The organism is Nocardioides litoris, assembly GCF_006346315.1.
GTDB classification, from domain to species: Bacteria; Actinomycetota; Actinomycetes; order Propionibacteriales; family Nocardioidaceae; genus Nocardioides; species Nocardioides litoris.
Genome location: NZ_VDMR01000001.1, coordinates 790,210 through 1,016,915 on the forward strand (window position 1 = coordinate 790,210; position 226,706 = coordinate 1,016,915).

Consider the following 226,706-nt stretch of genomic DNA (forward strand, 5'->3'; position numbering starts at 1 on the left):
CCCTGCTCAAGCTCGGCGGCCTGGCCCGCATCTTCCCGCTGCTCGGCCTGCTGTTCTTCGTCGGCGCGATGAACCTGGCCGGCATCCCGCCGCTCTCGGGCTTCCTCGGCAAGGTCGGGCTGTTCCGCGCCGGCCTCGACGAGGGCGGTCCGCTGGCCCTGACCCTGGTCGGGCTCGGCACCCTGGTCAGCCTCCTCACCCTGTACGCCGTGGCCAAGACCTGGTCGCTGGCCTTCTGGCGCTCCCCGCAGGAGGCGCACGCGATGGCCCAGGAGCTGGCCGACGCCGACGCCGAGGGGGCCGAGGCCGGCACCCGCCCGGGCCGCCGTCGGCAGGTGCGCATGCACGCCGCGTCGTACCACGCGGGCGACCTGGCCCAGGCAGGCTCGATCCTCGACGACGACTCGCCCGACCGCGACCTCCACCAGCGCATCGAGGCCGACGGCCTGCCGCCGCGGCTGCCCTGGCTGATGACCGTGCCGGCGACCGCGCTGGTGGCGGTGAGCGTGGCCCTGACCGTGGTGGCCGGCCCGTTGTACGGCTTCACCGGCCGCGCCGCCGACGACCTGGTCGCCCGCACGCCCTACCTCGAGGCCGTCGCGGAGGCCGCCGGATGAGCGCCACCGGACGGAGCCCGCGCCGGCCCACCACCGTCACGATGTCCGCCAAGCGGCGGGTGCAGTGGCCGATGGTCGTCTGGATGACGCTGGTGTGGTGGGTGCTGTGGGGCACCTGGTCGGCGATGTCGCTGGTCGGCGGGGTCGTGGTCGCGGTGCTGGCGCTGCTGGCCTTCCCGCTGCCGCCGCTCGACCTCGAGGTGCGGGTGCGGCCGCTGGGGGCGCTGCGGCTGGTCGTTCGCTTCCTGTGGGACGTCGTCGTGGCCAGCCTGCAGGTCGCCTGGACCGTGCTCCGCCCGCCGCCCGAGCTGCGCAACGCCGTCGTCCGGGTGCCGCTGCGCAGTGACTCCGAGCTCGTCCTCGTGCTCGTGGCCGAGCTGACCTCGCTCGTGCCCGGCAGCGTCGTGGTCGAGGTGCGCCGGAGCGCGGCCATCCTGTTCCTGCACGTGCTCGACGTCGGCATGGGTGACGCCGACGAGATCGCCGAGCGGGTGCGCCAGCAGGTCTGGGCGCAGGAGCAGCGGGTGCTCGACGCGCTGGCCACCCGGCCCGCCGCCGCCACCCGGTCGTCGGAGGCGGCGTGAACGCCCTCGTCGTGGTGTCGGGGGCCGTGCTGGGCCTGGCCGCCCTGCTCGTCACGGTCCGCATCGTCCTCGGTCCGACCATGCTCGACCGCGCCATCTCCTTCGACGTGGTCGTGGCGATCTCGATCGCGGCCATCGCCCTCGACGCGGTCGCCCGGCGGACGGCGGAGAACCTGCCGCTGATGCTCGTCGCCACCCTGCTCGGCTTCGTCGGGTCGGTCAGCGTCGCGCGGTTCAGCCCTGGCAGCGACGTCGTCGACGGCGAGGGCGACGACGGCGACGACCCGGGGGAGGGGCAGCCATGAGCGTGGGCGAGGTCTGCGACCTGGCCGGGGGCGTCCTGCTGCTGCTCGGCGCGCTGCTCGGCCTGGTGGCCGCGATCGGCGTCGTACGCCTGCCCGACGTGCTGACCCGGATGCACGCGGCGACCAAGCCGCAGGTGCTCGGGCTCATGCTGGTGGTGGCGGGCATGTCGCTGGTGCTGCGCGACGTATCAGTCGTGGCGCTGGGGGTGTTGGTCGTGCTGGCCCAGATGGTCACCGCGCCGGTCGCGGCCCACATGGTCGGGCGCGCGTCCTACCGGGCCGGCCAGATCGACGACGAGCTGCTCGTCGTCGACGAGCTCACCGGCGAGGTCGAGCCCGCCGCGCAGGACGGCACCCCTGAGGTCGACCCGCCGCGCTGAGCCCGGTCCTACGCTGTTGCCGATGGCAACCACCGACGACGCCCGCGCGGCCGGCCCCGGCGCCGAGACCGGCGAGTACTCCCACCGCCAGATCCTGACGATCATCTCCGGGCTGATGCTCGGGATGTTCCTCGGCGCGCTCGACCAGACGATCGTGAGCACGTCGATCCGCACCATCGCCGACGACCTGCAGGGCCTCTCCCTGCAGGCGTGGGCGACCACGGCGTACCTCATCACCGCGACGATCACGACGCCGATCTACGGCAAGCTCGGCGACCTGTACGGCCGCAAGCGGCTGTTCATGACCGCGATCACGATCTTCGTGGCCGGCTCGGCGCTGTGCTCGTTCGCCACCTCGATGACCACCCTCGCGATCTACCGGGCCGTGCAGGGCCTCGGCGCGGGCGGCCTGTTCACGCTGATCCTGGCCATCATCGGCGACATCGTCAGCCCGCGGGAGCGGGCGAAGTACACCGGCTACTTCATGGCCGTCTTCGGCACCTCCAGCGTGCTCGGGCCGCTGGTGGGCGGCTTCCTGGCCGGGCGCGAGGAGCTGCTCGGGCTGACCGGGTGGCGCTGGGTGTTCCTGGTCAACGTGCCGATCGGCGCGCTGGCCCTCGTCGTGGTGCTGCGCACCCTGCACGTGCACGCCCCGGCGCCGCAGGGCCGGATCCGCATCGACTGGTGGGGCGCCGCCTCGCTCGTCGTCGCGCTGGTGCCGCTGCTGACGGTGGCCGAGCAGGGGCGGGAGTGGGGATGGACCTCGGGCCGCTCGCTGGCCTGCTTCGCCGTCGGCGCGGTCGGCCTCGTCGCCTTCGTGATGGCCGAGCGGGCGATGGGCGACGCCGCCCTCATCCCGCCGCGGCTCTTCCGCATCCGGGCCGCCGTGGTGACGCTCGGCGCCAGCATCCTGGTCGGCGTCGCAATGTTCGGCGGCATCATGCTGCTCCCGCTCTACATGCAGATCGTGCACGGCGCCTCGCCGACCGAGTCGGGCTTCCTGATGCTGCCGATGGTCGTCGGCATGATGACCGCCTCGATCGGCTCGGGGCGCATCATCGCGCGTACCGGCAAGGTGCGGACCTTCCCCATCGTCGGCTCCGCCATGGTCACCGCGGCGCTGCTGCTGCTCAGCCTCAGCTCGGCCTCGACCGACCTGGTGTGGGTGATGGCGCCGATGTTCCTGCTCGGGTTGGGCCTGGGCCAGTGCATGCAGCCGCTGCTGCTGACCATGCAGAGCGCCGTGCCGCCCCGCGAGATCGGCGTGGCCACCAGCTCGGCGACGTTCTTCCGGCAGATCGGCGGCACCGTCGGCGTCGCGGTGTTCCTCTCGGTGCTCTTCGGCAGCGTGGGCGGCAACATCACCCAGGCCTTCTCCGACCGCGCCGACGACCCGCAGGTGCAGGCCGCCATGGCCGACCCCGGCTTCACCGACCAGATCGACCGGATCCAGGACGACTCCTCCGGCATCGAGCGGCTGCCCGAGGCGGTGGCGTTCCCGATCAAGCAGGGCTTTGCCGAGTCGATGGACACCGTCTTCCTGCTGGCCGCCGGCGCCGGCTTCCTGGCCTTCCTCATCCTGCTGCTCATGCCGACCGTCGAGCTGCGCTCCACCTCGGCCTCCGCGGCCGCGCGGGCCGACGTACCGGCGGCGCCGGAGCCGTAGGAATCGTCTCGTCAGGGGAGCGCTCGTAGGATCGGGCTCATGTGCCCGCAGCCCGGAGAGAGCGTCTTCCCTCGTCTCGAGCCCCACCTGCCGTCGGTCTCCAAGCCGATCCAGTACGTCGGTGGCGAGCTCAACTCGACGGTCAAGGAGTGGGACTCGGCCCTCGAGGGGCCGACGGTGCGCTGGGCGCTGATGTACCCCGACGCCTACGAGGTCGGCCTGCCCAACCAGGGCGTGCAGATCCTCTACGAGGTGCTCAACGAGCGCGACTGGATCGTCGCCGAGCGCACGTACGCCGTGTGGCCCGACATGGAGGCCGTGCTGCGCGCCGGTGACGAGCAGGGCCCGATCCCGCAGTTCACCGTCGACGCCCACCGCCCGGTCGGCGACTTCGACGTCTTCGGCCTGAGCTTTTCCACCGAGCTCGGCTACACCAACATGCTGACCGCCCTCGACCTGGCCGGCATCCCGCTGCACGCGGTCGACCGCGGCGACGACGACCCGGTGGTGCTGGCCGGCGGCCACGCGGCGTTCAACCCCGAGCCGATCGCCGACTTCCTCGACGCGGCCGTGCTCGGCGACGGCGAGGAGGTCGTGCTCGCGATCTCCGAGGTGGTGCGCGAGTGGAAGACCCAGGGCCGCCCCGGCGGGCGCGAGGAGCTCCTGCGCCGCCTCGCGGTCACCGGCAACATCTACGTCCCGCGCTTCTACGACGTCACCTACGACGACGCGCCGGGCGGCACGGGCGGCATCGTCGCCGTCACGCCCAACCGGCCCGGCGTGCCCCACCGCGTCACCAAGCACACGCTGATGGACCTCGACGCCTGGCCCTACCCGGCCAAGCCGCTGGTGCCGCTCGCCGAGACCGTGCACGAGCGGTTCAGCGTGGAGATCTTCCGGGGCTGCACCCGCGGCTGCCGCTTCTGCCAGGCCGGCATGATCACCCGCCCGGTGCGCGAGCGGTCGATCGAGACCATCGGCGCGATGGTGGAGAACGGCATCCGCAAGTCCGGCTTCGAGGAGGTCGGCTTGCTCTCGCTCTCCAGCGCCGACCACACCGAGATCGCCGAGGTCGCCGAGGACCTCGCCGACCGCTACGAGGGCTCCAACGTCTCCCTCTCGCTGCCATCGACCCGCGTCGACGCCTTCAACATCACCCTGGCCAACGAGTTCTCCCGCAACGGCCGCCGCTCGGGCCTCACCTTCGCCCCCGAGGGCGGCAGCGAGCGGATGCGCAAGGTGATCAACAAGATGGTCACCGAGGAGGACCTGATCCGCACCGTCGCGGCGGCGTACTCCCACGGCTGGCGGCAGGTGAAGCTCTACTTCATGGTCGGCCTGCCCACCGAGACCGACGACGACGTGCTGCAGGTCGCCGAGCTGGCCAAGGCCGTGATCGCCAAGGGCCGCGAGGTCACCGGCAGCAACGACATCCGCTGCACCGTCTCCATTGGTGGCTTCGTGCCCAAGCCGCACACGCCCTTCCAGTGGGCCTCCCAGCTCGACGTGGAGACCACCGACGAGCGCCTGAAGAAGCTGCGCGACGTCGTACGCGCAGACAAGCGGTACGGCCGCGCCATCGGCTTCCGCTACCACGACGGCAAGCCCGGCATCGTCGAGGGCCTCCTCTCCCGCGGCGACCGCCGCGTCGGCCGCGTCATCGAGGCCGTCTGGCGCGACGGCGGCCGCTTCGACGGCTGGAGCGAGCACTTCTCCTACGAGCGGTGGATGACCGCCTGCGAGACCGCGCTCGCCGGCACCGGCGTCGACCTCGACTGGTACACCCTGCGCGAGCGCGGGTACGACGAGGTCTTGCCCTGGGACCACCTCGACTCCGGCCTCGACAAGGACTGGCTGTGGGCCGACTGGGAGGACGCGCTCGCCGTCGCCGACGGCTCCGCCGACGTCGAGGTCGAGGACTGCCGGTGGACCCCCTGCTACGACTGTGGGGTGTGCCCTGAGATGGGGACTGAGATCCAGATCGGGCCGACCGGGCAGCGGTTGTTGCCACTCAGCGTACGCTGACTGCCCGCGCGGGCTTGCGGCATTCGCTGACGTCGTGAAGTGCGAGAATTGACCCGTGTCAAACCGCTACCCCTGGGACAGGTCGAGCGGACTCTGACGCCGGTTTGCGGGCCCTGAGCCCCCATGCCGCGAATCGTGGGCGTCGGCGTCGGGCGTCCCGCGTCCGGCGCCCCAAACCATCTAAGGACCCCACCCACGCGCCAGCACTGCCGCGAACTCGACTCGCCGGTCGAAATGGCTAACCACTTCCGCCGTGCCCGCCGCGGCCGTGCTAATTGGTGTCGACCAATGCCCATGTGCCCATCCGAGGACGCTTCACGACGGGGCGACGCCGACCTCCTTTGCGACTTGAGCCATGAGGCATTGAAGTTCGTCTGGACCCTAGTTACGTCCTCGGGCAGCTCCTTTGAGAACGCCCTCGGCATCGCGCAGCGTTTCAGCACGCCGACACATCGGCTGAGATTCAATTATTTCCTCTGCCTGCCGCGGTCCTATCAGCAGGGTCCACCTGAGCTTGGCTTCGGCCCGGAAAAGAGACACGGTGTGCTGCGTTTTTACTGCCCCTAGCTCCGGTTGTGAGCACGAGAGTCTACGTTGTGGATTATGGCCGCCTCCAGAGTGAGTGCTGCGCTTACGAGCCGCCGCACATGCTCTCGCGTTGGCTCCTGCTCGTGCGCGCCCGCGTCAATGGCCGCGGGGACCCAGCCCGAACCCTTCCTCACACCAAGGCTCGGCGCGAGGCCCTCCAGTTCACCCTGCTTGACGAGTACCACGCCCATATGGTCCATTGCTTCGATTAGTTGATCCGCCCGGGCACGCTCCGCCCGAAACGCGCTCATGCCGTGATCCTTCACTGCCCGCCACGGACTTTCCAGCGCGAGTTCCTCTGTGACCCTGGACCTAATCCCTCCGTCATATGCACGGTCCGGGGCCTCGGCGAGAATGGCTGCTACGGACGCCGCCACATCGCGGTTCAGGCGTCTCCTCTTCGGGCCCCGAAACTGCTGGGTCGCAAGGCGGTAGTCGTCGGCGAGGGAACTCCAGTCGCCACCAACCGACTCAACCACTGACCTCAAGGTGCCCTCGTCGTTTAAAAGGTCGAGATCGGCGCAGGCGACTGTCGGCACGCCACAGGCCCTGGTTGTCAGGGCTAGCGAACGGATATTGGTCTTCCCTGCCGTAGGTACGAACAACACGTCATGGGGCGCCATTGCGCTCGTGTGAACACGATGGTCCGCGTCCAAAGCTGCCGCGAAAAATCGACAATCACGCTCGTTCTCGGCCAAGACTACAGCTCGGTAAAACAGTCCATCGAGGATGTTCGAGTAGCGGAGCGACGGCTCGGACCACACTGCGCTCAATCGACCTGCCGGTAGTTGCGCTGCAGTCGTTCGGTCCTCCTGCCGTGTCAGCCGGACGACCGAGACGGCCGCGCCGGGGGAATCGAGGAGGCCCATAAGAATGTTTTTGTCGTGCGTGGCCAAAATGACCTGAATTCCGCGGTCGTTCGCCAAACGCGCAAGTTCGCGTCCAAGAACCCGTGCTTGAGGAGGATGTAGAAATGCCTCGGGCTCGTCCACAACAACTACTGGGTAAGTACTCGCAATAATAGGGAGAAGCAGTCCAATCATGCTTCTCATTCCGTCCCCCTGCTCATGAAGCGGACCAAGCCGCCCAAGCGCCTCGCGATACTGCGCGGTAATCGCATCAACCGACGGAGCGTCGACGCCAGGATCCCCGACGCGAAGAATCAACTGCCCACTCAGCGGATCCAGTACGAGTCCCTGCTGGAACGCGTCGAAGGAGATGCGAGACAACTCGCCCAGGAGTGCTGGATCGTCTTCAAGTCTCTGCAGCGGCGTTATCGCAGGATCCGTGAAGTCTGCGCGACGCGGCGACGGTTGCGACATTTCGAGACGGCTCTGGGTATCCGCGTAGTGCACTAAAGCAGGCCCAAGACCAGCAAGGCGGTCACTATAACCGTCAAAGGACCAGTAGTGAGCAGCGTTTCCGACAGCGAGAAACCCGGCGGAAGGGTTCAGAATTCCGACAAACTGGCCCTGGTTCGCTGCTGCGCGGTGGTGGTAAAGCCAAGACGCTAGATCGGCTTGCGAACCACCCCTTTCGAGTTCAACCCCCCGGATTAAATCAGGTGAGGGAGTTGGGGAGTTTCTTTCCGAACCTATCCAATCAACCATCTGGCGCAGCAAAGTTGACTTGCCGACGTTGTTCCCCCCGACGAACGCGGTGACGCCAGGGGACGGTAGTTCCACCGGAGTGTTCTGGACCTCTAGCGTCCGGATCGAGAGCCTGACTCGCTCGGGGTTCCCGCCTTGCAGGGCCCCATCTTGAGCAGTGAAGGCATCAATCGAGATGGCCATCGCGTCACTCTATAGACCACGTCTCTCTCGTACGGGTGACGGGGCCAAAGATCATGCTTTCATCGCAGCGAATGATGACCCGGCGGGTGCTCTTCGGCGCGTCTCAAGCGGCGCGCGGAAAGGCCGCCTGGCGCCCAGCGCTCGGCGAGCAGCGCCTGGTGAGCAGCGACGCCCCGGCCGCACCAGCGACCGGGGCGTCGTCGTGCGGCGGGGCTCAGCCCTTCTTGACGTCGTACCGGTCGGCCATCATCACCTTGGTCCACACCGCGACGAAGTCGCGCACGAACCGCTCGTGGCCGTCGTCGTCGGCGGCGTACACCTCGGCGACGGAGCGCAGCTGGCTGTTGGCGCCAAAGAGGAGGTCGCTGCGCGAGGCCTGGTACGCCGTGGCGCCGGTCTCCCGGTCGTCGAGGGTGTACGACGTCTCGGAGCCGTCCACCTTGGACCAGACGTAGTCCATGCTGGTGATGGCGGTGAAGAAGTCGGTGGTCAGGGCGCCGACGCGGTCGGTGAAGACCCCGGTGGCCGAGCCGTCGTGGTTGCAGCCCAGGACGCGCAGGCCGCCGGTGAGGGCGACCCACTCGGGCACCGAGAGGCTGAGCTGGGCGGCCTTGTCGAGGAAGAACTGCTCGGGCGGCAGGTCGCCGGCGACGCGGTCGAAGCCGTCCATCGTGTAGTTGCGGAACCCGTCGACGACCGGCGCGAGCCACTCGAAGGTGGGCACGTCGGTCTGGTCCTGGGTCGCGTCGACGCGGCCGGGGGTGAAGGGCACCTCGACGTCGGCGCCGGCCTCACGGGCGGCCTGCTCGACGGCGACGGTGCCGGCGAGCACGATGAGGTCGGCGAGCGTGATCCGGCCCGAGCCCTCGGCGTTGAAGGTGTCCATCACGCCGCGCAGGGCCTCGATGACCGGCACGGTGCGCTGGTTGACCGACCAGTCCTTCTGCGGGGCCAGGGCGAGGCGGGCGCCGTTGGCGCCGCCGCGCTTGTCGGTGTCGCGGAAGGTCACCGCGGAGGAGAAGGCGGTGTAGGCCAGGTCGGAGGTCGACAGGCCGGTGTCGAGGACCGCCTGCTTGAGCCGGGCGATGCCGTCGGTGTCGACGACCTCGTGGTCGGCCTGGGGGAGCGGGTCCTGCCAGGGGAAGTCCTCCGCCGCGACCTCGGGGCCGAGGTAGCGCGACTTCGGGCCCATGTCGCGGTGGGTGAGCTTGTACCAAGCCTTGGAGAACTCCTGCGTGAAGTAGTCGAAGTCCTCCAGGAACTTCTCGCAGATCTCGCGGTAGACCGGGTCGACCTTCAGCGCGATGTCGCTGGTCATCATCATCAGCGGGTGCTCGACGCCCTCGAGGTGCGCGTCGGGGGTCTTCGGCGCGCCCGGGTCGGTCGGCGTCCACTGCAGCGCGCCGGCGGGGCTCTGGGTCTGCTCCCACTCGAAGCCGAAGAGGTTCTCCAGGTAGGAGTTGTCCCACTGGGTGGGGTTCTGGGTCCACGAGCCCTCGATGCCGTTGGTCATCGTGTGCTCGGCGTTGCCCGACCCGACCGGGTTGTGCCAGCCCAGGCCCATCGCCTCGACCGGCGCGATCTCCGGCGGCGCGCCGATCTGGTCGGCCGGCACCGCGCCGTGGCTCTTGCCGAACGCGTGGCCGCCCGCGATCAGGGCCACCGTCTCGGTGTCGTTCATGGCCATCCGCCCGAACGTGATCCGGATGTCGACCGCCGAGGCCGCCGGGTCGCCGTTGGCCTCCGGGCCCTCGGGGTTGACGTAGATCAGCGACTGGTGCGACGCCGCGAGCGGCTGCTGCAGCTCGTAGTCGTCGTCGCCCGGCTTGCCGGTCCACCTCTTGTCGCGCACCACCATGTCGTCGTACGACGCGGGGTGGGTCATGTCGATGTACTCCGGACCCCAGTACGTCGCGTCGTCGGCTTCCCACGCGTCGCGGCGCCCGCCGCCGAACCCGACGGTGGGGAAGTCCATGATCTCCAGCGCGCAGTTGCCGGCCAGGACGATCAGGTCGGCCCACGACAGCGCGTTGCCGTACTTCTTCTTGATCGGCCACAGCAGGCGGCGCGACTTGTCGGTGTTGCCGTTGTCCCACCAGCTGCTGATCGGGGCGAAGCGCTGCATGGCCTCGCCGGCGCCGCCGCGGCCGTCGGCGATGCGGTAGGTGCCGGCGGAGTGCCAGGCCATCCGGATCATCTGCGGGGCGTAGTTGCCGTAGTCCGAGGGCCACCACGACACCGACGTGGTCAGGAACGTCTTGATGTCGGCCTTGAGCTCGTCGAGGTCGATCGCGCCGAACGCCGCCTCGTAGTCCTGGTCGGCCAGCGGGTTGGCCGCCGGGCCGTTGCGGTGCAGCTGCTCGACGCGCAGCCGGTCGGGGTACCAGTCCGACAGCGTCGGCTTGGTCGTCGCCGCCCCGCCGATGCTGTTGCCGCCGAAGGGGCAGGTGCCCTGGAGGACGTCGTCGTACTCGCGGTACTGGGTCAAGGCGGGGCCTTCCGCTCGTCAGCGATGCCGTGACGGCCGCCACGACGTGGTCGCCATTCAACCGCCCGCGGTGTCCCCCGAGGGGTGAGGAGGAGCGGCCGTCAGCGCCCGGTTGGGACCACGACCAGCAGGTTCGGGTACGCCGTCGGGCGGGGCTACGGTAGCGCCGTGGGCCTGGGCGTGGAGACCGACGAGGCGCGGGAGGCGTGCGCGGCCTCGGTCGAGGGGTTCGTGCGGGCGGCCGCGGGGCTCGACGAGCTCGAGCTCCTCGGGGCGTCGCGGTGCCACGGCTGGACCCGCCTTGACGTCGTCGTCCACGTCATCGCCGGCTGGCAGGAGATGCTCGGCGGGCTGGTCTCGCCCGTCGACGGCGAGCCGACCGTCGACGCGGCGAGCTACTGGCGGGCCTTCGCCGAGCAGTACGGCGACGACGACCCCGTCGCCGACCTCATGGCCCAGCGCCGCCGGACGGCGTCGTACGCGCGGCCGGCGTCGGCGACCGCCCAGCTGCGCGACGTCGGCGAGGCGCTGCTGCGGGGCGTGCGCAGCTGCGGCGAGAGGCACCTGACCTGGCAGGGCCACGTGTTCACGCCCGGCGACTTCCTCGCCGCCTGGGCCGTCGAGGACGCCGTCCACCACCTCGACCTGCTCGCCGACGAGCCCGTGCCGGCCAGCGCCCTCCGGCTGGCCCGGGCCACCGTCGAGGCGCTGGCCCCCGAGCCGCTCCCGGCGACGTGGGACGACGTCGACGTCGTCCTGGCCGGGGCCGGGCGCGTCCGCACCGACGTGGCCGGGCTGCCGGTGCTCGGCTGAGGGGTCGCGAGCCGCTCCGGCGGGTTCAGAGGAGCGACGCGGTCAGCGGTGCCTCGGGGTCCTCGACGTAGCAGACGAGCCGGTCGGTGCTGTCGACGTTGCTGGGCTCGTCGATGAGCAGGGCCCAGCTGAGGTCGCCCTCGTAGGCCTCGAGCCGGTCGAGGTCGGCCGGCTCCAGCAGCCCGGTGCAGACCTTCTCGGCGTCGGCGAGGTCGGTGGTCTCGGCGTAGGCGTCGGCGTAGACGGTGGTCAGCACCACCTCGGCGTCGTGGGGGCGGTCGCAGTCGGCCTCGGTGAGGTCGAGCCGGCCGCCCTGCTCGGCGACGTCGACGCACTGCCCGGCCTCGACGGTCTCGGGGGTCAGCGACCGGCCGCGGTCGTCCTCGCCGACCCCGAGGGCGACGACCAGCCCGAAGGCGAGACCCGCCACCACGACGGCGGCGCCCACGACGAGGAGCCCGGTGACGACGGGGGAGCGGCGCCCGCTCAGGGCGCGATCTCCTCGTCGAGGCGGCCGGACGGCGGCGTGGCGTAGCAGACCAGGCGGTCCCCGGGGTCGATCGCGCTGGGGTCCTCGATGAGGGCGTTGACGGTGAACCCGCCCTCGGCGAGCGCCGAGGCCAGCGCGGGGTCGTCGGCGGTGACCCGGTCGATGCAGACCTGGCCGGCGTTGGCGCCCTCCAGGGTCGCGGCGTCGTCGCCGGCGTCACCGGCGTAGACGACCTCGGCGTCGTGGGTCTCGGTGCACTCCTTCTTGCGGAGCGTGACCGCGTCGGAGTCGTCGTCGTCGACGTCGACGCACTGGCCCGGTCGGGCGTCGTCGACGGAGACGAAGGAGTCGGCGAGCTGGACCAGCCCGAAGACCGCGAGGCCGGCCAGGACCGTGCCGAGCAGGCCCACCACGATCGCGGTGACCGCGGCCCACCGGCCCTTGCGCTTGCCGTCTCCGGTGCGGCCGAGCCCGACGAACCCGAGGATCGCGCCGACCAGCGACAGGCAGCAGGTGAGGCTGAGCACCAGCGCGACGATCGACAGCGTGTCGGTGCCCCGGTCGGGCTGGCCGCCGCCGTAGCCGCCCGGCTGGCCGCCGTAGCCGCCGCCGTAGCCGCCGCCGTAGCCCCCGCCGTAGCCGCCGGGCGCCCCCGGCTGGCCGTAGCCGCCCGGCTGGCCGTAGCCACCGCCGTACCCGCCGCCACCGCTGCCGGGAGGCGGGCCGTAGGGGTCGCTGCCGGCCGGGCGCTGGGGGTCGTAGGGGTTGCTCATCGCCAGGGTCCTCCGGGTGCGTGCCCGGGCCGCTCCCGGTGGTAGGCCGCACAGTCTGGCAGGCCGGGTCGTCAGCCTGCGGCAGGATGTCGCCGTGCGCCACGTGACCGACGACGAGCGCCGCCTGCGGCTCGCGCGGCGGCACGCGCTGGCCCCCTCCACCCGCGTCGCGACGCCCGAGGAGGCGACGCGCGCGGTCGCGGTGCTGCACGCCACCGAGCCGGCCACGATCTTCCTGTCCTGCTGGGCGCGGGTCGAGGGGTTCGAGCGCGGCGACCTCGAGCGCGCCCTGTACGACGACCGCACGCTGGTCAAGCAGCTGGCGATGCGCCGCACCCTGTTCGTCTTCCCCCGCGACCTGCTGCCCGCGGCCTGGGGGAGCGCCTCGGCGCGCGTCGCCGAGGCGGAGCTCAAGCGGATGGCCAAGGACGTCGAGAAGGCCGGGGTCGCCGCTGACGGCACGGCCTGGGTCCACGGCGCCCGCGCCGCGGTGCTCGACGCGCTCGCCGAGCGACCCGACGGGCTGACCGCGGTCGAGGTGCGTGACCTGCTGCCCGAGGTCGCGGTGAAGTTCGAGGTCACCGCGGGCGCGGTCTGGAACCACTCCCGCGTCCTGACCCACCTCGGCCTCACCGCCGACCTCCTGCGCGGCCACAACACCCAGCACTGGCGCCTGTCGCGCCCGCGCTGGACCCGCACCGCCGACTGGCTCGGCGCCGGCGCCGTCGCGCCCCCCACGACGGTGGCCGAGGGGTACGCCGCCCTCGTCGCGGCCTGGCTGCGCCGGTTCGGGCCCGGCACCGAGGCCGACCTGGTGTGGTGGTTCGGCGCGACCAAGGCCGCGGTCCGGGGTGCACTGGCCGACCTCGGCGCCGTCGAGGTCGGCCTCGACGGCGGGGCCACCGGCTGGCTCCTGCCCGACGACCTCGACCCGCCCGCGCCCCTCGACGCGCCCGAGCCGTGGGTCGCCCTGCTCCCCGTGCTCGACCCCACCGTCATGGGGTGGCGCGACCGCGACTGGTACCTCGGCCCCCACGGCCCCGAGCTCTTCGACCGCAACGGCAACGCCGGCACCACCGCGTGGGCCGACGGGCGCGTCGTCGGCAGCTGGGTGCAGGACGACGCCGGCACCGTGCACCTGCACCTGCTTGAGGAGGTCGACGCCGACGTACGCCGGGCGCTCGAGGCCGAGGCGGCGCGGCTGACCGACTGGCTGGCGGGGGAGCGGGTCGGCACGGTCTACCCCAGCCCGGCGATGAAGGCCGCCCGCGCCGCGCACTAACGTTCGGCCGGTGAGCCGACAGCCCCCGGAGCAGCAGGCGCCGCCGGTGCAGCGGCTGCGGGTGCGCTACGCCAAGCGCGGCCGGCTGCGCTTCACCAGCCACCGCGACTTCAGCCGCGCGTTCGAGCGGGCCGTGTTCCGGGCCCGGGTGCCCATGGCCTACTCCTCCGGCTTCAACCCGCACCCCCGCATCTCCTACGCCGGCGCCGCGCCGACCGGGTCGGCCAGCGAGGCGGAGTTCCTCGAGATCGCCCTGGCCGAGGTCGTCGACCCGGCCGACGTGCACGCCCAGCTCGAGGAGGCGCTGCCCGACGGGCTCGACGTCGTGGCCGTCGTCGACGCCGCGACGCTCGGCGGCGGCAGCCTCGCCGACGGCCTCCAGGCCAGCCGGTGGCGCATCGACACGACCGCGCCGCCCGACGAGGCCCGCGCCGCCGTCGGCACGTTCCTCGCCGAGGAGTCGGTGCTGGTCGAGCGGATGACCAAGAAGGGCCTGCGCGAGTTCGACTGCCGGGCCGCCGTGGTCTCGCTCGAGATGCTCGACGGCCCGACCGGCGCCGCCTCGCTCGACCTGGTGCTCCGCCACACCGTGCCCGCGGTGCGTCCCGACGACGTGCTCACCGGCGTACGCCGGCTCACCGACCTCGACACCGGCCGCGCCCCGCTGCTGACCCGCACCGAGCAGGGTCCGCTCGACGAGGAGCGCGGCACCGTCGGCGACCCGTTCGCCACCGCCACCGACGGCTGAACCGCGCCGACGGGCCCCGCCGGGTCGCGTGTGCCACAATGCCGGGGACGACTCCACCGCCGCCCCGCACGTCGGGACGGCACGGTGGGACGGGTCGATGCCGGACCGCGACGCGGTCCCGGAGCCGGTGACAGCGGCACGGGACGAGCGACCGCGGCGGGTGCGCCCCCGACCAGCGCCGCACCACGGGGCGGGGTCGCCGCCCACCAGACTTTCGTGGCCCGGTCCGCGCCTCCCGCGCAGCCAGGTCACCAGACAGCCCGGCCCCGCCGGGCGAGGAGCAGCACATGGCTGACGACGAGATCCAGGACGTCCCCACCACTGTCGAAGCGGCCGACACGCCGACCGACACGCCGACCGAGGCTCCGGCCGAGGCCGCTGCGGAGGCGAAGCCGGCCAAGAAGGCCGCCGCCAAGAAGGCCGCGAAGAAGGCCCCCGCCAAGCGGGCGACCAAGAAGGCCGCCGCGGCTCCCGAGGTCGCGCCGGACGCGGCCCCGGACCCTGCCCCGGACGCGGCGGCCGAGGCCGCCTCCGAGGCGCCGGCCGAGGCGCCGGCCGAGGCGAAGCCGGCCAAGAAGGCCGCCGCCAAGAAGACCACCAAGAAGGCTGCGACGAAGAAGACCGCCGTCAAGAAGACGGCCTCCGCCAAGAACACCCCGGCCGAGCCCGCCGAGGTCGCCGCGGCCGCTGTCGAGGCCGACCCGGTCGCCGCTCCGGTCGAGCAGGCCGACACCCCCGCCGAGACGGGCCCCGGCACGATGCCGCTGTTCCAGGTGCCCGAGACCCCCGCCAAGGCCCCCGCCAAGCGCACCCGCAGCCGCAAGAAGGTCGAGCCCGCACCCGTCGAGGAGACGGCCGACGTCGAGGCCGTCGAGGCCGACGCCCCGACCATCGAGGCCGCGGCCCCGCCCGAGGTCGACCCGGTGACCGACGACGCGACCGACCCGGGCGACCCGGGCGACCCGGCCGACCCGGCTGAGGACGAGCAGGCCGAGGCCGACACCGACGCCCCGGCCGACGCCGAGGACCAGGACGGGGCCGACGACGAGGACGAGTCCGACGACGACAACGACGACGACACCGACGACGCCGAGGGCGACTCCGGTCCGCGCCGCCGTCGTCGCCGGGGTGGCCGTCGTCGCCGTCGGGGAGGCGGCTCGGGCGACGCTGAGGGCTCCGAGAAGGCCGAGAAGAGCGACGACGGCGACGACGCGTCGCGCGAGAAGTCCGGCGACAAGTCCGGCGAGAGGTCCGGCGAGAGGTCCGGGCGGTCCGAGAAGCCCGCGAAGGGCGAGTCGTCCGAGAAGGGCGACGCCGAGGGCTCCGACGACACGCAGAAGTCCGACGACGGCGAGTCCGGCGAGGGCGGGTCGTCCTCCCGGCGCCGGCGCCGGCGCCGCCGCGAGGGCGACGGGGGCGACGGCGGGGGCGACGACCCGGCCAACACCACCACCCGGGTCCGCAAGGCCCGCTCGCCCGAGGACGAGATCACCTCGGTGCAGGGCTCGACCCGCCTCGAGGCCAAGAAGCAGCGCCGCCGCGAGGGCCGCGAGGCCGGCCGCCGCCGCGCCCCGATCGTGAGCGAGGCCGAGTTCCTGGCCCGCCGCGAGGCGGTCGACCGCGTCATGGTGGTCCGCCAGCGCGACGAGCTCACCCAGATCGGCGTGATCGAGGACAAGGTCCTCGTCGAGCACTACGTCGCCCGCGAGTCCCAGACCTCCCTCATCGGCAACATCTACCTCGGCCGCGTCCAGAACGTCCTGCCCTCCATGGAGGCGGCGTTCATCGACATCGGCAAGGGCCGCAACGCGGTCCTGTACGCCGGCGAGGTCAACTGGTCGTCGCTGGGCCACAAGGACGGCAGCCCCCGCAAGATCGAGTCGGTGCTGTCCTCGGGCCAGACGGTCCTGGTGCAGGTCACCAAGGACCCGATCGGCCACAAGGGTGCCCGCCTGACCAGCCAGATCAGCCTGGCCGGCCGGTTCCTCGTCTACGTGCCCGACGGCACCACCTCGGGCATCTCGCGCAAGCTCCCCGACACCGAGCGCCACCGCCTCAAGACGCTGCTCAAGGAGATCGTCCCCGACACCGCGGGCGTCATCGTGCGCACCGCCGCCGAGGGCGCCAGCGAGGACGAGCTGACCCGCGACGTCGAGCGTCTCAAGGCCCGCTGGGAGGACATCGAGGCCAAGACCAAGGGCCGCGGCGGCAACCCGCAGCTGCTCTACGGCGAGCCCGACCTGACCCTCAAGGTCGTGCGCGACCTCTTCACCGAGGACTTCGGTCGCCTGGTCATCCAGGGCGACGACGCCTGGGACCTCGTCCACGGCTACGTCGAGCACATGGCCCCCGACCTGCTCGACCGGGTCGAGAAGTACGACGTCGCGGAGCACGACGGCGTCGACGTCTTCGCCGCCCACCGCATCGACGAGCAGATCGCCAAGGCGCTCGACCGCAAGGTCTTCCTGCCCTCCGGCGGCTCGCTCATCATCGACCGCACCGAGGCGATGACGGTCGTCGACGTCAACACCGGCAAGTTCACCGGGTCCGGCGGCAACCTCGAGGAGACCGTCACCAAAAACAACCTGGAGGCGGCCGAGGAGGTCGTGCGCCAGCTCCGGCTGCGCGACATCGGCGGCATCATCGTCGTCGACTTCATCGACATGGTGCTCGAGTCCAACCGCGACCTGGTGCTGCGCCGCCTCGTCGAGTGCCTGGGCCGCGACCGCACCCGCCACCAGGTCGCCGAGGTCACCTCGCTCGGCCTGGTGCAGATGACCCGCAAGCGCATCGGCACCGGCCTGCTCGAGGCCTTCAGCGAGAACTGCGAGCACTGCCAGGGCCGCGGCCTCGTGCTGCACGACATGCCCATCGAGCCCAAGCGCGGTGGCGGTGGCGGCGGCAGCAACGGCAACGGCGGCGGCAGCAACGGCGGCGGCAGCAACGGCGGTGGCAGCAACGGCGGCGGGGCCGCGTCGGACGACCAGGGCGGCGAGCGCCGCAGCGGGCGCCGTCGCGGCGGCCGCGGCGGTCGCGGCGGCGACGACCAGGGCCAGCAGGGCGGCGGCGGCCGCGACGCCAAGGACGCCGGCGCCGGCGGCCGGGACGCCAGGGACCCTGCCAAGGACGTCCCGGCGCAGAAGCCGTCCCCGGCCGAGTTCGCCGCGATGGCCAAGGCCGAGGTCCACAAGGACGACGAGGCGCCCGAGGCTCCGGTGACCGAGCTGGTCGACGGTGCTGCTCCGGTGCCCGAGCCGGTCTCCGAGCCCGTCCCGCAGCTGGCCACCGAGCCGGAGCCGGCCGCCGAGCCGGAGCCCGCGCCCGTGGCGGTCGAGCCGGAGCAGCCGGTGGCCCCGGAGCCGCCGGCCGAGCCGAAGGTCGTGACCCGCGCCCGCCGGGGCGTGAGCCGCACCGTGACGACGACCGCGCCGGTCGCCCCGGTCGAGGTGACCACCGCGCCGGCCCCCGTGGCCGCCCCGGCCGCCCCAGTCGAGCCGCCCAAGGTCGTCACGCGCACCCGGCGCGGCGCGTCGCGTCGTACGACGACCGCGGCGCCGGACGGCGCGACCGAGGCCACCGAGGCCACCGAGGACTGACCCCGAGATCGGGCCACCGGCCGCGTTTTGCGGCCGGTGGGCCCGGTCCGTACGATGATCCCTTGTGCGCCCGCTGGGGCGTGCACCGTCCGCCCGGCACCGGCTCGTCCGCCGTGCCGTCCGTGCCGCGGACCTGAGCTCAGACGCAGACTACGAAGGAGACCGCGGTGTACGCGATCGTGCGCGCAGGCGCCAAGCAGCAGAAGGTCGCTGTCGGCGACGTCATCGAGATCGACCTGGTCTCGACGCCCGTCGGCGACACGCTGACCCTGCCGGTCGTGATGACCGTCGACGGCGAGACCGTCAAGGCCACCGACCTCGGCTCGGCCGCGGTCACCGTCGAGGTCCTCGGCGGCACCAAGGGCCCCAAGATCGTCATCCAGAAGTACAAGAACAAGACCGGGTACAAGAAGCGCCAGGGTCACCGCCAGAAGTACACCCAGGTCCGCGTCACCGACATCTCGGCTTGATCCGGCTCTCACCCCAACCGCTGAAGGACTACTGACATGGCACACAAGAAGGGCGCGGCGTCCACCAAGAACGGCCGCGACTCCAACTCCCAGCGCCTCGGCGTCAAGCGCTTCGGCGGCCAGGTCGTCGGCGCGGGCGAGATCATCGTCCGCCAGCGCGGCACCCACTTCCACCCGGGCAGCGGCGTCGGCCGCGGCGGCGACGACACCCTGTTCGCGCTGCAGCCCGGTGCGGTCGAGTTCGGCGTCAAGCGCGGTCGCCGCGTCGTCAACATCGTGCCGCAGGGCTGACCCAGGCACCCACCGCAGCATCCACGAAGGGCGTCCCGGATCCCCGGGGCGCCCTTCGTCGTCCTTCCACCGCCCCCGCAGTCACCCTCGCAGTCACCCTCGCAGTCACCAGGAGCACCCATGGCCGTCCCGACCTTCGTCGACCGGGTCACGCTGCACGTCAGCGCCGGACGCGGCGGCAACGGCGTGGCGTCGGTGCACCGCGAGAAGTTCAAGCCGCTCGGCGGCCCCGACGGCGGCAACGGCGGCCCCGGCGGGTCGGTCATCCTGCGCGTCGACCCCGACGTGACCACGCTCGTCGACTACCACCACAGCCCGCACCGCAAGGCCCAGGTCGGCGGCCACGGCGCCGGCGGCCACCGCAACGGCAGCCACGGAGCCGACCTGGTGCTCCCGGTGCCCGACGGCACCGTGGTCAGCCGCAAGGACGGCGAGGTGCTCGCCGACCTCGTCGGCCCCGGCACCGAGATGGTGCTGGCCGAGGGCGGCCGCGGCGGCCTCGGCAACGCCGCGCTGGCCAGCGCCAAGCGGAAGGCGCCCGGGTTCGCCCTGCTCGGCGAGCCGGGCGACGAGCTCGAGGTCGTGCTCGAGCTGAAGGTCGTCGCCGACATCGGCCTCGTGGGCTTCCCCAGCGCCGGCAAGTCGAGCCTGATCGCCTCGATCTCCCGGGCCCGCCCCAAGATCGCCGACTACCCGTTCACCACGCTCGTGCCCAACCTCGGCGTCGTCACGGCCGGCGAGACGACGTTCACCGTGGCCGACGTGCCGGGCCTGATCGAGGGCGCCAGCGACGGCCGCGGCCTCGGGCACGACTTCCTGCGCCACGTCGAGCGCTGCGCCGCCCTGGTGCACGTGCTCGACACCGCCACCCTGGAGCCCGGCCGCAACCCGGTCGACGACCTCGACGTCATCGAGAACGAGCTGAGCCGCTACGGCGGGCTCGAGGGGCGGCCGCGCCTGGTCGCGCTCAACAAGGTCGACGTGCCCGACGGCCGCGACATCTCCGACATGGTGCTCGACGACCTGGCCGAGCGCGGCCTCAAGGTCTTCCCGGTCTCCGCCGCCTCCGGCGAGGGCACCCGGGCGCTGACCTTCGCCATGGCCGAGATCGTGCGCGCCGCCCGCGAGGAGCGCGCCGTCGAGGTCGCCACCCGCATCGTGCTGCGCCCGGCGAGCGTCGACGGCGGCGACTTCGAGGTCACCCGCGACGGCGAGGGCTGGCGGGTGCGCGGCACCAAGCCCGAGCGCTGGGTGCGCCAGACCGACTTCAGCAACGACGAGGCCGTCGGCTTCCTCGCCGACCGCCTCAACCGGCTCGGCGTCGAGAAGCGGCTGCTCGAGCTCGGCGCCGAGGAGGGCGACACCGTCCTCATCGGCCACCCCGACGACGCGGTCGTCTTCGACTTCCGCCCGACCCTCGACGCCGGGGCCGAGAACCTCACCCGCCGCGGCGAGGACGAGCGCTTCCGCGAGGAGCGCCCGGCCGTCGCCCGCCGCCGTGCCATCGAGGAGGGCATGGCCGAGCGCGGCGACAACGAGGAGCGCGCCGACGTCGCCCGGCGCATCGACCGTCCCGAGACCTACGGGCCCACGTCGTACGAGATCGGCTCGGCCGAGGACCCCGACTGGGCGGAAGACGACCCGGGCCGGTGACCGCGCGCTCCGACGTCACCGGTGCCCGTCGGGTCGTGGTCAAGGTCGGCTCGTCGTCGTTGACCACGGCCGAGGGCGGGCTCGACCCCGACCGGCTGCGCCGCCTGGTGGACGCGCTCGCCGCCACCCGCGCCCGCGGGGCCGAGGTGGTCCTGGTGTCCTCGGGCGCCATCGCGGCCGGGCTCGCGCCCCTCGGGCTGCGCCGGCGCCCCTCGGCCCTGGCCGCCCAGCAGGCCGCGGCCGCCGTCGGGCAGGGCCTGCTCGTCCAGGCCTACACCGCTGAGCTGGCCCGCCACGGTGTCGTCGCCGGCCAGGTGCTGCTGACCCTCGACGACGTCACCCGCCGGGCCCACTACCGCAACGCCCACCAGACCTTCGCCAAGCTGCTCGAGCTCGGCGTCCTCCCCGTCGTCAACGAGAACGACACCGTCGCCACCACCGAGATCCGCTTCGGCGACAACGACCGGCTCGCCGCGCTCGTCTCCCACCTCGTGCACGCCGACCTGCTGGTGCTGCTCTCCGACGTCGACGGCCTGTACGACGGCCACCCGGCCGAGCCCGGCAGCCGGCTGCTCCCGGAGGTGACCGACGCCGCCGACCTCGACGGCGTCCGCATCGGCGGCACCGGCGCGGCCGGCGTCGGCACCGGCGGCATGGCGACCAAGGTCGAGGCCGCCCGCATCGCCACCGGCGCCGGCATCCCGGTCGTGCTCACCTCGGCCCCGCTGGCCGGACCCGCGCTGGCCGGGGAGGAGGTCGGCACCCTGTTCCGGGCCACCGGCCGCAAGCGGCCCACCCGGCTGCTGTGGCTGGCCCACGCCACCAACGCGCGCGGCACGGTCACCCTCGACGCCGGCGCGGTGCGGGCCGTGGTCGAGCGTCGCGCCTCGCTGCTGGCCGCCGGCGTCACGGGCGTCAGTGGCGACTTCGCCGCCGGCGACCCGGTCGACGTGGCCGACGCCGACGGCCACGTCGTGGCCCGCGGGCTGGTCGGCTTCGACTCCGACGAACTGCCCGCCCTGCTCGGCCGCTCGGGCGAGCGCGAGGTCGTCCACCGCGACGACCTCGTCGTGCTGTGACCCGGGCGCGGCTGCTCCTGCTCGGCCTGGCCGGCCTGCTCGTGCTCGGCTCCCTGCCGGTCACGCTGTCGCGCCTGACCGGCTGGACCAGCGCGCCCGGCATCGTGCTCACCGCCTTCGCCCCCCTCGCCCTCGTCTCGTACGCCGCCGCGCTGGTGCTCGTGCTCGCGGCTGTCGTGGCCGGCCGGCGTGGGGGCCGGCTCGCGCTCGCCGTGGCGGCCCTCGCCGTCGTACCGCTGCTGCTGCACGTGGCCTGGGCGGCGCCGCTGATGACCGACGAGGCGGAGGAGCCGACCGGGCCGGATCGCGTCACGCTGATGAGCGTCAACGCGCTCCTCGGCCGCGCGGACGCCGAGGTGGTGGCCGACCTCGTGCGCGAGCGCGACGTCGACGTGCTCGTGGTCAGCGAGGTGACCCCGGCCTTCCTGCGCCGGGCCGAGGCGGCCGGGTTGCGCGACGTGCTGCCCGTGCAGGCCGGGCGACCCGGGACCGCGGCCGAGGGCACGATGGTGTTCTCCCGCGCGCCGCTCGAGGTCGTCGCGACCGTGCCGACGCGGTTCGACTCGCTCGTCGTGCGCACGTCGGGCCTCACCGTGCTCGGCACCCACCCGGCGCCTCCCACGGCTCCCGACGAGTGGCGCCGCGACCTGCCGCTGGTCCTCGACGCCGCGGTCGAGCACGACGTCGACGCGATCGTCGGCGACCTCAACGCGACCCTCGACCACGCGCCCGTCCGCGACCTCGTCGACGGTGGCTGGCGCGACGCCGTCGAGCTGACCGGCGGTGGGTTCCAGCCCACCTGGCCCGCCGGTGGCGGGATGGGCCTGCCGTTCGCGGCGGTGCAGATCGACCACGTGCTGGTGGGGGAGCGGTGGACCGTCACCGCGGTCGACGACCAAGCCGTGCCCGACACCGACCACCACGCCGTCACGGCGACCCTGGCGCCCGCGGGCTGACCGCCGTACGGTCCCGGGGTGGACACCACCACCGTGGCCCTCACCCCGGAGACCTGGCCGCTCTTCGCCGGCCTGGTCGAGCGGCAGGGCGGGCTGTTCGGCGGCTGCTGGTGCACCTGGTTCCACCCGCCCTGCGAGGGCCGCGGCGAGACCGCCGAGGGCAACCGCGCGATCAAGGAGATGTGGGTGCGCGAGGGCGTCGCCCACGCCGCGCTCGTCGTGCACGAGGGCGAGGCGGTGGCCTGGGCGGAGTACGGCACCCCGGCGGAGCTGCCGACCATCCACCACCGCAAGCAGTACGACGCCACCAAGGCCGCCGACCCCGACTGGCGGGTGACCTGCATCCAGGTCGACAAGAGGTTCCGCAAGCGCGGGCTGGCCGAGGTGGCCCTGCGCGGCGCGGTCGACCTGATCGCGGCCGCGGGGGGCGGCGTCGTCGAGGGCTACCCGCACGACATGGCGCTCAAGGAGGGCAAGAAGACCTCCGCCTCGTGGCTCTACAACGGCACCCGGCGGATGTACGAGCGGGTGGGCTTCACCTACGACCGGCCCAAGGGCCAGTTCAACTGCGTGGTGCGGCACGAGGTCGCCCCCGCGCGACCTGACCGCGGCTGGCGGCTGGTCGCTGGTGGCACGTGACCCCCCGGCACCACTCCTGGCGGGGATCTCCCACTCCTGGTCGGTAGCTCCCCACCAGGAGTGAGATCGGCACCAGGAGTCAGGGGCGGCCGCCCCCACCAGCCACCTCAGGAGAAGCGCGAGGAGACCACGACCCGGCCGCGGCCGTCGCGGACCTCGAAGCCGTCGGCGTCGGGGCGCAGGACGGCGGAGTTGAGGTGGCAGAGCATCTCGCGGTCACCGGTGCCGACGAACGCGCCGGCCGGGTAGCGCCGGCCGTCGGTGCCGACGACCGCGACCTCGTAGGCGCCGCCCTCGACGAACCCGCGGCCCGTCAGCAGCACCTCGACGCCCCAGGTGTGGTTGACCAGCTCGGCGTCGGCCGCGACCGTGCGGTCGGTGACGCGCACCGACACCGGCTCGACCGGCACGGGGTCGGCGGCCGGGGCGGGGTCGTCGCGGGTCACCGCGAGGCCGACGACGAGCGCCGTCGCCGCCGCGGCCCCGGCGACGGCGGCCAGCCCGGTGCGCCGGGCCCACGCCGTACGCCGCTCGCGGTTGCGCTCCTGGGTGAACCGGGCGAGCACGAGGTCGTCGAGGCCGTCCGGCGTGGGCTCGAACCGGGTCGGGCCGCCGTCGGCGCGGCGCAGGTCGCCCAGCGCGTCCGCCAGCGGCAGCAGGTCGTCGCGCTCGGCCCGGCAGCCGGCACAGCCGGCCAGGTGGGCCTCGACGGCGGCGGCCTCGTCGGGCGGGAGCGCACCGAGGACGTAGACGCCGAGGTCGGTCCGCAGCTTCTCGTGCTCCGGGTCTCGGGCGGTCACAGGGTCACCTCCATCTCCTCCATCACGACCCGCAGGGCCTTGAGCCCGTAGAAGACCCGGCTGCGCAGCGTCGACTCGGGCACGCCGAGCTCGGCGGCCACCTCCGGGTAGGGCCGGTCGGCCAGGTAGGTCTCCTCGAGCGCGCGCCGGTGGTCGTCGCCGAGCCGGCGCAGCGCCTCCTCGAGCAGGATCCGCCGGGTCAGGGCCTCCCAGCCGTCGGCGGTCGCCCCCGCCCCGGGCGCGTCGGCCTCGAGGTCGCGGTGGTCGACCAGGCCCCGCAGCCAGGGCCGGGCGCCACGTGCCCGCTGGGCGTCGACCACGACGTTGCGGGCGATCTCGAACAGCCAGGTCCGCAACGAGGCCCGCGAGGCGTCGTACCTGTCGCGAGCCCGCCACGCGCGCAGGAAGACCTCCTGCACCGCGTCCTGGGCCGCGCCCGCGTCCCCCAGCCCCCGCACGGCCAGCCGGTAGATCTCGGCGCCGTGCGCGGCGTACGCCTCCCGGACCCCCTCCTCGCCCGACAGGTCGGTGAGGAGGGGACCCGTGGGACGACGGGGGAGGGCGGGCACCAGGTCAGTGCACCACGGCGATGTCGCGGACCAGCAGGTTGCGGAAGCCGTTGACGCGGGTCGCCTTGCCCGAGCCGAGGTCGATCTTGTAGAGCGCGTAGCGGCCGCCGGTGCTCAGGGTCGCGAACCCGGTGTTGGCGACCGTGACGCCGTCGACCTTGGTGGAGCGGATGTCGAACCCGGCCTTGGCGGTGGCGTCGATGCCCAGCGGGCCCTGGTTGGTGATGGTGCCCGCGTTGGCCGGGACCTGCAGGGCGATGGTGTCGGTGGCGGCGTTGAGGTCGTACAGCGCGGTGCCGGTGGTCTCGGCGTTGTCGTTGTTGGTGTACGCCGCGCCGACGATGCCCTGCACCTGCGGGGTCGTGTCGGGGACGTTGAGGTCGCCGTCCTCGGTCGTGGTGCCGGCGGCGAAGGAGTGGCGCAGGTTCTGGCCGGTGTCGCTGACGATGCGCAGCGCGTCGGCCGCCGGGTTGACGTCGACGCCGAAGCTGGTGCCCTCCAGCCCGACGGTCAGGGAGCCGACCTGGGTGGCGCGGGCGGTCTTCTTGAGGATGACGAAGAGGCCGCCGCCGCTGCCGACGGCGTACAGCTTGCCGTCGGAGGGCCGGATGTCCATGCCGATGATGCGCTGGCCGCCGAGGCCCGTCACGGCCCCGATCTGCCGCACCTGGCCGGGACGGTCGGTGTTGAAGTAGACGAGCTTGCCGGCGGCGGTCAGGCCGAACGCGGCCTTCGGGTTGGCTGCCTCGGCGCCCGGGGCCAGGGCGATGGCGGTGGTCCCGGCCGCGAGGACGCCGGCCAGGGCGGCGGCGACGGTGCGGCGGGCGCGGAGGGTGGGACGGGTGTGGTGCTGCATGGGATCGCTCCTCGAGATGGCGTGCCGTGTCCTTCGTCTGTCACGGGGACCTACGGACGCCGCGCGGGTCCTGTTGAACGCGCCGGCGACTTTCTTCCCCGTCCCGGCCGCCACCCGACGGTGGGTGCTCGTCGTCGCGGGGCGCGCCGTAGGCTGGACGGTGCGATGAGCGGGACCCAGCGCCAGGCGGTGCACTACCTCGACCACGCCGCCACGACCCCCATGGTCGGCGCGGCGCTGGAGGCCTTCACCCGCCACCTCGGCGACGTCGGCAACGCCAGCTCGCTGCACGCGTCGGGCCGCCAGGCCCGCCGCGTCGTGGAGGAATCGCGCGAGACCATCGCCCAGGCGCTGGACTGCCGTCCCGGGGAGGTCGTCTTCACCTCCGGCGGCACCGAGGCCGACAACCTGGCCGTCAAGGGCGTCTACTGGTCGCGCCGCGCCGAGGACCCCCGCCGCACCCGCGTGCTGACGACCGCGATCGAGCACCACGCCGTGCTCGACCCCGTGCACTGGCTGGGCGAGGAGTCCGGCGCCACCGTCGAGCTGCTGCCCGTCGACGCCGAGGGCCGCCTCGACCTCGACGCCCTGCGGGCCAGCATCGAGCGCGACCCCGGCTCGGTCGCGCTCGTCTCGGTCATGTGGGCCAACAACGAGGTCGGCACCCTCCAGCCCGTGGGCGGGCCCGACGGGGTCGTCGAGGTCGCCCACGCCCACGGCATCCCGGTGCACACCGACGCCGTGCAGGCGCTCGGCCAGGTGCCGCTCGGCTTCGCCGCCTCCGGCGTCGACGCCATGACCGTCACGGGCCACAAGGTCGGCGGCCCGTACGGCGTCGGCGCCCTCGTCGCGCGCCGCGAGCTGTCCCTGGTCGCGCTGCAGCACGGCGGCGGGCAGGAGCGCGACGTGCGCAGCGGCACGGTCGACGTCCCGGCGGTGGCCGCGTTCGCCGCCGCCGTCGAGCTGGCGGTCAAGCACCAGGCCGAGCACGCCGCCCACGTCGCCACGCTGCGCGACGACCTCGTCCGCCGGGTGCTCGAGGTCGTGCCCGACGCCCACCTGCACGGCGCGCCCCTCGGCCCGGGGCGGCTGCCCGGCAACGCCCACCTCGGCTTCCCCGGCTGCGAGGGCGACTCCCTGCTCATGCTGCTCGACGCCCGCGGCATCGAGTGCTCCACCGGCTCGGCCTGCTCGGCCGGCGTCGCCCAGCCCTCCCACGTGCTGCTCGCCATGGGGTGCGACGCCGAGGCCGCCCGCCACTCGCTGCGGTTCTCCTTCGGCCACACCTCGACCCCCGCCGACGTCGACGCGGTCGTCGAGGCCATCGTCCCGGTCGTCGAGCGCGCCCGGGCCGCCTGGCGGTGAGGCGGCGGTGAGGATCATCGCGGCCATGTCCGGTGGCGTCGACTCCGCCGTCGCCGCCGCGCGCGCCGCCGAGGCCGGCCACGACGTCACGGGTATCCACCTGGCCCTGTCGCGCAACCCGGCGTCGTACCGGTCGGGGGCGCGGGGCTGCTGCACCATCGAGGACGCCAACGACGCCCGCCGCGCGGCCGACGTCATCGGCATCCCGTTCTACGTGTGGGACCTCTCCGAGCGCTTCCACGACGACGTGGTCGTCGACTTCATGGACGAGTACGCCGCGGGCCGCACGCCCAACCCGTGCCTGCGCTGCAACGAGAAGATCAAGTTCGCCGCGGTCCTCGAGCGCGCCCTCGCCCTGGGGTACGACGCCGTGGCCACCGGCCACTACGCCCAGCTGCGCACCGGGCCCGACGGCACGGTCGAGATGCACCGGGCCGTCGACGACGGCAAGGACCAGTCCTACGTGCTCGGTGTGCTCGACCAGCACCAGCTCGCGCACTCGGTGTTCCCGCTGGGCGGGTCGACCAAGACCGAGGTGCGCGCCGAGGCCGCCGCCCGCGGGCTGCTCGTGGCCGACAAGCCCGACAGCCACGACATCTGCTTCGTCGCCGACGGCGACAACGCCGGCTGGCTGCGCGAGAAGCTCGGCGACCGCGCCCCCAACCGGGGCGGGGCCATCGTCGACGTCGACTCCGGCGAGGAGCTCGGGCGCCACGAGGGCACCTACGGCTTCACCATCGGCCAGCGCAAGGGCCTGCGCATCGGCCGGCCCGCACCCGACGGCAAGCCCCGGTTCGTCCTCGACATCGAGCCCGTCACCGGCACCGTGACCGTCGGCGGCCGCGAGCGGTTGGCTGTCCACCGCCTCTCGGCCACGTCGCCGCGCTGGTGCGGCACCCCGCCCGCCCGCCTCGACGGCACCGTCCAGCTGCGGGCCCACGGCTCCGAGCTGCCCGCGAGCGTCGCCGTCGTGGGCGACCGGGTCGAGGTCGAGCTGCACGAGCCGGCGTACGGCGTGGCGCCCGGCCAGGCCGCCGTGCTGTACGACGGCACGCGGGTCGTCGGGTCCGCGACGATCGCGGCGACCGCCTGATGGCGCGGGCGAGCGGCGTCGGGTCGCTGCCGGGGGAGTCCTTCCTCGAGGCCCAGCGGGTCGTGCTCGGCGAGCTGGGCGGGGACCACGGCCTGCCCCACCTGGCCGAGGTGCCCGGGCGCGGCGTGACCGCCGGCATGGTCGGCCGCGCGATGGCGCTGGTCACCGACCTCGGCGTCGACCTGCAGCCCGCCGGCTGGCGGGTCTCCGGCTCGCCGGAGTCCAGCGGCGTCGACCACCGGCGGGCCCGCAGCCTGCTGGCCCAGGACCTGGACGGGCTCGAGGAGCTGACCCAGGGGTGGGTGGGGCCGCTCAAGGTGCAGGTCGCCGGGCCCTGGTCCCTCGCCGCCACCGTCGAGCGCCCGCGCGGCGACCGGGTGCTGGCCGACCACGGCCTGCGCCGCGACCTCGCCCAGGCCCTCGCCGAGGGCGTGCGGGACCACGTGCGCGACCTGCGGCGCCGGGTTGGCGGTGCCGACCGGCTCGTCGTGCAGGTCGACGAGCCCGCCCTGGCCGCCGTCGCGACGGGCTCGGTGCCCACCGCGTCGGGCTTCGGTCGCCACCGCACCATCGACCGGCCCGAGCTCAGCGACACGCTGGGCTGGGTGCTGGCGGCGGTCGCCGAGGAGGGCGCCGAGCCCTGGGTGCACTCCTGCGCCCCCGGGACGCCCCTCGACCTCGTGCGGGGCGCCGGTGCCCGTGGGCTGGCCGTCGACCTGGCGGTCGTCGACGCGGCGGGTCACGACGTGCTCGCGACTGCGCTCGAGGCGGGGGAGACCGTCGCGCTCGGGGTCGTGCCGACCTCGGGGGCAGCCTCGGACCAGGGTCTCGACGACGGCCAGGTCACCGAGCGGGTGCTGCGCTGGCTCGACATGGTCGGCCTCGACCCCGACGAGGTCGGGTCCCGGTTGGTGCTCACGCCCGCCTGCGGGCTCGCGGGAGCCACCTGGGAGACCGCACGCCACGCGCTGGCCGCCTGCACGACGACGGCCCGCCGCCTCACCTCCGGGGAGCCGGAGGAGGGCTGACGGGCCGTCGTGCGGGTGGTGCGTCGGGCGGGGGTCAGACGTGGACCGCGGCACCCTCGGGGCCGTCGGTGGCCAGCTCGGTGTGCTTGACGCGCAGCAGCGTCCAGACCACGAGCGAGGCGGCCAGCATCATCAGCGCCCCCACGAGGAAGGCGTTGGTCGCGCCCTCGGTGAAGACCTGCGACATCGCGACGCCCGTGGCGGCCTTGGCGGCCTCCTCGCCGCCGGACTGCGCGGCCGCGCCGGCGATGGCCGTCACGTCGCCCGCCCGGTCGGTGGCGATCTGGTTGGCCACCGTGCCGAGGATGGCCAGGCCGAGCGCGCCGCCGACCTGCTGCATGGTGTTGAGCACGCCCGAGCCGATGCCGGAGTCGTCGGCCCGCAGGTGGTGCACCGCGGTGAGGGTCAGCGGGACGAACGTGAAGCCCATGCCGACCGACATCAGCATGATGAAGGGCAGCACGTCGGACCAGTAGGAGGCCTCGACGAAGGTGCGCAGCGTCTCGTCGTAGGGCAGCCGGGAGAACCCGAACAGGCCGGCGGCGGCGAGCAGGGTGCCGGTGCCGGACAGGTAGCGCGGGTCGATGCGGTTGACCAGGCTGGAGCCGATGCCGGCCGCGGCCACCAGGCCCACGCAGAACGGCAGGAACGCGACGCCGGCGTGCAGCGGGCTGTAGCCCATGACCTGCTGGATGTAGAGCCCGAGGAAGTAGAACATCGCGAACATCGCGGCGGGCGCGAGGAACATGGCGGCGAAGCTGGCCGCGCGGGTCGGGTTGGTGAAGACCCGGAACGGCAGCAGCGGGTGCTCGACGCGGCTCTCGACGAACCCGAAGACGACGAGGAGCGCGATGCCGGCGCCGAGGCTGGCCAGGGTGGTGGCGTCGCCCCAGCCGTCCTCGCCGGCCCGGGTGATGCCGTAGACCAGGCCGACGAGGCCGAGGGTGCCGGTGACGGCGCCGGGCACGTCGAGCTGGCCCGTGCGGGCCTCGGACTCCTTGAGCAGGCGCGGCGCGAGGAACGCGGTGGCCAGGCCGATCGGGGTGTTGATGAGCAGGGTCAGGCGCCAGCCGAGGTCGTCGTCGATGCCGGTCAGCCAGCCGCCGAGCAGCAGGCCGACGGCGGCACCGACGCCCGACATGGCGGCGTACACGGCGAAGGCGCGGTTGCGCTGGGGCCCGGCCGGGAACGTCGTGGTGATCAGCGCCAGGGCCGCGGGGGCGGCCAGGGCCGCGCCGGCGCCCTGGAGCGCCCGGGCGGCGATCAGCAGCGGCTCGTTGGTCGCCAGGCCGCCGAGGGCGGAGGCGATGCCGAAGATGACGAGGCCGATCATGAAGATCTTGCGGCGACCGTAGAGGTCGCCGAGGCGACCGCCGAGCAGCAGGAGGCTGCCGAAGGCCAGGGCGTAGCCGGTGACGACCCAGGTCAGGTTGGCCTGGTCGATCTGCAGGTCGGTCTGGATGAACGGCAGGGCGATGTTCACGATGGTGCCGTCGAGCACCACCATGAGCTGGGCGACCGAGATGAGCACGAGCGCCCACCCCAGGTGGGTGCCCTTCCCCTCGTCGGCCGGGCGCTCGGGCACCTGCTCCTCGGCCTTGGTCAGGTCGGTCATGACGTTTCCTTGTCTGTGGTCTGGATGCCTGCGGCGGGCAGGATGATCTGGTCGATGACGCGCTCGATGAACGCGGGGGTCGGCGCCTCGCCCAGCAGGAAGAGGCGGTGCAGGACGACGCCGGGCAGGGCCGGGACGAGCAGGTCGAGGTCGACGTCGTCGGCGATCTCGCCGCGCTCGCGGGCCCGCTCGTAGACGCCCACGGCCATCGCGGCCTTGGGTCCGATGAACTGCGCGCGGAAGTCGGCGGCGAAGTCCTCGTCGCGGCCGATGGCGGTGATGACGCTGCCGAGGACGGCCATCTGGAACTCGTCCGTCAGCCCGCCCATGCCGCAGAACATCGCCATCAGGTCACCGCGCAGGCTCCCGGTGTCGGGGAGGTCGTGCGGCTCCTTCATCGAGCACAGGGCGTCGATGACCAGGGCCGACTTGGTGCTCCACCGGCGGTAGAGCGTGGCCTTGGAGGCGCGGGCGGCCGAGGCCACCGCGTCCATGGTCAGCCGGTCGTAGCCGACGTCGGCCATCGTGGCGATGGTCGCGTCGAGGATCTCCTGCTCCCGGTCGCCCTCGACGCGCGGCCGGCTGCCGGCCTCGGTCGGCGGCGACGTGCTGGTGCTCGGAGTCATGCAGGTGTGTCCCTCGTCACTCGATGGAACGGAACGGTTTCGTACCAGGCGACGGTACGACCGCGTTCCATCGACCGTCAACTCGACGGAGGGGTGAGGTGTTCCGCAGGCCGGTCGTGGACCACGACCGGTCTGGTCCGGTCCGGTCCGGGCGCGGGCTCAGGCGAGGAGGGAGAGGCAGGCCTCGGTGGCGACGCGGTTCCACTCGGGCACCCGGCGGAACATGTAGTGCCCGACCCGGCCCATGTCGTGGAACGCCGTCTCGGAGGCCACGTCCTCGGCCCGGCGCAGGAAGGCGCGGGTCTGGCGGGCGGAGGTGATCTTGTCGGACCGACCGTGGGCGGCCAGGACGGGCTTGCCCCGCAGGGCCTCGACCGGGTCCTCGGGCATCCACCACGGGGCGAGGGCGACCACCCCGGCCACCGCGCGGTCGTCGGCGACGTGCGCCGCCGTGCGGCCGCCCATCGAGTGGCCGAGCAGCACGACGGGCAGGTCGCCGAGCTGGCGTCGTACCTCGTCGAGGGCCCAGCGGGCGTTGGCCACGGGGGCGCCGTGGTTCCAGCCGCGGACGCGGTAGCGCAGCAGCCAGGAGCCGATGCCGGCCTCGTGCAGGGCGGGGGTGACGGTGCGCTGCATCGCGGCCATCCGCTTCCACGACGCGCTGCGGGCGTCGACGGGCTGCCGGCTGGACGCCTTGCCGCCGTGCAGCACCAGCACGAGCGCCCGCTGGCCGGGCGCGTCGAGCCGGGTCAGGGACTCAGGACCCAGGCCCGCGTGGGGGGAGGCGTCGGCGGTCACGGGCGTGGTTCGGAGGCGGGGCCGGTGGTGGATGGCCCACCCCCGGTGAGGCTGCTCACTGTCGGTGGCGACCGGCAAGATGGCCTCCGTGCCACCCGAGACCGACCCCAGCACCCCGACGCCCGTCACCGAGGAGGCGCGCGAGGAGCACCGCGCGCTGAGCGAGCAGGTCGAGGACGCGCGCTGGCGCTACTACGTGCTCGACGACCCCACGCTCGACGACGCCGACTTCGACCGGCGGCTGCGGCGGCTCGAGGCGCTGGAGGAGGAGTTCCCCGAGCTGCGCACGCCCGACTCGCCGACCCAGAAGGTCGGGGGAGCGGTCTCGACCGAGTTCACCGCGGTCGACCACCTCCAGCGCATGGAGAGCCTCGACAACGCCTTCTCCTCCGAGGAGCTCGCGTCGTGGTACGCGCGGCTCGGCCGCGACGGCGTCGAGTCGCCGGCGCTGCTGTGCGAGCTCAAGGTCGACGGGCTGGCGATCAACCTGCTCTACGAGCAGGGCCGGCTGGTCCGGGCGCTGACCCGCGGCGACGGGCGCACCGGCGAGGACGTCACGCCCAACGTCAAGACGATCGACTCCATCCCGCACCGGCTGGCCGTCTCCGAGGAGCACCCGGTGCCGGCGCTGCTCGAGGTCCGGGGCGAGGTGTTCCTGCCCACCGCGGCCTTCGAGCGGCTCAACGAGTCGATGACCGAGGCCGGCAAGCCGGTCTTCGCCAACCCGCGCAACGCCGCCGCCGGCTCGTTGCGGCAGAAGGACCCGCGGGTCACCGCGACCCGCGCCCTGGGCATGGTGTGCCACGGCATCGGCGCGCGCGAGGGGTTCGAGCCCACCGCCCAGTCCGCGGCGTACGACGCGCTGCGGGCCTGGGGCCTGCCGACCTCCGACCGGGTGCGGGTGCTGGAGTCGCTCGGCGAGGTCGACGCCTTCATCGCCCACTACGGCGAGCACCGCCACGACGTCGAGCACGAGATCGACGGCGTGGTGGTCAAGGTCGACGACGTGGCGCTGCAGCGGCGGCTCGGCTCCACGAGCCGCGCGCCGCGCTGGGCCATCGCGTTCAAGTACCCGCCCGAGGAGGTCAACGCCAAGCTGCTGGCCATCGAGGTCCAGGTCGGGCGCACCGGCCGGGTCTCCCCGTTCGGGCGCATGGAGCCCACCCGCGTCGCGGGCTCGACGGTGGAGAAGGCCACGCTGCACAACGCCCACGAGGTCAAGCGCAAGGACGTCCGGCCCGGCGACACCGTGGTCCTGCGCAAGGCCGGCGACGTGATTCCCGAGATCGTCGGGCCGGTGCTCGCGCTGCGGCCCGAGGGCCTGGCGGAGTGGGTGATGCCGGAGGCCTGCCCCGCCTGCGGCACCGAGCTCTACCAGCAGAAGGAGGGCGACCGCGACCTCCGGTGCCCCAACCACGAGCACTGCCCCGCCCAGGCCCGTGAGCGCGTCTTCCACGTCGCCGGCCGCGGGGCGTTCGACATCGAGGGGCTCGGCTACGAGGCCGCCTCGGCGCTGCTCGACGCCGGCGCGATCGCCAACGAGGGCGACGTCTTCGACCTCGACGAGGCCCGGGTGGCCATGGCGCCGCTGTTCACGCGGGCCCCCAAGAAGGGCGAGGAGGGCCCGCAGCTCTCGGCCAACGCCGAGCGGCTGCTGGCCAACCTCCGGAGCCGGCTCGACGTGCCGCTGTGGCGGGTGCTGGTCGCGCTGTCGATCCGCCACGTCGGCCCGACCGCGGCCCGGGCCCTGGCGCAGGAGTTCGGCTCCATGGAGCGCATCCGGGCGGCCTCGGAGGAGGAGCTCGCGGCGGCCGAGGGCGTCGGCCCCACGATCGCGGCGGCGGTGATCGAGTGGTTCGAGGTGCCGTGGCACGCGCGCATCGTCGAGAGCTGGGCGGCGGCCGGCGTGTCGATGGAGGACGCCCGCGACGAGTCCGTGCCGCGCACGCTCGAGGGCGTGACGGTCGTCGTCACCGGGTCCCTGGTCGACTTCAGCCGCGACTCGGCCAAGGAGGCGATCCTGTCCCGCGGCGGCAAGGCCGCGGGGTCGGTGTCGAAGAAGACCGACTACGTCGTCGTCGGCGACAACGCCGGGTCCAAGGCCGAGAAGGCCGAGCAGCTCGGCGTCCCGGTCCTCGACGAGGACGGCTTCAAGGCGCTGCTCGCCGACGGGCCGCCGCCACAGGAGCCGCCACAGGAGCCGGCCGAGGAACCGGACAGCACGTCCGACCCCGAGCCGGGCGATCCGGTGGCACAGTGAGCTCATGACCCGCCTCGGCCCCGTGCCCGCCGTCCTGGCCCTCGTCGTGACCGCAGGGCTCACGGTCTCGACCGTGGCCCCGGCCCTCGCCGCGGAGCCGTCGTCGGCTCGCGGCGCCCGCAGCTTCGAGGTCGTCGGCAGCGGCGACGGAGCCAGGTACGGCATCTGCAAGGAGCCGGAGGGCGCCGGCTGGCGCGTCTTCGCACGGGTCGACAACCGCGGCAGCAAGATCGCCCACCGCGGCGTCCTGCGCAACGCCGCGGGCACGTCGCGCACCTTCAGGGCCGCGCCCGGGAGGCTCTCGCCGGTGAGGTCGGTCCACGCCGCGCGCGGCAGCCGGGTCGACTACGTCCTCGCCGCGGCGCAGTCGGGCGGCGGCGGCCAGGTCCGCCTCACCGAGATGCGCCGCTGCTGACGCCCGGGGTCAGCCCGCGGAGTAGGTCAGGCAGTCGGCGACGTCGGCACCGGGCCCGATCTCGACGCTCTGGGCCGAGCACTCCAGTGCGGAGTTGTGCACGCACTCCGAGCGGTGGCAGGCGCCGACCTGGCCGGTGGTGTCGATGCCGGCCTTGGCCGCCTCCTCGACGTACGTGCCGCAGGAGCTCGTCGCGCCGGTGATGGTGATGGCGGCGGCGTGGCAGTCGTGGTCGTGGTTGTAGGAGCAACCGGAGACCGAGCAGGTGCTGATGAGGGGCAGGTTCATCGTCGTCATGCGATCACGGTGGACCCGATCCCCGGTGCCGTCCAGCCTGGTGAGCCTTGCCTCACCGGGTGCACGGACCTCATTACGATGCCCCGGGTGAGCAGCTCAGCGGCGCCCCCGGGCCGCGACCCGATCGCCGAGGCGCGCCGGCAGTGGCGCTCCCACGGCTGGGACGACGCCGCGGACGGCATGGCCGCGGTGACGTCGGTGATGCGGGCCCAGCAGCTGCTGCTGACCCAGATCGACGCGGTGCTGCGGCCCTTCGGGCTGACCTTCGCCCGGTTCGAGCTGCTGCGGCTGCTCAGCTTCGCCTCCGAGCAGCGGATGACCATGCTCCGCGCCGGCCACCGGTTGCAGGTGCACCCGACGTCCTTGACCAGCCTGGCCTCCCGGCTGCGCGAGGACGGCCTCATCGACCGCACGGCCAACCCCGACGACGGCCGCTCGGCCATCCTCGAGCTGCTGCCCGCGGGCCAGGAGCTGGTGGAGGAGGCGACCGGGGTGCTCAACGCCGAGGTCTTCGAGCAGGTCGGCCTCGACGCCGACGACGTCGCCGCGCTCGTCGACATCCTGGGCCGGTTCCGCGCCCGGCGCGGCGACTACCAGCCCTGACGCGTCGACCCGTCGTCGATCGACGACGGTCAGCGCGAGGGGTCTGGGGAAGCCGTCAGCGGCCGATGAGCTGGCGCGCCATGACGAGGCGCTGGACCTGGTTGGTGCCCTCGTAGATCTGGGTGATCTTGGCGTCGCGCATCATCCGCTCGGCCGCGAAGTCCTGGGTGTAGCCGGCGCCGCCGAGCAGCTGGACGGCGTCGACGGTGATCTCCATGGCCACGTCGGAGGCGTAGCACTTCGCAGCGGCGCCGAAGAAGGACAGGTCGGCGTCGTCGCGCTCGGACTTGGCGGCGGCGACGTAGGTCATCTGGCGCGCGGTCTCGAGCTTCATGGCCATGTCGGCGAGCATGAACTGGATGCCCTGGAAGTCGGCGATCCGCTTGCCGAACTGCTGGCGCTCCTTGACGTAGTCCAGGGCGAGGTCGAGCGCACCCTGGGCGATGCCGACGGCCTGGGCGCCGATGGTGACGCGGGTGTGGTCGAGGGTGCGCAGGGCCAGCTTGAGGCCGCTGCCGGGCTCGCCGATGATGCGGTCGCCGGGGATGCGCACGTTGTCCATGAGCAGCTCGCGGGTGGGGGAGCCCTTGATGCCGAGCTTGCGCTCCTTGGTGCCGAAGCCGAAGCCCTCGTCGGACTTCTCGACCACGAACGCGCTCACGCCCTTGCCGCGGCCCGCGTCGGGGTCGGAGACGGCCAGCACGGTGTAGAACTCCGACTCACCGGCGTTGGTGATCCACGCCTTGGTGCCGTTGAGCACCCAGTCGTCGCCGTCGCGGGTGGCCCGGGCGCGCATGGAGGCGGTGTCGGAGCCGGCCTCGCGCTCGGAGAGGCCGTAGGAGAAGCCCTCGCCGGCGGCCAGGCGGGGCAGGTAGCGGCGCTTGAGGTCGTCGTCGCCGCCGAGCATGACCGGCATCGAGCCGAGCTTGTTGACCGCCGGGATGAGGGAGGACGACGCGCAGCCGCGGGCGACCTCCTCGATGACGATGCAGGTGGCCAGCGCGTCGGCGCCGACGCCGTCGTACTCCTCGGGCACGTGCGGGGCGTGGAAGTCGGACGCGACGAGGGCGTCGTGCGCCTCGCGCGGGTAGCGGGCCTGCTCGTCGACCTCGGCGGCGTACGGCGTCACCTTGTCGGCGACGAGGTCGCGCACCGCGGCGCGGAGCTCCTCGTGGTCGTCGGTGGTGCGGAACAGGTCGAACGTGCTGCCGGAGCCGGTCATGTCTCCACCCCTGAGACTCGGTATCGTCTGGACGCGACCCAGTCTCACACGACCGCCGGGAGATCCCAAGATGACGACGCGCGAGCGCATGGTCGAGGCGGCGTTCGCCCTCTTCGACGAGCAGGGGTACGACGCCACGACGGTCGAGCAGGTCGTCGAGCGCGCCGGGGTCAGCCGGTCGACGTTCTTCCGGGCCTTCGGGTCGAAGGAGGACGTGATCTTCCCGCGGCACGACGAGCTGCAGGGCCGCATCGAGGCCCGGCTGGCCACCGGCACGGCCGCCACGGTGCGGCTGGCGGTCACCGAGGCGGCCCGGCTGGTGCTCGAGCACTACGTGGCGGAGGGCGCGCTGGCGCACCGGCGCTACGCCCTGACCCGGACCGTGCCGGCCCTGCGCGACCGGGAGGTCGCCGGGCTGCTGGGCTACCAGCGGCTCTTCCGCGACCGGCTGCGCGAGTGGCTGCCCGGCCCGGCGGCCGACCTGCACGCCGAGCTGCTCGCCGCGGCGGTGGTGACCGCGCACAACGTGGTGCTGCGCCGGTGGCTGCGCGGCGACGCCGCGGACCCGTTCCCGGAGTTCGAGGACGCGATGGAGGCCGTCTTCGCCATGACCACGACCTGGACGCACGACGACGGCGGCGCGCCTGCGCGCACCGCCGTCGTCGTGGTGGCCACCGACCGCCCGGCCGGCGAGGTGGCCGCGCTCGTGGAGCGCGCCCTGGGAGCGGGGGACTAGCCGGCGAGCCGGCCCGCGATCGTGACCACGCGGGTGGCCAGGTGGTCCAGGGCCGCGTTGTCGTCGTCGGACAGGCCGCCACCGCCGCCGGTCACGACGCCGACGCCGTAGGGGTTGCCGTCGTTGAACTTCACCGCGTCGGTGTAGCCCGGCGGGACGATGATGCCGCCGAAGTGGGCGAACGTGGTGTTGAGCGCCTCCAGGGTCGTCTCCTGGCCGCCGTGCTTGGTCTGGCTGGAGGTGAACGCGGCGTACACCTTGTCGGCGAGCTTGCCCTCCTGCCACAGCGGGCCGAGGGTGTCGATGAACGACTGCAGCTGGCTGGTGATGTGGCCGTAGCGCGTGCCCGACCCCATGATCACGGCGTCGGCCCAGTCCATGTCGTCGGTGGTGGCCTCGGGCTCGTCGGCCACGCTGGCGAGGTGGGCGGCCCAGGCGTCGACGCTCTGGACGACCTCCTGGGGCGCGGTCTCCCGCACGCGGCGACGGCGCACCTCGGCGCCCGCGGCCTGCGCGGCCTGCTCGAGGCGGGTCGCCATGGCGTGACCCGTGCCGAAACCGGAGTAGTAGATGATCGCGAGCTTGGTCATGGACCCGACCGTAGACGAGGTCGGTGAAATCTCAACCACCCGTCAGGAGGTGGGGCCGAACTGCTCGACCCGGACCCGGTCCAACCGCACTCCCGACTCGCCCAGCAGCCGGGTCGCGAAGGTCGCGAACCCCGCCGAGCCGCACACGTACGCCGCCTCGACCGGTCCCGAGCGCGCCACCAGGTCCTCGACGAGCTCGCCGACCTCCTCGGGGTACGGCGGCGCGGCGACCCGGCTCCCGAGGTTCTCGCGCGTGGTGAACACCGACGCCCCGGCGGCCAGCAGCTCCTCGGCGTAGGGCAGGGCGTCGAGCGTCTTGCCGACCGCGACGACCCGCAGCCGGTCGGCGGTGCCGGTGCGGGCGGCGTACCGCAGCATCGCGACGAGGGGCACCACGCCCGAGCCGCCGCCGACCGCGACCGCGGTGGTGGAGCCGTCCCAGGTGAACCAGCCGCCGAGCGGGCCGCGCACCTCGAGCACGTCGCCCGGCTCGAGGACGTCGTGCACGTGGCCCGACACCTCGCCGTCGGGCATCCGCTCGACCATGAGCTCCACGAGCGGGTCGGCCGGGTCGGAGGCGACGGAGTAGGAGCGCTGCGCGGTGTAGTCGTCGGGGGCCCGCAGGCGCACGACGTAGTGCTGACCGGGGAGTCCCTCCTCGCGGCCGTCGACGTCCAGCCGCACCCGGGCCAGGCGGCCGTCGGGGCGGTCGACCTCGACGACGGTGGCGGTGGTCCAGGGGGTCGAGGGGCCGGTCACGGGTCGCCCTGGTAGCGCTGCTCCAGCCAGGGGTCGCCGCGGTCGTGGTAGCCGTGGGTCTCCCAGAACCCCGGCCGGTCGACGTCGGTGAGCTCGATGCGCTCGACCCACTTGGCCGACTTCCAGAAGTACAGGTGCGGCACGAGCAGCCGCAGCGGGCCGCCGTGCTCGTCGGAGAGCGGCTTGCCGTCGGCCTCCCACACGACCCAGGCGCGACCGTCGGTGACGTCGGCGAGCGGCAGGTTGGTGGCGTAGCCGGTGGTCGAGTGCGCGACCACGTACGCCGCCTCGGGCCCCGGCCCGGCCGCCTCCAGGAGCACGTCGAGCGAGACGCCGCGGAAGGAGGTGTCGAAGCGGCTCCACGTGGTCACGCAGTGGATGTCGCCCTCGTACGCCGAGCCGGGCAGCTCGTGCAGCTGCTGCCACGACCACGTCGTCGGGGTCTCGACGAGACCGTCGACGGTGATCGAGCACTGCTCGGGGACGAGGTGGGGCGTGGCCTCGGCGGTCAGGGTCGGCCACTCGCGGCCGACGTCGTACTGGCCGGGGGGCAGGCGGTCGGCGCGGCCGGCCTGCTCGGCGCGGCGCTTGCCGGTGAAGCCTCGGGTGACGGGCACCCGGCCATCATGCCGGGCGCCCCGTCGTGGGGTCGGCGGGACGTCATCCGAGCCGGCGGCCGGAGCAGCCGCCCCGCATGTCGCACACCCGCCGCACCCACGGCGAGGCCCGAGGATCAGCGCACGATGCGCAGCGCGCAGCCGCCGGACGTGCCGACCTTGTTGACGCGCAGGACGAAGCGGTCGGTACCGCGGGTGTCGCGGCGCTCGCGGTCGACCCCGTCGACGTCACCGTCGGAGTCGGCACGGCGGACGACGTTGGCCAGGGTGCGGCCGTCCTGCTTGAGGACGATGCGCCACTGGCTGCCGGGGCGGGCGTCGTCGATGTCGGTGTCGATCTCGTAGCGGCCGTCGTCCTTCTCGACCTCGAGCTTGAACGTGGCGCCGTCGCAGCGGCCCGACTTCTCCGCGGCCTGGGCGGGGGCGGCGGTGAGGACGGCGAGCGGGGTCGCGACGAGGGCGGTGGCGGCGAGGGTGGCGGCGGTGGTGCGCAGCGGGTTCATGCCGAGGACACTCGCGGTCGTCGGTGAGGTGGGCATGAGCCGGTGGTGAAGGAGTTCTCACCGAGGTGGGGCCCTAGGCTGGCGCCCATGCCTGAGATCACCCGAGACGAGGTCGCCCACCTGGCGACGCTCGCCCGGATCGACCTGGACGACGCCGAGCTCGACCACCTCGCGCCCCAGCTGTCGGTCATCCTCGAGTCCGTGGCCTCGATCAGCGGCGTGGCCGGCGACGACGTCCCGCCGACGTCGCACGCGCTGCCGCTGACCAACGTCTTCCGCGACGACGTCGTCGTGCCGGGCCTGACGCCCGAGCAGGCGCTGTCGGGCGCGCCGCGCGCGGAGCAGCAGCGCTTCGCGGTGCCGCGGATCCTGGGGGACGAGCAGTGAGCGCCGACCTGACCCGTCGTACGGCGGCCGAGCTGGCCGACGACCTCGCCTCCGGCGCCACGACCTCGGTCGCGCTGACCCAGGCCCACCTCGATCGCATCGCCGCGGTCGACGGCGCCGTGCACGCGTTCCTGCACGTCGACGCCGAGGGCGCGCTGGCCCAGGCCGCCGCCTCCGACGAGCGCCGCGCCGAGGGCGCGACCCGCTCCGCGCTCGACGGCGTGCCGATCGCGGTCAAGGACGTCCTGGCCACCGAGGGCCTGCCGACCACGTGCGGCTCGAAGATCCTCGAGGGCTGGCTGCCGCCGTACGACGCCACCGTGGTCGCCAAGGTCAAGGCCGCCGGCCTGCCGATCCTGGGCAAGACCAACATGGACGAGTTCGCCATGGGCTCCTCCACCGAGCACTCGGCGTACGGCGCCACGCACAACCCCTGGGACCTCGACCGCATCCCGGGCGGCTCGGGGGGCGGCTCGGCCGCCGCGGTGGCCGCCTTCGAGGCGCCGCTGGCCCTGGGCACCGACACCGGCGGCTCGATCCGCCAGCCCGGCGCGGTCACCGGCACGGTGGGCGTGAAGCCGACCTACGGCGGCGTCTCGCGCTACGGCCTCGTGGCGCTGGCCAACTCCCTCGACCAGGTCGGCCCGGTCACCCGCACCGTGCTCGACTCCGCGCTGCTGCACGAGCTCATCGGCGGCCACGACCCGCGCGACTCGACCTCGGTCGACCAGCCGCTGCCGAGCCTCGTCGAGGCGGCCCGCCGGGGCGCGACCGGCGACCTGTCCGGCGTGCGCATCGGCGTCGTCAAGGAGCTCGCCGGCGAGGGCTGGCAGCCGGGCGTGATGGCGCGGTTCACCGAGGCCGTCGACCTCATGGTCGGCGCGGGCGCCGAGGTCGTCGAGGTCTCGTGCCCGACGTTCGTGCACGCGCTCGCCACCTACTACCTCATCCTCCCGGCCGAGGCCTCCAGCAACCTGGCCAAGTTCGACGCCATGCGCTACGGCCTGCGCGTGCTGCCCGAGGGCGTCGCCTCCCCGTCGGCCGAGGAGGTCATGCGGGCCACCCGCGACGCCGGGTTCGGCGACGAGGTCAAGCGCCGCATCATCCTCGGCACCTACGCCCTGTCCAGCGGCTACTACGACGCCTACTACGGGCAGGCCCAGAAGGTCCGCACCCTCATCACCCGCGACTTCGACGCCGCGTTCGCCCAGGCCGACGTGCTGGTCTCGCCGACCGCGCCGACCACGGCGTTCAAGCTGGGGGAGAAGCTCGACGACCCGCTGGCGATGTACCTCAACGACCTCGCCACCATCCCGGCCAACCTGGCCGGCGTCCCCGGCATCTCGGTGCCCAGCGGCCTGGCCGACGAGGACGGCCTGCCCGCCGGCCTGCAGGTGCTGGCCCCCGCGCTCGCCGACGACCGCGTCTACCGGGTGGGCGCCGCCGCCGAGACCCTGCTGACCTCGACGTGGGGCGGGTCGCTGCTCGACCGCGCCCCCGACCTCTCCACCGGCTCGGAAGGACCCCGCTGATGGCCACCGCCCTGGTCGACTTCGACACCGTCCTGGCGACGTACGACCCCGCGCTCGGGCTCGAGGTGCACGTCGAGCTCAACACCGCCACCAAGATGTTCTGCGGCTGCCCCGCGGTCTTCGGCGGCGAGCCCAACAGCCAGGTCTGCCCGACCTGCCTCGGCCTGCCCGGCGCGATGCCGGTCGTCAACGGCAAGGCCGTGGAGTCGGCGATCCGCATCGGCCTGGCCCTCAACTGCTCGATCGCCGAGTGGTGCCGCTTCGCCCGGAAGAACTACTTCTACCCGGACATGCCGAAGAACTTCCAGACCTCCCAGTACGACGAGCCGATCGCCTTCGACGGGTGGATGGACGTCGACGTCGACGGCGAGACGTTCCGCGTCGAGATCGAGCGCGCCCACATGGAGGAGGACACCGGCAAGTCGCTGCACGTCGGCGGCGCCACCGGCCGCATCCACGGCGCCGACTACTCGCTGGTCGACTACAACCGCGCCGGCATCCCGCTCATCGAGATCGTCACCCGGCCGATCGTCGGCGCGGGGGAGAAGGCGCCGCTGGTCGCCCGCGCGTACGTCCAGCAGCTGCGCGACCTGATCCTCGCCCTCGGCGTCTCCGAGGCCCGGATGGACCAGGGCAACCTGCGCGCCGACGTCAACCTCTCGCTCTCGCCCAAGGGCTCCGGCGTGCTCGGCACCCGCACCGAGACCAAGAACGTCAACTCGTTCCGCTCCGTCGAGCGGGCCGTGCGCTTCGAGATGCAGCGGCACGCCGCGGTGCTCGACCAGGGCGGCTCGATCCTGCAGGAGACCCGCCACTGGCACGAGGACACCGGCCGCACCACCTCGGGCCGCGAGAAGTCCGACGCCGAGGACTACCGCTACTTCCCTGAGCCCGACCTGGTGCCCGTCGCGCCGTCGCGGGAGTGGGTCGAGGAGCTGCGCGGCACCCTGCCGGAGAACCCCACCACCAAGCGCGCCCGCCTCCAGGGCGACTGGGGCTTCACCGACCTCGAGATGCGCGACGTGGTCGCGGCCGGCGCCCTGCTCCCCATCGAGCAGACCGTCGCCGCCGGCGCGCCGCCCCAGGCCGCCCGCAAGTGGTGGGTCGCCGAGCTGGCCCGGCGCGCCAACGACGCCGGTGTCGAGCTGGCCGAGGTCGGCGTCACCCCCGAGCAGGTCGCGGCCGTCCAGGCGCTCGTCGACGCCGGCACCATCAACGACAAGCTGGCCCGCCAGGTCTTCGACGGCCTGCAGGCCGGCGAGGGCACACCCGGGGAGATCGTGGCCGCCCGCGGCCTGGCCGTCGTCAGCGACGACGGCGCCCTCGGCGCGGCCGTCGACAAGGCGATCGAGGCCAACCCCGACGTCGCCCAGAAGATCCGCGACGGCAAGCACGCCGCCGCCGGTGCCCTCATCGGTGCGGTGATGAAGGAAATGCGCGGCCAGGCCGACGCGGGTCGGGTGCGCGAGCTGGTGCTTGAGAAGCTGGCCTGAGCCGAGCGGCAAAATCTCCGGTTAACTGGAGATTCTCCCACTTCTGGTGGGGAACTCCCCACCAGAAGTGGCAGTTTCTCCGCTTAACCGGAGGTTTTGCCACCAGCGCCCCAGTCACCCTCACCCCAGCTCGGACTTGACCACCTTCCCCATCGCGTTGCGGGGGAGCGCGTCGACGACGACGACCCGGCGGGGCCGCTTGTGGGCCGAGAGCCGGTCGGCGACGAGGGCGACGAGCTCGTCGTCGACTCCGGCGCGGCCCGCGAGGCCGGGCCCGACGACGTACGCCACGATCCGCTGGCCCAGGTCGTCGTCGGGCACGCCGACGACGGCGGCCTCCTCGACGTCGGGGTGGTCCAGCAGCACGGTCTCGACCTCGCCGGCCCCGACCCGGTAGCCGCCGGTCTTGATGAGGTCGACCGACTCGCGACCGACGATGCGGTGGCTGCCGTCGGGACCGACCTCGGCGACGTCGCCGGTGGTGAACCAGCCGTCCTCGGACAGGTCGGGGGTCGCGCGGCCGAGATAGCCGGTGAAGACCGACGGGCCGCGCACCGCGAGCCGGCCCTCGTCGTCGACGCGCGTCTCGGTCGGGCCGACCGGCGTGCCCACCCAGCCCGCCTGCGCGACGGCGTCGGCCCGGGTGGCCAGGGTGATGCCGGTCTCCGTCATGCCGTAGCGCTCGAGCGGCGCGTGCCCGGTCAGCGCCTCGACGGCCTCGAACGTCGAGACCGGCAGTGGGGCGCTGCCGGAGACCAGCAGCCGGGCCGAGCGCAGGGCCGCGGCGTCGGCGGGGGAGCGGGCCACCCGGTGCCAGACGGTCGGGACGCCGAAGTAGACCGACCCGCGGGCCGAGGCGTACGCCGCCGGGTCGGGCCGGACGGTGTGGACCAGTGGCGAGCCGACCCGCAGCGGGCCGAGCAGCCCGAGCACCAGCCCGTGCAGGTGGAACACCGGCAGGCCGTGCACCAGCACGTCGTCGGGCGTCCAGGCCCAGGCGTCGGCGAGCCCGTCGAGGCAGGCGGCCAGCCCGCGGCCGGTGTGGGGCACGCCCTTGGGCAGGCCCGTCGTGCCGGAGGTGTAGAGGACCAGCGCCACCGCGTCCGGGTCGTACGCCGCCGGGCCGGCCGCGGCCCGCGCCGGGGCGACCACCGGCAGCCCGGGGGCCAGCTCGGCCGGGCCGACCCAGGCCCCGGCGCCGGAGTCGCGCAGCACGTGCTCCCGCTCGACGGGGCCGCTGTCGGGCGGCACCGGCACGACCGGCACCCCGGCCAGCAGGCCGCCGACGACCGCGGCGACGGTCTCGACCGTCGCGGTGGCGTGCACCGCGACGGGCGCCGGACCGGTCGCGGCCAGCGCGGCGGCGTACCGGCCCGCGGCCTCGAGCAGGCCGTCGCGCGTCAGCGCGTCGGCGCCGACGCGCACGGCGGGGCGGTCGGGGCCGGTGGGGTCGAGGAGCGCGTCGAGCACGACGACCACCCTCGCACGGTGCAACCATCGGGTGCCCGGCTGCGTCTCCTGCGTGTCAGCACCCCACTCGGAGGTCCCCGATGAACCGTCCCAGCCTGCGCGGCCGCCCCCGCGCCGCCCTCGCGCTGCTGCTCCCTGCTGCCCTGCTGGCGCTCGTCCCGTCGCCGGCGCCCGCTGCGCCCGCCGAGCCCGCGCCGTCGCCGGTCCCCACGACGCGGGTCGAGGTGGCCGACCTGCCCCGAGGCGCCGCTCCGCGCGTCGACGTCCTCGTCGGCCGCCGGCTCGTCCACGACGGTCGCACGACGACGGTCCGGGTGCCGGCCCGCACCACGCCGCGGGTCGCCCTCGGTACGTGGCGGGGGGTCCCCCTCGTGGTGGCGACCCGTCCCGACGGCGACCAGCTGTACGCCGTGGCTCGCGACGGCCGGGTCACCGCCCGCGGGCCGGTGTTCCAGACCTACAACTACCCGCCGGTGCTCGTGCGGACCAGTGGCCACGTGCTGACCGCGCTGGCCGACCGGTCCGGGCCGACGACCTACACCGTGCTGGACGCCTCGACGGGTCGCGTCGTGGTCGAGACGACCGACCCCGACGACCTCGACCCGGCCGACCGGGCCGTCCTCCAGCGGTGGCAGTCGCCGCCGCGGTGGGTGACGGCCCGCTCCGCCAGCGGCCGGCACGACGTGGTCGCGCGCGACCCCGACGGCGCCCGCCCCGCCCAGCTCACCGTGCGCCGTACCGAGGGCACGATCGCGCTGCGCCGGTTCGCGTTCGCGCCGTACGCCTCGACGCGGACCAGCGAGTGGCCCGACAGCGTCGACGCGGCCCAGGTCAGGATGGAGCGCGGCTCGACCCTGCTCGCCGTCGGGCTCGACCGCAGTGGCGAGCGGATGACCGTGGTCCGCTGCCGGGTCGGGGGCCGCTGCGAGCGCGCGATGCCCTGGGCCACCCTGGTCTCGGTCGCCGGGGCCGGCGCGCTCGGCTGGACCGGGGCGTCCTGACCCACGTCGCCTCCACGGCGAATCGGTCGGTCGGCCGGGGCGGGCGTACGCTTCGGCCGACTCACCCATCACGCCCGAGGCGGGGGAAGCCGGTCCGACTCCGGCGCTGACCCGCAACCGTGGGCGGACCCCGCCGTGAGCGCGAGAGCAGCACGACGGGGCCCGCGAGCCGGAGCACCTGCCCCGCGGCGTCCTCACCACATCGCTGTCGTGGACCGCAGCGGGTGCCCCCACGGGGCCGCCCGCCTGCCGCAGCGGGAAGGAACCCCGATGTCCTCCACCCTCCTCCGCCGGGCCGTCGCCCTCGCGGCCTCCGCCGCCGTGGCCTCCGGCCTCGCGCTGACCGCCGCGCCCGCGCAGGCCGCGCCGGCGCCGGCCCAGCGCAGCGCCGGCTGGCTCGCCGGCCAGCTCGACGACGGTCTGGTGCGCAACAAGCAGTTCGGCTTCGACGACTACGGCCTCACCGCCGACGTCGCCCTCGCCCTCGACGCCGTCGGCGGCCGCGCCGCCGACCAGCGGGCGATCCGCCGGGCCCTGGCCCGCAACCTCGACAGCTGGACCACCGGCCGCGACTTCGGCAGCTCCGACGTGTACGCCGGCTCGGTGGCCAAGGCCGTCGTCGCCGCGCAGGCCCTCGACCGCAACCCCCGCGACTTCGGCGGCGTCAACCTCGTCTCCCGCCTCGGCGGCCTCGTGGTCAAGACCGGACCCTCGGCCGGCCGGATCGCCGACCGCACCACCGGTGACGACTTCGCCAACACCATCGGCCAGGCCTTCGCCGTGCAGGGGCTGGCCCAGGCGCGCTCGGGCAAGGCCGACGCCGCCCTGCGCTTCCTGCTCAAGCAGCAGTGCTCGGAGGGCTTCTTCCGCCTCTCCTTCGCCGCCGACCAGGCCAAGCGCAAGCAGGGCTGCGACGCCGGCACCGCCGAGCAGAGCGCTCCCGACACCGACGTGACCGCGCTGGCCGTCCTCAGCCTCTCCACGCTGAGGACCACGCCGCGCACCAAGGCCGCGATCGCCGACGCCACCCGGTGGCTGCGCAAGACCCAGGCCCGCAACGGCGCGTTCGGCGGTGGCCCGGCCACCGGCGCCCGCAACAGCAACAGCACCGGGCTCGCGGCCTGGGCCCTCGGCGAGACCGGCAGCTGCCGGGCCGCGGCCAAGGCCGCCCGCTGGGTGAGCAAGGTCCGGCTGGGCAACGGCGCCATCGCCTACGACAAGGCCGCCTTCGCCGCCGGCGCCGACGGCATCGACACGACCGAGCGCGACCAGTGGCGCCGGGCGACCGCCCAGGCCGCCCCGGGCCTGCGCTACCTGTCGGTCCGTGCCTGCCAGGGCTGAGAACCCCTCCCGTCCCCGGCGGGCGCTCCTCGCGGCGCTCGCCGGGACGGTCCTGCTCGCCACCGCGCTGGTGGCGGGCGGCCCGGCCGCCCCGGCGCAGGCCGCCGCCTGCACCGGCTCGACCGGCGTCACCGTCGTCGTCGACCCCAAGGCGCTCGGCGGCGGCGTGCAGGGCGGCTGCGTGCCCGGTGGGGGCGGCCGCACCGCCTCGTCGCTCTTCCCGGCCGCCGGGTTCGCCCTGACCTACGTGCAGCGCCAGCCCGGGTTCGTGTGCCGGGTCGCCGGCAAGCCGGCCTCCGACCGCTGCGTCTCCACCCCGCCCGCCTCGGCCTACTGGGGCCTGTGGTGGTCCGACGGACGCTCCGGGCGCTGGACCTACTCCAGCCTCGGCGCCGGCTCGCTCGAGGTCCCCGACGGCGGGTACGTCGCCTTCGCCTGGGACGCCACCAGCGGCGAGGCGCCGCCGTCGTACGCCGCCACGAAGCGGGTCTCGGGCGGGTCCGCGCCTGCCACCCCGGCGCCCACCCGCACGCCCGAGCCGACCCGCGAGCCCACCCGCGAGCCCGAGCCCACCGCGACCCCGCGGCCGACGCCGACCACGAGCCCGACCGACGAGCCCTCGCCGGTCGAGCCGTCGACCGCGCCCTCGGCTCCCGTCTCGCCGGCGCCCACCACGGCACCCCGGCGCCCCCGCCGCACCGAGGTCCCGACGACCTCGGCGTCCCCGGCGGCTCCGACCCCCTCGGCCGGGACCTCGCCCGCGACACCGGCCCCGCTCGCCGAGCCGACCGCCCCGACCTCCAGCGAGGCCGCCGAGCAGGACGGCGGCGGCCTGCCGGGCTGGCTCGCGCCGCTCGTGGTCGTGCTGCTCCTGGCCGTCGCCGGCGCCGTGGCGCTGCTGCGCCGCCGTGCCACGTGACCTCCACCCCGTCGCCTGGTGGCTCTGGGCGATCGGGCTCGCGGCCGCCGCGTCGCTGACGACCAACCCGCTGGTGCTGCTGACGATCGTCGCCGTGGTGGCGGTGGTCGTCGCGGCGCGGCGTACGCACCACGCGTGGGCGCGCTCGTTCCGGTTCTACCTGTGGCTGGCGGCCGTCGTGGTCGTGCTGCGGGTGCTGTGGCGGGTGCTGCTCGGTGGCGGCTACCCCGGCGACGTCGTGCTCGACCTGCCCCAGGTGCCGCTGCCCGACGCCGTCCGCGGCGTCACCCTGCTCGGACCCGTCACCAGCCAGACCCTCCTCGCCGGCCTGTACGACGGCCTGCGGCTCGCCACGCTCGTCATCTGTGTCGGCGCCGCCAACTCCCTGGCCAACCCCAAGCGGCTGCTGCGCAGCCTGCCGCCGGCCCTCTACGAGCTCGGCACGGTCCTGGTCGTGGCCGTGACCGTGCTCCCGCAGCTGACGCAGAGCATCCAGCGGGTCCGGGCCGCCCAGTCGCTGCGCGCCGGCGACACCGGCCGGGTGCGCCGGTTGCGACGGTTCCTGGTGCCCGTGCTCGAGGACACCTTCGACCGCTCGCTGGCCCTGGCCGCGGGCATGGACACCCGCGGCTACGGGCGGTCCGGCGCGGCCACGCCCCGCGAGCGGCGCACGACGGGGGCGCTGGTGCTCGGCGGGCTGTGCGGCACCCTGGTCGGCGTGTACGCGCTGCTCGACCAGACCGCGCCCCGCCTGCTGGCCGGGCCGATGCTGGCGCTCGGCGTGGCCGTCGCGGTCGCCGGGCTGGTCAACGCCGGTCGCCGCGTGCAGCGCACCCGCTACCGCGCCGACCGGTGGCGCCCGGCCGAGGTCGCCGTGGTCGCGACCGGCCTGGCGGTCGCGGTGCTCGGCTGGTGGGTCAGCGAGCACCAGGCGACCGTGGCCTACCCCGGGCTCGACGCCGTGCCGCAGGTGAGCCTGGCCGCCCTGGTCGCCGGGGTGCTGGGCGTCCTGGCGGCGGTCGTCTCCCCACCGCCGCGCACCCCGGGAGCCCCCCGGTGACGCCGGCGGTGCTGTCGCTGCGCGGCCTCACGCTGGCCTACGACGACCGGCCGGTCCTCGACGCGGTCGACCTCGACGTCGAGGAGGGCGAGCTCGCCCTGGTCTCCGGGCCGACGGGCGTCGGCAAGTCGACGCTGCTCGGGGTGGTGACCGGGCTGGTGCCGCGGTTCAGCGGGGGAGTGCTCACCGGCTCGGTGCTGCTCGACGGCGTCGACGTCACCCAGGCGCCACCGCGCGAGCGGGCCCACGTCGTCGGGTACGTCGGGCAGGACCCGGCCGCCGCGTTCGTCACCGACACGGTGGAGGAGGAGCTCGCCTACGGCATGGAGCAGCTCGGCCTGCCGCCGGCGACCATGCGCCGCCGGGTCGAGGAGACCCTCGACCTGCTGGGCGTCGCGCACCTGCGCGACCGCGACCTGACCACGCTCTCGGGCGGCGAGCAGCAGCGGGTGGCCATCGGCTCGGTGCTGACCATGCACCCGCGGCTGCTGGTGCTCGACGAGCCCACCTCGGCCCTCGACCCCACCGCCGCGGAGGACGTGCTGGCCACCCTGACCCGGCTCGTGCACGACCTCGGCGTCTCCGTGCTGCTCGCCGAGCACCGGCTCGAGCGCGTCGTGCCCTTCGCCGACCGCATGGTCCTGCTCACCGGGGCCGGGCAGGTCGAGGTCGGGGCGCCGGCCGACCTGCTGCGGACCTCGCCCGTCGTACCCCCGATCGTGGAGCTCGGGCGGGCCGCCGGCTGGTCGCCGCTCCCGCTGACCGTGCGCGAGGCGCGCCGGGCCGCCCGCGGGCTCGACCTGCCCGAGCCGCCCACCGACCCGGCCCTGCGCGACGACCCGGCCCTCCGCGCGAGCGGGATCGGCGTCGCCCACGGCTCGACCGTCGCGCTGCGCGAGGTCGACGCCACCCTGCACGCGGGGCGGGTCACCGCGCTCATGGGGCGCAACGGCGCCGGCAAGTCGACGCTGCTGTGGACCCTGCAGGGCGGCCGCCGGCGGCGCACGGGCCGGGTGGAGGTCGCGGGAGCCGACCCCGCCGCCCTCGACGCCGCCGGGCGCCGCGAGCGGGTGGCGCTGCTGCCGCAGACCGCGGCCGACCTGCTCTACCTCGAGACCGTGGCCGAGGAGTGCACCGCCGGCGGCCCCGGCACGCGTGCCCTGCTCGACCGGCTCGTGTCGGGCATCGACGACGAGACCCACCCGCGCGACCTCTCCGAGGGGCAGCGGCTCGCCCTCGCGCTCGCCCTCGTGCTGGCCCCGGCGCCGCCGGTGGTGCTGCTCGACGAGCCGACCCGCGGCCTCGACTACGCCGCCAAGACGGCGCTCGCGACGATCCTGCGCGACCTGGCCGTCGAGGGCCGGGCGGTCCTGGTGGCCACCCACGACGTCGAGTTCGTGGCCGCCGTGGCCGACGAGGTGCTGGTCCTGGCCGACGGCGAGGTCGTCTCGGCCGGCCCGACCCGGCGCGTGGTCGCCGAGTCGCCGGCGTTCGCGCCACAGGTGATGAAGGTGCTCGGCCCGCCGTGGCTGCGGGTCGACGAGGTCGTCACGGGGGTCGTGGCGTGACGGCCCCCGCGCAGGTGCGCGCCGTCCCGCTCAGCCCACGCTCACGGGCGACCATCGCCGTCGCGTCGCTGCTGGGCCTGGCCATGCTGTGCTGGCCGCTGCTGGTGCGCGTGGGCGACGGGGTGTCGCGGGTCGACCCGCCCTTCCTGTTCCTGCTCCTCGCGCCGGTCGTCATCGCCGTCGTCGTGGCCGAGATGAGCGAGGGCGGCATGGACGCCCGGGTGCTCGCGCTGCTCGGCGTCCTCTCGGCCGTCAACGCCCTGCTGCGCGTCCTCTCCGCCGGCACCGCCGGGGTGGAGCTGGTCTTCTTCCTGCTCATCCTTGCCGGACGGGTCTTCGGCGCCGGGTTCGGCTTCGTGCTCGGCGTGACCTCGCTGTTCGCCTCTGCCCTGCTCACCGCCGGCGTCGGGCCGTGGCTGCCGTTCCAGATGCTGTGCGCGGCCTGGGTCGGGCTCGGCGCCGGTCTCCTGCCCCGTCGGCTGACCGGCCGCGCCGAGCTGCTCGTGCTGGCGGCGTACGGCGTCGTGGCGGCCTACCTCTACGGCGCGCTCATGAACCTCTCGGGCTGGCCGTTCCTGCTCGGCGTCGCCGTGCCGGGCGTCGACGGCGACCTGACGTTCGACCCGACCGCAGGCCCGCTCGACAACCTCCGCACGTTCGCGGTCTACACGCTGATCACCTCCACGGCGAGCTTCGACACCGGGCGGGCCATCACCACCGCGGTCGCGGTGCTCGTGCTCGGGCCGGCAGTGCTGGCCACCCTGCGGCGGGCCTCGCGGCGCGCGGTCGTGGTCGCCGCGACGACGGGAACCGGTCCGGCCCCCGCCCCGTCCACTCCGCATGCGCCGTCGTGACTTCCTCCGCCTGACCTCCCTCGCCGCCCTCGCCGTCGGGGCCGCTCCCGTGCTCGCCGCGTGCGGCCCCGCCGCCGAGCCCGGACCGGCCCCCGCGGCCGGTGACCTCGACCTCGTCGCCGCCGACCTGCCCCGCGCGGCCGGCGACCCTGCCGCGGTGCCCGCCGTCGTGGCCGGGCTCGCCCGCAGCGGGGGCGCCCTGCTGGGTCGCCTGGCCGCAGCCGCGCCCGGGGACAACCTCGTCCTGTCGCCGTGCTCGATCGCGACGGCGCTGGCCATGACCGCCACCGGAGCCGCCGGCGTGACCCGCACCCAGCTCGAGCAGGCCATCGGCGGGGTCCCGGTCGCGCAGGCGGGGCCCGGGCTCAACGCCCTGGCCGCCGACCTCGAGGCGCTCGCCGGCGACGTCCGGGACGCCCGCGGCGACACCCGGTCGATCGAGCTCGCCACGGCCGACGCGCTCTTCGGGCAGCGGGGCGTGAACTGGAGGCGGGGGTTCCTGGAGGCCCTGGCCACCGACTTCGGCGCGGGGGTGCGCGCCGTCGACTTCACCGACGACGCCGAGGGCGCACGGGCCGCCGTCAACGGCTGGGCGGCCGAGCAGACCCGCGACCGCATCCCCGAGATCCTCCCGCCCGGGTCGGTCGGCCCGACGACCCGCCTGGTGCTGGCTGACGCGCTCCATCTCGAGGCGCCCTGGCACCTGCCGTTCGACGAGGACCTGACCGAGGACGGCGACTTCACCCTCCCCGACGGCGCGACCGCCTCCGTCCCCCTGATGCGCGCCGGCAAGCCGCTCGCCCTGGCCACCGCCGCCGGCGAGGGGTGGCAGGCCGTCCGCCTGCCGTACGCCGGCGAGGCGCTCGCCATGACCGTCGTCGTCCCCGACGCCGGGTCGTACGACGCCGTCGAGGCCGACGTGGTCGCGGGCGGGCTGGCGTCGTACCTGGCCGTGCCGGAGACCGACGTCCAGCCGTTGGTCGACCTCGCCCTGCCGCGCTGGACCTTCCGCACGTCGACCTCGCTCAAGCGGCCGCTGCAGGACCTCGGCGTCGAGGCGCCCTTCACCGACGCCGACTTCTCGCCCATGACCGGCGACCTCGACCTGGTCGTCGACGACGTGCGGCACGAGGTGTTCATCGCCGTCGACGAGGCCGGCACCGAGGCCGCCGCGGTCACGGCGGTCGTCATGGCCGAGTCGGCCGCCCCCGTCGTCGACCTCGAGCTCACCGTCGACCGCCCGTTCCTGTTCTGCGTCCACGACGTCGAGCACGGCGCCCCGCTCTTCCTGGGCCGCGTCCTGGACCCGCGCGGCTGAAGGGCCGGCCGGCCGACCGAGGGGGGCCGGGGGCCACGAGCCGCGGTGCTCCTGGGCCTCGACGACCACAGGAGTCCCACCGCCTCGGCGCGCCCGGAGGTCCACCGCTGACGTGGTGGATCCCAGACCGGTCCGACGAGACCCACGCCCCCTCCACCCACTCGACCCACGCGACCCCAGGCCTGTCGGTGGCGGCTCCTACACTCGAGAGGCACCCCCGGCCAGCACTGCGACGGGGGCCGTTCGTGCTGCCCCTCCCGACCACGGAGTCCTCGTTGTCCCTCGCCGCCCTGGCCCGCCTCGTCCTCGGCACCCCGCCGTACGCCGCCCTCGCGGAGCGTGCCCGCGGCACCGGTGACCGCGCCCTCGACCTCACCGGCCCGGGGTCGCTGCGCCCGTTCGTGGCCGCGACCCTCGTCGGGGCCGGGCGCACGACGCTGGTCGTCACCGCCACGACCCGGGAGGCCGAGGAGCTCACCGACGAGCTGGGCGACCTCGTGGGCCCCGACGTCGTGGCGCACTACCCCAGCTGGGAGACGCTGCCCCACGAGCGGCTGAGCCCGCGCAGCGACACCGTCGGCAAGCGCCTGGCCGTGCTGCGGCGACTGGCCCACCCCGGCACCGACGCCACCAACGGCCCCCTGCGGGTCGTCGTCGCCCCGGTGCGCAGCCTGCTCCAGCCCCAGGTCAAGGGCCTGGCCGACCTCGAGCCCGTCGAGCTGTCCCACGGCGACACCGTGCCCCTCGACGACCTCGTCCGCCGGCTGGCCGACGCGGCCTACAGCCGGGTCGACCTGGTCGAGAAGCGCGGCGAGTTCGCGGTGCGCGGGGGCATCGTCGACGTCTTCCCGCCCACCGAGGAGCACCCGCTGCGCGTCGAGCTGTGGGGCGACGACGTGGAGGACATCCGGTCATTCTCGGTCTCCGACCAGCGCACCCTCGACAAGGTCGAGCGCCTCTGGGCCCCGCCGTGCCGCGAGCTGCTGCTCACCGACGACGTCCGCGCCCGGGCCGCCGAGCTCGGCCGCAGCCACCCCCAGCTGCTCGAGCTGACCGACAAGATCGCCGCCGGCATCGCCACCGAGGGCATGGAGTCCCTGTCCCCGGTGCTCGTCGACGAGATGGAGCTGCTGGTCGACCTGCTCCCGGACGACGCCCACCTGCTCGTCCTCGACCCCGAGCGGGTCCGCAGCCGCGCCCACGACCTGGTGGCCACGAGCGAGGAGTTCCTGGGGGCGAGCTGGGCCGCCGCGGCCGGTGGCGGCACCGCACCCATCGACCTCGGGGCCGCGTCCTACCGCTCGCTCGGCGACGTCCGCGAGCACGTCCTCGGCCGTGGCCAGTCGTGGTGGACCCTCAGCCCGTTCGGCCTCGACGGCGCCCCCGCCGACGCCCCGGCCGCGCCGCCCGCCGCCCCCGACACCGCCGACCGTCCCTCGGTCGCCCTGCCGGCCACCCCGGCCCCGGCCTACCACGGCGACGTCGAGAAGGCGCTGGCCGACCTCGACCGCTGGCGCTCCGACGGCTACCACGTCGTCGCCGTCCACCCCGGCCAGGGCCCGGCCCAGCGCCTCGTCGAGCAGCTCGGCGAGCGCGACGTCCCGGCCCGCCTGCAGGAGCGCCACGCCACCGAGGTCGACCCCGAGCTCGCCCCCGGTGTCGTCACCGTCACCTGCGGCACCCTCACCCACGGCTTCGTCGACGACGACGCCCGCATCGCCGTCCTCACCAGCCAGGACGTCAGCGGCCAGAAGGCCTCCACGCGCGACATGCGCAAGATGCCCGCGCGCCGCAAGAAGCAGATCGACCCGCTCGAGCTCAAGGCCGGTGACTACGTCGTCCACGAGCAGCACGGCGTGGGCCGCTTCGTGGAGATGAAGCAGCGCCAGGTGCAGGGCGCCACCCGTGAGTACCTCGTCCTCGAGTACGGCGCCACCAAGCGCGGCGCGCCGCCCGACCGCCTCTACGTCCCGGCCGACGCGCTCGACCAGGTCACCCGCTACGTCGGCGGCGAGCAGCCCAGCCTCGACCGCCTCGGCGGCGCCGACTGGACCAAGCGCAAGAACCGCGCCCGCAAGGCCGTGCGCGAGATCGCCGCCGAGCTCATCAAGCTGTACGCCGCCCGCCAGGCCACCAAGGGCTACGCGTTCGGCCCCGACACGCCGTGGCAGCGCGAGCTCGAGGACGCGTTCCCGTTCACCGAGACCCCCGACCAGCTCAGCACGGTCGAGGAGGTCAAGTCCGACATGCGGCAGGTCGTGCCGATGGACCGGCTCGTCTGTGGCGACGTCGGCTACGGCAAGACGGAGATCGCGGTGCGCGCGGCGTTCAAGGCCGTCCAGGACGGCAAGCAGGTCGCGGTGCTGGTCCCCACGACCCTGCTGGTCAACCAGCACCTCTCGACGTTCACCGAGCGGATGAGCGGCTTCCCGGTGGTCATCAAGGGCCTGAGCCGGTTCCAGACCGACAAGGAGGCCAAGGAGGTCTCCGCCCAGCTCGCCGAGGGCAGCGTCGACATCGTGGTCGGCACCCACCGGCTGCTCAACCCCGACATCCGGATCAAGGACCTCGGCCTGATCATCGTCGACGAGGAGCAGCGCTTCGGCGTCGAGCACAAGGAGCAGATGAAGCGGCTCCGCACCTCCGTCGACGTGCTCAGCATGAGCGCGACGCCGATCCCGCGCACCCTGGAGATGTCGATCACCGGCATCCGCGAGATGTCGACCATCACCACGCCGCCCGAGGAGCGCCACCCGGTGCTCACCTACGTCGGCGCCTACGAGGACCGCCAGGTCACCGCCGCCGTGCGCCGCGAGCTGCTGCGCGACGGCCAGGTCTTCTACATCCACAACCGGGTCAACTCGATCGAGAAGGCCGCGGCCAAGATCCGCGAGCTCGTCCCCGAGGCCCGGGTCGCCACCGCGCACGGCCAGATGAACGAGAAGGCCCTCGAGCAGGTGATGCTCGACTTCTGGGAGAAGCGCTTCGACGTGCTGGTGTGCACGACGCTGGTCGAGTCGGGCCTCGACGTCTCCAACGCCAACACCATGATCATCGAGCGGGCCGACACCCTCGGGCTGTCGCAGCTGCACCAGCTGCGCGGCCGGGTCGGCCGCTCGCGCGAGCGCGCCTACGCCTACTTCCTCTACCCGTCGGAGAAGCCGCTGACCGAGACCGCCCACGAGCGGCTCGCGACCCTGGCCCAGCACTCCGACCTCGGCGGCGGCATGGCCATCGCCATGAAGGACCTCGAGATCCGCGGCGCCGGCAACCTCCTCGGCGGCGAGCAGTCCGGCCACATCGCCGACGTCGGGTTCGACCTCTACGTCCGCCTGGTCGGCGAGGCCGTGCAGGAGTTCAAGGGCGAGGGCGAGCCCGAGCTCAACGAGGTCCGCATCGAGCTGCCCATCGACGCCCACCTCCCGCACGACTACATCGAGAGCGAGCGCCTGCGCCTGGAGATGTACCGCCGCCTGGCCGAGGTGCGCTCCGACGACGACGTCGACCTGCTCGCCGAGGAGATGGTCGACCGCTACGGCGAGCCGCCCGCCGAGGTCGTCGCGCTCCAGCTGGTCGCCCGGTTCCGGGCGCGGGCCCGCCAGGCCGGCATCGGCGAGGTGACGATCGCGGGCCGCAACGTCCGGTTCGCGCCGGTCAGCCTGCCCGAGTCGCGCCAGCTCCGGCTGCAGCGGGTCTACCCCAAGTCGATCGTCAAGAACGCCGTCGACACCGTGCTCGTGCCGCGCCCCGGCACCCCGGGCCACACCGGCAAGCCCCTGGAGGGGATCGCCCTGCTTGAATGGGCGCGCGTGGTGATCGACACGGTCCTCGACCCGCCCGCCACCCCGCCCGCCACCTCGTGAACCCGTCGCACCCTGCAGGAGTCCTCGCCGTGAGCCGCAGCCGCACCGCCCGTCGCGCCACCCTGGTGGCCCCGATCCTGGCGTCGGCGCTCCTGCTCGCCGGCTGCGGAGGCCCCGACTCCGGCACCCCGCGCCCCGGCCTGGCCGTCGAGGTCGACGGCACCCGGGTCTCGCTCACCGAGGTCGACGAGGCCACGACGCAGTACTGCGACGACGCCGCCGCCAGTGCCGAGGACGCCGGTGAGGGGGCCAGTGCCGTCGTGCTTCCCCGCAGCCTGCAGCGGCGCGAGGTCGCGGCCACCTACCTGCTGCGCATCGCCTTCGAGCGCCTCGTCGACGAGCGCGGCCTGTCGCTGGGTGACGGCTACGGCGCGGCGGTCGACCAGATCGACGAGGAGCTCGCCGGCCGGTCCGACGTCGACGGCCTCGCCGACCTCCGCAAGGCCCAGGCCTACATCGACGCCGCCGCGGGCGCCGTCGGCCTCGACGTGAGCGGCGCGCAGCTGCCGGCCGGGCAGCCCGTGCCCCAGGAGGTCACCGCCGTCGGCCTCACCACCGGCTACCAGTGGCTGGCCGAGCACGACGTCACCATCAACCCGCTGCTCGAGTTCGAGGTCAGCAACCAGGGCCTCGCGCTGACCGACGACTCCGACCTGTCGGTGCCCGTCAGCGACCGGGCGAGGTCGTTCACCTTCGACCCGGCCGACCCGGCCTCGGTCCAGGCCGCGGCCCAGGCCGCCGCCGGCCTGCCGGCCGACCAGGTCTGCACCGCCGCCGGCGGGGCGTGAGCGGCCCGCACCCCGAGCCGCCGCCGGAGCCGCTGCTGGAGTTCCGGCAGGTGATGGCCCGGCTCCGGGCGGAGTGCCCCTGGAAGGCCGCCCAGACCCACCGCTCCCTCGTGCGCTACCTGCTCGAGGAGGCCCACGAGACCGTCGAGGCCATCGAGTCCGGCACCTCCGACGACCTGCGTGAGGAGCTCGGCGACCTGCTGCTCCAGGTCTACTTCCACGCCGCGGTCGCCGCCGAGCGTGGCGAGTTCGACATCGACGACGTCGCAGCCGGCATCGTGGCCAAGATGCGACGTCGCAACCCGCACGTCTTCGGGCCCGACGGCGGCGAGCGGCCGTCGTCGGCGGCCGAGGTCAACGAGCTGTGGGAGTCGGTCAAGGCCGGGGAGAAGCGGCGCGACCGGATCGACGACGGCATCGCCCCCTCCCTGCCCGCCCTGCTGTACGCCGACAAGGTGCTCGACCGGCTCGAGCGGGCCGGGCGCGCCGTCGACCCTCCGCTCGATCCCGTGCTCGACCCGGTCGCCACCCCGGCCCCGCCCGGGGCGGGGCTGGGCGACCGCCTGCTGGCGCTGGTGGCCGAGGCCCGCGAGGCCGGCGTCGACCCCGAGCAGCAGCTGCGCGACGCCGTTCGCCGGCGGCTCGACGGGCCCTAGCCGTCCCGGTCGGCGGCGAGCGCCGCCAGCAGGCGCCGCGCCGGGCGGGGGCTGAGCATGCCGCACATGAGGGCGGAGGTGGACCCGTCGTCGAAGGCCAGGACGAGCCGTCCCGCCATCAACGGCCGCGGCCGGTTGCGGGCCGAGAGCACTGCCGAACGGGGCAGCTCGAGCCGGACCCTGGTGGCGGCGTCCCAGGTGCCGCGGCCGGTGGCGGGGTCCGTGCCGAGCGTCTGCGCACCCTCGGCGACGAGCAGCACCCGGTGGGTCGTGACGGCGAGGCGCGACGAGGTGAGGTCCGTGGACCAGAGGTCGTCGTCGATCGCCCGGCGCAGCCGGTCGGCCCACGATCCGGGCGAGCCGCTGGACGTGATCCCGCCGAGCCAGCGGTCGAGGAACCCGGTCTCCAGCTCGATCGGCCCACCGGTGAGCGCCCGCACCGGGTTGAGCTCGACGCTCTCCACCACCCGCGGGCGACCGGTCATGCCGATCCGGTCCTGGCCGTGCGCCGCGGCGACCGGTTCCCACGCCAGCGGCTCCTCCCCGGGCGGGAGCGAGGCACGCAGCGACGGCGGCAGCTGCGCCAGCCCGGACAGACCCATGGCAGCAGTGTGTCGCGTCGCCGCCGGTCCGGGCCGGGGGGCCCGGTGAGCGAGGGCTCGCGGTCCCGGCACGCCGCCCTCGAGCACGACCTCGTCACCCTGGCGCTGCGGGCGGCGCCGCGGGTCGCGTCGGTCGACCCCGGTGACGGCCCGCGACGGCCCGGTTCGGCCGACCCGGGACTCGCCGGGGCCAGCGCGACCACCTGCAGGCCGGCACGTCCTCGCCGGGGGCGAGCTACTCCTGCGCCTGCTCGGGGGCCTGCCGGCGGCGCCGCAGCACGACGGCGCGGCCCGCCACCCCGGCCGCGAGGACCGCGGCCCCGGCGACGACCGAGGCCCACGGCAGGAGGACGGCCAACCCCACGCAGCCGAGCAGCCCCACCAGGTTGACCACGCGGGGCCAGCGCCGCTGCTCGGCGGGCTGGCGGGCCGCCGCGGTGTTGGCGACGGCGTAGTAGACGAGGACCCCGAAGGAGGAGAAGCCGATCGCGCCCCGGAGGTCGGCGAGGAGGACCAGGAGGACGACGGCGGCCCCGACGGTCACCTGGGCGTGGTCGGGCACCCGGTGCACGGGGTGCACGGAGTCGAGCCACCCCGGCAGGTCGCGCTCGCGGGCCATGGCGAGCGTCGTGCGCCCGACCCCGGCGAGCAGGGCGAGCAGCGCCCCGAGGGACGCGGCGACCGCGCCGACCCGCACCACCGGCTCGGCCCAGGCTGCGCCCGCGGCCTCGACCGCGGCGGCCACGGGGGTCGCGCTGTCGGCCAGGCCCTCGCCGAGCGCCCGCAGCAGGACCAGCCCCACGGCGGCGTACAGGACGACGACCAGGCCGAGCGAGACGAGCACCGCGCGGTTCAGCGTCCCCGGTGAGCGGACCTCCTCGGCCAGGGTGGCGATCCGGGCGTAGCCCGCGAACGCGAAGAACAGCAGCCCGGCCGCCTGCAGCACGCCGAGCACTCCACCGGTCGTGGTCCACCGCTCGCTCGCCGGGGCGGCGTCGCCGGTGGCGGTGACCGCGAGCGCGACGGCCAGCGCGAGGAGGGTGGCGGTCAGGAGCACCTTGGCCACCGTGGCCGTGCGGGTGACGCCGCGGAGGTTGGCCGCCGTCAGCAGCAGCACCACCAGGACGGCCACCGCCCGGCGGGTCCACCCGCCGTCGGGCACGACGTACGCCGCCGCGGTCATCGCCATGGCCGCGCAGGAGGCGGTCTTGCCGACCACGAAGCCCCACCCGGCCACGAACCCCCACCACGGGCCGAGCACGACCCGGCCGAAGAGGTAGGTGCCGCCGGAGGCGGGGTGGTGGGTGGCGAGCTGGGCCGAGGCGACCGCGTTGCACAGCGCCACCGCGGCGGCGATGACGAGCGCGGCCAGCAGCCCGGCCCCGGCGGCCCGGGCAGCGGGCGCGAAGACCACGAAGACCCCGGCGCCCACCATCGCGCTGAGGCCGACGACCACCGCGTCGCCCGTCGTGAGGCGGCGGGCCAGGGCGGGGGAGCTCACGGCCCGGATGCTCCCAGGTGGAGGTGGCCGGGAGGTGGACGCACGACGCCCCGCCGTACCCGAGATGGACGGCGGGGCGTCGGTGGTGCAGGTGGTGCAGGTGGTGCGGGTCGAGCGGGTCGAGCGGGTCGAGCGGGTGGTTCAGCTGCCGTAGAGCGAGCGGACGCCCTGGGCGTCGGTGTAGCTGAACGACAGGTCGTCGGAGGAGCCGTTGCACTGGGGGTAGTGCATGATCGACGCCGAGTCGTAGCCGGTCAGCGGCCGCCAGTTGTTGTCCTCGAAGCACACGCCGCCGGCCTCGGGCCGGGTGTGCTCGTGGCGGAAGCCGAGGGTGTGGCCGAGCTCGTGGCCCAGGATGTTGGCCGGCGACCAGCCCGAGGTGGTCAGCGAGTCGTCGACGAGCACGTTGCGGCCCGACTTCGGGCTGCTGGGGAAGAACGCGCGGGCGATGTACTGCGAGGTCTGCACGGGCTCGACCGAGAACACGACGTTGTAGTTGCTGGTGGTGCAGCTGGCGTCGTTGGCGGAGCTGTAGACGAAGTTGATGCCGGAGGAGGCGTTCTCCCACAGCGCGGCGCCGGCGGCCATCGCGTTGACGACGGTCGACTTCCGGGTGCCGAAGTTGTTGCTCACGCAGTAGGTGAGGTTGCGGGCCTGGGTGGCGCTCCACTTGTCGTCGCGGCCGCCGGTGGTGTTGACGATGAGGCTCTGGCTGCTGGTGTCGCCGGAGCTGACCATGCGGTCGTAGAACGCGCGCAGCTCCTCGGTCGTGCGCAGCGCCTCGTCGCCGTTGACGATGTACTGGCCCAGCGGGTCGCGGTGGGTCGCGGCCTCGAACTCCTCGAACGACGGCGGCTGCGAGTTGGGCTTGGCGATCGAGCCGGTGCCGGAGTCGACGGCGCCCTGCGCGGCGGGGGAGGCCAGGAGGGCCGCGCAGGCCGTGGCTCCGGCGAGCAGGGCCGTGAGGGTGCGAGATCGGGACATGGGTGGTGCTCCTTCCGAGACGGTCCCGCCAACCTCTCCCGCGGGCAGGGGGAGCCGGTAGGGAGGTAACCCTCGACCTGACCCCACCTCGACCGCGTCCGGGGCGTCGGGGGCGATAGCGTGAGCCCTCCCGGGTCCGCTCCCACGCGGCCCTCCTCGACCCCCAGGAGCATCAGACGTGGCATCGATCGAAGCCGTCGGAGCCCGCGAGATCCTCGACTCGCGCGGCAACCCCACCGTCGAGGTCGAGGTGGCCCTCGACGACGGGGCGTTCGCCCGGGCCGCGGTGCCCAGCGGCGCGTCGACCGGCGCGTTCGAGGCCGTCGAGCTGCGCGACGGCGGCGAGCGCTACCTCGGCAAGGGCGTCGGCAACGCCGTCGACGCCGTGATCTCCCGGATCGCCCCGGCGATCGAGGGCATGACGGTCGACGACCAGCGGCTCGTCGACCAGGCGATGCTCGACCTCGACGGCACCCCCAACAAGGCCGAGCTCGGCGCCAACGCCATCCTCGGCGTCTCGCTGGCGGTCGCCCGCGCCGCGGCCGACTCCAGCGGCCTGCCGCTCTACCGCTACGTCGGCGGCCCCAACGCCCACGTGCTGCCGGTGCCGATGCTCAACATCCTCAACGGCGGCGCCCACGCCGACACCAACGTCGACGTGCAGGAGTTCATGATCGCGCCGATCGGCCTGCCGACGTTCCGCGAGGCCATCCGGGCGGGGGCCGAGGTCTACCACTCGCTCAAGTCGGTCCTCAAGGGCCGCGGCCTCTCGACCGGGGTCGGCGACGAGGGTGGCTTCGCGCCGAGCCTCGAGTCCAACCGGGCGGCGCTCGACCTGATCTCCGAGGCCATCGAGAAGGCCGGCTACCGCGTCGGCGACGACATCGCCCTGGCCCTCGACGTCGCCGCGTCGGAGTTCTGCGACGGCGGCACCTACACCTTCGAGGGCGCGCCGAAGACCGCGGCCGAGATGACTGCCTACTACGCCGAGCTCGTCGCGTCCTACCCGATCGTGTCGATCGAGGACCCGCTCGACGAGGACGACTGGGACGGCTGGAAGGCGATGACCGACCAGCTCGGCGGCCAGATCCAGATCGTGGGCGACGACCTGTTCGTCACCAACGTCGAGCGGCTGCAGCGCGGCATCGACGGCGGCAACGCCAACGCCCTGCTGGTCAAGGTCAACCAGATCGGCTCCCTCACCGAGACCCTCGACTCGGTCGAGCTGGCCCACCGCAACGGCTTCCGCTGCATGATGAGCCACCGCTCGGGCGAGACCGAGGACACCACGATCGCCGACCTCGCCGTGGCCACCAACTGCGGCCAGATCAAGTCCGGCGCCCCGGCCCGCAGCGACCGCACCGCCAAGTACAACCAGCTGCTGCGCATCGAGGAGGAGCTCGGCGACGCCGCCCGCTACGCCGGCGCCTCCGCTTTCCCGCGTTTCGCTCGCTGATCCGACGGCCCCGTGGGGGGAGGATGGTCCCCATGCCCTCCCCCCGCGACCGTCGTACGCCGGCCCGCCGGCCCCGGCCGCGCCCCGGTGGTCCCGGTCGCGGCGCCCGTGACCCGCGCACCGGCCGCCCCCAGCCCCGTGGCGGGTCGACGTCCCGGACCGGCGCCCCGAGCGCCGCGCGCCGACCGCGCCCACGCCTGACGAGCCGGGCCGCCGTGCTGGTCGTCGTCGTGGCCGTGCTCGTGGTCTCCTACGCCTCCTCCATGCGCGCCTACCTCGACCAGCGCGAGCAGCTGACCGCCGACGAGCGGGCCATCGCCGAGCGCAGCGCCAACATCGAGCGCATGGAGGACGAGGTGCGGCGCCACCAGACCCGCGCCTTCCGCGAGCAGCAGGGCCGCGAGCTCGGGTGGGTCTGGCCGGGCGAGACGCCGTACGCCGTCCTCGACGACGGCCAGCCGCTCGACGTCGAGTCCTCGCTGGGCGACCCGACCGAGATCGACCCTGCCGAGCCGGAGGCCTGGTGGGAGGGCGCCTGGGACTCGATGCGGGTGGCCGGCAACCCGCCGCGGCGCACCGACCCCCTGCCGCCCCCGGTCGTCAGCGACCCCGAGGGCGCGCCCACCGGTTCCCCGGAGGACGGCGAGTGATCGACCCCGCCGACGAGGCGGCCATCCACGCCCAGCTGGGGCGCCCGCCGCGCGCGATCCACGGCGTCGGCCACCGGTGTCCGTGCGGCAACCCCGACGTGGTGACGACCGAGCCCCGGCTGCCGGGCGGCGACCCGTTCCCGACCACCTTCTACCTCACCTGCCCCCGCGCGGCCTCGATGATCGGCACGCTCGAGGGCGGCGGGGTCATGAAGGAGATGCAGGCCCGCCTCGGCGAGGACCCCGAGCTCGCTGCCGGCTACCGCGCGGCGCACGAGGCCTACCTGGCCTTCCGGGCCACGCTGGGCGACGTGCCCGAGATCGAGGGCGTCTCGGCCGGCGGCATGCCCGACCGCGTCAAGTGCCTCCACGTCCTGGCCGGGCACGCGCTCGCAGCCGGGCCGGGCGTCAACCCGCTCGGCGACGAGGTGCTCGAGCGCCTGGGGGAGTGGTGGGCCTCGGGCCCGTGCGTCCCGCGGCCCGCCGAGGAGTGAGCGCGGCCCTCGCCGCGATCGACTGCGGCACCAACACCGTCAAGCTCCTCGTCCAGGACGGCGGCGGCGCCGACCTCGTGCGCACCGCGCGGATGGTCCGCCTCGGCCAGGACGTCGATCGCACCGGTCGCCTCGCCGAGGAGGCCCTGGACCGCACCTTCGCCGCCGTCGACGAGTACGCCGCCCTCCTGCGCGAGCACGCCGTCGACCCGGCCCGCACCCGCTTCTGCGCCACCTCGGCCACCCGCGACGCGGCCAACGCCGACGTCTTCCGCGCGGGGGTCCTCGCCCGGCTCGGGGTCGAGCCAGAGGTGCTGAGCGGGACCGAGGAGGCCGCGCTGGCCTTCGCCGGCGCGGTGCGGCACCTCGCCGTCGAGCCCGCCCTGCCGGTGCTCGTCGTCGACGTCGGTGGCGGGTCGACCGAGCTGGTGCTCGGCGAGTCGCTGTCCGCGGGGCCCTCGGCCGCGCACTCGATGGACGTCGGCTCGGTGCGCCTGCACGAGCGGCACGTCCGCTCCGACCCACCGACCGACGCCGAGGTGGCCGCCGTGCTCGCCGACGTCGACGCCGCCCTCGACGCCTGCCCCGTCGACCCCGCGGCGGCCGCGACGGTCGTCGGCGTCGCCGGCACCGTGACGACCCTGGCCGCCGGGGTGCTCGACCTGCCGGCGTACGACCGGGAGGCGATCGACCAGGCGGTGCTCGACGTCGACGCGGTGCATGCGCTGGTGGCCCGGCTGGTGTCGATGACCCGGGCCGAGCGGCTCGCCCTGCCCTGGATGCACCCCGGTCGCGCCGACGTCATCGGCGCCGGCGCCCTCGTGGTCGGCCGGGTGCTCGAACGCAGCGGCGCGTCGGCCCTGCTGGTCTCCGAGTCCGACATCCTCGACGGCATCGCATGGTCGATCCGGTAGCCCGCCTGGCCGCGCTCGACGAGCGGATCACCCGCTGCCGCCGGTGCCCCCGGCTGGTGCGGTGGCGCGAGCAGGTCGCCCGGGACAAGCGGGCGGCGTACGCCGATGAGGACTACTGGGGGCGCCCGGTGCCCGGCTTCGGCGTGGCCGAGCCGCGGCTGCTGGTCGTCGGGCTCGCCCCGGCGGCCCACGGCGCCAACCGGACCGGACGGATGTTCACCGGCGACCGGTCGGGCGACTGGCTGTTCGCCTCGATGCACCGCGTCGGGCTGGCCAACCAGCCCACCGCGACGAGCCGCGACGACGGCCTCGAGCTGCGGGCCACCCGCATCGTCTCCGCCGTGCGGTGCGCGCCGCCCGACAACAAGCCGACCACGCAGGAGAAGGAGCGCTGCTCGCACTGGCTCGACGCCGAGCTGCGGCTGCTCGCCCCGTCGGTCGAGGTGCTGGTCGCGCTCGGCTCGATCGGGTGGGACGCCGCCCTGGCGGCCTGTCGTCGCGCCGGGTGGGAGGTGCCGCGTCCCAAGCCGCGGTTCGGGCACGGCGCGTCCGCGACCTTGGTGGCGCCGCACGGGGAGGTGCTGCTGCTGGGCAGCTACCACCCCAGCCAGCAGAACACCTTCACGGGGCGGCTGACCGAGGACATGCTCGACGCGGTGCTCGGCCGGGCGGCCGCGCTCGTGCTGCGCTGAGCCTGGGATGATCGCGCGGTGAGCCTGCACGCCATCACCGTCCTCGGGCACGACCGGCCCGGCATCATCGCCGAGACCACCCGGCTCCTCGCGGGCCTCGGGATCAACCTCGAGGACTCCACGATGACCCTGCTGCGCGGCCACTTCGCGATGATGCTGGTCGGGGCCGGCGACGTCACCGACGCCCAGGTGCGTGAGGCCCTCGCACCGCTCGTCGCCGGCGACACCCTGTCGGTCACCGTCCGCGAGGTGCCGGCCGAGCACGGCTCGGGCGGGCAGCCTGCGGCCGGCTCGTCGTGGGTGCTGACCGTGCACGGCGGCGACCGTCCCGGCATCGTCTCGGCCGTCGTGGCCGAGGTCGCCCGGGTGGGCGGCAACATCACCGACCTCACCACCCGGCTGGCCGGCGACCTCTACCTCCTGGTGGCCGAGATCGAGCTGCCCGCCTCGGCCGACGAGGCCGCCCTCGACGCCGCCATCCGCGAGGTGGCCGCGGGGCTCGGCGTCGGCGCCACCCTGCGCCCGGCCGACCCCGACGAGCTGTGAGCGGCTCCGACCGGCTGCGCGCCTGGACCGAGGCCGAGCTCGGCGTCGCGGGCCGCGTGCTCGACGTCGTCCGTGCGCCCGACCCGGTCCTGTCGACCCCGGGCTTGGCGGTCGACCCGACCGACCCCGACGTCGTGCGCCTCGCGGCCGACCTGGTCGCCACCATGCGGGTCAGCCCCGGCTGCGTCGGCCTCGCCGCCCCGCAGGTCGGCGTGCCCGCGACCGTCTTCTGCGTCGACGTCACCGGGCACCCCAAGACCCGCACCCACCACGGCACGTTCGTGCTGTGCAACGCCGAGGTCGTCTCGTCCTCGCGCAACGAGCGGGCCCGGGAGGGCTGCATGAGCGTGCCCGACCTGACCGGCGACGTGCGGCGCGCCTCCCGCCTCGAGGTGACCGGCCTGCTCCCCGGCACCGGCGAGCGCGTGACGGTGGCCACCGACGCCTTCGAGGCCCGCGCCCTGCAGCACGAGGTCGACCACTGCGCGGGCCTGCTGTTCCTCGACCGGGTCGCCGGCGCGCACGCCGTCTACGCTCGCCAGACCTACCTGTAGGTCGCTCGGCCCCCGTATCCCAACTGGCAGAGGAAGCGCCCTTAAAAGGCGCTCAGTCTGGGTTCGAACCCCAGCGGGGGCACCCCGACCCGTCCTGGGCCGATCCGCGCGTTCTGCTGCGCTGTGATCGTGGCCACACCTACGGTCCGAGGAACCGGTCCAGTCCGGGGCCGGCCTGAGGGACGTCAGGAGAACACCATGAAGCTCAACCAGCTCACCCGCAGCCGGGTCGTGGCCGTCGTCGCCGGAGGCGCGGCCATCGCCGTGCTCGGCAGCTCCGTCGGCTACGCCGCCAACACGATCCGCTCCAGCGACATCGTCAACGGCACCATCCGCAGCGTCGACATCAAGAACGGCACGATCCAGACCGGCGACCTCACGGCGGGGGCGCGGGCCAAGCTGCAGGGCCAGCGCGGTCCGGCCGGCCCCCAGGGCCCGGCGGGTCCGGCCGGTGGCTCGACGACCGTGGTCGTGAAGGACCTCCAGGGCCTGTGGAAGGCCCGTGCCGCCGACACCGCCGGCGTCACCATGACCGGGGACGGCGTGCGGTTCGGTCCGTTCGCCAACGGTGGCGGCTGCACCACCCCCGGCGTGGACTTCGGGCGCCTCGACTTCAGCGGCCTGAACGGCAAGCCGCTCTCGAGCGTGACCAGCCTCGTCTACCACGCCCGCTACACCGCCACCAACGACACCGGTGGTGTCGGGTCGCCGACCATGCGGGTCTCGATCGACGACCCGACCACCGACGGTCCCGACCGTCTGACGTTCTCGCCCAACACCCAGCTCGACGGCGACTTCGCCGAGGGTGCCATGCACGAGTGGATCGTCACCTCGGGCACGGTGCGCCTTAACGACGACGCTGGGAGCGACCCCGCCGGGGAGAAGCCCTGGTCCGAGTACGTCGCCCAGCTCGGCTCGCGCCTGATCACCAACATCGACATCCTCAACGGGTGCCAGGCCGGGACCAACCTGACGGGCCTGGTCCGCAAGGTCGAGGTCAACGGCGTCACCTTCGCCTTCGGCGCCAACTGATCCGGACGACCGCAGCGAACGGCGGCCGGGGCGCGGGCCCCGGCCGCCGTCCGCTTGTCCTCAGGTCGACCTGAAGTGCCACGGTGGTGCCATGAGCGACCAGCACAGCCACCAGCACGGCCACCAGCACGGCCACCAGCACGGCCACCAGCACGGCCACGACCAGGAGCAGTCCGACGACCTGCGCCACATGTTCACCCGGGAGTTCTGGGACGAGCGCTACGCGACGTCGGAGCGGATCTGGTCGGGCAAGCCCAACCTCCGCTTCGCCGAGCAGGTCGCGGACCTGCCGCCGGGCGCGGCGCTCGACGTCGGCTGCGGGGAGGGCGCCGACGTCGTGTGGCTGGCCGCGCGGGGATGGACCGTCACCGGCTCCGACGTCTCGGGCGTCGCGCTCGAGCGGGCCGCCGCGCACGCGGCGGAGGAGGGCGTGGGGGAGCGGTGCTCGTGGCTGCGCGCCGACCTGTTCGAGCTGGACCCGCTGCCGACCGGGCTCGACCTGGTCACCGCCTCCTACGTCCACGTGCCGCCGGAGCTGTTCGCGTCGGCGTACGCCCACCTGGCGGCGTCGGTGGCACCCGGCGGACGGCTGCTCGTCCTGGGCCACCACCCCGACGACGTGCACACCGGGCTGCGCAACAGCGAGCTCTCGCACCTGCTGTTCACGCCCGAGGCGGTGACCGCGGTCCTCGACGCGGACGAGTGGGAGGTCGAGACCGCCGAGGTGGTCACCCGCGAGCACGTCACGGACGAGGTCTCGCACACCGTCAGCGACACTGTCGTCCGGGCCCGCCGCCTCGCTTGATGAGACCAGGATGAGACGGGGATGAGAGCTTGGCCAGACCCCTCCCCGAGGGGGAACGAACGGCCCCCCGACGGCGTTTGACCTGGCGAGGAGCCGTCTAGGATGAGGGTTCCGAGACAGGGTGGGCCGACAGACTGTCGGCCACCAGGCCTCCAAGGAGGAGACCATGCAGAGCAACAACCCGGTGTTCCGTCGTTCGGAGGAGTTCAGCCGGGCGGGCGCAGCGCCGCAGCAGACCCAGGCGTACGGCGGCTACGGCCAGCCCGCGCAGTGGGGCGTCGGCCAGCCCGGTGCCCTCGGCTACGACGACGTCCGTCCCGCCACCGGCTCCGGCCGGATGACGATCGACTCCGTCGTGCAGAAGACCGCCATCACCCTCGGCGTCATCGTCGTCGGCGCGATGGCGACCTGGATCCTCACCCCCGAGATCCGTTCCTACAGCAACCTGTCGGGCATCTACGCCCTCGTCGCGGTCGGCAGCCTCGGTGCCTTCGCGCTGTCGATGGTCAACTCGTTCAAGCGCGTGGTGAGCCCCGCCCTGGTGCTCGCCTTCGCCGCCTTCGAGGGCGTCGCGCTCGGCGCGATCAGCAAGATGTTCAACGCCTACATCGGCGACGGCATCGTGATGGGCGCCGTCATCGGCACGATGGCCGCGTTCGCCGGCACGCTCGCGGCCTACAAGGTCCTCAACATCCGCGTCGGCCAGAAGTTCCGCCTCTTCGTCATGGCGGCGGTCTTCGCGATGCTCGGCCTCAGCCTGATGGAGCTCGTGCTGAGCCTGTTCGGCGCCCAGATCGGCCTGTTCGGCCTCGGCGGTCTCGGCGCCGTGACCGCGGTCATCGGCATCGTGCTCGGTGTGTTCATGCTCATCCTCGACTTCGACTTCGTCGAGCAGGGCATCCGCAACGGGCTGCCGGAGCGCGAGTCGTGGCGGGCGTCGTTCGCCATGGCCGTGAGCCTGGTCTGGATCTACACCAACCTGCTCCGCCTGCTGGCGATCCTCAACCAGGACTGATCGCCGCTCGCACAGCCACCTGGCAGACGGGCCGCCCCGCCCCGACGTCGGCGCGTCACCGAAGGCCCCGGACCTCTGGTCCGGGGCCTTCCTCGTGCCCGCTCGCCGCGGACCCTGGGGGCGTCACGCGGAGTGGTGGCCGGGGCGACCGGGTCGTACGACGTGCCGCCCCGGACCAGCGGGCGGAGACGACGTCAGCCGGCGGCTTCCTCGAGCTCGGGGGCGGCGGCCTCGGACTGCGGGCGGCGGCGGCGGTGGCGCAGCTCGACCCAGCGGCCGCGGACGCCGTGACGCGCGCCGCCGACCTCGGTGCCGCCGAGCTCGGTGCCGGGCTCGTTGACCGCGGCGGCCGCGGCCTGGCCGACGGGCAGGACGCCCTCGCCGCGGTGGGACTCGGGGTGGGTCTCGTCGTCGGGGGCGAGGCCGAGGGCGGCGAGCGTGGAGGGGAGCAGGATGCGCACGAGGGCGCGGTAGCCCTCGGCGGAGGGGTGGAACTGGTCGGGCCCGAAGAGCAGCGCCGGCGTCGCGGAGAACTCCGGTCCGAGGATCGAGCCGAGCGAGACCGTGCGCCCGCCCTCGGCGATCACCGCGATGGTCTGCGCGGCGGCGAGCCGGCGCGACCAGGCGCGCACGACCTGCTTCAGCGGCGGGGCGATGGGCTTGATCGTGCCGAGGTCGGGGCAGGTGCCGACGACGACGTCGACGCCGGCGGCCCGCAGCCGCCGCACGCCCTCGGAGAGGTGGCGCACCGACTCCGACGGCATCTGCACGTGGGTGACGTCGTTGGCGCCGATGAGGATGACCGCGAGGTGGGGCTCGATGGGCAGCGCGCGGTCGATCTGCCCGCCGAGGTCGGCCGAGATCGCGCCGACCTTGCAGAACTCGCGGAGGTAGACCCGGCGGTCACCCTGGGCGGCCACGCCGCTGGCCAGCAGCGCACCGGGGGTCTCCTCGACCAGGTCGACGCCGTACCCCGCGGCGCTGGAGTCACCGAACAGCGCGATCTTCACCGCCGGGCCGGGCCGGCCGCGGCCGTACCACCCGGTGGCGTCGGGGACGGGGTCGGGCAGCGGGTCGCCGATGGTGCGTCGGGCGAGGCGGGCCTCGGCCCGCAGCACGCCGTAGAGGCCGGCCCCGACGAGCGAGAGCCCACCCCCGCCGTACGCCGCCGCCGAGGCCAGCTTGCGCGCTGCCCCGGCTGTCCCCATGTCGGAATCCTAGTGAGCGGCCGGGAGGGCCTAGGTTCAGGGGCATGCAGTACGTCAACTCCGTCCTGGACCTGATCGGCGACACCCCGCTGGTCCGGCTCTCGCGCACGCTCGACCTGCCCGCCGGCGACCCCGGCCAGGGAGGCGACGGCCCGCTCGTCCTCGCGAAGGTCGAGTACCTCAACCCCGGCGGCTCCGTGAAGGACCGCATCGCCACCCGGATGATCGAGGCCGCGGAGGCCTCGGGCGAGCTCCAGCCGGGCGGCACCATCGTCGAGCCGACCTCGGGCAACACCGGTGTGGGCCTGGCCATGGTCGCCCAGAGCAAGGGCTACACGTGCGTCTTCGTCTGCCCCGACAAGGTCAGCGAGGACAAGCGCAACGTGCTCCGCGCGTACGGCGCCGAGGTGGTCGTCTGCCCGACCGCGGTCGCCCCCGAGCACCCCGACAGCTACTACAACGTCTCCGACCGGCTCGCCTCGCAGCCGGGCGCGTGGAAGCCCAACCAGTACGCCAACCCCCACAACCCGCGCTCGCACTACGAGACCACCGGCCCCGAGATCTGGGCGCAGACCGAGGGCAAGGTGACCCACGTCGTGCTCGGCATGGGCACCGGCGGCACCATCAGCGGCGTCGGCCGCTACCTGAAGGAGCAGAACCCCGCCATCCAGGTCATCGGCGCCGACCCGGCCGGCTCGGTCTACTCCGGCGGCGACGGCCGCCCCTACCTCGTCGAGGGCGTCGGCGAGGACTTCTGGCCCGAGACCTACGACCGCGGCATCGCCGACCGGGTCATCGAGGTCAGCGACGCCGACTCCTTCGCCTTCACCCGCCGCCTGGCCCGCGAGGAGGCATTGCTCGTCGGCGGCTCGTGCGGCATGGCCGCCTTCGCCGCCCGCACCCTGGCCCACGAGCTGGCCGGCACGCCCGAGGGCCGCGACGCCGTCGTCGTGGTGCTGCTGCCCGACTCCGGCCGCGGCTACCTCACCAAGATCTTCAACGACGACTGGCTGGCCCAGTACGGCTTCTCCACCGGCGCCCCGACGACCAGCCGCACCGTCGGCGAGGTGCTGCGCGGCAAGACCGGCCGGCTGCCCGACCTGGTGCACACCCACCCGTCCGAGACGGTCGCCGAGGCCGTCTCCATCCTCCGGGAGTACGGCGTCTCGCAGATGCCCGTGGTCCGCGCCGAGCCCCCGATCGTGGCGGCCGAGGTGGCGGGCTCGGTCTCCGACCGCGACCTCCTCGACGCCCTGTACGCCGGGCGGGCGCGGCTCACCGACCCGGTCGAGCAGCACATGTCGACGCCGCTGCCGACGATCGGGTCGACCGAGGAGGCCTCGGCCGCCGTCGGGCTGCTCGAGGGCGCCGACGCCGTGCTCGTGCACGAGGACGGCAAGCCCGTCGGGGTCCTCACGCGGCAGGACCTGCTGGCCTTCCTGTCCGCCTAGAGGGGCCGGCGGGCGGCCGCGGAGGCGGGGCACGAGGAGGGTCTTCACCCTCCCCGTGTCCATCCCTCGGGGTGAAGCCTGGGGCTGGAGTGCGTGGTGGGGTCGCACGACATGCCGTCTGCCGGACGGCGCCGACGCCCGAGGAGGCGGTCGACAGCCGTGTGGGACTTCATCGTCGAACGACGAGACGACATCATCTTCAACACCTACCAGCACGCGAGTCTCGTCGCTCAGGCCGTGCTGCTCGCCACCGTGATCGCCGTCCTGCTGGCGGTCGTGGTCGTCCGGGTGCCCGCGCTCGCGGGCGTGGCCAACGTGGTCAGCGCGATCGGCCTGACCCTGCCGGCGTTCGCGCTCATCGGCCTCCTGCTGCCGCTGACCTCGATCGGGGTGGTCACCGGCTTCGTGGCCGTCACCTTCTACGCGATCCTGCCGATCCTGCGCAACGCCGTCGTCGGCCTGCAGCAGGTCGACGAGACGCTGCTGGAGTCGGCCCGCGGCATGGGCATGGGCCAGCTGGCCTCGCTGTGGCGGGTCCGCATCCCGCTGGCCTGGCCGGTGATCCTGGCGGGCATCCGCACCTCCACCCAGATGTCGATGGGCATCGCCGCGATCGCGGCGTACGTCAAGGGCCCCGGCCTGGGTGACTACATCTTCGCCGGGCTCGTGCGCATCGGCGGCGCCAATGCCGTCAACTACGCCGTGGTGGGGACCGTGGGCATCATCCTGGTCGCCCTCGTCGCCGACGCCCTCCTGCTCCTGCTGGGGCGGGCCTCCATCTCGAAGGGAATCCGAGCCGCATGAGCACCGACCTGAGCAAGACCCCCGACACGACGACCGGCACGACGACCGAGGCGAGCATCAGCGGCGCGGAGATCGTGCTCGACGAGGTCGTCAAGCAGTACCCCGGCCAGAAGGTCCCGGCGGTCCAGTCGCTCTCGCTGACCATCCCGGCCGGCGAGATCGTCATGTTCATCGGCCCCTCGGGCTGCGGCAAGACCACGTCGCTGAAGATGATCAACCGGCTCATCGAGCCCACCTCCGGCACGATCCGCATCGGCGGCGACGACGTCGCCAAGCAGAGCGACAACGAGCTGCGCCGCCAGATCGGCTACGTCATCCAGGGCGGCAGCCTCTTCCCGCACATGACGGTGGCCAAGAACATCGCCATCGTGCCCAAGATGCTCGGCTGGAAGCGGCAGCGCATCGACGAGCGCATCGACGAGCTGCTCGACCTGGTCAGCCTCGACCCCGGCAAGTACCGCGACCGCTACCCCCGCGAGCTCTCCGGCGGCCAGCAGCAGCGCGTCGGCGTCGCCCGCGGGCTCGCCGCCGACCCGCCGGTGATCCTGATGGACGAGCCCTTCGGTGCCGTCGACCCGATCACCCGGCAGCGGCTGCAGGACGAGCTGCTCTCGATCCAGCGCGAGCTGCGCAAGACCATCGTCTGCGTCACCCACGACATCGACGAGGCCGTCAAGCTCGGCGACCGGATCCTGATCCTCCAGGAGGGCGCCAAGATCGCCCAGTACGACTCCCCGGAGGTGGTCCTCGGGGCGCCCGCCAACGAGTTCGTCGAGGACTTCGTCGGCTCGGGCTCCTCGCTCAAGCAGCTCAGCCTGACCCGCGTGCGCGACGTCGACCTGATCCACCCGACCACCGCGACGGTGGGGGAGTCGGTCGCCGAGGTGAAGAGGCGGGCCGAGGCCAACGGCGACACGTCCGTGATCATCCTCGACCAGCGCGGCCGTCCCCGCGGCTGGCCGTGGCTGCGCCAGCTCAAGGGCGACACCGTCGTCGAGCCCACCGAGGACCTCGTCGACGTCGACCTCGCCTCGACCCTCAACGACGCGCTCGACACCATGCTCAGCTCCAGCCACGGCGGCGCGATCGTCACCGGTGACCGCGACCAGTACGTCGGGGTGGTCAACTTCGACGCGGTGACCGACCACATCCGGGCCATCGAGGAGAAGGCCCGTGACTGACCTGGCCGACCCCCCGCAGGAGACCGTCGCGCGGCACGAGCCCCTCGACGGCCCGGGCGAAGCCGTGCCCGAGCGGGGGGCGCGCAGCCGGCTCGACCGGTCGACGCTGCTCATGCTCGTCGTGCCGCCGATCCTGGTCGCGATCGTCTTCGCCGGCTACGTCTGGTGGCGGCAGACCGCCGACCTCGACGGCGTCGAGCAGAGCCAGCTGGCGTGGGACTCCACCTGGAGCGCGCTGTGGCGCCACGTCGAGCTCACCCTGGCGGCGTCCGCGCTGGTCGTCGTGATCGCGGTCCCGCTCGGCATCCTGCTCACCCGTGGCCGGGCCCGGCTGCTCTCGCCGCTGGTGGTCGGCATCGCCAACATCGGCCAGGCGGCGCCCGCCGTCGGGCTGATCGTGCTGCTGGCCATGTGGCGCGGCTACGGCTTCTGGACCGCGGTCATCGCCCTGGTCCTGTACGGCGTCCTGCCGGTGCTCCGCAACACCATCACCGGCCTGCAGGGCGTCGACCCCACGCTGGTCGAGGCGGGCCGCGGGCTCGGCATGTCCAACGGCGCGGTGCTGCTCAAGGTGGAGCTGCCGCTGGCCGTCCCGGTCATCATGTCGGGTGTCCGCACGGCGCTGGTGCTGGTGGTCGGCACCGCGACCCTGGCGACGTTCGTCGGCGCCGGCGGCCTCGGCGCGATCATCGACACCGGCATCACGCTCTACCGCTTCCGTGTCATGGTGGCAGGGGCCGTGCTCGTGGCCCTGCTGGCCCTGCTCATCGAGTGGCTCGGGCGCCTGCTCGAGCTGCTGACCCGTCCGAAGGGACTCTGAGGTGACCCTCCTGCGCACCGCGCGGCGGCGTACCGTCGCCGCCCTCGCCGGCGTCCTGCTCGGCCTGGCGGCGACCTCCGGCTGTGGCCTGGCCACCGCCGGCGGCAACGTCCCCGACGCGACCCTGGCCGGTCCCCTGGCCGACCTCGACCTCAGCGGGCTCGAGGGGGCGCAGATCTCGGTGGGGTCGAAGAACTTCAACGAGAACGTCCTGCTCGGCAAGATGACGCTGATCCTGCTCAAGGCCGCCGGCGCCGACGTCACCGACCTGACCAACATCCCCGGCAGCGCCGCCGCCCGGCAGGCCCACCTGCAGGGCGACATCGACGCCATGTGGGAGTACACCGGCACGGGCTGGCTGCAGTACCTCCAGCAGCCCAAGCCGATCCGCGGCGAGGAGGAGCAGTACGAGGCCGTCAAGGAGATGGACCTCCAGGAGAACGACCTGGCCTGGCTGCCGCCCGCGCCGATGAACAACACCTACGCCTTCGCCATCACCCAGGCCTCGGCGGAGGAGTACGGCATCACCAAGCTCTCGCAGATCAACCAGGTGCCGGTGGGGGAGCGGACGTTCTGCATCGAGGGCGAGTTCCGCAACCGCTCCGACGGCATGCCGGGGATGATCAAGACCTACGGCCTCGAGGTCCCCAACCAGAACCTGCAGACCTACCAGACCGGCGCGATCTACGACGCCACGGCCAAGGGCGAGTGCACCTTCGGCGAGGTCTTCACCACCGACGGCCGCATCAAGGCCCTCGACCTGGTCGTGCTCGAGGACGACAAGCAGTACTTCCCCAACTACAACGTCTCGCTCGTCGTGCGCGAGCCGGTGGAGGCGGAGTACCCCCAGATCGAGGAGCTCATGGCCCCGGTCACCGAGAAGCTCACCGACGACGTGCTCAAGGACCTCAACGCGCGCATCGACGTCGACGGCCAGGAGGCGGCGCAGGTCGCCGACGAGTGGCTGCGGGAAGAGGGCTTCATCTCCTAGAACACGTTCTAGTTGCGCGGTAGGGTCGGCGGGTGACCTCGTCCCCGCCCGCCACCCCCGTCGTCGAGGGGTGGTTCACCGACGGGGCGGAGCCCGCGCTGATCGCCGCGCGGTGCACCGCCTGCGGTGACCTCGTCTTCCCGCCGACCGCCGCCGCCGCGTGCCGCAACCCGCGCTGCGCGGGGGAGGAGCACGAGGCGGTCGCGCTGTCCCGTCGCGGCCGGGTCTGGTCGTGCACCGACGCGCAGTACCAGCCGCCGGCGCCGTACGTCGCCCCGCAGACCGAGGGGGAGCCCTGGCGCCCCTTCGCGCTGGCCGCCGTCGAGCTGCCCGAGGGCCTGGTGGTCCTCGGGCAGGTCGCCGACGGGTTCGGCGTCGGTGACCTGAGGGTCGACTCGGAGGTCGAGCTGGTCGTCGAGGTGCTGCACGTCGACGAGTCCGGACCGCGCACGACCTATCGCTGGAAGCCGGTGGCGTCATGAGCGGGGTGAGCGGGCGCAGCGGGGTCGTCGTCGCCGGGGTGGGCATGCACCCGTGGGGCAAGTGGGGCCGCAGCTTCGTCGAGTACGGCGTGCACGCGGCCCGGCGGGCGCTGGCCGACGCCGGCGTCGCGTGGGCCGACGTCGACCTGGTCGTCGGCGGCGAGACCGTCCGCAACGGGTACGCCGGCTACGTCGCCGGCTCGACCTTCGCCCAGGCCCTGGGCTGGAACGGTGCGCGCGTCGCGACGTCGTACGCCGCCTGCGCGACCGGCGCGCAGGCCATCGACACCGCCCGCGCCCGGATCCTGGCCGGCCTGTCCGACGTCGCGCTCGTCGTGGGCGCCGACACCACGCCCAAGGGGTTCCTCAAGCCCAACGCGGGCGAGCGGTGGGACGACCCCGACTGGCTGCGGTTCCGCGTCCTCGGCATGACCAACCCGATGTACTTCGCGCTCTACGCCCGCCGTCGCATGGACCTCTACGGCGCCACGTCGGAGGACTTCGCCGCGGTCAAGGTCAAGAACGCCCGGCACGGCCTGGCCAACGACAACGCCCGCTATCGAAAGGAGGTCAGCGTCGAGGACGTGCTGGCGTCCGCGGTCGTCAGCGACCCGCTGCACCTGCTCGACATCTGCGCCACCTCCGACGGCGCCGCCGCGGTCGTGCTCGTCAGCGACGCGTGTGCCGCGCGCCTCGGCCTGGCCGACCCGGTGCGGGTCGCGGCGGTCTCGACCGTGACGCCGACCTATCCGCAGGCCGTCATCGACATGCCGCTGCTGGCCACCGACTCGACCGCCGCCGTGGCGGCCGGGGAGCGGACCTTCAAGGAGTCGATCGGCGCGGCGGCGTACGAGGAGGCGGGGATCGGCCCCGAGGACGTCGACGTCGCCGAGGTCTACGACCTCTCCACCGCCCTCGAGCTGGACTGGATGGAGGACCTCGGGCTGTGCGCCCGCGGCGAGGCCGAGTCGCTGCTGCGCGCGGGCGAGACCACCATCGGCGGCCGGATCCCGGTCAACCCGTCGGGCGGCCTGGCCTGCTTCGGCGAGGCCGTGCCCGCCCAGGCCATCGCCCAGGTCTGCGAGCTCGCCTGGCAGCTGCGCGGCCAGGCCACCGGCCGCCAGGTCGAGGGCGCGCGGGTCGGCGTGACCGCCAACCAGGGCCTGTTCGGCCACGGCTCCTCGGTCGTGCTCGTGCGCTGAGGAGCCGGCCACGACTGTCGGCGGCGGGTGGCAGGCTGCGTGCATGCCCCCGACGACCGTCGCCGCGACCGCCTCCTCCGGCCACGTCGGCCGGCGCGTCGTCACCCGGGTCACCGACGACGTGGTGCGGGACGGGTTCGTGCCGGAGCAGCCGCGGGCCGCGGTCCCAGCGCCGCTGACGCCGCCGCCGACGCTGGCCGCCTCGTCGGTCGAGCCGCTGCGTCCCGAGCTCGGTCCCGGGCCGGCCGACCGCGGCTGTGCTGCGAGCGACGGTGAGGGGGCCCGGTGAGGTTCTTCCGCAGGCAGGCGAGTGGTGACCGGCCCGATGAGGGCCCGGTCCCGCGCGGGCTGAGGAGCGACCTGCGCACCCTGCTGGAGGGCCTCGACGACGGCCCGGGAAGCATCGGCGACTTCGTCGTCACCGGCTCCGACCCGCGCGTCCTGTCCCTCGCGTGCGACACGGGGCCGCAATGGCTCTCCCAGCTCCTGCACGATCGCGGGGTCCTGCGCCGGTCGGAGGCCGGACGACGGTGGCTGGCCGCCCTCGGCGGGCCCGAGGCCCTCGATCCCGCCGTCGTGCACCGCTGGGGCCGGGTCCTGGAGGCCGCCGACCGGCGGGCCGGCGGTGGCCGGTCCTGGGGCCAGGCCATGGCCCCCGTCGGCGGCCAGGAGTGGCCCGAGCTGGTCCTGCGGCACGCCGTGGCCGTGCTGCCGACCGACCAGGTCCTGCCCTTCACCCTCGACGACCTCGCCCGGGTGCTGCGCCGTGACGACGCCGGACCCCGTGACCTGCTCCTCGCCGCGCTGCGACCCGACACCGCGACGACCAGCGGCGTCGGCGGCCGCCCCGCCCTGCTGCGGCTCCCCGGCTTCGCCGACCTGCTGCTCGGTGAGCACGAGCTCGTCGCCGAGGCGGCGGGCACCGGTCCGGCCGAGGCGCGCGCGTCGGCGCTCGGCCTGCTCGCGGCGCTCGACGCGGCCGGCCTGGCGTCGTACGCCGAGGTGGTGGTGCGGGGCGCCGTGGCCCAGGCCAAGGCCGTCCGGAGCGTGGGCGGGCCGCTGCTCGACCGGCTGCCCGAGGCGGTGGCCCTGGAGGCCCTGCGGGGCGCGGCCGTCGACGGCCGGCCCGAGGAGCGGGCCCGGGCGCTCCAGCTGCTCCACGAGCGCGTGGACGACGACGAGCACCGCGCCTGGGCCGTCGAGACCGCCGCCGCAGACCGCGCCGCCGGGGTGCGCCGCCTGGTGGACGCCTGGGCGGCGGCCGCGACCGCGGTCGACCCGGAGCCGCTGGCGCTGCCACCCCGGGCTGCCGTCGACTGGGCCGTCCCGAGGGGCGAGGCCCGGCGGGCCGCCGACGAGGTGGTGCGGGCCGCCACCGACCGGGCGGTCTCCATGGCCGCGAGCGAGCGCCGGTGGGCAGCGGCCACGCCCGGCGCACGACCGTCCCGGCCCGACCCGCCTCCTGGCGGGCGCGTCGCCGACGACATCGCGGCCGCACTGGTCGACCCCCGCCCGGTGACCGCGGCCGTGGTCGACCTGCCACGGGTCCAGCGCCACGCCGTGGCCCAGGCCGTCGACGACGCCGCCGGCAGTCTCCCGCCCTCGACCAGCGTGCAGCTGCTGCGGGCCTGCGGGCTCCTCGACGGCTCGCGCTGGGACCTCGGCTGGACCGCGGTGGTCGAGCGGGCCCACCGGGTGCACGGGCTCGACCTCGACACCGCCCAGCAGCTGCTCGACGGTGTCGGGGCCGACGGGTTCGCCCTGCTCTGGGGGGCGTTCTCCCAGCAGTGGGGCTCCTTCGCCCGCGACTGGTCGGCCGAGGACGTGTGGGTCTTCGTCGCCCGCAACCTCGACGCGATCCTCGCCGACGTCGAGGCCCGCCGCGGCACGTGGGACCTCGACGACGAGGCCCTCTTCGCCGCCGCGGCCACGCTGCCGCAGCGGCCGGCCCGCCTGACCGAGCACCTGTACGCCACCGCGCTCGGGCGCAGCAAGACCCTGCGCGGCCCGGCGCAGGAGGCCCTGGCCGGCGACCCCGCCCGCACCGCACGGGCCACGGCGGCCCTGGCCGACGGCAAGAGCGAGGTGCGCAGCGTGGCCGCCCAGTGGCTCGGCCGCCTCGGCGACCCGACGGCGCTGCCTGCCCTGCAGGGTGCCTGGCGACGCGAGAAGCACGACGTCGTCCGCGGCCACCTCCTCGACGCCCTGGAGGCGTTGGGTGAGGACGTCGCGACCTACCTCGACCTCGACGACGCCACCGCCCGGGCCGAGAAGGTCCTCGCCAGGGGCCTGCCCGCTCCCGTGGCCTGGCTGTCGTGGGACGCCGTCCCCGAGGCCCGGTGGGCGTCCTCGGGCCGACCGGTCCCGCGGGTCGTGCTGCAGTGGCTGGTGGCCACGGCGGTCAAGGCCCGCTCGCCCGAGCCCGACGCGGTGCTGCGCCGCTGGGCCGAGCAGATCGAGGACGACGACCGGCACCGGCTCGGCCGCCACCTGCTCGAGGCCTGGATCGCCGAGGACACCGCCCCGATCTCCTCCGCCGAGGCCGCGCAGCGCGCCGCGCAGCAAGCCGTGTGGGAGGCGCAGTGGGCGGCCCAGCAGCCGGGGTCGGCCTTCCACGGCCGCTCCCAGTCCGAGATCGCCGCCACCCTGCTGCCCGCGATCGCGCGCACCCCCGCCGGGTCGGCCACCGCGGCCAAGGGGCTGCTCGCGGTGGTCGCCGCGACAGCCGGGGGTGACGTGGTGCCGGTCGTCGAGCGCTACCTCCAGGAGTGGTACGGCCAGCGCGCCGCCCAGGGCAAGGCCCTGCTGGCCATGCTGTCGTGGGTCGACCACCCGGCCGCCACCCAGCTGGTGCTCTCGGTGGGCTCGCGCTTCCGCACCCGCTCCTTCCAGGTCGAGGCCACCCGCCTGGCCGAGGAGCTCGCCGAGCGCCGCGGGTGGACCCTCGACGAGCTGGCCGACCGCACCGTGCCCACCGCGGGGCTCGACGCCTCCGGCGTGCTCGAGCTGTCCTACGGACCGCGCACCTTCACCGCCCGGCTCCAGCCCGACCTCACCCTCGTCCTGGTCGACCCCGACGGACGTCCGCTCAAGGCGCTGCCCGCGCCCCGGCGCAGCGACGACGAGGAGCAGGCGACGGCGGCCCGCAAGGCCCTCGCCGCCGCCCGGCGCGAGGTCAAGGCGGTCGCGGCCCAGCAGACCGGTCGGTTGCACGAAGCACTGTGCACCGAGCGCAGCTGGCCGGCCGAGGACTGGCGGCGCTACCTGCTGGAGCACCCGCTCGTGGGCCCGGCCGCGCGCCGGCTGGTCTGGGCCGCGGTGCGCGCCGGCGATCCCGGCACCCCTGTTACGACCTTCCGGCCGCTCGACGACGGCACGCTCACCGACGTCGACGACGAGCCCGTCGACCTCGACGGTCTCGGCGAGGGGCTGCGCGTCCGCCTGGCCCACGACAGCCTGCTCCCAGCCGAGGAGGTGACGCGCTGGCTCGAGCACCTCGCCGACTACGAGGTCCACCCCCTCTTCGAGCAGCTCGGCAAGCCCGGGTGGACCCTGCCCGACGACGCTCGCCGGGCCACCGAGGTGGCCGACCTCGAGGGCCACCTGGTCGAGACCTTCGCCCTGCGCGGCCGCGCGACGCGCCTGGGGTGGACCCGTGGCCCCACCGAGGACGCCGGCTGGTTCTACTCCTACCGCAAGCGGTTCCCCTCCCTGGGCCTCGTCGCCCAGGTCGGCTTCACCGGCACCTGGCTGCCCGAGGAGCAGCGCACGGTCGCCCTCACCCGGGTCACCTACTGGCGCGAGCTGCCCGACGACAGCGGCGAGACCCCGCTCGCCCTCGGCGACGTGCCTCCCGTCCTGCTCTCCGAGACCGTCGGCGATGCTCGGCGCATGGCCGCCGACGGACCCGGCTTCACCCCCGACTGGCAGACAAGGACCCAGCCCTGATGGCCCCTGCACCCGACGGCGCCCACCCCGGAGCAGCCGACGCCCTCCGTGCCCCCGCCGAGACGACGTACGCCGAGGAGCTGGCGCGCCTGGCGCAGGCCCACCCCGGCCCGCGACCCGAGGGCTGGCACCTGCCACCGCGGGCGGTGCGCGCGTTCGTGCTCGGCGACGCCGAGCTGGGCGTGACCCGCAAGTTCTACGGCGACGACGCACTGGTCGACCGCTGCGTGGTGACCCTCATGAGCAACCGCGGACTGCTGCTCGTCGGCGAGCCCGGCACGGCCAAGTCGATGCTGTCCGAGCTGCTCGCCGCCGCCGTCTCCGGCGACTCCACCCTCACCGTCCAGGGCTCCTCGGGCACGACCCAGGACCAGATCACCTACTCCTGGAACTACGCCCTCCTGCTCGCCGAGGGCCCCTCGCCCCGCGCGCTGGTCCGCGGGCCGGTGCACCGCGCGCTCGGCGAGGGCCGCACGTGCCGGTTCGAGGAGGTGACGCGGGTGCAGCCGGAGATCCAGGACGTCCTCATCGGCGTGCTCTCCGACAAGGTGCTGCACGTCCCCGAGCTCACCGGCCCCGACGCGGTGGTGTTCGCCGCCCCCGGCTTCAACGTGCTGGCCACGGCCAACCTGCGCGACCGCGGCGTCCACGAGATGTCGAGCGCCCTCAAGCGGCGCTTCAACTTCGAGACCGTCCGCCCGATCCGCGACCGGGCGCTCGAGGCGCGCCTGATCGTCGAGCAGACCGACGCCCTGCTCGCCCGCGCCGACGTCGAGACCCGCCTCGAGCGCGACGTGGTCGACCTGCTGGTCACGGCCTTCCACGACCTGCGCGAGGGCGTCACCGCCGACGGCGTCGTGGTCGAGAAGCCGACCGCGATCATGAGCTCGGCCGAGGCCGTCGCGGTGGGGTACGCCGCCGCGCTGGACGCCCACTGGTTCGGCGACGGCGAGGTCGGGGGCGAGCACGTCGCCCGCCAGCTCATCGGCACCGTGCTCAAGGACAACCCCGACGACGGCACCAAGCTGCAGCACTACTTCGACGTCGTGGTCCGGCCGCGGGCCAAGCGCGACAAGCGCTGGAAGGGCGTGCTGGCGACGCGGGGCGAGCTCGACCGGTGAGCGACCCCGCCGACGGCCCGCTGCCGACGGGCGACGACGTGCGCCGCCTGGCCGCCCGACTGGTGGGTGACGAGCTCGTCGTGGTGCCGGTCCGGCACCACAGCCCGGCGTGCGCGCGGGCCGTGGCGACGGCCTTCGAGCGGTGGCGGCCGTCGACGGTGCTGGTCGAGGGCCCGCGCAGCCTCGACCCGCTCGTGCCGCTGCTCTGCCACGCCGAGGCGGCCTACCCGTTGGCCGTCTACACCTGGTTGCACCCCACCGGCACGGCCGCCCAGCAGGCGCGCACCCCGCCGGCCCAGGGGGCCTACGTGCCGTTCTGCGACCACTCGCCCGAGCTGGTGGCGCTGCAGCGGGCGCATGCGGCCGGGGTGCCGGTGCGGTTCTGCGACCTGGAGCTGGCCGAGGTCGAGGTCGCCGCGGGCCGGGCGCGAGGGGCTCGGGACGCGGCGCCCGACGGGTCCGACGGGGTCGAGCGGTCGTTGCTGGCCGAGGAGCCCCTGCGTCACAGCGACACCCTGCAGCTGCTCGCCGACCGGCTCGGCTGCGTCGACCACGAGGACCTGTGGGAGCTGCTCTTCGAGGCCGACGAGCAGCCGCTCCAGACCCACCTGGCGCGGGTGGCCGCCTACTGCCTGCTCGCGCGCCGCGACCGCACGCCGGCCGAGCTGGCCGCCGACGGCACCGAGGCGCGCGAGGCCGAGATGGTCCACCACGTGCGCGAGGCGCTGGCCGCCCGCCGCCCCGGCGACGGACCCGTCCTGGTCGTGCTCGGCGGGTTCCACGCCGTCGCCCTGCCCGACCTGCTCGACGACCCGCCGCCGCGCCCCGACCTCCCGGTGCCCCACGCCGAGACCGGCGCGGCCCTCATCCGCTACGACGACCTGCGGCTCGAGCGGCTCAACGGCTACGCCTCGGGCATGACCGCCCCCGCCTGGCACCGGCGGGTGTGGGAGCGGCGGGAGGCGGGCGAAGCCGCCGCGGCCGCCCAGGCCGGGGCCGTGCTCGACGTGCTGCTCGACGTCGGCGCGATCCTGCGCTCGCGCCACCGCACCCCGGTCGCCACCCCGTCCCTGGCCGCCGCCCACGAGCACGCCCTGCTCCTGGCCGGGCTGCGCGACCACCCGGCGCCCCTGCGCACCGACCTGGTGGACGCGGTGACCAGCTGCCTGGTCAAGGGTGACGTCGACGCCGAGGGCGCGCTGGTGCGTCGGGTCCTCCACGACGTGCTCACCGGCGACCGGGTCGGCCGGGTGCCCCCCGGCGCGGGCACCCCGCCGCTGGTCCGCGACACCCTCGAGCGGCTGCGTGCGCTGCGGCTCGACGTCGACGGGCACGAGACGACCACCGTCCACCTCGACCTCTACCGGAGCCCGGCCCACCGCCGCACCAGTCGGGCGCTGCACGGGCTGCGGCTGCTCGGGGTGCCGTTCGCCAGGCACGCCGGCGGGCCCGACTTCGTGCGCGGCACCGGCCTGGCCCGGCTGCGCGAGCAGTGGCAGTGCCTGTGGAGCCCGGCCGCGGAGGGCGCGCTCGTCGAGGCCTCCCACCTGGGCTCGACCCTGCCCGAAGCGGTGACCACCGCGTTCGGGCGGCTGCTGGCCGAGGCGACCTCCGGCGGCCAGGTGCCGAGCAGCCCGCGGGCGACCGCGCTCCTGGCCCACGCGGCCGTGCTGGGCCTGCACGCCCGCGCGCGCGACGCGGTGGTGGTCGTCCGCGACGCGCTGGCCGCCGAGCCGTCGTTCCCCGAGGCGGTGCGCGCCACCGGTGGCCTGGTCCTGCTGGCCGAGGGCCGGGAGCCGCTCGAGGCCACCCGTCTCACCGAGCTGCCCGACCTGGTCGCCGCCGGGTGGGCCCGCTCGCTCTACCTCGCCCGCGGCCTGCGGGGGGAGGAGTGCCCCCCGGCCGAGGCGGCCGAGGCCCTGTCCCGGCTGCGCGAGCTGCTCGCCTCGCCCGCCGGTGCCGGGCTCGACGCGGCGCCGTTCTGGGCGGTCGTCGACACCCTGCGGCGCGAGCACGAGGCCGCCTTCGTGCGCGGCGCCGCCGCCGGGCTGGCGTCGACCGCTGGTCGTCTCGACGACGCGGCGTTGGCCCGCGACGTCCGTGGCCACCTCGCCGGCACCAGCCGTCCCGAGGACGCCGTCGGGTTCCTGGCCGGGCTGCTGGCCACCGCCCGCGAGGCCGTGTGGCAGGAGGTGGGGGTCGTGCCCGCGCTCGACGACCGGCTCGGGGAGTGGGAGGAGGCCACCTTCCTGGCCCACCTGCCCGAGCTGCGGCTGGCGTTCTCCTCGCTGACCCCGCGCGAGACCGACCGCGTCGCGGCCCTCGTCGCCGAGCACCGCGGGCTGGCCGGTGGGGCGGGTGGCCTCGGCCCGCTGCTGGTGCGCGGCGCCGGCGCCGAGGAGGTCGCCGCCGCCCGCGGCGTCGCCGCCGAGGTGGCCGAGGTCCTGCGGGGCGAGGGCCTGGGGGAGTGGGCCTCGTGACCACCGACCGCTGGCGCCTCGTCCTCGGCCGCTACGCCGACCAGCGCCTCCCCGCGCCCACCGACGCCCAGGGCCTGCGCCGCGAGGAGGCGCTCGACTACCTCTACGGCCGCGAGTACGCCGGCCGCGGGTCCCGCGAGGACCGCGGCGACGACGGCCGCGACGAGGGCGACGGGAGCGGACCCGGCGCCGGCGGCCTCGGCCCCTCGGCGCCGCGGGTCGTCGACTGGCTCGGCCAGGTGCGCGATCTCTTCCCGACCGAGACGGTCGAGGTGGTCGAGCGGCACGCCCTCGACCGCTACGGCCTCACCGAGCTGGTCAGCGACCCCGAGGTGCTGGCGCGCATGGAGCCCAGCCAGGAGCTGCTGGCCACGCTGCTGACCCTGAAGGGACGCCTGGACCCGCGGGTGCTCGGCGAGGTCCGCCGGATCGTGCGCACCGTGGTCGACGACCTCCGCCGACGGCTGGAATCCGAGGTGCGCCGCTCGCTGACCGGTCGGCTCCACCAGCACCGGCACTCCCCGGTGCCGCTGTCGACGGCGTTCGACCCGCGCGGCACGGTCCGGGCCAACCTGCGCCACTGGGACGCCGATCGCCAGCAGCTGGTGGTCTCCCAGCCCCGCTTCTTCGAGCGCAACACCCGCCGCATCCCCTGGGAGGTCGTGCTCCTCGTCGACCAGTCCGGCAGCATGGTCGACTCCGTGGTCCACGCCGCGGTGACGGCCGGCATCCTGTCGGGCCTGCCCGCCTACCGGGTGCGACTGGTGGCCTTCGACACCAGCGTGGTCGACCTGACCGACCTCGCCGACGACCCGGTCGAGCTGCTGATGACGGTCCAGCTCGGCGGCGGCACCGACATCGCCCAGGCCGTCCGCTACGCCGAGCAGGTCGTCGAGCAGCCGCACCGCGCGGTGGTCGTGCTGGTCAGCGACTTCTGCGAGGGCGGACCGCCGTCGGTGCTGCTCGCCGCCGTCCGGCGGCTCGTCGAGGCCGGGACGACCACGATCGGGCTCGCCGCGCTCGACGGCTCGGCCCACCCGTTCCACGACCGGCAGATGGCCGCCGCGCTGGCCGACGTCGGCATGGAGGTCGCCGCGCTCACGCCCGGGCGCCTCGCCGAGTGGCTGGCCGAGGTGACGGCCCGGTGAGGCCGGCATGAGTGCGCTCGCCGCCGTCGCCGCCCTGCTCGCCCGGTGGGACGACGACGCCTGGGTCGCGCTGGCCAACCGCGGGCTGCTCCGTCGCGCCCGCAAGGACCTCGAGGCGTCGCCCCCGGCGCTCGTCGACGACGCCGACGACCGGGTCGTGGTGACGGTCGGCCCACGCCGCGTCGAGGTGCCGGTGACCGGTCCCGCAGGCGCCACCTGCGACTGCCCCAGCCCGGTCACCTGCCAGCACGTGCTCACCGCCGGCCTCTGGCTGGCCGGGCAGGCGGGCGACGACGACGGCGAGGCGCTGCACGACGAGCTGATGGCGCTCGACGTCGACGCCCTCGTCGCCCTGGCCGGCAAGGCGGGCGTCCGCTGGGCGCACCAAGCCGTGCTCGACCGGACGTCGGCCGACCCGGGTGACGGTGGCGACGGCGGTGACGGTGGCGTGGGTGGGCAGGGTGGTGGCATCGCCCTGGAGCGCGGGGCCTACCTCGCCGTGACGTTCCGCCGGCCCGACGTCGTCGCCCGCTACGCCGGCGGCGGGCCGGGCGCGATCGTCCTCGACCAGAAGGTGACCAAGCCCGAGCGCTGGCAGGCCGCAGCCGTGCTGGCCTGGCAGCGCGCCCACGGGCTCGAGCTCCCGCCGCCCGCCGCGCCCGCCCGCAGCACGGCCCCCACCGAGCGCGGGCTGTCGCGCACCGACTCCCGTGACCGGCTGCGGCGGTCGGTGGCCGCGCTCCTCGAGGACCTCGTCCGCATCGGCGTCTCCCACCTCAGCCCGGCCGTCCACGACCGGCTCACCACCTCCGCCACCTGGGCGCAGGGCGCCGAGTACCCCCGTCTCGCGCTGCTCGTGCGCCGGCTGGCCGACCAGGTCGACCTCGCGCTGGCCCGCGACGCCCGCGCCGACGACCAGCAGCTGCTCGACGAGGCCGCCGTCGCCTACGGCCTCGTCGCGGCCCTCACCGCCGCCGCCGCGCGGGGGCACGAGCCACCGCACCTCGTCGGCCAGGCCCGCACGTCGTACGACGCGGTGCGCTCGCTCGACCTGGTCGGCCTCGGCGGGGTGCCGTGGCGGGTCGGGTCGGGCTACCACGGCCTGACCTGCGTGTTCTGGAGCCCGGAGCGTCGACGGTTCTTCACCTGGGGCGACACCCGGCCCGAGGACGTGGTGGGGTTCGACCCGCGGGCGCGGTGGACCCAGCCCGCGCCGTGGAAGGGCCTGGCGGCGCCGGCCACCACGTCGGGCCGCCGGCTGGTGCTCACCGGCGCCCAGGCGAGCGCCGACGGCCGGCTCTCGGGGGTCTCGTCGACCTCGGCCGTGGTCACCCCCACCGACAGCGACGACCTGCTCGGGGTGCTGCCCGCGGTCGACCGGTGGGCCGACCTCGGCCGACGAGGCGTACGCAGCCTGCTCGCGGCGGCCGACCGGTCGGCGGCCTGGGCCGTCCTGCGCCCGGCGGCGACGGGAGACCCGGTCTTCGACCCGGCCCGGCAGGTGCTCTCCTGGCCGCTGCGCGACCCCGACGGCGACGTCACGGTCCTCGAGCTGCCGTGGTCGCGGCTCCAGGCCCACGCCATCGCCAGGGTCGAGGCGCTGGGCCCGCTGACCGCGGGGTCGCTGGTCGTGGCGCGGTTGCGTCGGGTGCGCGGCGCCTGGCACGGCGAGCCGCTCAGCGTCGTCCGCCCGGGCCGCGAGATCAACCCGGTCGACGCCCTGCACTTCGACGGCGAGCCGCGGTCCTCGCTCGTCGGGCGGCTGCTCGAGTCAGCCGCGCCCGACCGGGCCGGTGACGTCGACGAGGTCGCCGAGACGCCGGGCTCCGTGCCCCCCGCCCTGGCGGCCCTGCGCTCGACCCTCGAGCGGCGGGCCCAGCGAGGGTGCGCCGGCGTCGCCGACCGGGCCGTGCGCGACGAGGTGGCCGCAGCGCACCAGGTGCTCCGCGACGCGGGGTGGACCGTCTTCGCCGAGCCACCCGCCGGGGTCGACCCGGCCGCGCTCTGCCTGCGCTCGCTCTACCTCGTGCTGCAGGTCGAGCGCGCCCTGACCTGACCGGTCACCGGCCCACCGTCGCTCGGGGTCGACCCTCAGGCGCCGTACGGGGTGGCGTCGACGACGACGACCTTGAGGGTCTTGCCGGTCGGTGCCTCGAACTCGACCGTGTCGCCCTTCGACGCGCCGAGCAGGGCCTCACCGAGCGGGGCCTGGGGGGAGTAGACGTCGACGTCGACGTAGTCCTCGTTCTCGCGGGCACCGAGGAGGAAGGTCTCGGCCTCGTCGTCGTCGTCACCCTCGAACTTGTAGGTGACGACCTTGCCGACCGTGACGACGCCGTCGTCCTCGGCGGGGTCGGAGACGGCCTTCTCCAGCACCTCCTGGAGGGTGCGGATGTTGGCCTCGTTCTTGCCCTGCTCCTCGCGGGCGGCGTGGTAGCCGCCGTTCTCCTTGAGGTCGCCCTCGTCGCGGGCCTCGCTGATGCGGGCCACGATCTCGTCGCGCACGGGGCCCTGCAGGTTGGCCAGCTCGGCCTGCAGCTTCTCGTGGGCCGTGGTGGTCAGCCAGATGGTGTCCTGCTGCTCGGTGGGCTGCGACATGCGTGTACTCCTCTAGTGCGGATCGGGGGATCGGGTCGGGCGTCGCGAGCCGGGGCGGCGAGGGCGCGCTGGGCTCAGCGGGACGGCCGAAGCCGCGACCCTACCAAGAACGCCCCCGGAGCGCCGGTTCACCGCGGGGGGTGAAGGGGCGGCCGACGGGAGACCGGGTGGTCAGCGGGGGCGCTGCTGGCCGGGGGCCGTGCAACCGACGAGCTCGACCGCCTCGGCCCGCCGCTCGGTGGCCACCGTCTCCTCGACCCGCGTCGTGCCGGCCGGGACGGTGAAGGTGCGGCTGCCGACGAGCACCCGGGTCGCCCCCTGCTTGCCGTAGGCCTCGAGGGTGCAGGTGGCCTCGTCGACGCCCTCGGCCATGTCGATGGTGAAGCGGGCGGTGATCTCGCGGTCGCTCGTCGGGGTGTCGAAGGTCAGGTTGCCGGAGGCGACGTCGGGACTGGCCTGCACCAGCACCACCCAGGCCAGCCAGCCGGCCGCGGCGACCAGCACGGCCACGACGGCGCCCACGAACAAGCGGCGGCGGTGCGGCGACGGGGCGCCGTACCGCTCGGCCAGCACTGGGTCGGGCGACGTCACGGGTCCATCCTAGGATCGGAGCCATGCCGCAGGACCCCAGGCCTCGCGCGGGCTCCCACGCAGGATTCCGCCTCATGCACGTCCACGCCCACCCCGACGACGAGTCGAGCAAGGGCGCGGCCTCGACGGCCAAGTACGTCGACGAGGGCGTCGACGTGCACGTGGTGACGTGCACCGGCGGCGAGCGGGGCTCGATCCTCAACCCCAAGATGGACCGGCCCGACGTGCTGGAGAACATCACCGAGATCCGGCGGCAGGAGATGGAGCGCGCCCGCGACATCCTCGGTGTCAGCCAGGACTGGCTCGGCTTCGTCGACTCCGGCTGGCCCGAGGGCGACCCGAAGCCGCCGCTGCCCGAGGGCTGCTTCGCGCTCGTGCCGCTGGAGGAGTCGACCGAGCGGCTGGTGCGGCTGATCCGCGCGTTCAAGCCGCACGTCATGACGACCTACGACGAGCGCGGCGGCTACCCGCACCCCGACCACATCCGCTGCCACGAGGTGTCGGTGGCCGCGTTCGAGGCGGCGGCCGACCCGGAGCGCTTCCCCGAGGCGGGCGAGCCCTGGCAGGTCCTCAAGCTGTACTACCACCACGGCTGGAACCACGAGAAGATCACCGCCCTGCACCAGGCGATGCTCGACCACGGCCTGGAGTCGCCCTACGAGGAGCGGCTGCGCGACTGGAAGCCGGAGCCGGAGTGGGAGGCCCGGGTGACCACGCGCGTGGAGTGCGGGACGTACTTCGGCACCCGCGACCAGGCCCTGCTCGCCCACGCCACCCAGATCGACCCCGACGGCTTCTGGTTCGCCATCCCCCGGGAGGTCCAGGTCTCGGTCTGGCCCACCGAGGACTACGAGCTCGTCGCCAGCCAGGTCGGACCGCTGCGTCCGGCCGAGGGCTACGAGGACGACCTGTTCGCCGGCATCACGCTGGCCGACGACGGTGACCAGGCCGGTGGGAGACTGGAGGCATGAGCCTCACCAGTGTCGTGCTCGCCGCCGCTCCCCAGGACGAGGACGTCGTCGCGGGCTGGACCGCGTTCGCGCTCTTCGTCGCGCTCATCGTCGTCGTCGCGCTGCTGGGCGTGAGCCTCACCCGCCGCCTCAAGAACGTCGACAAGGCGGCCGAGGCCGGCCTGTACGACCCCAGCGACCCCAAGCGCGAGCGCCGGGCCACCGGCCTCGCCGCCGCCCGCGAGATGCACGCCCAGCGCGCTGCCGACGACGCCGCCGAGGACGAGCAGGCGCGCCACGACGCCGACCGCCGCGGTCCGGCCTCCGCCGACTGAGGCGACGACGAGGCCCAGGGTGCGTCGACAGAGCTTGGTCGACGAGCCCTGAGGACCACGACCCGGGTGGTGGTCCTCGGCCTCCGCGCCGGCCGGTCCCACACGTTGACAGTTCTACTGTCATCCTGAGTCGGATCGGAGTAGGTTCGCGGACGTGACCGCGGACACCTATGACTACGTCGTGATGGGCGGGGGGAGCGCGGGCGCCGTGCTCGCCGCCCGGTTGAGCGAGGACCCGGGCACCTCGGTGCTCCTCCTCGAGGCGGGCCCCGCGCCCGAGATCGACCCGGTGACGATCCCGGCGGGGTTCGTCGGCCTGGTGAAGACCAAGTGGGACTGGGGCTACAGCACCACCGAGCAGAAGCAGCTGCACGGCCGCCGCGCCGCCTGGCCGCGGATGAAGTCGCTCGGCGGCTGCTCGGCGATGAACGCGATGATCTACATCCGCGGCAACGCCGTCGACTACGACGCCTGGCGCGACCAGTTCGGCGCCACCGGCTGGGGGTACGACGACGTCCTGCCCTACTTCCGCAAGGCCGAGGCCAACACCCGCCTGGCCGGGCCCTTCCACGGCACCGACGGCCCGTTGGTCGTCGAGGACCGGCGCTACACCCACGAGCTGACGACCGCATGGGTCGAGAGCGCGGTCGCGGCCGGGTTCAAGCGCAACGACGACTTCAACGGCGCCGAGCAGGAGGGTGCGGGCGCCTACCAGGTGACGTGCAAGGACGGTCGCCGCTGGTCGACGTACGACGCCTACCTCAAGCCCGCCCTGGACCGGCCCAACCTGACGATCACCACGGGGGCGCTGGCCACCCGGGTCGAGATCGAGGGCTCCGGGGGGAGCCAGCGGGCCACCGGGCTCAGCTTCCGCCAGGGCGGCCGCGAGCACACCGTGCACGCCCGCCGCGAGGTTCTGGTCTGCGGCGGCGCGATCGGCAGCCCGCAGCTCCTGATGCTCTCCGGCGTCGGCCCGGCCGCCCACCTGGCCGAGCACGGCATCACGGCCAAGGTCGAGCTCGCGGGGGTGGGCGAGGGCATGCAGGACCACCCCTACACGCCGATGGTGTGGCACACCCGCGGCACCACCGACCTGGCCGAGCTCAACACCCTCGGCAACTTCGCCCGTTGGAAGGCGCGCGGTCGTGGCCCGCTGACGTCCAACGTCGCCGAGACCGGCGCGTTCTGGCGCACCCGCGACGGGCTGCCCGCCCCCGACCTGCAGGCCCACGTCCTGCCCACCGGCCTGTACGGCGACGGCATGGTCGAGCCCACGAGCCGGATGGTCACCGTGCTCTCGACCCTGGTCGGCACGACCAGCCGCGGCCACGTCCGGCTCCGCTCGGCCGACCCGTCCTGGCACCCGGAGATCGAGGCGGCCTACTTCGACGACCAGACCGACCTCGACGCGATGGTCGCCGGCTGCCGGCGCATCGTCGAGGTGGCCCAGCAGGGCCCGATGGGCGAGCTGCTCGACCGGCCGTTCATCCTCAGCGAGACCCCCAGCGACGAGGACCTCGTCGAGCACGTGCGGCTGTGGACCCAGACCACCTTCCACCCCACCTCGACCTGCGCGATGGGCTCCGGCGACGACGCCGTCGTCGACCCCGAGCTGCGGGTGCGCGGCGTCGACGGGCTGCGCGTCGTCGACGCCTCCGTCATGCCGGCCGTGCCGCGCGGCAACACCAACGCCCCGACCATCATGGTCGCCGAGAAGGCGGCCGACCTCATCAGGAGCGCTCGATGACGACCCTCGACGACCGCCCGGCCGACGCCGGCCCCGCGGCCACCTTCGACTCCCTCAACCCCATCACCGGTGACGTCGTCGCCGCCCACCCCGTGCACTCCGAGGAGGAGGTGCGCGCCGCGGTCGCCCGGGCCCGCGAGGAGGCGGTGTGGTGGGCCGCGCTGTCCTTCGACGAGCGCGCCGAGCACCTGCTGCGCTGGAAGGGCGTCATCACCCGCCGCCTGGCCCAGCTCGCCGAGCAGATGCACCTCGAGACCGGCAAGCCCGACGGCGACGCGCTGCTCGAGGCCGCGCTCGCGATCGACCACCTCGACTGGGCGGCCAAGCACGCCGAGAAGCTGCTCAAGCGCCGCAAGGTCTCCTCCGGCCTGCTCATGGTCAACCAGTCCGCCTCGGTCGCCTACAAGCCGCTGGGCGTCGTCGGCGTCATCGGCCCCTGGAACTACCCCGTCTTCACGCCGATGGGCTCCATCGCCTACGCCCTGGCCGCCGGCAACGCGGTCGTCTTCAAGCCCTCGGAGTACACCCCCGGCGTCGGGGAGTGGCTGGCCCGCACCTTCCTCGAGGCCGTCGGGCGGCCCGTGTTCTCGGTGGTGACCGGCCTGGGCGAGACCGGGGCCGCGCTGTGCCGCGCCGGCGTCGACAAGGTGGCCTTCACCGGCTCCACCGCCACCGGCAAGCGCGTCATGGCCGCCTGCGCCGAGACGCTGACCCCGGTCGTCATCGAGGCCGGCGGCAAGGACGCGGTCATCGTCGACCACGACGCCGACCTCGAGGCCGCCGCCGACGCGGTGCTGTGGGGCGCCTGCGCCAACGCCGGGCAGACCTGCACCGGCGTCGAGCGGGTCTACGTCCACGAGAAGGTGTACGACGCCTTCGTGGCCGAGCTGGTCAGCCAGGCCGAGCAGGTGCGGGCCCACGACGGTCCCGACACCCAGCTGGGCCCGATCACGATGCCGAAGCAGATGGACGTCATCCGCGCCCACATCGACGACGCGCTGGCCCGCGGCGGCCGCGCGCTGGTCGGCGGCAAGGACGCGGTGGGGGAGCGGTTCGTGCAGCCGACCATCCTGGTCGACGTGCCCGAGGACTCCCTCGCGGTGTGCGAGGAGACGTTCGGGCCGACCGTCACCGTGGCCCGGGTCGGCACGGTCGAGGAAGCCGTGCGGCGCACCAACGCGACGTCGTACGGGCTGGGCTCGACGGTGTTCAGCAAGGCCCGCGGCATGGAGATCGCCGAGCGCATCCGCTCCGGCATGACCGCGATCAACGGCGTCATCACCTTCGCCGGGGTGCCGGCGCTGCCGTTCGGCGGCGTGGGTGACTCGGGCTTCGGGCGCATCCACGGCGAGGACGGGCTCAAGGAGTTCACCTACGCCAAGGCGATCACCCAGCAGCGGTTCAAGGCGGCGCTGCCGCTGACGTCGTTCAAGCGCACCGACAAGCACGAGCAGCAGCTGGTCTCGCTGCTGACCATGCTGCACGGGCGCGGCACCACGCTGCCCAAGCTGGGCAAGCCGGTGCGCCGCGCCCGCTAGGTCCTCAGCCCTGCTCGGCCTGGGCGGCCTCGACCTGGCGACGCACGTCGTCCATGTCGAGGCCGCGCACGCCGGCGATGACCTGGTCCAGCGCCGGGGCGGGCAGGGCACCCGGCTGGGAGAAGACCAGGATCCCGTCGCGGAACGCCATCAGGGTCGGGATCGACCGGATGCCCGCCGCGCCCGCCAGCTCTTGCTGCTCCTCGGTGTTGACCGAGCCGAAGGTGATGTCGGCGTTGGCCTCCGAGGCCGCCTCGTACGTCGGCGCGAACTGCTTGCACGGGCCGCACCACGACGCCCAGAAGTCGACGAGCAGGATGCCGTCCTTCTCGACGTGGTCGGCGAAGTTGTCGTCGGTCAGCTCGATGGTGGCCATGGACACCACCGTAACCCGGTGGCATGCTGAGCCAGATGGCTAAACATTTCGGCAGGTACGACGACGGGCTCGACGCGGTCGCGACCGCGCTGGCCCACCGTGGCCGCCGCCAGGTCGTGGCCCGGCTCGCGGGCGGTCCGGCCACGAGCAGCGAGCTGGCGGCCGACCTCGGCGTCGCGCTGCCGACCCTGCAGCGCCACCTCGGCGTCCTCGACGCCGCAGGCCTGCTCGACTCGGCCAAGTCCGGCCGCGTGGTGACCCACCGGCTGCGCCCCGACCCGCTGCGCGAGCTCGACGGCTGGCTCGCCGCCCGCACGTCCTTCTGGACCCACCAGCTCGACCGCCTCGAGCAGGCCCTCGACCCCGGCCCCGACCCGGACCAGGAGCAGCCGTGACCCACGACGTCCTGACGACGACCCGCACCTTCGCCGTCCCGCCCGAGCGCGTCTGGTGGGCCTGGACCACCGCCGAGGGGCTGGCCACGTGGTGGTGGACCCACCTGCCCGGCACGACGTACGCCGTCGAGCCCCGCGTCGGCGGGCGCTACCGCATCGAGGCGGGAGGCGCCGGGTTCGGCGTCACCGGCGAGGTGCTCGAGGCCGAGGCGCTGCGCCGGCTCGTGGTCACCTGGCACTGGCTCGACGACGGCGAGCCCGGGGAGCAGGAGCGCGTCGAGGTCGTGCTGACCCCGGTCGAGGGCGGCACGCGCCTCGATCTGCGCCACACCGGGCCGTGGACCACGGCGCAGCCCGCCGAGGACTACCGGACCGGGTGGACCCAGGTGCTCGACGCGCTCGCGGCCCGTGGGTAGGGCCGGCGCCGGCTAGCGCAGGGCGTAGGTCGCCATCGACACGCCGATGTAGTGGCTGACGAAGGCCAGCACCGTGAAGGTGTGGAAGACCTCGTGGAAGCCGAACCACTGCGGCCACGGGTTGGGGCGCTTGAAGCCGTAGACCACGCCGCCGAGGGTGTAGAGCGCGCCCCCGGTCACGATGAGCACGAACACGCCGATGCCGAGGCCGACGCCCAGGTCGATCGCGCCGTCGTAGAACGCCGGGATGAAGAAGACCGCCGCCCAGCCGAGCGCGATGTAGATCGGGACGTAGAGCCACCGCGGCGCGTCGGTCCAGAACACCCGGAACGCCACGCCCAGCAGCGCCCCGCCCCACGCGACGGAGAGCAGCAGCACCTCCGAGGTGCCGTCGAGCAGGATGATGCTGAACGGCGTGTAGGACCCCGCGATGAGCAGGAAGATGTTGGCGTGGTCGAAGCGCCGCAGGAACGCCCAGGTGCGCGGCGACCACGTGCCGGTGTGGTAGATCGCCGAGACGCCGAAGAGCAGCAGCGCGGAAGCGGTGAACAGCGCCGAGCCGACCTTGGTCGCGGTCGTGGGGGACAGGCAGATCAGCACGATGCCGCCGGCCAGGGCCAGCGGCACGGTGCCGAGGTGCAGCCAGCCGCGCAGCCGCGGCTTGACCGCGGCCAGGGCGCCCTCGGCCTTGTCGCCGAGGGTCTCCAGGCCCGCGCGGACGGCTTCGTTCGCAGAGTGGAGGGCCTGGTTCATGCCCCCAGGCTAGCCGCCCGGACCCCACCGCGGGCCGGGACCGCGGTGAGACCCGTCCTGAGCGACGGCGGGCGCACGGCGACGCTCAGGCACCGGGGATGTTGATGCCCTCCGAGGGCTGGACGATGACGAAGCCCTGGCCCTGGAAGGCGACCTGGAGGGCCTCGCCGGACCCGCGGCCGATCGCCCCGCCCAGGCTCATCGTCGACTTCAGCGACGTGTCGAGGTGGGCCGACCAGGCCACGATCGCGTCGGTGTCGGCGAACGTCGGCGCCTCGGCCGCGTTGAGCACCACCGGCTCGCCGTCGGTCACGATGGCGACCCAGCCCGTGCCCCGGATCGTGGTGTTGAACAGGCCGCCGGCGAGCATCGAGCCGCCCTTGACCCGCTCGATGTTCCACTGCATCGAGGCCGAGAAGGCCAGCACGTTCTTGCCGTTGGCCGAGATCCCGGTGTTCTCCAGGTGGAGCAGGTGCACGTGCTTGCCGGTGTCGGCGATGAACACGTCGCCCTGGCCCTCGACCCGCATCAGCGGCAGGCCCTCGCCGGTGAGCGCCTTCTTGACGAAGCGGCCGGCGCCGCCGCCCTGGAAGTGGAACTGCACGTTGCCCTGGTAGGCCACCATCGAGCCCTGCCGCGCCATGAAGGGCTCGGTGACCCGCACCCGCAGCATCTTGGAGTTCTGCAGGCGCGGGCCCGGACCCTCGGTCTCGGCGAAGCGGCCGTCGACCAGGTCGCCCTTGATCCCGGCGAACGCGTCGCCGGGCGGCTGCTGCCCGCCGCCGTACCCGCCCTGGGGCTGCTGCCCGCCGCCGTACCCGCCCTGGGGCTGTTGGCCGTAGCCGCCCTGGGCCTGGCCCTGGGGCTGGGTGTGCTGGTGCTGGGGCTCCTGGGACTGCTGGGGCTGCTGCGGCTTGGCCTGCTGCGCGCCCGCACCTGGCAGGTCGAGCGGCTCGGTCGACTGCGTGCCCTGGTCGCTGACGTGCTCGGTCCACTGCGAGCCGTCCCAGTAGCGCAGCTCGTGGCGGCCGGTGGGATCGGGGTGCCAGTCGGCGTTCATGCGTGCTCCTCGGTCGGGTCAGTGCTGCGGCGGGTGCTCCTCCGGGTGTCCTACCATCGCGGGGTGGCGGACTGGAAGCGGGGCGCGCGACGGCTGCTCTACCCGGCCTACGAGGCGCGGGTCCTGCGGCGCATGCCCGACACGCTGCCCCAGCACGTCGGCGTGATGCTCGACGGCAACCGGCGCTGGGCCAAGGCCGTCGGCCGCGACACCGCCCACGGCCACCGGGCCGGCGCGGCCAACATCGAGCCGTTGCTCGGCTGGTGCGACGAGGTCGGCATCCAGGTCGTCACCCTGTGGCTGCTGAGCACCGACAACCTCAACCGTCCGGCCGCGGAGCTCGAGCCCCTGCTGGCGATCATCGCCGACGCGGTCGACTCGCTCGCCGACCAGCGCAAGTGGCGCCTGCACCCCGTCGGCGCCCTCGACCTGCTCCCCGACGAGGTCGCGACCCGCCTCAAGGCCGCAGCCGAGGCCACCGCCGACGTCGACGGCATGCTCGTCAACGTCGCCGTGGGGTACGGCGGGCGCCGCGAGATCGCCGACGCCGTGCGGTCCCTGCTGCACGAGCACGCCGAGAAGGGCACCAGCCTCGAGGAGCTCGCCGCCACGCTCGACGTCGAGCACATCGCCGCCCACCTCTACACCAAGGGCCAGCCCGACCCCGACCTCGTCATCCGCACCTCCGGCGAGCAGCGGCTCGGCGGGTTCCTGCTGTGGCAGAGCGCCCGCTCGGAGTTCTACTTCTGCGACGCCTACTGGCCCGACTTCCGCCGCGTCGACTTCCTGCGCGCGGTGCGCGCCTACGCCCTGCGCGAGCGCCGGCACGGCGTCTGAGCTCGCCCCGAGGCGTCGACAACCCGTCACCTCGCGTTCGGGCGTGTCGCCGCTCGCGCGCGACCCGCGCGCCGTACGTTCGCGGCAGTGGCGAGTGGGGAAGCTCGCCGCACCGGGAGGCCCGAGCGTGAGCGATCACGACCTACGCACCAGCGGCGGCACGCGTGCCGTCACGGTGGGAGGACGCCGGCACTCCGGCGTTCGGGCTCCTCTCCGGTCCACCAGCGCTGCCTAGGACCGGGCGAGGGGTGCCCGCACGGTCATGTCAGGAGACCACCGTGGCCCAGACCGCTGACCAGGCCCGCACCTACGTGCTCGACACCAGCGTCCTGCTCGCCGACCCGGCGGCGATGCGCCGCTTCGAGGAGCACGAGGTCGTGCTGCCCGTCGTCGTCATCACCGAGCTCGAGGGCAAGCGCCACCACCCGGAGCTGGGCTACTTCGCCCGCACCGCGCTCCGGATGCTCGACGACCTGCGGGTCACCCACGGCCGCCTCGACGAGCCGGTGCCCGTCGGCGACCACGGCGGCACGATCCGGGTCGAGCTCAACCACACCGACCCGACCGCGCTGCCGTCGGGCTTCCGGCTCGGTGACAACGACACCCGCATCCTCGCCGTGGCCCGCAACCTGGCCGACGAGGGCCGCGTCGTCACGCTGGTGTCGAAGGACCTGCCGATGCGCATCAAGGCCTCGGCCGTCGGCCTCGACGCCCAGGAGTACCGCGGCGAGCGCGTCAGCGACTCCGACGTCGGCTTCTCCGGCATGGCCGAGCTCGACGTCGAGGCCGCGGCGCTCGACGAGCTGTACGACGACGGCGTCGTCGACCTGGCCGCCGCCCGCGACTTCCCCTGCCACCAGGGCCTGGTGCTGCTCTCCGACCGGGGGACGGCGCTGGGTCGGGTCGGCCCCGACAAGCAGGTCCACCTCGTGCGGGGCGACCGCGAGGCCTTCGGCGTCCACGGCCGCAGCGCCGAGCAGCGGGTCGCGCTGGAGATGCTGCTCGACCCCGAGGTCGGCATCGTCTCCCTGGGCGGCCGCGCCGGCACGGGCAAGTCGGCCCTCGCGCTGTGCGCCGGGCTCGAGGCCGTCCTGGAGCGGGGGCAGCACAAGAAGGTCGTCGTGTTCCGGCCGCTGTTCGCCGTCGGTGGCCAGGAGCTCGGCTACCTGCCCGGCTCGGAGTCGGAGAAGATGTCGCCCTGGGGCCAGGCCGTCTTCGACACCCTCGGCGCCATCACCACCAGCGACGTCATCGACGAGGTGCTGGCCCGCGGGATGCTCGAGGTGCTGCCGCTGACCCACATCCGCGGCCGCTCGCTGCACGACGCCTACGTGATCGTCGACGAGGCCCAGTCGCTGGAGCGCAACGTGCTGCTGACCGTGCTCTCGCGCATCGGCGCCAACTCCAAGGTCGTGCTCACCCACGACGTCGCCCAGCGCGACAACCTGCGGGTCGGGCGCCACGACGGCGTCGTCGCGGTCATCGAGAAGCTCAAGGGGCACCCGCTCTTCGCCCACGTCACCCTCACCCGCTCCGAGCGCTCGCCCATCGCCGCGCTGGTCACCGAGATGCTGGAGACGGCCACCGTCTGAGGCCTGCCGGCGTCACGCTGGTCGAGTGAGGCGCCCCGGCGCCTGTCTCGAGGCCACGAGGCCGCAGCGGTCCCGTGGTCTCGAGACGGGACCCCGTCCCTCCTCGACCACCGTGCGGCCGGATCGGTCCCACGCCGGTGACCCTCGACGGAGTCGCGGTGCGACGCAGGTCGTACGTGACGTGCGGGCTCGGTGTGACGTCTGTGGCCGGTGTGACGCCTGTGCCTCAAGATTGCCGCATGTCGTCCACCGGGCACGGCCGTTCGGTTTGCGTCGCCTCAAGCCAGCGTGCATGGTGGTCGAGATCTTGAGTGGTCCCGTGCACGTGGACCCAGCCGATCGCCACCGACCGACTGTCGTCCATCCAACGGGTAGCCCTGTCTTGTCGAAGCACGTGAAGCACGTCCCGAAGCACCGCGCCCCCTCCAAGCGGCCGACCCTCGGGGACCTCGTCCCCGACAGCCTCGAGAAGCTGCCGGTCTCGCCGCGCAAGGCCGTGGGCACGACGCTGCTGCTGTCCACCATGGCCGTCGCCGCGACCGGCACGACCGTGGCCGCGGGCGTCGCCGGGGGCGGCCCCGCCGACGTGGCGGAGGCGGTCGACCACAGCGCGACCGGCGTGACCACCGCCGGCAGCGACGCCGACACGCCGGCCGAGGAGTCGGGCGTCCTCAGCGGCTCGCTCGATGCCACCGCCGACCTGCTCGCCGCCGCGCCCGTGGTCCCCCGCGAGCCCACCCTGTCGCGCTCGGCCGACCGCCGCGACCGCACCGACCCCCTCAAGGCCACCGCGCTCTCCGCCGACGCCGCCGGCGAGGTCGAGGCCGGCGTCCAGGACCTCGCCGACTCCGACCCCCGCGACATCGCCCGGGCCCTGCTGTCCGAGTTCGGCTTCTCCGCCGACCAGTTCGGCTGCCTCGACTCCCTCTACATGCGCGAGTCCGGCTGGAACCCCACCGCCGACAACCCGACCTCCTCGGCCTACGGCATCCCGCAGGCCCTCCCTGGCTCGAAGATGTCCTCCGCCGGCGCCGACTGGGCCACCAACCCGGTCACCCAGATCCGTTGGGGCTTGGGCTACATCCGCGACCGCTACGGCAGCCCCTGCGGCGCCTGGGGCCACTCCGAGTCCGTCGGCTGGTACTAGCCCCTTTGGGCGCGAGCGGCGTCGCGCGCGTCCGTCGGCTCTGGGTCCCGTTGGTACGGCGCGTCGCCGCGCTGCCGCACCGGGCCGGTCCGCCTGGGTGGCCCTCGGCTGGGCCTCCGGCCTGCGGTCGGACTCCGCTCGCCGTCGGCGCTGCCGCGCCGGGCCGGTCCGCCTGGGTGGCCCTCGGCTGGGCCTCCGGCCTGCGGTCGGAATCCGTTTCGCCGTCGGCGCTGCCGCGCCGGGCCGGTCCGCCTGGGTGGCCCTCGGCTGGGCCTCCGGCCTGCGGTCGGAATCCGTTTCGCCGTCGGCGCTGCCGCGCCGGGCCGGTCCGCCTGGGTGGCCCTCGGCCTGGCCTCCGGCCTGCGGTCCCCACGGTGGTCGAGGTGCGAGGAGCGCCAGCGACCAGCCTCGAGACCTCTGCAGCCACCGGTCAGCGCGACCACACGGTGGTCGAGGAAGGCCCGCTGGGGCCTGTCTCGAGACCACGGGGCGGCCGGGTTCAGGAGCAGGTGAAGAGGGTGACCGCGCCGTCGTAGGTGCGGGGCCAGCCGTCGGCGGGCGGGTCCCAGTCGACGTCCTCCCGGCTGGAGCGCAGGTAGGCCAGGGCGGCGGCGCGGTCGGCGAAGACGGCGCGGGGGACGAGGTCGTCGCGGCGAACGTCGTCGAAGTGCCGGCGCAGGACCCGCTCGCCGTTGTCGCTGGAGAAGGTGGTCACGAGCGGGCCGCCGCCGGCCTCGGTGCGCAGGGCAGCCAGGTGGGCGTCGCCGTTGGTGACGACGACGAACGTGCCGCCGGGCCGCAGGACCCGTCGCACCTCGCCGAGCGCCCGGTCGAGGTCGGGCACGTGGTAGAGCATCCACAGCGCCGCCACGACGTCGACGGAGTCGTCGGGCAGCGGGAGGTCCTGCACGTCGGCGACCCGGGCCTCCAGCCCGCGGCTGGCGGTCAGCTCGACCATCCGCTCGGACTGGTCGAGCGCGAGCACGGCCGCGTCGGGCAGCGCGTCGGCCACGCGGGCGGCGAACATGCCCGTGCCGCAGCCGACCTCGACGTACGAGCGCGGGGTGGCGGCCACCACGGCGGCCAGGGCCTCCGTGGCCGGGTCGCGGCCGTCGGCGGTCGGGTGCCACACGGTGGTGCGGACGGCCAGGTGCTCCTCGGTGCGGTACTGCGCCCGGACCGCATCCCGGTCGACCATGCTCACGCGCCGGTCATCCCCTCCACGTCCAGGGCCTCGTCGAGCTCGGCCTCGCTGATCTCGCCGCGCTCGACGTACCCCAGGGCGATGACGGTCTCGCGGATCGTGCGGCCCTCGGCGAGGGCCTGCTTGGCGACCTTGGCGGCGGTCTCGTAGCCGAGCTGCTTGTTGAGCGGCGTCACGACCGAGGGCGAGGACTCGGCGTAGCGGCGCATCCGCTCGGCGTCGGCGGTGGTGCCGTCGACGCAGCGGCGGGCCAGCAGGGTCGTGGACGTCGAGAGCAGCCGCACCGACTCCAGCACGTTGCGGGCCATGACCGGCATGGCCACGTTGAGCTCGAACGCGCCGCTGGCCCCGGCGGCAGTGACCGCGGCGTCGTTGCCGACGACCTGGAAGCAGACCATCAGCGTCGCCTCGGGCAGCACCGGGTTGACCTTGCCGGGCATGATGCTCGACCCCGGCTGCAGGTCGGGCAGGTGGATCTCGGCCAGGCCCGTCGTCGGGCCCGACGACATCCAGCGCAGGTCGTTGCAGATCTTGGTCAGCCCGACCGCGATGGTGCGCAGCACCCCGCTGAGCTCGACGAGGGAGTCGCGGGTGCCCTGGGCCTCGAAGTGGTTGCGGGCCTCGGTGAACGGCTGCCCGGTGGCCTCGGCGAGCACCTCGATCGTGCGCGCGGCGAAGCCGGGCGGGGTGTTGATGCCCGTGCCGACGGCCGTGCCGCCCAGCGGCAGCTCGCGCACCCGGGGCAGCACCGACTCCAGCCGCTCGGCGGCGTAGGCCAGCGTGGCGGCGTACCCGGAGAACTCCTGGCCGAGCATCACCGGGGTGGCGTCCATGAGGTGGGTGCGCCCCGACTTCACCAGGCCGCCGAACTCCTCGGCCTTGGCGGCCAGCGAGTCGTGCAGGACGCCGAGGGCCGGCAGCAGGTCGTCGACCACGGCCAGCGAGACGGCGACGTGGATGGCGGTCGGGAAGGTGTCGTTGCTCGACTGGCTGGCGTTGACGTGGTCGTTGGGGTGGGCCTCGACGCCGCTGCGGGCGGCGAGGGAGGCGACGACCTCGTTGGCGTTCATGTTGCTGCTGGTGCCCGACCCGGTCTGGAAGACGTCGATCGGGAAGGCGTCGTCGTGCGCGCCCGCCGCGACCTCGCGGGCCGCGGCCGCGACGGCCTCGGCCACCTCGGGCGACAGCACGCCGAGCTCGCCGTTGACCACGGCGGCGGCGGCCTTGACGTGGCCGAGCGCGTGCACGAGGGCAGGCTCGATCGGGGTGCCGCTGATGGGGAAGTTCTCGACCGCGCGCTGGGTCTGCGCCCGCCAGAGGGCGTCGACGGGCACCTCCACCTCGCCCATCGAGTCGTGCTCGGTCCTCGTCTGACCGCTGGTCGCGCTGGTGGTCTGGCCGCTCGGCTCCATGTCCGCCACGGTAACCACCCACCCCGGAGGTACGCGCGGCCCGGCGGCGCGTCCGTAGGCTGCGGCCATGTCGCAGTGGCTCGAGGACCTCAGCACCCTGCAGGTCCTCCTGCTCGTGGCCGCCGTCATCGTCGGCGGGTCGGTGCTGGCGGCCCTCCTGGGCGCGCTCCTGGTGCGGATGGGACGGCGGCGCCCGTGGGTCATCGAGCGGTCCAGCCGGCTCTCCATGCGGGGCCTGGAGCTCATCAAGCGGCCGCTGACCATCGTGGTGCTCGACGAGGTCATCGCGGTGATGCGCACCGGCCACTACACCAAGAACATCTCCGACGCCCTGCTGGAGAACCACGACGAGCTCAAGTCGCTGGTCGCCGAGAAGGTGCGGGCCGACCCCAACGCCCGGATCGTGAGCCGGCTGCCCGGCTACGACACCATCGTCGGCGAGGTCTCCGAGACGGTGCTGCGGGTCATCGTCGACATGCTCAACGACCCGCGCATGGACGAGCTGGTCAACGACCTGCTGCGCAACAACCTCGAGCAGATCAAGGTCTCGGTGCGCGAGCGCCACCACGAGGATGCCGAGCCGATGAAGCCCGCCGACCCGGTCCCCGCGCGGCTGCGCTACCGGCACGCCCGGGCCGGCTCCCCGCGCCCCGGCGGGGGTCAGGCGCCGCGTCCGCCGACGTAGAGCCAGTAGGTCTCGTCGCGCTCCTGCAGGCGCACCTCGAGCGGCACCGCGCGCACGTCGTCGAAGACCCGGCCCAGCGCGGCCTCCAGGCCACTCGACTCGGCCGCCGACCAGACCGCCAGGGCGCCGCCGGGCCGCAGCACCCGTCCTACGTCGCTCAGGAAGGGCTCCTCGTAGAGCGCGGCGTTGGCGTCGTGGACGAGGTAGCCGGGCCCGTTGTCGACGTCCAGCAGCACCAGGTCGTACGACGCCGGGCGGGCCTCGGCCACGGCGACGGCGATGTCGGCGACCACGACCCGCACCCGGCCGTCGGCCAGCAGGCCCGGGCCGTGGGGGACGGTGCCGTCACGCATCCACCCGACCAGCGCCTCCTCCACCTCGACGACCGCGCACACCTCGACCCGGGGGTCGGCCAGCACCTCGTGCATCGTGAAGCCGAGCCCGAGGCCGCCGACGACGACCGCGCGGGGCTCGGCGACCGTGTCGAGGGCAGCCCGGGCCAGCGCCCGCTCGGTCGAGACCTCGACGGTGTCCATGACGAACACGCCGTTGGCCCGCAGCTCGAGGGCGGGGGCGCCGGGCGGGTCGTCGGGGCCGGGACGGCGCTCGCGCAGGACCAGCTCGCCGCGCTCGCTCTCGGCGCGGGCGATCTCGACGTGGTCCACGTACCCAGCCTGTCAGCCCGTTCTCATGGGGCTCTCACCTGGGACCCCTACGGTCGTTGAGACATCAACTACCGGACCACCTCGACCCGCTCGGAGGCCGACATGATCCCCACCCTCTTCCGTCCCCGCCCCGCCGGCGCCGCCCAGGACGCCGGGCTGCTGCTGCTCCGTGCCGTGCTCGGCGTCGTGCTCGTCGCCCACGGCTGGCAGAAGCTCGTCGACCAGGGCTTCGGCCCCACCGCCGACGGCTTCGGGGCGATGGGCATCCCCGCGCCCGAGGCCGCGGCTGCGTACGCCATCGCCGTCGAGCTGGGCGGCGGCGTGCTGCTCCTGCTCGGCGCCCTCACCCCGCTCGTCGGCCTGCTCGTCGCGGGCAACATGGCGGGCGCGCTGTGGTTCGTGCACCGCGACGCCTTCTTCGCCACCGACGGCGGCTACGAGTTCGTGCTGACTCTCGGCGTCGCCGGCTTGGCCCTCGCGGCGCTGGGCAGCGGTCGCTGGTCGGTCGACCGGGCGCTGTTCGGCCCCGAGTCCGGCGCCGCCGCGCCGGCCGAGCAGCGCGAGGCGCAGCCCGCCGGGGCCCACGTCAGCCGCTGACGATCTCCTCGGCGTGGGCCGCGACCCACGCCAGCAGCGGCGACATCGCCTCGACGAGGCCCTCGCCGAGCGGCGTGAGGGCGTACTCCACCCGCGGCGGCACCTCGGGGTGGGCGGTCCGACTGACCAGGCCGTCCGCCTCGAGGGTCTTGAGCGTCGAGGCCAGCATCTTCTCGCTGATGCCGCCGACCGCTCGGCGCACCTCGCCCCAGCGCAGCGTGCCGTCGGCCAGCGCCGCCAGCACGAGCACGCCCCACTTGCTGGTCACGTGGTCGAGGACGACGCGCGAGGGGCAGGCCGGGGTGAAGACGCCGTCCTGCTGGTCGCGCAGGGTCTGCAGGCTGAGCACGTCGTCATGCTAACCAAAAGGTGGGTACTCCTTCTCGGGAAGCATCAACGACCAGGCCGGGTTCGGGCTGGGTGACACCCCGTCCACGACCCACAGGAGCACCCATGACCACCCTCGTGACCGCCGCCTCCGGCCAGCTCGGCCGCCTCGTCCTCGACGTCCTCCTCGACCGCGGGGTCGCGCCCGGCGACCTCCGGGCCGGCGCCCGCACGCCGTCCGCCCTGGCGCCGTACGCCGAGCGCGGGGTGGAGGTCGTCCACCTCGACTACGACGACGCGGCGTCGGTGGAGGCGGCTGTGGCCGGGACCGAGAAGGTGCTGCTGGTCTCCGGCAGCGAGGTCGGCCGTCGCGTCGAGCAGCACGGCCGGGTGGTCGCCGCCGCCGCGGCTGCCGGGGTCGGCCAGCTCGTCTACACCAGCGCCCCGCTGGCCACCACGGCCGACTTCGCCCTCGCGCCGGAGCACAAGGCGACCGAGGAGGCCATCGCCGCCGCCGGCGTCCCGGCGACGGTGCTGCGCAACAACTGGTACCACGAGAACTACGCCCCGGACCTCGCCACCGCCCGCGAGGCCGGGGTGCTCGTCTCGAGCGCGGGGGAGGGCCGGGTGGCCAGCGCCGCCCGGGCCGACTACGCCGAGGCCGCCGCGGTCGTCCTCACCACCGACGGCCACGTCGGGCAGACCTACGAGCTGGCGGGCGACGTCGCGTGGACGCCGCAGGTGCTCGCCGACACCCTCGGCGAGGTGCTCGGCCGCGAGGTGCGGCTGCAGCCCGTCTCCACCGAGGAGCACGTCGCGCTGCTGGAGTCCCACGGCCTCGACGCCGGTACGGCGGGGTTCGTGGCCTCCATCGACGACGCCCTCCGCCGCGGGGTGCTGGCCGGGTCCGACGGCACCCTGGCGCGCCTGCTCGGTCGCCCGACGACGCCGCTCGCCGAGGGGCTGCGGGCCCTCGCCGGCTGAGCCGGGACGACCGAGCCCGCGGGTGGGCCACCTCACCCGGTGGCCACCCCGCGGGTGGTCCCGGCGGCCGGGCTGCTCTGGCACCGTCGAGGACATGAGTGGACACGACGACGAGCAGGAGCCGCAGGGCCAGGTCTCGGAGGTCAACAGCCTGGGCGACGGGCCCGGCCCGATCAGCGACAGCCAGGGCGTCGCCGGCAACCCGGAGGCACCGCCCGCGGAGGACGTGGCCGCCGGGCCCAACTCCAACCCGCACCGCGAGCCCCACCGCGCCCGGGGCGAGGACCTCGAGGGCGACGGCACGGGAGGCCTGGGCGGCAAGTCGGGCGACGGCCGCTAGGGCCCCGCTCGTGGAGCACCGCTCAGCCCTGTGACCGCACCCGGATGCCGCTGAGCGGCACCGTCACGGTGCCGGCGGGGTCGGTGAAGAAGTCATTGCCCTTGTCGTCGACGACGATGAAGGCCGGGAAGTCCTCGACCTCGATCTTCCAGACCGCCTCCATGCCGAGCTCGGCGTACTCGACGACCTCCTGGCTGCGGATGCAGTCCTGGGCCAGCCGCGCCGCCGGCCCTCCGATCGAGCCCAGGTAGAACCCGCCGTGGGTGCCGCAGGCGTCGGTGACGGCCTTGGACCGGTTGCCCTTGGCCAGCATCACCATCGACCCGCCGGCGGCCTGGAACTGCTCCACGTAGGAGTCCATGCGCCCGGCCGTCGTCGGGCCGAACGAGCCCGACGCCATGCCCTCGGGCGTCTTGGCCGGCCCGGCGTAGTAGACCGGGTGGTCGCGCAGGTAGGACGGCATCTCCTCGCCCGCGTCGAGCCGCTCCTTGATCTTGGCGTGCGCGATGTCGCGGGCGACGACGAGCGGGCCGGTGAGCGAGAGCCGGGTCTTGACGGGGTGCCTCGACAGCTCGGCCAGGATCTCGGCCATCGGCCGGTTGAGGTCGATGTCGACGACCTCGCCACCCGCGATGTCCTCGGCGACCCCCGCGTCGGGCATGTACTGCGCGGGGTCGGTCTCGAGCTGCTCGAGGAAGACGCCCTCGGGCGTGATCTTGCCCAGGGCCTGCCGGTCGGCGGAGCAGGAGACGGCGATGGCGACCGGGCACGACGCGCCGTGGCGGGGCAGCCGCACGACCCGCACGTCGTGGCAGAAGTACTTGCCGCCGAACTGCGCGCCGATGCCGAACGACTGCGTCAGCTCGAAGACCTGCTGCTCCAGCTCGAGGTCGCGGAAGCCGTGCGCCGCCATCGACCCCTCGGTCGGCAGGTGGTCGAGGTAGTGCGCGCTGGCGTACTTGGCGGTCTTCAACGCGTACTCCGCGCTCGTGCCGCCGATCACGATCGCCAGGTGGTACGGCGGGCACGCGGCCGTGCCGAGCGAGCGGATCTTCTCGTCGAGGAACGACAGCATCCGGGTCGGGTTGAGGATCGCCTTGGTCTCCTGGAACAGGAACGACTTGTTGGCCGACCCGCCGCCCTTGGCCATGAAGAGGAACTTGTACTCCGGCGTGCCGCTCGCGGGCGTCGGGGTCGAGTAGAGCTCGACCTGCGCCGGGAGGTTGGTGCCGGTGTTCTTCTCCTCGTACGTCGTCAGCGGGGCCAGCTGGGAGTAGCGCAGGTTGAGCCGGGTGTAGGCGTCGTAGACGCCCCGACTGATGGCCTCGGCGTCGTCGGCGCCGGTGAGCACGCCCTCGGACTTCTTGCCCATGACGATCGCGGTGCCCGTGTCCTGGCACATCGGCAGCACGCCGCCGGCGGAGATGTTGACGTTCTTGAGCAGGTCGAGCGCGACGAACCGGTCGTTGCCCGACGCCTCGGGGTCGTCGATGATCCGGCGGAGCTGGGCGAGGTGGGCCGGGCGCAGGAAGTGGCTGATGTCGTGCATCGCCTCGGCCGTCAGCCGCTGCAGGGCCTCCGGGGCGACCTTGAGGAAGGTCTGGCCGGCGACCTCCACCGTCGAGACGCCCTCGGTCGTCACGAGCCGGTAGGGCGTGTCGTCGGGACCCGTGGGCAGCAGGTCGGAGTAGCGGAACTCGGGGCCGGGCGCGCTGGTCACGAAGGTGGAGCGTAACCGCTGCCTGGAGTGGGGCCGCGACCCCCGACCGCGGGGCCCGTCGGGAGGATCGGTGGCCGCCCCGGCCGCGGGCGACGGCTGGGGTCCGGGGGCCGGTTCAGGCGGAGGGGCCGCCGCCGTCGGCCGAGGCCGTGCCACCCGCGCACGAGGCCATCGGCTCGGGCGCGGTGACGCCGTCCTGGAACTCCTGCACGAACAGCGCCAGCCGCGGGTCGTCGGCCGCGGTGAGCTGGAGCTGGCGGCCCCAGACGGTGACGACCACGGGCGCCGGCAGGTCGTCGTACGGCGAGAGGATGCCGTTCTGCGGCAGCTGGTCGGCCAGGGTCTCGACGTCCTCGGCCGGCAGGTCGGGCGCGTGGGTGATCCACACGGTGCCGTGCTCGAGGTCGTGCACCGCGTTCTCGTCGGGCACCGGCTCGTCGTACACCCCGCAGTCGAGCCACTCCGCGTCGTGCGCGCCGCCGACGGGCGGCACCTGCTCGTAGTCGACCGGCTCCTCGACGTGGGTGGTGGGCAGGTCGTCGTACGCCTCCACGGCGGACAGGTCGGACGGCCCGGCGGAGCCCGCGGGGTCGCCGCCGGCGCTCGGACCCGGCTCGTCCTCGCCGTCGAGCATCACCAGCGGGACGACGATCGCCGCGGCCAGCACGACCACGGCCGCCACGGCCGCGAGCACCAGGCGTCCCCGGCCCCGCTTCGGGGCCGACGGGGGCTGGAAGGGCTGGGCAGGCGGGAACGGCGGGTACGGCGGGGGAGGGCCCCAGCCCGGCGGGGGCGGAGGCGGGGGCGGGGTCGTCGGGGGTCCCCAGGCGGGCGGCTCCGGAGGCGGCTGCGTCACGCCGCCAGGGTCGCACGTCCCCCCAACGACGCTGACCCGTCGTGGATGCACGACGGGTCAGCAGCGGGTGGTGCGGGGCTGGTGCGGGGCTGGTGCAGGGCTGGTGCGGGGGTGGTGCAGGTGAGGTCGGTCAGCCGGCGGCGGCGGGCTGCTCGGCGGCGGCCTCCATGGCGTGGCCGTGGATGCGGCCGGCACGGGAGCGGTCGACGGTGAGGTTCTCGCCGGTCTGCGGGTCGAACAGGTGCATCTTGGCCGTGTTGACCCAGATTTCGGCCTCGTCGCCCTCGGCGATGGTGCTCGCGCCGTCGAGGGAGACGACCAGCTGCGTGCGCAGCGCCTCGCCGTCGAGGTCGCGCTCGAGCTGCTGGAGCTGCTGCTGCACCTCCGGCGGCGCCTCGAAGGGCAGGTAGGCGTAGGCCTCGTTGCCCAGCCACTCCACGACGTCGACCTGGGCCCGGAAGGTCGAGCCCTTGCCGGGGTCGTCGACGACCGAGGCGTCCTCGAAGTGCTCGGGCCGGATGCCGGCGATGAGGAGTCCCTTGCCGGCGGCCTTCTCGGCCTTCTCGGCCGGGATCTCGACGGACCCGAAGGGCAGCTTGACCGAGGTGCCCTCGACGGTGGCGGGCAGGAAGTTCATCGGCGGCGAGCCGATGAAGCCGGCCACGAACAGGTTGCCGGGGTTCTCGTAGAGCTCGCGCGGCGAGGCCAGCTGCTGCAGGACCCCGCGCTTGAGCACCGCGACGCGGTCACCGAGCGTCATGGCCTCGGTCTGGTCGTGGGTGACGTACACCGTGGTGATGCCGAGCCGCTTCTGCAGCCGGGCGATCTCGGTGCGCATCTGGCCGCGCAGCTTGGCGTCGAGGTTGGACAGCGGCTCGTCGAAGAGGAACGCGTCGGCGTCGCGGACGATCGCGCGGCCCATGGCGACCCGCTGTCGCTGGCCGCCGGACAGGTTGCCGGGCTTGCGGTCGAGGTGCTCGTCGAGCTCGAGGGTCTTCGACGCCGCGCGGACCTTCTCGTCGACCTCGCTGTCGGGGGCCTTGGCCAGCCGCAGCGGGAAGGCGATGTTCTCGTAGACGCTCAGGTGCGGGTAGAGCGCGTAGTTCTGGAACACCATCGCCAGGTTGCGGTCGCGCGGGGCGAGGTCGTTGACCCGCTTCTCGCCGATCACCATGTCGCCGGAGGTGATGTCCTCCAGGCCCACGATCATCCGCAGCAGCGTCGACTTCCCGCAGCCCGACGGGCCGACGAGGATCATGAACTCGCCGTCGGCGATGTCGATGCTGACGTCGTTGACCGCGGGGAAGCCGTCGCCGTACTTCTTGACGATGTTCCTCATCGAGATACCGGCCATGGACGGATCACCCCTTCACTGCGCCGGAGGTCAGGCCGGCGACGATCTTGCGCTGGAAAATCAGGACGATGACGACGATCGGGATCGTCGCGACGACGGCCGCTGCGGCGAGCAGGGAGGCCGGTCGGTTGAACGGGTCGGCGCCGACGAAGAACGACAGGGCCGCCGGGATGGGTCGCGCCGCCTCGGTCGAGGTGAGCGAGATGCCGAAGACGAAGTCGTTCCAGGCGAAGAAGAACGTCAGGATGGCCGCGGTGAAGACGCCGGGCGCGGCCAGCGGCACGATCACCCGCCGGAAGGCCTGCCACGACGTGGCGCCGTCGACCTGGGCCGCCTGCTCCATCTCCCACGGGATCTCCCGGAAGAACGCCGACAGGGTCCAGATCGCCAGCGGCAGCGTGAACGACATGTAGGGGATGATCAGGCCCGGCCACGTGTCGTAGATGCCGATCGCGCGCCACATGTCGAACAGCGGCCCGACCAGCGAGACCACCGGGAACATCGCGATCACCAGGGCCATGGTGAGCACGAACTTCTTGCCCTGGAACTCCAGGCGGGCGATGGCGTACGCCGCCAGCGTGGCGATCACGACCGAGAGGAACGTCGCGATCAGCGAGATGCCGATCGAGTTGCGGATGGCGTCGAGGAACTGCCCGTTGTCGAGCACCGAGCGGTAGTTGTCCAAGCCGGCGTTGGTGCCCTCGGCCGGGAAGAACCCGGGGTTGCCGACGGTGACCGACTCCTGGGTCTTGAACGACAGCGAGATGATCCAGGCCACCGGCAGCAGGCACCAGGCCAGCACGAACAGCACGCCGACGACGAGTCCGACCTTCTGCTTCATGGTCTCAGCCCTCCTGTCGGGCGGCGGCCAGGTCGACGCGGAACACCTTGACGATGACCGCGGCGACGATGATGACGGAGATGAAGAGCAGCACCGAGAGTGCCGAGCCGATGCCCAGCTGGAACTGCTCGATCACCTGCCGGTAGGTCAGGAACGAGATCGACTCGGTGCCGTTGGCGCCGGCGGTCATGACGAAGATGTTGTCGAAGATGCGGTAGGCGTCGAGGGCCCGGAAGAGCACCGCGACCATGATCGCCGCGCGCATGTTGGGCAGGATCACCCGGGTCAGCCGTTGCCACCAGGTCGCCCCGTCGACCTTGGCCGCCTCGAGCATGTCCTCCGAGACCTGGGCCAGGCCGGCCAGGAGCAGCAGCGACATGAACGGGGTGGTCTTCCAGATCTCGGAGAGCATGATCGCCGCGATCGACGACGGGTACTCGGCGAACCAGTTGAAGTCGTCGCCCACGAACGGGAGCCAGCTGTTGATGAACCCGTTGGTGTTGGAGAACGCGAACTGCCAGGCGAAGCCCGAGACGACCGTGATGATGCCGTAGGGGATGAGGATCGAGGTCCGGATGAGGCCGCGGGCGAAGATCACCCGGTGCATCACCATCGCGAAGGCGAAGCCGATGACGAGCTCGACGACGACGGTCACGACCATGATGAAGACCGTGTTGGCGGTGGTCTTCCAGAACAGCCCGTCGGTCAGCGCGGTGACGTAGTTGTCGATCCCGATGAAGGCCCGGTCGTCGGGCGCGGTGAGGGAGTAGTCGAACAGCGACAGGTAGAGCGCCCGCAGCATCGGGAACGCCGTCACCAGCAGCATCAGCACGATGGCCGGCGCCACCAGCTTGCGGCCGAGGCTGTTCTCGGCCCGGGCCCGGTCGGAGACCGGCGGCTTGACGCCCTTGCGAGCGCCCTGGTCGCCCGGCTCGGTGCGCGGTGCGGTCACGGTGCTCACAGCAGGGCCTTCCCGCTCAGGACGTCCTCGAGGAACTGCTGGGACCGCTCCGGGGTGGAGTCGGGGTCCACCGATGCCGGCGAGTGCCAGCGGGCCTGGACGGCGTTGGAGATCTGGCTGTAGAACGCGCTCTTGGGTCGCGGCCCACCGCTGTCGATGCTCTGGCGCCACAGGTCGAGCAGCTCGGCCGGGTAGGCCTCGCGCAGGCGCTGCTCCTCGTAGACCGAGGAGCGTGACGGCATCAGGCCGTCGTTGACGGCCAGCTCGAGCTGCGCCTCGGGGTCGCTCACGCAGAGCGCGGCCTCCTTGGCCCAGTCGACGTGCTTGCCGTAGGCCCCGACGCCGATGTCGATGCCACCGATCGGGGGCTTGGACTCCTCGCCCTGCACCGTCTGCGGGTAGCGGGCGAAGCCGAGGTCGTCGAGCTGCTGCTCGTCGGCCGGGCCGCCGGGCTGGCCGAGGAGGTCGACGTAGTTCTTGTAGACGAACGTCCAGCTCGTCATGAACTCACCGGGGCCGTCGGCGGGGTACATCGCACCCAGGCTGGTGCCCTCGTTGGAGGTGGTGAGGTCGGGCTGGCGGGCGGGGGAGTCAGCCAGCTTCTGGATGACCGCCGCGGCGTCCTTGCCGGCCTGGGAGTCGATGGTGACCTTGGCGTCGCGGCCGTCCTCGGCCGTGTCGGGGTCGATGATGTTGCCGCCGGCGCCCTCGATGAGGGCGTTGATCCACACGACGTACCCCTCGTAGCGGTTGGCCTGGACGCCGACCGTGCCGCCCTGGGAGGAGGCGGCGTCGATGACCTGGTCCCACGTGACGGGCTGGCTCATGTCGAGGCCCGCGGCCTCGGCCAGCGACTTGCGGTACCAGAGGACCTGGGTGTTGGCCCACTGCGGGACCGCGAAGATCTTGTCCTCCCACTTCACCGTCTCGGCCGAGCCGGCGAGGGTGTCCTGGTCGTCGACCGCCTGCCCGGCCTGGTCGCCGGTGAACTCGGCCAGCCAGTCGGCGTTGGCGAACTCGGCCACGAAGACCGGGTCGAGGCTCATCAGGTCGGTCGAGCTGTCCTCCGCGGCCAGGCGGCGGGCCAGCTGGGTGCGCTGGTCGGTCGCGCTCGCGGGGAGCAGGTTGATCTTGATGTCGTACTGGTCGGTGCTGCACCGCTCGGCCAGCTGGGTGAGCGTGGCCTGCCCGTCGGGGTTGATGTACCAGTTCAGGGTCGGCTTGCCCTCGCTGCCGCAGGCGGACAGGAGCGTCCCGCCCAGCACCAGCGCCGCTGCGGCGGCCAGGCCCCGGCGCCGGCGGCCCCGTCGGGCTGAGGTCCTCGTCCCGGTCGTGCTCGGATCCATCGGTCGTCCCTCCCGCTCGTGTACCTCGTCACACCCTGGCGGTCTCGTCCCCGGCTGTCCAGCGATCCGGGGGGTGGGACGCAGGCGCACGAGTGGGGCAGGTGGGACCATGCGCGACCGTCGGGCCGGGGCTCTCCGAGGGGTCGGGGCGGTGCCCGCTAGTGTGAGCCGGGTCACTTCACGACGGATCGTCCGGCACGTACCTGCCGGTGGAGGGAGCACACACCATGGCCACAGTGACGTTCGAGAAGGCCCAGCGATGGTACCCGGGGGCCGATGCCCCGGCGGTGCCGGGGCTCGACCTGGAGATCCGCGACGGGGAGCTCATGGTCCTCGTCGGACCGTCCGGGTGCGGCAAGTCGACCACCCTGCGCATGCTCGCGGGGCTCGAGGAGGTCGACGACGGCAGGATCTACGTCGGTGAGCGCGACATCACCGACGTCGCGCCGAAGGACCGGGACATCGCGATGGTGTTCCAGAACTACGCGCTCTACCCGCACATGTCGGTCGCCGACAACATGGGTTTCGCGCTCAAGATGGCCAAGGTGCCCGAGGCCGAGCGGAAGAAGCGGGTGGCCGAGGCCGCCGAGCTGCTCGGGCTGACGGAGTACCTCGCCCGCAAGCCCAAGGCCCTCTCCGGCGGCCAGCGGCAGCGTGTCGCGATGGGCCGGGCCATCGTGCGCAGCCCCCAGGTCTTCTGCATGGACGAGCCGCTGTCCAACCTCGACGCCAAGATGCGTGTGCAGACCCGCACCGACATCGCCCGGCTCCAGTCCGACCTCGGCGTCACCACCGTCTACGTCACCCACGACCAGGTCGAGGCCATGACGATGGGCGACCGGGTCGCGGTGATGAAGGACGGCGTCATCCAGCAGGTCGACACGCCGCTGGCGCTGTACGACCGCCCAGCCAACCTGTTCGTGGCCGGCTTCATCGGCTCGCCCCAGATGAACCTGGTCGAGGCCACCGCGGTCGACGGCCGGGCGCGCATCGGCGAGTACGCCGTGCCCGTGGACCCGGCGGCGGAGAAGACGATGTCGGGCCGCATCACGGTCGGCGTGCGTCCGGAGTCGTGGCGGGTCGTCCCGGCCGGCGAGAGCGGCCTGCCGGTGCGGGTCACCGTGGTCGAGGAGCTGGGTGCGGACGGGTACGCCTACGGCACCTCCGACGTCGCCGGCACGCCGTCCAACGTCATCGTGCGGGTGCCCGGTCGCGACTCGGTCCGCAAGGGCGAGACCATCCACGTCACGACCGACCCCCAGCACGTGCACGTCTTCGACACCGACACCGGCGAGCGACTCTCGGCCTGAGGGCGTCGGTTCGCCGGTCGACGGGTCGGGTCGGGTGGCGGAAGAGCCTGGCAAGCGAGGGAATCCCCGGTCAGCCGGGGATTCCTCGCCCCGGCCGGCGAGCAGCTACCGCGCGCCTCAGGCGCGGCGGGCGTTGCCGGTGATGGCCTCGACGAAGGTGGGCCACAGCGGCTCGGGCATGTCGTGGCCCATGCCTTCGACCAGCAGCAGCTCGGCGCCGGGGATCGCGGTGGCGGTCGCGCGGCCGCCCGAGACGTGCACCATCTTGTCGGCCAGGCCGTGCACGACGACGGTGGGCACGTCGAGCGCCCGCAGCCCGGGGGTGCGGTCGGCGGTGGTCACGATCGCGGCCATCTGCCGCGTCGTGCCGGACAGGGACACGCCGCGGTCGTAGGTGTCGGCGGCCCGCTTCTCCACCTTCTCCTTGGTCTGCGGGTAGGCGGGCGAGCCGATGAGGCCCCAGGTCGCGGTGCTGGAGCGGATGTAGCCCTCGCGGCCCTGGCTGGCGGTGAGCAGGTTGCGGAGCAGCACCGGGTGCTGCCAGCCGACGGTGCGCCGGCCCGTGGTCGACATGATGCTGGCCATCGAGCGCACCCGGCCCGGCTCGAGCAGCGCCATGCACTGCACGACCATGCCGCCCATCGACACCCCGGCCACGTGGGCCGAGGCGATGCCGAGGTGGTCGAGCAGGCCGAAGGCGTCGCGGGCCAGGTCGTCGAGGGTGTACGGCGGCGTGACGCGCATGCCGGTGAAGCCGCGCACCAGCATCGACCGGCTCACCCGGCCCCGCGCACGGCTCGACCGGCCGACGTCGCGGTTGTCGAAGCGGATGACGTGGAAGCCCTCGCGGGCGAGCATCTCGCACAGCGGTGCGTCCCACCACGTCATCGGGCCGCCCAGGCCCATCACCAGCAGCAGCGGCTCGTCCTCGGGGTCGCCGAAGGTCTGGTAGCACAGCTCGATGTCACCGGAGACCGGCGCGAAGAGCTCCTCGGAGACGGACACGGGCGCAGGAGCGGATGGCACGGCCTCCATCCAAGCACGCGGGAACAGCCTGGATCTCCCCACGGGTGAGCCGCCTGTGGTTACCGTCACACCATGTCTGAGAACCCGTTGGGGTCCTTCCTGCTCCCGGACGGCTTCGGTCGGCCGCACCTGGCCGCCGTGCTGCGGGAGGGGAGCGTGGTGACCGAGGTCGGTCGGTACGCCGTCCGCGCGCGCGAGGAGCGACGGCTGCGGCGCTCGCGTGCCTACACCGCCCGCGCCTCGTCCCGCGCCGCCGAGCCGGTCGTGCTGGTGCCCGGCTTCCTCGCCGGCGACGCCACGCTCACCGCGATGGCCCGCACCCTGCGCGCCCGCGGCTTCCGGACCTACCGCTCCCAGATCCGGGCCAACGTCGGCTGCACCATGGACGCCGCCACCCTGCTCGAGACCCGGCTCGAGGCGATCGTGGCCCGCCGCGGCACCCGGGTCCAGCTCGTCGGGCACAGCCTCGGCGGCATGATCTCCCGCGGCCTCGCCGTACGCCGCCCCGACCTCGTCGCGGGCATCGTGACGCTCGGCAGCCCGATGCTGGCGCCGGGCGCCCACCACCTGCTGCTCTCGTGGGGGGTCGAGGGCCTGGTCCGGCTCAGCCGGGCCGGGGTGCCGGGCCTGATGGCCGAGGACTGCGTGGCCGGCGCCTGCGCCCGCCAGAGCTGGGAGGAGAGCCGCGAGCCGCTGGCCGCCGACGTCGGGTTCACCGCCGTCTACTCCCAGCGCGACGGCATCGTCGACTGGCGGGCCTGCATCGACCCCGCGGCCGTGGCCGTCGAGGTCACCGCGTCCCACTGCGGCATGGCGGTCGACCCCCGCGTCATCGACGAGGTCGCCGCGGCCCTGCGTCGGCAGATGGACACCGGACGGGTGGTCCTCCGCTCGGCTTGAGCCCGCACCCTGGAGGGACCGGGATGGTGCTGTCCGTTGGACACACTGGGTGGGCCGTGCAGGGACCGCCCAGTGTGTCCACCGGTCAGTAAGGACCGGCGGGTGGCCGGCCGGGGACGGGTCAGAGGCCGCCGAAGTCGATGGCCGAGAACGGCCGCAGCTTCTCCAGCCGGTGCTCGGAGTGGATCGAGCGGATCGTGCCCGAGCGCGACCGCATGACCAGCGAGTGCGTGCTGCAGCCACCGGCGGAGTAGCGCACGCCCTTCATCAGCTCGCCGTCGGTGATGCCGGTGGCGACGAAGAAGCAGTCGTCACCGGTGACGAGCTGGTCGGTGGTCAGCAGGGCCTCGGGGGACAGGTCGTGGCCGGCGTCGATGGCCCGCTGCCGCTCCTCGTCGTCCGTGGGCCACAGCCGACCCTGGATGACGCCGTCCATGCACTTCATCGCGCAGGCGGCGATGATGCCCTCGGGCGTGCCACCGATGCCGAGCAGCAGGTCGATGCCGGTCTCGGGGCGGGCGGCCATGATGGCGCCGGCGACGTCGCCGTCGGTGATGAACTTGATCATCGCGCCGGTCGCCCGGATCTCCTCGACCAGCGTCTCGTGGCGGGGCCGGTCGAGGAGCACGACGGTGACGTCGGAGGCCTTCTTGCCCTTGGCCTTGGCGACCTGGTGGATGTTCTCGGCGACCGGGTAGCGCAGGTCGACGACGTCGGCGGCCTCGGGGCCGGTGACCAGCTTCTCCATGTAGAACACCGCGGACGGGTCGTACATCGAGCCGCGCGGGGAGACGGCGAGCACGGCCACGGCGTTGCTCATGCCCTTGGCGGTCAGGGTGGTGCCGTCGATCGGGTCGACCGCCACGTCGCACTCGGGGCCGGTGCCGTCGCCGACCTCCTCGCCGTTGTAGAGCATCGGGGCGTTGTCCTTCTCGCCCTCGCCGATGACGACGGTGCCGCGCATGCCGATGGTCGAGATCATCACCCGCATCGCGTTGACCGCGACGCCGTCGGCGCCGTTCTTGTCACCGCGGCCGACCCAGCGGCCGGCGGCCATGGCCGCGGCCTCGGTGACGCGGACGAGCTCGAGGGCCAGGTTGCGGTCGGGTGAGCTGGGAGCGACTTCGAACTGCGGCGGCACGGCGGTCGGGCTCATGGCCGGACCCTATCGCCAGAGGGACAGCACGCCGACCGCCGCGACCAACGACACGGGGGTGAGCGCCAGCGAGACCCGGTGGAACTCCGGCAGGGGCGCCCGGCCGTCCTGCGCCACCAGGGTCCGGCGCCAGAGCAGGTTGGCCAGCGAGCCCGACAGGGTCAGGCCGGACCCGACGTTGAGGCCGACGAGGGCGGCCAGGACGGCGACGTCGCCCAGGGGCGCGACGAGCGGCACCAGCAGCAGGGTGGCCGAGAGGTTGGTCAGCACGTTGGCCAGCGCGGTGGCCAGGGCCGCGATGCCGAGCAGGGCCCAGAATCCCGTCCCCGCCGGTACGACGCCCGCCACCGCCTCGCCGAGGAACCCGTCGCCGATGGCCGCGACGACCACGCCCAGCGCGAGCACGAGCAGCGCGAACTCGGGGTGGGCGGCCGCGGCCGCGTCGGGCACGCTCAGCAGCCGCCGCGCGCGGCCCCAGGCCACCAGCACGACCGCGGCCGCGCCGGCCACCCAGCACGGGTCGACGCCCAGCGGGGAGGTCGCCGCGAACCCGACCAGCATCACCAGCACGACCGCCGTCGGCACGACCGGCAGCGGCGGCGCCGGGGCGACCTCGGACGCGGCGGCCCCGGACAGGTCGCGGCGGAAGAACAGCCGGAGGCCGGCGTACTCGACGAGGAGGACGACCACGAGCACGGGGGCCATGGCGGCGGCGAACCCGGCGAAGGTGAGGTCGAGGGAGGGGACGGCCAGCAGGTTGGTCAGGTTGGAGACCGGGAGCAGCAGCGAGGCGGAGTTGGCCATCCGCAGGCAGGCGTAGGCGCCCGGGCGCTCGGCGACCCCGGCCGCACGGGCCGCGGCGACCACGACCGGGGTCAGCAGCACGACGGTGGCGTCGAGGCTCAGCACCGCCGTGACGGCGGCGGCGACCAGGAAGGCGACCGTGAGCAGCCGCACCGGCCCGCCGCCGCGCAGCAGCCCGCCCGCCGCCTCGAACAGGCCGGCCCGGGCGCAGACCTGGGCCACGACCAGGATCGCCACCAGGAACGCCACGACCGGCAGCAGCTCGCGGACGACCTCGACGGTCCGGTCGACGTCGACGAGCCCGGTGAGGACCACCACCGCCGCCGCGAGGACCGAGACGACGGCCTCCACGGCCCGGGGCGGGTGCCGGTAGGCCACGACGAGCAGAGCCCCGAGGGCACCGACCGCGACGAGGTCGACGGCGGGCACCGGGGAAACCTACGGCACGATGGTGGGGTGAGTGAGCGACCGGCCCGCTACGAGCGGTCCTTCAGCGGCCTGATCGCGGCCATCGTGGTCACCGTGCTGGCGGTGGGCGCGTTCGTGCTGTTCACCGGCACCTTCCGGGACCCGCAGGAGCGTGGGGTGCCGACGGTGGAGTACCTGCCGCTGGTCCGCGACCTGCAGGCGTCGGGTGCGACGGTGGTCTACCCGTCCTCGCTGCCCGAGGGCTGGCGCTCGACCGACGTGCGCTACGAGCCGGGTGAGGAGCCGCGCTTCGAGCTCAACCTCTACACGCCCGACGACGACTTCGTGGGCCTGCGCCAGGTCGCCGAGGAGGTCGACGACGTGCTCGGCGACGCCGGCGTGGACGACGCCTCCGAGGAGGACCCGCTGAGCGGCGTCGAGGGCCCGGTGGCGACCTGGCAGGGCTGGGCCGACCCCGACGGTGACCGGGCCTACACCGCCCAGGTCCGCACGCCGAGCGCCACCGACACCGTGGTGGTGTACGGCGACGTGTCGGCCGAGGAGCTGGCCGACCTGGTGCGCCGGTTGACCACCGAGCCCGTGCCGGACGGGACTAGGAGCCCGGCTCCGACGTCGTCGACCCCGCCTGCGTGACCTGCTCGAGGCGCTCGCGGGCGCCGTCGAGCCAGTCCTGGCAGATGGTGGCGAGCGCCTCGCCGCGCTCCCACAGGGCGAGCGACTCCTCCAGGGTCGTGCCGCCGGCCTCGAGGCGGCGCACCACCTCGACGAGCTCCTCGCGGGCCTCCTCGTAGGAGGGCTTCTCGGTCATGCGTCCTCCTCGGGGACGTCGGTGGGGGAGGACTCGGTGGAGACGACCTCCGCGTGCACCCGGCCGTCGGCGACCCGCACGCTGACGGCGGCGCCCGCGGCGAGGGCCGCCACGGAGGCGACGACGTGGCCGTCGGGGCCCTGCAGCACGGCGTACCCCCGCTGGAGCGTGGCGAGCGGCGAGAGGGCGCGGGCCCGGGCGCGCTGGTGGGCGACGTCGTCGGCGGCGCGGTCGAGCCGGTGCCGCAGCGTGCGGCGGGCGCGCTCGCGCAGCGCGTCGAGCTCGAGCACGTGCCGGTCGACGAGGGTGGTCGGGTCGGCGAGCGCGGGGCGGGAGCGCAGGGCGTCGAGCCCGGCCTGCTCGCGCGCGACCCGCGCGGTGACGACCGAGCGCAGCCGGTCGCGGGCCTGGCCGACGCCGTGGAGCTCGGCGACCACGTCGGGCACGACCAGCTTGGCGGCGTCGGTGGGGGTGGCGGCGCGCACGTCGGCGACGAGGTCGAGCAGCGGCTGGTCGGGCTCGTGCCCGATGGCGGAGACCACCGGGGTGCGGGCCTTGGCCACGGCGCGCAGCAGACCCTCGTCGCTGAACGGCAGCAGGTCCTCGACCGACCCGCCGCCGCGGGCGATGACGACCACGTCGACCCCGTCGTCGCGGTCGAGGCGGGCCAGCGCCTCCATCACCTCGGCCGCGGCGCGTGAGCCCTGCATGGTCGCGTGGGCGACGGCGAACTCGACCGCCGGCCACCGCCGCCGGGCCACCTCGACCACGTCGCGCTCGGCCGCCGAGGCGGGCGCGGTGACCAGGCCGACCCGCCGCGGCAGGAAGGGCAGCCGCCGCTTGAGCGCGGGGTCGAACAGGCCCTCGGCGGCCAGCAGCTGCCGCCGCCGCTCGATGCGGGCCAGCAGCTCGCCGAGCCCGACCATGCGGATGTCGCGGGCCTGCAGCGACAGCGTGCCGCGGTTGGCGTAGTAGGACGGCTTGGCGTGCAGCAGCACGCTGGCCCCCTCGACCAGGGGCGGGTTCATCGAGTCGACGAGGGTGCGGGACGCCGTCACGGGCACCGAGATGTCGGCGAGGGAGTCGCGCAGGGTGAGGAACACCGTCTGCAGGCCGGGACGCCGGCTGACCTGGGCGACCTGGCCCTCGACCCAGATCGCGCCGAGCCGGTCGACCCACCCGGCGATGGCCGTGGCGACCTGCCGGACGGGCGCCGGCTGCTCGGGGGAGGTGTCCAGGGCCACGCGGCGAGGCTAGCCGCGGCCACCGACAGGACCGTCGCCCGCGTCCGGCGCCCAGCTGCGCTCGAGCAGCCGCACGGCCTCGGGCAGGGTCAGGCCGAGCCGGCGCGCGGTGGCGGCGTACTCGGCGGCGGCCTCGGTGGCGTCGGCCGGGGCGGCGGCCGACGCGATCGAGGTGCCCCGACGCCCCTCGGTGACGACGACCCCGTCGGCCTCGAGCTCCTTGTAGGCGCGCGCCACGGTGCCGGCGGAGACCCCGAGGTCGGCGGCGAGGGTGCGGACCGGCGGCAGCTTGGTCCCTGCGGCCAGGTCGCCCGTCGCGGCGCGGGCGGCGACCTGCGCCCGCAGCTGCTCGAACGGCGGCGTCGCGGAGTTCGGGTCGAGCGGCTCGATGCTCACCCCGGGATGGTAGGACGGTGCGATGACCTACGCCCTCGTCGTCGGCGAGTCGCTCGTCGACGTCGTCACCGACGCCTCCGGCACGACCGTGGAGCGCCCGGGCGGCAGCGCGGCCAACGTCGCCGTCGCGCTGGCCCGGCTCGGCCGCCCGGTGCGGTTCGCCACGGCGTACGCCGACGACGAGCGCGGTGCGGCGATCGCGCGCCACCTCGCCGGCGCGGGGGTCGAGCCGGCCACCGACCCGCACGTCCTCGAGCGCACCTCCTCGGCGGCGGCGACGATCGGGGCCGACGGGTCGGCGACGTACGTGTTCGACCTCGACTGGCGGTTCGGGGCGGTGGAGACGGCCGAGCCGCCGGCGTACGTGCACGTCTGCTCGATCGGCGCGGTGCTCGAGCCGGGGGCCGACGACGTGCTCGCGCTGCTCGACCGGCTGCTGGCCGGCGACGCGCCGCCGACGGTCACCTACGACGTCAACGCCCGCCCGCAGATCACCGGCACCGGCCCCGGGGTGGTCGGTCGCGTCGAGTCGGTGGCCCGGCGCAGCCACGTGGTCAAGGCCAGCGACGAGGACCTCGCGGTGCTCTACCCGACCCTCGGGCTGGCCGAGGCCGCGCTGCACCTGCTCGGCCTCGGTCCCCGGGCCGTGGTGGTGACCCGGGGCGGGCAGGGGGCGCTGTGGCACGACGCCGACCAGGTGCGCAACGTGCCGGCCCGGCCGACGACCGTGGTGGACACCATCGGCGCGGGCGACACGTTCTCCGCGGCCACGATCGACGGCCTGTGGGACGGCCTCGACCCGGAGGCCACCCTGGCCCGTGCGGTCCGGGCGGCTGCGATCACCGTGTCCCGGCCCGGCGCCGACCCGCCGACGCGCGCCGAGCTCGACGCGGCGGGCTAGGAACGGCTCAGGGCGCCAGCCAGCGGTGCACGAGCGGCACGACGCTCGCGCCCTCGCCGGAGGCCGAGGCGACCCGCTTCATCGAGCCGGCCCGGATGTCGCCCACGGCGAAGACGCCGGGGACCGTGGTCGCGAGGTCGGCCGGCGGGTGGTCGTCGACCCACGCCGTGCGCGGGACGTCGCGGCCGGTGAGCACGAACCCGTGGGAGTCGCGGGCGACGGTGCCCGGCAGCCAGTCGCAGTGCGGCGCCGCGCCGAGCAGCAGGAACAGGCCCTGCACGTCGCGGCGGGCGACCTCGGCGGTGCGCGTGTCGCGCACGTCGATCCACTCCAGGCGGCCCTCGCCGCCGCCGTCGACGACCTCGGAGCAGGTGGCGACGTCGATGCGCGGGTTGAAGGCGATCTCGCCGACGAGGTAGGACGACATCGTCTCCTCCAGCGACGGCCGGCGGACCATGATGGTCACCGACCGCGCGAACCGGGAGAGGTGGATCGCCGCCTGGCCGGCGGAGTTGCCGCCGCCGACGACCACGACGTCGTAGTCCTGCATCTCGCGGGCCGCCGACATCGCGGAGCCGTAGACCACGCCGAGGCCGACCCGCTCCTCGACACCGGGCACGCCGAGCTTGCGGTAGGCGACGCCGGTGGCCACGACCACCGACCGGGCGCGGAGCTCGCCGGTGTCGGTGCGCAGGACGTGGACGCCGTCCTCGGGGTCGTGGTCGAGCGCCTCCACCTCCCAGCCGGTGGCGAGCTGGACGCCGAACCGGATGGCCTGGTTGCGCGCCCGCTGGGCCAGCCGCATGCCGGAGATGCCGCGCGGGAAGCCCAGGTAGTTGCGGATCATCGACGACGTGCCGGCCTGCCCGCCGATGGCCTCGGCCTCGAGGACCACCGTCGAGAGGCCCTCGCTGCCGCCGTACACCGCGGCGGCGAGGCCGGCCGGGCCGGCGCCGACGACGGCGAGGTCGACCACGCCCTCGATGGTCGCCGCCTGCGGGTTGCCGTAGAAGCGTCCCGCGACCTCGCGCACCGACCTCGCGACGTACGGCGGGTGGCCGAAGGTGCTCACGACCGGCCACGCGACCTCGGTGCCGCCGGCCTCGAGCTCGGCCACGGTCTCGGCACCCTCGGGCGACTCGGGCGTGTGGACGCGGGTGGGCATGCCCATCCGCTCGGCGTACTCGCGGACGGCGGCGGTCAGGGCCAGGCCGGGCGGGGAGACGATGCGGACCGACTCGACCTCCGGGGCCGCCACGGTGGCGCCCCAGTCGGAGAGCAGCTCGGTGATCGCGCCGTGGAACTCCTCGTCGCGCACGCCGCGGGGCATCAGCAGGTAGGCGTCGTACTTGCCCTTGGCCAGGCCGGGCCGCAGCTCGGGCGCCTGCTCGAGGAAGCGCTCGTACGGCGCCGCCACGACCCGGCGCGCCGTCGGCACCTTGGCCCGCCAGTGGTGGAAGGCCTCGAGCGGGTGCGCGTCGGGGAGGTCGCCGTCCTGGACGAACAGGGCGACGGTGCCGCCCCCGCCCTTGACGTCGAGGATGACCTCGATCGCCTCAGCGGCGGAGCCGGCGGTGCGCAGGTCGTAGTCGCGGGCGTAGCGACCGAACTCGTCGAGCAGGAAGTCGGCGTGCCGGGCGGAGACGATGAGGATGGTGGGTGCGGGGGCGTCGGCCACGCCCCTGAGTATTGCGGGAGGATGGGCGGGTGCGCCTCCGGATCGACCTCGCCTACGACGGCACGGCGTTCAAGGGCTGGGCGGCGCAGCCGGGCCTGCGCACCGTGCAGGGCGAGCTCGTGGCCGCGCTGGCCACGGTGCGCCGGGTGCCGGTCGAGCAGGTGGCGGTCGTGTGCGCCGGACGCACCGACGCCGGGGTGCACGCGCGGGGGCAGGTGGTGCACCACGACGTCGAGGGTGCCGAGGACACCGAGGTGCCCGACAAGCTGGCGCGGCGGCTGAACGGGGTGCTGCCGCCCGACGTGCGGGTGCGCCGGGTGGTCGAGGCGCCGGCGGGGTTCGACGCCCGGTTCGGGGCCCTGTGGCGGCGCTACGCCTACCGGGTCGCCGACCGCACCGACCTGCTCGACCCGCTCACCCGCGCCCACGTGCTGGCCTGGCCGCGGCCGCTCGACCTCGACGCCATGAACGCCGCCTCCGCCCTGCTCGTCGGCCGCCACGACTTCGCGTCGTTCTGCAAGCGGAGGGAGGGCGCGACGACGATCCGCACCCTGCTCGACCTGTCGTGGGCGCGCGACGACGCCGGGGTGGCGGTGGGCACGGTGCGGGCGGACGCGTTCTGCCACAGCATGGTCCGCGCCCTCGTGGGCTGCCTGCTCGCTGTCGGCGAGGGGCGCCGCGAGCCCGCGTGGGCGGGCGAGGTGCTGCGGGCCGAGCGGCGCGACGCCGGGGCCGCGGTCGTGCACGCCCACGGCCTCACGCTGGAGGAGGTCGCCTACCCGCCCGACGACGAGCTCGCGGCGCGGGCCACCCAGACGATGGCACGACGGGTCCGGGAGGACGTCGATGGCTGAGGCCGACGAGCACTACTTCACCGCCGACCCCACGGTGCCCTTCAAGCGGGCCGTGGTCGAGACCGAGGTGTGGGGGCGGACGATGCGCCTGCAGTCCGGCTCGGGGGTCTTCGCCCAGGGCCGCCTCGACGTGGGCACCGCGGTGCTCTTCCGCGAGACGCCGCCGCCCGCGTCGACGGTGCGCACGGTGCTCGACCTCGGCTGCGGGTACGGCGTCCTCGCGTGCGCCCTCGCCCTCGCCGTCCCCGGGGCGCGGGTGACCGCGGTCGACGTCAACGAGCGCGCCCTCCTGCTGACCCGGGAGAACGCGGCCGCGCTCGGGGTGGCCGACCGGGTCGTCGCCGCCACCCCCGACGGTGTCGAGCGCGACGACCCCGCGGCGACGTACGACGAGATCTGGAGCAACCCGCCGATCCGGATCGGCAAGGCCGCGCTGCACGACCTGCTGCTGACGTGGCTGCCCCGGCTGGCCCCCGGCGGGCGGGCCGTCATGGTCGTGGGCAAGAACCTCGGGGCCGACTCGCTGCAGCGCTGGCTGGGCGAACAGGGCTGGCCGACGGAGCGGCTGGCGAGCGCCAAGGGCTTCCGGGTGCTGGAGACCCGCCGGTTACCGTAGGCGCATGCCGGACCGGCACGACGTGCACCCGCACCACCTGCTGCGGGCCGTGCTGGGCGACCAGGTCGTGCGTGACCTGCTGCGCGAGCTGGGCACCGACGCCGACGACGTGTCGCTGACCCTCGACCGGCGCTGGCTCGACGCCGCCGACACGATCGACGTCGAGGAGGTCGAGACCCTCGGCGTCGGGCTGCCGATGGTCCTCGCCGCGCTGAACCCGCCGTACGACGGACCGCCCGACTGGGGCGGCCGCCACCTGCTCGACAGCACGCGCGAGGTGCTGGTCCGCGCCCTCGGCATGCGCGGCCCGACCTCGACGGCCCCGGTGCGGGCCGCGCACGTGCTGCTCGCGCTGATGACCTGCAAGGACTCGATCGTGGGCGGCGCGTTCCGCGACCACGGGGTGACGCTCAAGGCGGCACGGCCCGTCGTCGACCGCTGGACCCGGCGTACGCCGTAGCCGGCCCGGCGTTGCCGCGGTCCCGCACACTGGTGGGGTGCTGCTCGGCCGCCTCGTCGTCTCCGCCGTCGTCGTGACGGTCGCCGCGGGGTGCGCCGACCCGGGGTCGGCCGAGCCGGCGCCTGCTCCGGCCACCGCTCCGGCCACCGGTCCGGCCACCGGTCCGGCCACCGGGTCGGCGGTGCCGGCGCCGGTCCCGCCGGCCCCGACGACTCCCGAGCCCGCGCCACCACCGCCCGCGCCGGACCTGGGAGAGGGGCGCACCGTGCCCGCCCGGCTGTCCGTCCCGGCGCTCGGCCTGCGGGGCCTGGAGGTCGTGCCTTACCGCGGCCGCACCGACGACGGCCCGGGCACCGAGATCCAGGACGACGGCGTCGCGGCCAGCCCGCACGGCCCCCAGGGCGGCACCGGCCCGGGCGGCGTCGGCAACTACCAGGTCACCGCCCACCGCAACACCGCCGGCGGGCCCTTCGCCACGCTCCCCGAGCTGCAGCGCGGTGCCCGGGTCGAGGTGGTGACCAAGCGCGCCGTCTTCGTCTACCGGATCACCGACACCCGCGAGACGTCGTTCCGCTCGGAGCGCTCGCTGGCCGAGCAGCGCGCCGCCGTCCCGGGCCGGCCCGGCGTCACGCCCACCCGCGCGATGATCACGCTCTCGACCTGCGCGACCCAGGAGGACCACGCCGAGGGCAACTACTGGGCCGACGAGTTCGACAACCCCGAGCACCGGATCGACAAGATCGGGGTGCTGGTCTCGGCCCGGCCGCGCTGAGTGGCCGATCCGGCCGGGTGAGGAACACCCGGTCGACCGGGGCTTCTCGCAGCTGGGTGGGGGTTTCTTGCGCTTGCCAGGCAATGCATCGCCCGCCCAGCGCGGGAAAGCCGTGCCCAGTACGCCGGGGACGAGGAACACCCGGTCGACCGGGGTTTCCTCCAGCTGGGCGGGGGATTTCCTGCGCTTGCCGGGCAATGCACTGCCCGCCCAGCGCGGGAAACCCGTGCCCAGTACGCCGGGCGCCCGCCCGACCACCGTCGGGCGGTCTCACGCGACCACCGTGCGGCGCCGTCGACGCACCGGTTGCGAGGGCTCCGAGCTCCTCGCCGGCGCTCGCCGCGCCTCGGCCAGGGTCCGGTCAGGCGCGGTTGTGGGCGACCGCGGCCCGGACGAGGGCGGTGAAGGCGTCCTCGTCGAGGACGTCGGTCTCGCGGAGGTCGACGGCGCGGCGGGTGCCGGCGTCGAGGCTGGCGTTGAAGACGCCCTCGGGGTCGGGGAGGGAGGCACCCTGGGCGAAGGTGACCTTCACCTTGTCCTTGTAGGTCTCGACCGTGCAGAGCAGGCCGTCGCAGGAGAAGGTGGGGACGCCATCGGGGTTGGAGGGCTTGCGCCACTTCACGTCCTCGACCACGTCGGGCTCGGCCGCGTGGACCAGCTCGACGATGCGTCGTACCCGATCGGCCCGCCAGTCGCCCACGACGTCGAGGGTAGACCTCAGACGAACGCGCTGATGCCCGTCTCGGCGCGGCCGATGAGGAGCTTCTGGACCTGGCTGGTGCCTTCGTAGAGCGTCATGACGCGGGCGTCGCGGAGGTACTTGGCGGCGGGGTAGTCGTCGACGTACCCGGCGCCGCCGTGGACCTGGATGGCCAGGTTGGCGGCGCGGACGGCGGCCTCGGAGGCGAACAGCTTGGCCTTGGACGCCGCGGTGCCGAACGGCTCGTGGCGGTCGACGAGGTCGGCGCAGCGCCAGACGAGGAGGCGCGCGGCGTCGGCGTCGAGGGAGATGTCGGCGATCATGTCCTGCACCAGCTGGAAGCCGGCGATGGGGCGGCCGAACTGGGTGCGGTCCTGGGCGTAGGAGACCGAGGTCTCCAGGCAGCCCTGCACGATGCCGACGCAGCCCGCCGCGACGGCGAGGCGGCCCTTGTCGAGGGTGGACATGGCGACCTTGAACCCGCGGCCCACGCCCTCGTCGCCGCCGAGCACGGCCGAGGCGGGGACGCGGACGTCGTCGAGGAACAGCTCGGCGGTGGCCTGGCCGCGCAGGCCGAGCTTGCCCTTGATCTCGCGCGCCTCGAAGCCGGGCGCGTCGGTCGGCACCAGGAACGCCGTCACGCCGCGCGCGCCGCTGTCGGGCTCGCCGGTGCGGGCGAAGACCAGGGCGACGTCGGCCCAGGTGCCGTTGGTGATGAACAGCTTCTGGCCGGTGATGAGGTAGTCGTCGCCGTCGCGGACGGCGCGGGAGGTCAGGTTGCCGGCGTCGGAGCCGGTGCCGGGCTCGGTGAGGCCGAAGCAGCCGAGCTTCTCGGCGGTGGCGAGCCGGGGCAGCCACTCCTGCTTCTGCTCCTCGGTGCCGTGGAAGAGGATCGACTTGCCGACCAGGCCGCTGCTGACCGAGACGATGCCGCGCAGCGCCGAGTCGGCGCGGCCGAGCTCCTCCATGGCCAGGGCGTAGGTGACGTAGTCGCCGCCCACGCCGCCGTACTCCTCGGGGATGGTGAGCCCGAAGAACCCGAGCCCGGCCATCTTGGGCACGATCTCGAGGTCGACGGACTCCCGGCGGTCCCACTCCGTGCGGAACGGCACGGCCTCCTTGTCGAGGAAGTCGCGCGCGGCCTGGCGGAACGCGGTCTGCTCGTCGGTGAGGCTGAGGTCCATCAGGGTCCCTTCGTGGCGTCGAGCCCGGCGGCGAGGAGCGGTTCGACCGCCTCCCCGACCCGGTCGAACCCCTCGCCGACGGTCTGGCCGGCGAGGTAGCGGTGGTGGATGCCCTCCAGGATGACCGCGATCTTGAGGTAGGCGAGCCCGAGGTGGAAGGACAGGTCGCCGAGAGGACGCCCGCCCGCCTCCTCGTACGTCGCCAGCTGGGTCTCGCGGTCGGGGTAACCGGGGGCCTGGCTGGCGTCGGCGACGGCGCCGCCACCGGTGATCGAGCCCAGGTTGTCGTAGACGAGCAGGAGGGCGACGTCGGTGACCGGGTCGCCGAGGGTGGCCATCTCCCAGTCGACGACGGCCTTGACCGGCGCGGGGTCGCCGGGGACGGTGAGCAGGTTGTCGAGGCGGTAGTCGCCGTGCACGATGCCGGGCTCGCCGTCGGGCGGCACCGAGCCGGACAGCCGGGCCAGCAGGGCCTCGGCGTCGGGCAGCGGCCGGGTGGCCGAGCCCTCGAGCTGGCGGCCCCACCGGCGCACCTGGCGCTCCAGGAAGCCCGCCGGGCGGCCGAAGTCGCCCAGCCCGACCTCCTCGGGCACGACGGCGTGCAGCCGGGCCAGCACCTCGGTCATCGCCCGCGCCAGCGCGGCGGTCTGCTCGGCCCCCACCGCGGACAGCTGCTCGGCGGTGCGGAAGGCCTCGCCCTCGACGACCGACATCACGTAGAACTCTGCGCCCAGCACGGCGTCGTCGGTGCAGTGGGCGAACATCTGCGGCACCGGCACCTCGGACCCGGCCAGGGCCGACATCGCGGTGAACTCCCGGCCCATGTCGTGGGCGGTGGCCTGCACGTGCCCCAGCGGCGGTCGACGCACGACGCGGGAGGTGGTGCCGTCGGTGACGACGTAGGTCAGGTTGGACTTGCCACCCGCGATGAGCCGGCCGGCGAGGTCGACGCCGAGGTCGCCGGGCCGCTGGGCGTCGTACCAGGTGTGGAAGGCGGCCAGGTCGAGCCCCGGCAGCGCGCCGGCCGGCTCGCTCACAGCGCGTCCACCTTGGACTGCAGGCGGCGCATGCCGCCGAGCCACCGGTCGGTGTCGGCGGCGCGGGCGGCGTAGTAGCCGCCGACCTCCGGGTGGGGGAGCACCAGGAACCGGCCGCCCTCGCCCTCGTCGAGGGAGTCGACCCACGCCTCGGCCACGGCCGACGGTGCGAGTGCCTCGTCGTGGGACAGCAGGTCCTTGAGCGGTCCGGCCTGGTCGAGCATCGCGGTCTGCACGCCCTGCGGGCAGATCGCCTGCACGGCGACGCCCCGGTCGCCGTAGGTGACCGAGAGCCACTCGGCGAACCCCACGGCCGCGTGCTTGGTCGTCGAGTACGCCGCCGCGCCGATCATCGTGAGCAGGCCGGCGGCCGAGGCGGTGACGACGAAGCGCCCGCCCTGGCCGTCGCCGGTGCCGTCGACCCAGGTCGGGACGAGCAGCCGCGCGGCGCGGACGTGGCCCATGACGTTGACGTCGAGCATCCGCGCCCACTCCTCGTCGGGCAGCTGGAGGCTGTCGGGGTGGGTGCGGTCGATGCCGGCGTTGGCGCAGTAGACGTCGATGCGGCCGAGGGTGTGGGTGGCGGTGGCCACGAGCTCTTCGACGCCGGCGGCCGAGGCGCAGTCGCCGGGCACGGGCATGGCCCCGATCTCCTCGGCGGTGGCCGCGAGGGCGTCGGCGTCGACGTCGTTGACGACGACCCGGGCGCCCTCGGCGACCAGCCGGGTGGCCAGCGCCCGGCCGATGCCGCCCGCGGCCCCGGTCACGACGGCGCCGCGGCCCTCGAGGAGGGGGTGGCCCATCAGCGCCTCCCCATCAGTGCACGCCCTGGAGCGTGATGCCGCCGTCGGCGACGACGGTCTGCCCGGTCAGCCACGACGCCTCGTCGGAGAGCAGGAAGGCCGCCAGGGCGCCGATGTCCTCGATCTCGCCGAGCCGCTTGAGCGGGTAGGCGGCCGAGGCCTCCTCCTCGCGGCCGACGTAGAGCATCTCGGCGAACTTGGTCTTCACCACCGCCGGAGCGATCGCGTTGACCCGGATGCCGGGGCCGAGCTCCTGGGCCAGCGACTCGGTCAGCGAGATCATCGCGGCCTTGCTGGCGCCGTAGAACGCGATGAAGGGCGCGACCTGCACGCCGCTGACCGAGGAGATGTTGACGACGCTGCCGCCGTGCTCGCCCATCCAGGCCCGGTGGCACTCCTGGGTCCAGGCCAGCGCGGCGACGACGTTGACGTCCATGATCTTGCGGGCGACGTCGAGGTCGAGCTCCATCAGGGGCCCGAACGCCGGGTTGATGCCGGTGTTGTTGACCAGCAGGTCGACGCTGCCGAACGTCTCGACCGCCTGCGCGACGGTCGCCGCCCGGTGCTCGGGGTCGCCGGCGTTGCCGGGCACCCCGAGTGCCACGTCGGCGCCGCCGAGCGCCTCGACGGCCTCGGCCAGCGCCTCGGCCTTGCGGGCCGTGACCACGACCCGCGCGCCCTCGTCGACCAGTCGCCGCGCGATGCCGAACCCGATGCCGCGGCTGGCCCCGGTCAGGATCGCGACCTTGCCCGCCAGGCCCTTCACGGCCCGCGCCTCAGGCCACGTCGAGCGGGTCGATGGCGGCGTACGACGTGAGCCGCTGGTCGAGCGCCCGCAGCTGGTGGCCGCCGTCGCCGAGCAGGTGGTCGAGCACCGTGAGGTGGGAGGTGAACGTGCCGACGTTGTACTCCGCCGTCACGCCGATGCCGCCGTGCAGCTGGATGGTCTCCTGGCCGATGTGGCGCCCGGCCCGGCTGACCTGCAGCGACACCCGCGCGGCCGCGTCGGCCAGGGCGTCGGGGTCGCCCGCCTCGACGACCATCGTGGCCCAGTCGACGAGGGAGTGGGTGAGCTCCTGGCTGGTGTACATGTCGGCGGCACGGAAGGTCAGCGCCTGGAAGGTGTTGAGCGTGACCCCGAACTGCTTGCGGCTCTTGAGGTAGCCGACCGTCGCGGCGAGCTGGGTCTGCATCACGCCGAGGGCCTCGTTGGCGGCCATGATGCGCGTGAGGTCCTGGACCCGCGCGATGCTCGAGGTGACGTCGGCGCCGGCCTCGCCGAGCGGCGTGGCGGCGGTGCCGTCGAAGGTGACCCGGGCGGCGCGGCCGCCGTCGGGCAAGGAGTAGCCCTCGCGCTGCACCCCGGCCAGGGCGTCGCCCGAGACCAGGAACAGCCCGGTGCCGCCGCCCTCGAGCGCGGCCGAGACGACCAGCACGTCGGCACGGGCACCGTGCAAGACGCCCTCCTTGGTGCCGGTCAGGGCACCCTCGGCGCTCGCCGTGACGTCGTGCGCCGAGGCGCTCGTGCGCCGGCCGGGCTCGTCGTGCGCGAAGGCCAGCACGCTCTCGCCCGAGGCCAGGCCGCCCAGCACCTCCTGGCGCTGCTCGGGGGTGCCGACCGCGGCGACCAGGCCGCCGGCGTACACCACGGAGCCGAGGTAGGGCTCGGGGGCGAGCACGCGGCCGAGCTCGCGGCAGACGATGGCGACCTCGACGGGGCCGGCGCCCACGCCGCCGTCGTCCTCGCTGAACGGCAGGCCCAGCAGGCCCATCTCGGCCATCTGGGTCCAGAGCTTCTCGTCGAAGCCGGGGTCGTCGGCGACCGCTCGGCGCCGGCTCTCCCAGTCGGCGTAGGCCTTGCCGACCAGGCCGCGGGTGGCGTCGCGGAGGGCGGTCTGCTCGTCGTCGTAGCTGAAGTCCATGAGTCTTCTCCTGTCCCGGTCCGGCTCAGAGCCCGAGGATGCCGCGGCTGATGATCTGGCGCTGGACCTCGTTGGACCCGCCGTAGATCGAGGCCTTGCGGAGGTTGAGGTAGATGGGGGTCGATCGGCGGTACCAGTCGAGGTCGTCACCGCCGTCGCCCGAGCCGAGCACGGCCGGGCCGGCGAGGTCGACGACCAGCTCGCTGACGGCCTGCTGCAGCTCGGTGCCTCTGAGCTTGAGCACCGACGACGCCGGGTGCGGCTCGCCGCCGGCGGAGTGCGCGGCCACGCGCAGGGCGGTGAGCTCGAGGGCGAGCAGCTCGTTCTCCAGCTCGGCGACGCGGGCGCGCAGCAGCGGGTCGTCGGCCAGGACCTCGGCGCCGATCTCCTTGGCCCGGGCCAGCACCCGCTTGGTCGCACCGACCGGGGCGACGCCGACGCGCTCGTTGCCGAGGAGGAACTTGGCCTGGGTCCAACCGCTGCCCGGCTCGCCGACCATGTTCTCGGCCGGGACGCGGACGTTGTCGAACCAGACCTCGTTGACCTCGTGGCCGCCGTCGATCAGCTCGATCGGGCGCACCTCCAGGCCCTCGGAGCGCATGTCGATGAGCAGCATCGAGATGCCGGCCTGCTTCTTCACGTCGGGGTTGGTGCGGACCAGGGTGAAGATCCAGTCGCCGTACTGGCCGAGGGTCGTCCAGGTCTTCTGGCCGTTGACGACGTAGTCGTCGCCGTCGAGCACCGCGGTGGTGCGCAGGCTGGCCAGGTCGGAGCCGGCGTCGGGCTCGCTGAAGCCCTGGCTCCAGAAGATGTCACAGTTGGCCGTGGCGGGCAGGAACCGCTCCTTCTGCTCCTGCGAGCCGAACTGGGCGATGACCGGCCCGATCATGCTGGCGTTGAAGGCCAGCGGCACCGGCACGCACGCGGCCTGCATCTCCTCGTGCCAGATGTGGCGGCGCAGCTCGCTCCAACCCCGGCCGCCCCACTCCTCGGGCCAGTGCGGCACGGCGAGGCCGCCGCGGTTGAGCGCGCGCATGCTCTCGACGATCTGGTCCTTGCTGAGCTCGCGGCCCTCCTCCACGGCGGTGCGGATGTCCTGCGGCACCTCGGTCGTGAAGTAGGTCCGCACCTCCTCGCGGAACTTCTGGTCCTCCTCGGACAGGGCGAGCTGCATGCGGGGCCTCCGGGCGTGTGGGTCGCGGGTGGGTCGACCCCATCTAACTCGCCGGTAGCAAGCCTGCGCCACCGCCCCTCGGGAACGCTCCGGGGTCAGCAGGACAGGCGCGGGTCGAGGTCGAGCACCCCGACGACGCCGCGGTGGTCCGAGGCGCGCAGCGGCGTCGTCCACGCCCGTCGGGCCACGAGGTGGCGGTGGTAGAGGTAGTCGATCCGCTCGACCCCCTGGAAGTTCGTGTGGCCCGGACCCCGGCCGACGTCGCGCCAGGTGTCGTCGAGGTGGCGGCGCATCGCGTCGTCGACGGGCGTCCCCGGCCCGTCGTTGGTGTCGCCGCCGACGAGGGTCAGGCAGGTCGGGTCGCCGACCAGGCGCGAGACCGTCCGCGCCTGCGGCACCGTGCCCCGGCCCGGGTTGAGGTGGGTGACCCACACGTGGGCCCGCACCCGCGAGGTCGTCAGGGTCACCCGCACCGCCTCCCGCCGCTGGGTGCCCCGGGGCCAGGGGAGGGCGGACGCGCGCTCGTCGCCGAGCCGGTGGCGGGACAGCACCGCGTTGCCGCGGGTGCCGCGCGCGGTGCGGTGGTCGGCGTCGTACACCCACGTCATGCCGAGCCGGCGGGCCAGCCACCCGACCTGGTGCACCCCGCCGGTGCGGCGGCGGTCGTCGACCTCGTTGAGCAGGACGACCTCGGCGCGGGTGCGACGGATGTCGCGGAGCACCCCCGGCAGCCCGTAGGAGCCGTAGCGGATGTTGTAGGTGAGGAAGCGCAGCCGCTCCGGGGTCGGCACGGCTGTCGTCGCGGGCCCGTCCGCCAGGGCCGAGACGGGTGAGCCGGTCACGGGGGTGACGGCGGCCGGGACCTGGCCCGGTGCGGGGCTGGCGGTGACGAGGACGGTCGCGGCGACGGCGGCGACGAGGCCGCGGCCGGTCCAGCGGGTGCGCAGGCTCACGCTGACTGTGTACGGCGTCGGGGCAACCCGCCGGCGCTGTCGGCGTGGCCTGGGGGCGACCGGGGGGCGTCGGGCGGGTGACGGGGTCGCGCGTCGAGACCGATGTCCTCCCGTGGCTGGTGTGGGCGGCCGCGCGCGTAGTCGATCGGGTCCCCGCGTCAAGGACGTCGCTTCGCTCCGCAGCGGCGCGAGCGCAGCGAGCGTCCTTGACGCCGAGACGCGGCCTGCCACGCGCGCGGCCACCCGCACCAACACCCGACACCGACCCCCGACACCGACCCCCGAGGAGTCGGCGTATTCGGCTCGCGCCCGACCCCCGTCGTGCCGGACAATCGCCGCCCGTGGGACACGTGGACGTGAGCGGGGTCAGGTACGAGCTGCCGGACGGCCGGGTGCTGCTCGAGGACGTGTCGTTCCGGGTGGGCGAGGGCGCGAAGGTGGCGCTGGTCGGGGCCAACGGCGCGGGCAAGACGACGTTGCTGCGCATCGTCACCGGCGACCTCGCGCCCCACGCGGGAGCGGTGACGCGCACGGGCGGGCTCGGCGTGATGCGCCAGGACGTCAAGGCGGGCCTGGGCGACGACGCGAGCGTGGCCGACCTGCTGCTCTCGGTCAGCCCGCCGCGCATCGCGGCCGCCGCGCGGAGCGTCGACGCGTGCGAGCTGGCGCTGATGGAGACCGACGACGAGAAGACGCAGATGCGCTACGCCGAGGCGCTGCACGAGTACGCCGACGCGGGCGGCTACGACCTCGAGGTCACCTGGGACGTGTGCACGACCCGGGCGCTGGCCCTGCCCTACGACCGCGCGAAGTACCGCGAGCTGCGCACGCTCTCGGGCGGGGAGCAGAAGCGGCTGGTGCTGGAGTACCTGCTGGCCGGCCCCGACGAGGTGCTGCTGCTCGACGAGCCCGACAACTACCTCGACGTCCCCGGCAAGATGTGGCTCGAGGAGCGCATCCGGGCCAGCGAGAAGACCATCCTGTTCATCAGCCACGACCGCGAGCTGCTCGACAACACCGCGACCCGCGTCGTCACCGTCGAGCTCGGCGCGGGCGGTGGCGGCAACTCGGTGTGGACCCACGTCGGCGGGTTCACCAGCTACCACGAGGCGCGGCGCGACCGGTTCGCGCGCTTCGAGGAGATGCGCAAGCGCTGGGACGAGGAGCACGCCAAGATCAAGGCGCTGGTGCTCCGGCTGAAGATCAAGTCGGAGTACAACGACGGCATGGCCAGCCAGTACAAGGCGGCCCAGACCCGGCTGCGCAAGTTCGAGGAGGCCGGCCCGCCGACCGAGCAGCCCCGCGAGCAGCAGGTCTCGATGCGGCTGCGCGGCGGCCGCACCGGCAAGCGCGCCGTGGTCTGCACCGACCTCGAGCTCGCTGCCGGTGGACAGGGCCTCATGCGGCCCTTCGACCTCGAGGTCTGGTACGGCGAGCGGGTGGCCGTGCTCGGCTCCAACGGCTCCGGCAAGTCCCACTTCCTGCGCCTGCTGGCCGCCGGCGGCTCCGACCCCGACGTCGAGCACCAGCCGGTCGGCGACGTCGTCATCGAGCCGGTGCGGCACCGGGGCCAGGCCAAGCTCGGCGCCCGCGTGCGGCCGGGCTGGTTCGTGCAGACCCACGACCACCCCGAGCTCGTCGGTCGCACGCTGGTGGAGGTGCTGCACCGCGGCGACGGCGGCACGGGCGGCCTGGGCCGCACGGGCATGGGCCGCGAGCAGGCCGCGCGGGTGCTCGACCGCTACGAGCTGAGCGCGCAGGCCGAGCAGCGCTTCGAGTCGCTCAGCGGCGGGCAGCAGGCGCGCTTCCAGATCCTGCTGCTCGAGCTCAGCGGCGCCACCCTGCTGCTGCTCGACGAGCCCACCGACAACCTCGACGTGCAGTCGGCCGAGGCGCTCGAGGAGGGCCTCGACGCCTTCGAAGGCACCGTCCTCGCCGTCACCCACGACCGCTGGTTCGCCCGCGGCTTCGACCGCTTCCTGGTCTACGGCGCCGACGGCGAGGTCTACGAGTCCGACGGGCCCGTGTGGGACGAAGGACGGGTGGCGAGGGCCCGATGACCACATCGATCGTCGTCATCGACCCGCACGACGAGGCGGTCTTCGGCTCCTGGTACGCCGCTTACAAGGCCGCCCTCGACGCCGCCGTCGGGGCGGAGGAGGCCGCGGTCTTCGAGCACGACGAGCTGGCCGAGCAGTGGCGGCGACAGCCGACGGCGATGCGAGCGACCGGCTGGGCGACGTACGACGGCGACGAGCTGGTCGCGGTCGGGGCGCTGGTGCTGCCCCAGCTCGACAACCTCGACTCGGCGTTCGTCGAGGTCGCGGTCGCGCCGGCCCACCAGGGCCGCGGGCACGGCCGGGCGATGCTGGCCCACGTCGAGGCCGCGGCGGCCGCGGCCGGCCGCACCCGCCTGACCAGCGAGCTCCGCTACCGCTTCGAGCACGGCGCGACCGGGCACGACGGCGGCGGCTCGCGCGACGTCCGGTTCGCCGAGGCGGCGGGCTACGCCCTCGCCCTCGGCGACGTGCAGCGCTGGCTCGACCTGCCCGTCGAGGACGCCCCGCTCGAGGAGCTCGCGGCCGAGGCGGCCGAGCGACACGGCGCCTACGAGCTGCGGTCGTGGGTCGGGCCGGTGCCCGACGAGCTGGCCGAGGGCTGGGCGGCCCTCGACGGCAGCCTCACCACCGAGGCGCCGATGGGCGAGCTGGAGCACGAGCCGATGCAGGTCGACGTCGCCCGCCTGCGCGAGCAGGAGGAGAGCGTCGAACGGCAGGGGCGCACGACGTACCACTCGGTCGCCCTGGCCCCCGACGGCGACCTCGTCGCCTACTCGCTGCTGGTGCAGGGAGCGCAGTCCACCACCGCCTACCAGTGGGGCACCCTCGTGCGCCGCGACCACCGCGGCCACCGGCTGGGCCTGGCCGTCAAGGTCGCCAACCTCCGGCTGCTGCAGGCCGAGCGGCCCGACGCGACCCGGGTCTCGACCTTCAACGCCGAGGTCAACGACCACATGGTCGCGGTCAACGCGCGGCTCGGGTTCCGCCCGGTCTCGCGGCTGGGCGAGCTGCAGAAGCGGGTCGCGCCCCGATGAGGGCGGGCACCGTGGCGGAGCTGTGGCGCTACCCCGTGAAGTCGATGGGCGGCGAGCAGGTGGCGTCGTCGGCCGTCGACGACCGGGCCCTGCACGGTGACCGCACGTGGGCCGTGCGCGACCTTCGCCTCGACGCGATCACCACCGCCCGGCGCCTGCCCGACCTGCTGCGCTGCACGGCGCGCTACGTCGCCGAGCCGCCCTCCGGCGTCGGCCCCGGCGACGTCGCCGACGTCGAGGTCACCTTCCCGGACGGCACGCAGGCCGCGACCGACGACCGCGCGCGGCTCGACGCGCGGCTGACCGAGCTCGTCGGGACCCCGGTCGCGCTCGTGCCGCTGCCGCCGCGGGACGACAAGGCGGCCTACCGGGGGGTGGCCGCGTCCCAGCGCGACCTGCGGCAGCAGTTCGGGCTCGCCGACGACGAGCCGCTGCCCGACCTGTCGGTCTTCCCGCTGGCCAAGCTGGCCGAGCTCACGCGCTACGCCACCCCGGTCGGGCTCTTCGCCGACGCCTACCCGCTGCACGTGGTGACCACCTCGAGCCTGCGGGTCGTGGCCGAGCACGGTGGCGACGCCGACGTACGTCGCTTCCGGCCCAACGTCGTCGTCGACGGCGCACCCGACGGCCTGGCCGAGCAGGCGTGGCTCGGGGGCGCGCTGACCGCCGGCGGGCTGGGGGCCCGGGTCGAGATCCCGACCATCCGCTGCACGGTGCCGCTGCGGGAGCAGGCCGGGGTGCCCGCCGACCCGGAGGCGGTCCGCGCCGTCGCGCGTGCGGCCGACCGCTGCCTCGGCGTGTACGCCGACATCACCGCCCCGGGCTCCGTCCGCGTCGGCGACCCCGTCGAGGTCGACCCGCCGCGGGACCGCGGCGCCGCCGCGGCCTCCCTCGGCCGCCTGGCCGAGCGGGCCCGGCGCCGCGCCGTGCGCGCCGGCCAGCGGGCGCTGCCACGCTGAGCTGACGCGCTAGACCGCTGCGGGAGCCGGGCTCAGAGGTGGTCGGGCACCACGAGCGCGTCGGGGTCGGCCCGCGGCGGCACGTGCGAGAGCGCCAGCTGCACGAGCGCGACCCGCGCCTTGACCATGACCGTGCCGCGCACGCCCTTGGCGCCGTCGCCGGCCTGCGCGCGCACCGCCCCCTCGACCTGGGCGTCGGTGAAGGTCGGCCGCGTGCCCGGCTCCACGGGTACGTCGGGCAGGGTGACGAGCACCGGCAGCAGCTGGTCGCCGAGGCCGGCCAGCACCGTGTAGCGCTGGTGCTGGGTCAGCTCGCGCCAGGCCTCGTCGACGGTGCGACGGCGCTTGCGGACGGACCTGTCCTGCGCGCCGAACACGCTCTTGGCGGCCCCCTCCATCGCCGCGGTCAGCTCCCGCTCGGTAAACCTCATGCGGTCATCCTCGCCGATGGTCCTGACGGCCCTGACGAGCCGTGGACGTGCCGACGGCCACCGGCCCCCAGGGACGAGGGGTCGGTGGCCGTCGGGTGCGCGCCCTCCCAGACGCGGTCTCGGACGCGGGCGGAGCCGGAGGGGGTGCAGCCCCTCCTCCTGCCGACCCGTGCAGGTGGCGACCTCGGTCAGCTGGTCGCGCCCGCGTCGGAGTCGAGGGTGAGCTCGACGGTCTTCTCCTGGCCGCCGCGCTCGTAGGTGATGGTCACCTCGTCGCCCGGTCGGTAGGACCGGATGGTGGCGATGAGGGAGTCCGACCCGGTGATCTGGCGGTCGTCGACCTTGGTGATGACGTCGCCGTCCCGCAGACCGGCCTGCCCGGCGGCGGAGTCGTCGCCGACCTGCGAGATCTGGGCGCCGTCGACGACCTCCGCGCCGCTCTGCGCAGCCACGTCCTGCACCGAGACGCCGATGCGGGCGTGGGTCGGGGTCTCGCCGTTCTTCATCTGCTCGATGACCGGCAGCACCTCGTTGATCGGGATGGCGAACCCGAGCCCGATCGAGCCGGCCTCGCCGCCCGACCCGCCCGAGGTGGACTGGATCGAGGAGTTGATGCCGATGACGCGGCCCTGGAGGTCGACCAGCGGGCCGCCGCTGTTGCCGGGGTTGATCGCGGCGTCGGTCTGGATCGCCGGGTAGACCGTGGCGTTGCCCTGCTGGTCCGACCCGACGTCGACCGGCCGGTCGAGCGCGGAGACGATGCCGGAGGTGACGGTGGCGCTCAGCCCGAACGGGGAGCCGATGGCCACGACCTGCTCGCCCACGTCGACGCCCGAGGAGTCGCCGATGGTGGCCGGCGTGAGCCCGGAGACGCCCTCGGCCTGCACGAGGGCGGTGTCGGTCAGCGGGTCGGTGCCGACGATCCTCGCCGGGGCGCGGGTGCCGTCGTTGAAGGAGACGGTGATCTTGCCGCCCTCGCCCGCCACCGCGGCCACGTGGTCGTTGGTCAGCACGAGCCCGTCGGAGCTGAGGATGATCCCCGAGCCCGACCCGGACTCCTGGGCGCCGCTGACGTCGAGCTTGACGACCGACGGCAGGACGGTCTGCGCCACCTGCTCCACGCTGCCGTCGGCGGCCTCGTCGTCGTCACCGCCGACGACGACCGGGCTGGCCGTGCCCTGCCCGCTCGTGGCGGTGGTGCCGCTGGGGCTGGCGTCGTCGTTGAAGGCGTCGTACGCCGCGGCGCCGCCGAGGCCGGCCCCGCCGCCCACCAGCAGGACCGCGGCCAGCGCCATCGCGGCGAGACCGGTGCGTCGCCGGGTGCCCGAGCGTGTCGGGCGGGCGGTCGGGATCACGGCGGTGTGGTGGCCGTGCTGGCCGGCCTGCTGGGGCGCGCCGTACGGCGAGGTGCCGGGCGCCGGCGGGGCGTACGACGGCGGGGGCGGCGGCTGCTGGCGGTAGTCCTGGAAGGACGGGTCCTGCGGGTCCTGCGGCGAGGAGGGCGTGTCGTTCATGACCTCGAGAGTTCTCCCGGTCCCTGTGCGAGGGCTGAGACGGGGCTGGGGCCCGGGGAAGAACACCGACGGATCCTGTGACCCGCCTCACGCCGCGCGCCCAGGACTGTCGGTGGTCGGTGGCAGCGTGCGCCCCGTGACCCGCCACTGGACCTGCGCCGCCGCTCTCGACGTCGTGACGGCCTGGCGCGCCGGCGGGCACGTCGAGGCCGAGGCGGCGCGCGCGACCCGGCTGGCCCGGCTCTCGCGGGGCGACGGCGTCGTCTGCTACTCCGCGCGCACCTCACGCGGCGGCCGGCCGCTGCGGGCCTTCACCGCGCTCGGCACCGTGGCCGACGACGCGCCCTGGCGGGTCGGGGCCGACGGGCCCTGGCGGCGCACGGTGGTCTTCGAGGTCGCCGCCGTCGTCGCGGCCCGGCCCCTGCTGCCGGTGCTCGCCGTCGCGGGGGCCAGCGTCGAGGGGGAGGAGCGGTGGGCCTCGCCGTTCCGGCGGGGCCTCGTCGAGCTGTCGGCGGGCGACTTCGCGGCCATCGCCGGGGCGATGCGCGACGGCCTCGACCCCGACGCCCACGTCATCGGGAGGGCGGTGCGCGACGGGCCGCCCTGACCTGCGCGCGGGCTGACGGGCCCGACCGGCATGCTGGCCCGGTGACCACCGCCCGCCTCGTGCCCGTCACCACGGAGATGGACGGCGACGAGCTCGACGCCGAGGACGCCTGGCAGCTGTTCCGCCACCACGGGGTGTGGGCGGTGCTGCGCGAGTCGTTCGTCCGGTTCCGCTACGGCGACGGCTTCACCAACAGCCGGGCCCTGGCCCTGCAGACCTGCCTGGGGGTCGTGCCGTTCCTGCTCGCCGCGACCGGGCTGGCCGCCGACGTCGACGACGCCCGCTGGTCGCGGGTGGTGGCGCGCACGGTGCAGGCCGTCACGCCCGGCGGCGGTGACGACGACGCCCTGGTGGGAGCCCTCTCCTCGGGGTCGGAGGAGGGCGGCGAGGTCGCGCTCGTGCTCGGCCTCCTGCTCTCGGTCGTCACCATGGTGACCGCGATGGCCCAGGTCGAGCGGGGTGCCAACCGTATCTACGGCATCCGCCGCGACCGCGCCGCCCTGCACAAGTACGGCCGCGCCGCGGTCTTCACCGCGATCCTCGCCCTGCCCGTCGGGGTCGGCTTCTTCCTCACCGTGGCCGGCGGGGCGTTCGGCGACGCGATGGTCGTCGAGTACGCCTGGTCCGAGGCGGCCGACACGACCTGGCAGGTGGCCCGCTGGCCGGCCGGCCTGGCCCTGCTGGTGCTCACCGTCGCGGTGCTGCTCGACCACGCCCCGCGCCGGCGCCAGCCCGCCCTGTCGTGGCTGGCCCTCGGGTCGGCCGTCGCGGTCGCGGTCAGCATGGTCGCGCTGGCCGGCCTGGCGGCGTACGTCGGGGTGAGCGGGTCGTTCGACGAGACCTACGGCCCGCTCGCGGGCATCGTGGCGCTGCTGCTGTGGAGCCTGATGACGGCGGTCGGCCTGTTCTACGGCGTCGCGGTGTGCGCCCAGCTGGAGGCGCTGCGGGGCCACGAGCCCGAGCCCGCCGAGCCCGACCCGGGCCGTCCGCACGAGCGGGTCGTCGACGCCTGACCGGTCGCCGTCCGTTCACCTCGGTGCGGGAGGCTGCGGTCCGTGCCCGACCCTGACGACCCGCTGCGCCGTGGCGCGTGGGCCCCTCCGCCGCGGACCCTGGTCGACGTCTTCCGCGAGACCGCCGCGCAGGCGGCCGACGAGCCGGCCGTCGACGCGGGCACCGGTGTCCTGACCTACGCCGAGCTGGAGGAGGCCGCCGACGGGCTGGCCGCCGAGCTGGCCGCCCTCGGCGTCGGCCCGGGCGACAAGGTCGGGGTGCGGGTGCCCTCGGGCACCACCGACCTCTACGTCGCGGTCATCGGCATCCTGCTGGCCGGCGCGGCCTACGTGCCCGTCGACGCCGACGACCCCGACGAGCGCGCCCGGCTCGTCTTCGAGGAGGCCGGCGTCGCCGCGGTCGTCGGCGCCGAGCTCGCCGTCTCGGCCCGCGCCCGCCGGGAGCCGGTCGAGCCGGCCGACCCGGGCCTCGGTGACGACGCCTGGGTCATCTTCACCTCCGGCTCCACCGGCAAGCCCAAGGGCGTGGCGGTCACGCACCGCTCGGCGGCGGCCTTCGTCGACGCCGAGTCGCGGATGTTCTGCCAGGACGCGCCGCTCGGCGTCGGCGACCGGGTGATGGCCGGGCTCTCGGTCGCCTTCGACGCCAGCTGCGAGGAGATGTGGCTGGCCTGGCGGTACGGCGCCTGCCTGGTGCCCGCGCCGCGGGCCCTGGTGCGCTCGGGCATCGACGTGGGGCCGTGGTTGGTGGCCAACCGGGTCACCGTCGTGTCCACGGTCCCGACGCTGGTCGCCCTGTGGCCGGCCGAGGCCCTCGAGGCCGTGCGGTTGCTCATCATGGGCGGCGAGGCCTGCCCGCCCGAGCTCGCGGCCCGGCTGGTGCGCCGAGGCCGCGAGGTCTGGAACACCTACGGCCCGACCGAGGCCACGGTCGTGGCCTGCGGCGCCGAGCTGACCGGCGAGGGGCCGGTGCGCATCGGCCTGCCGCTCGACGGCTGGGACCTCGCCGTCGTCGACGCCGAGGGCCACCCGGTCCCGGTGGGGGAGACGGGCGAGCTGATCATCGGCGGCGTCGGCCTGGCCCGCTACCTCGACCCGGTCAAGGACGCCGAGAAGTACGCCCCCATGCCCACCCTGGGCTGGGACCGCGCCTACCGCAGCGGCGACCTCGTCATGCACGACCCCGAGGGCCTGCTGTTCGGCGGCCGCGCCGACGACCAGGTCAAGCTCGGCGGCCGCCGTATCGAGCTGGGCGAGGTCGACAGCGCCCTGCTGGCGCTGCCCGGCGTGCACGGCGCGGCCGCAGCGGTCCGCAGGACAGCGGCCGGCAACAGCCTCCTCGTCGGGTACGTCGCCGTCGACCACTCCTTCGACGAGTCGGCCGCGCTGGCCTCGCTGCGCACCTCGATGCCGGCGGCGCTCGTGCCACGGCTGGCGGTGGTCGACACGCTGCCGACCCGCACCTCGGGCAAGGTCGACCGCGACGCCCTCCCGTGGCCGCTCCCGCGGCGGGCGGCGGCGGGGGCCACGGTCGAGCTCACCGGCACCGAGGAGTGGGTGGCGGGGCTGTGGCTCGACGTGCTCGGCGCGGGCGTCGACTCCACCGACGCCGACTTCTTCGACCTCGGCGGCGGCAGCCTGACCGCGGCCCAGATGGTCTCGCGGCTGCGCGAGCGCTTCCCCGAGGTCGTCGTCGGCGACCTCTACGAGCACCCGTCGCTGCGGGGCCTGGCCGCCCACCTCGACACCCTCACCACCGGCGGGGCGACCTCTGACCGCAGCGTCCCCCCGACGCCGGTGAAGACCCAGGCCGGGCAGGTCGCCGCGACCGTGCTCGTGCGCTGCCTGGCCGCACCGAGGTGGGTCTGCTGGGTCGGCCTGGCCTGCCTGGTCCTGGGTGGGCTCGACGGCCTGCGCTGGCTGCCCGACCCGCCGCTGGCGCTCCTCGTGGTGCTCGGCGCGTTCTTCGTGCTGCCCCCGGGGCGGATGCTCGTCGCCGCCGCGGCGGCCCGGATGCTGCTGCGCGGTGTCGAGCCGGGGCAGCACCCCCGCGGCGGCAAGGTCCACCTGCGGCTGTGGCTGGCCGGGCACGTGGCCGACGAGCTCGGTGCCGCGTCGATCGGCGGGGCGCCGTTCATGACCTGGTACGCCCGCCTGCTCGGCGCGCGCGTCGGGCGCGACGTCGACCTGCACTCGGTGCCCCCGGTGACCGGCCTGCTCCGGCTCGGCCGCGGCTGCTCGGTCGAGCCCGAGGTCGACCTCACGGGCTACTGGGTCGACGGCGACGTGCTCCACCTCGGCGAGGTCCGCGTCGGTGCGCGGGCCCGCATCGGCGCCCGCAGCATGCTCCTGCCCGGTGCCCGGGTGGGTCGCGACGCCGAGGTCGCGCCGGGGTCGGCGGTCTTCGGCGAGGTGCCCGACGGCGAGTTCTGGTCCGGCTCGCCCGCCCAGAACGTCTCCGACGACGCCCGCGGCCCCTGGTCGACCGAGCGCCCGACGGGCGGGCGCGCCTGGGTGGCGGCGTACGCCGGGGTGGGCGCGCTCGTGGGCCTGCTGCCGCTCGTCGCGGTCCTGGCCGGTGCGCTGCCGCCGCTGCTGCTCGCCGACCGGCCGGGCGGCGTCGGCGACGCGCTGGGGCTGCTGGCCTGGGTGCCGCTCGCGGCGGTCGTCGGCCTGGTCGTCCTCGCGGTGCTCGTCTGGGCGCTCGTGCGGGTCGCCGGGCGCGCGGTGACCCCGGGCGTGCACCCCGTGCGCAGCCGTCCCGCGCTGGCGGTGTGGGCCACGATGCGGGTGCTCGACGAGGCCCGCACGTGGCTGTTCCCGCTGTACTCCTCCAGCCTCACCCCGGCCTGGCTCCGGTCCCTGGGGGCCCGGATCGGGGCCGACGTCGAGGCGTCGACGGTGCTGATGATCCCCTCGCTGACCCAGGTCAACGACCAGTCGTTCCTGGCCGACGACACCCTCATCGGCGGCTACGAGCTCGGCGGCGGCTGGCTGCGAGCGGAGAAGGTCAAGATCGGCAAGCGCGCCTTCGTCGGCAACTCCGGCATGGCCGCCCCGGGACGCAAGGTGCCCAAGGCCTCGCTCGTGGCGGTGCTCTCCGCCGCCCCGCGCCGCCGGTCGGCCGGCAAGGGCGAGTCGTGGCTGGGCAGCCCGCCCGCCCCGCTGCGGCGGGCCGCCGACGACGACGCCGACCGGACCACGACGTACGACCCGCCGCGCCGGCTGCGGGTGCTGCGCGCCCTGGTCGAGGCGTGCCGCCTGGTGCCGCAGGTCGTCACCCTGGTGCTGAGCGGGCTGGTCGTGCTCGCCGTGGTCACTCTGCTCGAGCAGCACGTGCTCCTGGCCCTGCTGCTGACCGGGCCGCTGCTGGTGGCGGCCGGCCTGGTCGCGGCACTGGTGACGGTGGCCGCGAAGTGGGCCCTGGTCGGGCGGCACCGCCCGGGCAGCCACCCGCTGTGGAGCTCGTTCGTGTGGCGCAACGAGCTGGCCGACACCTTCGTCGAGGTCGTGGCCGCGCCGTGGTTCGCCCGATCGGTCAGCGGCACCCCGCTGCTCAACGCGTGGTTCCGCCTGATGGGGGCCAGCATCGGCCGCGGCGTGTGGTGCGAGACCTACTGGCTGCCGGAGCCCGACCTCGTCGTCCTGGGCGACGGAGCCACCGTCAACCAGGGCAGTGTGGTGCAGACCCACCTCTTCCACGACCGCCGGTTCGCCACCGACGTGGTCACCTTAAGGCGGGGCGCGACCCTCGGTCCCAACAGCGTCATCCTCCCCGCGGCGACCCTCGGCCGGCACGCTACGGTCGGCCCTGTGTCGCTGGTGATGAGGGGCGAGTCGGTGCCCGACAAGACGACCTGGATCGGCAACCCCATCGGCCCGTGGAGCGCGTGAAGCGCATGCGCGACGGTCTCCCCACCGCCGACCCCTACCTCCCCGACCACGGCGACCCGTCCTGGTCGGCCGAGCACTACGACCTCGACCTCGACTACGACCTGGTGCGCAACCACCTGCGCGGCCAGGCCACCATCCGGGGCCGGGCGGTCGAGGAGTGCGGCCGGCTCGTGCTCGACCTGGCCCACCTGCGGGCGACCAAGGTCGCCCTCGACGGCACGGCCCCCGCCAGGTACGCCGCCCGCGGCCACCGCCTCGTCGTCACCCCGAAGCAGCCCATCGCCGCCGGAGCCGAGTTCGAGCTGCGCATCACCTACACCGGCCGCCCCGAGCCACTCATGGACGAGCACCACGAGGACGCCGGCTGGGAGGAGCTCACCGACGGCGTGATCGTCGCCGGGCAGCCCCACGGCGCCCCCACCTGGTTCCCCTGCAACGACCGGCCCGACGACAAGGCGTCCTACTCCATCGCGGTCACGGCCCCCCACGACTACACCGTCGTCGCCAACGGCCGTCTCGGGTCGACCCGCCGCCGGTCGAGCGCGACCACCTGGTTCTACGAGCAGGCCGAGCCGATGGCGACCTACCTCGCCACCGTCCAGATCGGCCGCTACGACGTGCGCGACCTCGGCTTCGACCCGCCGCTCAAGGCCGCCGTGCCGCCCGACGCGGGGGAGGGGTTCGAGGCGGCGTTCGGCCGCAACGCCGACATGCTCGCGACCTTCGCCGAGCTGTTCGGGCCCTACCCGTTCCCGACGTACTCCGTCGTCGTCACCGACGACGACCTCGAGATCCCCCTGGAGTCGCAGAGCCTGTCGACCTTCGGCCGCAACTTCATGACCGGCGACTGGGACTCGGTGCGCCTCGTCGCGCACGAGCTGGCCCACCAGTGGTTCGGCAACGCAGTGACGTTGAAGCGGTGGCAGGACATCTGGCTGCACGAGGGTTTTGCCTGCTACAGCGAGTGGCTGTGGTCGGAGCGCTCCGGCGGCGAGGACGCCGACCACTGGGCCGCCCACCACCACGAGCGCCTGTCCCGCCTCGACCAGGACCTGCTGCTCGCCGACCCCGGCCCGGCGCTGATGTTCGACGACCGGGTCTACAAGCGCGGCGCCCTCGCCCTGCACGCCCTGCGTCGCACCGTCGGCGACGACGCGTTCTTCGACCTGCTCAAGGCGTGGGTCGCCGAGCATTCCGGCGGCAACGTCACCACCGCCGACTTCGTGGCGATGGCCGTCGAGCGCTGCGGCCCCGACCACGACCTGACCGACCTGTTCGTCGCCTGGCTGCACCGGACCGAGCTCCCGGCCCTGCCCTGACTGGTCGGCTCTGCCGCACCAGCGGCTGGCGACCGTGGGTGGGTCGGGTGCCCGCGCGCGTAGCAGGCCGCGTCTCGGCGTCAAGGACGCTCGCTGCGCTCGCGCCGCTGCGCGGCGGCCTCCGGCCGTCGTTGACCCCGAGCCTCTTGCGGCCCGCCGGACTGCGCGCTGTCGGCGCGGCCTCGCAAGCTCGGCGCGCCGCCGCTGGCGCGGCCACCCGCCCCACAGTCCACACGCGCACCACGCCTGGCGCGGATCGCCCGCTCCTGGTCGGTAGTTCCCCACCAGAAGTGGGAGATCGGCGTCAGGAGTCAGGGGCGGCCGCGCCAGCGGCGGCGCGGGCGGAGACCCGATCGACTACGCGCGCGGCCGCCCACACCAACCTCAACAACACGCTGACCCGTCGTGCATCCACGACGGGCCAGCGGTGAGGCGGGGGAGCGGACGGGTCAGGCCCAGCGCTCCGAGGCCGGGGTGAAGGTCAGCTCCCGGTCGCCGGTGTAGATCTGCTTGGGCCGGGCGATCTTCTGCTCCTTGTCCTCGACCAGCTCGAGCCACTGGGCCAGCCAGCCCGGCGTACGGCCGATCGCGAAGAGGACGGTGAACATCTCCGGCGGGAACTGGAAGGCCTCGTAGATCAGGCCGGAGTAGAAGTCGACGTTGGGGTAGAGCTTGCGGGAGACGAAGTAGTCGTCCTCGAGCGCGATCTTCTCCAGCTCCAGCGCGATGTCGAGCAGCGGGTTGGTGCCGGTGACCTCGAAGACGTCCATCGCGGCCTTCTTGATGATCCGGGCCCGCGGGTCGTAGTTCTTGTAGACGCGGTGGCCGAAGCCCATCAAGCGCTCGTTGCCGTCCTTCACGCCCTTGATGAAGTCGGGGATGTTCTCCTTCGACCCGATGCGCTTGAGGGACTTCAGGACGGCCTCGTTGGCGCCGCCGTGCAGCGGTCCGTAGAGCGCGCCGACACCGGCCGCGACCGCGGAGTACGGGTCGACCTGGGAGGAGCCGACGGAGCGGACCGCGTTGGTCGAGCAGTTCTGCTCGTGGTCGGCGTGCAGGATGAACAGCACGTCGAGGGCCTTGACCAGGCGCTCGTCGGCCTCGTACTTCTGCTCGCTCATCTTGAACAGCATGGAGAGGAAGTTGGCGGTGTAGCCGAGGTCGTTGTCGGGATAGACGAACGGCTTGCCCTGGGCGTTGCGGAAGGCCCACGCGCCGAGGGTCGGCATCTTGGCGATCATCCGGACGATCTGCAGGTGCCGGGTCTCGGCGTCCTTGATCTTCCCGGCGTCGGGGTAGAACGTCGACAGGGCCCCGACCGACGCCATCAGCATCCCCATGGGGTGCGCGTCGTAGCGGAAGCCCTGCATGAACTCCTTGACGTTCTCGTGCACGAACGTGTGGAAGGTGATCTCGTGCACCCAGGCGTCGTACTCGGCCTTGGTCGGCAGGGCGCCGTGCACCAGCAGGTAGGCCACCTCGAGGAAGCTGCTGCTCTCGGCGAGCTGCTCGATGGGGTACCCGCGGTACTCCAGGATGCCCTTGTCGCCGTCGATGTAGGTGACGGCGGAGCGGCAGGAGGCGGTGTTGACGAAGCCCGGGTCGTAGACGGCGAGCCCCGGGGACTCCTCGTCGGTCCGGATCTTCCCGATGTCGGCGGCCTTGATGGTGCCGTCGGCGATCGGGACGTCGTACTCCTGTCCGGTGCGGTTGTCGCGGACGGTGAGAGAGTCGGTCACACTTTCAACCTAGTCGTCCCTCGCGCGGCGCGGTACCGCGGGCACCGCCTGACGGACGCGCCGGGGCCCCGGCCGGGTGCCGGCCCGCTCCCGCCGGGGGCCGATTTGGCGCCGTACGACGCGCGCGCCTAGCCTTGCCTGTCGCGTCCCTGCCGTGCCGCGCCCCTGACCCGGGCGAGGTGCAGTCCCGGACCGCCCCTCATCGCCGCGAGGCGAGGTCGGGCCGAGCCGTGGCCGAGTTCGTCACGAGACGCGATGCAGCACCACCGGGCGGGGCAGACCCCGTCCGGACCTACGAACGAGAGATCCAGGTCATGGGTACCTACGCCCCCAAGCCCGGCGACATCAACCGCACGTGGCACGTCATCGACGCCGAGGACATCGTCCTCGGTCGTCTGGCCGTCGCCTGCGCCACGCTCCTGCGCGGCAAGCACAAGGCGACCTACGCGCCCAACGTCGACGGTGGCGACTTCGTCATCGTCGTCAACGCGGCCAAGGTCGCGCTCGCCGGCAACAAGAAGCAGACCAAGAAGGTCTACCGCCACTCCGGCTTCCCGGGTGGTCTGACCGAGACCGCCATCGGCGACGTCCTCGACAAGGACCCGCGCAAGGTCATCGAGAAGGCCGTGTGGGGCATGCTGCCGAAGAACAAGCTCAGCCGCCAGCAGCTCACCAAGCTCAAGGTGTACGCCGGCCCGGAGCACCCGCACGCCGCTCAGCAGGCCGTGCCCCACGAGATCAAGCAGATCTCCCAGTAAGCACGACCGACCCGAACCCCGACTGAGCAGGTAGAGAACCCACATGTCTGAGAACACCACCGAGGTCGAGGAGACCTTCACCACCGACGAGCAGGGCGTGTCCTACACGTCCGAGTCCGCCCCGGCGGCCGACTCCCCGGCCCGCCCGGCGACCATCGCCCCCGCCGCGGCCACCGGCCGCCGCAAGGAGGCCGTCGCCCGCGTCCGCATCGTCCCCGGCACCGGCCAGTGGACCGTCAACGGCCGCGCGCTCGACTCCTACTTCCCCAACAAGCTGCACCAGCAGGTCGTCAACGAGCCCTTCGCCGCGCTGCAGCTCGAGGGCCGCTTCGACGTCATCGCCCGCATCCACGGCGGCGGCATCACCGGCCAGGCCGGCGCGCTGCGCCTCGGTGTGGCCCGCTGCCTCAACGACGTCGACGTCGAGGCCAACCGCCCCACCCTCAAGAAGGCCGGCCTGCTCACCCGTGACGCCCGCGTCATCGAGCGCAAGAAGGCCGGTCTGAAGAAGGCCCGCAAGGCCCCGCAGTTCAGCAAGCGCTGATCCCCGGCTGCCCGCGCCGTCCCGGCGCGGCAGCCTGAGTCCGCCCCTCGTCGGCCGGCGGTCCACCCGGACCGCCGGCCGTCGTCGTCCCAGGAGGTTTCCTCGATGCCGCGCATCTTCGGCACCGACGGCGTCCGCGGCCTGGCCAACGGCCCGCTGACCGCCGAGCTCGCGCTCGACCTCGGCGTCGCCGCCGCACGCGTCCTCGTCGACCGCGGCGGGTACGCCGGCCAGCGCCCGCTCGCCGTCGTCGGCCGCGACACCCGCATCTCCGGGCAGTTCCTCGAGCACGCCGTCGTGGCGGGGCTCGCGGCGTCCGGGGTCGACGTGCTGCGCCTGCGGGTGCTGCCCACGCCGGGCGTCGCCTACTTCACCGACGCCCTCGGGGCCGACGTGGGCGTGGTCATCAGCGCCTCCCACAACGCGATGCCCGACAACGGCATCAAGTTCCTGGCCCGCGGCGGGGTCAAGCTCGACGACGCGCTGGAGCGCGAGATCGAGGCGCACCTCGGCGAGGACTGGGACCGCCCGACCGGCGGGGACGTCGGCCGGGTGCGCCCCTACGCCCCCACCGTCGAGGAGTACGCCGCCCACCTGGTGCGCACCCTCGACGGCGGTCCCGGTGGCCTGGCCCGGGGCCGGTCCGCCGGCCCGCTGCGGGTGGTGCTCGACTGCGCCCACGGCGCGGCCAGCGAGGTCGGTCCCCGCGCGCTGGCCGACGCCGGCGTCGAGGTGGTCACCATCGGCGCCGAGCCCGACGGCCTCAACATCAACGACGGCTACGGCTCGACCCACCTCGAGCGGCTCCAGCGCGCGGTCGTCGACCACGGCGCGCACGCCGGGTTCGCCGTCGACGGCGACGCCGACCGCTGCCTGGCCGTCGACGCGACCGGGGCGGTCGTCGACGGCGACCAGATCCTGGCCGTCCTCGCCCTGGCCATGCGCGACGCCGGGCGGCTCGTCGACGACACCGTCGTGGCCACCGTCATGAGCAACCTGGGCTTCACCAAGGCCATGGAGGCCGCCGGCGTCGTCGTGCGCCAGACCGCGGTGGGCGACCGCTACGTCCTCGAGGACATGCGGGCCGGGGGCTACAACCTCGGCGGCGAGCAGTCGGGCCACGTCATCATGCGCGACCACGCCACCACCGGCGACGGCCTGCTGACCGCCCTGCACGTGCTGCAGCGGATGGTCGTCACCGGACGGTCCCTGCGCGACCTGGCCTCGGTCGTCACCCGCTTCCCGCAGGTCCTGGTCAACGTCCCCGGCGTCGACAAGGACCGCTGCGACGACGCGGCCCTGCTGGCCGCCGTCGCCGCCGAGGAGTCCCGGCTGGGCGAGGCGGGGCGCGTGCTCCTGCGCCCGTCCGGCACCGAGCCCCTGGTGCGGGTGATGGTCGAGGCGGCCACCACCGACGACGCCCAGGGCACCGCCGACCGGCTCGCCGGGGTCGTCCGCGAGCGGCTCTCGCTCTAGCCCGGTCCACCGTCCAGGGGTCGCTCGAGGTGGCCCCGCACCGAGGAGGAACCATGAACAACCCCGTCCGCCGCTGGTCGATCGCCGTGTCCGCGGCCGTGCTGGCCCTCTCCCTCGCCGCCTGCGGCGAGGACGACACGGCCGCCGACCCCGAGGGCTCCGGCTCCTCCGAGAGCTCGTCGTCGGCCCCCGCCGAGGGCGGGAGCACCGAGGCGGCCGAGCTGCCCGAGTGGGCGCCGGCCATCCTCACCGAGGGCGACGCCGTCACGGGCCTCGACTTCACCGACACCCCGGAGCCGAGCGGCGAGCTGCAGGTCGCCACCGTCACCGAGGGCGACGGCCCGCCCGTCGAGGTCGGCCAGACCCTCACCGTCAACTACCTCGGCGCGGTCTACCAGGGCACCGAGCCCTTCGACGAGAGCTACAGCGGCGGCCAGCCGGTGCAGTTCCCCATCGGCGTCGGCCAGCTCATCCAGGGCTGGGACCAGGCGATCCCGGGCACGCCCGTCGGCAGCCGCATCATCATGTCGATCCCGCCCGACCTGGGCTACGGCGAGCAGGGCTCGCCCCCGACCATCCCCGGTGGCAGCACGCTGTTTTTCGTGATCGACGTCATCGACGCGGCCTGACGCCTGCCTGCTGACCCCGGGGGTCCCTCCCGCTGGTGGCGTGCGTCGGGAGTCCCAGGATGCTGCGCGCGCTCAGGGTGCGTGCATCGCAAGGCGGCGGAGCGCTGTCATGCCGGGTGCCTCACGAGCGACGCCAACGCCGCGAGGTGCGTGCCCTGGGTGCGCGGAGCGCTTGGAGACTCCCGGCGCGCGCCACTAGGTTCGTGCCCTGAGACACGCGCCTAGGGGAGGGACACCCGATGACGACGTACGACGGCCCACCGATCGTGGTGGAGGGCCTCCGCAAGACCTTCGGTCCGGTGGTGGCGGTGGACGACCTGACGTTCACGGTCCGCCCCGGCGCCGTGACCGGCTTCCTCGGCCCCAACGGGGCCGGCAAGACGACCACGCTGCGGATGCTGCTCGGGCTCACCACCCCGACCGCCGGCCGCACGCTCGTCGGTGACCGGCCCTACGCCGCGCACCCGGTGCCCGCCCGCACCGTCGGTGCGGCCCTGGAGGCCTCCAGCTTCCACCCGGGCCGCACCGGGCTCGGCCACCTCGAGGTGTACGCCGGCCAGGTCGGCGCCAGCAAGACCCGCTGCCGCGAGCTGCTCGACCTGGTCGGCATGACCGAGGCCGCCGACCGGCGGGTCCAGGGCTACTCCATGGGCATGCGCCAGCGCCTCGGCCTGGCCACGGCGCTGCTCGGCGACCCGCCCGCCGTCGTCCTCGACGAGCCGGCCAACGGCCTCGACCCCGAGGGCATCGTGTGGATGCGCCACCTGCTGCGCCACTTCGCCGAGGAGGGCCGCACGGTCCTGGTCTCCAGCCACGTGCTGGGGGAGGTGCAGTCGACCGTCGACGACGTGGTCGTGATCGCCCGCGGCGGTCGCCTGGTGCACGCCTCGTCGCTCGCCGACCTGGCCGCGCTCGCCGACGCCGACACCTACGTCGTCGCGCCCGACGGCGCCGCGCTGCGCCGGCTGGGCGAGCAGCGCGGCTGGACGGTCGAGGCCGAGGGTCCCGGCTTCCGGGTGCCGTCGGTCCCGTCGGCCGAGATCGGTCGCGCCGCCCACGAGGCAGGCGTCGAGCTGCACCAGCTGGCCACCCGCGGCGCCGACCTCGAGAAGGTCTTCCTCCGGCTCACCGCCGACCAGGGCCAGCAGGCCGCGCCCGGCGAGCACCCGGGGGTGGCCGCATGAGCGCCGCGATGCTCGCCGAGGTGCGCAAGCTGCTCACGACCCGCCTGTGGTGGATCCTGCTGCTCGTCATGGCCGGCTACGTCGCCTTCCTCGGCGGCGTGCTGGGCTTCGCCATCACCACCGACCCCGGGGGCAACGCCGACGTCGTCCTCCCGGCCGGGGCCGACGCGGCCACGACGGTCTACTCCGTCGTCAACGGCGCCGGCTACGTCTTCCCGCTCATCATCGGCAGCCTGATGATGACCACCGAGTTCCGGCACAAGACGGTCACCGAGTCGCTGCTCGTCGAGCCCCGCCGCTCGGTCTTCCTCGGCGCCAAGCTGCTCGTCGCCGTCCCCGTCGGTCTCGTCTTCGGCCTGGTGGCCGTCCTCGCGGTGGTCGCGGCCGGCTCGCCGCTGCTGGCCGCGCGGGGCGACGGCGCGTTCCTCGGCGACGGCGACGTGCTGGCCTCGCTGCTGCTGGCCGCGGTCGTCATCGCCGTGTGGGCGGTGATCGGGGTCGCCTTCGGCAGCCTGGTCACCAACCAGGTCGCCGCGATCGTCATCATCCTGGCCTTCACCCAGTTCGTGGAGCCCATCGCCCGCACGGTCGGCGGGGCCGTCGACGCCCTGGCCCCGGTCGCGCAGTACCTCCCCGGCGCCGCGGCCGACGCGGTCATCGGCGCGAGCTTCTTCTCCGGCTTCGGCGGCGGCAGCGTCGACCTGCTCCCGCGGTGGGCCGGCCTGCTCGTGCTCATCGGGTACGCCGTCGTGCTGGCCGCCCTGGCCCGGGTGACCACGCTGCGCCGCGACCTGCTCTAGACAATCCACCCCGACGGGGGTGCGAGACGGCCTAGCCTGCGGCATGCGCACGCGTCCGTGGGTGGTCATCGCTGCCGTCGTGACCGTGCTCTCCCTGCTCGGGGCCGGGCTGGCCCTGCCGCCGGCCGCGGTCGCCGCATCCCAGGGCTTCTTCGGGACCGTCGTCGACACCTCGGGTCGTGAGGTGGCCCACGCGCGCGTCAGCGTGGTGGACGCCAACGGGCACTACCACGGCGAGGACACGGTGGCTGACGCCCGAGGCCGATTCGCCGTCGCCCTGCCGCCAGGGCGTTACGAGGTCCACGTCTTCGGGCCGAGGGACGGCTGGTCGCCCTTCCTGGTGCAGCGGTTCGGCCCCTTCGACCTCCAGGCCGGCCAGGCCGTGAGACTGGATCCTGTGCTCCACGACGGTGCGGTGCTCAGCGGGCGCGTGGTCGACACATCGGGTCAACCGCTCGCCTCGGCCGGGGTAGACCTGGAGCACCTGTGGCCGAACGGGGAGTGGGTGGGGGTGTTCCAGTCACCTTCGGTCGCCCCCGACGGCACCTTCATCTACACCGGGCTCGAGGCGGGCACCTACCGACTGACCGGCGAGGCCGAGGGACGGCTGACGACGACCTGGCCTGATGGCCCCACGCTGGGCGAGGGCCTCCCGATCGTCATCGCCGACGACGTGGACCGCAGGTTGGGCGACCTGGTGCTGCCCCGACCGTCGTCCCTCTCGGGCGCGGCACGTCGGGGCGACGCGCCCGGCGCCGAGGTGGACGTCTCCCTCACCCGCCTCGACAGGGCCAGCGGTGGCCTGACGGCATGGACCGCCACCGGCCCGACCGGCTCCTGGCACATCGACGGCCTCCCGGCCGGCAGGTACCTCGTCAGCTACGACAGCGGCGGCGTCCGGGAGCTGTGGGACGACGCCGACGCCCCCTCCGAGGCCGAGGTCGTCGTGATCGACGCGGAGTCAGCCGTCGCCATCGGTGAAGCCGTGCTCTGGCCCGCCCGGCTCGTGGGCACGGTGACCACCACCAGCGGCGAGCCGGTGGTCACTCGAGTGTTCTTCCGCCGTCCGGGGTCCGCCACCATCGTGGCCGACACGGTGAGCGACCTGGCGGGCAGGTGGGTCAGCCCACCTCTGCCCGGGGGGCCCCACCTGGTCTCCTTCGGCGAGATCGCCGAGCGGGGTCGGGAGACGTCGCCCCTCCAGGTCGACGTGGTCCGGGAACGCGACACGCACGTCACCGGCACGGTCCTCGACCTCGGCGCGCTGACGGGACGGGTGCTCGGTCACGACGGCCGCCCGGCTGTCGGCGCAGCCCTGGACGTCTACACGATCATCGACAACCGGTGGCGTCTCCGATTCACGACGCGGGTCGAGCCGGACGGCTCCTACCGCATCCCGCTGGTCGGCGGTCCCTACCGCCTCGGCGTCGCGATGGCCGTCGACCGCGACCCCGGGGCGTTCGTGGCAGCCAGTGGTGTCGACGGCACCGTGCCGGACTTCGACCGAGCCGAGACCCTCGCCGTCGCCGGCGGGACCACCGTGCGTCGTGACGTCCAGCTGCCGGCCCCCGGCCGCGTCGCGGGCCGGGTCACCGACCTCGCCGGCGCCCCGCTCGCCGGGGCGACAGTCCGGGTCGGCCCGCCACACGGGTGGCGTCCCGCGAGGGCGACCACGGGGGCCGACGGCCGGTGGAGCGTCGAGGGCGTCTTCCCGGGTCGACACGAGGTCCGGGTGACGGCCGAGGGCCGCATCGAGGAGGTGTGGCCAGACAACCCGACGACCTACGACCTGCCCGCGCCGGGCCCCGCTGCGACGGTGGGCGTCACGGAAGGCGGCGAGACGGGCGGTGTCGACGTCGACCTGGCCGCGCCGTCGTCGGTACGACTCGACCTCGCCGGCCCGGCCGGCGTCGAGGTGACGCGGGTGGAACCGACGCTCCACCTGCGACGCGGCGCGACCTGGCAGCTCATCCCCACGTCAACGCGCGACCCCGACGCCGTCGTGCTCTCCCACCTGCCCGCCGGCACCTACCGGCTCGGGTGGACCGCGGAGCTGTCGGACGGCACCTTCGTGGCTGTCGGCCACGGTCCCGCAGCCCCGTCGCCCCAGCCCGACGGCGAGGAGGTGGTCCTGTCCGAGGAGGACCGCGTGGTGCGGCGTCAGGTGGACCCGGGGGGCACGGTCAGCGGCGAGGTCGACCGCGCCTCCGGCGGTACGGTCGCGGTCGACCGTCCCGTGGGGGCGAGCTGGCAGGAGGTCGTCGCGCCCCGGTCGTTCCGGGACTTCGGGATGGGGCGTGATGTCTACGCGACTCCGCGGCTCGAGCCCGGCCGATACCGGCTGAGGTTCGACTCGCCGCAGCGACGCACGACGACGATCGAGGTGGAGGTCGGCTCGTCCGCCGTCCGACGCGACGTGGTCATGGAGGGCTCCTTGCTCAGCGGTATGGTGCCGAACGGCGCCGGCACCGGCACGATCGTCGAGGCGGTGCGACCGGACGGGACGGTGGCCTCGACCACCACCGCAGAGCAGCGGCACTTTTCTGTCGGAGCCCTCGAACCCGGGAGCTACGCCGTCAGGTTCCGCGACCCCTCGGGCCGCCTCCCGGACGTGTACCACGGCGCGCGGGGGGGCCTGACCGAAGACCTGCGGGCGGCGGAGTTCTACGCGCTCTCCTTCGACGTGCCGGGTGTCACGGTGATCGTCTACGGGGTCTGGTCCGACAGCCGCGTCGTCCACGGGCGCGTGGTCGGGACTGACGGTCGCGCCGCGACCCGCGAGGTCGAGGTGCTCGCCCCCCGCAGCGCCGGGTGGGTGCCGGTCGCCGCTGCCTCCACCGACGAGACCGGGCGCTGGTGGGTGACCGGCCTCGCCCCAGGCGACTACCGACTGCGCTACCGCCGCCCGGTGGGCCCGGCGCGCAGTCCCGACCTCCAGGTCGACGGCGGGTGCCTCCCGTCGCAGGGCCGGCTCGTCAGGCTGGGTCCAGGCGCGAGGGCGGTCGCCGACGTCGGCACGCGCACCGTCGTCCCCCTGCCGCTGCACGGTGTCAGGGTCGTTCGGGCCCCGGTCATCGGTGGGCGGACCCGGGTCGGGCGTGTGCTCCGGGTCTCTGCCGGAGCCTGGCTGCCGTGCCAGGTGCGTCTGAGCTACCAGTGGCTGCGCGGAGGGGTGCCGATCAAGGGCCAACGCGCGGCCACCTACCGGCTACGCCGCGCCGATGCCGGGCGACGGGTCTCGGTGGTGGTGCGGGCGACGGCCGTCGGTCCGAGCGCTCCGGGGCGGGGTGCCGTGGCCGTGAGGGCGGTCGCGACCCGACGGGTCTCGCGCTGACCGCGCGGGCTCAGAGCTTGCGCAGCCGCACGTACCGCACCGAGTGGTCGCGGTCCTTGCGCAGCACGAGCGTGGCCCGCGAGCGGGTGGGCAGCACGTTCTCGGTCAGGTTGGGGCCGTTGATGCTGTCCCAGATCCGCGTGGCCTCGGCGACGGCCTGCTCGGCCGTGAGCGCGCCGTACTTGCTGAAGTAGGACCCCGGGTCGCGGAACGCCGTCTCCCGCAGGCGGAGGAAGCGCTCGACGTACCAGTCGCGGATGTGGCTGGTGCCGGCGTCGACGTAGACGGAGAAGTCGAAGAAGTCGCTCACGGCCAGGCCGGTCCGGCCGTCGTCGCGGGTGCGGGCGGGCTGCAGGACGTTGAGGCCCTCGATGATGACGATGTCGGGCCGGTTGACCACGACCTTCTCGTCGGGCACCACGTCGTAGACCAGGTGGGAGTACGTCGGCGCCTCGACCTCGTCCTTGCCCGACTTGATGTCGACCACGAAGCGGAGCAGGGCGCGCCGGTCGTAGGACTCCGGGAACCCCTTGCGCTGCAGCAGCCCGCGCCGCTCGAGCTCGGCGTTGGGGTAGAGGAAGCCGTCGGTCGTCACGAGCGCGACGTTGGGGTGCTCGGGCCAGTGGGCCAGCATCTGCTGCAGCACCCGCGCGGTCGTCGACTTGCCCACCGCCACCGACCCGGCGAGCCCGATCACGAACGGCGTGCGCGGCGGCGTGGCCTGGTGCAGGAACTGCTCCTGCTCGCGGTGCAGGCGGCCCGCCGACTCGACGTACAGGCTGAGCAGGCGCGAGAGCGGCAGGTAGACCTCCTCGACCTCCTCGATCGAGAGCTGGTCGCCGAGGCCGCGCAGGGCCCGCACCTCCTCGGCCCGCAGCGGGTTGGTCGTCTCGTGCGCCAGGGCGGCCCAGGCGGCCCGGTCGAGCTCGATGTACGGCGACGCCTCGCGCGCCGCCTCGTCGAGGCGCTGGCCGTGCGACATGGATCGCATCCTTGCAGCCCCGCGGCGAGGCCGGTCCGGGGGTCCGCGACCCGTAGAGTGACCCCCCATGTGCGGGATCGTCGGGTACGTGGGGCCCCAGCAGGCCCAGGACGTGGTCGTCGAGGGGTTGCGGCGCCTCGAGTACCGCGGCTACGACTCGGCGGGTGTGGCCCTGGTGAGCGGCGGCGCGATCGCCGACGCCAAGAAGGCCGGCAAGCTGGCCAACCTCGAGAAGGAGCTCGCCGACCGGCCGCTGCCGGCCTCCGGCACCGGCATCGGCCACACCCGGTGGGCCACCCACGGCGCGCCCAACGACGTCAACGCCCACCCGCACCTGGGCCACGACCGCCGCGTCGGGCTCGTGCACAACGGCATCATCGAGAACTTCGCCGACCTGCGGGCCCGGCTCGAGGCCGACGGCCACGTGCTGCTCTCCGAGACCGACACCGAGATCGTGGCCCACCTCGTCGAGCTGCAGGTCGCCTCCGGCGTCGACCTGACCACCGCCATGCAGCGGGTCTGCCAGGTGCTGGAGGGCGCGTTCACCCTCGTCGCGGTCGACGCCGAGGACCCCGACCGGGTCGTGGCCGCGCGCCGCAACAGCCCGCTCGTGGTCGGCCTGGGGGAGGGCGAGAACTTCCTCGGCTCCGACGTCGCGGCGTTCATCGAGCACACCCGCGACGCCCTCGAGCTCGGGCAGGACACCGTCGTCACCATCACCCGCGACGGCGTGGAGGTGACCGACTTCCACGGCGCCCCCGTCGAGGGCACCCGCTACCACGTCGACTGGGACCTCTCGGCGGCCGAGAAGGACGGCCACGACTGGTTCATGCGCAAGGAGATCTTCGAGCAGCCGCGGGCCGTGGCCGACTCGCTGCTGGGTCGTCGCTCGCAGGCGGGGCTGCTGCAGCTCGACGAGATGCGCCTGTCCGACGACGAGATCCGCGACATCGACAAGGTCATCATCATCGCGGCCGGCACGTCGTTCTACGCCGGCATGGTCGCCAAGTACGCCATCGAGCACTGGACCCGCATCCCGGTCGAGGTCGAGCTGTCGAGCGAGTTCCGCTACCGCGACCCGATCCTCGACCACTCCACGCTCGTGGTCGCGATCAGCCAGTCCGGCGAGACCGCCGACACCCTGCAGGCCATCCGCCACGCCCGCACCCAGCGTTCGCGGGTGCTGGCCATCTGCAACACCAACGGCTCCACCATCCCCCGCGAGTCCGACGCGGTCATCTACACCCACGCCGGGCCCGAGATCGGCGTCGCCTCGACGAAGGGCTTCCTGACCCAGCTGGTGGCCTGCTACCTCCTCGCGCTGTACGTCGCGCAGGTCAAGGGCACCCGCTACGGCGACGAGATCGACGAGGTGATGCGCCAGCTCGAGGCCATCCCCGGCCACATCGAGACCGTGCTGGCCGGGGCCGAGCAGGTCTACGACCTCGCCCGCGAGCACGTCGGCACCCGGTCGGTGCTCTTCCTCGGCCGCCACGCCGGCTACCCGGTCGCCCTCGAGGGCGCCCTGAAGCTCAAGGAGATCGCCTACCTGCACGCCGAGGGCTTCGCCGCGGGCGAGCTCAAGCACGGCCCCATCGCCCTGGTCGAGGAGGGCCTGCCGATCCTGTGCGTCGTCCCGCCCCGCGGCCGCGACCAGCTGCACGAGAAGATGATCAGCGGCATCCAGGAGGTCCGCGCCCGCGGCGCCCGCACCATCTGCCTGGCCGAGGAGGGCGACACCCGCATCGAGCCGTACGCCGACGCGCTGGTGCGCCTGCCCCGCGTCCCGGTCCTGCTGCAGCCGCTGGTGGCCACCGTCCCGCTGCAGCTGTTCGCCTGTGAGCTGGCCACCGCCCTCGGCCACGACGTCGACCAGCCCCGCAACCTCGCCAAGTCCGTCACCGTCGAGTAGTCGTGCGCGCTCGGCTGGGTGGTCTCGAGACGGTTGCCAGGGCAACCTCCTCGACCAACGTCGGGTCGAGCCCCGCCGGGCCCCACGGTGGTCGAGGAAGGGGCCCTGGCGCCTGTCTCGAGACCACGCGACCCGCCCGACCGAGCAGGGGACCCACGTGGCGGTGATCGGGGTCGGCATCGACGTGTGCGCGATCGACCGGTTCGGGGAGTCGCTGGCCCGCACGCCGGCGCTGCGGGAGCGGCTGTTCACGCCGGCGGAGGCGGTGCGGCCGCTGGCCTCGCTGGCCGGCCGGTTCGCGGCCAAGGAGGCGCTGGCCAAGGCGCTCGGCGCCCCGGGCGGGCTGGCCTGGCACGACGCCGAGGTGGTCTCGGAGGAGTCGGGCCGTCCGGTGCTCGAGCTGCGCGGCACCGTGCGCGCCCGGGCCGACGAGCTGGGGGTGGCCCACGTGCACGTGTCGCTGTCCCACGACGCCGGGGTCGCCTCGGCCGTGGTCGTGCTCGAGTCCTGAGCCCGCCGCTGACCACGAACGTCACGCGACACCCCCGGGCGTAACCCCAGCGCGCGGTCGCGCGACCCCTCGACGAAACACGGCGTCCCTACGGTCACGGGGCCGACCCGGGACAGGGGTCGAGCAACCGACACCCGAGGGAGACGTGCGTGAGCACACGCAGCACACTGGCGGCCGCCCTGGCCGCGACCACGGCGGTGGCCACCATGGCCGTCACCACCGCGCCGGCGGCCCCCGCCGCGCCGGCCCGCACCGCGACGACCAGCACCGCCGCCTCGGCCACGGGGGGAGCGGGCTGGCTCGAGCCGTCGTACGTCGCGGCCGACCTGACCGGCGACGGGCAGGTCACCACCGCCGACCTCGACGCGCTCGCCGCCCGGCCCGGCACGACCGCGGCCGACCTGGCCGAGCTCGCCCAGGAGGTCCTGTACGACGACGGCCCGTTCGAGCTGGTCGAGGCCTCGGCCATCGACATGCAGAAGGCCATGAACGCCGGCGTCGTCACCTCGGTGCAGCTGACCCAGGCCTACCTCGACCGCATCGAGGCCTACGACGGGCTGAAGGACGACACCCACAGCCGGCCCCTCAACGCGATCATCACCACCGGCGGCGAGGAGGCGCTGGCCGCGGCCGCGGCGTCGGACGCCTGGCGGGCCGAGCACGGCGGGCCGCGCAGCATGCTCGACGGCATCCCGATCGCGCTCAAGGACAACTACGACACCGAGGACCTGCCCACCAGCGCCGGCCACGGCAGCTGGGAGACCAACCAGACCGCGACCGACGCCTTCATGGTGGCCGGCCTGCGCGAGGCGGGCGCGGTCGTGCTCGCCAAGGCCACGCTCGACGAGTGGGCCTTCGGGTTCGTCTCGGAGTACACGACCGGCCAGCCCGCCGGCACCTCGAAGCTCGTCGCCAGCCCCTACAACCTCGACCGCACCGCCGGCGGGTCGAGCGGCGGCACCGGCGCGTCGGTCTCGGCCAACCTGGCCGCGATCGGGTTCGGCACCGACACCGGCGGCTCGATCCGGGTGCCGTCGTCGTACAACCAGCTCGTGGGGGTCCGGCCCACGGTCGGCCTGGCCAGCCGCGACGGCATCGTGCCGCTGGCGCTGAGCCAGGACACCGGGGGTCCGATGGCGCGCTCGGTCACCGACGCCGCGATCGCCCTCGACGCCGTCGTGGGCGTCGACCCGGCCGACCCCGTCACGAGCGAGCAGGTCGACGAGGTGCCGGAGTCCTACACGCGGTTCCTCGACCCCGAGGCGCTGCGTGGCAAGCGCTTCGCCTACCTGACCTCGATGGTGCCGACGAACAACGCGGCCACCCAGCGGCTCTTCGCCCAGGCCGTCTCCGAGCTGCAGGCGCAGGGCGCCGTGGTCGAGCCGGTCACCACCACCGCGCTCAACGCGACGCTGGCCGAGCCGAGCGGCAGCACCAACGAGTTCAAGCACGACCTCGACGGCTACATCGCCGCCCACCTCGACCCCGACGTGGCCACCCGATCCCTGGCCGACATCATCGCCTCGGGCCGGCTCGTCCCCAGCCGCACCAGCACCTACGTCGGCCGCAACAACGTGACGCCGGCGCAGTACGAGCAGTGGATGACCAGCCACACCGCGGCCATCCGCACCGGCGAGCAGGCCCTCACCTCGCTGCTCGACGGCGGGGACTACGACGCGCTCGTCTACCCCTCGACCAACGGCTACGGGACCATCGGCACCAACATGCGGCTCAGCCCCAACACCGGCATGCCGGCCGTGACCGTGCCGATGGGCCAGGCCACCACCGGGGAGGCGATCCCGGGCGCGGGCGTCAACCTCGAGCTCGTCGGCCGCAACTACGCCGAGGGCGACCTGCTCGGCTACGCCTACGACTACGAGCAGGCCACGAAGCACCGCACGACGCCGGCGCTCTACCCGGCGCTCACCCCGCCCGCACCCGGCACCTCACCCGGCACCGCGCCGCGGGGCACGGTGGCCAACCGCGCCGAGGGGTACTCCGTCACCGTCTCCGACCCCGAGGTCGAGATCGGTGACGAGGTCACCGTGACCGTCGCCGCCGGTGCGGCCGAGGACCTCTACGCCTACGGCCTCGACCTCGGCTTCGACCCCACCCTCCTGCGGTACGACGGCGCGGAGGCCACCGACGCGATGCCGTGGTCGGCGGTGACGACGAGCGGGGCCGGCGAGGGCAGCGTCGCGGTCGTGGCGTCCGAGCTCGGCACCTCGCCCGCCACCTCGGGGCCGGTCACGCTGGCCACCCTGCGGTTCACCGCGGTCGGGCAGGGCGCGGCGCAGGTGACCGCCGGGCCGCTGGAGTCCGTGGCGAGCGACCTGACCGTGGCCACGACCGACGAGGCCGGCTCGGGCACGGTCGCGGTCGGCCTCAAGACCGCCCCGGTGGCCACCACGGCCCCGACCGTCGTCGGCACGCCCCGGGTCGGCCAGGTCGTCCGGGCCACCGGCGGCGCCTGGGACCTCGACGGCGTCCGGCTCGGCTACCAGTGGCTGGTCGGCGGCTCCCCGGTGCCGGGGGCGACCGCGCCGTCGTACCGGCTGCGCGTGGCCGACGTCGGCCGATCCCTCGCGGTCGCCGTCGTCGCCACCGTGCCCGACCACGCGCCCGGCGTGGCCAGCTCGGCCGCCCGGACGGTGCTGCGGGCCCTGACCACCACGCGTGCCTCGGTGCGACCGGCCCGGCCGCGGGCCGCAAAGCGGTCGACCGTCGTCGTGACCGTCGCGGCCGCCGGGGTCGTGCCCACGGGCACGGTGGTCGTCACCTGGGCCCAGCGCCGGGTGGGCCGTCCGGTCGTCCTGACCGGTGGCCGCGCCCGGATCTCGCTGCCGCCCCGCGCCCGCGGCACCCGCTGGCTGCGGGTGGTCTACCGGCCCACCGCGGCCTTCGGGGGCAGCGGCACCGTGCGGGCGGTGCGGGTGCGTCGCTGAGGCGGATAGCGTCGCGACGGTGAGGCAGGCACACACCGTCGACCAGGTCCGGGCCGCCGAGGCGGCGCTCATGGCCGAGCTCCCCGACGGGGCGCTCATGCAGCGCGCCGCCCACGGCCTGGCCCACGCGGTGCTCGACCTGCTCTCCCCGGGCGCCTACGGACGCCAGGTCGTGCTCCTGGTCGGCTCCGGCGACAACGGCGGCGACGCCCTGCACGCCGGGGCCGTCCTGGCCCGGCGGGGCGTCGCCGTCACCGCCCGGCTGCTCTCCGACCGGGTCCACGAGGGCGGGCTGGCCGCCCTGCGCGCCGCAGGCGGTCGCGTGGGTGACGGGCCGGCCCGGCCCGACCTGGTCGTCGACGGGGTCGTCGGCATCGGCGGCCGCCCCGGGCTCCGGCCCGAGGCGGCCGCCGCGCTGTCGTCGTACGCCGGGGTCGGTGGCGGCCGGGTGCCGGTGGTCGCGGTCGACACGCCCAGCGGCGTCGACGTCGACTGCGGGGAGCTCCCGGACGAGGGCGGCCACGTGACTGCCGACCTCACCGTCACCTTCGGCACCCTCAAGGTCGCCCACCTCGTCGACCCGGCCGCGTCGGCCGCGGGCGCGGTGCACCTGGTCGACATCGGTCTCGGTCCGCACCTGCCCGCCCCGGTGCTCGAGGCCCTCCAGCCCGCCGACGTGGCGGCGCTGCTGCCCCGACCGGCCCGGGACGCGCAGAAGTACACCCGCGGCGTCGTCGGCGTGCGCGCCGGCTCGGCCACCTACCCCGGCGCCGGGCTGCTCTCCGTCGCCGGCGCCGCGTGCGGCCTGGCCGGGATGGTCCGCTACGTCGGCGACGACGCGGTGCACGACCTCGTCCGCGAGCACCACCCCGAGGTCGTCGGGGCCGGGCGGGTGCAGGCCTGGGTCGTCGGGTCGGGCAGCGGCGACGGCGCGGCCGGCACGCTCGCCGAGGCCCTCGACGACGACGTCCCGACGGTCGTCGACGCCGACGCGCTCGACCACGCCCCCCGCGACCGCGACGGCCGTGACGACCTCGTGCTCACCCCGCACGCCGGCGAGCTGGCCCGGCTCCTCGACGCCGACCGCGCCGACGTCGAGGCGCGGCCGCTCCACTTCGTCCGCACGGCCGTCGACACCTTCGGCTGCACCGTGCTGCTCAAGGGTCGGCACACCCTCGTCGCGCACCCCGACGGCCGGGTGCGGGCCACCACGACCGGCGTGCCCTGGCTGGCCACCGCCGGCGCCGGCGACGTGCTCGGCGGGCTGGTCGGCGCCCTGCTCGCGGCCGGCCTGGCGCCGTACGACGCCGCGAGCGTGGGGTCCTGGCTGCACGGCGCCGCGGCGACGCGCGCCTCGGGCGGGGGGCCGATCACGGCGGGTGACGTGGCGGCGGCGCTGCCGTCGCTGCTGCGCGACCTGCTGGGATGATGGCGGCATGACCCGCGCCGAGATCGTCGTCGACCTCGCCGCGGTCCGGCACAACGTCCGCACCCTGCGCGCCCTGGCCGGGGTGCCGACGATGACCGTGGTCAAGGCCGACGCCTACGGCCACGGCGCGCTCCCCGTGGCCCGCGCCGCCCGCGAGGCCGGCTCGGAGTGGCTGGCCGTGGCCACCCTCGACGAGGCCCGGGCGCTGCGGGCCGGCGGCGACACCGGGCCGCTGCTGACCTGGCTCACCGTCCCGGGGGAGAGGTACGACGACGTGGTCGCCGCCGGCGTCGACCTCACCGCCTACTCCGTGGCCGAGCTCGACGAGGTCGCCGCCGGCGTCGAGGTCGCGGGCGTGCCGGCGCGCGTGCAGCTCAAGGTCGACACCGGCCTGCAGCGCGGCGGCGCCGCCCGCGCCGACTGGCGCCCGTTCCTCGAGCGGGCCCGCGCCGGCGTCGAGGCCGGCACCTGGCAGGTCACCGGCCTGTGGTCCCACCTGGCCTGCGCCGACGAGCCCGACCACCCGGCCAACGACGCCCAGCAGGACGCCTTCGACGACGCGCTCGCCCGCGCCGCCGAGGTGGGCCTCGACCCCGGGCTGCGGCACCTGGCCAACTCCGCCGCCACGATCACCCGCCCGCAGGCGCGCTACGACCTGGTGCGCACCGGCCTGGCGTCGTACGGCCTCGACCCGGCGCCGGGCGTGCCCCACGGCACCGACCTGCGGCCCGCCATGACCGTGCGGGCCGAGCTGGCCCTGGTCAAGCACCTGCAGGCCGGCGACGCCGTCTCCTACGGCCACACCTGGACCGCGCCCGGCCCGACGACGATCGGCCTCGTCCCCGCGGGGTACGCCGAGGGCGTGCCCGTCGCCGGCACCAACCGCCTCGAGGTCGCCGTCGGCGGCGAGCGTCGTCCGCTGCGGGGCCGGGTCTGCATGGACCAGGTGCTCGTCGACCTCGGCGGCGACGCCCCGCCGGCCGGCACCGAGGTCGTGCTGTTCGGGCCGCCCGGCGAGGGGCGCGCGACCGCGCAGGAGTGGGCCGAGGCGTGCGGCACGATCAGCTACGAGATCGTGACCCGGATCGGCGGGCGGATGCCCCGCCGCCACGTCGACACCGCCACCGCCACCGACCGTGAGGAGCCCTCGTGACCACCTCCCGCCGCCGCTGGGTGCTCGGGTCGATCGGCGGGGCCCTCGGGCTCGCCGCCGCCGGCACCGCGATCGGCCTGCTGCGCCAGCAGCGCGAGGTGCCGGTCGACGCCGGGCTGTCGGTGCCGCTGGGGTCGCTGCGCTCGACGCCGCGCACGGTGGTCGCCGACGACGGCACGCCGCTGCACGTCGAGGTCGACGAGGTCGACGAGGTCGACGACCTCGGTGCGGGGTCCGGGCGGGGGAGCCGGCGGGCCGGGCAGGCGCCGCCGGTCACGCTGGTCTTCGCCCACGGCTACTGCCTGACCCTCGACTCGTGGCACTTCCAGCGGGCCGCCTACCGCGGCCTGGTGCGGGCGGTCTACTACGACCAGCGCTCCCACGGGCGCTCGGGCCGCTCCGACCGCGAGCACGCCACCATCGACCAGCTCGGCCACGACCTGCGCGCGGTCATCGAGCAGACCGTGCCCGAGGGGCCGGTCGTCGTCGTCGGGCACTCGATGGGCGGCATGACGGTGGTCTCGCTGGCCGAGCACCACCCCGAGCTCATCGGCACCAAGGTCATCGGCGTCGGACTGGTCTCCACGACCGCCGGCGGGCTCGACCCGAGCCGCATCCTCGTCCCGCTCCTCCCGGCGCGGCTGACCAAGCGGGCCACCCTGCGCGCGGTGGCGACCCTGGCCCACGGCCACGCCGCCATCGACCAGGTGCGCCGGGTCGGCCGCTACATCGCCAACGTCGCCACCAGCAAGCTCGCCTTCGGCAGCGACGACGTGCCCCACGAGTACGTCTCGTTCGTCGACGACATGCTCTCCGCCACGCCGTTCGAGGTGGTGGCCGACTTCTTCCCGAGCTTCAGCAGCCTCGACAAGTTCGACCACGTCGAGGTGCTCGACGAGGTGCCGGTCTCGGTCATCTGCGGCACCGCCGACCGGATCACCTCGATCGGCCACTCCCGCAAGCTGCACGCCCGCATCCCGGGCTCGCGGCTGCTGGAGTGCGAGGGCGTCGGGCACATGGTGCCGCTGGAGCGCCACGACCAGGTCAACGCCGAGCTCGACCAGCTCATCACCGCGGCCACGACCCGCGCCACCCGGCGGTGAGGCGGCGATGAGCGCGCCCGCCCTCACCGTCCGCCGCGTCGGGCCGGAGTCCGCCGCCGCGGTGCTGGCCATCGTGCAGGAGGCCTTCGGCAGCCGCCCGCCCCTCGACCCGCCCGCCGACGCGCTGCGCGAGACCGAGGCCTCCATCGCCACCCGGCTCGCCCTCGGCGGCGGCCTCGTGGCCCGGCTCGACGGTCGCCCCGTCGGCACGCTGCTCCTCGACGCCGTCGGCGACACCGTCTACCTGCGCCGCTTCGGCGTCGTCACCGACGCCCAGGGCCACGGCGTCGCCGGCGCGATGATCCAGGCCGCCTCGGAGGCCGCGGCCGCCACCGGCCGCTACCGCTGGCTGCGGGTCGTCGCCCGGGAGGAGCTGCCGCGCACCGTCGCCTTCTGGGCCCGCCGCGGCTTCGTGCAGACCGACCGGCGCTCGCCGTACGTCGAGCTGGGCCGGCCGGTCCCGACCTTCCACGAGGTCGCCACGGCCGAGGACATGCGAGCCCTCGGCGCCCGCATCGCGCAGGACCTGCGCGCCGGCGATCTGCTCGTGCTCACCGGCGACCTCGGGGCCGGCAAGACGACGTTCACCCAGGGCCTGGGCCAGGGGCTCGGGGTCGAGGGGGCCGTCACCTCGCCCACCTTCGTCATCGCCCGCGAGCACCGGTCGGCGCGCGGCGGGCCCGAGCTCGTGCACGTCGACGCCTACCGGCTCGGCGGCGCCGCCGAGCTCGACGACCTGGACCTCGACACCACGCTCGAGGAGGCCGTGACCGTCGTGGAGTGGGGCGAGGGCGTGGCCGAGGACCTCGCCGAGTCGCGGGTCCAGGTGCGGATCACCCGGCACGCCGACGCCCCCGCCGGCTCCGACCCCGGCTCGGCCGAGCCCCGCACGGTGGAGGTCCTGCGGCTCGGGGCGCGCTGGGCCACGTGAGCCTCCCCACGGCCCTGCTGGTGGTCGACGTGCAGCACGACTTCGTGCACGCCGACCCGCCTCCGCACGACCCGGACGCGATGATCGCCGCGCTGACCACCCTCCTCGACGCGGCTCGGGCCGCGGGCGCGCTCGTCGTGCACGTGCGCGACGTGGGCGACGCCGACTCCCGGTTCCCGCCCGGCAGCCCCGGTCGCCGGCTGGTGCTCGAACCCGCGCCCGGCGAGCCGGTGGTCGACAAGGAGCACGACGACGCCTTCGTCGGCACCGACCTGGCCGACCTGCTCGCCGGTCACGAGGCGGTCGTCGTGGGCGGGCTGCAGTCGGAGATGTGCGTCTCCGCGACGGCGCGCGGGGTGCTCGCCCGGGGCCTGCGGCTCGTCCTGCCCCACGACGCGCACTCGACGTACGACGTCCCGGCCGGGCCGGCGGGTCCGGCGATCCCGGGCGAGGTGGTGCGGCGGGTCGCGGCGTGGGCGCTCGGCGACGAGGTCGAGCTGCCGCTGCACGCGGCCGACGTGCGGTTCGCGGCCGGGCCAGGACTAGCCTGCTGACGTGCTGCTGGCCCTCGACACCGCCTCGCCCCAGGTCGCCGTCGCCGTCCTCGACGACGAGGGCGCCACGGCCGCCGAGCTGCGCTCGGAGGAGACCATGCGCCACGGCGAGCAGCTCGCCCCGCTGCTGGAGCGGGCGCTCGCCGAGGCGGGCATCCAGCGCTTCGACGTGACCGCGGTCGCGGTCGGCGTCGGTCCTGGCCCCTACACCGGCCTGCGCGTCGGCCTCGTCACCGCCCGGACCCTCGGCTTCGTCCTCGACGTCCCGGTGTACGGCGTGTGCAGCCTCGACGCGCTCGCGCTCGAGGCCGTGGTGACCGGGGCCGTCGACGGGCCGTTCCTGGTCGCCACCGACGCCCGCCGCAAGGAGGTCTACCTCGCGGCGTACGACGTCGACGGCACCCGCACCAGCGGCCCGGCGGTCGACAAGCCGGCCACGGTGGCCGCGGGCCTGGCCGACGCCGACACCCCGGTCGTGGGGGAGGGGGCGCTGCTCTACCCCGAGGCGTTCCCCCGCGCCGTCGGCCCGCAGCGCCCCAGCGCCGCCTGGCTCGGGCGGGCGGTGGTCGACGAGCGGGCCGAGCTGCTCGACCCCGAGCCGCTCTACCTGCGCCGTCCCGACGCCGAGGTGCCCGGCACCCCCAAGCCCGTCTCCTGATGGCCTCCGTCCGCGCCGCGACCCACGACGACGCCGAGGCGCTGGCCGCGCTCGAGGCTGCCAACCTCGGCGACGACGCCTGGTCTCCCGCGCTGGTCGCCGACGGGGTGTCCGGGGTGGTGCCGACGGTGTCGTGGCTGGTCGCCGAGGTCGACGGCACGGCCGTCGGCTACGCCGCCACGAGCACGGCCGGCGACGTCGCCGAGCTCCAGCGCATCGCGGTCGATCCGGCCCACCGTCGTGCGGGGCTGGCCACGGCGCTGGTCGAGGAGACCAGCCGCGCGGCCCGGGCCGCCGGGGCCGACCGGCTGCTGCTGGAGGTGCGGGAGGACAACGCCGGGGCGCTGGCCTTCTACGCCGCCCGCGGGTTCGTCGAGGTGTCCCGTCGCCGCCGCTACTACCGCGACGGCACCACCGCCGTGGTCATGCGCCTCCCGCTGGTCAGCGGCTGCGGCTGAGTGTCACCGGCCCAGGGGGAGCCCGAACGGCGACGACGTCGGCGGGTCGGGGGCCAGACCCCGCGTCGGCCCCGCCACGACGACCGGCTCCTCGCCCACGGTCACGGTGAGCAGCTCCCACGTCGGGCCCGTCGCGCGGGTGAAGGCGAGGGTGTCGTCGTCGACCCAGGCGAGGCGGCCCAGCAGCTGCTCCGGAGCCGGCTCGACCCGGAGGAGCTCCGCGCCGGTCGCCGGGTCGAGCACCGCGACGAAGCTCGGGCCGAAGCCCTCGGTGTAGGTGTTGGTGGCGGCCAGGTAGGCGCCGGTCGGGGAGAGCTGCTGCGGGGTGTGGTCGCAGGTCTCGAAGACGAACGCGCCCGCGTCGGCGTCGTACAGCCCGCCGCACGTCTGCGGGACCAGCTCGTCGACCGACGTCGTGGCCAGCCACCGGTCGCCCTGCACGTCGAGCAGGCCGATCGCGCCCGGCACCGGCTCCTCGACCACGCCGTCGGGGCCGAGCGCCCGCGGGCCCTCCGGCCCGGACTCGTCGCGCAGCAGCACCCGGCAGTCGCCGTCGGGGTCGGAGCAGTCGGGCCCGCCGCTGACTGCCGAGACGGCCCAGCCGCGGTAGCCCTGCCCGAGCGTCGCCTCGCCGTCGGCCCACACCGTCTGCACCGCGCCGTCGCGCGTGATGAATGCCGCCACCTGGCTGCGCGCGTCGACCCGCATCCCGCTCGCGGCCGGGAACCGGCGCGCCGTGCCGTCCTCCAGCACGACGACGGTGGTCGACCCGTCGGACGGGTCGCGCTGCGCGGCCACCACCCGGTCGCCCAGCTGCACCGCCGAGTCGTACGCGGCGCCGGGGGGCAGGTCGACGGTCGACCCGTCGGCCAGCCGGAGCACCGTGCCCTCGACGTACGACGGCGCGAGGTCGGTCTGCGGCCCGGTCGAGGTCGGGGCGACCGGCTCCGGTGCGGTCGAGCCGCCGCCGAGCGAGCCGCTGACGACCAGGGCCACCGGGACCGCCACGGCCGCGGCGAGCCCGGCGGCCGCGGCCGCGACCCGACGCCGTCGGATGCCGCCGGCCCGGGTCCTGACCCGGCCGAGGTCGAGGGGAGCCTCGTGGAGGTCGCGGACCCGGCGGTCGAACGCGTCGGTCATCGCGGCCTCCCAGGGGTCGGGCTCGTGGTGGTTCATCGGCCCTCCTCCGGGCTCGCGGGGTGCAGGTGGGCGGGGACGCGCTCGCGCAGCGCGGCGACCGCACGGCTGCACTGGGACTTCACGGTGCCGACCGAGACGCCCAGCACGTCGGCGGTCTCGGCCTCGGTGAGCTGCTCGTAGAACCGCAGCACCACCACGGCCCGGGCCCGGGGGGGCAGCGAGCGGACCACCTCCCACAGCGCCTCGGCCTGCCCGTCGTCGTACGAGTCGCGGTAGGCGGTGTCGGGCAGCTCCTCCCGCACGTGCTCGCGGCGCTTCCACGGCCGCCGCCACAGCGAGTGGTGCTCGTTGACCATGATCCGGCGCACGTAGGCGTCGACGGCGCCGCGGTCGTGCACCCGGTCCCAGGCGAGGTAGAGCTTGGCGAGCGAGGTCTGCAGCACGTCCTCGGCGGTGTGCCGGTCGCCGGTCAGCAGGTACGCCGTGCGCAGCAGCGCGGGCTGGCGGGCCCGGAGGTAGGCCTCGAAGTCGGCGTCGCGGCGTCCGGATGGCTCGCGCCGCACCAGCGACACGTGCCCGCCTCCTCCGCCCACGACACCAAGACGCACCGTCCGGGCAGATGGTTGCAACGTCGGTGGGATGCGGTTGCATGGGTGCACATCCACCCTCGAAGCCCAGGAGTACCCATGCAGCAGGTCCAGGCCGTCGTCGCGAAGGCCCAGGGGGCCCCCGTCGAGCTGGTCACCATCAACGTGCCCGACCCCGGTCCGGGCGAGGCCGTCGTCCAGGTGCAGGCCTGCGGCGTCTGCCACACCGACCTGCACTACCGCGAGGGCGGTATCAACGACGAATTCCCCTTCCTCCTCGGCCACGAGGCGGCCGGGGTCGTCGAGGCGGTCGGCGAGGGCGTGACCGAGGTGGCTCCGGGCGACTTCGTGGTGCTCAACTGGCGCGCGGTGTGCGGCGAGTGCCGGGCCTGCAAGCGGGGCGACCTGCAGTACTGCTTTAACACCCACAACGCGACGCAGAAGATGACCCTCGAGGACGGGACCGAGCTGTCCCCGGCCCTGGGCATCGGCGCGTTCGCCGAGAAGACGCTCGTCGCCGCCGGCCAGTGCACCAAGGTCGACCCCGAGGCCCGCCCCGCGGCCGTCGGCCTGCTCGGCTGCGGCGTCATGGCCGGCATCGGCGCGGCCATCAACACCGGCCAGGTCGGTCGCGGCCAGTCCATCGCGGTCATCGGCTGCGGCGGCGTCGGCGTGGCCGCGGTGGCCGGTGCGGCCCTGGCCGGCGCCAGCCCCATCATCGCCGTCGACATCGACCCGCAGAAGCTCGAGGCCGCGCGCCGGCTCGGGGCGACCCACACGGTCGACTCGAGCCAGGCCGACGTCGTCGAGGAGGTCAAGCGCATCTGCGCCGAGACCTACGAGGGCGCCGAGGGCGCCGACGTCGTCGTCGAGGCCGTCGGCCGGCCCGAGACCTGGAAGCAGGCCTTCTACGCCCGCGACCTCGCCGGCACCGTGGTCCTGGTCGGCGTCCCGACGCCCGACATGGTGGTCCCCGACCTGCCGCTCATCGACGTCTTCGGCCGCGGCGGGTCGCTCAAGTCCAGCTGGTACGGCGACTGCCTGCCCTCGCGCGACTTCCCGATGCTCGTCGACCTCTACCGCCAGGGTCGCCTCGACCTCGACGCGTTCGTCACCGAGGAGATCGGCATCGGCGACGTGGAGGCGGCGTTCGAGAAGATGCACGGCGGCAACGTGCTGCGCTCGGTCGTGGTGCTCTGATGGCGGGCTCCGGCACCCGGGTCGACCACGCCGTCTCCAGCGGCACCTTCAGCCTCGACGGCGAGACCTTCGACGTCGACAACAACATCTGGGTCGTCGGCGACGACACCGAGTGCGTCGTCATCGACGCCCCCCACTCCGTCGAGGACATCCTGGCCGTGGTGGGGGAGCGACGGGTCAAGGCCATCGTGCTGACCCACGCCCACGACGACCACTGCCTGGTCGCGCCCGCGCTGCGCGAGGCCGTCACCGCGCCGATCCTGCTGCACCCCGACGACCGTCCGCTGTGGGAGCTCACCCACACCGAGCACCTCTGGGACGTCGACCTGACCGACGGTCAGACCATCGACGTCGGCGGCACGACCCTGCAGGTCCTGCACACCCCGGGCCACGCCCCCGGCGCGGTCTGCCTGTACGCCGTCGACCTCGGCTGCGTCTTCACCGGCGACACGCTCTTCCAGGGCGGCCCCGGCGCCACCGGGCGCTCGTACTCCGACGAGGGCGTCATCAAGGACTCCATCCGCTCCCGGCTGCTCGCCCTGCCCGACGACACCGTCGTCCACACCGGCCACGGCGACGACACCACGATCGGCGCCGAGCGGGCCGGCCTCGACGGCTGACGCGCCCACCGGCTCCTGGGGCGTGGTCACGCCCGCCCCAGGAGTGCTGCGGAACCCCCGGTCGGCCGGGTGTTCCTGCAGCTGGGCAGGGACTTCTTGCGCTTGCCGGGCAATGCATTGCCTGACAAGCGCGAGAAGACCCCGCCCAGGTCGCCCGACTGGACCGTTGCCCCGCGCCCGCCCCGCCCCGGCCCGGCCCGGCCCGTCGGCTACGTCGACAGGTCCTCGCCGTACGCGACGATGCGGGCCTGCGAGCCGAAGGCCACGACCAGCGCGTCGGCCGCCGCTCGAGCGCAGCCCACCGTGAGCTCGTCCTCCTCGTCGACGTCGCAGGCGAAGGTCCAGGCGCGGTCGTCGGGCCAGGCCAGGTGCGGGCCCGGCCCGTTGCCGTACGGCGCTTGCCGCCACGCGACCGACGGGAGGTCGTGGAGCGCGTCGACGGAGGCCTCGAAGAGCAGCATGCGCCGCTCCGGGACGTCCACGACCGGCGCGGCCGGGCGGGTCCCGCGGCTGGTCCAGCCCTCCCAGACCGCGGCCCAGCAGCGGCCGGGTGTCGTGGTGTGCTCGGCCAGCACCTCGAGCACGCGCCGCTCGGTCCGCACCTGCTCGTCCTCCACGTCGAACCGCACCCGCAGGTACACCTCGTGCCCGGGCGGCCCGAAGCAGACCAGGTCCCACCAGGGCGCCGCAGCGTCGAGCAGGTGCCGAGCAGGTTCGACCGACGGCGCCGGCCGCACCGCCGGCGTCACCGCGCCTCGATCCCGATCGAGAGGAACCGCCGCAGCGCGTCGGCCCCCTCGACCACCACCGGCTCGCTCGGCCGCACGTACGTCGCCGGCGTGACCACGACCCGCTGCTCGGCGACCCCGACCGCGTGGCCCCGGACGCGCTGCACCACCCGGGCGCGGCCGTTGTCGACGTACCCGACCTTGTGGCTCACCGCGGCGGACGCCCGGTTGCCCTCCAGGTAGCCCGACTCGCACGCGACGGCCCCGAGCTCGTCGAGGGCGAGCCCGACGGCCAGCTGCCGCATCACCGTGCCCGTGCCCCGGCCCTGGTGGGCCAGGCCGAGCCACGACCCGGTCTCGACCGTGCGCACCTGCGCGAAGTGCTCGGCGTGCAGGTCCTGCATGCCGACGAGCACGCCGTCGCGCCGGACGGCGAGGGCCAGCCACCACTGGTCGGGCGCGAACATGGACCGCTGCTGCCACCACCACCCCAGCGACGTCGCGGGGAACCCGTCGGGGGCGCCGGGGGCCCACGGCTCCTCGTGCCAGTCGCGCAGGAACGGCACCGGCGAGCCCGGTGCCTGGACGCCGCTGCGCACCAGCTCGACCAGCTCGGGCAGGTCGTCGTCGCGCAGCACCCGCAGCTCGACGGGGCCGCACGAGACCCGCAGGGCGTACGGCGGGAAGATCTCCTCGAGGGTGAGCATGCGGCATCCTCGCGGTCGGCGGGCCGGCCGCGCACCCCAGTTCCCGGTCGACCGCGGGACGGCGATGAGTCGGCGGTCGTCGTCCGGTCAGTCCTGTCGTGGACGACGCGACGACGGACGTGAGGGTGCTGGCCACCGGGATCGCCCTGGGTGAGTCACCCCGGTGGCACGACGGCGCCTTCTGGATGTGCGACTGGCTGGCGGGCACGGTGCTCCGCCTCGACGCCGCCGGCCAGCGGGAGGTGGTGGCCCGGGTCGAGGGCATGCCGTTCTCCATCGACTGGCTGCCCGACGGTCGCCTCGTCCTCGCCACCCCCGACGGCGTCCGCGCCGGTGCCGAGCAGGAGCCGCTGGGGGCGTGCGGCCGCGGCTGGAACGAGGTCGTCGTGCACCCCAGCGGTCGCGTGTACGTCGACGTCCCCGGCTCGATGCCGTGGGAGGACCCGCTGCCGGGCCTGCTGGCCGTGGTGGAGCCCGACGGGACGGACCGCGTCGTGGCCGAGGACCTCTGGTTCCCCAACGGCATGGTCGTCACCGACGGCGGCGCGACCCTCGTGGTGGCCGAGTCCCACGCCGACCGGCTCACCGCCTTCACCGTCACCGACGGCGGCGACCTCGTCGACCGCCGCACCTGGGCCGAGACCGGGCCCGGCTCGGCCCCCGACGGCATCTGCCTGGACCGCGAGGGCGCGATCTGGTTCGCCAGCGTGCCGGGCGCCCGGTGCGTGCGGGTCGCCGAGGGCGGCGAGGTGCTGGCGACGGTCGAGGTCGGCCAGCCCTGCTTCTCGTGCGTCCTCGGCGGCGCCGACGGCCGCACCCTGCACGTCACCGCCAACGACTACGACGCCTCCGGGGTCGGCAACGGCCGCGTCCTCACCGCCCGGGTCGCCGTCGGCGGCTGGTGAGCCGTCGGGGCCGGCGGAACGTCGCGACCAGCACGTCGTGGTCGGTGTACGTCGCGGGCTCGACCGACGAGCGGACGCGGCCGAGCCGCGGGTCGGCGTACACGTGCTGGATGCCGGGCGCCTGGGCCGCGGCAGCGTCGGTGACCGTGCGGAACGGGCGGTCGAGGCACGAGGGGAGCCGGTTGACGTCGCCCGACGCCACCACCGGCTGCAGCCGGGCCAGGCGGGTGACGGTCTCGGCGAGCTCGGCGCACTGACCGTCGTTGGCGGCCTGCGCGGCGGCGGTGCCGCGGGTCGAGAGGTGGGTGCCGCACACGGTCAGCCCGTCGGTGAGCACGCACGCGAGACGCCGCTCCTCGGCCCCCTCCTGCGCGGCGTACGCCGTGTCGCGCACGGCGAGCGCCGGCTCGTCGGTCAGCACCGCGTTGCCGAGCTCGCCGCGACCCTCGGGCGTGCGGCAGGGGAGCGCGGCGCCGCGGTAGCGCACGGCCGAGACGTGCAGGTGCAGGCCGGTCTCGGCCGCCACCCGGGCGGCGTCCGCGGCACGACTCGTCGAGCACGACCACGTCGGCGTCGTGCTCGCGCACGAGGCGCACCGTCTCGTCGACCACGGCGGGGTAGGCCGTCCGGCCGAAGCAGCCGGCCAGGCCCGAGAGGCACTGGTCGACCTGCAGCAGGGTGACGTGGCGTGAGGTCCGGTCGTGGTCATCCGGGCCACGCGCGGCCGTCGCGGGGGCCGCGAGGACGGCGAGGACCATCGATGCGGCGAGGAGGAGCGAGGACGGGAGGCGTCGCGTGGTCACCGGCGATCCCACGCGGCCCGGTCGGCGTGACCGGGACCGTCGGGCGGCCGGCGTCCGAACCCCGGGTGAACGGGCCACCCCCAGGAACGTATCGGCCGCGCCGGCCGGCATGTGACGATCGGCCGCCCCTTCCGACGACGTGAGGACGCTGGTGCATCCGCTCCAGGCCGAGTACTGGGCCGCGCTCGAGTCCGCCGACCGGGTCGCGGCCCTGGAGCTGGTCAAGCGAGCCCGGGTCGAGGGGACCTCGCACCCCGAGATCATCGACCGCCTGGTCGTGCCGGCCCAGGCTCGCATCGGCGAGCTCTGGCTCTCGGGGGAGTGGGACGTCGAGCGCGAGCACGAGGCCACCACGATCAACGAGGGCATCGTCCACTGGCTGGGGTCGTTCGCGCCGCCGCCCGACCCCGGACGCCCGCTCGTGGTCGTCGCCTGCGTCGAGACCGAGCGCCACTCCCTGCCCGCGCTGGTGATCGCCGAGGGCCTGGCCGGTGAGGGCTACCGCGTCGACTACCTCGGCGGCGACCCCGACCCCACCCACCTGGTCCGGGCCGTGGTGACCACCCGGCCGAGGGCGGTCCTGTTCAGTGCCTCGCTGACCTCCTCCCTCGCCGGGCAGAAGCGCGTCTTCGCCGAGCTGCGGGCCTTCGGCATCCCCGTCGTGGTGGGCGGCAGCGCCTTCGGCGGAGACCCCGACCGGGCCCTGGCCCTCGGCGCGACGGCGTACGCCGCCGACCTGGCCTCCGCCTGCGGCTGCTCGAGACCCTGCCGCGGCGGCTCGAGCCGGTCCCGGTGCCCGAGCCGACGCCCGCCGACGTCGAGGGCGCCTGGATCCTCGAGCAGCGCCGGGTGCTCACCGAGGGCGTGGTCGCGCGGTTGCGTGACCGCTGGGGCCGCGAGGCGGGCCTCCCGGCCTGGTGGCCCGACCTCGTGGGGCACGTCGACCACGTCGTGGGGTGCCTGGCCGCCTCGGTGGTGACGGGTGACGAGACGATCATGGTCGAGGTCCGCGACTGGCTGCGCACCGTCGTCGGGGCGCGCGGCGGCGACCCGACGCAGGTCGCTGCGGTGTGGGAGCTGCTCGCGGTCCCGCTGCGCGGACACCCGCTGGCCCGCATCCACCTCGCCACCGCGCCGCCGCTGCGCGAGCCGTCGTCCGGCGACCTCGGTGGCGACCTCGACGGCGGCGACCTCGACGAGGGGCTCAGCGGGGCCGCGTCCTAGACCGCTCCGAGCGGCCGGTCAGAACGGCTCGACGAGCAGGCAGGTGCCCCGCCCGTCGACCCGGGTCAGCACGATCGTGGCCTCGGCGTCGCCCTGCAGGGCCAGGCGGGGCCGCAGCTGCTCGGGCACCACGTCCACGCCGCGCTTCTTGATCGTCAGCCGGCCCACGCCGCGCTCGCGCAGCGCGGCCCGCAGCGGCTTCTCCCGGTAGGGCAGCTCCTCGACCACCCGGTAGCCCCGCGCGAAGGGCGAGCGGTAGGACGCGTCGCTCGTCACGTAGGCGATGTGCTCGTCGACCAGCCCGCCGTCGACGCCCGCGGCGACGGCGGTGACCAGGCCGGCGCGCACCACGGCGCCGTCGGGCTCGTAGAGGTAGGCACCGACGTCGCGGACCCCGACGGCCGCCGCCCCGGGGTCGTCCTCGTCGGTGAGCGTCGCGAGCCCACCGTCGCCGATGACCGTGGCCCGGCGGGCGGTCGTGGCCAGCCGGCCCGACCACAGCGCGGCCTCCTTGACCTCGCCCCGGTCGCTGACCCACTCCGCCTCGACGCCGTCGGGCACGAGGTCGTGCGGGATGCCGGGCGCGACCTTGACGCAGGCGTCGCGCGCGAGGAGGCGCTCGACGAACGACCAGGGCGGCGTCCAGTCCTCCGCCCGCCAGGTGCGTCCGGACCCCGTGCGGCGGGCCGGGTCGGCGTACGCGACGTCGAAGGGGGAGGTGTCGAGCGTCGTGGCATCAGCGACGTCGACCGCGCCGCCGAGCGCGAGCGCGGACAGGTTGGCCGCGGCCACGGCGACCCGCACGGGGTCCAGGTCGATGCCCACGCACGTCGCGCCGGTGCGGGCGACCGCGACCAGGTCGCCGCCGATGCCGCAGCCCAGGTCGACGAACGTCCGGGTGCCGAACGCCGCCAGCCGGCCCGCCCGGTGGGCCGCGACGGGCGCGCGGGTGGCCTGCTCGAGCCCGTCGGGCGTGAAGTACATGCGGGCGGCGTCGTCACCCAGCTTGGCCTCGGCGCGCCGGCGCAGCTCGACCTGCGTCAGCGCGGCCGCGACGTGCTCGGGCGCGGCGTCGCGGCGCAGGCGCGACTGCACCTGCAGCGGGTCGCCCTCGAGCGTGGTCGCCCGCTCCAGCAGCGCCTGGCCCTCGTCGGTGAGCAGCCAGCGGAAGGCGTCGAGGTCCACCGCCCGATCCTGGCAGCGCGGCACGGGTGCGACCGCGGCGGGGGCGGCGCGCCCGGCGCGGTCCTCGGCTGCCGCTCGTCGTCACCATCACCCTCGTGCGGTCGTCTCCGGTCGTCGCCGGCCCCCTGCTGGCACTCACCCCGGGCGAGTGCTAGTTTCGGTGCTGGCACTCTCGGACCGAGGGTGCCAGCCCCTGCACCCGGTGCGACCCCCGCGACGGCGTACCCCCGCAGGCCCCAACGTCAGCCCGAGCAACAACACCGAAAGTGGAGGTTGATCCGAGTGTCGGTCAACATCAAGCCTCTCGAGGACCGCATCGTCGTCAAGCCGCTCGACGCCGAGCAGACCACCGCCTCCGGCCTGGTCATCCCGGACACCGCCAAGGAGAAGCCCCAGGAGGGCGAGGTCCTCGCGCTGGGTCCCGGCCGCGTCGACGACAACGGCAACCGCGTCCCGCTCGACGTCGCCGTGGGCGACAAGGTCATCTACAGCAAGTACGGCGGCACCGAGGTCAAGTACGCCGGCGAGGAGTACCTCATCCTCTCCGCCCGCGACGTGCTCGCCGTCGTCTCCTGACCTGACGGTCACCCCGCACCGCCCGGGTCGTCCGCCCACGGTGAGCCCCGGCTCCCGGGGCGGACGACCTGCTTTTCCCACCACCCACTCTCACTGAGGAGAGCACCAGCCATGCCCAAGATCCTGGAGTTCGACGAGAGCGCCCGCCGCTCGCTCGAGCGCGGCGTCGACGCCCTCGCCAACGCCGTCAAGGTCACCCTCGGCCCCAAGGGCCGCTACGTCGTCCTCGACAAGAAGTGGGGTGCTCCGACCATCACCAACGACGGCGTGACCGTCGCCCGCGAGATCGAGCTCGACGACCCGTTCGAGAACCTCGGCGCCCAGCTGACCAAGGAGGTGGCCACCAAGACCAACGACGTCGCCGGTGACGGCACCACCACCGCCACCGTCCTGGCCCAGGCCATGGTCCACGAGGGCCTGCGCGCCGTGGCCGCCGGCGCCAACCCGATGGGCCTCAAGCGGGGCATGGACGCCGCCGCGGAGGCCGTCTCGGCCGCCCTGCTCGACGCCGCCCGCGAGGTCGAGACCCGCGAGGACATGGCCTCGGTCGGCACCATCTCCAGCCGCGACGCCCACATCGGCGACCTGCTCGCCGACGCCTTCGACAAGGTCGGCAAGGACGGCGTGATCACCGTCGAGGAGTCCAACACCATGGGCACCGAGCTGGAGTTCACCGAGGGCATGCAGTTCGACAAGGGCTACATCAGCCAGTACTTCGTCTCCGACCCCGAGCGCATGGAGGCCGTCCTCGACGACCCCTACATCCTCCTGCACCAGGGCAAGATCTCCTCGGTGGCCGACGTCCTGCCGCTGCTGGAGAAGGTCATCCAGGCCGGCAAGCCGCTGTTCATCCTCGCCGAGGACGTCGACGGCGAGGCGCTCTCGACCCTCGTGGTGAACAAGATCCGCGGCACCTTCAACGCCGTCGCGGTCAAGAGCCCCGCTTTCGGTGACCGCCGCAAGGCGATGATGCAGGACATCGCGACCCTCACCGGTGCGCAGGTCGTCGCCCCCGAGGTCGGCCTCAAGCTCGACCAGGTCGGCCTCGACGTGCTCGGCACCGCCCGCCGCGTCGTGGTGACCAAGGACAACACCACCATCGTCGACGGCGCGGGCGACCGCGCCGAGGTCGAGGCCCGGGTCAGCCAGATCAAGGCCGAGATCGAGTCCACCGACTCCGACTGGGACCGCGAGAAGCTGCAGGAGCGCCTGGCCAAGCTGGCCGGCGGCGTCTGCGTCATCAAGGTCGGCGCCGCCACCGAGGTGGAGCTGAAGGAGAAGAAGCACCGCATCGAGGACGCCGTCTCCGCGACCCGCGCCGCGATCGAGGAGGGCATCGTCCCCGGCGGCGGCTCGGCCATCATCCACGCCGTCTCCGTGCTGGCCGACGACCTCGGCCTCACCGGCGACGAGGCCACCGGCGTCCGCGTCGTCCGCAAGGCCGCCGACGAGCCGCTGCGCTGGATCGCCGAGAACGGCGGCGTCAACGGCTACGTCGTCACCACCAAGGTCCGCGAGCTCGGCGTCGGCAACGGCTACAACGCCGCCACCGGCGAGTACGGCGACCTCGTCGCCCAGGGCGTCCTCGACCCGGTCAAGGTCACCCGCTCCGCGCTCGTCAACGCGACCTCCATCGCCGCGATGCTGCTGACGACCGAGACCCTCGTCGTCGACAAGCCCGAGGACGAGGACGAGGCCGCCGCCGGCCACGGGCACGGCCACGGCCACTAGTCCTGTGGTCGCGCTCCGCGCGACGCCGTGAACCGGCCCGCCACGACCCCGGTCGTGGCGGGCCGGTCTGCGTCTCCGCGACCCCACGGCGGTCGAGGAAGCCGCGCCGTGGCTGACTCGCGACCGCGTCGTCCACAGGCGGCGGAGGTGGTCGTTTCCGCTCGCCCCGTCGCGGAATCCCTCGGTGACCTGCTGGACACCGACGGAGGAGGACGAGATGGATCTCGGGAGCTGCACGCACGAGGGGCGGGGTCGGCGGTGAACCCGCTGGGGGAGCCGTACGCCGGCAGCCCGGCCCCGCCGGAGCCGACGGAGACGATGTGGATCGACACCACCGTGCTCTACGCCGCCGCGCACGAGTGGGAGTGGGACGTGAGCCAAGCCCTGAGGGCCGCGTCCGACGCGGTCGCGGAGGGCGAGGGGATCGGGCGTCTCTTCGGTCGGGTCTTCGCCCCGGCCGGCGCCGCCCACGACGACTTCGCGGCCAACGCCGTGACGCAGCTGCGCGTCGGGTCGGCCGAGGCCGAGCGGGTCGGCACCGCCGTCCGCGCCACGGTCGACGACTGGGTGCGCACCGACGACGGAGCCGCGGAGAAGCAGCATCGAGCGGTGAACGACCGATGAGCGTCGTGGCGCCCGTTGGGCACCTGTTGTTCCACACGCCCGACGAGTGGGTCGCGGTGCTCGACGGCCTCTGCGAGGACTTCACCACCGCGCTCGACCGGGCTGTCACCGAGGCGACCAGGAAGATCGAGGAGTCCGGCCCCGGGACGCTCGAGGCGCTCGGCTTCGTCGCCGGCCCGACGCTGGGAGCACTCGGGCTCGTGGCCAGCGACCAGGCCAAGGAGGAGGCACGGGCCCGACTGGCCGCAGCCGCGCGGAGCATCACCGAGGACCTCGACCGGCTGCGCGCGAAGGTCTTCGACGAGGCCGACGGCCTCATGGGCGACCCCGCTCGACTCAAGCGAGCCTCCGAGCGCCTCGAGGACGCCAAGAGCGACCTCGACATCCTGCTCTCGGCCGTCCGCCGGAGCTCCACCCAGGTCGACCGCTACTGGCGCGGACAGGCCGAGCGCGCGTTCGCGTCAGCGACCGGGTTCCAGGTCGCAGCCGTGGCGCGGTACGTCGAGTGGCTGTCCACCGCCTCGACGACCCTGAGCTCGGTCGCCGAGTCGATCAAGCTGCTGTGGAGCGCCCTCGTCGACGTCCTCCGCGAGCTGGGCACCGGCCTGCTGCGCGACATCGCCTCGGCCTTCGACGTCGGCAACGTCTTCTCGTTCGAGATCGGTCCCGCGCTGTCGACCCTCGCCACGATCATCGACGCCGTCGCCGACGTGGGGCGCCTGGTGCGTGATGCCGCGGCCCGTGCCGAGACCACCATGACCACGCAGTGGGAGGTCATGGACTCCTCGCCCGAGGTGCCGGGCGGGCGGTGGCCGCTGGTCGACGACCTCGACCTCCATGACCTCAGCGACCCGAGCCGGTGGTCCCTGTGAGGGCCGCACGGGTCCTGGCCGCAGCCTTCGTCGCGGTGGCGGTGACGGGCTGCACCCCCCTGGTGGGCGGCGCCGGGGCCCCGCCACCGGCCACGGCGGAGGTCGGGGACGTCGGCCTGCCCGCGGTCGCCGACAACCCCCGCGCGCAGTGGAGCGACACGCTCGAGCTCCCCTTCCCGGGGGGCACCCTCCGCGTGGCGACGGGCGGTCCGGCCGTCACCCTGGTGCCGCCGCTCGACGCCGCCGACCTCCGCGACCGACCGGTCGAGGAGGGCGCGGAGGTGCGCGACATCGACTGGCGGGTCGTGCCCGAGGAGTCGCTGTCGCGGGTCCTCGGGGAGGTCAGTGGGGACGCGGCCCTGGGCGTCCGGGCCGGGGACCTGCTGGTCCCGCTCCGATCGCCGTTCCCCGGCGTCGACCACGTCGGCAGCGGCTCGGCCGGCGTGGTCGTGCCCGAGGGTGCCGAGCTGGCGTTCGTCGTCCGGCTCGCGGAGGGCACCACCCTCACGCTCCCCCTCGACGGACCCCACCGTGGCGACGCCGGCGTGGTCGCGGGACTGCGCGACGGGCTCACCGTGACCGAGGGCCGGTGCCGCGTGCTCGACCACGACGCCGTGCCCGAGTACAACCCGCCCGACCCCACCCGGCCGCTGCTGGAGGCGGCGGTGGTCGACTCGCCCTGGTGGCCGGGGCTCGGACTGGCCGCGCCAGGGCGGACGTGGCGCGGCGTGCGGGTGCTCGGTGCCTTCGGGCGCCTCGACCCCGACGACCTGGTGGAGACGTCTGCGCTCACCCTGGCCGGCGGGCGTCCCGTCACCGATCGGGCGGACCCCACGCCCTTCACCCGGTCGACCTCGTCCACCAGCGCCGTCTTCGACGTCCCCGCCGGTGGCGCCACGGCCGACCTGACCGTGGTCTCCGCCGACGGCGACGTCACCGCGACCTGTCGACCCCCCGCCGTCGTACCGCTGCCGCGCTGACAGGATCGCCGGGTGAAGGGAGCCGGCGTCGACGCACGAGCGGCGCTGGCCCTCCCGGTGGTCCTGGCCCTGCTGTCGATGCTGGGTCCGTTCGCCATCGACACGCCGTTCCCGGCGTTCGACCGGATGGAGGCCGACCTCGGCGTCGGCGGCGACCAGATGCAGCTCGTCGTCAGCGCCTACCTGCTGGCCTTCGGGTTGATGAGCCCGTTCCACGGCCCGATCTCCGACGCGGTGGGCCGGCGCCCGGTCATGGTGGCCGGCGTCTGCGTCTTCGCCCTGGCTTCGGTCGGCTGCGCGCTGGCGCCGTCCTTCGAGCTGCTGCTGGTGTGCCGGGTGCTGCAGGGCCTGAGCGCGGGCGGCGGGGTGATCGTCAGCCGGACCGTCGTCCGCGACCTGTACGACGGCGACACCGCCCAGCGCCTGATGAGCCGCATCATGATGATCTTCGGCGTCGCGCCGGCCCTGGCGCCGATCGTCGGCGGGCTGCTGCTGCAGGTCGGGCCGTGGCCGCTGGTCTTCTGGTTCCTCGGCGTGCTCGGCCTGCTGCTCGCCGTCGTCGTGGTGGTCCTGCTGCCCGAGACCCACCCGCCCGAGCGGCGACTGCCGTTCTCGGCGCGCTCGCTCGCCGGCAGCATGCTGGCCGTCGGCCGCCACGGCCGCTTCCACGTCGTCGCGTGGGCGGCGGCGCTGTCGTTCGCCGGGCAGTTCCTCTACATCGGCGCCGCGCCGATCTTCGTCGTCGACCTGCTGGGCCTGGGCGAGCTCGACTTCTGGGTCTTCTTCGTGCCGATGATCATCGGGCTGACGACCGGCGCCTGGATCAGCGGCCGTGCAGCCGGTCGCGTCCGTCGCGGCGTGCTCGTCACCGCTGCGATGTCGTTCGCGCTGGCCGGGGCGCTGGTCGGCGTCCTGCTGGCCGCTCTCCCGGCCACCCGGGCCGAGCTGCCGTGGGCCGTGCTCGGGCCCGCGCTCATCGCGGTCGGCACCGGCGCGGCGTACCCCTCCCAGCAGCTGCTGCTCCTCGACATGTTCCCCGCGGCCCGGGGCGCGGCGGTCTCGATGTTCACCTTCTTCACCCTGGTGCTCAACGCGGTCGTGGCCGGCGCGGTCGCCCCGCTGGTCACCGGTTCGGTGCTCTCGATGGCGGTGACCTCGGCCGCGCTGGTGGGCGCCGGCCTCGCCTCGTGGACGGCCCACCTGCTGACCGGCCGCCGGGCGCGGGAGCGCGCGGGCGCCGTACCCGCCCCCGTGCCCACCGAGTCGCTCTAGCCGTGGCGGCCAGCCCGGCCGAACCGCCCCCACCGACCTGCGTTCCGTGCCATCGTGGGACCCGTCAGCCCGGGCCGGGGAGGGAACGATGGAGGACAGCGCACCGGCGCGCCCGCGCCTGCTCGTGGGGCTGCTCGTCGGCCTGCTCGTGCTGCTCGTGGCCGTCGCCGGGATCCTGCTGCACGACCGTCGCAGCGTCCCCGGCGTCGAGGCCCGACGACCGGCCGACGTCGGGGCCCGCGGCTGGGGCGACGACGCGCCCGGACGCGCCGTGCTCGCGGCCCGCACCGCGGCCGAGACCTACTTCTCCGTCGACCACCGCACGGTGCGCGCCGACATGGACCGGATGCGCGCCCTCGGCACCCCCGCGTTCGACGACGCCTACGACACCGGCGCGCGGCGGCTGGCCGCCCGGGTGACCGACCAGCAGCTGACGCTGGTCGGCCAGGTGCCCGCCGACGGCGCGGCGACGGAGTACCTCACCAGCACCCGCGCGCGGGTGCTGGTGACGGTCGCGGTCACGACCTCGCGGGCCGGGGCCAGCCGCACCGGCGACTTCCGGACCCGGATCGGGCTCGACCTCGTCGACGGCGACTGGCTCGTCTCGAGCTTCGACGAGGTGGCCTGAGTGCCCGTCCTCGGTGACCGCCGCGTGCTGCTGCTCCTGGTCGGGGTGGTGGCTGCCTCGGTGCTGTGCGTCGTGCTCGCCGCGACCCGCCCCGGCGTGGCCGACGCGGGCGGTCCGCCGACGCCGGCGGACGCCGACGGGGCGGCGTACGTGCCGGCCGACCTGGTGGGGCCCGGCGGCGGCGCCGTGGCCGCGGCGGTCGAGGCGCTGCCCACCCTCGGCTACGACCACCGCGACCTGCCCGGCTCGCTGGAGGCCGCGACGCTGACCATGACGCCGCGCTTCGCCCGGACCTTCACCCGCTACTTCCGCCAGTCCATCCGCCCCCGCGCCGCCCAGCGGCGCGAGGTCGTGCGGGCGGTGGTGCGCGGCGCCGGCGTGGTGCGGACCCGCGGTGACGACCGGGCGCTGTGCCTGGTCTACCTCGACCAGCTCCTCGACCGCGAGCGCGGACGCGCCCTGGCCGAGCCGCGGCTGGTGGCCGCCGACAGCGTCCGGGTGCTGATGGTCCGCCGCGACGGCCGCTGGCTCGTCGACGGCGTCTCGGCCGTGGCCCGGCGCGCCGACCCGTAGTCCGCGGGTGACGCCCGCGAAACACCGGCGTTCCCGCCGCGCAACATGCCCACGGCACGGTGCGGAGCATGCTGTGGCGAGTGCGTGCGACCCTGCCCGACCGACCCGGCGCGCTCGCGGCCCTGGCCCGCGAGTGCGGAGGTGCGGGCGTCAACATCGCGGGGTTCCAGGCCTTCCCCGACCACGCCGAGGTCACCGACGAGCTCGTCCTGTCCACCCCCGAGGGCTGGACCGCGGGCGACCTGGTCGACCTGGTCGCCCGGGCCGACGGCACCGGCGTCGTCGCGGCGCCCTGCACGCCCGCGGCGCTGGCCGACCAGCCGACGCGGTACGTCGAGGCCTGCCGCGCGGTGCTGGCGCAGCCGGCCACGTTCCCCGACGTGGTGGCCCACCTCTTCGACGCCGAGACCCAGCCCGGCACCGAGGCCGAGGACGTGCTCGAGATGACCGTCGGCGACGTGCTGGTGCAGGTGCGCCGGGTCGCGCCCTTCACCGAGGTCGAGCGCGCCCGCGGCGCGGCGATCGCGGCGCTGGTCGGCGACGTGCTCGACCGCGACCGCCCCGCCTTCGCCCCCTCGGCCTCGCGCCGGATGGGCAGCGGCGCGATGCCGGCGTACGTCGTCGACGGCGCCGCGGTCACCGCCCTCGCCGAGGGCGTCGCGGTCGGGCGGGCCGTGGTCGTCCCCACCGGGGAGCCCGGTGTGCACGCCGTCGAGCTCGAGGTCGACGCCGCCCACCAGCGGCGCGGCATCGGCACCCGGCTGCTCGGCGACGCGGCCCGGCTGGCCCGCACCCTGGGTGCGACGGAGGTGCTGCTCACGACCGAGCACGACAACCGCGCGGTGCTGCCGATGGTGCTGGCCGCGGGGATGCGCGGCCGGATCCGGATGGCGGGGGAGACCCTCACGGTGCGGATCGCGGTGACCGACCTGCGCGTGCGGGAGGCCGACTCGGCGTGACCGGGCCCGCCGGTAGACTCGCAGGGTGGAGGTCCCTGAGAAGTTCGCCGCCCTCGGTCTCACCTACGACGACGTCCTGCTCCTGCCGGGGCACTCCGACCTCGCGCCCGACGAGATCGACACCCGCACCCGCCTGACCCGCGAGATCGAGATCAAGGTCCCCCTGGTCAGCGCGGCGATGGACACCGTCACCGAGTCCCGCATGGCCATCGCCATGGCCCGCCAGGGCGGCCTCGGCGTGCTGCACCGCAACCTCTCGATCGAGGACCAGGCCTACCAGGTCGACCTCGTCAAGCGCACCCAGACCGGCATCATCTCCAACCCGGTCACCATCGGCCCCGACGCGACGCTGGAGGAGCTCGACCGCATCTGCGGCGAGTACCGCGTCTCGGGCCTGCCGGTGGTCGACACGGACAACCGGCTCCTGGGCATCTGCACCAACCGCGACCTGCGGTTCACCCCCGTCGCGGAGTGGGCCACGACCAAGGTCGACGAGGTGATGACCCCGATGCCGCTGGTCACCGGGCCGGTCGGCATCTCCCGCGAGGAGGCGACCCTGCTGCTGCGCAGGCACAAGCGCGAGCGGCTCCCGCTGGTCGACGACCAGGGCCGCCTCGGCGGCCTCATCACGGTCAAGGACTTCGTCAAGGGCGAGCAGTTCCCGCTCGCCTCCAACGACGCCCACGGCCGGCTCATGGTCGGGGCGGCCATCGGCTACTTCGGCGACGCCTGGCACCGCGCGACCACCCTCATCGAGGCCGGCGTCGACGTGCTCGTCGCCGACACCGCCCACGGCAACGTGCGGATGCTGCTGGAGATGGTCGAGAGGCTCAAGAACGACCCCGCCACCCGCCACGTGCAGGTCATCGGCGGCAACGTCGCGACCCGCGAGGGCGCCCAGGCCTTCGTCGACGCCGGTGCCGACGCGGTCAAGGTCGGCGTCGGCCCGGGCTCCATCTGCACCACCCGCGTCGTCACCGGCGTCGGGGTGCCGCAGGTGACCGCCGTCTACGAGGCCTCCCTGGCCTGCAAGCCCGCCGGCGTCCCCGTCATCGCCGACGGCGGCATGAAGCACTCCGGCGAGATCGCCAAGGCCCTGGTCGCCGGCGCCGACTCCGTCATGGTCGGCTCGCTGCTCGCCGGGTGCGAGGAGTCGCCGGGCGAGCTGGTGTTCGTCAACGGCAAGCAGTTCAAGGCCTACCGCGGCATGGGCTCGCTCGGCGCGATGTCGAGCCGCGGCAAGAAGTCCTACTCCAAGGACCGCTACTTCCAGGCCGAGGTCACCAGCGACGACAAGATCGTCCCCGAGGGCATCGAGGGCCAGGTCGCCTACCGCGGACCCCTCGCCGCCGTCGCCCACCAGCTCATCGGCGGGCTCACGCAGTCGATGTTCTACGTCGGCGCCCGCACCGTGCCCGAGCTGCAGGACAAGGGCCGCTTCGTGCGCATCACCTCGGCCTCGCTGAAGGAGAGCCACCCGCACGACGTGCAGATGACGGTCGAGGCCCCCAACTACACCGGCGCCTGAGCCGAGCCCCGGCCACGGCTGCGTCGATCCGGGTCCGCCGGGGGTACGCCGACGACGACTGGCACGGCGGGCTGATGTGGGAGGCCCGGCCCGGGACCGGCCTCGACCGGGTCGGCCGGCGCCCGGGTCGCGCTGGCCGCGCACCGCATGCCCGTCGGCGTCGTCATGGCCGCGACCTGCAGCGGGGTCGCCGAGGTCGCCGACGAGGTCCGGGCCGACCCGCGAGGACACGTGCGCCGCCGGCGGCGCCCGCCGCGGGCCGTGGGAGACTGCCGCCCGTGACCGAGATCCAGATCGGGCAGGCCAAGCGCGCCCGGCGCGCCTACTCCTTCGACGACATCGCGATCGTGCCCTCCCGGCGCACCCGCGACCCCGAGGAGGTCAGCGTCGCGTGGCAGATCGACGCCTACCGCTTCGAGCTGCCCGTCCTGGCCGCGCCGATGGACTCGGTGATGTCGCCCGCGACCGCCATCGCGGTCGGGCGCCACGGCGGCCTGGGCGTGCTCAACCTCGAGGGCCTCTGGACGCGGTACGACGACCCGTCCGACCTCCTCGCCGAGGTGGCCGCGCTCGAGGGCGTCGAGGCCACGGCCCGGCTGCAGGAGATCTACACCGAGCCGGTCAGGGCCGAGCTCATCACCGAGCGCGTGCGCGAGGTCCGCGACGCCGGCGTCACCGTCGCGGGCGCGCTGTCGCCGCAGCGCACCAAGGAGTTCGCCAAGACGGTGGTCGACGCCGGCGTCGACATGTTCGTCATCCGCGGCACGACGGTGAGCGCCGAGCACGTCTCGTCGCAGGCCGAGCCGCTCAACCTCAAGGAGTTCATCTACGAGCTCGACGTGCCGGTCATCGTCGGCGGTTGCGCCACCCACCAGGCGGCGCTGCACCTGATGCGCACCGGGGCGGCCGGCGTGCTGGTCGGGTTCGGCGGGGGAGCGGCCCACACCACCCGCAGCGTCCTCGGCGTCGCCGTGCCCATGGCCAGCGCGGTGGCCGACGTCGCCGCGGCCCGCCGCGACTACCTCGACGAGTCCGGCGGCCGCTACGTCCACGTCATCGCCGACGGCTCCATCGGCACCTCCGGCGACCTGGCCAAGGCCATCGCCTGCGGCGCCGACGCGGTCATGGTCGGCTCGCCGTTCGCCCGGGCCACCGACGCGCCCGGCCACGGCTTCCACTGGGGCACCGAGGCCCACCACGAGGAGCTGCCGCGCGGCCAACGGGTCCGCTTCGAGCAGGTCGGCACGCTCGAGGAGGTGCTCCTCGGCCCGTCGCGCGTCGCCGACGGCACGATGAACCTCGTCGGCGCGCTGCGGCGCTCGATGGCCACCACCGGCTACACCGACCTCAAGGAGTTCCAGCGGGTCGAGGTCGTCGTCGGCTGAGCTCCCCGCCGCCGGTCAGGCCGACCAGCGCGTGGCGTCGTGCACGAGGTCGGCCATCTTGGTGACCCCGCGCAGGTCGCGCCGCTCGTCGAGCAGCGCGGTGACCGAGGCGGTCCACCGGTCGACGGCCTCGGCCCGCTTGGCGTCGGGCTCGGTGCGTCCGAGGGCGGGGCGGCGGGTGCTGGGCTGGGCGGTCGTGGGCATGTCGTCCTCCGGGGCAATGTCTAGTAACTAGGTTCAGTTATACCAGTATCCCGGGCCGGACCCCGGGCTCCTAGGGTGAGGACATGGCCACCCGAGCGCTGACCGCCGTCTGGCTGGGCGGCCTCGACCTGCGGTGCTGGTGGGAGCAGGACGCCGACGAGGCGGCGTACGCCGCGAGCCTGGTGAAGCTGCCGCTGGCCACCGCGGCCGAGGCGCTGGGTGACGAGCTCGACGAGCCGGTGGTGGTGCACGACGAGTTCGACTCGGCCGTCGCGGGGCAGCGGTTCCGCCTCGAGCGCGAGGACGACCAGGACGACGCCACGTGGGACGCGCTCGGCGAGGGGGTCACGCTGCGCGAGCTGCGTCGACGCGCCGTGGTGGACTCCAGCAACATCGCCGCCAACCTGCTGCTGGAGGTGGTCGGGGTGCCCGCGGTCCAGGACGTGCTGCGCGCGGCCGGCACGAGCGCCCGCACCACGGTCACCCGCGGGATCGGTGATCTCGCGGCCCGCGAGGCCGGCCTGGCCAACGAGGTGACCGCCCGCGACGTCGCCCGGCTGCTGGCCGCGACGCCCCCCGCCGTCGAGGACCTGATGCGCGACCAGGCCCACCGCGACGGCATCCCGGCCGGGCTGCCGCCCGGCACGCCCGTGGCCAACAAGACGGGCTGGGTCGACGGGCTCGCCCACGACGCCGCCGTCGTGCGGCCGACGGCCGAGCAAGGGGGCGACCCGTTCCTGCTCGTCGTCCTGGTCGTTGCCGCCGACGACGACACGGCCGACGAGGCCGACCTGCAGCGGCGCGTCGCCGCGGTCGCCGCCGAGGCGTGGGAGCGGCGCCGATGAGCACGCCCGTCGTCGAGGCGATCCGCACGCGGCGGCTGAGCGTGCCGCTGCACACCCCGTTCGTCACCGCCCTGCGTCGTACGACGACGGCCGAGACGCTGCTCGTCGAGGTCGTCGACTCCGACGGGGCCAGCGGGTGGGGCGAGGCCCCGCAGGTCTGGCAGGTCACCGGCGACTCCATCGCCGGGTCGGAGGCCTGCCTGGCCGGCCCACTGGCCGACGCCCTGGTCGGGCGCCCGGCCGACCCCCGCGAGTCCGCCTCGCTCGTGCAGCGGGCGGTCGTGGGCAACCGGTCGGCCAAGATGGCGCTCGACGTGGCGCTCCACGACCTCGCGGCCCGCCGCGCCGGGCTCACCCTGGCCGACCACCTCGCCGCCTGGGCCGGCCGCCCCGGTCAGGCCGCGCCCGGGGTGCGCACCGACGTCACCCTCGCCGCCGGGTCGCCCGCCGAGCTGGCCGCGGCCGCCGTGGCCCGGGTGGCCGACGGGTTCGGCACCCTCAAGCTCAAGGTCGGCACCGACGCCGCCACCGACGTCGCCCGGGTGCTCGCGGTGCGGGCGGCGGTGGGGGGCGGGGTGGCGCTGCGCCTCGACGCCAACCAGGGCTGGGACGCCTTCGAGGCGGTCCGGGTCATCGGCGCCCTCGAGGCCGCCGGGGCCGACGTCGAGCTGGTCGAGCAGCCGGTGCCCGCCGCCGACGTGCTCGGCCTGGCCCACGTCACCGCCCACGTCGAGACGCCGGTGATGGCCGACGAGAGCGTGTTCGTGCTCGAGGACCTCGTCGAGGTCGTCCGTCACGACGCCGCCGACCTGGTCAACGTCAAGCTGGCCAAGTGCGGTGGCCTCACGCCCGCGCTCGAGCTGCTGCACGTCGCCCACCTGCACGGCTTCGGCACCATCGTCGGGTCGATGATGGAGACCCACGTCGGCATCGGCGCCGCCGCGGCCCTGGTCGCGGGGGCGGGCGCCACCCAGCTGCCCGACCTCGACGCCGCCTGGTGGGCCACCGCGTCGCCGTACGTCGGCGGGCCGGCGTACGTCGGCGACGAGGTGGTCCTGCCCGACCGGCCCGGCCTGGGCATCGACGGAACGAGGGAGACATGAGAGCGATCCGCACGACCGGCCTGCGGGCCGAGCCCCGCGACGACGCCGAGCAGGTGAGCCAGCTGCTGCCCGGCGAGCACGTCGAGGTCCGCTCGCGCCGCGACGACTGGCTCGAGGTCGTCGCCACCGGCCAGTGGTCGGCCAAGGACCCCGTCGGCTACCCCGGGTGGGCGCGGGCCGACGACCTCGCGCTCGACGAGGACAGCGTGCTGGCGATCGCCCGCACCTACCTCGACGTGCCCTACACGTGGGGCGGCCTGACCCACGACGGCATCGACTGCTCGGGCCTGGTGCACGCCTCCTTCCGCGCCGTCGGGGTCCGGGTGCCGCGCGACGCCTCCGACCAGGCCGCGCGCTGCGAGCCCGTCGCGCTCGGCAACGAGAAGGTCGGCGACCTGTGGTTCTTCGCCCGCGACGGCGAGGGCACCCGCATCACCCACGTCGGGTTCGTCACCGGGCCCGACACGATGCTGCACGCCCCCGACTCCGGCGAGCGCCGGTACGTCGTCGAGGAGCCGCTGCCCGCCGGGCGGCGCGCGACGCTGGTGGCGGCCGGGCGGTTCTGACCCCGTGGTCCTGGCCGGCCGGGCTCAGGTGTGGCGGACCGCCACCTGGCCGGCCTCGACCTCCCACCGCTCGTCCAGCCGTACGCCGGCGAGCAGCCGTCGGTCGTGGGAGACGAGCAGCAGCGCGCCGTCGTAGGAGTCGAGGGCCTGCTCGAGCTGCTCGATCGCGGGCAGGTCGAGGTGGTTGGTCGGCTCGTCGAGGACGAGCAGGTTGACCCCGCGGGCCTGCAGCAGCGCCATCGCGGCCCGGGTGCGCTCGCCGGGGGAGAGGCGCCCCACGAGGCTGGCGACCTGGTCGGCCTTCAGCCCGAACTTGGCCAGCAGCGTGCGCACCTCGGCCTGCGTCCAGTCGGGCACGACCGCCTCGAACGCCTCGCCCAGCGGCAGGTCGTCGGCCAGCCCGGTGCGGGCCTGGTCGATCACCCCGACCGCGACCGACGCGCCGAGCGAGGCCCGGCCCTCGTCGGGGGCGTCGTCGCCGAGGAGCAGGCGGAGCAGGGTCGTCTTGCCGGCGCCGTTGGGGCCGGTGATGCCGATGCGCCGGCGGGCCTCGACCTGGACCGAGACGGGGCCGAGGGTGAAGTCGCCCAGGTGCCGGGTTGCGCCGTCGAGCGTGGCCACGACCGCGCTGGAGCGGGGCGCGGCGGCGATGTCGAACTGCAGCACCCACTCCTTGCGGGGCTCCTCGACCTCGTCCAGGCGCGCGATGCGCGACTCCATCTGCCGCACCTTCTGCGCCTGCTTCTCCGAGGACTCCGACTGCGCCCGCCGCCGGATCTTGTCGTTGTCGGGGCTCTTGCGCATCGCGTTGCGGACGCCCTGGCTGCTCCACTCGCGCTGGGTGCGGGCGCGCGAGACGAGGTCGGCCCGGGTGGCGGCGTACTCCTCGTAAGCCTCGCGGGCGTGCCGCCGCGCCACCGCCCGCTCCTCGAGGTAGGACTCGTAGCCGCCGTCGTGCACGGCCACCTGGTGCTGGGCGAGGTCGAGCTCGACGACGCGGGTGACGCACCGGGCCAGGAACTCGCGGTCGTGGCTGACCAGCACCACCCCACCGCGCAGCCCCAGCACGAACGCCTCGAGCCGAGCGAGCCCGTCGAGGTCGAGGTCGTTGGTCGGCTCGTCGAGCAGCACCACGTCGAACCGGCTCAGCAGCAGCGCCGCCAGCGCGACCCGGGCCGCCTGCCCGCCGGACAGGCTGGTCATCAGGGCCTCGCCGCCGACGTCGAGGCCGAGGTCGGCCAGCACGGGCCCGATGCGGTCGTCGAGGTCGGCCGCCCCGCTCGCCATCCACCGGTCGAACGCGGTCGCGTAGGCGTCGTCGGCGCCCGGGGTGCCGGAGCCCAGCGCGGCCGCGGTCACCTCCATCGCGCGCGTCGCCTCGGCGGCGCCGGTGCGGCGGGCGACGTACGCCGCCACGGTCTCGCCCGGCACCCGCTCGTGCTCCTGCGGCAACCACCCCACGAACGCGTCCGCCGGCGCCAGGCTCACGCTGCCCGCCTGCGGCGCGGCCCGCCCGGCCAGCAACCGCAGCAGCGTCGACTTGCCCGCCCCGTTGGCCCCCACGACCCCGACCACGTCACCCGGCGCGACGGTGAGGTCGAGGCCCTCGAACAACGTCCGGTGCCCGTGGCCCCCGGCCAGGTCCTTCGCAACGAGGGTGGCACTCACGGGCCGATCGTAGTGAGGGTGGCCGCGGGTGGGGTGAGGCGAGGCGGCCACACGGTGGTCGAGGAGGGCGCTGGCGACCGCACCTCACGGTGGTCGAGGAGGTCGCGCTGACGACCGGACCCCACGGTGGTCGAGGAGGTCGCGCTGACGACCGCACCCCACGGTGGTCGAGGAGGTCGCGCTGACGATCGGACCCCACGGTGGTCGAGGAGGTCGCGCTAGCGACCGTCTCGAGACCACATCACCGCACCTCACGGTGGTCGAGGAGGTCGCGCTGACGACCGGACCCCACGGTGGTCGAGGAGGTCGCGCTAGCGACCGTCTCGAGACCACGCGACGGCGGCCTCGTCCTCTCCTCGTGACTGCTGCGCCGACCAGCACCGGCTCGCGAGCCGCGGCAGCAGGTCCCACCGCCCGGCGATCAGCGCCTCCCGCTTGAGCCGTCCCCACCCCTGCACGCGCTTCTCGAACTCGAAGGCGTCTCGCACCGAGGCGAACTCCGCGCACCACGCCAGCTCGACCGGACGCCTGCCTCGGGTGTACGCCGCGCCCAGGCCCTCCTGGTGCTGACCCATCCGTCGTTCGAGGTCGATGGTGCTGCCGACGTGATAGGTGCGGTCGCTGCAGCGGAGGATGTAGGTCCAGGCCATGCGGTCGAGCGTGGACGGAGGTGCCCTGCGGGTCCAGGGGCGCGATCGGGCCTGTGGATGAGGTCCGGCGGTTAGGTCTCGAGACGGTCGCTAGCGCGACCTCCTCGACCACCGTGGGGTGCGGTTGTGTGGTCGCGAGACGGTCGCCAGCGCGACCTCCTCGACCACCGTGGGGTGCGGTTGTGTGGTCGCGAGACGGTCGTTGGCGCTCCCCCTCGGCCACCGCGAGGGCCGCCGGCGTCTACGCGGCCTCGACCACCGTGGGCCGGGCCCGGGACGGCGAACGCCCCCGGCCGAGGCCGGGGGCGTCCTGGGTGGATCAGGTCAGCGGAACTTCACGGTGTAGTCGCCGACCTTGACCTGGCCGACGGTGACCGTGCCGGTGGTCTCGCCGTCGTAGACGACGCCGAAGCCGCCCACCCGGCCGTTGACGGGGACGGTGACGGACTTGGTGAAGGTGCCGTTCTTGTTGTCGACGCCCTTGTCGGTCGGGTCGCCGTCGAAGGTGTTGTAGAACTGGCCGGCGATCTCGTAGAAGACGCGCGGGGAGCCGGCGCCGTACACCGCGCCGTTGGCCAGCGCGTAGGTGAAGGACACCGTCTGCCCTGCCTGCACGGGGACGTCGAGGTTGGCGATCTCGACCGAGGTGCCGCCCTCGGTCGCGGTCAGGCCGACCGTGGTGTCGTCGAGGATGGCCGAGCCCGGGTTGGCCTTGAAGTTGGTGTTGGCCCCGCTCGAGTCCTGCGCCTCGAGGGCGTCGAGGCGGGCGTCGAGGGCGCCGTTGGAGGCGGCGAGCTCGGACTTGGTCGCGGCGCTGTCGAGCAGCCGCTTGAGGCCCGGACCCATGTCCTGGCGCTGGAGCGTGCCGTTCTTGATGTCGATCGACTTCACGCTGTTGTTCTTGATGTCGCGCGAGTCGATGAGGTTGGCGGCGACGGCGTTGGAGCCGCCGGCGAGCACGCCGAAGACGGCGGCGGCGGCGACGACGGTGGTGATGCGGTGGGCCACGGGGTCTCTCCCTTGAGTGTGCGGTCCGGACCGCTGAACCGTGCCACGGGCCCTCGCCCCGTGTGGGGGTTTTGTGAAGACTGGTCTCAGCCCACGTCGACGTGTGCCCGCTCGACCACGGCGCCGAGGTCGAGGCCCGGGGGCAGGGTGCCCAGGGCGCCGCCCCAGTCGCGGCCGAGGCGGGAGGCGCAGAACGCGTCGGCGACGGCGGCGGGCGCGTGGCGGACCAGCAGCGAGCCCTGGAGCACCAGGGCGAGCTGCTCGACGACCCGGCGGGCGCGCAGCTCGAGCTCGGCGCCGTCGGAGAGCTCCTTCTTGACCATCGCCACCGCGTCGTCGAGGCGGTGGTCGGCGCCGGCGGCGAGCTCGACCTCGGTGAAGAAGTGCTCGACCGACGCGGGCTCGCGGCCCATCGCGCGCAGGGCGTCGAGGGCGGCGACGTTGCCGGAGCCCTCCCAGATCGAGAGCAGCGGCAGCTCGCGGTAGATGCGCGGCAGGCCCGACTCCTCGACGTACCCGTTGCCGCCGAGGCACTCCATCGCCTCGCCGGCGTGCGCGGGGCCGCGCTTGCAGACCCAGTACTTCGACACCGCCAGGGCCAGCCGCCGGAACGACGCCTCGTCGGCGTCACCGCGCGTCGCCCGGTCGGTGGCACCGGCCAGCCGCATCGCGACCGTGGTCGCGGCCTCGGACTCCACGACGAGGTCGGCCAGCACGTTGCGCATCAGCGGCTGGTCGACCAGGTGCTTGCCGAAGGCGGAGCGGTGGCGGGCGTGGTGCACCGCGGCCACGGTGGCGGTGCGCATGCCCGAGGCCGTGCCGAGGGTGCAGTCGAGGCGGGTCATGTTGACCATCTCGACGATGGTCCGCACACCGCGGCCCTCCTCGCCGACCAGCCAGGCCGCGGCACCGTCGTACTCGATCTCCGAGGAGGCGTTGGACTTGTTGCCCAGCTTGTCCTTGAGCCTCATCAGGTGCATGGGGTTGCGCGAGCCGTCGGGCAGCACGCGCGGCACGAGGAAGCACGACAACCCGCCCGGGGCGTGCGCGAGCGCGAGGAACACGTCGGACATCGGCGCCGAGGTGAACCACTTGTGGCCGGTCAGCCGGTAGGTGCCGTCGGCCTGCGGCACCGCCTGCGTGGTGCCCGCCCGCACGTCGGACCCGCCCTGCTTCTCGGTCATCGACATGCCGGCGACCAGCCCCGCCTTGTCCGCCGGTACGGCGAGCACGGGGTCGTAGGCACGCGCGGTCAGCAGCGGCTCGTACGTCGACGCGAGGTCGGGCGCGGCCCGGAGGGCGGGGACGACGGCGTAGGTCATCGAGACCGGGCAGCCGTGTCCGGCGTCGACGTTCCAGACCAGGAACTTCGCGGCCCGGGCCACGTGGGCGCCGTCGCGGTCGTCGGCCCACGGGGCGCCGGCGAGCCCCTGCTCGACGGCGGTGCGCATCAGCTGGTGGTAGGCCGGGACGTACTCGACCTCGTCGACCCGGTGCCCCCAGCGGTCGTGGGTGCGCAGCACGGGCGGGACGCGCTCGGCCAGGCGCCCCCACTCCTGCGCCTCTGTGCTGCCGGCCAGCCGGCCCAGGGCGTGCACCTCCTCGGCCGCCCAGCCCGCGCCCTCCCGATCGAGCGCCGCCAGCAGGGCAGGGTCCTGGGCGGTGTCGTGCCCGACGAGCGGCGGGACCTGGTTGGTGACCTCGTGGGTGGCGGGCATCAGCGGGCTCCTAGGGATCGGACGACGAAGGCGGACAGCGCGGGGACGGTGCCCACGGGCGCGCGGCCCATGTCGTCACCGACGTGGAGGGGGACGACGAGGGCCTCGGCCATGGCGCCGACGACGCCCGCGGCGGAGACCTGGGGGTCCTGGGGCGGCAGCTCGCCCGCGGCCACCGCGTCGGCGACGAGGCGCGCGAAGATGTCGCGGTAGGCCGCCCGGTAGGCCAGGCGCTCGGCCTCGACCTGCGGGTCGACGGGCTCGGCGATGAGCGCCCAGGCCAGCCGCGGGGCGCGGAACGCCCGCCGGGCGAAGGTGGTCACGCACGCCTCGACCCGCTCGGCGACGGTGCCCGGCCCGGCCGCCGCCGCGGCGACCGCGTCGACCTCGCGCTGGGTCGCGGCGCGGAACACCTCGGCGAACAGCGCACCCTTGTCGGGGAAGTGGCGGTAGACCGTGCCGGTCGCCACCCCCGCCGCCGCGGCCACCAGGGCGACCGAGCAGCCGGCGTACCCGCGCTCGGCGACCAGGGTGTGCGCGGCCTCGACGATCGCGGTCCGGGTCGCGTCGAGCCGCTCCTGGACGGCGGCGGTGCGGCGGTAGGGCACCGAACAAGTGAACTGCGGTTCAGTGCTTCGCGCAAGCACGCTACGGTCCCGTCGTGGCGATGACCTCCCCCCGCGGCGGCCCCGGTCCGTTCTCCGGGTTCCTCGGCTTCCGGTTCGAGCGCGCCGACGCCGACGGCGCCCGGATGACGGCGGTGCCCGCGGCCGAGCACTGCAACGGCGGCGGCATCGTGCACGGCGGCTACCTCGCCGCGCTGCTCGACAGCACCACCGGCTGGGCCGTCCACGCCGCGCTGCCCGAGGGGGCGGCCGCCCCGCACGTGCAGCTCACCGTGCAGTACGTGCGCGCCGCCCTGCCCGACCGCGAGCTGGTCTGCGAGGCGCAGGTCGTCGCCGCCGGCCGCCGGATCGCCTCCGCCCGCGCCGAGCTGCGGCAGGGCGAGCGGATCGTCGCCACCGCCGTCTCGAGCCACGCGGTCCTGACGGGCGGCTGACCCGACCGCTTGGTGGCACCCCGGCGCCCGGGTCCTCGCACGGGTCCGGGTCAGGACGGGAGCGGGGACCCCGGGTACGACGACCCGCGGGCCCGCACGAGGGCCTCCTCGCACCGGCGCACCTGGCGCCGCGTCGGCCACACGTCGACGGCGAAGAGCGCGACGGTCACGACCGCGGAGACGAGGAAGACGGTGTAGCCGTCGGTCTCGACCACGAAGGCCGCCGCCACGCCGAAGAAGACGACGGACTCCGACAGGCTGGCGCGCAGCATGGTCGAGGCGCGGACGAAGGCGGCGAGCTCGACCGCCTGCGGGCGAGACCCCACCCGGGAGCCGATGGTCCGGTTGAGCAGGTGCACCACCACGCCGTACGCCACGAGGCCGAGGTAGGCACCCCAGGGCGACCCCACGGGCGGACCCGGCTCCGGGTCGGACGAGACCAGGACGAAGGACAGGGCGAGGGCGAGGAACGGGACGACGCCGAGCATCGTGCCGACGGTGATCCGGAGCGGGGTGAGGTCCACCCCGGCGGCCTACCCGGCTTGAGCGCGGCCACGCCTTGACAACCGACGCCGCTGTGTAAAGCGCCACAGAAGTGACCGACCGGTAGTCGCCGAGACCGCGGTCACATACTCTCGGTATATGACCTCCTCCTCGAGCTCCCCGAGTCCCGCCGGCGGACCCCTGGTGGGAGGTCCGGCCGACCCGGAGCACGACCCGAACGCGGCGTACGCCCTCGAGCCGGCGTACGTCGAGCGCCTCACCTCGCGCATCCTGGCCACCACCGGCACCACCAAGCCGCTGACCAGCCCGCTCGACGGCGCGCCGCTGGCCCACGTGCCCCAGTCGAGCGCCGACGACGTGGCGGAGGCCTTCGCCCGCGCCCGCCGGGCCCAGGCGTCGTGGGCCCGGGTGCCGCTCGACGAGCGCGCGGCGATGCTGCTGCGCCTGCACGACATCGTGCTCGACCGCCAGGACGAGATCCTCGACCTGGTCGTGCTCGAGAGCGGCAAGGCCCGCAAGCACGCCTTCGACGAGCCGGTGCACATCGCGCTCACCGCGCGCTACTACGCCCGCACCGCCCACCAGCACCTCGACACGCGCCGGGTCAAGGGTGTCGTGCCCGGCCTCACCCGGGTCGAGGTCAACCGCGTGCCCAAGGGCGTCGTCGGCATCATCTCGCCCTGGAACTACCCCTTCACGATGGCGCTGTGCGACGGCCTGCCGGCCCTGCTCGCCGGCAACGCGGTGGTCACCAAGCCCGACGCGCAGACCATGCTCACCGCGCTGCTCGGCGCGCGGCTGCTCGAGGAGGCCGGGTTCCCGGCCGACCTGTGGCAGGTCGTCGCCGGCGCCGGCCGCGAACTCGGCACCCCGATCATCGAGCGCTCCGACTACGTCTGCTTCACCGGCTCCACCGCCACCGGCAAGGTCATCGCCCGGCAGTGCGCGGAGCGCCTCATCGGCTGCTCGCTCGAGCTCGGTGGCAAGAACCCGATGCTCGTGCTCCGCGACGCCGACCTCGAGCGGGCCGCCGAGGGCGCCGTCCGGGCGTCGTTCTCCAACGCCGGCCAGCTGTGCGTGTCGATGGAGCGGATGTACGTCGCCGACCAGGTCTACGACCGCTTCGTCGAGCGGTTCGTGGCCCGCACCGAGGCGATGACGCTGGGCGCCACGCTCGGCTGGGAGAACGACATGGGCTCCCTCATCAGCCAGGACCAGCTCGACACGGTCGTCGCCCACGTCGAGGACGCCGTGGCCAAGGGGGCGCGGGTCCTCGCCGGCGGCCGGGCCCGCCCCGACCTCGGGCCCTACTTCTTCGAGCCGACCATCCTCGAGGGCGTCACGCCCGAGATGACCTGCTTCGGCCAGGAGACCTTCGGCCCGGTCGTCTCGCTCTACCGCTTCCACGACGAGGCCGACGCGGTCGCTCGCGCCAACGACGGCGAGTACGGCCTGAACGCCTCGGTCTGGACCCAGGACGGCGCCCGCGGCCGTGAGGTCGCCCGCGCCGTCAAGTGCGGCACCGTCAACGTCAACGAGGCCTTCGGGGCGACGTTCGCCAGCATCGACTCGCCCATGGGCGGCATGCGCGAGTCGGGCATGGGCCGCCGCCAGGGCGCCGAGGGGATCCGCCGCTACACCGAGTCGCAGTCGGTCGCGACGCAGCGCGGGCTGCGGCTCGCGCCGGTCCTCGGCATGTCCGACGAGACCTACGCCAAGGTCATGACCGCCAACCTCCGCCTCATGAACAAGCTGGGAAGGGCCTGAACTGCCATGAGTGAGCACGAGCACGACTTCGACGTCCTCATCGTGGGGTCCGGCTTCGGCGGCTCCGTCGCCGCCCTGCGCCTGACCGAGAAGGGCTACCGCGTCGGCGTCCTCGAGGCCGGTCCGCGCTTCGAGGACGACGACTTCTCCTCCGGCACCCTCGACGTGACCCGCTACCTGTGGGCCCCCGCCCTCGGCTGCTACGGCATCCAGCGCATCGATGCCCTGCGCGACACCCTCATCGTCGCCGGTGCCGGCGTCGGTGGCGGCTCCCTGGTCTACGCCAACACGCTCTACGAGCCGCTCGAGCAGTTCTACCGCGACCCGCAGTGGTCGGGCATCACGGACTGGAAGGACGAGCTCGCCCCGTTCTACGACCAGGCCAAGCGGATGCTCGGCGTCGTCGACAACCCCGTCCGCACGCCCGCCGACGACGTCATGGAGGAGGTCGCCGGCGAGATGGGGGTGGCCGACACCTTCCGCCCGACGCCGGTCGGCGTGTTCTTCGGAGGCCCCGGCGCCCAGCCCGGCGAGAAGATCGCCGACCCGTTCTTCGGGGGCGAGGGCCCCGACCGCAACGCCTGCCTCAACTGCGGCGAGTGCATGTCGGGCTGCCGCCACAACGCCAAGAACACCCTGGTCAAGAACTACCTGTACCTGGCCGAGAAGCGCGGCGCGAAGGTCCTGCCGCTCACCACCGTCACCCGCGTCACGCCCCGCGACGGCGGCGGGTACGACGTCGACGTCAAGTACACCAAGGCCAAGCGCGCCACGGCCAGGACGACCCGCACCCTCACCGCCGAGCACGTCATCATGGCCGCGGCCGCCCTCGGCACCCAGAAGCTGCTGCACCGGATGAAGGACGAGGGCCACCTGCCCCGGCTGTCCGAGCGGCTGGGCTACCTCTCGCGCACCAACTCCGAGTCGATCCTCGGTGCCATCGCCCCCAAGAGCGACACCACCGACTACTCCTACGGCGTCGCGATCACCTCGAGCTTCCACCCCGACGAGCACACCCACATCGAGCCGTGCCGCTACGGCAAGGGCTTCAACACCATGGCCATGCTGCAGACGGTGCTCACCGACGGTGACGGACCCATCCCGCGCTGGCAGACGTGGATGCGGGAGATGTGGAAGGAGAAGAGGAACCTCCTCAACCTCTACGACCTCAAGCACTGGTCCGAGCGCACCGTCATCGCCCTGGTGATGCAGAGCCTCGACAACTCCATCACCACCTACGGCAAGAAGACCCGGTTCGGGTGGCGGATGACCTCGCGCCAGGGCCACGGCGCCCCCAACCCGACCTGGATCCCCGCGGCCAACGAGGCGGTGCGCCGCATCGCGGGCGTGCTCGGCGGCACCGCCGGCGGCAACATCGGCGAGCCGTTCAACATGCCGCTCACCGCCCACTTCATCGGCGGCTGCGCCATCGGCACCTCGCCCGAGACCGGTGTCGTCGACGCCTACCAGCGCGTCTACGGCCACCCCGGCCTGCACGTCGCCGACGGGTCGGCCATCTCGGCCAACCTCGGCGTCAACCCGTCGCTGACCATCACCGCGCAGGCCGAGCGCGCCATGTCGTTCTGGCCCAACAAGGGCGAGACCGACCCGCGCCCCGCCCTGGGCGAGGACTACCGCCGCCTCGAGCCCGTCGAGCCCCGCCACCCGGCGGTCCCGCCCACGGCGTACGGCGCCCTGCGGCTGCCCATCGTCGGCGTCTCCTGACGCCCGCGAGGGCGGTGGTCCAGACCGGTCGGAGATCGCGACGAAAAACTTCGTGACCGGCCGTAACCCCCGCCCGAGGCCCTCGTTGAGCCTGTGAACTCGGTGTACACATGCTCCCTCCCGAAGGGCCGAGTTCACCAGTCCGTGCGATGTCCAACCGCGTGGACGCGCAGCCCCGCCACCCTCCCTCCCCGGCGGGGCTGCTGCATTTTTCCCTGGTCGCCCTGGTCGCCCCGGTCACGGTCGCGCAACGGGTGGTCCGCACCGGACGGGAAACCTGCTGGGCTGGCCCCATGAGCGACAACACCGGCGCCGCCCGCAGCAGGGCCGCCCAGGTCACCGAGAACGGCAAGCTCGAGCTGGTCGACCGCGAGGTCCCCACGCCCGGACGCGGCGAGGTCCTCGTCGCGGTCGAGGCCTGCGGGGTCTGCCACTCCGACGCCTTCACCGTCGAGGGCTGGATGCCCGGGATCGAGCTGCCCCGGGTGCCGGGCCACGAGATCGCGGGCCGGGTCGAGGCCGTCGGCGAGGACGTCGAGCCGTGGGCGGTCGGCGACCGTGTCGGCGTCGGCTGGTTCGGCGGGCACTGCGGCCACTGCGACCCCTGCCGTCGCGGCGACATGATCAGCTGCACCAACGGCGTCGTGCCGGGCATCGCCTACGACGGCGGGTACGCCGACCACGTGGTCGTCCCGCAGAGCGCGCTGGCCGCGATCCCCGACGACCTCAGCGCCGTGCAGGCCGCGCCGCTGATGTGCGCCGGCATCACGTCGTTCAACGCCCTGCGCGACAGCGGCGCCCGCCCGGGCGACCTCGTCGCCGTCCTCGGGGTCGGCGGGCTGGGGCACCTCGGTGTCCAGATGGCTCGCCGGATGGGCTTCGAGGTCGTGGCCATCGCCCGCGGCACCGACAAGCAGGAGCAGGCCGAGCGGCTCGGCGCCCACCACTACCTCGACTCCACCGCCGTCGACGTCGCCGAGGAGCTGACCGCGCTGGGCGGGGCCGCGGCCATCCTGGCGACCGTCACCGCCCCCGACGCGATGAGCGCGGTCGTCGGCGGTCTCCGTCCGCGCGGTCGGATGGTCGTGGTCGGCGCCTCCACCGACCCGATGCAGATCCCGCCGTTCGCCCTCATCCCGGGCAGCACCGGTGTCGTCGGGCACGCCTCGGGCACCTCGAAGGACTCCGAGGACACGATGCGCTTCGTCGCCCTCCAGGGCATCGAGGCGATGGTCGAGACCTACCCGCTCGAGCAGGCCGCCGAGGGCTACGCGCGGATGATGAGCGGCGACGCCCGGTTCCGGGTGGTGCTCACCACCGGCGCGTGACCCGCGATCACTCCCCGAGGTCCCACGGCATCGTGCGGCCCAGCAGCGTCTCCAGCCGGGCGACCTCGGGGCGGTAGTGCTCGGCCAGCTGCCGCCGGTCGTCCTCGGCGACCTCGATCCGCCAGCGCGGGGAGCCGCGCAGCCGCTCGGGCACCGCGCCCATCGCCCGGCGCACGACGGGGGAGGCGTGGCGACGCCGCAGGTCGAAGTCACGGCCGCGGGCGTTGCGGGCCAGCTCGAGGTCGCGCGGCACGAACCCCGGCCGGACGCCGAGGTGCTCGAAGGTGCGGCGCAGGGTCGGGCGCTTGGCCGCGTCGGGCCGGATGTCGGTCTCGTAGACCAGCACCAGGAAGCGCTCGCGGGGGAAGTGCTCGAGCCAGGCGCTGAGCTGGGTGCCGTGGTCGCCGAGCTCGCGGACGTCGGGGTAGCGCTCGACGGCCTCGAGCAGCCCCACCGAGGGCGGGTACCGCCGGGCCTGCATGTGGTGGAAGTAGGCGCTCACGGCCCGGTCGACCGGGTGGCGCAGGCACACGACCAGCTGCAGGTCGGGGTAGGACGCCGCGACCCGCTCGGCGATGCCCAGGTAGTTGTTGCTCGTCGGCGTGCCGACCGTCCACCAGTAGTTGGGGGTGAACTCGCCGACCGCCCGGTGCCGCGGACGCTCGCGGAACTGCTCCTCGTACCACCCCATGCCCCGCGACCAGGCCTCGCGGTGGTTGAAGAACTGGAGCTCCTTGCGCACCCCCGTGCCGACCTGGGGGTGCTGGGCGACCGCCCGGGCCAGCCAGGTCGTGCCGCCCTTCTGGGTCCCGATGCAGAGGAAGGTCGGGGCGGGCACGGCCACGAGTCTAGGAAGGGCCGGCCCCTCGATAGGCTCCGGCCATGACGGATCTCGACCACGACCTGGTCCTCGTCGTCGACTTCGGCGCCCAGTACGCCCAGCTCATCGCCCGCCGGGTGCGCGAGGCGCGGGTGTACTCCGAGATCGTCGCCCACCACGTGCCGGTCGAGGAGATGCTCGCCCGCAACCCCAAGGCGATCATCCTCTCCGGCGGCCCCTCCTCGGTGTACGCCGAGGGCGCGCCCGGCATCGACGACGCCGTCTTCGAGGCCGGGGTGCCGGTGTTCGGCATGTGCTACGGCTTCCAGCTGATGGCCCAGGGGCTCGGCGGCACCGTCGCCGCCACGGGCGCGCGGGAGTACGGCCGCACCGGCGTCACCGTCGGCGCGCCCGGCACCTTGCTCGACGGCCTGCCCGAGACCCACACGGTCTGGATGTCCCACGGCGACGCGGTCACCGCGGCGCCGTCGGGCTTCGAGGTGCTCGCGGCCACCGCCGGCACCCCGGTCGCGGCGTTCGAGTCGCTCGACAAGCAGATGGCCGGCGTGCAGTGGCACCCCGAGGTCCTGCACACCGAGCACGGCCAGCAGGTGCTCGAGCACTTCCTGCACGACATCGCGGGCTGCCGCCAGACCTGGACCATGCTCAACATCGTCGAGGAGCAGGTCGAGCACATCCGCGAGCAGATCGGCGAGGGCCGGGCGATCTGCGCGCTCTCCGGCGGCGTCGACTCCGCCGTGGCCGCGGCCATCGTGCAGCGCGCCATCGGCGACCGGCTCACCTGCGTCTACGTCGACCACGGGATGATGCGCCAGGGCGAGACCGAGCAGGTCCGCCACGACTTCGAGGAGGTCTTCGACGTCCTCGACGTCGTCGACGCGGGCGACCAGTTCCTCGGAGCGCTCGAGGGGGTCCGCGACCCCGAGGAGAAGCGCAAGATCATCGGCCGGGAGTTCATCCGGACCTTCGAGGCGGCCGAGGCCCGGGTGTTCGGCGACCTGGAGGCCGGCCACGAGACGGCGTACCTGGTCCAGGGCACGCTCTACCCCGACGTCGTCGAGTCGGGCGGGGGAGCGGGCACCTCCAACATCAAGAGCCACCACAACGTCGGCGGCCTGCCCGACGACCTGCAGTTCGAGCTCGTCGAGCCGCTGCGCACCCTGTTCAAGGACGAGGTGCGCGCGGTCGGCGAGCAGCTCGGCCTGCCGTCGTCGATGGTCTGGCGCCAGCCCTTCCCCGGCCCCGGCCTCGGCATCCGGATCATCGGCGAGGTCACCCGCGAGCGCCTCGACGTCCTGCGCCAGGCCGACGCCATCGCCCGCGAGGAGCTGACCCGCGCCGGCCTCGACCGCGACATCTGGCAGATGCCGGTGGTGCTGCTGGCCGACGTCCGCTCCGTGGGCGTGCAGGGCGACGGCCGCACCTACGGTCATCCCGTCGTGCTGCGACCGGTCACCAGCGAGGACGCGATGACAGCTGACTGGGCCCGGCTGCCCTACGACCTGATGGAGCGCATCTCCACCCGCATCACCAACGAGGTCGCCGAGGTCAACCGAGTCACGGTCGACATCACCAGCAAGCCGCCCGGCACCATCGAGTGGGAGTGAGGACGGTGTCGACGTGCCGCAGGTGACGGCCCAGGCGTGGGTGCCCGTGCCGCCCGAGACGGCGTTCGCGGTCTCCCAGACCACGGGCGAGGTCCGCCTGCGCTGGGACCCGTTCATCAGGTCCCAGCGGCTGCTCGACGCCGAGCGGCCGGGCGCCGGCGTGCACACCTACACCCGCGCCCGGGTGGGCCCGACGATGGTCAGCCGCTACGTCTCCTACCGCCCGCCGACGTCGGTCGGGATGACGATGGAGGAGGGGCCGTGGTTCTTCGCCTCCTTCGGGGGCGGGTGGCGGTTCGTGCCCGAGGAGCGCGACGGCGTGGCCGGGTGCCGCGCGACCTGGAAGTACACCTGGTCGACGAAGCCCGCGTGGCTCTCGCCGGTCGCCGACCGGGTCGGGTCGTGGCTGCTCGGACGTGAGATCCGGGCCCGGATCGCCGCCTGGGCCCGGGCCTGCGAGGACCCGGTGGTCCTGGCGGCCGTCGACGCCTGAGGGGCACCTCGGGGCCGGTGGGGCGCCCGCTCGGGTGGGGCTCGGCCAAACCCCTGCCCTGACCCGCTCGGGTGACGTAGCGTGCGGACGTCCGGCTCGGCACCCCCGCCGACGGTCCCCTCGGGGCCGTCGCCGCCCAGCACCCCCAGCTCCCTGGAGTCCCTCGTGCACCTGCGCTTCCGCCGCTCCGCCGCGGCCGTCGCCGTCGCCGCCCTCGTCCTGGCGCCCGCCGTGGCCGAGGCGCGCGTCATCAACGGCGGCAACGGCAACAACAAGATCACCGGCACCAAGAAGGCCGACCGCATCGACGGCCGGGGCGGCAACGACCGCATCTCCGGCAAGGGCGGCGGCGACCGCATCGTCGGCGGCTGGGGCAACGACCGCCTCTCGGGCGACGGTGGCAACGACCGCATCGACGCCGGGATCGGCAACGACACCATCATCGGCGGGCCGGGCAACGACAACGTCGTCGCCGGCCTCGGGGACGACTCGGTCGACGGCGGCTCCGGCAGCGACACCGTCGTCGCGGGCGACGGCAACGACGTGCTCGTCGGCGGCGACGGCAACGACGACCTCAAGGCCGCCAGCGGCAACGACCGCATCGACGGCGGCGTGGGCAACGACAAGATCGACTCCGGCATCGGCAACGACCGGGTCACCGCCGGCGACGGTGCCGACCGCGCCGGCGGCGGCGACGGTGACGACGTCATCGACGCCGGCCCGGGCAACGACCCGCACCTGATCGGCCTCGGCGGCAACGACACGATCCTCGGCGGCACCGGCGACGACCGTCCGGCCGGCAAGGGTGACCTCGGCATCAACGGCGGCGCCGGCAACGACCGCCTCGACGGCGGCACCGGCAACGACGAGCTCAACGGTGTCGCGGGCAACGACACCGTCATCGGGGGTGTCGGCGACGACTACGTGCAGGGTGGTGAAGGCAACGACCGGGTCTACGGGACCGTCGGACGCGACCAGCTCGACGGCGACGGCGGCGATGACTTCATCGACGGCGGACCCGGCGACAGCTCGTGCCCCGGGTTCATCGCCAGGCCCGGGACCTTCAACAGCTGCCCCAGCGCACCGTTCCCGGCCAGCGGCACCCCGAGGTCGATCAACATCACCGGCGACGCGGGCGCCGACATCATCTATCCCGGCGACGGCATCGACAACGTCTTCGGCGAGGAGGGCGGCGACCTCATCGTGGTGGTCGACGACGGTCAGTACGACCGCCTCTACTGCAGCGACGCCGCCAGCGGGGGCGGCGTCGACGCCGGTGACCGCATCATCTTCGTCGGCGGTCGGGACGGTCGTGACGACCTCCAGGGCTGCAACGGCCAGATCGAGGTGCTGAGCCTCCAGCAGTTCGACCGCGACCCCCGCTTCGTCTTCCCGGGCACGTCGACCCGCTTGCCGCGTCCGACCACGGCGTACGTCGCCGCACGGCCCGCGGGCGCCCTGGCCCGCGGGACCGCGCTGCTCTGAATGGTCTCGAGATGACCTAGACGTCCAGGTCGCTCTCGTCGAGCACCCGGTCGTCATCGTCGACGACGTGCACCGCGGCCTCCTCGGCGGAGGCCGCGGCGCCGTCGATGCCGACGTCGTCACCGACCAGGTCCTTCTCGGTGTCGGTGTGCGCGCCCTCGTCGGGGGCGACGAGGCGCCCGGCGCGCTCGCGACCCACCTCGCCGTCGTCGATCGCGGCCTCCGCCTGCTCGTCGGGGGCGGGGTCGAACGGGTCGGGCTCGGGCACCTCCTGGGCCAGGCGCTGCTCGAGCGTCTCGCCCACCGCCTCCTCGTACGGCGTGTTGCCGTAGCCCTGGCCGGCCGACCACTTCTCGGGCGGTGAGTAGCCCCGGTCGAGCTCGTCGGTGACGTCGCTGTCGTCGCCGGTGACGAGGTCGTCGCCCGCGTTGGGCTGGTCCTCGTCGTCGACGCTGTAGTCGCCGTAGCTCTCGGCGTCGGTCGTGGGGTCGTCGGTCTGGCTCATGACCTCACCGTAGGCACGCCCGCAGGTGCCCGACAGGACCCACCGGGGGGAGGGGCCGGGTGCGCCCTCACCCCGCCGGGTCGACGGCCACCCGCACCCGCGGCAGGCCGGACGCCTGCTCCTCGCGCAACCACGCGACCAGCCGCTCCCGCACGTGGCAGCGCAGGTCGAACAGCGTCGGCGCGTCGTACGACGTCACCAGCACGCGCACGCGCACGAACCCGCCGACGGCGTCGGTGACCTGCACCAGCGCGGTGCGGCCGTCCCACATCGACCCGGCCGACTCCATGACCGCGGGCAGCGCCGCGCGCAGGCGGTCGACGTCGACGGTCCAGTCGACGTCGAGCTCGACCGCCCCGAGCAGCTCGGAGCTCTTGCGGGTCCAGTTCTGGAACGGCGTGGTGGTGAAGTAGGTCGACGGCATGACCATGCGCCGGTCGTCCCAGAGCCGCACGACGACGTAGGACAGCGTGATCTCCTTGATGCGGCCCCACTCGCCCTCGACGATGACGGCGTCGTCGACCCGGATGGCGTCGTTGAAGGCCAGCTGGATCCCGGCGAAGACGTTGGCCAGGGTCGACTGGGCGGCGAGCGCGGCGACGACCGAGAGCAGGCCGGCCGAGGCCAGCAGGCTGGCGCCGAGGGTGCGCACGCCGGGGAAGCTGAGCAGGATCGCGCCGAGGGCGACCACGACGACGGCGACGACGGTCAGCCGGCGGATCAGCAGCACCTGGGTGCGCACGCGGCGGGCCTGCAGGTTGTCGCGCACGTCGACGTCGACGCGGCCGAGGGTGAGGTCCTCGACGAGGAGCAGCACCACGGCGAGCAGCCACGCGCCGGCGGCGATGGCACCGACGCGGCACACGAGGGCGGCGGCGTCCCACCACCAGGAGGCACCACCGCGGACGCCGGCCACCCACGCGGTGGCGGCCAGGACCAGCAGGAGCAGGCGGAAGGGGCGGCGGGCGGCGTCGGCCAGCCGGGTGGCGGGCGACCAGCGGCGGCCGATCGCCCGCACGAGGACGTGCACGACGACGACCGTGGCCAGCACGCCGAGCAGCGCGGAACCGGCCGCGACGAGCGCGTGGGTCAGGGAGACGGACATGGCCCCATGGTGACCGTCTCCCTGCCCCGGCGCGTCAGGGCGTGCGCCCCGGGTGGGTCAGGCGGCGCTCCGCCGCCCGTTGAAGATGCTCCAGCCGCCGGGGCCGACGGCCAGGCCGACCACGATGAGGATGATCCCGAACAGGATCGAACCTTGGATGAGCGTCACCACGCCCCAGACGACGAGGATGACGGCGAGGATCCAGAGAAGGAAACCCATGGGTTGGTGCTCCTGACTGCTTGTGGCCCGCGCTTGCGCGATGGGGGTGGGCCGGCCCGGATCTCGGGCGTCTCCGACCATCTCGCCGCGCCCGCTGTCGCCGAACCACCCGTGCGGGGGCCACCCCCTGGGACGCTCCGCCGCGGCGGGCGGCGCGGCAGGGTGGAGGCGTGGCCGACAAGACCGACGCCCGTCCGTGGGTGCCCACGGACCCGACGCCCGACACGATCCGCGAGGCCCTGCAGACCTGCCGCGGCTGCGAGCTGTGGTCGGACGCGACCCAGGCCGTGCCCGCCCGCGGCGGCACCGACGCCCGCCTGCTGCTGCTCGGGGAGCAACCGGGCGACCAGGAGGACCGGCAGGGCGCGCCGTTCGTCGGCCCGGCCGGCCGGGTGCTCGTCGACGCGCTCGAGGAGGCGGGTGTCGACCGCACCGACGTCTACGTCACCAACACCGTCAAGCACTTCCGGTGGAAGGCGGCCGGCAAGCGCCGGCTGCACCAGTCACCCACCCGCGCCCACGTCGAGGCCTGCCGCCCCTGGCTCGACGCCGAGCTCGACCTGCTGCGTCCCGAGGGCGCGGTGCTGCTGGGAGGCACGGCGGGCAAGGCGCTGTACGGCGCGTCGTTCCGGGTCGGGGAGGCGCGCAGCGTGCTGCGCGAGTGGCCGCCGTCCTACCCGGTCGCGCACCCGCCGTCGTGGGTGCTGGCCACCCTGCACCCCTCGGCCGTGCTGCGGGCCGACGACGCCGACCGCCAGACCATGTACGACGGCCTGGTGGCCGACCTGCGGATGGCGGTCGCGGCCCTCGCTCAGGAGTAGAGCGTGGTGCGCTCGCGCACCGGCCGGCCGATGCCGGCGCCGATCTCCTCCAGCTCGGCCACCGTCTTGGCCGAGCCGTGCTCGGAGCCGGCCATCCGCGAGATGGTCTCCTCCATCAGCGTGCCGCCGAGGTCGTTGGCACCGGAGCGGAGCATGGTGCGGGTGCCCTCGACGCCGAGCTTGACCCACGAGGTCTGGATGTTGCGGATGCGCCCGTGCAGCAGGATCCGGGCCATCGCGTGCACCGCGCGGTTGTCGCGCAGGGTGGGGCCGGGGCGGGCGACGCCGGCGAGGTAGATCGGCGCGCTGGTGTGCACGAAGGGCAGCGGCACGAACTCGGTGAACCCGCCCGTCTCGTCCTGGATCCGGCTGAGGACGCGGAGGTGGCCGACCCAGTGCCGGGGGTTGTCGACGTGGCCGTACATCATCGTCGAGGTCGTCGGGATGCCCACGCGGTGCGCGGTGGAGACGATCTCGACCCAGGTGCGCGCGGGCAGCTTGCCCTTGGTCAGCACCCACCGCACCTCGTCGTCGAGGATCTCCGCGGCGGTGCCGGGCAGCGAGCCGAGCCCGGCCTCGCGGGCCTTGATGAGGAAGTCCTCGATGCTCAGGCCGGTGCGGGCGGTGCCGTTGACGACCTCCATGGGGGAGAAGGCGTGCACGTGCATGCCGGGCACGCGCTGCTTGACCGCGCCGACGAGGTCGAAGTACGCCGAGGCGGGCAGCTCCGGGTCGATGCCGCCCTGCATGCACACCTCGGTGGCGCCGAGGTCCCACGCCTCGGCGGCGCGGTCGGCGACCTCGTCGAGGGAGAGCGAGAACGCGTCGGCGTCGGTGCGCCGCTGGGCGAAGGCGCAGAAGCGGCACCCGACATAGCAGACGTTGGTGAAGTTGATGTTGCGGTTGACGACGTAGGTCACGTCGTCGCCGACGGTCTCGCGGCGCAGGTCGTCGGCGAGCCGGCAGACCTGGTCGAGCAGGTCGCCCTCGGCGGTGATGAGGGTCAGCGCGTGCTCGTCGGACAGGCCACCCGGGTCGGCCTCGGCCGCCCGCAGCGCCGCCGAGCCCTCGGGGTCGACGGTGGTCGAGGAGGCGCGGGGTCCTGTCTCCGGGCCACGGGTGGCGCTCGCGGCGTCGGCGACGGCACCCCAGTCGCCGTACACGTCGGAGAAGTCGGAACGCCGGTCGTCGGTGCGGCCCTCGGTGTCGACCGCGGTGTGCAGGTCGGTGCGGCCCACGGAGGCGAACCCGCCGTCGGGCTCCTGCCACGGGAGCCCGCTCGGGCGCACGCCGTCGCGGGCCAGCCCGTCGTCGGTGGCCAGGGCCGCGACGTGGCCGGACACCCGCGGGTCGAGCCAGGGCTCGCCGGCGCGGACGTACTCCGGGTGCACGGTCAGCCGCGGCTGCAGGTCGAAGCCGCACTCGGAGGTGACCGACCGCAGCCGCTCGAGGGAGGGCCAGGGCCGCTCGGGATTGACGTGGTCGGGGGTCAGCGGCGAGACGCCGCCCCAGTCGTCGATGCCGGCGTCGAGCAGGGCGCGGCACTCGGCCGAGCCGTCGGAGTGGTCGACCAGGTTGGGCGGCGCCTGCACCCGTGCCTTGGGCCCGAGCACGAGGCGGGTGACGGCGATGGCGGCGCGGTACTCGTCGAGGTCGAGGTCGTCGGTGTGCCGCATCGCGGTGTCGGGCTTGGCGCGGAAGTTCTGGACGATCACCTCCTGCACGTGGCCGTAGGCCTGCGACACCCGGCGGAGCGCGAAGATCGTCTCGGCGCGCTCGGCCAGGGTCTCGCCGATGCCGACGAGCAGGCCGGTGGTGAAGGGGATCGACAGGCGGCCGGCGTCCTCGAGCGTGCGCAGCCGGACCGCCGGGTCCTTGTCGGGCGAGCCGAAATGGGCCTCGCCCCGGGTCTCCCACAGCCGGGTGGAGGTGGTCTCGAGCATCATCCCCATCGACGGGGAGACGGGCTTGAGGCGGTTCATCTCCTCCCACGACATGACACCGGGGTTGAGGTGGGGGAGCAGCCCGGTCTCCTCCAGCACCCGGACCGCCATGGCGCGGACGTAGGCGAGCGTGGAGTCGTAGCCCTGCTCGTCGAGCCACTCCTGCGCCTCGGGCCAGCGGTCCTCGGGCCGGTCGCCCAGGGTGAACAGCGCCTCCAGGCAGCCCATCGCCGCCCCCGCGGAGGCGACGGCCAGGATCTCGTCCGGGGACAGGTACGGCGCCCGCCCGGCCCGCGCGGCCTGTCCGGGCGTCTCCACGAAGGTGCAGTAGTGGCACCGGTCGCGGCACAGCCGGGTCACCGGGATGAAGACCTTGGGGGAGTAGGTCACGACCCCGGGGCGCCCGGCGGCGACCAGCCCCGCGTCGCGCACGCGCGCCGCGGCGGCGCAGAGGCGGTCGAGGTCGTCGCCGGCGGCGGCCAGCAGCACCTCGGCCTCGGCCACGTCGAGGGCCGCGCCCCGCTCGGCGCGGGCGAGCGCGCGGCGTACCTGCTGCGGGGTGGGAGCGTCCATCACGTCCACGGTAGACGCCACCCCCGCACCCGCGCGGGCCGGGCCACACGGTGGTCCGCCCCGTCCTCGACCACCGCGGTGCGGGCGGGTCGCAGCGGGGCTCGTCACCCTTGGCTCGGGCCGTGACGCCTGCCACAGTGTGCGCCATGTACCCCGGCACCTGGGCCCAGACGCACCCCGACAAGCCGGCGCTGGTGATGGCCGGCTCCGGTCGGTCCTTGACCTACGCCGAGCTCGACGACCGCAGCCTGCGGGTGGCCAACTGGCTGCACGCCGCCGGCCTGCGGCAGGGCGACGTCGTGGCGATGGTCAGCGACAACCGGCCCGAGACCTACGAGGTCTACTGGGCCGCGCTGCGCTCGGGGCTCTACATCACCGCGGTCAACCACAACCTCAGCGCCGACGAGACGTCCTACATCGTGCGCGACTGCGGGGCCAAGGCGCTGGTGGTGTCCGGCACCAAGGCCGACCTCGTCGACCGGCTCGACGTCGACGTCGAGCACCGGCTGGCCTTCGCCGGCGAGGTCGAGGGGTACGGCGACTACGAGCGCGCCCTGGCCGACGCCGGCAACGCGCCGCTCCCCGCCCAACCGCACGGCGACGACCTGCTCTACTCCTCCGGCACGACCGGGCGGCCCAAGGGCATCAAGCTGCCGCTGCCCGACTACTCCGTCGAGGAGCCCGGCTACAAGTACGTCGCGATCTTCGGCGGGCTCTACCGCTTCGACGAGTCGACGGTCTACCTCTCGCCGGCGCCCGTCTACCACGCCGCGCCGCTGCGCTTCGGCGGCGTCATCCACGCCCTCGGCGGCACGCTGGTGATGATGGAGAAGTTCGAGCCCGAGGCCTTCCTGCCGGCCGTGCAGGAGCACCGGGTGACCCACACCCAGATGGTGCCGACGATGTTCGTGCGGCTGCTCAAGCTCGACGACGAGGTGCGGTTGTCCTACGACGTCTCCTCGCTGCGCTACGTCGTGCACGCCGCCGCCCCGTGCCCGGTCGAGGTCAAGCACCGGATGATCGACTGGCTCGGCCCGATCGTGCACGAGTACTACGCCTCCACCGAGGCCAACGGCGGCACCATGATCGACAGCGAGCAGTGGCTCCAGCACCCCGGCTCGGTGGGCGTGCCGCTGATCGGCAGGCCGCGCATCGTCGGCGACGACGGCCGGGAGCTGCCCACGGGCGAGGTCGGCACGCTCTACTTCGAGCGCGAGGAGTTCGAGGGTGCGTCGTTCGAGTACCACAACGATCCCGACAGGACCCGCTCCACGCAGCACCCCGAGCACCCCAACTGGACCACCGTCGGCGACCTCGGCTACCTCGACGACGAGGGCTTCCTCTACCTCACCGACCGCAAGGCGTTCATGATCATCAGCGGGGGCGTCAACATCTACCCGCAGGAGATCGAGGACCAGCTCACCCTGCACCCCGCCGTCCTCGACATCGCCGTCCTCGGCGTCCCCGACGAGGAGATGGGGGAGCGGGTCGTGGCCTTCGTGCAGCCGGCCGAGGGCATCTCGCTCGCCGACGGTGGCGACGAGGCCCTCGCGGCCGAGCTGGTGGCGTACGCCCGGGAGCGGATCGCGCACTTCAAGGTGCCGCGCGAGATCCACTTCCGCGACGAGCTGCCCCGCACGCCCACCGGCAAGATGGTCAAGGGCAAGCTCAAGGAGGAGTACGCCGGCCGAGCCTGACCGCTGTCGGTCGCGTGGTCTCGAGACAGGCGTCAGCGCGCCTTCCTCGACCACCGTGTGGTGCCGCAGGCCCGTCAGTCGGGCTTGACCGCCTGCAGGGTGTAGGTGAACGGCACCCGCCAGGGCCGGTCGCGCAGGCGGAGCTCGCCCTCGTCGTCGGTCGGCTCGGTCATCCCCGGCAACGCGTCCCAGGGCGCGCTGTCGTGCTCCTCGAACCCGGTGACGACCAGCCCCGCGTCGAGGACGGCGGTGAGGACCTGTCCGATCCCGTGGTTCCACTCGTGGGTGGTGACGTGCTCGAAGACGTGGTCGGTCTCGACGTAGGTGCCGCCCTCGTGCCAGATCGTCGGCGCCTCCCGCTCGACGTACGGGTGCTCGATGGTGACCAGGCCGTCGGGTCGGGGGTCGCCGAGCGACCACAGGACCGGGTGGCCCTCACGGATGAACAGCCGTCCGCCCGGCTTGAGCAGCCGGGCCACGACGTCGGCCCACCGGCTGACCGAGGGGATCCAGCACAGCGCGCCGATGCCGGTGAAGACGAGGTCGAACGACCCGGCGGGGAGCACGTCGGCGGCGGCGTGCACGTCGGCCTCGACGAAGTCGACGTCGGCGCCGGCGGCGGCTGCGAGGGCGCGGGCCTGCTCCAGGGAGGCGGGGCTGAAGTCGAGCCCGGTCATCCTGGCCCCGAGCCGGGCCAAGGAGATGGTGTCGGTGCCGATGTGGCACTGCAGGTGCACGCCGCGCAGCCCGTCGACCGGCCCGAGGCGCGGCAGGTCGAAGCGGACGACGTCGGAGAGGTAGGCCGGGTCGTCGGTGAACCGGCGCAGCGCGTAACCGGGGGAGGCGGCGTGGGCCGGGGCGCGCTCGTCCCACCGCGCCCGGTTGACCCGGAGGTACTCGTCGTCGGTCACGCGCCGGACCCTAGGACGCCGGGGGCCGGCCCGTCGCCCTCATTTCGGCGCGACGAGCCGGCCCGGCGGTGGTCGGGTGCGGCTCAGCCGTAGAGGCGGTCGACGACGTCGGAGTACTTCGTGTTGACGACCCGGCGCTTGAGCTTGAGCGTCGGGGTCAGCTCCTCGGACTCCGCCGTCCACTCGGTCGGCAGCAGCTCGAAGGCCTTGACCTGCTCGGGTCGCGAGAGGCGCTCGTTGGCGGCGTCGACAGCAGCCTGGGCCATGGCCTGGATCTGCGGCTTCTGGGCCAGGTCGGCCAGGTCGGTGAACTCGATGCCCTGGGCCTGGGCGATCACCGGGGCGACCTCGCCGTCGAGGGTCAGCACCGCCACGACGTACGGGCGGTTGTCGCCGATGGCCATCGCGTGGCCGATGATCGGCGACTCCTTGAGGTAGTTCTCGATGTTGGACGGCGCAATGTTCTTGCCCGCCGAGGTGATGATGAGCTCCTTCTTGCGGTCGACGACCGCGAAGAACCCGTCGTCGTCGAGGGTGCCGATGTCGCCGGTGTGCACCCAGCCGTCGTCGTCGATGAGCGCGCGGGTGGCCTCCTCCTGGCGGTGGTAGCCGGGGGTGATGACCGGGCCGCGCACGAGGATCTCGCCGTCGTCACCCAGCTTGACCTCCATGCCCGGGGTCGGGCGGCCCACGGTGCCGAGCCGGAACGCCTCGGGGCCGTTGGCCGTGATGGCGCCGCAGGTCTCGGTCATGCCGTAGACGTCGTACACCTTGAGGCCGAGGCCGGCCATGAACCGGGCGACCTCGATGGGCATGGGAGCTGCGGCCGAACCGGCCCAGGTGACCTGGTCGAGACCGAGGAGCAGCTTGAGGAAGCCGAGGATCTTCTCCTCCGCCTCGGCGTAGGCCTGCTCGACCTCCGGCGTCATGGTGCCGCCGACCTCTTGGGCGGAGACCCAGGCCAGGCCCGCGGCCATGCAGTCCTCGACCATCTTCCGGTTGTCCGGGTCGGGGTCGGCGGCCAGCTTGGCCGAGATGCCGGTCTTGATCTTCTCCCACACCCGCGGGACGCCGAAGAACGCCGTCGGGTGCACCTCGCCCAGGGTGGCCAGCAGCTGGGCGGGGTCGCCGATGGCGTGCATGTGGCTGCCCTGGATCTGCGGGCCGTACAGGCCGAGCACGCGCTCGGCGATGTGGGCCAGCGGCAGGTAGCTCACGCCGACCTGCGGCTCGTGCAGCCCGGCGGCCTCGAGGGTCGACTGGGCTTCGTAGAGCACGTTGTGGTGGGTGAGGACGACGCCCTTGGGGTTGCCGGTGGTGCCGGAGGTGTAGAGGATCGTGGCCGGCGCGTCGGGGTCGAGCTGCTCGCCGCGGCGGGCCACCTCGTCGCCGTGCTCGGCCCGGGCGGCCGCGCCCTCGGCCAGGAACGCCTCCCAGGTCGTGAACCGGTCGTCGCCGGCCGGCGCCTCGGCGTCGACCAGCACCACGGTGCGGACGCTGTCGACCTCGGCCAGCGCCTTGCCCCAGCGGGCGAGGTGGTCGGCGTCCTCCAGGACGGCCACGACCGGGCGGGCCTCGCCGGCGACGTAGGCGACCTGCTCCGGGGACAGCGTGTTGTAGATCGACATCGGGGTCGCCGCGGCGTGCACGGCGCCGATGTCGGCCAGGAAGTGCTCGATGCGGTTGGTCGCCATGATCGCGACCGTGTCGCCGGGCTGCGCCCCGCGGGCGACGAGGGCGGCGGCCAGGTCGAGGGCGCGCTCGCGCACCTCCGCCCAGGTCAGGGTGCGCCACGACGCCCCCTCGGGGACCCCGTGCTTGTCCGAGTACGCCGGGTGGTCGGCCGCGGAGACGGCGGTCTCGCCGAGCGCGTCGACGAGGGTCCGGCCCCCGACGATCGACTCGATGCGGGCTCGTTCGGACAGGACGTCGGGCATGCGGGCTCCTCGCGGGCGGTCGAGTGGTCGGGGTCACACAGTGTGGCGAACGCGCGACGGGTCCGGAAGGTTTCCTGCGGACCCGCCGCGCGGCGTACGGCGTCGTGCCGGGTGGGACGTGCCGGGTGGGACGTGCCGGGGGGACGTGCCGGTGCGAGGTGCCGGCTCAGATGCCGAGCATCCGGCCGATGATCTCCTTCTGGATCTCCGTGGTGCCGCCGTAGATCGTCTGGATCCGCGAGTCGGTGTAGGCCTTGGAGATCGGGTACTCGGTCATGTAGCCGTAGCCGCCGTGCAGCTGGACGCCCTGGTCGGCGAACTTCTTCTGCAGCTCGGTGGTCCACCACTTGGCCATCGAGGCGAGCGCGGTGTCGACCTCGCCGGCGTTGAGCTTCATGATGCAGTCGTTGACGAAGAGCCGGGCGATGTAGACCTCGGTGGCCATCTCGGCGAGCATGAAGCGGTTGTGCTGGAACTTGCCGATCGGCTTGCCGAAGGCCTCGCGCTCCTTGGCGTAGGACAGGCACAGGCCCATGATGTGCTCCATCGCGGCGACCGCGATCGCGGCGATCGAGACCCGCTCCTGCGGCAGGTTGACCATGAGGCTGATGAAGCCGGAGCCCTCCTCGCCGAGCAGGTTCTCCTTGGGCACCAGGACGTTGTCGAAGAACAGCTCGGCGGTGTCCTGGGCCTTCATGCCCATCTTGTCGAGGTTGCGGCCGCGCTCGAAGCCCTCCATGCCGCGCTCGACGACGAGCAGGCTGATGCCCTGGTGGCCGGCGTCGGGGTCGGTCCGGCAGACCACGATCACGATGTCGCTCATGATGCCGTTGGAGATGAAGGTCTTCGACCCGTTGAGGACGTAGTGGTCGCCCTTGTCGACCGCGCTGGTGCGGATGCCCTGCAGGTCGGAGCCCGCGCCGGGCTCGGTCATGGCGATCGCGCTGATCAGCTCGCCGCTGACCAGGCCGGGCAGCCAGCGCTGCTTCTGCTCCTCGGTGCCGAGCTCGGTGATGTAGGGGACGATGATGTCGCTGTGGACGGGGAAGCCGATCCCGCTCGCCCCGACCTTGCTGATCTCCTCCGAGACGATCGCGTTGTAGCGGAAGTCCTTGATGCCCATCCCGCCGTACGCCTCGGGGACGTCGAAGCAGAGCAGGCCGGTCTCGCCGGCCTTGCGCCAGACCTCGCGGCTGACCTGGCCGTCCTTCTCCCACTGGTCGTGGAAGGGCGCGACCTCCTTCTCCATGAACGCGCGCACGGTGGCGCGGAAGTCCTCGTGCTCCTGCTCGTAGATGGACGGGGTCTCGGGCATGCTTCCTCCGTGGAGATCAGACAGTGCGGGTGTTACACCGATGATGTGACAGTACTACTGTCATCGTCATGAGTGCAGCCCCTTCTCCCGTCCCGGACGGGCCCGGCGCGGAGCTGCTCACCATCGACGAGCTCGCCGCGGCCGTCGGCACGACCGTGCGCACCACGCGCTACTACGCCAGCCTCGGACTCGTGCCCCCGCCCGTGCGGATCGGCCGGATCGCCTACTACGGCCCGGTGCACCGCGCGCGCCTCGAGCTGGTCCGCGCGCTGCAGGACCACGGCTTCACCCTCCAGGCGGCCGAGCGGGTGCTCGGCGGCATCCCCGACGACGCCGGCGTCGAGGACCTCGCCCTCCAGCGCGCCATGCTCACCTCGTGGAGCGCCGAGCCGCCGGCGGTGCTGAGCCGGGCCGCGCTCGAGGAGCACGCCGGGCGGTCGCTGGCCGACGACGACCTCGACCTGCTCGTCACCCTCGGCGGGCTCGAGCGCGTCGACGACGACGAGGACCTGTGGCGCGTGCTCCCGGCCCTGCCCGTCGGCCTCGACCTCCTCGACGTCGACGTGCCGCGGGAGAGCCTCGGCCTCGCCGAGGCCGCCATCCGCCGTCACATGGAGGCGCTGGCCGACGAGCTCACCACGATCCTGCACGAGCAGGTGCTGCAGCCCTACCGCCGCGAGTCCACCTCGCCCGAGGACGCGCTGCGCCTCGAGGAGACGGTCTCCACCCTGCGCCGGCTCACGCTCGAGGCCGTCGTGCACGGGTTCCAGCGGGCGGCCAACGCCGTCATCACGCGGTCGTTGTCGCGGTAGTCGGCCTGGTTGAGATTCACCACTTAAGTGGTGAATCTCTGGGTTCATCGACGAACCTTCGTCGAGGAACCCACAGGTTCGTGCGCTCGCCTGTCGGGCAACTGTCCACAGGGTCCTGCGCGGGGCAGGCCCTCCACAGGCCCGACGGAGGCACGGGCAGGAGGGCCCCGCGCGGCGCAGGCTCCTGGCCATGCTGCCCGACACCCCGGTCACCCACCTCTGCGACAGCTACGGCGTGCTGCTGCGACGCGACGCCGTACGACATGGGGTCGACGACGTCGCGCTGGGGCGACTCGTGCGCCGGCAGGTGCTGGTCCGCCTGCGCCACGGCGCCTACTGCCTCCGCGCGGTCTACCTCGCAGCCGACGACGCCGGGCGGCACCTGATCCTGGTCCGGGCGGTGATGCGCCGCTACGACGACCACGTCGCCGTGTCGCACGGCAGCTCGTGCGTGAAGCACGGCGGCCCGACGTACGGACTCGACCTGTCGCAGGTGCGGGTCACGCACCTGGCCGGCGGGGGCCGGCCGACGGCGCGCCTGCGCCACCACGTCGGTGGGTGCCGCGTCGTCGACCTCCGCCGGGTGGACGGTCACTGGGCCACGGTGCCGGCGCGGGCGGTGCTCGAGGTGGCGACGACCGACGGGGCCGAGGCTGCGCTCGTTCAGGCCAACTTCTTCCTGCACCGCGGCGACTTCGACCTCGCCACCCTGCGCATGTTCTTCGCCGCGCAACAGCTCTGGCCGGGATCCCTGCGTCACCACCCGGTGCTCCACCTCGCCGACGGGCGCATCGAGTCGGTCGGGGAGAGCAGGTGCGTCTACGCGTTCTTCACCCAGGGCTTGCCGGCTCCCGAGCCGCAGTTCGAGATCTGCGGTCCTGGTGGGGTGCTGGTGGCGCGCGTCGACTTCGCGTGGCCCGAGCTCGGCGTGGTCGTCGAGTTCGACGGCAGGGAGAAGTACCACCGGTTCCGGCGGGAGGGCGAGACGGTCGCGGACATGGTGCTGCGCGAGAAGGCACGCGAGGACGCCATCCGCGAGGTCACCGGGTGGACCGTCATCAGGATGACGTGGGCCGACCTCGAGCGCCCGGTCGGCTTGTCCGCCCGCATCCGGGCGGCGTTCCGGACGACGGCCGCCTGACCGGGCGGCGGGGACCGACGAACCTGTGGGTTCATAGACGAACCTTCGTCGGTGAAGGCTGAGATTCAACACTTAAGTGGTGAATCTCAGCCCCGCCAGCCGCCCGCCCCACGAGCCCCAAGGCGCGCGCGAGCGCTCAGCCGATCAGGTCCCGGAGCTGGGTGATCGACTCGGGGGTGGCGCCGTACAGGTTGAGGTGGGTGATGCCGGCCTCGCGGAAGGCCTCGACCCGCTCCGCGACGTACGACGCCGGGCCGACGAGGTTGGCGGCCTCGAGCCACTCCTCGGGGACGAGGGCGGCGGCCTGGTCCTTCTTGCCGTCGAGGTAGAGGTCCTGGATCTCCTTGGCCTCCTTCTCGTAGCCGTACTGGACCGCGAGGTCGTTGTAGAAGTTCTTGCCGCGCGCGCCCATGCCGCCGACGTACAGGGCGAACATCGGGCGGGCGAAGTCGAGCATCGCCTTGGTCTCGGGGCCCTCGCCGATGGCCAGGACGCCGCCGCCGGTCACCTGCAGCTCGCCGAGCTCGGGGGAGCGCTTGGCCTTGCCGGCGTCGAGCGCGGCGCCCCAGGTCTCGGCGACCTTCTCGGGGTAGACGAGGTGGGGCATCCAGCCGTCGGCGAGCTCGGCGGTCATCTCGACGTTCTTGTCGCCGAGGGCGGCGACCCAGATCGGCACGGACGGGCGCTCGGGCTTGGTGAGCAGCTTGAGGGGCTTGCCGAGGCCGAGGCCCTGGTCGGCGGGCAGGGGCAGGGTGAAGTTGCGGCCCTCGTGCTGCAGCGGCTCGCGGCGCAGGCCCTGCCGGACGATGTCGATGACCTCGCGGGTGCGGCCGAGCGGGCGCTCGTAGGGCAGGCCGTGGAAGCCCTCGATCACCTGCGGTCCCGACGCGCCGAGGCCGAGCACGGCGCGGCCGGCGGAGACGTTGTCGAGGCCGGCTGCGGTCTGCAGCAGCGCACCGGGGGTGCGGGAGAAGACGTTCATGATGCCGGAGCCGATCTGGACCGTCTCGGTCTTGGCCGCGAGGTAGCCCATGAGCGTGGGGGAGTCGAACCCGTACGCCTCGGCCACCCAGACCAGGTCGAGCCCGGCCTTCTCGAGCCCGACGACCTCGTCGGCGGCGGCGCGGGGGTTGCCGTCGTACATCAGCATCGTGGACAGCTTCATCGGGTGGCTCCTGGTGGTCTGGTCGCGGCTGACTGTGACAGCGATGGTGTCACAGTCCGGTCACCCTGCGGGAGGGTGGTCCACACCCTGGCAGGATCCCGGGCATGACCAGTCTGCGCATCGCCGTCATCGGCGGCACCGGCCCCCAGGGCAAGGGCCTCGGCTACCGCTTCGCCCGCCACGGCCACACGGTCGTGGTCGGCTCCCGCTCCGCGGAGAAGGCCGTCCCGGTCGCCGCCGAGGTCACCGAGCGGCTCGCCGGCGTCGACGGGGCGGGCGAGGTGAGCGGCGCGGCCAACGCCGACGCGCTCACCGACGCCGACGTCGTCCTCCTGGCGGTCCCGTACGACGGCCACGACGAGCTGGTCGCCTCGCTGGCGGAGGGCGGTGCGCTCGACGGCAAGGTCGTCGTCTCCTGCGTCAACCCGCTCGCCTTCGACAAGGCCGGGCCGCACGGCCGGGTCGTCGACGGGGGCGAGGGGTCGGCCGCCGAGTCGGCCCAGCGCATCGCGCCCGGCGCCACGGTCGTCGGTGCCTTCCACCACGTCTCGGCCGTGACCCTGTGGAAGACCGACGCGCCGCTGGAGCACGAGGACGTCCTCGTGTGCGGTGACGACCAGGACGCCAAGGCCACCGTGATGGGCCTGGCCGCTGCGGTCACCGGCCGCGAGGGCGTCGACGCCGGCAAGCTCCGGCTCGCCCGCCAGCTCGAGCCCCTGACCGCCGTGCTGATCTCGATCAACAAGCGCTACAAGGTGCACTCCGGCATCCGGGTCTCGGGCCTCGACGGCCACTGACCCGGCCCAGGACCCGGCCTAGGACCCGACGCCGTCGGTCGCCACCGGCGCGTCGGGCTCCTCGGACGGGCTCTCGTCGCGACCCGACGAGCGCTCGGCCGAGCGCCGCTTCTTGCCCTCGCCCCGCTTGCCGTCGGGGTCCTCGAGCAGCCCGAGGTCGACCCCCAGCGGGAACCACAGCTCCGCGGCCCGGGTGGCGCTGATGTGCGACCGGTCGCGGTAGGTGATGGTGGAGCCGATGACGACCGGGCACTGGCCGTCGTAGCAGAGCCAGGCCGTCGGGTCGACGCGCTCGACGCCGGCCCGGTCGGCGGCCTCGATGGAGACCTGCCGCATCTCCTCGCTGTAGCTCGTCGGCTCGAACAGGCACGAGCCCATCGAGTCGTGGGCGGCCAGGCACGACCCCGGCTCCTCGGGCAGCCGCGGCACGTCCTCGAGCAGGACGAGCCGGTCGACGAGCGGCTCGTAGGCGGCGAACATGTCGTCGAAGCCCGTGGCCAGCTCGGCGCTCACGCCCTCGCGCGAGGTCACCAGCGTGCCGTCGTCGGCGTACACGCCGGCGGGCGGGGGCGAGGTCGCCACGACCATCAGGTCGGGGTCGAGCCGCTCGACCTGGTCGACGACCCAGTCGTGGAACTCGTCGCACTCCGGCCACGGTGCGCCCGTGCCGAGACGGCCCGGGTCGACGAAGGAGGCCGTGCACTGCTGCTTGACGAAGTAGTACGTCGCGTAGCCGGCGGCCTCCGCGATCTGCTCGATCGCGGGGATCCAGGCGCGGGCGTGGGAGTCGCCGGTGACGACGATGACCTTGTCGGACCCGACGTCGCCGCGCTCGCAGATCGGGCGCTCGGGCAGCTGGTAGTTGCACTCGCCCACGTCAGCGATGTCGTCCCCGAGGTCGAGGAGGTCGGGGGTGAGGTTGCTGGGGATGGGGTCGCCCATCCGCCCCGCCTCGACCGAGGCCTCGACCAGGCTGATGATCTCGTCGCCGTCGTCGATGCCGTAGGCGTCGGCGGTGATCGCGGCGTCGTTGCCGCGCTCGCCGCCGTAGTACTCCGCCACCTGGTAGCCGCCCAGGATGGTCGGGAGCACGAGGGCCAGCGACGCGGGGTAGAGGACCAGCCCGCGCCAGTCGCGGCGCCAGAAGGTGCCGCGGCGGAAGGGCTGCTCGACGAAGCGGTGGGTGAGGTAGCCCATCTGGAAGATGAGCGCCACCGCGACGATGGTCTCGGTGATGCTGAGCGGGCGACCCATGTGCACCTGGGGCACCACGATGATCGGCCAGTGCCACAGGTAGAGCGAGTAGGACCAGTCGCCGATCTTGCGCATCGGGGCGAGCGACAGCGCCCGTGAGACCAGCGGCTGCCGTCCGTCGTGGGCGCCGGCCACGACGAGCCCGACGGTCGAGAGCACCGGCAGCAGCGCCTCGTAGCCGGGGAAGGCCATCGTGGTGTCGTAGGCGACGACCGCCACGACGATGCCGACCAGTCCGGCCAGCGCGACCGGCTCGGTGATCCAGCGCTGCCGCAGGCCCGCCCGCCGGTGCAGCAGCAGCGCCACGATGACGCCGGCCGCGAGCTCCCAGGCGCGCGTCAGCGTCGAGAAGTAGGCCGAGGTCGGCTCCTCGACGGTGCGGTGGACCGACCACGCCAGGCTGGCCGCACCCACCGCGAGCGCGAGCAGCGCCATGGTGCGCACCGGGGCGGCGCGCTTGACCGCGGCGCCGTCGACGGCGGCCGCGCGCCGGCTGCGGCGCCGGGTGAGCAGCATCGCCAGGCCCACCAGCAGCGGCCAGACGATGTAGAACTGCTCCTCCACCGCCAGCGACCAGTAGTGCTGCACCGGCGAGGGCGACTCCTCGAGGGCGAAGTAGTCGACGCCCTGGGTCGCGAACCTGATGTTGGCGGCGAAGAACGCCGCCCAGGCCGCGTCGCGCGAGGCGTCGATGACGTCGAGGAAGTT

General features: G+C 74.1%; 213 protein-coding genes and 1 tRNA gene (2 of these 214 only partly in view). 136 read left to right on the forward strand and 78 right to left on the reverse strand.

The features are described 5' to 3' along the window. The 6 genes in view from FJQ57_RS03890 to FJQ57_RS03915 are tightly spaced (at most 39 nt apart) and all read left to right on the forward strand, a layout consistent with a single transcriptional unit that may run on beyond the window. On the forward strand, positions 1 to 617 hold the end of the coding sequence (locus FJQ57_RS03890) for a Na+/H+ antiporter subunit D (RefSeq protein WP_139977888.1). It extends 1,072 nt beyond the left edge of the window; only the last 617 of its 1,689 coding nucleotides appear in the window; its start codon lies off the left edge, out of view; its stop codon occupies positions 615 to 617. Next, a complete protein-coding gene (locus FJQ57_RS03895) occupies positions 614 to 1,201 on the forward strand; it encodes a Na+/H+ antiporter subunit E (RefSeq protein ID WP_211348732.1) in 588 nt (195 codons plus the stop codon). The genes FJQ57_RS03890 and FJQ57_RS03895 overlap by 4 nt, the downstream gene beginning before the upstream one ends. Further along, positions 1,198 to 1,506: an MrpF/PhaF family protein gene (locus FJQ57_RS03900; protein WP_211348733.1), complete on the forward strand. Its 309-nt coding sequence runs from the start codon at positions 1,198 to 1,200 to the stop codon at positions 1,504 to 1,506. The genes FJQ57_RS03895 and FJQ57_RS03900 overlap by 4 nt, the downstream gene beginning before the upstream one ends. Further along, positions 1,503 to 1,886 (forward strand): monovalent cation/H(+) antiporter subunit G, encoded by a 384-nt coding sequence (gene mnhG, locus FJQ57_RS03905; RefSeq protein ID WP_139977889.1) that lies wholly within the window; start codon positions 1,503 to 1,505, stop codon positions 1,884 to 1,886. Before FJQ57_RS03900 ends, mnhG begins: the two co-directional genes overlap by 4 nt. A 22-nt stretch (positions 1,887 to 1,908) precedes the next feature. Beyond that, complete coding sequence (locus FJQ57_RS03910) at positions 1,909 to 3,552, forward strand: MDR family MFS transporter (RefSeq protein ID WP_139977890.1); 1,644 nt, start codon at positions 1,909 to 1,911, stop codon at positions 3,550 to 3,552. Positions 3,553 to 3,591: 39 nt separating this feature from the next. Then, the gene (locus FJQ57_RS03915) at positions 3,592 to 5,577 is read left to right on the forward strand and encodes a TIGR03960 family B12-binding radical SAM protein (RefSeq protein ID WP_139977891.1); all 1,986 of its coding nucleotides are present in this window, start codon (positions 3,592 to 3,594) and stop codon (positions 5,575 to 5,577) included. Between the two features lie 563 nt (positions 5,578 to 6,140). On the opposite strand, the gene FJQ57_RS03920 is transcribed toward FJQ57_RS03915, so the two are convergent. Both FJQ57_RS03920 and katG read right to left on the reverse strand, forming a co-directional pair. Further along, the gene (locus FJQ57_RS03920; RefSeq protein ID WP_139977892.1) at positions 6,141 to 7,958 is read right to left on the reverse strand and encodes an ATP-dependent nuclease; all 1,818 of its coding nucleotides are present in this window, start codon (positions 7,956 to 7,958) and stop codon (positions 6,141 to 6,143) included. A gap of 214 nt (positions 7,959 to 8,172) precedes the next feature. After that, positions 8,173 to 10,446 (reverse strand): catalase/peroxidase HPI, encoded by a 2,274-nt coding sequence (katG, locus tag FJQ57_RS03925; RefSeq protein ID WP_139977893.1) that lies wholly within the window; start codon positions 10,444 to 10,446, stop codon positions 8,173 to 8,175. A gap of 168 nt (positions 10,447 to 10,614) precedes the next feature. Here katG and FJQ57_RS03930 point away from each other — a divergent pair, with 168 nt between their 5' ends. Continuing rightward, a complete protein-coding gene (locus FJQ57_RS03930; RefSeq protein WP_170219262.1) occupies positions 10,615 to 11,259 on the forward strand; it encodes a maleylpyruvate isomerase N-terminal domain-containing protein in 645 nt (214 codons plus the stop codon). Positions 11,260 to 11,284: 25 nt separating this feature from the next. On the opposite strand, the gene FJQ57_RS22245 is transcribed toward FJQ57_RS03930, so the two are convergent. After that, entirely contained in the window at positions 11,285 to 11,707 is a 423-nt protein-coding gene (locus tag FJQ57_RS22245) for a hypothetical protein (RefSeq protein ID WP_170219263.1), read from the reverse strand. A 38-nt stretch (positions 11,708 to 11,745) separates the two neighbouring features. Further along, positions 11,746 to 12,522 (reverse strand): DUF4190 domain-containing protein, encoded by a 777-nt coding sequence (locus tag FJQ57_RS03940; protein WP_139977895.1) that lies wholly within the window; start codon positions 12,520 to 12,522, stop codon positions 11,746 to 11,748. Positions 12,523 to 12,616: 94 nt separating this feature from the next. Between FJQ57_RS03940 and FJQ57_RS03945 the strand changes: the two genes are divergently transcribed. The 9 genes from FJQ57_RS03945 to FJQ57_RS03985 all read left to right on the forward strand — a co-directional run bounded on the left by FJQ57_RS03945 (position 12,617) and on the right by FJQ57_RS03985 (position 23,236). Then, positions 12,617 to 13,804 (forward strand): winged helix DNA-binding domain-containing protein, encoded by a 1,188-nt coding sequence (locus tag FJQ57_RS03945; protein WP_139977896.1) that lies wholly within the window; start codon positions 12,617 to 12,619, stop codon positions 13,802 to 13,804. Positions 13,805 to 13,814: 10 nt separating this feature from the next. Further along, positions 13,815 to 14,552 carry a TIGR03936 family radical SAM-associated protein gene (locus FJQ57_RS03950; RefSeq protein ID WP_211348734.1) on the forward strand — a complete coding sequence of 246 codons (738 nt, stop codon included), beginning with the start codon at positions 13,815 to 13,817 and terminating at the stop codon, positions 14,550 to 14,552. A gap of 287 nt (positions 14,553 to 14,839) precedes the next feature. Then, positions 14,840 to 18,148, forward strand: coding sequence for an Rne/Rng family ribonuclease (locus FJQ57_RS03955; RefSeq protein ID WP_139977897.1), 3,309 nt, complete (start codon positions 14,840 to 14,842; stop codon positions 18,146 to 18,148). A 167-nt stretch (positions 18,149 to 18,315) separates the two neighbouring features. Further along, on the forward strand, positions 18,316 to 18,618 hold the full coding sequence (gene rplU, locus FJQ57_RS03960; RefSeq protein WP_139977898.1) for a 50S ribosomal protein L21: 303 nt from the start codon (positions 18,316 to 18,318) through the stop codon (positions 18,616 to 18,618). A gap of 36 nt (positions 18,619 to 18,654) precedes the next feature. Further along, positions 18,655 to 18,909, forward strand: a complete 255-nt coding sequence (rpmA, locus tag FJQ57_RS03965) for a 50S ribosomal protein L27 (RefSeq protein ID WP_139977899.1) — start codon at positions 18,655 to 18,657, stop codon at positions 18,907 to 18,909. 120 nt (positions 18,910 to 19,029) lie between these two features. Beyond that, positions 19,030 to 20,562, forward strand: a complete 1,533-nt coding sequence (gene obgE / locus FJQ57_RS03970; protein ID WP_139977900.1) for a GTPase ObgE — start codon at positions 19,030 to 19,032, stop codon at positions 20,560 to 20,562. Continuing rightward, the gene (gene proB / locus FJQ57_RS03975; protein ID WP_139977901.1) at positions 20,559 to 21,641 is read left to right on the forward strand and encodes a glutamate 5-kinase; all 1,083 of its coding nucleotides are present in this window, start codon (positions 20,559 to 20,561) and stop codon (positions 21,639 to 21,641) included. Before obgE ends, proB begins: the two co-directional genes overlap by 4 nt. After that, a complete protein-coding gene (locus FJQ57_RS03980) occupies positions 21,638 to 22,597 on the forward strand; it encodes an endonuclease/exonuclease/phosphatase family protein (protein WP_139977902.1) in 960 nt (319 codons plus the stop codon). Before proB ends, FJQ57_RS03980 begins: the two co-directional genes overlap by 4 nt. Positions 22,598 to 22,615: 18 nt before the next feature. Then, a complete protein-coding gene (locus FJQ57_RS03985) occupies positions 22,616 to 23,236 on the forward strand; it encodes a GNAT family N-acetyltransferase (protein WP_139977903.1) in 621 nt (206 codons plus the stop codon). A 107-nt stretch (positions 23,237 to 23,343) separates the two neighbouring features. Here the strand turns inward: FJQ57_RS03985 and FJQ57_RS03990 are convergent, their stop codons facing one another. From FJQ57_RS03990 to FJQ57_RS04000, 3 genes are read right to left on the reverse strand one after another with little or no spacing between them, the layout of a single operon-like run. Continuing rightward, the gene (locus FJQ57_RS03990; RefSeq protein WP_139977904.1) at positions 23,344 to 24,036 is read right to left on the reverse strand and encodes an anti-sigma factor family protein; all 693 of its coding nucleotides are present in this window, start codon (positions 24,034 to 24,036) and stop codon (positions 23,344 to 23,346) included. Further along, entirely contained in the window at positions 24,033 to 24,605 is a 573-nt protein-coding gene (locus FJQ57_RS03995; RefSeq protein ID WP_139977905.1) for a sigma-70 family RNA polymerase sigma factor, read from the reverse strand. Before FJQ57_RS03995 ends, FJQ57_RS03990 begins: the two co-directional genes overlap by 4 nt. A gap of 4 nt (positions 24,606 to 24,609) precedes the next feature. Next, entirely contained in the window at positions 24,610 to 25,461 is an 852-nt protein-coding gene (locus FJQ57_RS04000) for a DUF4394 domain-containing protein (RefSeq protein WP_139977906.1), read from the reverse strand. 165 nt (positions 25,462 to 25,626) lie between these two features. Here FJQ57_RS04000 and FJQ57_RS04005 point away from each other — a divergent pair, with 165 nt between their 5' ends. From FJQ57_RS04005 to FJQ57_RS04015, 3 genes are read left to right on the forward strand one after another with little or no spacing between them, the layout of a single operon-like run. Then, positions 25,627 to 26,826, forward strand: coding sequence for a cysteine desulfurase family protein (locus FJQ57_RS04005; RefSeq protein ID WP_139977907.1), 1,200 nt, complete (start codon positions 25,627 to 25,629; stop codon positions 26,824 to 26,826). Positions 26,827 to 26,833: 7 nt separating this feature from the next. Then, the gene (gene mnmA, locus FJQ57_RS04010; protein WP_211348735.1) at positions 26,834 to 27,919 is read left to right on the forward strand and encodes a tRNA 2-thiouridine(34) synthase MnmA; all 1,086 of its coding nucleotides are present in this window, start codon (positions 26,834 to 26,836) and stop codon (positions 27,917 to 27,919) included. Beyond that, positions 27,919 to 28,947, forward strand: coding sequence for a uroporphyrinogen decarboxylase/cobalamine-independent methonine synthase family protein (locus FJQ57_RS04015; RefSeq protein WP_139977909.1), 1,029 nt, complete (start codon positions 27,919 to 27,921; stop codon positions 28,945 to 28,947). The genes mnmA and FJQ57_RS04015 overlap by 1 nt, the downstream gene beginning before the upstream one ends. A gap of 34 nt (positions 28,948 to 28,981) precedes the next feature. Here FJQ57_RS04015 and FJQ57_RS04020 read toward each other — a convergent pair whose 3' ends face one another. The 3 genes from FJQ57_RS04020 to FJQ57_RS04030 all read right to left on the reverse strand — a co-directional run bounded on the left by FJQ57_RS04020 (position 28,982) and on the right by FJQ57_RS04030 (position 31,986). After that, positions 28,982 to 30,562, reverse strand: coding sequence for an MFS transporter (locus FJQ57_RS04020; protein WP_139977910.1), 1,581 nt, complete (start codon positions 30,560 to 30,562; stop codon positions 28,982 to 28,984). Continuing rightward, complete coding sequence (locus FJQ57_RS04025) at positions 30,559 to 31,188, reverse strand: TetR/AcrR family transcriptional regulator (protein ID WP_139977911.1); 630 nt, start codon at positions 31,186 to 31,188, stop codon at positions 30,559 to 30,561. Before FJQ57_RS04025 ends, FJQ57_RS04020 begins: the two co-directional genes overlap by 4 nt. Before the next feature lie 159 nt (positions 31,189 to 31,347). Beyond that, positions 31,348 to 31,986, reverse strand: coding sequence for an alpha/beta hydrolase (locus FJQ57_RS04030; RefSeq protein WP_211348736.1), 639 nt, complete (start codon positions 31,984 to 31,986; stop codon positions 31,348 to 31,350). A gap of 79 nt (positions 31,987 to 32,065) precedes the next feature. Here FJQ57_RS04030 and ligA point away from each other — a divergent pair, with 79 nt between their 5' ends. Together ligA and FJQ57_RS04040 are read left to right on the forward strand one after the other, a co-directional pair. Next, positions 32,066 to 34,246: an NAD-dependent DNA ligase LigA gene (gene ligA / locus FJQ57_RS04035; RefSeq protein WP_139979010.1), complete on the forward strand. Its 2,181-nt coding sequence runs from the start codon at positions 32,066 to 32,068 to the stop codon at positions 34,244 to 34,246. 4 nt (positions 34,247 to 34,250) lie between these two features. Beyond that, the gene (locus FJQ57_RS04040) at positions 34,251 to 34,661 is read left to right on the forward strand and encodes a hypothetical protein (protein ID WP_139977912.1); all 411 of its coding nucleotides are present in this window, start codon (positions 34,251 to 34,253) and stop codon (positions 34,659 to 34,661) included. A gap of 9 nt (positions 34,662 to 34,670) precedes the next feature. Here the strand turns inward: FJQ57_RS04040 and FJQ57_RS04045 are convergent, their stop codons facing one another. Continuing rightward, positions 34,671 to 34,958 (reverse strand): DUF1540 domain-containing protein, encoded by a 288-nt coding sequence (locus tag FJQ57_RS04045; RefSeq protein ID WP_139977913.1) that lies wholly within the window; start codon positions 34,956 to 34,958, stop codon positions 34,671 to 34,673. A gap of 87 nt (positions 34,959 to 35,045) precedes the next feature. On the opposite strand from FJQ57_RS04045, the gene FJQ57_RS04050 reads away from it, so the two are divergent. Further along, positions 35,046 to 35,561 (forward strand): MarR family winged helix-turn-helix transcriptional regulator, encoded by a 516-nt coding sequence (locus FJQ57_RS04050; protein WP_246081574.1) that lies wholly within the window; start codon positions 35,046 to 35,048, stop codon positions 35,559 to 35,561. A 55-nt stretch (positions 35,562 to 35,616) separates the two neighbouring features. Here FJQ57_RS04050 and FJQ57_RS04055 read toward each other — a convergent pair whose 3' ends face one another. Then, complete coding sequence (locus FJQ57_RS04055; RefSeq protein WP_139977915.1) at positions 35,617 to 36,783, reverse strand: acyl-CoA dehydrogenase family protein; 1,167 nt, start codon at positions 36,781 to 36,783, stop codon at positions 35,617 to 35,619. Between the two features lie 70 nt (positions 36,784 to 36,853). On the opposite strand from FJQ57_RS04055, the gene FJQ57_RS04060 reads away from it, so the two are divergent. Then, positions 36,854 to 37,519, forward strand: coding sequence for a TetR/AcrR family transcriptional regulator (locus FJQ57_RS04060; RefSeq protein WP_211348737.1), 666 nt, complete (start codon positions 36,854 to 36,856; stop codon positions 37,517 to 37,519). Here the strand turns inward: FJQ57_RS04060 and wrbA are convergent. From wrbA to FJQ57_RS04080, 4 genes are all read right to left on the reverse strand, one after another. After that, positions 37,516 to 38,109: an NAD(P)H:quinone oxidoreductase gene (wrbA, locus tag FJQ57_RS04065; RefSeq protein ID WP_139977917.1), complete on the reverse strand. Its 594-nt coding sequence runs from the start codon at positions 38,107 to 38,109 to the stop codon at positions 37,516 to 37,518. The two genes, FJQ57_RS04060 and wrbA, sit on opposite strands and share 4 nt — an antisense overlap. A gap of 42 nt (positions 38,110 to 38,151) precedes the next feature. Next, on the reverse strand, positions 38,152 to 38,868 hold the full coding sequence (locus tag FJQ57_RS04070) for an FAD-binding oxidoreductase (protein WP_170219264.1): 717 nt from the start codon (positions 38,866 to 38,868) through the stop codon (positions 38,152 to 38,154). Next, a complete protein-coding gene (locus FJQ57_RS04075; RefSeq protein WP_139977918.1) occupies positions 38,865 to 39,485 on the reverse strand; it encodes a sulfite oxidase-like oxidoreductase in 621 nt (206 codons plus the stop codon). The genes FJQ57_RS04070 and FJQ57_RS04075 overlap by 4 nt, the downstream gene beginning before the upstream one ends. Before the next feature lie 116 nt (positions 39,486 to 39,601). Beyond that, positions 39,602 to 39,988, reverse strand: coding sequence for a hypothetical protein (locus tag FJQ57_RS04080; RefSeq protein ID WP_139977919.1), 387 nt, complete (start codon positions 39,986 to 39,988; stop codon positions 39,602 to 39,604). Between the two features lie 87 nt (positions 39,989 to 40,075). On the opposite strand from FJQ57_RS04080, the gene gatC reads away from it, so the two are divergent. The 3 genes from gatC to gatB are packed head-to-tail and all read left to right on the forward strand — an operon-like array spanning position 40,076 to position 43,400. Then, entirely contained in the window at positions 40,076 to 40,375 is a 300-nt protein-coding gene (gatC, locus tag FJQ57_RS04085) for an Asp-tRNA(Asn)/Glu-tRNA(Gln) amidotransferase subunit GatC (protein WP_139977920.1), read from the forward strand. Next, positions 40,372 to 41,907, forward strand: coding sequence for an Asp-tRNA(Asn)/Glu-tRNA(Gln) amidotransferase subunit GatA (gene gatA / locus FJQ57_RS04090; RefSeq protein WP_139977921.1), 1,536 nt, complete (start codon positions 40,372 to 40,374; stop codon positions 41,905 to 41,907). Before gatC ends, gatA begins: the two co-directional genes overlap by 4 nt. Beyond that, positions 41,907 to 43,400 (forward strand): Asp-tRNA(Asn)/Glu-tRNA(Gln) amidotransferase subunit GatB, encoded by a 1,494-nt coding sequence (gene gatB / locus FJQ57_RS04095; RefSeq protein WP_139977922.1) that lies wholly within the window; start codon positions 41,907 to 41,909, stop codon positions 43,398 to 43,400. The genes gatA and gatB overlap by 1 nt, the downstream gene beginning before the upstream one ends. Positions 43,401 to 43,520: 120 nt before the next feature. Here the strand turns inward: gatB and FJQ57_RS04100 are convergent, their stop codons facing one another. Next, the gene (locus FJQ57_RS04100) at positions 43,521 to 44,870 is read right to left on the reverse strand and encodes an AMP-binding protein (protein ID WP_246081575.1); all 1,350 of its coding nucleotides are present in this window, start codon (positions 44,868 to 44,870) and stop codon (positions 43,521 to 43,523) included. An 80-nt stretch (positions 44,871 to 44,950) separates the two neighbouring features. Between FJQ57_RS04100 and FJQ57_RS04105 the strand changes: the two genes are divergently transcribed. The 10 genes from FJQ57_RS04105 (at position 44,951) to FJQ57_RS04150 (ending at position 58,238) form a co-directional block, all read left to right on the forward strand. Next, positions 44,951 to 45,871: a hypothetical protein gene (locus FJQ57_RS04105; protein ID WP_139977924.1), complete on the forward strand. Its 921-nt coding sequence runs from the start codon at positions 44,951 to 44,953 to the stop codon at positions 45,869 to 45,871. 270 nt (positions 45,872 to 46,141) lie between these two features. Continuing rightward, a complete protein-coding gene (locus FJQ57_RS04110; protein WP_139977925.1) occupies positions 46,142 to 47,212 on the forward strand; it encodes a prenyltransferase/squalene oxidase repeat-containing protein in 1,071 nt (356 codons plus the stop codon). Beyond that, the gene (locus FJQ57_RS04115) at positions 47,196 to 48,131 is read left to right on the forward strand and encodes a hypothetical protein (RefSeq protein ID WP_139977926.1); all 936 of its coding nucleotides are present in this window, start codon (positions 47,196 to 47,198) and stop codon (positions 48,129 to 48,131) included. The genes FJQ57_RS04110 and FJQ57_RS04115 overlap by 17 nt, the downstream gene beginning before the upstream one ends. Then, positions 48,121 to 49,191, forward strand: coding sequence for a CbiQ family ECF transporter T component (locus FJQ57_RS04120; RefSeq protein WP_139977927.1), 1,071 nt, complete (start codon positions 48,121 to 48,123; stop codon positions 49,189 to 49,191). Before FJQ57_RS04115 ends, FJQ57_RS04120 begins: the two co-directional genes overlap by 11 nt. Beyond that, the gene (locus tag FJQ57_RS04125; RefSeq protein WP_246081576.1) at positions 49,188 to 50,759 is read left to right on the forward strand and encodes an ABC transporter ATP-binding protein; all 1,572 of its coding nucleotides are present in this window, start codon (positions 49,188 to 49,190) and stop codon (positions 50,757 to 50,759) included. Before FJQ57_RS04120 ends, FJQ57_RS04125 begins: the two co-directional genes overlap by 4 nt. After that, complete coding sequence (locus tag FJQ57_RS04130) at positions 50,756 to 51,613, forward strand: ECF transporter S component (protein ID WP_425465411.1); 858 nt, start codon at positions 50,756 to 50,758, stop codon at positions 51,611 to 51,613. The genes FJQ57_RS04125 and FJQ57_RS04130 overlap by 4 nt, the downstream gene beginning before the upstream one ends. Continuing rightward, positions 51,600 to 52,931, forward strand: a complete 1,332-nt coding sequence (locus FJQ57_RS04135) for a serpin family protein (protein WP_139977928.1) — start codon at positions 51,600 to 51,602, stop codon at positions 52,929 to 52,931. The genes FJQ57_RS04130 and FJQ57_RS04135 overlap by 14 nt, the downstream gene beginning before the upstream one ends. Positions 52,932 to 53,179: 248 nt before the next feature. Beyond that, the gene (gene mfd, locus FJQ57_RS04140) at positions 53,180 to 56,794 is read left to right on the forward strand and encodes a transcription-repair coupling factor (protein ID WP_211348797.1); all 3,615 of its coding nucleotides are present in this window, start codon (positions 53,180 to 53,182) and stop codon (positions 56,792 to 56,794) included. A 29-nt stretch (positions 56,795 to 56,823) separates the two neighbouring features. Further along, positions 56,824 to 57,582, forward strand: coding sequence for a hypothetical protein (locus tag FJQ57_RS04145; protein WP_139977929.1), 759 nt, complete (start codon positions 56,824 to 56,826; stop codon positions 57,580 to 57,582). After that, a complete protein-coding gene (locus FJQ57_RS04150; RefSeq protein WP_139977930.1) occupies positions 57,579 to 58,238 on the forward strand; it encodes a nucleoside triphosphate pyrophosphohydrolase in 660 nt (219 codons plus the stop codon). The genes FJQ57_RS04145 and FJQ57_RS04150 overlap by 4 nt, the downstream gene beginning before the upstream one ends. On the opposite strand, the gene FJQ57_RS04155 is transcribed toward FJQ57_RS04150, so the two are convergent. The 3 genes from FJQ57_RS04155 to FJQ57_RS04165 all read right to left on the reverse strand — a co-directional run bounded on the left by FJQ57_RS04155 (position 58,235) and on the right by FJQ57_RS04165 (position 61,325). Continuing rightward, positions 58,235 to 58,840: a hypothetical protein gene (locus tag FJQ57_RS04155; protein WP_139977931.1), complete on the reverse strand. Its 606-nt coding sequence runs from the start codon at positions 58,838 to 58,840 to the stop codon at positions 58,235 to 58,237. The genes FJQ57_RS04150 and FJQ57_RS04155 overlap by 4 nt on opposite strands. 235 nt (positions 58,841 to 59,075) lie before the next feature. Further along, a complete protein-coding gene (locus FJQ57_RS04160; protein WP_139977932.1) occupies positions 59,076 to 60,341 on the reverse strand; it encodes an APC family permease in 1,266 nt (421 codons plus the stop codon). 141 nt (positions 60,342 to 60,482) lie between these two features. After that, entirely contained in the window at positions 60,483 to 61,325 is an 843-nt protein-coding gene (locus tag FJQ57_RS04165; protein ID WP_139977933.1) for a matrixin family metalloprotease, read from the reverse strand. A 178-nt stretch (positions 61,326 to 61,503) separates the two neighbouring features. Here FJQ57_RS04165 and eno point away from each other — a divergent pair, with 178 nt between their 5' ends. The 11 genes from eno to FJQ57_RS04220 all read left to right on the forward strand — a co-directional run bounded on the left by eno (position 61,504) and on the right by FJQ57_RS04220 (position 69,483). Further along, a complete protein-coding gene (gene eno / locus FJQ57_RS04170) occupies positions 61,504 to 62,781 on the forward strand; it encodes a phosphopyruvate hydratase (RefSeq protein WP_139977934.1) in 1,278 nt (425 codons plus the stop codon). A gap of 32 nt (positions 62,782 to 62,813) precedes the next feature. Further along, the gene (locus FJQ57_RS04175) at positions 62,814 to 63,431 is read left to right on the forward strand and encodes an FtsB family cell division protein (RefSeq protein WP_139977935.1); all 618 of its coding nucleotides are present in this window, start codon (positions 62,814 to 62,816) and stop codon (positions 63,429 to 63,431) included. After that, positions 63,428 to 63,925 carry a DUF501 domain-containing protein gene (locus tag FJQ57_RS04180; protein ID WP_139977936.1) on the forward strand — a complete coding sequence of 166 codons (498 nt, stop codon included), beginning with the start codon at positions 63,428 to 63,430 and terminating at the stop codon, positions 63,923 to 63,925. The genes FJQ57_RS04175 and FJQ57_RS04180 overlap by 4 nt, the downstream gene beginning before the upstream one ends. Further along, positions 63,922 to 64,839 carry a Ppx/GppA phosphatase family protein gene (locus FJQ57_RS04185; RefSeq protein WP_139977937.1) on the forward strand — a complete coding sequence of 306 codons (918 nt, stop codon included), beginning with the start codon at positions 63,922 to 63,924 and terminating at the stop codon, positions 64,837 to 64,839. Before FJQ57_RS04180 ends, FJQ57_RS04185 begins: the two co-directional genes overlap by 4 nt. After that, positions 64,824 to 65,531, forward strand: coding sequence for a uracil-DNA glycosylase (locus FJQ57_RS04190; RefSeq protein ID WP_139977938.1), 708 nt, complete (start codon positions 64,824 to 64,826; stop codon positions 65,529 to 65,531). The genes FJQ57_RS04185 and FJQ57_RS04190 overlap by 16 nt, the downstream gene beginning before the upstream one ends. Positions 65,532 to 65,549: 18 nt before the next feature. Further along, entirely contained in the window at positions 65,550 to 66,077 is a 528-nt protein-coding gene (locus FJQ57_RS04195) for a glycine cleavage system transcriptional repressor (RefSeq protein WP_139977939.1), read from the forward strand. Next, the gene (locus tag FJQ57_RS04200) at positions 66,074 to 66,631 is read left to right on the forward strand and encodes a peptide deformylase (RefSeq protein WP_139977940.1); all 558 of its coding nucleotides are present in this window, start codon (positions 66,074 to 66,076) and stop codon (positions 66,629 to 66,631) included. Before FJQ57_RS04195 ends, FJQ57_RS04200 begins: the two co-directional genes overlap by 4 nt. A gap of 8 nt (positions 66,632 to 66,639) precedes the next feature. Beyond that, positions 66,640 to 66,713, forward strand: a tRNA-Leu gene (locus FJQ57_RS04205). 116 nt (positions 66,714 to 66,829) lie between these two features. Beyond that, positions 66,830 to 67,663, forward strand: a complete 834-nt coding sequence (locus tag FJQ57_RS04210; RefSeq protein ID WP_139977941.1) for a hypothetical protein — start codon at positions 66,830 to 66,832, stop codon at positions 67,661 to 67,663. A gap of 91 nt (positions 67,664 to 67,754) precedes the next feature. Next, the gene (locus tag FJQ57_RS04215) at positions 67,755 to 68,468 is read left to right on the forward strand and encodes a class I SAM-dependent methyltransferase (protein ID WP_211348739.1); all 714 of its coding nucleotides are present in this window, start codon (positions 67,755 to 67,757) and stop codon (positions 68,466 to 68,468) included. Between the two features lie 121 nt (positions 68,469 to 68,589). Next, the gene (locus FJQ57_RS04220; protein WP_246081577.1) at positions 68,590 to 69,483 is read left to right on the forward strand and encodes a Bax inhibitor-1/YccA family protein; all 894 of its coding nucleotides are present in this window, start codon (positions 68,590 to 68,592) and stop codon (positions 69,481 to 69,483) included. A gap of 194 nt (positions 69,484 to 69,677) precedes the next feature. Here FJQ57_RS04220 and FJQ57_RS04225 read toward each other — a convergent pair whose 3' ends face one another. After that, positions 69,678 to 70,691, reverse strand: coding sequence for an SGNH/GDSL hydrolase family protein (locus FJQ57_RS04225; protein WP_139977942.1), 1,014 nt, complete (start codon positions 70,689 to 70,691; stop codon positions 69,678 to 69,680). A 44-nt stretch (positions 70,692 to 70,735) separates the two neighbouring features. Between FJQ57_RS04225 and FJQ57_RS04230 the strand changes: the two genes are divergently transcribed. The 13 genes from FJQ57_RS04230 to FJQ57_RS04290 all read left to right on the forward strand — a co-directional run bounded on the left by FJQ57_RS04230 (position 70,736) and on the right by FJQ57_RS04290 (position 88,375). Beyond that, the gene (locus FJQ57_RS04230; RefSeq protein ID WP_139977943.1) at positions 70,736 to 72,142 is read left to right on the forward strand and encodes a cystathionine beta-synthase; all 1,407 of its coding nucleotides are present in this window, start codon (positions 70,736 to 70,738) and stop codon (positions 72,140 to 72,142) included. Between the two features lie 159 nt (positions 72,143 to 72,301). Continuing rightward, a complete protein-coding gene (locus FJQ57_RS04235) occupies positions 72,302 to 72,946 on the forward strand; it encodes an ABC transporter permease (protein WP_139977944.1) in 645 nt (214 codons plus the stop codon). Beyond that, positions 72,943 to 74,127, forward strand: coding sequence for an ABC transporter ATP-binding protein (locus FJQ57_RS04240; protein WP_139977945.1), 1,185 nt, complete (start codon positions 72,943 to 72,945; stop codon positions 74,125 to 74,127). Before FJQ57_RS04235 ends, FJQ57_RS04240 begins: the two co-directional genes overlap by 4 nt. Continuing rightward, the gene (locus tag FJQ57_RS04245) at positions 74,120 to 74,947 is read left to right on the forward strand and encodes an ABC transporter permease (RefSeq protein WP_246081578.1); all 828 of its coding nucleotides are present in this window, start codon (positions 74,120 to 74,122) and stop codon (positions 74,945 to 74,947) included. The genes FJQ57_RS04240 and FJQ57_RS04245 overlap by 8 nt, the downstream gene beginning before the upstream one ends. 1 nt (position 74,948) lies before the next feature. Next, positions 74,949 to 75,938 (forward strand): glycine betaine ABC transporter substrate-binding protein, encoded by a 990-nt coding sequence (locus FJQ57_RS04250; protein WP_246081579.1) that lies wholly within the window; start codon positions 74,949 to 74,951, stop codon positions 75,936 to 75,938. Positions 75,939 to 75,970: 32 nt separating this feature from the next. Beyond that, positions 75,971 to 76,420, forward strand: a complete 450-nt coding sequence (locus FJQ57_RS04255) for a Zn-ribbon domain-containing OB-fold protein (protein ID WP_139977946.1) — start codon at positions 75,971 to 75,973, stop codon at positions 76,418 to 76,420. Then, positions 76,417 to 77,622, forward strand: a complete 1,206-nt coding sequence (locus FJQ57_RS04260) for a lipid-transfer protein (protein WP_139977947.1) — start codon at positions 76,417 to 76,419, stop codon at positions 77,620 to 77,622. The genes FJQ57_RS04255 and FJQ57_RS04260 overlap by 4 nt, the downstream gene beginning before the upstream one ends. 43 nt (positions 77,623 to 77,665) lie before the next feature. Next, positions 77,666 to 77,911: a hypothetical protein gene (locus tag FJQ57_RS04265; RefSeq protein ID WP_139977948.1), complete on the forward strand. Its 246-nt coding sequence runs from the start codon at positions 77,666 to 77,668 to the stop codon at positions 77,909 to 77,911. Next, the gene (locus tag FJQ57_RS04270; RefSeq protein WP_139977949.1) at positions 77,908 to 81,570 is read left to right on the forward strand and encodes a DUF4132 domain-containing protein; all 3,663 of its coding nucleotides are present in this window, start codon (positions 77,908 to 77,910) and stop codon (positions 81,568 to 81,570) included. Before FJQ57_RS04265 ends, FJQ57_RS04270 begins: the two co-directional genes overlap by 4 nt. Further along, positions 81,570 to 82,691, forward strand: a complete 1,122-nt coding sequence (locus FJQ57_RS04275; protein WP_139977950.1) for an ATP-binding protein — start codon at positions 81,570 to 81,572, stop codon at positions 82,689 to 82,691. The genes FJQ57_RS04270 and FJQ57_RS04275 overlap by 1 nt, the downstream gene beginning before the upstream one ends. Next, positions 82,688 to 85,171, forward strand: a complete 2,484-nt coding sequence (locus tag FJQ57_RS04280; RefSeq protein WP_139977951.1) for a DUF5682 family protein — start codon at positions 82,688 to 82,690, stop codon at positions 85,169 to 85,171. Before FJQ57_RS04275 ends, FJQ57_RS04280 begins: the two co-directional genes overlap by 4 nt. After that, the gene (locus FJQ57_RS04285; protein WP_211348740.1) at positions 85,168 to 86,319 is read left to right on the forward strand and encodes a VWA domain-containing protein; all 1,152 of its coding nucleotides are present in this window, start codon (positions 85,168 to 85,170) and stop codon (positions 86,317 to 86,319) included. Before FJQ57_RS04280 ends, FJQ57_RS04285 begins: the two co-directional genes overlap by 4 nt. Before the next feature lie 7 nt (positions 86,320 to 86,326). Next, the gene (locus tag FJQ57_RS04290; RefSeq protein WP_139977953.1) at positions 86,327 to 88,375 is read left to right on the forward strand and encodes a hypothetical protein; all 2,049 of its coding nucleotides are present in this window, start codon (positions 86,327 to 86,329) and stop codon (positions 88,373 to 88,375) included. A gap of 35 nt (positions 88,376 to 88,410) precedes the next feature. On the opposite strand, the gene greA is transcribed toward FJQ57_RS04290, so the two are convergent. Both greA and FJQ57_RS04300 read right to left on the reverse strand, forming a co-directional pair. Then, on the reverse strand, positions 88,411 to 88,917 hold the full coding sequence (gene greA / locus FJQ57_RS04295) for a transcription elongation factor GreA (protein ID WP_139977954.1): 507 nt from the start codon (positions 88,915 to 88,917) through the stop codon (positions 88,411 to 88,413). A 171-nt stretch (positions 88,918 to 89,088) separates the two neighbouring features. Beyond that, entirely contained in the window at positions 89,089 to 89,508 is a 420-nt protein-coding gene (locus FJQ57_RS04300; protein ID WP_139977955.1) for a DUF4307 domain-containing protein, read from the reverse strand. A 74-nt stretch (positions 89,509 to 89,582) separates the two neighbouring features. Here FJQ57_RS04300 and mca point away from each other — a divergent pair, with 74 nt between their 5' ends. The 4 genes from mca to FJQ57_RS04320 all read left to right on the forward strand — a co-directional run bounded on the left by mca (position 89,583) and on the right by FJQ57_RS04320 (position 94,078). Beyond that, on the forward strand, positions 89,583 to 90,479 hold the full coding sequence (gene mca / locus FJQ57_RS04305; RefSeq protein ID WP_246081580.1) for a mycothiol conjugate amidase Mca: 897 nt from the start codon (positions 89,583 to 89,585) through the stop codon (positions 90,477 to 90,479). Then, a complete protein-coding gene (locus FJQ57_RS04310) occupies positions 90,476 to 90,793 on the forward strand; it encodes a hypothetical protein (RefSeq protein ID WP_139977957.1) in 318 nt (105 codons plus the stop codon). Before mca ends, FJQ57_RS04310 begins: the two co-directional genes overlap by 4 nt. A gap of 154 nt (positions 90,794 to 90,947) precedes the next feature. Next, a complete protein-coding gene (locus tag FJQ57_RS04315; RefSeq protein WP_211348741.1) occupies positions 90,948 to 92,540 on the forward strand; it encodes a GMC family oxidoreductase in 1,593 nt (530 codons plus the stop codon). Then, entirely contained in the window at positions 92,537 to 94,078 is a 1,542-nt protein-coding gene (locus FJQ57_RS04320) for an aldehyde dehydrogenase family protein (RefSeq protein WP_139977958.1), read from the forward strand. Before FJQ57_RS04315 ends, FJQ57_RS04320 begins: the two co-directional genes overlap by 4 nt. Before the next feature lie 4 nt (positions 94,079 to 94,082). Here FJQ57_RS04320 and FJQ57_RS04325 read toward each other — a convergent pair whose 3' ends face one another. Continuing rightward, a complete protein-coding gene (locus FJQ57_RS04325) occupies positions 94,083 to 94,454 on the reverse strand; it encodes a thioredoxin family protein (protein ID WP_139977959.1) in 372 nt (123 codons plus the stop codon). Positions 94,455 to 94,477: 23 nt separating this feature from the next. Between FJQ57_RS04325 and FJQ57_RS04330 the strand changes: the two genes are divergently transcribed. Continuing rightward, complete coding sequence (locus FJQ57_RS04330) at positions 94,478 to 94,849, forward strand: ArsR/SmtB family transcription factor (RefSeq protein ID WP_211348742.1); 372 nt, start codon at positions 94,478 to 94,480, stop codon at positions 94,847 to 94,849. Then, positions 94,846 to 95,265 carry an SRPBCC family protein gene (locus tag FJQ57_RS04335; RefSeq protein WP_170219265.1) on the forward strand — a complete coding sequence of 140 codons (420 nt, stop codon included), beginning with the start codon at positions 94,846 to 94,848 and terminating at the stop codon, positions 95,263 to 95,265. Before FJQ57_RS04330 ends, FJQ57_RS04335 begins: the two co-directional genes overlap by 4 nt. 12 nt (positions 95,266 to 95,277) lie before the next feature. On the opposite strand, the gene trhA is transcribed toward FJQ57_RS04335, so the two are convergent. After that, complete coding sequence (trhA, locus tag FJQ57_RS04340; protein WP_139977961.1) at positions 95,278 to 96,018, reverse strand: PAQR family membrane homeostasis protein TrhA; 741 nt, start codon at positions 96,016 to 96,018, stop codon at positions 95,278 to 95,280. Positions 96,019 to 96,103: 85 nt separating this feature from the next. Then, complete coding sequence (locus tag FJQ57_RS04345; RefSeq protein ID WP_139977962.1) at positions 96,104 to 97,078, reverse strand: AIM24 family protein; 975 nt, start codon at positions 97,076 to 97,078, stop codon at positions 96,104 to 96,106. 63 nt (positions 97,079 to 97,141) lie between these two features. Between FJQ57_RS04345 and FJQ57_RS04350 the strand changes: the two genes are divergently transcribed. From FJQ57_RS04350 to FJQ57_RS04360, 3 genes are all read left to right on the forward strand, one after another. After that, the gene (locus FJQ57_RS04350; RefSeq protein ID WP_139977963.1) at positions 97,142 to 97,915 is read left to right on the forward strand and encodes an isoprenyl transferase; all 774 of its coding nucleotides are present in this window, start codon (positions 97,142 to 97,144) and stop codon (positions 97,913 to 97,915) included. A 278-nt stretch (positions 97,916 to 98,193) separates the two neighbouring features. Further along, positions 98,194 to 99,507: an RNA 5'-3' helicase PhoH2 gene (phoH2, locus tag FJQ57_RS04355; RefSeq protein ID WP_342775360.1), complete on the forward strand. Its 1,314-nt coding sequence runs from the start codon at positions 98,194 to 98,196 to the stop codon at positions 99,505 to 99,507. Between the two features lie 394 nt (positions 99,508 to 99,901). Beyond that, complete coding sequence (locus tag FJQ57_RS04360) at positions 99,902 to 100,654, forward strand: aggregation-promoting factor C-terminal-like domain-containing protein (protein WP_246081581.1); 753 nt, start codon at positions 99,902 to 99,904, stop codon at positions 100,652 to 100,654. Between the two features lie 499 nt (positions 100,655 to 101,153). On the opposite strand, the gene FJQ57_RS04365 is transcribed toward FJQ57_RS04360, so the two are convergent. Together FJQ57_RS04365 and FJQ57_RS04370 are read right to left on the reverse strand one after the other, a co-directional pair. Next, complete coding sequence (locus FJQ57_RS04365) at positions 101,154 to 101,852, reverse strand: class I SAM-dependent methyltransferase (RefSeq protein ID WP_246081675.1); 699 nt, start codon at positions 101,850 to 101,852, stop codon at positions 101,154 to 101,156. A 2-nt stretch (positions 101,853 to 101,854) separates the two neighbouring features. After that, a complete protein-coding gene (locus tag FJQ57_RS04370; protein ID WP_139977966.1) occupies positions 101,855 to 103,270 on the reverse strand; it encodes a class II fumarate hydratase in 1,416 nt (471 codons plus the stop codon). 67 nt (positions 103,271 to 103,337) lie between these two features. Between FJQ57_RS04370 and FJQ57_RS04375 the strand changes: the two genes are divergently transcribed. Beyond that, the gene (locus FJQ57_RS04375) at positions 103,338 to 103,955 is read left to right on the forward strand and encodes an NAD-glutamate dehydrogenase (RefSeq protein ID WP_139977967.1); all 618 of its coding nucleotides are present in this window, start codon (positions 103,338 to 103,340) and stop codon (positions 103,953 to 103,955) included. On the opposite strand, the gene FJQ57_RS04380 is transcribed toward FJQ57_RS04375, so the two are convergent. Continuing rightward, positions 103,931 to 104,620: a spermine/spermidine synthase domain-containing protein gene (locus FJQ57_RS04380; RefSeq protein ID WP_139977968.1), complete on the reverse strand. Its 690-nt coding sequence runs from the start codon at positions 104,618 to 104,620 to the stop codon at positions 103,931 to 103,933. The two genes, FJQ57_RS04375 and FJQ57_RS04380, sit on opposite strands and share 25 nt — an antisense overlap. Positions 104,621 to 104,722: 102 nt before the next feature. Between FJQ57_RS04380 and FJQ57_RS04385 the strand changes: the two genes are divergently transcribed. Continuing rightward, positions 104,723 to 105,217: a DoxX family protein gene (locus tag FJQ57_RS04385; RefSeq protein WP_139977969.1), complete on the forward strand. Its 495-nt coding sequence runs from the start codon at positions 104,723 to 104,725 to the stop codon at positions 105,215 to 105,217. Here the strand turns inward: FJQ57_RS04385 and FJQ57_RS04390 are convergent. Continuing rightward, positions 105,207 to 105,566, reverse strand: a complete 360-nt coding sequence (locus FJQ57_RS04390; protein WP_139977970.1) for a winged helix-turn-helix transcriptional regulator — start codon at positions 105,564 to 105,566, stop codon at positions 105,207 to 105,209. The two genes, FJQ57_RS04385 and FJQ57_RS04390, sit on opposite strands and share 11 nt — an antisense overlap. A gap of 104 nt (positions 105,567 to 105,670) precedes the next feature. Here FJQ57_RS04390 and FJQ57_RS04395 point away from each other — a divergent pair, with 104 nt between their 5' ends. Both FJQ57_RS04395 and FJQ57_RS04400 read left to right on the forward strand, forming a co-directional pair. Beyond that, positions 105,671 to 106,528: an NAD(P)H-binding protein gene (locus tag FJQ57_RS04395; RefSeq protein ID WP_139977971.1), complete on the forward strand. Its 858-nt coding sequence runs from the start codon at positions 105,671 to 105,673 to the stop codon at positions 106,526 to 106,528. Between the two features lie 94 nt (positions 106,529 to 106,622). After that, complete coding sequence (locus tag FJQ57_RS04400) at positions 106,623 to 106,868, forward strand: hypothetical protein (RefSeq protein WP_139977972.1); 246 nt, start codon at positions 106,623 to 106,625, stop codon at positions 106,866 to 106,868. A 22-nt stretch (positions 106,869 to 106,890) separates the two neighbouring features. Here the strand turns inward: FJQ57_RS04400 and FJQ57_RS04405 are convergent, their stop codons facing one another. From FJQ57_RS04405 to FJQ57_RS04435, 6 genes are all read right to left on the reverse strand, one after another. Beyond that, positions 106,891 to 108,588 carry a fumarate hydratase gene (locus FJQ57_RS04405; protein WP_139977973.1) on the reverse strand — a complete coding sequence of 566 codons (1,698 nt, stop codon included), beginning with the start codon at positions 108,586 to 108,588 and terminating at the stop codon, positions 106,891 to 106,893. A 115-nt stretch (positions 108,589 to 108,703) separates the two neighbouring features. Beyond that, complete coding sequence (locus FJQ57_RS04410) at positions 108,704 to 109,282, reverse strand: thioredoxin-like domain-containing protein (RefSeq protein WP_170219266.1); 579 nt, start codon at positions 109,280 to 109,282, stop codon at positions 108,704 to 108,706. Positions 109,283 to 109,574: 292 nt separating this feature from the next. Next, positions 109,575 to 110,798, reverse strand: coding sequence for an ABC transporter ATP-binding protein (locus tag FJQ57_RS04420; RefSeq protein ID WP_139977976.1), 1,224 nt, complete (start codon positions 110,796 to 110,798; stop codon positions 109,575 to 109,577). Positions 110,799 to 110,805: 7 nt separating this feature from the next. After that, positions 110,806 to 111,639, reverse strand: a complete 834-nt coding sequence (locus FJQ57_RS04425; protein ID WP_139977977.1) for a carbohydrate ABC transporter permease — start codon at positions 111,637 to 111,639, stop codon at positions 110,806 to 110,808. 4 nt (positions 111,640 to 111,643) lie between these two features. Continuing rightward, positions 111,644 to 112,591 carry a carbohydrate ABC transporter permease gene (locus tag FJQ57_RS04430; protein WP_246081582.1) on the reverse strand — a complete coding sequence of 316 codons (948 nt, stop codon included), beginning with the start codon at positions 112,589 to 112,591 and terminating at the stop codon, positions 111,644 to 111,646. Positions 112,592 to 112,596: 5 nt separating this feature from the next. Then, positions 112,597 to 113,946, reverse strand: a complete 1,350-nt coding sequence (locus FJQ57_RS04435) for an extracellular solute-binding protein (protein WP_170219267.1) — start codon at positions 113,944 to 113,946, stop codon at positions 112,597 to 112,599. 227 nt (positions 113,947 to 114,173) lie between these two features. On the opposite strand from FJQ57_RS04435, the gene FJQ57_RS04440 reads away from it, so the two are divergent. After that, positions 114,174 to 115,256, forward strand: coding sequence for an ABC transporter ATP-binding protein (locus FJQ57_RS04440; protein WP_139977979.1), 1,083 nt, complete (start codon positions 114,174 to 114,176; stop codon positions 115,254 to 115,256). A 117-nt stretch (positions 115,257 to 115,373) separates the two neighbouring features. Here the strand turns inward: FJQ57_RS04440 and FJQ57_RS04445 are convergent, their stop codons facing one another. Continuing rightward, positions 115,374 to 116,261, reverse strand: coding sequence for an alpha/beta fold hydrolase (locus tag FJQ57_RS04445; protein ID WP_246081583.1), 888 nt, complete (start codon positions 116,259 to 116,261; stop codon positions 115,374 to 115,376). Positions 116,262 to 116,354: 93 nt separating this feature from the next. Here FJQ57_RS04445 and FJQ57_RS04450 point away from each other — a divergent pair, with 93 nt between their 5' ends. Beyond that, on the forward strand, positions 116,355 to 117,182 hold the full coding sequence (locus FJQ57_RS04450) for an alpha/beta fold hydrolase (protein ID WP_139977981.1): 828 nt from the start codon (positions 116,355 to 116,357) through the stop codon (positions 117,180 to 117,182). 121 nt (positions 117,183 to 117,303) lie between these two features. Here FJQ57_RS04450 and glpX read toward each other — a convergent pair whose 3' ends face one another. Then, positions 117,304 to 118,338, reverse strand: coding sequence for a class II fructose-bisphosphatase (glpX, locus tag FJQ57_RS04455; protein ID WP_139977982.1), 1,035 nt, complete (start codon positions 118,336 to 118,338; stop codon positions 117,304 to 117,306). A 9-nt stretch (positions 118,339 to 118,347) separates the two neighbouring features. Beyond that, positions 118,348 to 119,571, reverse strand: a complete 1,224-nt coding sequence (locus FJQ57_RS04460) for an SLC13 family permease (protein ID WP_139977983.1) — start codon at positions 119,569 to 119,571, stop codon at positions 118,348 to 118,350. Positions 119,572 to 119,598: 27 nt separating this feature from the next. On the opposite strand from FJQ57_RS04460, the gene FJQ57_RS04465 reads away from it, so the two are divergent. Then, positions 119,599 to 120,204, forward strand: coding sequence for a DUF4245 family protein (locus tag FJQ57_RS04465; RefSeq protein WP_170219268.1), 606 nt, complete (start codon positions 119,599 to 119,601; stop codon positions 120,202 to 120,204). Here FJQ57_RS04465 and FJQ57_RS04470 read toward each other — a convergent pair. The 3 genes from FJQ57_RS04470 to FJQ57_RS23540 are packed head-to-tail and all read right to left on the reverse strand — an operon-like array spanning position 120,164 to position 122,019. Next, complete coding sequence (locus FJQ57_RS04470; RefSeq protein ID WP_139977985.1) at positions 120,164 to 120,379, reverse strand: exodeoxyribonuclease VII small subunit; 216 nt, start codon at positions 120,377 to 120,379, stop codon at positions 120,164 to 120,166. The two genes, FJQ57_RS04465 and FJQ57_RS04470, sit on opposite strands and share 41 nt — an antisense overlap. Further along, on the reverse strand, positions 120,376 to 121,623 hold the full coding sequence (gene xseA, locus FJQ57_RS04475; RefSeq protein WP_139977986.1) for an exodeoxyribonuclease VII large subunit: 1,248 nt from the start codon (positions 121,621 to 121,623) through the stop codon (positions 120,376 to 120,378). Before xseA ends, FJQ57_RS04470 begins: the two co-directional genes overlap by 4 nt. A 9-nt stretch (positions 121,624 to 121,632) precedes the next feature. Continuing rightward, on the reverse strand, positions 121,633 to 122,019 hold the full coding sequence (locus FJQ57_RS23540; protein WP_139977987.1) for a GntR family transcriptional regulator: 387 nt from the start codon (positions 122,017 to 122,019) through the stop codon (positions 121,633 to 121,635). A 22-nt stretch (positions 122,020 to 122,041) separates the two neighbouring features. Here FJQ57_RS23540 and FJQ57_RS04485 point away from each other — a divergent pair, with 22 nt between their 5' ends. After that, on the forward strand, positions 122,042 to 122,920 hold the full coding sequence (locus tag FJQ57_RS04485; RefSeq protein WP_139977988.1) for a carbohydrate kinase family protein: 879 nt from the start codon (positions 122,042 to 122,044) through the stop codon (positions 122,918 to 122,920). 7 nt (positions 122,921 to 122,927) lie between these two features. On the opposite strand, the gene FJQ57_RS04490 is transcribed toward FJQ57_RS04485, so the two are convergent. Further along, a complete protein-coding gene (locus tag FJQ57_RS04490; RefSeq protein WP_139977989.1) occupies positions 122,928 to 124,598 on the reverse strand; it encodes an NAD(P)/FAD-dependent oxidoreductase in 1,671 nt (556 codons plus the stop codon). A gap of 29 nt (positions 124,599 to 124,627) precedes the next feature. Here FJQ57_RS04490 and truA point away from each other — a divergent pair, with 29 nt between their 5' ends. From truA to FJQ57_RS04510, 4 genes are read left to right on the forward strand one after another with little or no spacing between them, the layout of a single operon-like run. Further along, positions 124,628 to 125,452, forward strand: a complete 825-nt coding sequence (gene truA, locus FJQ57_RS04495; RefSeq protein ID WP_139977990.1) for a tRNA pseudouridine(38-40) synthase TruA — start codon at positions 124,628 to 124,630, stop codon at positions 125,450 to 125,452. After that, positions 125,445 to 126,068, forward strand: coding sequence for a class I SAM-dependent methyltransferase (locus tag FJQ57_RS04500; protein ID WP_139977991.1), 624 nt, complete (start codon positions 125,445 to 125,447; stop codon positions 126,066 to 126,068). Before truA ends, FJQ57_RS04500 begins: the two co-directional genes overlap by 8 nt. 4 nt (positions 126,069 to 126,072) lie before the next feature. Beyond that, complete coding sequence (locus tag FJQ57_RS04505; protein ID WP_139977992.1) at positions 126,073 to 126,528, forward strand: Clp protease N-terminal domain-containing protein; 456 nt, start codon at positions 126,073 to 126,075, stop codon at positions 126,526 to 126,528. Positions 126,529 to 126,565: 37 nt separating this feature from the next. Continuing rightward, positions 126,566 to 127,300 (forward strand): sortase domain-containing protein, encoded by a 735-nt coding sequence (locus FJQ57_RS04510; RefSeq protein WP_246081584.1) that lies wholly within the window; start codon positions 126,566 to 126,568, stop codon positions 127,298 to 127,300. 361 nt (positions 127,301 to 127,661) lie between these two features. Here FJQ57_RS04510 and FJQ57_RS04515 read toward each other — a convergent pair whose 3' ends face one another. The 8 genes from FJQ57_RS04515 to FJQ57_RS04550 all read right to left on the reverse strand — a co-directional run bounded on the left by FJQ57_RS04515 (position 127,662) and on the right by FJQ57_RS04550 (position 135,073). Then, entirely contained in the window at positions 127,662 to 128,000 is a 339-nt protein-coding gene (locus tag FJQ57_RS04515; RefSeq protein WP_139977993.1) for a DUF1801 domain-containing protein, read from the reverse strand. A 17-nt stretch (positions 128,001 to 128,017) separates the two neighbouring features. After that, positions 128,018 to 129,184: an acyl-CoA dehydrogenase family protein gene (locus tag FJQ57_RS04520; RefSeq protein WP_139977994.1), complete on the reverse strand. Its 1,167-nt coding sequence runs from the start codon at positions 129,182 to 129,184 to the stop codon at positions 128,018 to 128,020. Then, on the reverse strand, positions 129,184 to 130,221 hold the full coding sequence (locus FJQ57_RS04525; protein WP_139977995.1) for a phosphotransferase family protein: 1,038 nt from the start codon (positions 130,219 to 130,221) through the stop codon (positions 129,184 to 129,186). The genes FJQ57_RS04520 and FJQ57_RS04525 overlap by 1 nt, the downstream gene beginning before the upstream one ends. Then, complete coding sequence (locus tag FJQ57_RS04530; RefSeq protein ID WP_139977996.1) at positions 130,218 to 131,024, reverse strand: SDR family oxidoreductase; 807 nt, start codon at positions 131,022 to 131,024, stop codon at positions 130,218 to 130,220. Before FJQ57_RS04530 ends, FJQ57_RS04525 begins: the two co-directional genes overlap by 4 nt. A gap of 13 nt (positions 131,025 to 131,037) precedes the next feature. Further along, positions 131,038 to 131,790: an SDR family oxidoreductase gene (locus FJQ57_RS04535; RefSeq protein ID WP_139977997.1), complete on the reverse strand. Its 753-nt coding sequence runs from the start codon at positions 131,788 to 131,790 to the stop codon at positions 131,038 to 131,040. A 10-nt stretch (positions 131,791 to 131,800) separates the two neighbouring features. After that, positions 131,801 to 132,946 (reverse strand): acyl-CoA dehydrogenase family protein, encoded by a 1,146-nt coding sequence (locus tag FJQ57_RS04540; RefSeq protein ID WP_139977998.1) that lies wholly within the window; start codon positions 132,944 to 132,946, stop codon positions 131,801 to 131,803. Positions 132,947 to 132,971: 25 nt separating this feature from the next. Then, the gene (locus FJQ57_RS04545; protein WP_139977999.1) at positions 132,972 to 134,120 is read right to left on the reverse strand and encodes an acyl-CoA dehydrogenase family protein; all 1,149 of its coding nucleotides are present in this window, start codon (positions 134,118 to 134,120) and stop codon (positions 132,972 to 132,974) included. A 95-nt stretch (positions 134,121 to 134,215) separates the two neighbouring features. Next, entirely contained in the window at positions 134,216 to 135,073 is an 858-nt protein-coding gene (locus FJQ57_RS04550) for an endonuclease/exonuclease/phosphatase family protein (RefSeq protein ID WP_139978000.1), read from the reverse strand. 341 nt (positions 135,074 to 135,414) lie between these two features. Between FJQ57_RS04550 and FJQ57_RS04555 the strand changes: the two genes are divergently transcribed. The 3 genes from FJQ57_RS04555 to FJQ57_RS04565 are packed head-to-tail and all read left to right on the forward strand — an operon-like array spanning position 135,415 to position 139,126. Further along, the gene (locus tag FJQ57_RS04555; protein ID WP_139978001.1) at positions 135,415 to 137,133 is read left to right on the forward strand and encodes an ABC-F family ATP-binding cassette domain-containing protein; all 1,719 of its coding nucleotides are present in this window, start codon (positions 135,415 to 135,417) and stop codon (positions 137,131 to 137,133) included. After that, positions 137,130 to 138,167, forward strand: coding sequence for a GNAT family N-acetyltransferase (locus FJQ57_RS04560; protein WP_139978002.1), 1,038 nt, complete (start codon positions 137,130 to 137,132; stop codon positions 138,165 to 138,167). Before FJQ57_RS04555 ends, FJQ57_RS04560 begins: the two co-directional genes overlap by 4 nt. Beyond that, positions 138,164 to 139,126, forward strand: coding sequence for an MOSC domain-containing protein (locus tag FJQ57_RS04565; RefSeq protein WP_139978003.1), 963 nt, complete (start codon positions 138,164 to 138,166; stop codon positions 139,124 to 139,126). Before FJQ57_RS04560 ends, FJQ57_RS04565 begins: the two co-directional genes overlap by 4 nt. A 32-nt stretch (positions 139,127 to 139,158) precedes the next feature. Here FJQ57_RS04565 and FJQ57_RS04570 read toward each other — a convergent pair whose 3' ends face one another. Together FJQ57_RS04570 and FJQ57_RS04575 are read right to left on the reverse strand one after the other, a co-directional pair. Next, positions 139,159 to 139,557 (reverse strand): hypothetical protein, encoded by a 399-nt coding sequence (locus FJQ57_RS04570; protein WP_139978004.1) that lies wholly within the window; start codon positions 139,555 to 139,557, stop codon positions 139,159 to 139,161. Between the two features lie 188 nt (positions 139,558 to 139,745). After that, a complete protein-coding gene (locus FJQ57_RS04575; protein ID WP_139978005.1) occupies positions 139,746 to 141,071 on the reverse strand; it encodes a S1C family serine protease in 1,326 nt (441 codons plus the stop codon). Positions 141,072 to 141,207: 136 nt separating this feature from the next. Between FJQ57_RS04575 and FJQ57_RS22855 the strand changes: the two genes are divergently transcribed. From FJQ57_RS22855 to FJQ57_RS04595, 4 genes are read left to right on the forward strand one after another with little or no spacing between them, the layout of a single operon-like run. Beyond that, positions 141,208 to 141,678 carry an EVE domain-containing protein gene (locus FJQ57_RS22855; protein ID WP_211348743.1) on the forward strand — a complete coding sequence of 157 codons (471 nt, stop codon included), beginning with the start codon at positions 141,208 to 141,210 and terminating at the stop codon, positions 141,676 to 141,678. Positions 141,679 to 141,719: 41 nt separating this feature from the next. After that, entirely contained in the window at positions 141,720 to 142,691 is a 972-nt protein-coding gene (locus FJQ57_RS04585; protein ID WP_139978006.1) for a YihY/virulence factor BrkB family protein, read from the forward strand. A 42-nt stretch (positions 142,692 to 142,733) separates the two neighbouring features. Further along, positions 142,734 to 146,585, forward strand: a complete 3,852-nt coding sequence (locus tag FJQ57_RS04590; protein WP_139978007.1) for a Pls/PosA family non-ribosomal peptide synthetase — start codon at positions 142,734 to 142,736, stop codon at positions 146,583 to 146,585. Then, positions 146,573 to 147,904 carry a M1 family metallopeptidase gene (locus FJQ57_RS04595; protein ID WP_246081585.1) on the forward strand — a complete coding sequence of 444 codons (1,332 nt, stop codon included), beginning with the start codon at positions 146,573 to 146,575 and terminating at the stop codon, positions 147,902 to 147,904. Before FJQ57_RS04590 ends, FJQ57_RS04595 begins: the two co-directional genes overlap by 13 nt. A gap of 449 nt (positions 147,905 to 148,353) precedes the next feature. On the opposite strand, the gene FJQ57_RS04600 is transcribed toward FJQ57_RS04595, so the two are convergent. After that, complete coding sequence (locus FJQ57_RS04600; protein ID WP_139978008.1) at positions 148,354 to 149,643, reverse strand: citrate synthase; 1,290 nt, start codon at positions 149,641 to 149,643, stop codon at positions 148,354 to 148,356. Positions 149,644 to 149,957: 314 nt separating this feature from the next. On the opposite strand from FJQ57_RS04600, the gene rplM reads away from it, so the two are divergent. The 7 genes from rplM (at position 149,958) to FJQ57_RS04635 (ending at position 158,368) form a co-directional block, all read left to right on the forward strand. After that, on the forward strand, positions 149,958 to 150,401 hold the full coding sequence (rplM, locus tag FJQ57_RS04605; protein ID WP_139978009.1) for a 50S ribosomal protein L13: 444 nt from the start codon (positions 149,958 to 149,960) through the stop codon (positions 150,399 to 150,401). A 43-nt stretch (positions 150,402 to 150,444) separates the two neighbouring features. Next, positions 150,445 to 150,945 (forward strand): 30S ribosomal protein S9, encoded by a 501-nt coding sequence (gene rpsI / locus FJQ57_RS04610; RefSeq protein WP_139978010.1) that lies wholly within the window; start codon positions 150,445 to 150,447, stop codon positions 150,943 to 150,945. A gap of 105 nt (positions 150,946 to 151,050) precedes the next feature. Further along, complete coding sequence (gene glmM / locus FJQ57_RS04615; protein ID WP_139978011.1) at positions 151,051 to 152,421, forward strand: phosphoglucosamine mutase; 1,371 nt, start codon at positions 151,051 to 151,053, stop codon at positions 152,419 to 152,421. Between the two features lie 53 nt (positions 152,422 to 152,474). Further along, positions 152,475 to 153,050 (forward strand): FKBP-type peptidyl-prolyl cis-trans isomerase, encoded by a 576-nt coding sequence (locus FJQ57_RS04620; RefSeq protein WP_139978012.1) that lies wholly within the window; start codon positions 152,475 to 152,477, stop codon positions 153,048 to 153,050. Positions 153,051 to 153,289: 239 nt separating this feature from the next. Next, entirely contained in the window at positions 153,290 to 154,234 is a 945-nt protein-coding gene (locus tag FJQ57_RS04625; protein ID WP_139978013.1) for an ABC transporter ATP-binding protein, read from the forward strand. After that, positions 154,231 to 155,034 carry an ABC transporter permease gene (locus FJQ57_RS04630; protein ID WP_139978014.1) on the forward strand — a complete coding sequence of 268 codons (804 nt, stop codon included), beginning with the start codon at positions 154,231 to 154,233 and terminating at the stop codon, positions 155,032 to 155,034. Before FJQ57_RS04625 ends, FJQ57_RS04630 begins: the two co-directional genes overlap by 4 nt. 43 nt (positions 155,035 to 155,077) lie before the next feature. Next, positions 155,078 to 158,368: a carboxypeptidase-like regulatory domain-containing protein gene (locus FJQ57_RS04635; RefSeq protein WP_139978015.1), complete on the forward strand. Its 3,291-nt coding sequence runs from the start codon at positions 155,078 to 155,080 to the stop codon at positions 158,366 to 158,368. A 10-nt stretch (positions 158,369 to 158,378) separates the two neighbouring features. On the opposite strand, the gene coaA is transcribed toward FJQ57_RS04635, so the two are convergent. Then, the gene (gene coaA / locus FJQ57_RS04640) at positions 158,379 to 159,350 is read right to left on the reverse strand and encodes a type I pantothenate kinase (protein WP_139978016.1); all 972 of its coding nucleotides are present in this window, start codon (positions 159,348 to 159,350) and stop codon (positions 158,379 to 158,381) included. 67 nt (positions 159,351 to 159,417) lie between these two features. On the opposite strand from coaA, the gene glmS reads away from it, so the two are divergent. From glmS to rimI, 10 genes are all read left to right on the forward strand, one after another. Then, positions 159,418 to 161,262, forward strand: coding sequence for a glutamine--fructose-6-phosphate transaminase (isomerizing) (glmS, locus tag FJQ57_RS04645; RefSeq protein ID WP_139978017.1), 1,845 nt, complete (start codon positions 159,418 to 159,420; stop codon positions 161,260 to 161,262). Positions 161,263 to 161,419: 157 nt separating this feature from the next. Further along, complete coding sequence (locus FJQ57_RS04650; protein ID WP_139978018.1) at positions 161,420 to 161,773, forward strand: holo-ACP synthase; 354 nt, start codon at positions 161,420 to 161,422, stop codon at positions 161,771 to 161,773. A gap of 149 nt (positions 161,774 to 161,922) precedes the next feature. Further along, on the forward strand, positions 161,923 to 164,718 hold the full coding sequence (locus tag FJQ57_RS22250) for an amidase family protein (RefSeq protein ID WP_170219269.1): 2,796 nt from the start codon (positions 161,923 to 161,925) through the stop codon (positions 164,716 to 164,718). A 19-nt stretch (positions 164,719 to 164,737) separates the two neighbouring features. Continuing rightward, entirely contained in the window at positions 164,738 to 166,147 is a 1,410-nt protein-coding gene (locus tag FJQ57_RS04660; protein ID WP_139978019.1) for a bifunctional ADP-dependent NAD(P)H-hydrate dehydratase/NAD(P)H-hydrate epimerase, read from the forward strand. 7 nt (positions 166,148 to 166,154) lie between these two features. Then, positions 166,155 to 167,300, forward strand: coding sequence for an alanine racemase (gene alr, locus FJQ57_RS04665; RefSeq protein ID WP_139978020.1), 1,146 nt, complete (start codon positions 166,155 to 166,157; stop codon positions 167,298 to 167,300). Further along, entirely contained in the window at positions 167,297 to 168,403 is a 1,107-nt protein-coding gene (locus FJQ57_RS04670) for an alpha/beta fold hydrolase (protein ID WP_246081586.1), read from the forward strand. Before alr ends, FJQ57_RS04670 begins: the two co-directional genes overlap by 4 nt. Before the next feature lie 7 nt (positions 168,404 to 168,410). After that, positions 168,411 to 169,334, forward strand: coding sequence for a tRNA (adenosine(37)-N6)-threonylcarbamoyltransferase complex ATPase subunit type 1 TsaE (tsaE, locus tag FJQ57_RS23705; RefSeq protein WP_139978021.1), 924 nt, complete (start codon positions 168,411 to 168,413; stop codon positions 169,332 to 169,334). Beyond that, complete coding sequence (locus tag FJQ57_RS04680; protein ID WP_211348744.1) at positions 169,331 to 169,888, forward strand: cysteine hydrolase family protein; 558 nt, start codon at positions 169,331 to 169,333, stop codon at positions 169,886 to 169,888. Before tsaE ends, FJQ57_RS04680 begins: the two co-directional genes overlap by 4 nt. A gap of 1 nt (position 169,889) precedes the next feature. Beyond that, entirely contained in the window at positions 169,890 to 170,546 is a 657-nt protein-coding gene (tsaB, locus tag FJQ57_RS04685; RefSeq protein WP_139978022.1) for a tRNA (adenosine(37)-N6)-threonylcarbamoyltransferase complex dimerization subunit type 1 TsaB, read from the forward strand. Next, positions 170,546 to 171,004, forward strand: coding sequence for a ribosomal protein S18-alanine N-acetyltransferase (gene rimI, locus FJQ57_RS04690; protein ID WP_139978023.1), 459 nt, complete (start codon positions 170,546 to 170,548; stop codon positions 171,002 to 171,004). The genes tsaB and rimI overlap by 1 nt, the downstream gene beginning before the upstream one ends. 3 nt (positions 171,005 to 171,007) lie before the next feature. On the opposite strand, the gene FJQ57_RS04695 is transcribed toward rimI, so the two are convergent. Both FJQ57_RS04695 and FJQ57_RS04700 read right to left on the reverse strand, forming a co-directional pair. Continuing rightward, positions 171,008 to 172,180 (reverse strand): hypothetical protein, encoded by a 1,173-nt coding sequence (locus FJQ57_RS04695; RefSeq protein WP_139978024.1) that lies wholly within the window; start codon positions 172,178 to 172,180, stop codon positions 171,008 to 171,010. Continuing rightward, the gene (locus FJQ57_RS04700) at positions 172,177 to 172,707 is read right to left on the reverse strand and encodes a SigE family RNA polymerase sigma factor (RefSeq protein WP_139979043.1); all 531 of its coding nucleotides are present in this window, start codon (positions 172,705 to 172,707) and stop codon (positions 172,177 to 172,179) included. The genes FJQ57_RS04695 and FJQ57_RS04700 overlap by 4 nt, the downstream gene beginning before the upstream one ends. A 123-nt stretch (positions 172,708 to 172,830) precedes the next feature. On the opposite strand from FJQ57_RS04700, the gene FJQ57_RS04705 reads away from it, so the two are divergent. Further along, positions 172,831 to 173,931 carry an S-(hydroxymethyl)mycothiol dehydrogenase gene (locus tag FJQ57_RS04705; RefSeq protein WP_139978025.1) on the forward strand — a complete coding sequence of 367 codons (1,101 nt, stop codon included), beginning with the start codon at positions 172,831 to 172,833 and terminating at the stop codon, positions 173,929 to 173,931. Beyond that, a complete protein-coding gene (locus tag FJQ57_RS04710) occupies positions 173,931 to 174,551 on the forward strand; it encodes an MBL fold metallo-hydrolase (protein WP_139978026.1) in 621 nt (206 codons plus the stop codon). The genes FJQ57_RS04705 and FJQ57_RS04710 overlap by 1 nt, the downstream gene beginning before the upstream one ends. A gap of 209 nt (positions 174,552 to 174,760) precedes the next feature. On the opposite strand, the gene FJQ57_RS04715 is transcribed toward FJQ57_RS04710, so the two are convergent. Then, entirely contained in the window at positions 174,761 to 175,300 is a 540-nt protein-coding gene (locus FJQ57_RS04715) for a hypothetical protein (RefSeq protein WP_139978027.1), read from the reverse strand. Beyond that, complete coding sequence (locus tag FJQ57_RS04720; protein WP_139978028.1) at positions 175,297 to 175,986, reverse strand: GNAT family N-acetyltransferase; 690 nt, start codon at positions 175,984 to 175,986, stop codon at positions 175,297 to 175,299. The genes FJQ57_RS04715 and FJQ57_RS04720 overlap by 4 nt, the downstream gene beginning before the upstream one ends. 98 nt (positions 175,987 to 176,084) lie before the next feature. Between FJQ57_RS04720 and FJQ57_RS04725 the strand changes: the two genes are divergently transcribed. Continuing rightward, positions 176,085 to 176,891, forward strand: coding sequence for an SMP-30/gluconolactonase/LRE family protein (locus FJQ57_RS04725; protein ID WP_139978029.1), 807 nt, complete (start codon positions 176,085 to 176,087; stop codon positions 176,889 to 176,891). Here FJQ57_RS04725 and FJQ57_RS04730 read toward each other — a convergent pair. Further along, positions 176,860 to 177,417: an endonuclease/exonuclease/phosphatase family protein gene (locus FJQ57_RS04730; RefSeq protein WP_139978030.1), complete on the reverse strand. Its 558-nt coding sequence runs from the start codon at positions 177,415 to 177,417 to the stop codon at positions 176,860 to 176,862. The two genes, FJQ57_RS04725 and FJQ57_RS04730, sit on opposite strands and share 32 nt — an antisense overlap. A 428-nt stretch (positions 177,418 to 177,845) precedes the next feature. Here FJQ57_RS04730 and FJQ57_RS04735 point away from each other — a divergent pair, with 428 nt between their 5' ends. Further along, positions 177,846 to 178,673, forward strand: coding sequence for a cobalamin B12-binding domain-containing protein (locus FJQ57_RS04735; RefSeq protein ID WP_170219271.1), 828 nt, complete (start codon positions 177,846 to 177,848; stop codon positions 178,671 to 178,673). Positions 178,674 to 178,690: 17 nt separating this feature from the next. Then, a complete protein-coding gene (locus FJQ57_RS04740) occupies positions 178,691 to 178,918 on the forward strand; it encodes a hypothetical protein (RefSeq protein ID WP_139978032.1) in 228 nt (75 codons plus the stop codon). Positions 178,919 to 178,936: 18 nt separating this feature from the next. Here FJQ57_RS04740 and FJQ57_RS04745 read toward each other — a convergent pair whose 3' ends face one another. After that, positions 178,937 to 180,103 carry a class I SAM-dependent methyltransferase gene (locus tag FJQ57_RS04745; protein ID WP_139978033.1) on the reverse strand — a complete coding sequence of 389 codons (1,167 nt, stop codon included), beginning with the start codon at positions 180,101 to 180,103 and terminating at the stop codon, positions 178,937 to 178,939. A 282-nt stretch (positions 180,104 to 180,385) separates the two neighbouring features. Here FJQ57_RS04745 and groES point away from each other — a divergent pair, with 282 nt between their 5' ends. The 11 genes from groES (at position 180,386) to FJQ57_RS04800 (ending at position 191,231) form a co-directional block, all read left to right on the forward strand. Continuing rightward, the gene (gene groES, locus FJQ57_RS04750; protein WP_139978034.1) at positions 180,386 to 180,679 is read left to right on the forward strand and encodes a co-chaperone GroES; all 294 of its coding nucleotides are present in this window, start codon (positions 180,386 to 180,388) and stop codon (positions 180,677 to 180,679) included. Between the two features lie 111 nt (positions 180,680 to 180,790). Continuing rightward, positions 180,791 to 182,410 carry a chaperonin GroEL gene (gene groL, locus FJQ57_RS04755; protein WP_139978035.1) on the forward strand — a complete coding sequence of 540 codons (1,620 nt, stop codon included), beginning with the start codon at positions 180,791 to 180,793 and terminating at the stop codon, positions 182,408 to 182,410. Positions 182,411 to 182,668: 258 nt separating this feature from the next. Next, positions 182,669 to 183,034, forward strand: coding sequence for a hypothetical protein (locus FJQ57_RS04760; protein ID WP_139978036.1), 366 nt, complete (start codon positions 182,669 to 182,671; stop codon positions 183,032 to 183,034). Continuing rightward, positions 183,031 to 183,906 (forward strand): WXG100 family type VII secretion target, encoded by an 876-nt coding sequence (locus tag FJQ57_RS04765; protein ID WP_139978037.1) that lies wholly within the window; start codon positions 183,031 to 183,033, stop codon positions 183,904 to 183,906. Before FJQ57_RS04760 ends, FJQ57_RS04765 begins: the two co-directional genes overlap by 4 nt. Further along, positions 183,903 to 184,886 (forward strand): hypothetical protein, encoded by a 984-nt coding sequence (locus FJQ57_RS04770; protein WP_139978038.1) that lies wholly within the window; start codon positions 183,903 to 183,905, stop codon positions 184,884 to 184,886. The genes FJQ57_RS04765 and FJQ57_RS04770 overlap by 4 nt, the downstream gene beginning before the upstream one ends. 12 nt (positions 184,887 to 184,898) lie before the next feature. Next, positions 184,899 to 186,158 (forward strand): multidrug effflux MFS transporter, encoded by a 1,260-nt coding sequence (locus tag FJQ57_RS04775; RefSeq protein WP_211348745.1) that lies wholly within the window; start codon positions 184,899 to 184,901, stop codon positions 186,156 to 186,158. A gap of 88 nt (positions 186,159 to 186,246) precedes the next feature. Beyond that, complete coding sequence (locus FJQ57_RS04780; RefSeq protein ID WP_139978039.1) at positions 186,247 to 186,786, forward strand: hypothetical protein; 540 nt, start codon at positions 186,247 to 186,249, stop codon at positions 186,784 to 186,786. Beyond that, positions 186,787 to 187,359: a hypothetical protein gene (locus FJQ57_RS04785; protein WP_139978040.1), complete on the forward strand. Its 573-nt coding sequence runs from the start codon at positions 186,787 to 186,789 to the stop codon at positions 187,357 to 187,359. 68 nt (positions 187,360 to 187,427) lie between these two features. Continuing rightward, a complete protein-coding gene (locus FJQ57_RS04790; protein WP_139978041.1) occupies positions 187,428 to 188,318 on the forward strand; it encodes a GNAT family N-acetyltransferase in 891 nt (296 codons plus the stop codon). A 25-nt stretch (positions 188,319 to 188,343) separates the two neighbouring features. After that, positions 188,344 to 189,846, forward strand: a complete 1,503-nt coding sequence (gene guaB, locus FJQ57_RS04795) for an IMP dehydrogenase (RefSeq protein ID WP_139978042.1) — start codon at positions 188,344 to 188,346, stop codon at positions 189,844 to 189,846. A 278-nt stretch (positions 189,847 to 190,124) separates the two neighbouring features. Further along, positions 190,125 to 191,231: a GuaB3 family IMP dehydrogenase-related protein gene (locus tag FJQ57_RS04800; RefSeq protein WP_139978043.1), complete on the forward strand. Its 1,107-nt coding sequence runs from the start codon at positions 190,125 to 190,127 to the stop codon at positions 191,229 to 191,231. 15 nt (positions 191,232 to 191,246) lie between these two features. On the opposite strand, the gene FJQ57_RS04805 is transcribed toward FJQ57_RS04800, so the two are convergent. Next, positions 191,247 to 191,435 carry a hypothetical protein gene (locus FJQ57_RS04805; RefSeq protein WP_139978044.1) on the reverse strand — a complete coding sequence of 63 codons (189 nt, stop codon included), beginning with the start codon at positions 191,433 to 191,435 and terminating at the stop codon, positions 191,247 to 191,249. An 83-nt stretch (positions 191,436 to 191,518) separates the two neighbouring features. Between FJQ57_RS04805 and FJQ57_RS04810 the strand changes: the two genes are divergently transcribed. From FJQ57_RS04810 to FJQ57_RS04820, 3 genes are read left to right on the forward strand one after another with little or no spacing between them, the layout of a single operon-like run. Beyond that, a complete protein-coding gene (locus tag FJQ57_RS04810) occupies positions 191,519 to 192,280 on the forward strand; it encodes a serine hydrolase (protein ID WP_139978045.1) in 762 nt (253 codons plus the stop codon). Then, positions 192,277 to 193,383 carry a dipeptide epimerase gene (locus FJQ57_RS04815; protein ID WP_139978046.1) on the forward strand — a complete coding sequence of 369 codons (1,107 nt, stop codon included), beginning with the start codon at positions 192,277 to 192,279 and terminating at the stop codon, positions 193,381 to 193,383. The genes FJQ57_RS04810 and FJQ57_RS04815 overlap by 4 nt, the downstream gene beginning before the upstream one ends. Continuing rightward, positions 193,380 to 193,949 (forward strand): C40 family peptidase, encoded by a 570-nt coding sequence (locus FJQ57_RS04820; RefSeq protein WP_139978047.1) that lies wholly within the window; start codon positions 193,380 to 193,382, stop codon positions 193,947 to 193,949. Before FJQ57_RS04815 ends, FJQ57_RS04820 begins: the two co-directional genes overlap by 4 nt. A gap of 24 nt (positions 193,950 to 193,973) precedes the next feature. On the opposite strand, the gene FJQ57_RS04825 is transcribed toward FJQ57_RS04820, so the two are convergent. From FJQ57_RS04825 to FJQ57_RS04845, 5 genes are all read right to left on the reverse strand, one after another. Further along, positions 193,974 to 195,617 (reverse strand): ABC-F family ATP-binding cassette domain-containing protein, encoded by a 1,644-nt coding sequence (locus FJQ57_RS04825; protein ID WP_139978048.1) that lies wholly within the window; start codon positions 195,615 to 195,617, stop codon positions 193,974 to 193,976. A gap of 311 nt (positions 195,618 to 195,928) precedes the next feature. After that, complete coding sequence (locus tag FJQ57_RS04830; protein WP_139978049.1) at positions 195,929 to 196,267, reverse strand: GIY-YIG nuclease family protein; 339 nt, start codon at positions 196,265 to 196,267, stop codon at positions 195,929 to 195,931. Positions 196,268 to 196,591: 324 nt separating this feature from the next. After that, the gene (locus FJQ57_RS04835; protein WP_139978050.1) at positions 196,592 to 197,275 is read right to left on the reverse strand and encodes a hypothetical protein; all 684 of its coding nucleotides are present in this window, start codon (positions 197,273 to 197,275) and stop codon (positions 196,592 to 196,594) included. Between the two features lie 86 nt (positions 197,276 to 197,361). Beyond that, positions 197,362 to 198,993 (reverse strand): acyl-CoA dehydrogenase family protein, encoded by a 1,632-nt coding sequence (locus FJQ57_RS04840; RefSeq protein ID WP_139978051.1) that lies wholly within the window; start codon positions 198,991 to 198,993, stop codon positions 197,362 to 197,364. Next, a complete protein-coding gene (locus FJQ57_RS04845; protein WP_139978052.1) occupies positions 198,993 to 199,601 on the reverse strand; it encodes a TetR/AcrR family transcriptional regulator in 609 nt (202 codons plus the stop codon). The genes FJQ57_RS04840 and FJQ57_RS04845 overlap by 1 nt, the downstream gene beginning before the upstream one ends. Positions 199,602 to 199,660: 59 nt before the next feature. Between FJQ57_RS04845 and FJQ57_RS04850 the strand changes: the two genes are divergently transcribed. Next, a complete protein-coding gene (locus FJQ57_RS04850; protein ID WP_246081676.1) occupies positions 199,661 to 200,053 on the forward strand; it encodes a PaaI family thioesterase in 393 nt (130 codons plus the stop codon). A 50-nt stretch (positions 200,054 to 200,103) separates the two neighbouring features. Here the strand turns inward: FJQ57_RS04850 and FJQ57_RS04855 are convergent, their stop codons facing one another. Further along, positions 200,104 to 200,577, reverse strand: coding sequence for a hypothetical protein (locus FJQ57_RS04855; protein ID WP_139978054.1), 474 nt, complete (start codon positions 200,575 to 200,577; stop codon positions 200,104 to 200,106). 118 nt (positions 200,578 to 200,695) lie between these two features. Between FJQ57_RS04855 and FJQ57_RS04860 the strand changes: the two genes are divergently transcribed. From FJQ57_RS04860 to FJQ57_RS04870, 3 genes are all read left to right on the forward strand, one after another. After that, on the forward strand, positions 200,696 to 202,324 hold the full coding sequence (locus FJQ57_RS04860) for a succinic semialdehyde dehydrogenase (protein ID WP_139978055.1): 1,629 nt from the start codon (positions 200,696 to 200,698) through the stop codon (positions 202,322 to 202,324). A gap of 6 nt (positions 202,325 to 202,330) precedes the next feature. Then, the gene (locus FJQ57_RS04865) at positions 202,331 to 204,049 is read left to right on the forward strand and encodes a GMC family oxidoreductase N-terminal domain-containing protein (RefSeq protein WP_139978056.1); all 1,719 of its coding nucleotides are present in this window, start codon (positions 202,331 to 202,333) and stop codon (positions 204,047 to 204,049) included. Between the two features lie 293 nt (positions 204,050 to 204,342). Continuing rightward, positions 204,343 to 205,377, forward strand: a complete 1,035-nt coding sequence (locus FJQ57_RS04870) for an alcohol dehydrogenase (protein ID WP_139978057.1) — start codon at positions 204,343 to 204,345, stop codon at positions 205,375 to 205,377. A gap of 7 nt (positions 205,378 to 205,384) precedes the next feature. On the opposite strand, the gene FJQ57_RS04875 is transcribed toward FJQ57_RS04870, so the two are convergent. Beyond that, the gene (locus FJQ57_RS04875) at positions 205,385 to 206,215 is read right to left on the reverse strand and encodes a sulfotransferase family protein (protein WP_170219272.1); all 831 of its coding nucleotides are present in this window, start codon (positions 206,213 to 206,215) and stop codon (positions 205,385 to 205,387) included. A gap of 44 nt (positions 206,216 to 206,259) precedes the next feature. Here FJQ57_RS04875 and guaA point away from each other — a divergent pair, with 44 nt between their 5' ends. The 3 genes from guaA (at position 206,260) to FJQ57_RS04890 (ending at position 209,803) form a co-directional block, all read left to right on the forward strand. Beyond that, positions 206,260 to 207,825 carry a glutamine-hydrolyzing GMP synthase gene (gene guaA / locus FJQ57_RS04880; protein ID WP_139978059.1) on the forward strand — a complete coding sequence of 522 codons (1,566 nt, stop codon included), beginning with the start codon at positions 206,260 to 206,262 and terminating at the stop codon, positions 207,823 to 207,825. 13 nt (positions 207,826 to 207,838) lie between these two features. Next, positions 207,839 to 208,318, forward strand: coding sequence for an SRPBCC family protein (locus FJQ57_RS04885; RefSeq protein ID WP_139978060.1), 480 nt, complete (start codon positions 207,839 to 207,841; stop codon positions 208,316 to 208,318). Positions 208,319 to 208,483: 165 nt separating this feature from the next. Next, entirely contained in the window at positions 208,484 to 209,803 is a 1,320-nt protein-coding gene (locus tag FJQ57_RS04890; protein WP_170219273.1) for a calcium-binding protein, read from the forward strand. 16 nt (positions 209,804 to 209,819) lie between these two features. Here the strand turns inward: FJQ57_RS04890 and FJQ57_RS04895 are convergent, their stop codons facing one another. From FJQ57_RS04895 to FJQ57_RS22255, 3 genes are all read right to left on the reverse strand, one after another. Then, the gene (locus FJQ57_RS04895) at positions 209,820 to 210,308 is read right to left on the reverse strand and encodes a DUF5709 domain-containing protein (RefSeq protein ID WP_139978062.1); all 489 of its coding nucleotides are present in this window, start codon (positions 210,306 to 210,308) and stop codon (positions 209,820 to 209,822) included. A 67-nt stretch (positions 210,309 to 210,375) separates the two neighbouring features. Next, positions 210,376 to 211,413, reverse strand: a complete 1,038-nt coding sequence (locus FJQ57_RS04900; protein ID WP_139978063.1) for a mechanosensitive ion channel family protein — start codon at positions 211,411 to 211,413, stop codon at positions 210,376 to 210,378. A gap of 57 nt (positions 211,414 to 211,470) precedes the next feature. Continuing rightward, entirely contained in the window at positions 211,471 to 211,632 is a 162-nt protein-coding gene (locus tag FJQ57_RS22255) for a GPGG-motif small membrane protein (RefSeq protein ID WP_170219274.1), read from the reverse strand. 170 nt (positions 211,633 to 211,802) lie between these two features. Between FJQ57_RS22255 and FJQ57_RS04905 the strand changes: the two genes are divergently transcribed. Next, positions 211,803 to 212,453 (forward strand): UdgX family uracil-DNA binding protein, encoded by a 651-nt coding sequence (locus tag FJQ57_RS04905; RefSeq protein WP_139978064.1) that lies wholly within the window; start codon positions 211,803 to 211,805, stop codon positions 212,451 to 212,453. Here FJQ57_RS04905 and FJQ57_RS04910 read toward each other — a convergent pair. After that, positions 212,444 to 214,969, reverse strand: a complete 2,526-nt coding sequence (locus tag FJQ57_RS04910) for a bifunctional FO biosynthesis protein CofGH (protein WP_139978065.1) — start codon at positions 214,967 to 214,969, stop codon at positions 212,444 to 212,446. The two genes, FJQ57_RS04905 and FJQ57_RS04910, sit on opposite strands and share 10 nt — an antisense overlap. A gap of 146 nt (positions 214,970 to 215,115) precedes the next feature. Here FJQ57_RS04910 and FJQ57_RS04915 point away from each other — a divergent pair, with 146 nt between their 5' ends. Continuing rightward, positions 215,116 to 216,666 (forward strand): acyl-CoA synthetase, encoded by a 1,551-nt coding sequence (locus FJQ57_RS04915; protein ID WP_139978066.1) that lies wholly within the window; start codon positions 215,116 to 215,118, stop codon positions 216,664 to 216,666. 74 nt (positions 216,667 to 216,740) lie between these two features. Here FJQ57_RS04915 and FJQ57_RS04920 read toward each other — a convergent pair whose 3' ends face one another. The 3 genes from FJQ57_RS04920 to FJQ57_RS04930 all read right to left on the reverse strand — a co-directional run bounded on the left by FJQ57_RS04920 (position 216,741) and on the right by FJQ57_RS04930 (position 220,829). Continuing rightward, positions 216,741 to 217,577, reverse strand: a complete 837-nt coding sequence (locus FJQ57_RS04920; RefSeq protein WP_139978067.1) for a class I SAM-dependent methyltransferase — start codon at positions 217,575 to 217,577, stop codon at positions 216,741 to 216,743. 83 nt (positions 217,578 to 217,660) lie between these two features. Further along, complete coding sequence (locus tag FJQ57_RS04925; protein ID WP_139978068.1) at positions 217,661 to 219,514, reverse strand: AMP-dependent synthetase/ligase; 1,854 nt, start codon at positions 219,512 to 219,514, stop codon at positions 217,661 to 217,663. A gap of 166 nt (positions 219,515 to 219,680) precedes the next feature. Beyond that, positions 219,681 to 220,829 carry an acyl-CoA dehydrogenase family protein gene (locus tag FJQ57_RS04930; protein ID WP_139978069.1) on the reverse strand — a complete coding sequence of 383 codons (1,149 nt, stop codon included), beginning with the start codon at positions 220,827 to 220,829 and terminating at the stop codon, positions 219,681 to 219,683. Between the two features lie 68 nt (positions 220,830 to 220,897). Here FJQ57_RS04930 and FJQ57_RS22860 point away from each other — a divergent pair, with 68 nt between their 5' ends. Next, positions 220,898 to 221,641, forward strand: coding sequence for a MerR family transcriptional regulator (locus tag FJQ57_RS22860; protein WP_211348746.1), 744 nt, complete (start codon positions 220,898 to 220,900; stop codon positions 221,639 to 221,641). A 190-nt stretch (positions 221,642 to 221,831) separates the two neighbouring features. Then, complete coding sequence (locus FJQ57_RS04940; RefSeq protein ID WP_139978070.1) at positions 221,832 to 222,782, forward strand: type IV toxin-antitoxin system AbiEi family antitoxin domain-containing protein; 951 nt, start codon at positions 221,832 to 221,834, stop codon at positions 222,780 to 222,782. A gap of 136 nt (positions 222,783 to 222,918) precedes the next feature. Here FJQ57_RS04940 and FJQ57_RS04945 read toward each other — a convergent pair whose 3' ends face one another. Then, entirely contained in the window at positions 222,919 to 223,947 is a 1,029-nt protein-coding gene (locus FJQ57_RS04945) for an LLM class F420-dependent oxidoreductase (protein WP_139978071.1), read from the reverse strand. A gap of 104 nt (positions 223,948 to 224,051) precedes the next feature. Between FJQ57_RS04945 and npdG the strand changes: the two genes are divergently transcribed. Further along, complete coding sequence (npdG, locus tag FJQ57_RS04950) at positions 224,052 to 224,744, forward strand: NADPH-dependent F420 reductase (RefSeq protein ID WP_139978072.1); 693 nt, start codon at positions 224,052 to 224,054, stop codon at positions 224,742 to 224,744. 18 nt (positions 224,745 to 224,762) lie between these two features. Here npdG and FJQ57_RS04955 read toward each other — a convergent pair whose 3' ends face one another. Then, on the reverse strand, positions 224,763 to 226,706 hold the 3' portion of the coding sequence (locus tag FJQ57_RS04955) for an acyltransferase family protein (RefSeq protein WP_139978073.1). The gene runs 303 nt beyond the window's last position; only the last 1,944 of its 2,247 coding nucleotides appear in the window; its start codon lies off the right edge, out of view; it ends in the stop codon at positions 224,763 to 224,765.

Bases quoted from the DNA above. Each gene is read 5' to 3' on its own strand.
- FJQ57_RS03895 (WP_211348732.1), top strand. From the start codon at position 614: ATGAGCGCCACCGGACGGAGCCCGCGCCGGCCCACCACCGTCACGATG.
- mnhG (WP_139977889.1), top strand. From the start codon at position 1,503: ATGAGCGTGGGCGAGGTCTGCGACCTGGCCGGGGGCGTCCTGCTGCTG.
- FJQ57_RS03910 (WP_139977890.1), top strand. From the start codon at position 1,909: ATGGCAACCACCGACGACGCCCGCGCGGCCGGCCCCGGCGCCGAGACC.
- FJQ57_RS03915 (WP_139977891.1), top strand. From the start codon at position 3,592: ATGTGCCCGCAGCCCGGAGAGAGCGTCTTCCCTCGTCTCGAGCCCCAC.
- FJQ57_RS03920 (WP_139977892.1), bottom strand. From the start codon at position 7,958: ATGGCCATCTCGATTGATGCCTTCACTGCTCAAGATGGGGCCCTGCAA.
- FJQ57_RS03940 (WP_139977895.1), bottom strand. From the start codon at position 12,522: ATGAGCAACCCCTACGACCCCCAGCGCCCGGCCGGCAGCGACCCCTAC.
- FJQ57_RS03955 (WP_139977897.1), top strand. From the start codon at position 14,840: ATGGCTGACGACGAGATCCAGGACGTCCCCACCACTGTCGAAGCGGCC.
- rpmA (WP_139977899.1), top strand. From the start codon at position 18,655: ATGGCACACAAGAAGGGCGCGGCGTCCACCAAGAACGGCCGCGACTCC.
- obgE (WP_139977900.1), top strand. From the start codon at position 19,030: ATGGCCGTCCCGACCTTCGTCGACCGGGTCACGCTGCACGTCAGCGCC.
- FJQ57_RS04000 (WP_139977906.1), bottom strand. From the start codon at position 25,461: ATGCAGCACCACACCCGTCCCACCCTCCGCGCCCGCCGCACCGTCGCC.
- FJQ57_RS04005 (WP_139977907.1), top strand. From the start codon at position 25,627: ATGAGCGGGACCCAGCGCCAGGCGGTGCACTACCTCGACCACGCCGCC.
- FJQ57_RS04015 (WP_139977909.1), top strand. From the start codon at position 27,919: ATGGCGCGGGCGAGCGGCGTCGGGTCGCTGCCGGGGGAGTCCTTCCTC.
- FJQ57_RS04020 (WP_139977910.1), bottom strand. From the start codon at position 30,562: ATGACCGACCTGACCAAGGCCGAGGAGCAGGTGCCCGAGCGCCCGGCC.
- FJQ57_RS04025 (WP_139977911.1), bottom strand. From the start codon at position 31,188: ATGACTCCGAGCACCAGCACGTCGCCGCCGACCGAGGCCGGCAGCCGG.
- ligA (WP_139979010.1), top strand. From the start codon at position 32,066: ATGGCCTCCGTGCCACCCGAGACCGACCCCAGCACCCCGACGCCCGTC.
- FJQ57_RS04040 (WP_139977912.1), top strand. From the start codon at position 34,251: ATGACCCGCCTCGGCCCCGTGCCCGCCGTCCTGGCCCTCGTCGTGACC.
- FJQ57_RS04045 (WP_139977913.1), bottom strand. From the start codon at position 34,958: ATGACGACGATGAACCTGCCCCTCATCAGCACCTGCTCGGTCTCCGGT.
- FJQ57_RS04055 (WP_139977915.1), bottom strand. From the start codon at position 36,783: ATGACCGGCTCCGGCAGCACGTTCGACCTGTTCCGCACCACCGACGAC.
- FJQ57_RS04060 (WP_211348737.1), top strand. From the start codon at position 36,854: ATGACGACGCGCGAGCGCATGGTCGAGGCGGCGTTCGCCCTCTTCGAC.
- wrbA (WP_139977917.1), bottom strand. From the start codon at position 38,109: ATGACCAAGCTCGCGATCATCTACTACTCCGGTTTCGGCACGGGTCAC.
- FJQ57_RS04080 (WP_139977919.1), bottom strand. From the start codon at position 39,988: ATGAACCCGCTGCGCACCACCGCCGCCACCCTCGCCGCCACCGCCCTC.
- gatC (WP_139977920.1), top strand. From the start codon at position 40,076: ATGCCTGAGATCACCCGAGACGAGGTCGCCCACCTGGCGACGCTCGCC.
- gatB (WP_139977922.1), top strand. From the start codon at position 41,907: ATGGCCACCGCCCTGGTCGACTTCGACACCGTCCTGGCGACGTACGAC.
- FJQ57_RS04105 (WP_139977924.1), top strand. From the start codon at position 44,951: ATGAACCGTCCCAGCCTGCGCGGCCGCCCCCGCGCCGCCCTCGCGCTG.
- FJQ57_RS04110 (WP_139977925.1), top strand. From the start codon at position 46,142: ATGTCCTCCACCCTCCTCCGCCGGGCCGTCGCCCTCGCGGCCTCCGCC.
- FJQ57_RS04135 (WP_139977928.1), top strand. From the start codon at position 51,600: ATGCGCCGTCGTGACTTCCTCCGCCTGACCTCCCTCGCCGCCCTCGCC.
- FJQ57_RS04155 (WP_139977931.1), bottom strand. From the start codon at position 58,840: ATGGGTCTGTCCGGGCTGGCGCAGCTGCCGCCGTCGCTGCGTGCCTCG.
- FJQ57_RS04165 (WP_139977933.1), bottom strand. From the start codon at position 61,325: ATGTCCCGATCTCGCACCCTCACGGCCCTGCTCGCCGGAGCCACGGCC.
- FJQ57_RS04175 (WP_139977935.1), top strand. From the start codon at position 62,814: ATGCCCTCCCCCCGCGACCGTCGTACGCCGGCCCGCCGGCCCCGGCCG.
- FJQ57_RS04190 (WP_139977938.1), top strand. From the start codon at position 64,824: ATGGTCGATCCGGTAGCCCGCCTGGCCGCGCTCGACGAGCGGATCACC.
- FJQ57_RS04210 (WP_139977941.1), top strand. From the start codon at position 66,830: ATGAAGCTCAACCAGCTCACCCGCAGCCGGGTCGTGGCCGTCGTCGCC.
- FJQ57_RS04215 (WP_211348739.1), top strand. From the start codon at position 67,755: ATGAGCGACCAGCACAGCCACCAGCACGGCCACCAGCACGGCCACCAG.
- FJQ57_RS04225 (WP_139977942.1), bottom strand. From the start codon at position 70,691: ATGGGGACAGCCGGGGCAGCGCGCAAGCTGGCCTCGGCGGCGGCGTAC.
- FJQ57_RS04230 (WP_139977943.1), top strand. From the start codon at position 70,736: ATGCAGTACGTCAACTCCGTCCTGGACCTGATCGGCGACACCCCGCTG.
- FJQ57_RS04240 (WP_139977945.1), top strand. From the start codon at position 72,943: ATGAGCACCGACCTGAGCAAGACCCCCGACACGACGACCGGCACGACG.
- FJQ57_RS04260 (WP_139977947.1), top strand. From the start codon at position 76,417: ATGAGCGGGGTGAGCGGGCGCAGCGGGGTCGTCGTCGCCGGGGTGGGC.
- FJQ57_RS04265 (WP_139977948.1), top strand. From the start codon at position 77,666: ATGCCCCCGACGACCGTCGCCGCGACCGCCTCCTCCGGCCACGTCGGC.
- FJQ57_RS04275 (WP_139977950.1), top strand. From the start codon at position 81,570: ATGGCCCCTGCACCCGACGGCGCCCACCCCGGAGCAGCCGACGCCCTC.
- FJQ57_RS04290 (WP_139977953.1), top strand. From the start codon at position 86,327: ATGAGTGCGCTCGCCGCCGTCGCCGCCCTGCTCGCCCGGTGGGACGAC.
- greA (WP_139977954.1), bottom strand. From the start codon at position 88,917: ATGTCGCAGCCCACCGAGCAGCAGGACACCATCTGGCTGACCACCACG.
- mca (WP_246081580.1), top strand. From the start codon at position 89,583: ATGCACGTCCACGCCCACCCCGACGACGAGTCGAGCAAGGGCGCGGCC.
- FJQ57_RS04310 (WP_139977957.1), top strand. From the start codon at position 90,476: ATGAGCCTCACCAGTGTCGTGCTCGCCGCCGCTCCCCAGGACGAGGAC.
- FJQ57_RS04320 (WP_139977958.1), top strand. From the start codon at position 92,537: ATGACGACCCTCGACGACCGCCCGGCCGACGCCGGCCCCGCGGCCACC.
- FJQ57_RS04325 (WP_139977959.1), bottom strand. From the start codon at position 94,454: ATGGCCACCATCGAGCTGACCGACGACAACTTCGCCGACCACGTCGAG.
- FJQ57_RS04330 (WP_211348742.1), top strand. From the start codon at position 94,478: ATGCTGAGCCAGATGGCTAAACATTTCGGCAGGTACGACGACGGGCTC.
- trhA (WP_139977961.1), bottom strand. From the start codon at position 96,018: ATGAACCAGGCCCTCCACTCTGCGAACGAAGCCGTCCGCGCGGGCCTG.
- FJQ57_RS04345 (WP_139977962.1), bottom strand. From the start codon at position 97,078: ATGAACGCCGACTGGCACCCCGATCCCACCGGCCGCCACGAGCTGCGC.
- FJQ57_RS04365 (WP_246081675.1), bottom strand. From the start codon at position 101,852: ATGGTCGACCGGGATGCGGTCCGGGCGCAGTACCGCACCGAGGAGCAC.
- FJQ57_RS04370 (WP_139977966.1), bottom strand. From the start codon at position 103,270: ATGGAGCCGAGCGGCCAGACCACCAGCGCGACCAGCGGTCAGACGAGG.
- FJQ57_RS04375 (WP_139977967.1), top strand. From the start codon at position 103,338: ATGTCGCAGTGGCTCGAGGACCTCAGCACCCTGCAGGTCCTCCTGCTC.
- FJQ57_RS04385 (WP_139977969.1), top strand. From the start codon at position 104,723: ATGATCCCCACCCTCTTCCGTCCCCGCCCCGCCGGCGCCGCCCAGGAC.
- FJQ57_RS04395 (WP_139977971.1), top strand. From the start codon at position 105,671: ATGACCACCCTCGTGACCGCCGCCTCCGGCCAGCTCGGCCGCCTCGTC.
- FJQ57_RS04400 (WP_139977972.1), top strand. From the start codon at position 106,623: ATGAGTGGACACGACGACGAGCAGGAGCCGCAGGGCCAGGTCTCGGAG.
- FJQ57_RS04420 (WP_139977976.1), bottom strand. From the start codon at position 110,798: ATGGCCGGTATCTCGATGAGGAACATCGTCAAGAAGTACGGCGACGGC.
- FJQ57_RS04425 (WP_139977977.1), bottom strand. From the start codon at position 111,639: ATGAAGCAGAAGGTCGGACTCGTCGTCGGCGTGCTGTTCGTGCTGGCC.
- FJQ57_RS04435 (WP_170219267.1), bottom strand. From the start codon at position 113,946: ATGGATCCGAGCACGACCGGGACGAGGACCTCAGCCCGACGGGGCCGC.
- FJQ57_RS04440 (WP_139977979.1), top strand. From the start codon at position 114,174: ATGGCCACAGTGACGTTCGAGAAGGCCCAGCGATGGTACCCGGGGGCC.
- FJQ57_RS04450 (WP_139977981.1), top strand. From the start codon at position 116,355: ATGTCTGAGAACCCGTTGGGGTCCTTCCTGCTCCCGGACGGCTTCGGT.
- glpX (WP_139977982.1), bottom strand. From the start codon at position 118,338: ATGAGCCCGACCGCCGTGCCGCCGCAGTTCGAAGTCGCTCCCAGCTCA.
- FJQ57_RS04470 (WP_139977985.1), bottom strand. From the start codon at position 120,379: ATGACCGAGAAGCCCTCCTACGAGGAGGCCCGCGAGGAGCTCGTCGAG.
- FJQ57_RS04485 (WP_139977988.1), top strand. From the start codon at position 122,042: ATGACCTACGCCCTCGTCGTCGGCGAGTCGCTCGTCGACGTCGTCACC.
- FJQ57_RS04500 (WP_139977991.1), top strand. From the start codon at position 125,445: ATGGCTGAGGCCGACGAGCACTACTTCACCGCCGACCCCACGGTGCCC.
- FJQ57_RS04505 (WP_139977992.1), top strand. From the start codon at position 126,073: ATGCCGGACCGGCACGACGTGCACCCGCACCACCTGCTGCGGGCCGTG.
- FJQ57_RS04520 (WP_139977994.1), bottom strand. From the start codon at position 129,184: ATGGACCTCAGCCTCACCGACGAGCAGACCGCGTTCCGCCAGGCCGCG.
- FJQ57_RS04530 (WP_139977996.1), bottom strand. From the start codon at position 131,024: ATGGGCCACCCCCTCCTCGAGGGCCGCGGCGCCGTCGTGACCGGGGCC.
- FJQ57_RS04540 (WP_139977998.1), bottom strand. From the start codon at position 132,946: ATGGACTTCAGCTACGACGACGAGCAGACCGCCCTCCGCGACGCCACC.
- FJQ57_RS04545 (WP_139977999.1), bottom strand. From the start codon at position 134,120: ATGCAGCTCGCCCTGTCCGAGGAGGACCAGAAGTTCCGCGAGGAGGTG.
- FJQ57_RS04560 (WP_139978002.1), top strand. From the start codon at position 137,130: ATGACCACATCGATCGTCGTCATCGACCCGCACGACGAGGCGGTCTTC.
- FJQ57_RS04565 (WP_139978003.1), top strand. From the start codon at position 138,164: ATGAGGGCGGGCACCGTGGCGGAGCTGTGGCGCTACCCCGTGAAGTCG.
- FJQ57_RS04570 (WP_139978004.1), bottom strand. From the start codon at position 139,557: ATGAGGTTTACCGAGCGGGAGCTGACCGCGGCGATGGAGGGGGCCGCC.
- FJQ57_RS04575 (WP_139978005.1), bottom strand. From the start codon at position 141,071: ATGAACGACACGCCCTCCTCGCCGCAGGACCCGCAGGACCCGTCCTTC.
- rplM (WP_139978009.1), top strand. From the start codon at position 149,958: ATGGGTACCTACGCCCCCAAGCCCGGCGACATCAACCGCACGTGGCAC.
- rpsI (WP_139978010.1), top strand. From the start codon at position 150,445: ATGTCTGAGAACACCACCGAGGTCGAGGAGACCTTCACCACCGACGAG.
- glmM (WP_139978011.1), top strand. From the start codon at position 151,051: ATGCCGCGCATCTTCGGCACCGACGGCGTCCGCGGCCTGGCCAACGGC.
- FJQ57_RS04620 (WP_139978012.1), top strand. From the start codon at position 152,475: ATGAACAACCCCGTCCGCCGCTGGTCGATCGCCGTGTCCGCGGCCGTG.
- FJQ57_RS04625 (WP_139978013.1), top strand. From the start codon at position 153,290: ATGACGACGTACGACGGCCCACCGATCGTGGTGGAGGGCCTCCGCAAG.
- FJQ57_RS04630 (WP_139978014.1), top strand. From the start codon at position 154,231: ATGAGCGCCGCGATGCTCGCCGAGGTGCGCAAGCTGCTCACGACCCGC.
- FJQ57_RS04635 (WP_139978015.1), top strand. From the start codon at position 155,078: ATGCGCACGCGTCCGTGGGTGGTCATCGCTGCCGTCGTGACCGTGCTC.
- coaA (WP_139978016.1), bottom strand. From the start codon at position 159,350: ATGTCGCACGGCCAGCGCCTCGACGAGGCGGCGCGCGAGGCGTCGCCG.
- glmS (WP_139978017.1), top strand. From the start codon at position 159,418: ATGTGCGGGATCGTCGGGTACGTGGGGCCCCAGCAGGCCCAGGACGTG.
- alr (WP_139978020.1), top strand. From the start codon at position 166,155: ATGACCCGCGCCGAGATCGTCGTCGACCTCGCCGCGGTCCGGCACAAC.
- tsaE (WP_139978021.1), top strand. From the start codon at position 168,411: ATGAGCGCGCCCGCCCTCACCGTCCGCCGCGTCGGGCCGGAGTCCGCC.
- rimI (WP_139978023.1), top strand. From the start codon at position 170,546: ATGGCCTCCGTCCGCGCCGCGACCCACGACGACGCCGAGGCGCTGGCC.
- FJQ57_RS04695 (WP_139978024.1), bottom strand. From the start codon at position 172,180: ATGAACCACCACGAGCCCGACCCCTGGGAGGCCGCGATGACCGACGCG.
- FJQ57_RS04705 (WP_139978025.1), top strand. From the start codon at position 172,831: ATGCAGCAGGTCCAGGCCGTCGTCGCGAAGGCCCAGGGGGCCCCCGTC.
- FJQ57_RS04710 (WP_139978026.1), top strand. From the start codon at position 173,931: ATGGCGGGCTCCGGCACCCGGGTCGACCACGCCGTCTCCAGCGGCACC.
- FJQ57_RS04720 (WP_139978028.1), bottom strand. From the start codon at position 175,986: ATGCTCACCCTCGAGGAGATCTTCCCGCCGTACGCCCTGCGGGTCTCG.
- FJQ57_RS04740 (WP_139978032.1), top strand. From the start codon at position 178,691: ATGGTCGAGGTCCGCGACTGGCTGCGCACCGTCGTCGGGGCGCGCGGC.
- groL (WP_139978035.1), top strand. From the start codon at position 180,791: ATGCCCAAGATCCTGGAGTTCGACGAGAGCGCCCGCCGCTCGCTCGAG.
- FJQ57_RS04765 (WP_139978037.1), top strand. From the start codon at position 183,031: ATGAGCGTCGTGGCGCCCGTTGGGCACCTGTTGTTCCACACGCCCGAC.
- FJQ57_RS04780 (WP_139978039.1), top strand. From the start codon at position 186,247: ATGGAGGACAGCGCACCGGCGCGCCCGCGCCTGCTCGTGGGGCTGCTC.
- FJQ57_RS04790 (WP_139978041.1), top strand. From the start codon at position 187,428: ATGCTGTGGCGAGTGCGTGCGACCCTGCCCGACCGACCCGGCGCGCTC.
- FJQ57_RS04805 (WP_139978044.1), bottom strand. From the start codon at position 191,435: ATGCCCACGACCGCCCAGCCCAGCACCCGCCGCCCCGCCCTCGGACGC.
- FJQ57_RS04810 (WP_139978045.1), top strand. From the start codon at position 191,519: ATGGCCACCCGAGCGCTGACCGCCGTCTGGCTGGGCGGCCTCGACCTG.
- FJQ57_RS04815 (WP_139978046.1), top strand. From the start codon at position 192,277: ATGAGCACGCCCGTCGTCGAGGCGATCCGCACGCGGCGGCTGAGCGTG.
- FJQ57_RS04820 (WP_139978047.1), top strand. From the start codon at position 193,380: ATGAGAGCGATCCGCACGACCGGCCTGCGGGCCGAGCCCCGCGACGAC.
- FJQ57_RS04830 (WP_139978049.1), bottom strand. From the start codon at position 196,267: ATGGCCTGGACCTACATCCTCCGCTGCAGCGACCGCACCTATCACGTC.
- FJQ57_RS04840 (WP_139978051.1), bottom strand. From the start codon at position 198,993: ATGCCCGCCACCCACGAGGTCACCAACCAGGTCCCGCCGCTCGTCGGG.
- FJQ57_RS04850 (WP_246081676.1), top strand. From the start codon at position 199,661: ATGACCTCCCCCCGCGGCGGCCCCGGTCCGTTCTCCGGGTTCCTCGGC.
- FJQ57_RS04860 (WP_139978055.1), top strand. From the start codon at position 200,696: ATGACCTCCTCCTCGAGCTCCCCGAGTCCCGCCGGCGGACCCCTGGTG.
- FJQ57_RS04865 (WP_139978056.1), top strand. From the start codon at position 202,331: ATGAGTGAGCACGAGCACGACTTCGACGTCCTCATCGTGGGGTCCGGC.
- FJQ57_RS04870 (WP_139978057.1), top strand. From the start codon at position 204,343: ATGAGCGACAACACCGGCGCCGCCCGCAGCAGGGCCGCCCAGGTCACC.
- guaA (WP_139978059.1), top strand. From the start codon at position 206,260: ATGACGGATCTCGACCACGACCTGGTCCTCGTCGTCGACTTCGGCGCC.
- FJQ57_RS04895 (WP_139978062.1), bottom strand. From the start codon at position 210,308: ATGAGCCAGACCGACGACCCCACGACCGACGCCGAGAGCTACGGCGAC.
- FJQ57_RS04900 (WP_139978063.1), bottom strand. From the start codon at position 211,413: ATGTCCGTCTCCCTGACCCACGCGCTCGTCGCGGCCGGTTCCGCGCTG.
- FJQ57_RS22255 (WP_170219274.1), bottom strand. From the start codon at position 211,632: ATGGGTTTCCTTCTCTGGATCCTCGCCGTCATCCTCGTCGTCTGGGGC.
- FJQ57_RS04910 (WP_139978065.1), bottom strand. From the start codon at position 214,969: ATGGACGCTCCCACCCCGCAGCAGGTACGCCGCGCGCTCGCCCGCGCC.
- FJQ57_RS04915 (WP_139978066.1), top strand. From the start codon at position 215,116: ATGTACCCCGGCACCTGGGCCCAGACGCACCCCGACAAGCCGGCGCTG.
- FJQ57_RS04925 (WP_139978068.1), bottom strand. From the start codon at position 219,514: ATGCCCGACGTCCTGTCCGAACGAGCCCGCATCGAGTCGATCGTCGGG.
- FJQ57_RS04930 (WP_139978069.1), bottom strand. From the start codon at position 220,829: ATGCCCGAGACCCCGTCCATCTACGAGCAGGAGCACGAGGACTTCCGC.
- FJQ57_RS22860 (WP_211348746.1), top strand. From the start codon at position 220,898: ATGAGTGCAGCCCCTTCTCCCGTCCCGGACGGGCCCGGCGCGGAGCTG.
- FJQ57_RS04940 (WP_139978070.1), top strand. From the start codon at position 221,832: ATGCTGCCCGACACCCCGGTCACCCACCTCTGCGACAGCTACGGCGTG.
- FJQ57_RS04945 (WP_139978071.1), bottom strand. From the start codon at position 223,947: ATGAAGCTGTCCACGATGCTGATGTACGACGGCAACCCCCGCGCCGCC.
- npdG (WP_139978072.1), top strand. From the start codon at position 224,052: ATGACCAGTCTGCGCATCGCCGTCATCGGCGGCACCGGCCCCCAGGGC.